Below are 230,686 nucleotides of genomic sequence, written 5' to 3' on the forward strand. Positions count from 1 at the left end.
TAACGCTTCGCCATACACAGCACCCGTTATTAGCGTGGCATAGCGACACTTCAATTCTACAACCCTCACTTCTAACCCCCTTACTTCCCAAACCCTCGTTTCGCAATTGCGAGCTGGCCTGAACAAGCACAATCTCAGCGTTGAACGTCAATGCGCCCTCATGTTTCTGCGATTTTCACAGGGGTGTTTTTTTTAATGAACAATGCAGGCAGAGGTAGGAGCCGATTTTCAGCTAAAAGCATTATATTCGCTGGGGAGGGATAGTTTTACTTTTCAAACTCTTGAAAATAATTATTTATTGTGTAAAGTAGCCAGCCTTGCTATTTTGTAACAAAATGCTACAGAGTTGCTGTTGTATTTGTCCATTTATTGGATATCCCTTTGCGTATGTCGCCCGACACAGCTAACTGCAGTCTTGTTAGCTGTTTTTTTTTGCCTAAAATAAAATATCGTTTGTTTTTTGCTCTATAAATCCATAGGTTAACACTTAGCCTTCGGATAATTGCGGCTATGCTTAATCCAATAACAGGCTTGTGTGCAATGCAAAAGGGGCGTGAGATGAAGCGTGTATTGATAAGTTTAACGGGTAAAGTGCAAGGAGTGGGTTGTCGGCATGCGACCTTGACTAAGGCCAGAGCTTTGGGCGTGACAGGCTATGTCACCAATTGCCGTGATGGCAGTGTCGAAGTGTTAGCCCAAGGCAGTGATATTGCGGTGAATAACTTAATTGCTTGGTGCGAAGTGGGCGTGCCTTGTACCGAGGGATTAACTGTCACTGTGGGAGAAGACGAAGCCGATGATATCTACCTCGACTTCTCCATAGTAGAGTCTTAAACAGCAGTACAGTCTTAAGCTAAAAGTGCAGTCTCAAACAACAGTGCAGTCTAAGTCATTCATTTTAGAGTACGACTTAAGCCTTTCGCTGTTTACTTGCTGACTCAGTATTGCCCAACCGTTTGTATCGATTCGGCATTCTGACTTTTTTGCTGTGCACTAGGTTGTGCCATCTTACGGATTTGGATCACCATGCCCATTTCGGGGTGATCTAAATAATGGATTTCTTCACTCTTCACCCGGCGGTTTTGCTCCAATGGCACTGACATTAAAAATGGTGTCATGACTTTGGGCGCCGTGAGTGTTGCGCTGGTATCGGCCGCATCACTGGGTACGGCTGGCATTAATTTTCTGCCTTCTTTGCGCAAGTGCAATGCGGTTTCAATATACAAATAGTGGCTTAAATAGATATTCAGTGTGCCATCTAATTCCCAAACCGGCGAGACCACAGGCGCAAGCATAGGCGTGCCATCGGCATTGATTATAGGTTCAGTTTGAGTTGGCGTAACGATTTTTCTGCCATCAAAATGATAGGTATCCGAGAAATCTTTACCCGCAAATAAACGAATAGGTACTGAACCACTTTTGCCGCGCATCGGTTGTTGCCACGCCATATGCAGTAAACTACGCGTACCGCGTTCACGGGAGATACTATTGATAATACTCGCGAACTGGCTTTGGCTGCGCGCTAATAACACTGGGCCACCATTGGCGCTGGCATAGCTGGTCGTTGCGCTGCTGATTTCTGATGGGATCACTGGCGGATAGCGATATTCAACACTAGTTGGCGCGGCAGCTACAGGCTCAGACGTTGGCTCACCGTTTAAGCTTTCAGCGCAGTGGCTATTGGCATCGGCATCAAATACTAGCGTACAAGGCGCCGACTCACTCGCCATTGGGGTAACGACTTGTGCAACCGCTGGAGAGATCAAGTCTATCGCTTTATCGGTTTTCGTCTTGATCGGCGTATCTGGCCATTGTTCAGTTGACTGACTTTGGCGTTCAAATACATAGACTTCAACTTCGAACCAAGCTTCCGCTTGGACGACCTGACTGTGCGATAGTGCAATGAGGGTAGCGATAGAGACCGCGAGTTTACGTAACACTATTTATTATCTCCAAGACGATGTTGCGATAATTGTTCGAGCAAGAGTTTCACTAAAGCGAGCCTGTCTTTGCTGGTTTCGGCCGCAAGGCTGAACTTTAACTTATTCGGTCCTTCCATTCGATAGATTTGTGGCTGGCTTTGGAGCAATCCAATAATAAACATAGGATCGATGACGTGATCATGACTAAATTCGATGCTGCCACCTTTACTGTGCACTTCTATTTTAGTCGCCCCTAAGCGAGTCGCCTCATGTTTATAGAGGGTCATTTCCATTAAGTTGCGCGTCGGTTCGGGCAATAGGCCAAAACGGTCGATCAATTCGACTTTTAACTCATCCAGCGCCGCTTCGGTTTCGCAACCTGCGATGCGTTTATAGAGGGATAGACGAATATTCACGTCGCTCACATAGGCCTCAGGCAGTAGGGCGGGGATACGCAGTTCAATTTCACATTGTTGATTCAGCATTTGCGCCAGCGATGGCTCTTTGCCTTGTTTTAAAGCTTTGACTGCCGCTTCGAGCATTTCCATGTATAAGCTAAAACCAATTTTCGAAATATGGCCGCTCTGCTCATCACCTAAGAGTTCACCTGCACCGCGGATCTCCAAATCTTGTGTCGCCAGCATAAAGCCTGCACCGAGATCTTCAAGGGCATCAATGGCTTCTAAACGCTTACGCGCATCGGGAGTCATACGTTTAGGATGCGGCGTCATCAAATAGGCATAAGCCTGATGGTGCGAGCGTCCGACGCGGCCGCGTAATTGGTGTAGCTGCGCCAGACCAAAGGTATCGGCGCGCTCAATAATAATGGTGTTGGCACTCGGGACGTCGATACCAGTTTCGATAATAGTAGTACAAACTAGCACGTTGAATCTTTGGTGATAAAAGTCTGACATCACCCGCTCAAGATCGCGCTCACGCATTTGACCGTGGGCGACGACTACCCGCGCTTCTGGCAGTAAATCGATAATGCCTTGGGCACATTTCTCAATACTTTCAACGTTATTGTGCAGGTAATACACTTGGCCGCCACGGAGTATTTCCCGCAAAATAGCCTCGCGCACGGTTGCAGGATCGGATTCCCGCACAAAGGTTTTTACCGCTAAACGTTTGGCGGGCGGGGTGGCGATAATCGATAAATCGCGCATGCCCGACATGGCCATATTTAAGGTCCGTGGAATAGGCGTTGCGGTTAGGGTTAAGATATCCACGTTGGCACGCAGCGCCTTGATTTTCTCTTTTTGACGTACACCGAATCTGTGTTCTTCGTCGATGATCAGCAGGCCTAAGTTTTCAAACTTGGCCTCAGATTGCAATAACTTGTGAGTACCGATAACGATATCGACTTTGCCTTCTTCCAATTGCTGCAGCACTTGAGTCTGCTCTTTAGCGGTGCGAAAGCGTGACATCACTTCGGTGACCACGGGCCAGTCGGCAAACCTGTCTTTAAAGTTTTCATAGTGTTGCTGGGCAAGCAATGTGGTCGGGACCAGCACGACCACTTGCTTGCCGGCGTTGACGGCCACAAAGGCGGCGCGCATGGCCACTTCGGTTTTACCAAAGCCCACATCGCCACAGACTAATCTGTCCATTGCGGTCGGCGATTGCATATCGGCTAACACGGCGATGATGGCACTTTCTTGATCGACGGTTTCCTCGAAGGGGAAGCCGCGGGCGAACTGAGCGTATTCCTCTTCGTCAATCTCGCAGCTTTCGCCGGGACGAGATTGGCGACGGGCGTAGACATCGAGCAGCTCGGCCGCGACGTCGCGGATTTTTTCAATGGCTTTTTTCTTGGCTTTAGCCCAAGTCTCGTTGCCGAGTTTATTTAAGTGGGCGTCTTCGTCGGCGCCAACACTGTAGCGACTGATAAGATGCAGTGAAGACACTGGCACATACAGTTTGTCACCGCCAGCGTATTCCAATTGCAGGTATTCAGCGACCAGTCCGCCGGTATCTAGCGTGACTAAGCCTTTGTAGAGGGCAACACCGTGTTCTAAATGCACAATGGGCTGGCCGACTTTGAGTTCGGCCAAGTTTTTAATCAGGGCATCGTTACTGATCTGGCGCTGTTTTTCACGGCGGCGTTGCTGGGAAATTCGATGGCCAAAAAGCTCAGTTTCGCAAATGATACTGATGCCATCTTTGGCGCTGATCTGCATCAAACAACCGCGTGACAGCGGCGATACGATAAGGCCTAACTTGGCATCACTTTGAATAAATTCATCAAAATGGTTAAACAGCGCAGGTTTAAGCTGAATTTTAGCGAGCAATTCAAGCAGCGCTTCGCGGCGACCCTCGGACTCAGCGCTAAACAACATGCGTTTGGCGCTGCTGGCGTAATCTTGCAGCGCTAACAGTGGTTGCTTTAATTTATGGTTGGCGCTGATATCGGGCAGGGTGCTGGCAGCAATCACGACCGCTTTCGTCGTTTCGGTGCCATCTGTCGGCACGTGCATTTGATAACGTGGCAGCGGTTTAAAGGCGGCAAATAACTCTTCGATGAGTAGATACAGCTCTTTAGGCGCCAGTAGCGGCCGCAGCGGATCGACGCGCCTGTCTTGATAGCGGTGTTCGACTTCTTGCAGATGCGCGCGCGCCGACTTTTCGATATCCCCTAAGGTGACGAGTTGAGTGTCCTTGGGCAAGTAATCGAATAGGGTGGCGGTGTCATCAAAAAACAGCGGCAGATAGTTTTCTATCCCCGCCGGCATCAAGTTGCGGCTCACCAGCTGATAAACTGACTCTGGCTCTTTGACTATGACTTCAAAACGGCGACGGTATCTTTGTCTAAAGCCTTCGATGGCTGAGCTGTCGGTCGGAAATTCCTTCGCGGGCAATAGGCGAATCGAGTCGACAGGCTGCAATGAACGTTGGGTTTCGGGATCAAAATGGCGGATGGTTTCCACTTCTTCATCGAATAGCTCGATGCGCAGTGGCATGTTCATCCCAGTGGGGAAGATATCCAGAATCGAGCCGCGAATCGCAAACTCGCCGTGTTCATACACTTGCTCCACCGAATGGTAGCCAGTGTCGGTTAAATGCTGGCGTACATCGTGTAATTTGTAGCTATCACCTTTTTTCAGCACAAACACGTTAGCGCTTAAATAGGCCTTAGGTGGCAGGCGCATCATTAAGGTCGTGACGGGCACGATAACGATGTTTTGCTCAATTTGAGACAGCTGCGACAGGGTTTCGAGTCGCTGGGAGATCAAATCCTGATGGGGCGAAAAACTGTCGTAGGGCAAGGTTTCGCGGTCAGGGAATAATCTGACCTTAATGCCTGTTTTACCGAGCAAATAACTCAGTTCTAGCTCTAAGCTTAAGGCGCTTGGCGTATCACTGGTGACAACTAAGGTCGTCCCCTTATGTTGACGCGCTAAACTGGCGAGTGTAACGGCTTGGCAAACGCCGCCCACAGTGGACAGAGTCTGAATTTGATTGCCATTTTTGACGGCTGGCGGCGTTAGGGCTGATATGTGAGTCATTGGCGTACGATAAACTGATTCATTCACAAAGAGTTGCAGACATTGTAGAGACTTGATGGCGCAGGTGCCAGTGAAAAGTCTGCGGCTATTGACGCTCGTCTCTGGCGAGTTTACGTAACTTGAGTTGTTTCTGCTGCACATTGAGGCTGGCTTTGACTAATTGCTCCACGTCAGCTTCGAGAATTTGACTGAATTCAAAGTCGGTTTGCCACTGCGTGGCAGGAGAGTGAAGTTCCGCCTGAGTATGTTGTTCGGCATTTTGTGTGTCGCCGCTATTTGTATCGCTATCGGCGCTGCACTCGGTGGATAGCTTTTTTTGCGCGGTAGAGGCGGTCACTTTGCCAAAACAAAGAATGGCGACTAACTCGTCGTGAATAAACAGGGTGATTTTATAGTTTGAGCCGATGTCCAAGGCTGTGGGTGTGAGTAGTCTTAGGCCGCTGCCACCAAACTGATTGCCAATGCATTTTTCGCCTTCTTGGGTTTCTTTCTCTAATACATGCTGCAGCACTAAATCCACTTTGCGGGATTGCAGCTTTAAAAAGTCCACCACCACTTTAGCGTCGTTGTCTAAATGGCGCAGTTGCAGCAAGCAATTGGCTTCGAGCGTTTTCACTTCGCTGAGTAGCTGAATACCCAATGATTGCATTGATCTTAATGCCATTTCAGAGGGTAATGGCTCGGAACTCGGCCACAGACTTAAGTAGGCGGTAAAAGGGTGAGGCACACTAAAATACGGATTGGTGTCAGTGAACAAGGCTTGCCTCTTTATTTATAGGACCAATACCCCTATTATCGTGCCCATCTTCATGATTTAGCAAGTTCAGCACACAGGACGCAACCCTCTTTCAATGAATCCAGGATTTCCTTTCTATATTGGTTACCGTTATTGGCGGGCCAGAAAAGCGAACGCGTTCGCGTCGTTCATTACTCTATTTGCCGTTTCGGGCATTTTTTTAGGCGTTGCCGCGCTCATTGTCGTGAGCTCTGTGATGAATGGTCTCGAAGGCCAACTCAAGCAACGTATCTTAGGCGCAGTACCGCAATTAACCCTTTATAGTGAAGCGCCTTTAGTCGATTGGACTGAGCAGGCGAGTGCGCTTAAAGCCTTACCTGGCGTATTAGGCGTGACGCCGAGCGTGTCGACGCAGGCCATGGTGCAATCGGCGGCGAGTATTCGTGCTGTACAGGTTTATGGCGTGTTCCCCGAGTTAGCGGAAAAGTTATCTTCGGTTGCCCAGCACACTTATTCAGGTGCATTTGAGCAGCTGACGAGCGGCGACTACAAGGTGATTTTAGGCTCTGAGCTGGCAAGGCAACTTAAAGTCGCCCCTGGTGATACGGTGCGATTACTGAGTGGCGATGGCGTGGTGTATTCGCCCTTAGGTCCAGTGCCGAGTCAACGTAAGTTTTTGGTCTCAGGCATTTTTGAAATGGGCTCTCAGGTCGATGCGGGCGTGGCGTATATCCATTATCAAGATGCGAAACGGCTGATGCGTCAACCCAGTGAGGCTATTGATCAGCTTAGACTCTATTTAGCCGATCCCTTTAGCGCACCGGCTTTAGCGCCTAAAGTGCAGGATATATTAGCTAAACAAGGCATTAAGGCGACAACCAGCGATTGGCGTGATACCTATGGCCACTTGTTCGGCGCGGTCAAAATGGAAAAGAACATGATGTCGTTGATGTTGAGTCTGATTGTGGCCGTGGCCGCATTCAATATCGTCTCGGCGCTGGTGATGATGGTGGTCGATAAAACCACAGATGTGGCGGTGCTCAAAACTCAAGGCGTGACCACATCCGCCGTGATGGGCATTTTTGTGGTGCAAGGGTCGCTTAATGCAGTGCTCGGTTTAGTGCTGGGGCTGGCGGTTGGGATACTCATCACCTTGAATCTGAATGGCATTATGACCACTTTAGGGATTTCTATTCTAGGCGTAGGGCAACGTTTGCCGGTGAAACTGGAATTGATGCAGTTGTCTGTGATCGTGATTGGTACGCTACTGGTGACCCTGCTGGCGACCTTATATCCCGCACTGCGCGCCGCCAATGTGCAACCCGCGACTGCGCTCAGGTACGAGTAAAGAGATACGAGTAACTGGATACGAATACAGAAATACGAGTAAATACGCCAATAGCTGCACACCGTCGCCACTGTTGAATTGAGCGACGGTTTAGCAAGATGCGAATAATTAAATGCATTGATTTGATGACATAAATCGATGCCAAAGCCTGTTTAAGAGAGAACTTCAATGCAAGACGTGTTACTGCAAGTGCAGAGTGTCAGTAAGAGTTACCATGATGGCGCCGTGACCACGCAAGTGTTGTCTAATGTTGATCTGCACGTGTTTAAGGGCGAGCAGTTGGCGATTGTCGGCAGTTCAGGCTCAGGTAAGAGTACCTTGCTGCACATCATGGGCACGTTGGATGAACCAACCGCAGGTAAAGTCTTGCTGTTAGGCGAAGATTTATATCAAGTGTCCAGTGCGCGCCAAGCGCAGATCCGTAACCAAGACTTAGGTTTTATCTATCAATTCCATCATTTATTGCCAGAATTTACCGCGCTAGAAAACGTCGCTATGCCGGCGTTTATTCAAGGTAAAGATCGTAAACTGGCGCTCGCCGATGCTAAAGCCTTATTGGAGCGCGTTGGGTTAGGGCATCGCATGACGCACATTCCCGCCGAGCTATCGGGCGGCGAACGTCAACGTGTTGCTATCGCAAGAGCCTTGATTAATAAACCTAAGTTAGTGCTGGCCGACGAGCCTACGGGTAACTTAGATGCCAACAGCGGCGATGCCGTTTATGAGTTGATCCGCGAGTTGGCCGATCAGTTAGGCACGGCGTTTGTGGTGGTGACCCATGATCATAAATTGGCCGCCCGTATGGACCGTCAACTGATGATGAAGAACGGCTTCCTGCAATTAGCGGCGGAAACCCAAGTATGAAAGGACCGTTAGCCTTATCCATTGGTTGGCGTTTTTATCGCGCCCGCCAATCCAACAGCTTTATTAGTTTTATTTCCTTCGCATCGACAGCGGGCATCGCCTTAGGCGTGGCGGTATTGATCATAGTCCTGTCGGCGATGAACGGTTTTGAGCGCGAGTTAGAACATAGATTACTTGGTGTCGTGCCGCAGGCGGACATAGTCGGTGTGAGCGAACCTATCGCGAACTGGCAGAGTGTTGCCGAGGGCGCGCTGTTAATTGAAGGTATTCGCGGCGCGGCGCCTTTTATCCGCATGCAAGGTTTAGTGCAAAAGCCCGGCGGTTTTCAAGGCTTAGCTGTCGTGGGGATCGATCCAAAAGAAGAAATCAAGGTCTCGACACTGGCGCAATTTATGAGTGATGCCAGCTGGCAGAGTCTCGGCCAAGATGAAAATCACATCGTCCTTGGGCAAAGCTTGCTCACTAAGTTAGGGCTTGAGATTGGCGATACGCTGGCCTTATATGTACAGGATATGGATCCAGAAGCGGCGGGCAGTTTACGCGCGGCGAAGAGCCATCGTTTTGTGGTGTCTGGCGCCTATAATCTTGGCGGCGAGCTTGAGCTGACTACGGCTTATATTCCTATGCAGTACGCGGCGCAGATTTTGAACATGAAGAGCGGCGTGACTGGCGTGCGTATTAGCGTCGATAAAGTGTTTGATGCCCCCGTGAAAGTGCGCGAACTCGGTTATACGCAAAAGCAGTCGGTGTATATCAGTGACTGGACCCGTACCCAAGGGCATTTATATCAAGATATTCAGTTGGTTCGCACAGTCATGTACTTAGTGCTAGTGCTAGTGATTGGTGTGGCTTGCTTTAACATCGTTTCCACCTTAGTGATGGCGGTGCGGGATAAAGCCTCAGAAATTGCGATTTTGATGACCATGGGCCTGAGCCGTTTGGCTGTGATGGGGATTTTCATGGTGCAGGGCGCCTTGAATGGTCTGCTTGGCTGTGGTCTTGGTGGCATTATCGGCGTGAGCGTGGCACTGAATTTAAGTGCGATTGCCAGCTCAGTTGAGCAGTTGCTCGGTATTCAACTGCTGTCAGCCGATGTGTACTTTGTCGACTTTTTACCGTCTGAGTTACATGGCTCAGATGCGGCGCTGGTGATTGTGATGGCATTTGTCATGAGCTTAATCGCCACGCTTTATCCTGCTTGGAAAGCCAGCCAGATTGCGCCAGCACAAGCTTTGGCAGGTAGATAATCTATTGAGTGGTTGTACGTCCTGTGAGCTGGTTATCGTTGAAAATCAGTGCACGCTTGCAGGAGTATCTTCTTAAAGTTTTAGGAATGAAAGCCCCATAAACAAAAAGGCCAGTGAGCGCTCTTAGAAGAGACTGCCACTGGCCTTTTTTATGTCTAACGTTTTGTATCTATGCGTTTTGTATCTAGCGTTTTGAAAGCGAAGCGTTAGTCGAGATTAATACTTCGAGCACTTGACACTAACGCTTCGAAACTAATCGCTTAATATTAACGCTTTAAACCTTCGTTCAATAATGGACGCATGATTTTAACTAACTCTGTGGTCACTTTAGGTGAGCCTGCAACTATGTTACCAGAAATCAAATAGTTATGGTTGCCAGTGAAATCGGTAACTGTACCGCCCGCTTCGCGGCAGATAAGATCGCCAGCAGCGATATCCCATGGCTTTAAGCCGATTTCGAAGAAACCGTCTAAACGACCCGCAGCAACATAGGCTAAATCTAATGCGGCAGAACCTGCGCGACGTAGGTCAGCACATTGGCCGAACACTTCGCCGAAAATAGCCATATAAGTTTCAGTATGTTGACGGGCCTTGAATGGGAAGCCTGTACCAATCATTGTTGGGGCTAATTCATTCACGTTAGTCACACGCAGACGGAAATCATTGAGTTTTGCGCCTTTACCGCGGACGGCGGTAAAGAGTTCTTCACGGACAGGATCGTAAACAACTGCAACTTCAGTTTTACCTTTATGTTGCAGAGCGATAGAAATCGCGAAGTGGGGAATGCCTCTAACAAAGTTGTTAGTGCCATCCAGAGGGTCAACTATCCAAACGTAGTCGCTATTCTCACCGCGGTTTTCGCCTTTCTCTTCACCCACGATAGTGTGATCAGGGTAAGATTTACGAATTTGGTAAGTAATAGTCGCTTCTGCTTCCTTGTCTACACTGGTAACAAAATCGTTGATACCTTTTGAACTGACTTCAATACGGTCAAGTTCGGTATAGGCGCGCATAATATTTTGGCCGGCCGCGCGGGCAGCGCGTACAGCAATCGTCAGCATCGGATGCATTGCAATCCCCTGGATGTTAAAGAACGTTAAAATAGCGGGCGACATTATACCCGATTTGATAGTTATATCAAATACCGATTTTCATATAAGCATTCGGCAATGGCTGTGATAATATTCGTCCCCAACGTTTTATGAATTAAATTAAGTTGTTTCATGCTAAGTAATATTCGAGTGGTTTTAGTGGGGACTTCGCACCCCGGCAATATTGGTTCCACTGCCAGAGCGATGAAGACTATGGGTCTGTCAAATCTGTACCTTGCAGAACCGCGTGTTGAACCCGATGGGCATTCCATTGCATTAGCCGCGGGTGCATCGGATATTCTGAAACATCTTGTGAAAGTGGATTCACTCGCTGAAGCGATTGCCGATTGCAGCCTCGTGATTGCAACCAGCGCGCGCAGTCGCACCTTAGATTGGCCGATGTTAGAGCCAAGAGAAGCTGGGGTGAGATTAGCGACCGAGGCACTTAAAGGCCCCGTTGCCATAGTATTTGGCCGTGAGAACCACGGCTTAAGTAATGAAGAGTTGCAACAGTGTACTTATCATGTGGCGATTCCTGCGAATCCTGAATACAGCTCGCTCAACCTTGCGCAAGCCGTACAAATCATTTGTTATGAAACCCGTGTTGCCCACCTCGCACAAAAAGAAGTGGCCGAAGAAGAGCTAACCGAGTATCCCTTGGCCGCCGATCAGGAACGTTTCTTTGCGCACCTTGAGACGACGCTGTTATCAACCGGATTTATCATTAAGAATCATCCCGGACAAGTGATGATGAAACTGCGCCGCTTGTTTAGTCGTGCGCGGATTGAGAGTCAGGAGATGAATATCCTCAGGGGAATCTTGACCTCTATTGATAAAGTCACAGGTTCTAAAGATAAATAGCCAAATCCTCATCATCAATAATCACCGTATAGAATGACTGCAAAGGGATAAACAATGGGCGTGATAGCTAGGCTAAAAGAAGACATTGAATCTATATATCACCGTGATCCTGCTGCGCGCAGCGCGTTTGAGATCTTGGTTAACTATCCGGGCATGCATGCCATTTGGTTGCATCGGATAAGCCATAAGTTATGGAAGCGTGATTGGCGCTTAACGGCTCGTTGTTTATCGACTTTCTCCCGTTGGCTGACGGGCGTTGAAATCCATCCTGGTGCGACCATAGGTCATCGATTTTTTATCGACCATGGTATGGGGGTCGTGATTGGTGAAACGGCTGAGATCGGTGATGATTGCACGCTTTATCATGGTGTCACGCTTGGCGGAACCACATGGCAAGCGGGTAAACGTCACCCGACGTTAGCCAATAACGTGGTGGTAGGCGCGGGAGCTAAAATCCTCGGTCCTATTACTATGCACGACGGTGCGCGTGTGGGGTCAAACTCAGTCGTAGTGAAAGATGTGCCAAAAGATACCACAGTCGTGGGTATTCCTGGGCGCGTAGTAGCCACGCCGTCACCGCAATCGAAAGAGAAAACTGAACGCCGCAGCGCGATGGCAAAAAAATATGGCTTCGATGCGTACGCGGTATCACCGGATAATCCCGATCCTGTTGCCAATGCAATAGGGCAGATGCTCGATCACATGCATCTGATGGACTCGAAAGTTCAAGAGTTGTGTCAAGCCATTCAAGGGTTGGGTGGTAATGTCTGCACCGAAAAACTGCCAGAGCTGGATATGGGCGAGTTTAATGATGCAGAAAAAGCGGCAGCGGAAAAACGCCATAGTGCATTAGATGAGTTTGATCCGAGTATCTAAGTTTCAAGAAATGGTTCAACGAAACCATTTAACTAAGTGGTCTAACTTGCTTAAGGGCTGACTCTCGCAAGGGTCTCCTTTAGCATTTTACTTTAGCTCATCCTGTTGTAAAGGCGCATATTGCGATCAAACCTGAGTTTGATCGCGTCACAGTGCAGCGATGACTTTTATTGTGGGTTTATATCGTGCTAGAAGTCGATTAATTGGCGCTCTAGCATTGAATCTTAAGCTAGAAAAAGGTTAAATACCCCACCAAGATGAAAGGGTATTGGTTATTTGCACACTCATATACTTGAGTGTTTTAGTAGGTTTTAATACTTGACTGAATTACTCGGGTATGTTGAAATAATGCATACCTGTTCGGGAGCTATGGTAGTTATGAAACTTACATCAAAAGGTCGTTATGCAGTAACCGCTATGCTAGATGTGGCAATCCACTCAGCATCGGGACCAGTTCCCTTAGCGGACATCTCTGAAAGACAAGGGATTTCGCTTTCCTATCTGGAACAACTCTTCGCTAAGCTAAGAAAACACGGCTTAGTTGCCAGTGTACGTGGACCGGGCGGTGGTTATCGCTTAGGCCTAGAAGCCAATGATATTTCAGTCGGCATGGTTGTCCATGCTGTAGACGAGTCTGTCGATGCGACTCGTTGCCAAGGACTTGGCAATTGTCAAAGTGGAACTCGCTGCTTAACCCATTCACTTTGGGGCGATTTAAGCAAACAAATTTCAGATTTTTTAGATGGTATCAGTCTTGCTGGCTTGATGCAGAAACGAGATGTGCAATTTATCTCGCTTAAGCAAGACACTATGCAAAAGGAACAAAGAGTCAGTTTATAGCGGCCTTTGTTATATATAAAAATAATTTTTGTACGTTGTATGTAGCCTCTACCAGAGACTGCTCAGTACGGAGTGTGTTATGAAGCTTCCTATCTATTTAGATTACGCCGCCACCACGCCTGTTGATCCAAGAGTCGCGGAAAAGATGTTCCAATGTATGACAATGGACGGCATCTTTGGTAATCCGGCATCACGTTCACACCGCTACGGCTGGCAAGCTGAAGAAGCGGTAGATATTGCTCGCAATCAAATTGCTGAGTTAATTAACGCCGATCACCGCGAAATAGTGTTTACCTCTGGCGCGACGGAATCAAACAACTTAGCGATTAAAGGTGTTGCTCATTTCTATCACAAGAAAGGCAAGCACATCATCACCAGTAAGACTGAACATAAAGCCGTTCTCGATACTTGTCGCCAATTAGAGCGCGAAGGTTTCGAAGTGACTTACTTAGAGCCTGCGGCTAACGGTATCATTCCGATGGAACGTTTAGAAGCGGCAATGCGTGATGACACTATCCTTGTCAGCATCATGCACGTGAACAATGAAATCGGTGTGATCCACGATATCGATGCAATCGGTGAGCTATGCCGTTCAAAAGGCATTATTTTCCACATGGATGCAGCGCAAAGTGCAGGCAAAGTGCCTATCGATGTGCAAGCCACTAAAGTGGATTTGGTTTCGATTTCTGGCCATAAAATGTATGGACCTAAAGGTATCGGTGCCCTGTATGTTCGCCGTAAGCCACGCATTCGCTTAGAAGCGCAAATGCACGGTGGTGGTCATGAGCGCGGTATGCGTAGCGGTACGTTACCGACGCACCAAATCGTAGGTTTAGGTGAAGCGGCTGCAATCGCAAAAGCGGAAATGGCCTCTGATGACGTCCGTATCGGTGCATTACGTGACAAATTATGGAATGGCATCAAGCACATTGAAGAAACCTATATCAATGGTGATGCGATTGAGCGCGTTAGCGGTAGCCTCAACGTCAGCTTCAACTATGTTGAAGGCGAGTCGTTAATGATGGCACTGAAAGATTTAGCGGTTTCATCGGGTTCGGCTTGTACCTCAGCCAGCCTAGAGCCTAGCTACGTATTACGTGCGCTTGGCTTAAACGATGAAATGGCACATAGCTCGATTCGTTTCTCTATCGGCCGTTTCACAACCGAAGAAGAAATCGATCACGCTATCGAAGTAATTACTCAATCTATTGATAAATTAAGAGAAATGTCTCCTTTGTGGGAAATGTTTAAAGATGGAATCGACCTGAACCAAGTTCAATGGGCACATCATTAATTCTGACCTTTACAATAGATAATTTTGGAGCAGTACCATGGCTTACAGTGAAAAAGTGATAGATCATTATGAGAACCCACGTAACGTTGGTTCTTTTGATAAAAACGATCCTTCGGTCGTGACCGGTATGGTAGGCGCGCCTGCTTGCGGTGACGTGATGAAACTTCAGTTGAAAATTGGTGCTGATGGCATCATTCAAGACGCTAAGTTCAAAACCTACGGTTGTGGTAGCGCGATTGCGTCTAGCTCACTGGTAACTGAGTGGGTTAAAGGCAAGACTATCGAACAAGCTGCGGCGATTAAGAACACAGATATCGCTGAAGAATTGGCATTGCCACCGGTGAAGATCCACTGTTCAATTTTGGCTGAAGATGCCATTAAAGCTGCTATCGACGAGTACAAATCGAAACAAGCTAAGTAACATCTGGAGTTAAGATGGCGATTACAATGACCCCAGCGGCAGCCGATCGTGTCAGATCTTTCTTAGTCAATCGAGGCAAAGGTGTAGGCCTGCGTCTCGGCTTAAGAACATCAGGCTGTTCTGGTATGGCTTATGTACTTGAGTTCGTTGATTCTTTAAATGATGACGATGAAGTATTTGATATCGAAGATGTGAAAATCATCATCGATGCCAAGAGCCTCATCTATCTTCAAGGGATCGAGCTGGATTTTGTTAAAGAAGGGCTGAACGAAGGCTTCCAATTTAACAATCCTAACGCAAAAGGTGAGTGTGGTTGCGGTGAGAGTTTCACTGTTTAACCGCTAAAGTTGACGCATGAATTATTTCGAGCTGTTTAAATTTTCCCCTGCCTTCGATATTGATACCGCCTTACTTGCAGAACGCTATCGCGAACTGCAACGGGCGGTTCATCCCGATAAATTTGCCAATGATACTGAGCAGCAAAAATTGCTGTCGGTGCAGCGCACGGCGCAAGTCAATGATGGTTTTCAAACCTTAAAAGATCCCATTCACCGCGCCGAGCATATGTTGTCGCTGCGTGGCATTGAATTAAGCCATGAAACCACGACAGTGAAAGATACTGGCTTCTTGATGCAGCAAATGGAATGGCGTGAGGCGTTGGAAGACATACGCGATAGTGCCGATCCTCAAGCGAGTATTGACGAACTATATCAATCGTTTGCGCAGTACCGCGCGCAACTCACTCAGCAATTGACTCAACTGTTAACCAGTGAGCAGGCTGAAGATGCATTGTTAGCGGCGGATCAAGTTCGCAAACTCAAATTTATGGCAAAATTACACGACGAGTTGACCAGAGTCGAAGACGCTCTGTTAGATTGATTTCCGTGTTTATGTTACTTTGCTGACTCAAGCACGCTTGAGTTGGCATTACTAAGTTGGATATATATGGCCCTTTTGCAGATAGCTGAGCCCGGTCAAAGTGCCGCGCCGCACCAACATAGACTTGCCGTTGGCATCGATTTAGGTACGACCAATTCTTTGGTGGCGGCTGTTCGAAGTGGAGAGACGGCAACCCTGCCGGACGAACTTGGACAGCATTCATTACCTTCTATCGTGCGTTATACCCAAGATTCAGTCGAAGTTGGCGCCCTTGCGGCGTTGAGTTCGGCGCAGGATCCGCAAAACACGATCGTTTCGGTTAAGCGTTTTATGGGCCGCAGCCTGGCTGATATCAAAGCCGGCGAGCAATCATTCCCCTACGAGTTTGCCGAAAGCGAAAACGGTTTACCTTTATTCGTGACTCCCCAAGGCCAAGTAAATCCCGTGCAAGTGTCTGCGGAGATTTTACGTCCGCTGATTGCCCGTGCTGAAAAAACCTTAGGTGGCGAGCTGCAAGGTGTCGTAATAACCGTACCGGCCTATTTTGATGATGCCCAGCGCCAAGGCACGAAAGATGCCGCAGCTTTGCTGGGTGTTAAAGTGCTACGTCTGTTGAATGAACCGACGGCTGCTGCGATTGCCTACGGCTTAGACTCTAAGCAAGAGGGCGTAATTGCCATCTATGACTTAGGCGGCGGCACCTTCGATATTTCTATTTTGCGCTTGAATCGCGGCGTATTCGAAGTGTTAGCCACCGGCGGTGATTCTGCGCTTGGCGGCGATGATTTCGATCATTTACTCCAAGCACATATGCAACAAGTGTGGCAGCTTAGCGACATCGACTCACAATTAAGCCGTCAACTGTTGATTGAATCGCGTCGAGTCAAAGAAGCCTTAACGGATGCAGCAGAAACTGAAGCAAAAGTGATCCTTGCCGATGGGACTGAACTCACGCAAATCGTTTCTAAAGCTGAATTTGATGCCATGATTGCGGCGTTGGTTAAGAAGACCATTGCTAGCTGTCGCCGTACCCTGCGTGATGCGGGCGTGACGACAGATGAAGTGCTTGAAACTGTGATGGTTGGCGGTTCAACGCGCGTGCCATTAGTGCGTGAACAGGTTGAAGCTTTCTTCGGTAAACCACCACTGACGTCTATCGATCCCGACCGTGTTGTCGCGATTGGTGCGGCCATTCAAGCCGACATTTTAGTGGGTAATAAACCTGAATCTGATTTGCTGCTCCTCGATGTGATCCCTTTGTCATTAGGCATAGAAACCATGGGCGGCTTAGTGGAAAAAGTGGTGTCGCGTAATACGACGATTCCGGTTGCGCGAGCACAGGAATTTACCACCTTTAAAGATGGTCAAACGGCCATGGCATTCCATGTGGTGCAGGGCGAGCGTGAACTCGTTGCCGATTGCCGCTCACTGGCTCGTTTTACGCTAAAAGGTATTCCGCCGTTAGCCGCAGGTGCGGCGCATATTCGTGTGACATTCCAAGTGGATGCCGATGGTTTACTCAGCGTGACCGCGATGGAGAAATCCACCGGCGTGCAGTCAAGTATTCAAGTTAAGCCATCTTTTGGTTTATCGGATACTGAAATTGCCACTATGCTGAAAGATTCGATGAAGTATGCCAAAGACGATATCGGTCGTCGTATGCTGGCCGAGCAGCAAGTGGAGGCGGCGAGGGTACTCGAGTCTTTACATGCCGCGTTAGCGAAAGATGGCGACTTGCTGAATGCCGATGAGCGTGGACAAATCGATGCCACTATGGCCAATGTGGCGCAAGTTGCCGCGGGCGATGATGCCGATGCGATTAAGCTCGCGATTGAAAAACTGGATGAGCAAACCCAAGATTTTGCTGCCAGACGTATGGACAATTCTATTCGAGTGGCATTCAAAGGCCAGTCGATCGACAACATATAGGTGATGTAATGCCCCAATTAGTCTTTCTTCCCCATGCCGAGTTGTGCCCAGATGGTGCAGTGCTTGAGGCGAATGTTGGTGAGACCATTCTTGATGTTGCGCTGCGTAATGGCATCAATATCGAGCATGCATGTGAAAAGTCCTGTGCTTGCACGACGTGTCACTGTATCGTGCGTGAAGGCTTTAATGATCTTGAGCCAAGTGATGAGCTGGAAGATGACATGTTAGACAAAGCTTGGGGACTTGAGCCCGAAAGCCGTCTATCTTGTCAGGCGAAAGTGGTCGACACTGACATGGTGATTGAGATCCCTAAGTACACGGTTAACATGGTCAGCGAAGGCAATTAATGCTGCCGCGATAGTTGTTAAAACCAGTCCACGTGACTGGTTTTTTGCTTTTTGCGTTGAGCATTTGTGCAACTAATCTTGTCTATGCCTCTAGTTGTTTGATTTATCCCTGCGCAGGCGTATTATGCGCTCAAAATTAATGGTTGCCGGAGACCAGAATGAGAATAGCGATCTTATCGCAAGGGCCTGAGTTATATTCAACGAAGCGACTCGTTGAAGCGGCTCAATTACGTGGTCATGAAGTACACGTAATCAATCCCCTTGAATGTTATATGAATATCAACATGCGGCAATCGAGTATCCACATTGGTGGGCGAGAGTTACCCGCATTTGATGCTGTGATCCCCCGCATTGGGGCGTCGATTACCTTTTATGGCTCGGCGGTTTTGCGTCAGTTTGAGATGATGGGCGTATATGCTTTAAATGATTCTGTTGGGATCTCGCGCTCACGTGACAAATTGCGTTCTATGCAGTTGATGTCACGCCGCGGTATTGGCTTACCCATTACTGGTTTTGCCAATAAACCGAGTGATATCCCCGACTTGATTGATATGGTGGGTGGCGCGCCTCTGGTGATTAAATTACTCGAAGGCACCCAAGGTATTGGAGTGGTATTAGCCGAGACCCGTAAAGCGGCTGAGAGCGTGATTGAAGCCTTTATGGGCCTTAAAGCCAACATCATGGTGCAGGAATATATTAAAGAAGCCAATGGCGCTGACATTCGCTGCTTTGTGCTCGGCGATAAAGTAATTGCCGCCATGAAGCGTCAAGCTATGCCCGGTGAGTTCCGCTCTAACTTGCACCGTGGTGGCACGGCAAGTTTAGTCAAATTAACCCCAGAGGAACGCTCAGTCGCCATTCGTGCGGCTAAGACCATGGGGCTCAATGTCGCAGGTGTTGACTTGCTACGCTCAAACCACGGTCCTGTGATCATGGAAGTGAACTCTTCACCCGGTCTTGAAGGAATAGAAGGCGCCACCACGAAAGATGTGGCGGGTGCTATTATTGATTTTGTTGAAAAAAATGCGATTAAAGTGAAAAAGGTGACGCAAGCACAGGGTTAGTGCCCTTGCTGTCGAGTATTGACTACGGAATATCAACACTTGATTCACCTCCTTATGGGTAACGTCTTTTAGCAATCGCTTACCCATTAAAGCGAACCGAATAGGGGAAAACGATGACATTAACCTGGATAGATTCGTTAGATATTGCGTTGGAATTACTCGAAGCACACCCAGAGGTGAATCCTACTCAGCTGCATTTCACCCAATTGTATGAGTGGGTGTTAGCCCTGGATGATTTTGCCGATGATCCCAAGCACTGTAATGAAAAAATACTGGAAGCGATCCAGCAGTGTTGGATTGAAGAAAAGTAGTGAGCACAGTGGCGATACGGTTTTTTATGTGAGGCATCTTGTCCTTTTGACGTTTAACTAAGGTGATTTACCTCACGTATTTGCAGTGGCGCAGAGAATATTTGGCGAGAGTTTGATCACAGTCAAGTTCATTTTTAGCGGATATCGTACCTTGTTGTATATTGGTTAAGGCATTTAAATGGCTTAATTTTGTTATCGCAACTGCAAGGATGTTCACATGAAACTTTTGCTTGTATTGTTATGTATGCTTGTCCCTTCAATGGCTTGGGCTCATCCAGGACATGGCGGTGTCGGTTTATTCCATCACTTGTTAGATCTTGCTCCCGCAATCATTTTAGTCGCTTTGATTGCTTGGGCAGGTATTTGGGCCAAAAATAGAAAATAATCCCATTTTTTAATGAGTTAATGGACCCTGCTGAGGATTTATCCTCCTAGCGGGGTCTTTTGCGTGATCAAGCTGATTACGAATAAAGCGAATGTGCGCAATATCTCAGACTTATTTGCTATAAAGATAGGATTTAGCTTTTAAATTTCGTATAATCCGCGCGAATTTTTTAAACTTGCTGACAAAGGAAGCTAGTTATGGCGATCGAACGCACATTTTCTATTATCAAGCCTGATGCTGTTGCAAAAAACCACATCGGTGCTATCTACAATCGTTTTGAAACTGCTGGTCTTAAGATCGTTGCATCAAAAATGTTACACCTGACCAAAGAACAAGCTGAAGGTTTCTATGCTGAGCATAGCGAGCGCGGCTTCTTCGGTGCTCTGGTTGCATTCATGACTTCTGGTCCTATCATGGTCCAAGTATTAGAAGGCGAAAACGCTGTTTTAGCTCACCGTGAAATTTTAGGTGCAACTAACCCAGCTCAAGCGGCTCCTGGTACTATCCGTGCTGATTTCGCAGAAAGCATTGACGAAAACGCGGCTCACGGCTCTGATGCTGTTGAATCTGCTGCTCGTGAAATTGCTTACTTCTTCAGCGCTGAAGAACTGTGTCCACGCACTCGTTAATTCGATGCTAAGACTGAAAAAGGAGCCTAGGCTCCTTTTTTATTGGCTGCAATTTAGCGAATATAGATTGCCATTGCTTAATGACGATAATGCCTCTATTTCAATCCCGTCTCGACTCACCCTTTTTAAGCTGATTTAGTGTTTGTTTTTATTGATCTTTTAAAATTTTTGCACATTTTTTTAATTTTCTTGCTTGAAATTCTCTCTCCCATCCTTATATCTGTTTCAGGATCGCTCTATGAGGATCCTAGTGTGAATTCTGTGCCGTAAGGACAGAAGATTTAATCTGGCAGACTCTACAAGCGTTTTCATCGTGAAAACCGTCCGCCAATTCTCCATATTGCTTAAGACAAGGATATGAATATGCGTACTTATGATTTAACACCACTTTACCGCAGTGCCATTGGTTTTGACCGTTTAGCGCAATTGGCAGAACATGCCGCTGCCAATAATGGCAACTCAGGTTATCCTCCATATAACATCGAATTACTCGGCGAAAATCGTTATCGCATAACGATGGCCGTAGCGGGATTCTCAATGGATGAACTTGAGATTAGCAGTGAAGGTGAAAAATTACTGGTGAAAGGCAATAAAGCCGAAAGCCAAACCGAGCGTAAATACCTGTATCAAGGCATTGCTGAACGCGGTTTTGAGCGTACTTTCCAGCTGGCAGACTATGTCACTGTGCTCGGTGCAAGTTTAGAAAATGGCTTACTCAATGTTGATTTAGTGCGTGAAATTCCTGAAGCATTGAAACCACGCAAAATTGAGATCACCTCATCGCGCTTATTAGACAGTCAGTCATAATTGACCCTGTGATAATCGCCTAAAAACAAGGGGAGCATAATGCTCCCCTTGATGTTTTTGTGCTTATGCGAAAATGTCCGCGAGATTTATGTGTGAGCGTTAGGCTTTCATGGCTTTTTCACCGCGAGCCAAACCGACTACGCCTGAGCGAGAGACTTCGACCAATTTGGTCACTTCACCTAGCGCATGGATAAATGCATCGAGTTTTTCTGATGTTCCCACCATTTGGATGGTGTATAAATTGGCGGTGACATCGACAATCTGACCGCGGAAAATATCCGCCATACGTTTCACTTCTTCCCTAAATTCGCCTTGGGCGCGGACCTTAACAAGGGCAAGTTCGCGTTCAATATAAGCAGACTCAGTAATATTCGATACTTTTAACACATCGATTAACTTATGCAGCTGCTTCTCTATCTGCTCTAACACCATTTCATCGGCAACGACTGTGATGTTAAGCCGCGACAGGGTGATATCGTCCGTTGGTGCAACCGTTAAACTTTCAATGTTATAACCGCGCTGTGAAAACAAACCGACCACACGAGACAGGGCGCCGGATTGGTTTTCTAATAATACAGATATAATTCGACGCATTAGCATTTCTCCGTCTTAGTCAGCCACATTTCATTCATCGCACCACCGCGGATCAACATGGGGTAAACGTGCTCAGTTTCGTCCACCATGATGTCGATAAAGACCAATCTATCTTTCATCGCCAGCGCTTCAGCCATTTTTGACTCAAGCTCGGCAGGATCGCTTATCGTCATGCCAACATGGCCATAGGCCTCAGCAATTTTGGCAAAATTTGGCACTGAATCCATATAGGAATGTGAGTGACGGCCAGAGTAAATCATGTCCTGCCATTGTTTTACCATGCCAAGGAAACGATTGTTTAAGTTGATGATTTTTACTGGCGTATCATATTGCAGTGCGGTCGAAAGCTCTTGAATGTTCATCTGGATAGAACCATCCCCCGTGACACACACAACGGTGGCATCAGACATGGCCATTTTTACGCCCATCGCTGCGGGCAGGCCGAATCCCATTGTCCCTAGGCCACCTGAGTTGATCCAGCGGCGCGGCTTATCGAACGGATAGTACAAGGCGGCAAACATTTGGTGCTGGCCAACATCTGATGCGACATAGGCATCGCCATTGGTCAGCTTATACAAGGTTTCAATCACTTGCTGTGGTTTGATGCGGCCACTGTTTTTGTCATAGGCCAGACAATCGCGACTGCGCCATTGTTCAATGTCATTCCACCAAGTGGCAATGGCATCGTTGTCGTTGTGTTCGTTCGATTCATCTAACAGTGCCAACATGCTGTCTAAAATACTGTCGGCTGACCCCACGATAGGAATATCCACGTGGATGGTTTTTGAAATAGAAGAGGGATCGATGTCGATATGCAAAATGGTCGCGTTCGGACAGTATTTTTCCACATTATTGGTGGTTCTATCGTCGAAGCGTACACCAATACCGAAGATCAAATCGCAGTTATGCATTGTCATGTTGGCTTCGTAGCGACCGTGCATCCCAAGCATGCCTAAACTGTTTTTGTGGGTGCTTGGAAAAGCGCCAAGCCCCATCAGCGTGCTGACGACGGGAATATTTAATCTCTCAGCCAATTGCAGGATTTGCTTATCACAACCTGAGATAATCGCGCCGCCACCGACATAAAGTACCGGTTTTTTCGCGGCTAACAGGGCTTGAAGACCACGGCGGATCTGACCTTTATGGCCTGATGTCGTTGGATTGTACGAGCGCATTTTGACGCTTTCTGGATAACAATATTCGTGCAGCAGGGCGGGGTTTAAACAATCTTTTGGCAGATCGACAACCACAGGACCGGGACGGCCAGTAGAGGCAATGTAAAAAGCCTTTTTAATAATTTCAGGAATTTCAGTCGGATCTTTGACTAAAAAGCTGTGTTTCACTACAGGGCGAGAGATACCTATCATGTCGCATTCTTGGAAGGCATCGTTGCCGATAAGATTGCTCGGGACTTGACCCGATAACACCACAAGGGGAATAGAATCCATGTAAGCGGTGGCAATACCGGTAATCGCGTTGGTCGCGCCTGGGCCTGAGGTGACTAATACCACGCCCACTTTACCCGTGGCACGGGCGTAGCCATCGGCCATGTGTACGGCCGCTTGCTCGTGGCGAACGAGTATGTGTTCAATACCGGGGATAACGTGCAGGGCGTCGTAGATATCTAAAACTGAACCGCCAGGATAGCCAAAAATGTGCTTTACGCCTTCATCGATCAAAGAACGCACTATCATGCTGGCGCCGGATAACATCTCCATGTGGAACTCCTATTGCATAGTACCGTTACGGTAAACAGTATCTTGTTACAGCGACGGTAATCGCTCTAAAAATTAAGCCTGAAGGGTAATTCAGACTCCGAAATGCTGAACTGACTTCGTCGAAGACAAGTGACTCATCCCTTAGGATGCAGCAACTGTTGCAATGAACAGAATTTCATCATATTCAAAAAAAACAACATTTCAAGCCTTTTATGTAAAAAATAACCAACTTGAAACAATTTCACGTTTGAATGACTCGATAACTTGCTTGAATCGCCAAGTAACCTAGGCTGGTTTATGGGCTTATCTTATATTTTTCAGATTGTTAGATGCTTAAAAAGCAAAAACGGCACTAAAAGTGCCGTTTTGGTGTTGGAGGTTAGATAAGCAGATACTTAACTGTCGCGATTAAATATTACCTATTTGCTACATCTGTGAAAGCCAATGCGCTGTTTTATGCGATCAAACATGTGTTGCCGATGTGGTATTGGTAGCCATGGCTCTTAGAAATAGACCCTTAAAAATAGATCTTTAAAAAGAGCGCCTTAAACCGTCGGTTGGATTTGATGCTTAGGACGATTGAATTGGCAAATACCGACTAACACAATAGAACCTAACATGAGGGCAGAGAAGGGCACGGCAGTGCCATCGTAAAACACCGCCAATAATGGCCCCGCCAGTGCGCCACAGCCAAATCTTAAGGTGCCAATAACTGCGGTTGCGGTTCCTGTTTCTTGTTTAAACTTCATCAGTACTATCGCATCGGCATTGACTGACATCACCCCTAGGCTACCCATCAAAGGAATAAGCATGATCACGGTAAAGTGATAGCTCATATCCAGCAGGTTTACGGTTAATAAACCGACACCAGCAATCGCCCCGAAAAAGGTCGACACATGCAACATACGTAGCGAACCATAACGGCCCACGATGCGCGTATTAATGATATTGGCCAACATCAACGCGCCGACGTTAGTGCTAAACAAGATTGCAAAATAGGATTTATCTAAGGCAAAGACTTCCATGTAAACGAAGGGCGATGCAGTGAGATAACAGAAAAATGAAAAAGACGTTAACACGCCACTGGCAATGTTTAGCTTAACGCCAGGGCGGGAAAATACGGTCGCATAGGCGCCAAGAAACGATTTTTGGCTGCGGGTATCCATATCTTTATCGCTGGGCATTTTCAGCGCAAACAGCACCAGTAATAACAGGGTTGCGGCATAGGCGGATTGAATGAAGAAGATTAAATGCCAATCACCGAGTTCGAGGATCACGCTGCCAATACTAGGAGCCAATAATGGCGCTAACATCATGATTAAACTCACGTATGACATACCCTTGGCGGTATTGTCACCGTAGACTTCTTTGATGTATCCCGGCACCACCACAGTCGCAGCCGCGCCGATAAAGGCCTGTAAAAAACGTAGTCCAAGAAAGACTTCGACTTGACCCGCAAACCCAATCAGTAAGCTGGTCAACATAAATCCACTCAGCCCCATTATCACCATTGGGCGACGACCAATGCGGTCGGCTAGGGGGCCGAAACATAACATGCCCAGTGCGTAACCTGCTAAGTAGATACTCAGGGACTGTTGTACTGTCGTGACATCGGTATGAAAACTGAGGGCCAATGTCGACATCGCAGGTAAGTACATGTCGATGGCCAATGGCGTGATCGCGACAATCGCCGCAAGCATGGGAATAAGCAGCGCTAAATTCGGTATACGTCTGCCGTTATGGGCAGAAGGTTGTGATTGTGGGTCCACTGTTACCTCGGGTGGCGAAAGAATTGAAAGCGTATTTCACAGGTTTATGCGGTGTGGTTTAAATTGTACTAGGACAATTCACGATTAATCCGCCATTTTGAAGCCAGTTCCTGCGCTACCAGTTTCTACACTAAGAGCGAGAGCACATGATCAAGATCATTGGCGGGGTTAAGGCAAAAGTGAATTGCGGTATTGTCTATTTGCACAGTTCAGACAGTAAGCAATAGCATAGTAAAGTGCTCGGACAAATAAACCAATCTTTGCGCTGATTTCTTTACTGTATTTTACCGATTAAATTGTAACTAAGTGGTAAGTTTGATTATCGAGGCATCACTTTAGTGGATTGAGCCGTTATCTTCACAAGATTCTTCATTTAAATCTTTCTTATCAAGTCTTTCTTATCAAATCGTAGCCCTTTGTAACTCTGTTCTTTACACCTTAGTCCTTCACATCCTTATGGTTCAAACTGACTCATTCTAAAGTGCGAGCTGTCATCTGAGTGTCACGGCTTTGTCATCCCAGCGTCTTTTATGCTGACTAGTTTAGTGGGCTTTAGCTTCACCCTACTAAAAATAAAATATTCAGGAATGACACGATGAAAACACAACGACTTGCGCTAGCCGCAGCCATTATGGCGAGCTTATTACTTGGAGCCTGCAGCGGTGATGATGGCGCAGCAGGTGATAAAGGCGACAACGGCTTAAATTCACTGGTTAAAGTGACGGCATTGAATATCGGTGATGCACATTGTCCCGCCGGTGGTCAGCGAATCGATACCGGATTAGATGCTAATAATAATGGACAATTAGATGACAACGAAATTGCAGCAGCGCAAACCCAATATGTTTGCCAGCCACAAACTGCAGGCTTAAAAGCTGAGTTAATTGGTCGTCATCAGACTGGCGTTTATGGCTTAAGTGCCGCCGAAATCGTTGAATATCACAGTGCATCTAACCGTATTTTTGTGGTCAATGCCATTAGCGGCAAAGTGGACATTATAAATGGCAGTTTATTAGCAACGGCATCCAATGCCGCTGATCCGTTAGCATTGAATAATCTCGAAAAATTTGGCGAACTTGATGTGGCTAAAGACGTTGGCCAAACCTTTATGGGTAGCGTTAACAGTGTGAGTATTTCAGGCAACTTGTTAGCGGCTGCGATTGAACGTGGCGATGCTGCCGGCAATAAAACCCAAGCCAATGGTTTTGTCGCTTTTTATCAGCTTAACGGCATAGATGCACCGCAGTTTATCAGCGCGGTAGAAGTCGGCGCTTTACCCGATAACCTGGCATTTACCCACGATGGTAAAACCTTATTAGTAGCCAATGAAGGCGAGCCAAATCCAGCCTATACCTTAGATCCTGAAGGCAGTGTGGCGCTGATTGCAATTACTGACGGTAAGCCTGCAGCCACTGCGACTATTATCGGTTTTAGTGAATTTAATCAGGGCGGTGCACGTGCCAGTGAGATCACGCCAGACATTAAAATCAATGGTCCAATGGCGAGTGTGGCGCAGGATTTAGAACCTGAATATATCGCGATTAGCCAAGATAACCGCCGTGCGTTTGTCAGTTTGCAAGAGAACAATGCCATTGCCGTAATTGATATCGCCAATGCCAAAGTCGCCAAGATTTTACCACTAGGCCTTAAGGATTATGGACTTGAGGTGAATAAAATTGATGCGAGTGATAAAGACAATCTTGTCAACCTGCAAAGCTACACAGGCGTCTATGGTATGTATCAACCCGATACTGTCGCGACCTACCGTTGGAACAATACCGACTTTATCGTTACGGCCAACGAAGGTGATTCCCGTGATTATGCAGGCTTTTCTGAGGAAGCCCGCGCAGGGGATTTAGTGCTCGACCCAAATCATCCACAATTTGCCGCTGCAAAAGATAAAACGCAGTTAGCACGCCTTAAAGTAACTACTAGCATGGGGGATGACGATAAGGACGGCGATTACGACAAGATAGTCAGCTTCGGTGCTCGCTCATTCTCGATTTGGAGCGCAGACGGTCAGCAAGTCTTTGACAGTGCGAGTGATTTTGAACGTATTACCGCGGCACTTTTAGGCAGTAACTTCAACAATAATAACGAAGAAAATAAAGGTGATAGCCGCAGCGATGACAAAGGACCAGAGCCAGAAGCCTTAGCCCTAGGTCAAATTGGTCAACGACTATATGCCTTTGTTGGTTTGGAGCGTACTTCAGGCTTTATGATCTATGACGTGACCAATCCCTTCGATGTGCATTTTATCGACTATGTTGTGAATCGTGATTTTGATGCCGACTTTGTTATCGATACTGATACGGGTGAAGTCAAAGGGGATGCAACAATGGCGGGTGATTTAGGGCCAGAAGGGATGAAGTTTGTCAGTGCCGATAAAAGTCCTAACGGTAATCCTTTGTTAATCATAGGCAATGAAGTCAGCGGCACGACGAGTGTTTACCAACTAAAGATTAAATAATGGTGCGCTAGTGGTTTATAACTAATTACTTGTTCATCAAGCTTGTCAGTCACATCAGCGCCAGTAGCATACATGCTACTGGCGCTTTTTTATGCTCTCTAATTTTATAAATTAGCCATTTAGTGTGAATTAACTTCATCTGACATGGCGCATAAAAATTGGCTGAGTTCGGAGGTTTTTAAGCGCTATTACACCACTGAATAGGCATTTTGTACCAAGGAGTGAATAGTCGCCTCGATACAGTCAATCGCATGTTGAAATTGAGTGTCGTTTTCGGCGCCGCCAAGGCTCAAGCGAATAAAATTGTCATGGCAATTAAAGTCATCTCCATTACGGATCAAAATGCCTTTGGCAGCTAGCGCAGTGACGAGGTGATGGGCCTTGATATCTTCTGGCAGTTGTAGCCAACCGTTCAGTCCTCGCCAAGTTTGGGTTAATCCCAGTCGTTCGCCCATGGCGATACAGAGACGTTGCCGTTGGCGAACTATGGTATCGCGATCGGCAGTGATTTGGCCTTTCTTAATCAACTGACAGGCTATTTCAATGTTCAGCGGCGATACCATCCAGCATTGGCTATGAATCGCGAGTCGCACTTGGGCGATAAGTGGTTCAGGCACCAGAATAAAACCTTGCCTTAGGCCGCCAGAAAACAATTTGGACAGGCTAGAAATATAAATCACCCGTGGGATAGCCAGCTGTTTTGCTAATTGCCACAGGGGCGAATGCCACTCTTCGGGTAAACAATAATTCACATCATCTTCAATGATATAAAACTGATACTGCTCAGCCAATTCGAGGAGTTTTTGCCGCTGCGGCTCACTGTATTGAATACAGGTAGGGTTTTGATTATTCAGGGTTAGATAAACTAACTCGGGATGATGGATTTGCACTAACGCCTCAAAGCGGGCGAGATCCACACCTTCATGGGTGAGGGGCACACCAATGCTGGTCACGCCGAGTTGCTTAGCGCAAATTCTCACGCCTGGATAACTGTATTGCTCGTGCAGCAGCACATCGCCCGTCGATAAAAATGCACTTAAACAGGCAAAAATCGCTTGCTGGCCGCCGTGGGTGAAGATCAGTTGCTCAGGCGTTTGTTGTATGCCGCGTTGGTTAAGCCATTGGTGAAACACTTGTTGGTGTTGATCTAATGGACTGGCGCGATAACCCAGTAACTGGCTGAGCTTTGTCGGGTCTTTTGCTAATTGGCTGAGGCAATCACTGAGGGTGCTAATTTGATCTGTGAGTGGCTGCTGGCAGGTCGCCATATTCAATTGTACTTTACCGATCTCTGGTACCGGGGAGGCGTTGACATAGGTGCCATCACCGACGCGCGCTTCGACGTACCCCCTTTGTTCCGCCAATGCATAGGCGCGGGTCACAGTGCCAATAGTGATGCCTAAAGCATCGGCTAAACGGCGCTGCGGGGGCAGTTTACTGCCTTGGGTTAACATCTTCTGCAAAATGCCTTGTTCTATAGCACTGACTAAGCGCTGATATTTCGGGCCTGAAAAAGCTGTTAGGTCTGGCGTCCAGATTGTACCCATGACAATAAATCCATTGATCTCTAATATTCTCCGTATATTATTTATTGCATCTGTTTATGTCAATAAATGTATGCATACAATTTAAGGTGAATATGAATACTGCATTACTCTATGATCCACAATTATGGACCTTGATGGCTTCTGCCGCGTTGTTTTGTGCAACCATGACCATGACGCCCGGACCGAACAATATCCTCTTAGCGAGCTCTGGTGCACATTTTGGTGTGCTGCGTACCGTGCCGCACATTGCAGGGATCCGCTTGGGTTCGACTTCTTTACACCTTGCGGTGTTATTTGGGCTTGGAACCTTGTTTGAAGCATTACCGGTATTGCACCAAGTATTGAAATATTTCGCTTTGGCGTATTTGCTGTATCTCGCGTACAAATTAGTGACGTCGCCAGTGCAGAGCACGCATCTTGATGACGGCCGAAAACCTATGACCCTGATTGAGGCCGCTTTATTCCAATGGATTAACCCTAAGTCTTGGATGTCGACAATTACCCTGTGCAGCGCATTCACATTAGGCGGCGATGGCTTTTGGCTCAGTGCTTTTCTTGGGGTATTAACCTTTAACTTAGTGGGATTTCCGGCGTCATTTACTTGGGTGTTTGTCGGTGCGGCGATCAGTAAGAAACTCAATACGGATAGACGTAAGCGTCATTTTAATTGGTTTATGGGCAGTTTACTTTTAGTGTCACTGCCGATGATATTGCGCTAACTTAGTGTTTATTCAGCGCCTAACTCCATAAATATTCTGAGGAAAATACTCGCGTAATGATTGGCTTTATGCCATAACCAACATACTATTGCTGGCTTTTAGGTAATGACCTTTTCGCTGAATATTTTCAGTCTCGGTTATACTGATTAGTGCTTATCTTGATGGTGTGTATGGAGGTTGCCGAGTGAAGTTCCCTAGTTTGATTTCGTTTATGCCGGGATTGGCGCAATTATTACAATATGAAAAGCAATGGCTTAGGGATGATGTGCGCGCAGGCTTGTCCGTTGCCGCTGTGGCACTCCCTGTTGCTATTGCCTATGCCCAGCTCACAGGCGTCAATGCTGCTGTGGGTTTGTACTCCTGCGTTTTGCCTATGCTGGTATACGCGCTATTTGGCACCTCAAAGCAATTAATCGTGGGTCCAGATGCGGCGACCTGCGCCGTTATCGCCGCCGTTGTTACACCCCTCGCTGCGGGCGATAGCATGAAGCACTGGCAGTTAGTCATGACCATGACGGCCATGACAGGCTTTTGGTGCTTGATCGCGAGCCGTTTTAAGCTGGGTGTGCTCGCTGACTTTCTGTCAAAGCCGATTTTGATGGGATTGCTGAACGGGGTCGCGATCACCATTATCGTCGGACAATTTTCGAAGATTTTTGGTTTTACCTTCGACGAGCGCTATTTAATCGAACGCCTCAGCGGCGCCCCTTCTTATTTATCAAAAACCCATTGGCCGACCTTGACTATGGGGATTGTGACACTGGCGACCTATGCCTTAGTCAAACGGTTTCGTCCCCAATGGCCCGCATCTATGTGCGCGATGGCGATGGCGGCGTTTCTTGTTTGGGTATTTAACCTGACGAGCTTTGACATTAGTGTTGTCGGAGAGGTGACCTCTGGTTTACCTTCATTCCAAGCACCGGCTTTTGATTTGGGGATCGCCCGTGAGTTGGTGGTGCCAGCGCTCAACTTAGCCATGGTGAGCTTTGTGAGCATGATGCTGACCGCCCGAAGTTTTGCGGCAAAAAATGGTTACGATATAGATGCAGATAAAGAATTCAGGGCGTTAGGGTTAGCCAATATCGCATCTGCCATCTCCCAAGGGTTTGCGGTGAGCGGCGCCGATTCCCGCACTGCGGTGAACGATGCCAATGGCGGCAAGAGCCAGTTAGTGTCCATCATAGCGGCGGTATTGATTGGCGTTGTGGCGCTGTTTTTTACTGCGCCGTTGAAGTACATCCCTAGCGCAGCATTAGGGGTGGTATTGGTGATTGCCTCTATTTCGCTTATCGATCTTAAGTCGCTGTGGAATCTGCGTGTGCGCGATAAGTCAGCTTTCTTGCTTGCGTGTATTACCTTGTTCTCCGTGCTGTTTATTGGGGTGATTCCTGGGATCACTTTGGCCGTGTTACTGGGGTTATTCCAGTTCCTTGCTACGGTAATGCGCCCCACGGATCAAGTGCTTGGTTTAGATCATAAGGGCGTTATCCGCAGCGTCGATGATTCGGGTAAAGCCAAATCTGTGCCTGGCGTGTTTATGTATCGCTTTAATTCGCCGTTAACTTACTTTAATGCAACGTATTTTAAGCGCCGTTTACTGGAAAAATTTATTCGGGAATCTGAGCCGGTCGATTGCATCATTATTGATGCCGTGCCTTGTTTTACCCATTTAGATTTAAGTGTGATGGCCATGTTGGCAGATTTACATCAATTGCTTAAAAAGCGTGGAGTACGCTTAGTGCTTGCGGGGCGTAAACGACAGATGTTGAGTTGGTTCGAGCAAGCGGGCATGCAGACAGGGGAAGGCGGCATTCTGATCCGGCCAGATTTGTATCTCGCCCTTAAAATGAACCAAAGCTATAAACAAGCCTTGGCAGAAGGGCAAGCGCCTGTAATCCAAAAAGTCCCCGATGATGCTGTGCTGTTGCATAGCCATTTATAGCGAATGATTTAAATTTTAAGGTTTTGTAAAAGAGGGGTCATTAAAATAGCGCAGCCTAAGCTTGCGCTATTTTTTTCGTGTTTCAATACTTGTTTAAGTTCTTGTAAGTGTTTGTTTAAACGCTTATTTATGTGCTTTGATTCGTATTGAAATGAGTCTTTGAATTGGGCGGGTCATTGATGCTGTAGCAAGTGTTGTCGCCCAATGTGACGGTGTTTGACGGCTTAGTCTTTGAGAATTCTATCGAGGGGAATAAAACCGTGATAACCGTAATATCCCATAGGGCCGAGGATCAAACTGAGTAGGCACCATAACCATTTTTTGTTGGTGCTGAGATCCACTTTACTCTTGAAGGCTCTAAGGGCGAAAAGAAAATGCAGTAGCATCAGGCCCCCAAGCATAATAATGATATTGATATCCATATGTTCCAACTGCCTTATCCTTGTGTTCTATCATTCACGCCTTTGAAATACATTAAGCGCGGTTACATTTATCTTGAGAAGCTTGCCTAGCGATCTGTAGCTAAATTAGCCACCTCACTAACTGTCAAATACCTTACTCGAATATTTTACCGATGGCTATAACATAAAATAAAAATAATCTTTAAATCTTATTGGCTTACATGTCTCCTAACAAGCAAGTTGGAGAATGGCTAGCGTCCCAGATCACATATTTTTCCATCGCTCGAATAAATATTTCACTCGAAATGAGGTTTTCTAGCCAAGCGGCGAGTCGCGGAAAATCATCGCTCAGTGCACGTTTGAGATCGACTGCGGCAAATTGGCGTATAAAAGGCACGATGGCGTAATCAGCAAGGCGAGGTGTATCGGCGACTAAAAAGGAGTGTTGTCCTAAGCATGCTTCAAGTTGCGTGAGGAAATGGCTCGCTTGCTGGTAATAGTCAGCTTGCGTTTGCTCAGGGTAGCAGTCGGCATATTTATAGCGGTCGAGCCATGGCTTAAATTGCTGATCATTTTGCGCGATAAGTTGCGCCATTTTATCTTCAATTACAGGGCTTTGTTGACATAGCAGATCTAAGGGATCCGCTTGCGTGAGTGCCCAGCGCATGATCTCAATACTTTCGGCAATCACTTCGCCATTGGCTAGCACTAATACCGGCACTGTCCCTTTGGATGAAGCGGCCAGCATTTGCGCTGGTTTAGCTTTGAGGGTGATTTCGCGGACTTCAACATTGCATTGGGCGAGTAAGAGTCCCAAACGCGCTCGCATGGCATAGGGGCAACGACGAAAAGTGTATAAGACGGCTAGAGCCATTAGGATTTCCTCTACTGTGCGGCGCTAATGCGACGCAAGTTAGTGCGATGTACGCAGATGTCGGCTTGTGTCCTCTACATGTACATGCTTATTGACGACGCGAGTGTGCCAGTACGAATGCCGCGTGCCAATCAGGCAGTGTGCAAAGGGCGCAGATGGTAACGCTTTCATGTTGAAATTTCTGCTTAATTTGCCAGCAGAAAATGATTTTTCTTACCTCCGTGCGTAAAGAATTAAAGACCCTGTATTTTATCTGTGTTTATCTTGCTGTGACTCAGGTAGAATTCCGCGCTATTTTGGGATCTGTAGCCAGTCTACAGATGATTAATGTGTTTATGCACTGGAAATTAAGTTCCAGCCAGCAAAGAGGGTGTTATGGCTAAAGTTGTCGTGTGTGCGTTATATAAATTTGTGTCTTTACCGCATTTTGAATCTATCCGAGCGCCATTGCTCGCTATGATGGAACAGGCCGAGATCAAAGGCACTCTGCTCCTCGCAAGCGAAGGAATTAATGGCACAGTTGCCGGTACCCAAGAAGCGATCGAAGCATTATTGGTTTGGCTTAACGGCCAAAATGGCCTAGACAATATCGTGCACAAATTGTCATTCGACGATGAAATGCCGTTCTACCGCACTAAAGTCAAACTGAAAAACGAAATCGTGACTATGGGCGTTGAAGGTATTGATCCACTTAAAGTGGTTGGCACCTATGTGAAGCCTCAAGATTGGAATGCGCTGATTTCTGATCCGGATGTGATTTTAGTCGACACCCGTAACGATTATGAAGTGCAAATCGGCACTTTCAAAAATGCCATTAATCCTGTGACTGAAACCTTCAGAGAATTCCCGGAATATGTGAAGCAGAATCTTGATCCTGCTAAACATAAAAAGGTTGCCATGTTCTGTACTGGTGGTATCCGCTGTGAGAAATCAACCGCGTATTTGAAAGAGCAAGGCTTTGACGAGGTGTATCATCTCGAAGGCGGCATCCTTAAATACCTTGAAGAAGTCAAAACAGAAGAAAGTCTGTGGGAAGGCGAGTGCTTCGTGTTCGATAACCGCGTCGCGGTTAACCATGACTTGAAGAAAGGTCAATACGATCAATGTAATGCTTGCCGCATGCCAATCACTGAAGTTGAAAAACAGAGTCATGCCTATGTGCAAGGTGTCAGTTGTCCACATTGTATCGATAAAATTTCTGACGAGCAGCGTAAACGTTTTGTTGAGCGTGAGCGACAAGTGAATCTGGCAAAAGCCCGTAACGAAGCGCATATCGGTAGTGATGTGAATCAAGTGATTGAAGCGCGCCGCGAGAAAAAAGAAGCGCAGCGTCGACTCGCCGCCGAGAAAAATAACGCGAAAAAATCGCAAGTGCTTTAACTTTATATTTCATTGGATTAGCTGTGAGTTAACCATGAGTTAGCACTGAGTTCGTTTCTCGCTCAGGCAGCTCATACATTGCTCTCGATTTGAATATGGTTGCACTATGGCCCGACTCGTTCGGGCCATTTTTTTATGCCGATTTTAGTTTTAGTGTGAATGTGCATTAACCCATTATTTAACTCATTATTTATCATAGCGCTATGCCGAAAATCTTAAATTTATGATAACTTTCAGTCGCTAGTATTAAAAAAATAAAGTCGAGTGCCATTAAACGAAAGGGAGTGATTCAGTGCAAGGTAGGCAAAGCGCATGAGCATTTGGAAAGAGCTATACGATATTTTCGATAAGGAACGCAGTCGCTGGCAGCAATCGAGCGCCAGTAAGCAGGCGATTGCCTTTGAGTTAAAAGCCAATTTGGGTTTTCTGGCCGATGCCTTAAGCAGCGGTTTATCGCAAAGCGCGATCGCCAGCGGTTTAGAATGCAGTATTTTTGAGGCAAAACTGAAAGAGGGCGCTGCACTCACTGCGTTAAATCGCCGTAAAGTGACCCTGAAGTTTATTGGCGAATTTGCCGAGTTTGCTAAGTATGTCGGTAAAGAGAACGACGCTTTAGTCGAGAATGCTTACTCTAAAATCAAATCACTGCAGAAATTAGTCGCGGCTGAGCCCAATAAAAGCCACGATCTGAGGATTAAATCCCTGTTTCGCTTCTTAGTCTTTTTAGTGGCGCACCTTGAGGAGCAGCCATTGAGTCGCACAGCAGCGAAAAAAGCTGAAGGTTGATGCGTGGACGAGCTTGTGATTAATACGATTGGTATAAGAGACCAAAAAGGCGCTTATGGCGCCTTTTCTATGTTTACTAACGTTATTGCTCAGCTTTTTAGCGCAGTCTTTAAGAGGCGTGTTCAAGAGCCATCTTCAGACTCACTCTTTAAAAGCCACTATTGAGTTTAGCGCTTAGGTGGTTCATCTGCTTTATTGGGCTCTGAGTCCGAAGAACTCGGCTTATTTGAAGCCGCATCTGCGTCATTCTCTGCTGCCGAAGGCTCAGCAGTAGGCTTTATCTGCTTATCTTTACCATGTTGGCCGAATTGTGGCAATTTGAACTTAGCACTGTATTTCAACGCGGCAAGATTGCTGGCGATAACACCGACGATCAAAATAATAATGATCCAGACTTCTAAGGTCGACATACTCAGCTCCTGTTTCGAATAGACTCGCGCGCAAGACTCTCGGGTGACTAATCAACCGCTAAACGTTGCTCACATTTACGAATGTCTTCTGGCGTATCCACTTCAATAGAATCAAAGGCGCTAATGGCGATTTTGATTTTATGACCATATTCTAAAGCACGCAATTGCTCGAGTTTTTCCAGATCTTCTAGACGACCTAATGGTAGGGCGGCGAAGGCCTGAACGAATTTGCGGGTATAAGCATACACACCTAAGTGCTTATAAACGGGGTAATCTTGGGTGTCGCGGCCAAAAGGAATACGCGAACGAGAGAAATACAAGGCATAGTTGTTGTTATCAAACACCATCTTCACATGCATAGGATCGTCAAGCTCGGCTTTATTGACGATTTCAAAGCCTAAGGTGGCCATTTCAAACTCCCCTGGGTGACGCTCGAAGAGGCTGATGACTTGCTCGATGGAGGTTGGGTCAATTAGAGGTTGATCGCCCTGTAGATTGATCACTAAGTCGTCATCTTTCAGTCCCAGTTGGTTTATCGCATCATTGATACGATCTGTACCCGATGCCGCTTCTGGGCTGGTCATGACCACTTTGCCGCCAAAACCTTCAACTGCCGCTTTAATGCGGTCATCATCGGTAGCGACATAAATATTGGTGAGGCCTTTGGCTAACGACGCGCGTTCATACACGTGTTGGATCATTGGCTTGCCGTTAATCGGGGCTAAGGGTTTGCCCGGGAAGCGGCTTGAACCGTAACGAGCCGGGATTAACAGAGTCACATTCATCAAATTATCCTACTTTTATCAAAGATATACAGTGTAGATATACAATGCATATAGACAAAAGGGCTCACAATTGAGCCCTTTTAACATGTGTTAGAGCTTAGATGCGACGGAACAGGGCAGTCAACATTTCATCTGTGACTTTCTCTTCCCAACCTGCGCCGTAAACGTTAGCCCATAGTGGACCCATACTCTTAGTCACGGCAACCATTTTTGCTATGGTTTCGTCTGGCAGATCTTTACAGATGTTCTTCGGCAGTGTGATGTTGTGTTTCTTCATCATCAAACGGAACTCTGCAACACCTTCTGGATAGAATTCTTCTAACACGTCAAAGGCGATACAGTTGCCGATACCGTGGTGGTAACCCAAGATATAAGACAGACCGTAAGAAACCGCGTGACAGGCACCCACTTGGCTGTAAGCGATACTCATACCGCCCATGAAAGACGCCATCATCAGCTTGTCGTCTTTTTCTACGTGGTCGTCTAAGTACACTTGGCGACATAAATCCATGGCTTTTTCAGCGTAGGATTTAGAGAACTCGTTTAAGAAGGTACCTTGTAACGATTCAACACAGTGGATATAGCAATCCATACCTGTGTAGAACCATTGGTCCGTTTCCACGCCTTCGATTAACTCAGAATCCATGATGATTTGATCGAATACTGTGTAATCTGAGTTCAGGCCTAGCTTACGTATTGGACCACATAATACGGCGGTGCGTGACGCTTCTGCACCAGTACCAGAAATCGTTGGGATACCAATGTGGTGTACCGCTGGGTTCTTGATTAAGTCCCAACCTTGGTACATGGCAGAGCCACCTGGGTTTGTCAGCATCAGCGATACCGCTTTAGCCACGTCCATGGTTGAACCGCCACCTAAACCGACGACGCTCACTGGCAGTTTGCTATTGAAAGCTTGAACTTGTTCAGTCAGGGCATCGATTTGAATTGTGCTTGGCTCTTCATCAACGTTAACCCAAATCACCATGTCTTGTGCTTTAGCTGGAATGCGGCCCTCAAGGGCTTTGCCTTGATGCACGTCATCGACTAAAAATACCACGAAGTCGTCGGCGGTTTTACGTTCAGCAGCTAACACTTCATCCAATTGGACGAATGAGCCACGGCCGAAGATCATTTTTTCAACTACTTTAAAATTCTTAAAACTCATTGCAACAAACTCCCGTAGAATTATTGGGCAAATGCTTTCTTGATGTTTTCGATACGCTCGGCGATCTGAGCATCGGTCCAAGACAACTTGATGAGCATAGAAATCGTGCGGCTCATAATGGCATCGGATTTAGGCACAGAAACTTGAGTATAGTCAGGTCTGTCGGCGATTAATGTGATTGGCAACGCAGCAGATGCCTTAAGCTCCTGAATGTGTTTCCAGTTTTTCAAATAATGCCAGTTGTTTACATACCAGTAGAAGCAGCCATCAACGCCGTTTTCAGCCAGTTTTTTGCTGATTTCTTGCGTGCGCGCTTCGGTTGGCAACATAAAGGTTAAGAAGCCAGCCGAGTCGCCTTCTGGATCTGGGATCTGGCGGAAGGTGACTTCTGGGATAGCGGCCATTGCATCTTTAATGGTCTTTTTGTTTTTACGTTGAATATCGATAATGGTATCGAGTTTACGTAACTGCGCTAATCCTAAGGCGGCATTCATTTCCGAAATACGGAAGTTCAAGCCAATGATAGGGTGTGACTCTGCACCGCGGTCTTTACCAATATGGTCATGGCCGTGATCGGAGAACATGTGCGCATTGTTGTAGATTTCTGTGTTGTTAGTGATCACAGCGCCACCTTCACCACAGGTGATGGTTTTGACTGAATCGAATGAGTAACAACCCACATCCCCGATAGTACCTAGGGCTTGGCCCTTGTAGCTACCACCGATGGCTTGGCAAGCATCTTCTAAAATCAGTAAGTTATGTTTTTTACAGACGGCTTTGATCTCGTCCATCTTCGCCATAGAACCGCACATGTGCACTAAGTTAATCGCTTTAGTGCGTGGGGTAATCGCGGCTTCGATACCTTCTGGAGATAAACACAATGTCTCATCGATTTCGGCAAAAATCGGAATAGCGCCTGCCATAAAAATCGCTTCAACTGAGGCTACAAAGGTAAAAGGTGGCACGATAACTTCATCGCCAGCACCAATGCCTGCAGCCATCATGGCCGTTTGCAGCGCAGCAGTACCGCTTGATAAAAGGTGAGCATGCTTCACGTTCATCTTCTCGCAAAGCAGTTGCTCCATATCGCGCGTCTTCCAGCGATCATTACGCATATGGTCGAAGTTGTAACGGAAGGTAAAACCGTTTTCCATAACGTCAGCGACTTCCTGCTTCTCTTCAGGACCAAATAATTCAAAACCGGGCATGGAAGGTATCTCCTTAGAATTTGTGGCGCATATGTCGCCTGCAATTAACTGGCGGATTATAACTGGCGTAATAGACCCTTGCGATGTTTTATTGCTGAAAATTGTCATGGAAAAAGAAAAACCTGCACAGGGGCAGGTTTTATCTGAGCATTGATGACACTCAGCTAAGGGTTAAAAGCCTATATTCAGGCCGTTAGCGTGGATTAGCTAAACCATGTTCACGGTCAACCGTGACATCTAAATCTGTCAGTAAACCGTTATCAATGCCGTAAATCCAGCCGTGTACCGCCACTTCTTGGCCGCGATCCCAAGCTTCTTGCACTATGGTTGAACTGGTCACATTAGCAACCTGCTCAATCACGTTTAGCTCGCACAGGCGATCAAAACGTTTGGCTTCGTCCATCTGTTGTAATTCTTCCTGATAAATACGATAGATATCACGTAAATGCCCGAGCCAGTTATCGATGAGTCCTAAGCGTTGCTGACCCATGGCCGCGCGCACACCACCACAGCCGTAGTGACCCACCACCATAATATGCTTCACCTTGAGCACATCGACGGCGTATTGCAGTACAGATAAGCAGTTAAGATCGGTATGGATCACCATGTTGGCGATATTACGGTGAACAAAGACTTCACCGGGCATAAGATCAATGATTTGGTTTGAGGGTACGCGACTATCTGAGCAGCCAATCCACAGGTATTCAGGATGTTGCTGTTTCGCTAATTGTTCAAAAAAATCAGGATTTTCTTGGCGTATACGTCCGGCCCAGCGGCGGTTATTGTCGAATAAAGGTTTGAGTAGTTTCATTTTAACCTATTGTTTTATTGACATATAAAATGTCTTCTCATGCTCTAATTCATGCAAGCAGCACATTTTTAGCAAGAGTATACCAGCAAAATTGGCTCTGCTGGTCTATCCAATTAAGGTTTGAATCGGGATATTGAGGAATCGAGATTATTTTTTATTAATAGTTCTGCAAATGAATTGGTTCCCTCTGGGGATCTAAGCGCCATTTGTTAGCGTGTTTGGGGGTGATATTGCACTAAAACTGAGTGAACGCCTTGTCCGCTAAAAATTAAGGCGGACAAGGATGATGCAGTATGGGTTAGAACTTACTGATCACTTTTACGCTATCGTTCACCTCGCTGACGTCAACAAACCCGATCATATTGGGATTGGCGGCAATCAATGAGAGCATTTCAGCGCTCGAGTCGACGACTTTGGGTGGTTGACCTTGGCCTGAAAAGACCAGTTTTGACCAATAGGCTTTGAGCTGACTCTCAGTTTTATTGAGGATTTGCTTCACGAAGGCATCACGAGCGGGTGAGCCTTCGGGCTGATCGAGCGCAACCACAGTCCCTCCATTGGGGAAAGACTTGAGTTTACCTAAATAGATACGTGAAATATCCGCAGCACTAATTTCGGATGTATTTGAAGGATGTACCACGACGGCAACTTCGGCTTGCACATAGGCACTGCCAAGTAAAAGTGCACTAGCAACTAAGGTTTTCATCATCAACCGAGATCTTATTAATAGTTTCATGTTTAACTCCTTAAAAAACTAAGTCTATTGCCATACTCAGCAACTGTTCATCGGAGGACGGTTTGTCATTGCTGTAGTTGGTGTACTCCAGTTTTAGTGCGGCTGAGGGATGGAAATCCCAGCGTGTTCCTATGATGTAGTAGGCGCTGTCTTCTTGCTGTGCTTCAAGCGCTGCTTTTGTACCGAAAACCAGAGGCGCTAACGCAGCTTGGTTTGCTGGTGGCAGACTATTGTATAGCGGTAACATGCCGTCATAGGCATCGTATTGTGGATCACCTTTGTCAATACCGTAGGTTAAATGAAAAGTGAAATCTTTATAGCGGATCCCGCCGGAAACAAAGGCTGAATCTTGAATATTAAAGCTACTGGGATCGACGTCAATTCGGGTGTATTCAGCCAAGATAAACCATTTACCCGCATCATATTTAACGTTAGCACCTATGAGTAACGCGCTGTCGTTAATGGGTAAAAGATCATCTACCACTTGCTGACTAAATAACCCTGTTTGGGCAATCGCATCGCCTAGGCCCAGCAGAGCAGGTAACTCGTAGGAGAAATCAGTCACTATGCCGATATTCAAGCCGTACTCAAACCCTGAGGTTACAAAGTTGAAGTTCATTATGTGGCCCTCGGCGGAGAAGGGCGCGGGAGGTGTTGATGAACCTATAGGTGCATAGTCAGAAACAGAAGTCGTAATATACTTATAGGTCAAACCGACTTCGGTATCGCCCCATAAATCGGAATATACTAAGCCGACACCTTCGCCTGAATTAAATGGCAGTGAATAAACGCCGCGGGGCGGGGTGATCCAGTGATAGGCATAGCCTACGTCAATATAATCAGAGTATTTATAGAGGTTAAAGCGTTGGCGGCCCGCCATGAGCATAAGTTTGTCGCTGATGTCATAGGAGATATAAGCCCATTCAAATTCGGCACTGTAATCGTTATTGCCTCGGGATAGCACTTGCGCCGTGGCTCTTAAGCCACTGCCCAGATCGGCGGTAAATTGTAAGGCAACTTTTGAATCGTTATTAAAGTTGAGCTCTTTGTCATAGTCATAATAGCTTTTATCGTCACTGAGACTCGAACCCGCGACAATAGAGGCAAATCCATTTATTTGAACATCGGCATAAAGAGACGGCATATAAAGTGTGCTGAGCACGCAGAGGGCAACTGTACTTTTTCTCATGGCAGAATACCTTGTTGAGGGAATACAGTAATAAAGGTAGTTGATAAATAGTAGATTTCACCTTTATGCAACATTTTTTGAGGCGCTGACGACAAAATGGTGATTTCTATTTGTTAATGCAGATTTTATGGGGAAGTCTTTGAAAGGTGAGTGGGCTAATCTGCGAAGCAAAATCAGCTAAAGCCCAATGTATGCATGGGATAAATAGGGATTGAACCTGGGTTCGGTATTGATGATGTGGATTAAGCTGAAATAGCTGTCTTCAAGATGCGAATGTCCTCATCTTGAAGATTTTATTGAGTGACGGTATTTAGCAACAGATTAGTGATGTTTAGCGAGAAAATCGGCTAAGAGTTGATTAATAAATTCGGCTTGTTCAAGGGTCGAGATATGTCCCGCCGCAGGAATGTGCACCAACTGACTGCCATCGATGGCATCGCTCATTAGGTAGCTTTCTAGCACACTGCGTGCTTTATCCTCAACGCCCGCCATGATAAGGCAAGGCAGCGTTAGCTGCTCGGCATCTTCCATAGTATCGCGACGACCAAAAATCATTCGTCCCAGTTTCACTATCGTGGGAATTTTTTCTGCTGAGATTGTGGCAAGTGAGTGTTCAAAGTCAGTGACCAGTTCAGGTGTGTTTTGCGCGGCATTGTTTGCGAAGAACAAAGGTGAAATCGCACTGATAAGCGGCGCAGGAATCGCCTTAGCGGCGGTAATCATATCCAGCATGCCATCATATTTCGCGCGGGTCACTTCGGGTTCAAAACCAATAAAGCTGTTGAGCATCACGAGGGTTTTAACCCTTGTTGGTGCTTTCAGTACCAATTCTGCGCCCCACATAGCACCAACAGATTGTCCGATAACACTAAAGTCAGTGATATTGAGGGCATCCATTAAGGCCAACATGTGATCGGCAATATCGAGTAGCGTTTTACCATTATCGGGCAGTAAATCTGACTGACCATGACCCCACAGTTCTGGCACGATACAGCGGTAATGGGCACTTAGCGCGGCAATTTGAGGCGCCCACATGGCGCTATCCCACAAATAACTGTGACCAAACAACAATACAGGCCCTGTACCAACATCAAGGTAACTTAATTTACGACCGGCAATCATGAGCTGCTGACGGTGTGCAGAAAAATTCATAAAACCTACTTAATTAAATATATCATTATGTTAAGCCGTATTTTGGCGCCCATTTTGGCGATAGAGCGCTGGGCTTAACCTTTACAAAAATCTGCGGCTATTATTCCACAGCTAAGGCTGAGCGATACGCAATACGTATTCATCCACTAGATAGTCTAATCGGGCGAGTACCGCATCTTTTAGCAACATATCACTGTTTTCTAACAGGATTGCCAGTTCGGCACGATCGAATTGTGGCAACAATAATTGCGCTACAGGGAAATAGCTGATGTGCCAAGGCTCAGGACTGACCGCGCTTTGTCCCTGTTGAAACGGGAAATAAAAGCCAAAATCATGGGCATTCTCCACTAGCCAAGCATGCAGTTTGGCGCAGGGGCCAGCTTGGACATATTCAGCTTCAACAAGGCGCAGGGCTTTAACATCAATTTGAGCCGCATCGAACACATCGAGATCGGTACCCCAATGGTGACGTGAAGCGCCGGGCAACGCCGACCAGAGTAAAATCAAGTCGACGATGGCATCGTCACTCAATCCCTTAATACTTACCGCCTGCTCATTGGCATCCAATACCGCGCGTTTACCGCTAGCCTTGGCGTTCCAAATTGCCAGTTGCCGCTCAAAGGGACGATGAGCCGAGCAGATGGCGAGTGCTATGCCCGCATCTTTGGCTTTTTGAGCCATCGCATTAAAGGCGATGGCGGTGTTCGCTTCGAGCCAAAAGCTATGATACCCATGGTGATACGGACTTAAATATTCCACCAATTCAGTGGCGTTTAAGCCGTAAAGCTTTGCGGTTTCGGGACGGATCTTAAGATGTGCTAACACAGTAATTGTTCCAAAATGACTTCATAACACAGGGCTAACTGCTCAAGGTCGTCCACTTTAACGCATTCATTCACTTTATGAATGGTGGCGTTGACAGGGCCAAGCTCTAACACTTTGGCACCCGTTGGTGCGATAAAGCGACCGTCTGATGTGCCGCCTGTGGTTTGCGGATCGGTTTCATAACCTGTGACTTGGCGGATCGCGATACGGGTTGCATCTAATAATGGGCCATCACCGGTTAAAAATGGTAGGCCATTGAAAATCCAGCTGATATCGTAATCTAGCTCATAGGCTTTCAATAGAGTTTCAACTCGCTCAATCAAGATTTCGGCGGTCACTTCGGTGGAGTAACGGAAGTTAAACATCACTTCCAGTGCGCCAGGGATCACATTTGATGCACCTGTGCCGCCATTAATATTGGCGATTTGGAAGCTGGTGGGTGGGAAAAACTCATTGCCATTATCCCAGTGCATTTGACTTAGCTCGGCCAAGAAAGGCGCGGCTTTGTGGATTGGATTATCGGCAAGGTGTGGATAGGCCACGTGGCCTTGAATGCCTTTCACGGTTAAGTTGCCAGTTAAACTGCCGCGGCGACCATTTTTGACCACATCGCCCAGCTTTAGGGTTGATGAGGGTTCGCCGACTAATGCCCAGGTGATCTTCTCGTTGCGTGCTTCTAAGGTATCAATGACTCGCGTCGTACCGTTGATAAAGGGGCCTTCTTCATCGCTGGTGATTAAAAAGGCGATTGAGCCATTATGATCGGGATGTTTAGCCACAAAACGTTCGGTGGCAATGACCATAGCCGCCAATGAGCCTTTCATGTCCGCGGCGCCGCGGCCATATAAGTAGCCATCGATAATGGTGGGCACAAAAGGCGGCGTGTGCCAGCGGCTCACATCACCCGTTGGGACAACATCTGTGTGGCCGGCAAAACAAAAGACCGGACCTTCATTACCACGGCGAGCCCACATATTGGTGGTGTCTTCAAAAACCATAGGTTCGATATTAAAGCCGATGGCGCTGAGTCTTTCAGCCATTAAGGTTTGGCAGCCTTCATCAAGTGGCGTCACCGAAGGGCGGGCGATCAGCGCTTTTGTTAGTTCAGTTACAGGATAATCGTCGGCTGGCATCATAGTGAAAATACTCTTTTATAGGCGGCTTCATCAAAGCCAATCAGCACTTGTTCACCGACGACCAAGACGGGGCGTTTGATCAGTGTCGGTTGCGCCAGCATAAGTTGAATGGCTTTGGCTTGATCGATATCGGTTTTATCTGCGTCACTGAGGGCACGAAAGCTTGTGCTGCGCTTATTGAATACGGTTTCCCAGCCCGAGGTTTTACACCAGAATTCGAGGTCTTCTTGACATAGGCCGTCATCTCTAAAATCATGGAAATGAACTGGAAGTTGATGATTTTCAATCCATTTACGTGCTTTACGCACTGTATCGCAATTCTTAATACCGTAGAGGGTCAAAATGATGCTCCAGTGTGGATGGACGCTTGGCTGGCAAGCATTGATTTTGCTGGCATTGTGGCATTGTGCGGCGCATGTCACAAGTGGGATGTGTTGCCGATATCTGGTGAGTAACAAAACGCTAATTTTCTAGGGATAATAATCGCTATCGCCTTGCTTTGGCTTGACTTTTTAACACTTGTTTAACTTAAATGCCTTGTATATATTGTTTTTTCATTAAAATCAGTTTGATATCTGGCGTTGACTCTAGCGCGACTTTTAAAGGATTAAAATGCACAGCGATGTTTCTTTGCAGCGATTTAAGCAATTTCCGCGCTTGATGTGGATATTTTTGTTTGGGTCGTTTATCACCCGTGGCAGTTATTACATGGTATGGCCATTTTTAGCTGTTATTTTATATGAGAAATTTGCGCTAAGTGCCACAGAGGTCGGCATGGTCTTGTCCAGCGCCGCGATTATTTCGGTATTTACCAGCTTTGTTGGTAGCTCATTATCCGACAGGATCGGTCGTCATATGCTGATGTACGTGACGGGCATTCTCTATATCATCTCGTTTTCGTTATTGGCTGAAGCCAATTCTGTCGAAGGGTATGTGGTTGTGATGACATTGTGCTCTATGGCCACTTCACTGTGGCGACCGCTGACATCGGCGGCTATTGGCGACATTATTGCCGATCCTAAAACACGCGAATTGGCGATGCAGTCACTGTATTTCATCGTCAACGTAGGCTGCGCCGTTGGCCCTATGCTGGGGGTATGGCTTGGTCTTACGGGCAAGCAGTCCAGTTTTTACCTTACCGCAGTGGCCTTTGCCGTGCTGTTAATTATGTTGTACTGGGGATTTAACCATCAAAACCGTCAGGATGCGGCTTTGGCGGCTGGCGCCTCATCGAATGACAATTTAAGTGGCGGTACGAGTGGCACTGAAAGTGATGGTGCAAGTGAGTGTGCATGTGACTGTGTAAATGGCTGTGTAAATGGCATGACAAGTGACGGTGTTAATCGTGGCGTGAATGGCTTATTGAGTGATACTGAGACGAGCACGAAAAAAGCGGCAGTCGTGAGCCGTAAGCAAATTGTCGCCATTCTATTGCAAGATAAACTGCTGCAATGTTTAATTTTCGCCAATATTTTATGTATGTTCATTTATGCCCAAATGGACAGTTCGTTGATCCAATATCTCACTCGCGCTGGTGCGCCTGATTTACTGACGTTAATCTCTGGCATGATTTTCACTAATGCTATGGTGATTATCTCAACCCAATTTTTGCTATTGAAACTCATGGCCCGTTTTCCGCTTGTCAAACGGATTCAAATCGGATTGCTGTTACTGATCTGCTCACAGATCTGGCTGGCATTTAATCCGCTGGATCTTTTTTGGGGCTGGATAGGCGCAATTGTGGTGATGAGTGTCGCCGAGACGATTTTGTTCCCCACTATGAATGTGCATATCGACCGCCTAGCTCCTGACCATCTTCGGGGTGCTTACTTTGGCGCCGCCTCATTCTATGACTTAGGCTTTGCGCTCGCGCCCCTTGGCGGCGGTATTATATTGGATCATTTTGGCGGTCAGTGGCTGTTTTTGACCGGTGCCGCACTCTCGGTATTAGTGATTTATCTGTACAGTATTTTGGATAGACTACCGCGACCCGATTTTTCCATGTTTAAAGCGGATTAGTGTACGAGAACTCTATCTCAGCTCGTTGCTGCTAACGTGATGGCTTAGCGTGAAAACGACTGAAATGGATTGTTCTAAATGCTGTGTATCGAGACTGCTACAGCTTGGCGAATTCAAATACCGTGTTAGGCTCGGTTTTCAAAAACGTAAAAGGCTGGCTCATAATTATGAGCCAGCCTTTTATTATTCAAAACACAACCGATAAACGATGCATGTTGAATTAGAGCTGTACTGTAAAGATCACGTCTTTACCTGCGGTGACACTGCCTTGGGCCTTGTCTAGGTATTTGACGTCTTCCATGTTTGCCAGCACGACAGGGGTGAGTAGGCTGTCGACTTGGTCTTTAAGATAATCAATATCGAAGGATAAAATCGGATCGCCGACTTTCACTTCTTGGCCTTCTTGGGCTAAACGTTTAAAACCTTTGCCCCTCAGCTCGACTGTGCCGACGCCAAAGTGCACAAATAATTCTAAACCTTGGGGAGACTCAATGCTGAAGGCATGATTTGTCTCAAAAATTTTTCCGATGGTGCCGTCGATAGGCGCAAGAATTAATTCGCCTTTGGGGGCGATGGCAATGCCATCACCGACAATCTTCTCAGCAAAAACCACATCGGGGACTTTTTCAATCGCGACGATATCGCCGGAAACGGGGGCATATACCATGATACCGCCAGCTAACTGAGTCTGGCCCGATACCAAGCGCCTTATTCGGCTTAAAAATCCCATAATCTAGAGCCTCTTTTGCTTGTATTTGTCATTGTTTTTGTTCTGTAATGCAGCATAACGAATAAATGTCTCTATTTATAGCTTGTTATACACTGCTGTAGACCTGCAATTCTATCTTGTTGTAATGCTGTGTGCGCCAGCGCCGAAAATTGTTGGATGTTGCCTTGGCAAATGGCAGCTTTGACTTCTAACAGTGAGCTTAAGTTAACACTGAGTTCGTCCAGCCCCATGCCGATTAACAGCGGTGCAATTTGTGGTGAACTGGCGAGTTCGCCGCACAGCGACACTTTCACATTGGCCGCTTTTGCTTGGACTATTGTCATGTTAATTAACGCTAAAATGGCAGGCGAAAGGGACGGATAGTCGCGGGTAAGCTGCGGGTTTGTCCTATCGGCTGCCATTGCATATTGGGTTAAATCATTGGTGCCAATGCTGACAAAGTCGAGTCGTGGCAGCATAGCATTGAGGTTAAATACCGCTGCGGGGGTTTCGACAACGATACCGTAGCTGAGTTCACCGTAGCCTTTCTCTTCTTCTTCCAGGGCATCCTGGCACTGGGCAATCAGTGCAAACACTTCATCCAATTCTTCGACTTGATTGACCATAGGGAACATCAAGCGGATCGGACCGTGGTTTGCGGCGCGCAAAATAGCCCTCAATTGGGTTTTAAATAAGTCGGGGTGTGCCAAGGTATAGCGAATACCGCGCAGCCCTAAGGCGGGATTATCTTCTATTTCTTGGCACAGGCAAGGCAGTTCTTTGTCAGCACCGATATCTAAGGTGCGGATGGTAAAAGTTTTACCGCCCAGAGCGTGCAATGCATCGCAATATAAGCTGTATTGGGCTTTCTCATCGGGCAGGGTGCTGACGTTCATCAACATAAATTCAGTGCGAAACAAACCTATACCATCGGCGCCAACATCGCTGACATGGGTGATGTCGTTGAGATTACCCACGTTGGCCATAAGCCCTACGATATGGCCATCTTGGGTTTGCGCTGGGCCATCCTTATAGGTTTGCAGCGCTGCCCGTCTTGCCTGTTCGTGGTGAAAGGTGACGGTAAGTCTTGCCTGTTGATCAGGATTAGGATTAACGCAAAGCTCACCATTGAGCGCATCGAGTACTAAGGGCGTGCCGTTGGGGATCGAATCGGCATCAAACTGACAACTTAAGATGGCTGGAATGCCGGCAGCTCGGGCTAAAATCGCCGTATGACTGGTTAAACCGCCAGTTTTGAGCACAATACCGCAGAGGTTTTCCCTCGGCAATAAGGCAAATTCGGCGGGGGTTAAATCTTGCGCCAACAAGATGGTGGGTCTGTCGAGTTTTTCGAGCCCTTGGTTTAAATGACCATTGATCGCGGCGACAACGCGTTGGCCTAAACAGCGTACATCTTGGGCTCGATTGGCTAAATAGGGATCATCTAGGGATTGCAGCTCGTTGGCTTGATGGGCAAATATGCGTTCAACCGCCACACTTGCCGACAGTTGTAAGGTACGAATCGCATCGTTCACTTGCTCGATTAATTCATCGTCTTCCAATAACAATAAATCGGCTTCGATCAGTTGATAATTTTCTGAATCGCTATCGAGCGCAGCTTGGCTGTGGGTTAATTGTGCCTGCAGCTCTTGCAAGGCTTTGGCAAACTTGCCCTGTTGTTGGGGAATTTTCGACAGGGGAATAGGGCGATAATCGAGGTGGTGTTCGGTGTGAATAAGGTGAAGTGCCTGACCAAAGGCAATTCCCGATGACACTATAATCCCCGTTATTGACATATCCCTTCCTAAATTAACCACTGAACTGAGTGCCCGTTAGCGCTAGCGAGTCTAGTTGAGTGGCGTTGAGTTTGTAAAGCGTTGGCATGTAAACTATTGGCACGAACAGAATCCGTTTCAACTAATCCCTCGTCGGTAAGATCTACATGTAAGCACTTAGATATTAGTGCGCTAATCAGTGCACTAGTAAATAGGATAAAGGCCTAGCTTAGCGTGATCAGCAGCTCGGAGACTTTCTCAACCGCGGCTTGTGCCTGTTCACCTTCGGCAAACACTCTTACCGTGACGCCAGAATATAGCCCTAAAGTTTGTAGCTTAAACAGACTCTTAGCGCTGGCTTGCTTACCATTACATTCGACCATGACATCGCAGTCAAAGGTTTTGGCTTCTTTAACCAGTAAAGCTGCAGGGCGGGTGTGAATCCCATGTTTGGCGGTAATGGTGACAGATTTTTCGTACATAGTGGATGAGCTCATATTTAATGGGGTATTACACTTCGTCTTTCGATTCTATGATGTGGTAGCCCTGTTTTTTCAAGGCGGCGATGGCACTTTTGAGGCGATTATTTTTCACGAGGATGTAATCGGTATCAAAGGTGGAAATCGCAAAAATACTGATTTGTTCGTCCGCTAAGGTGCCAGACACTTTAGATAAAATGCCTGTCATCGAGAATCCGAGTGGCCCGAGCACTTCAAAACAACACCAGCCCGGTTCTTGCTCTAGGCTGTCGAGTTGCATCTCACTGGAAATGACTAAAGATAAACCTTCTTGGGTTTTACCAATGAAATACATATCCTGTGCAAAAACCTCACTGGGCAATACGGCATTCGGGCTAAAGCTATGAATTGTGTACTGTTCAGGGTGAACGGCTAAGGTCATTCGCATGGCAGTGTCTCGGTTGGATTTTTAAGGCTAAAGCATACCGCATATCAAACGTTAGCGTGACAGAGAATTTGTGGTTAATGGGACTTTTTCGTTGAAGTTCATTGTTGGTGAGCTAGCGGTTAACCAGGGTTACCGGAAACATGTGCAACGAAAAGGGCGCCCTATGGCGCCCCTGTCGACAAGTCATACACCTTTACACAGCCCAGACACTTTAGTTAGATTTTAAACTGACCCAAGGTGCGGGACATGTCTTGGCTAATGTCTTGCAGTGACTGAGCCGCATGATTGTTGCTCTCGTTAGCTTTGACTGATACTTCCGTTAATTCCGAAATATTACAAATATTTCGATTAATCTCTTCGGTCACTAATGATTGCTCTTCGGTGGCGCTGGCTAATTGGGTATTCATATCACTGATATGGGCAATTAATTGCAGAATCGCTGCCATGGCTTTACCCGCTTCGTGGGCTTGGGCTTGCAGCTCATCGGATTGCAGCTGAGTTTGATTGTTGCTTTTCATCACTGAGCCGACACCAGATTGGATCTCGCTAATGATTTTTTGGATCTCATTGGTCGAGTCTTGGGTGCGAGTGGCGAGGGCGCGGACTTCATCGGCAACTACAGCAAAACCGCGGCCATGGGTCCCCGCTCGCGCAGCTTCAATGGCGGCGTTAAGGGCGAGTAAGTTTGTCTGCTCGGCAATGCTGCGGATCACATCGAGAATGCTACCGATTTGCTGTGAGGCGACACCCAGTTTTTGGGTGATAACTTCAGAGGCTTTTAATTCAGCCACCAGCTTTTCAGTATTGCTGACCGTGTTGTCAATCACCACTTGGCTTTGCTGCGCTTGTTCTTTTACGCTGTTCGCCGCATCGGCCGCTTGCTGGGTGTTGCTCGCCATTTCATGGGTGGTTGAGAGCATTTGATTGACTGCGGTGGCAACGCTACCCGTTTCTCTGTGGATATGCTCAGCACTTTGATTGGACTCTTCAACTGCAATTAAGAGTTGTTTGGCGTCAGTGTCTAATGCTTGGCCTAAAGGCTGTAAATGGCCGACCATGTCGCCAATTTTTTGTGCAAACATGTTAAAGGCGCGGGCAAGATGGGCAATTTCATCTTTACCTTGGGCATTAATGCGCTGACTTAAATCGCCTTCGCCTTGGGCAATATCTTCAAGGGCATCAATGGCATCATTCAATGGCGAGGTAATGGAATGATTAAGCACAAGGAAGAAAGCAAAAATCGGCACTGAAATCAAAAACATAATAATCAGGTAATCGATAATAACTGACTTTAAACTCGCTTTAACGTCACTGAGATAAGCACCGGTCATCACTGTCCAGCCCCATTGTGGGTAGTAACGGGCTTCGGCGAGCTTATCTTCGATAGCGCGAGTCATAGGATCGGCTATGGGGTATTCGAGGGTGGTTTTAGATTTAGCCCGCGCTAATGGCAGCATAGTGGCCAATGGATTAGTGCCATTGGGTAATTTAAACGTTAATGCTGAGGTGCCAACAAGACTTGCATTGTCACCGTGGGCGAGGATTTGATTATTATCATCAATAACAATGAAATAGCCTGAGCCAGAATAGCGAGTCTGATTGATTAACTCAGCGGCAGCTTTCTTGGCGTCTTCTTCGCTATATTTACCTTTGAGCGCATCCTGACGATGTACATCTATCACGCTTAACATGCTGGCGAGTTGACCGTCTATTTGTAGCCATTTCTGCTCAATTAAATTGCTGTACTGTTCTTTAATCGAAAAACTGGCAAAACACACAGTCCCTATCGCGGCCATAAGAAGCATCATCATTAAGCGTTGCAATATGGTAAATCGGCGCAAAAACGTGATCATTTAGGTTTCTCAAAGGCTAATAATTGTTGCTTAATATACCTGCGAATCAATCTCAATTGAATCGTCTGTGACATAAATTCAGCAAAAGCCGTTATAAAATATGAGTTTCTTTGATCTAAAGCAGGGAATCATGATAGGGAATTTTAATCTGTTGCATTATGGGGCATGTTCTTATTAAGTTATTCCGTTTTTTAAGTTCTTGCGCCTTGAAGGTTTTATCTGACCTATTAAATATCAATAAGTTAGCATTATGTTAACTTTACGGCCTTGCTAAATTAGGCTAATCAATTGTTTTAATTTTGATTTTTTACACTTTTACGCGCAAGATTAATGCATTATTCAGTTTGAGAATCGATTATGACCACAAATACTATCGTAACGTCGGATGATATTTTACTGAAGTTATGTCACTCAGTCGCCCACGTGCTCTCTAGCACCAGTGCCAGTAATGTTACCCACGCGGGTATGGTTCAAAGTATCGCGCGCACGCGTCTAAAACCCGATCTTGGTTGTTTCTCGATTTTTGATGGCGGTTTTTCGGGCCTAGTCGTCATTAACTTTTCATCTTCGGCGGCGATTGAAATCTACCGTCGCTACATGCTGAACATGGGCATGCCTGAATCTGAGTTGGCATTTTCGCATACGTCAGATGAAGTGAGTAACGTGATGGGTGAGTTGATGAACCAAATCTTAGGGGATTTTATTAATAAAATTTCAAAAGAATTACAAACGTCAATCAGCCAAAGTCAGCCAAAAATGTTGACGATTAATAAAGAGTTAACTATTTCAATCGATGCTAACTTAGATGATGCGGTCGCCCGTAGAGTGTCCTTTAGAACTGAAAATAATCATATTTTCTACCTCGAATTTGCCATGGATAAAACTGAGTTCATTCGTTTAGATGAATTTGTTTACGATGAAGAATTCGACCCCGACAGCCTGTTAGAGCAGCACAGCACGATAGGCAGTAATAAGGACTCAACGTCGAATGTTTCGCCTTGGGTGAAGATGGCCGACAAACCCGCCATTGCGACTCGCGCCATTGATAATGACGCCGATGATTTGCTCGATCAGCTTGGCATTTAAGCAGAAAATCCAAGTGTAAGACGGATGTTAACGCATTCGTCTATACAAGTTAGCGGAACTGTTTTAGTATCGACGCAAAATAATCACTAAGGTTACCTCCTCTCTATGGCATCGAAAGCGACCTCGATTGATATTGCTTATCGTGCTGGCGTATCCCAGTCTACGGTTTCCCGTGCCCTTAGAAACAGTCCGTTAGTCAATTTAGAGACCCGTCAACGTATTCAAGCCATTGCTAAAGAGCTGAATTACAAGGTTGATAAAAACGCCAGTAATCTTCGCACCCAAAATAGCCATACCTTAGCGCTGTTATTGTGTGAAGACCCCACCAATGATGACTCGTTAATCAATCCCTTTTTTCTGTCAATGCTAGGCTCCATTACCCGAGCTACGGCGCAGCAGGGTTATGATTTACTCGTTTCTTTTCAGCAATTATCCAGCGATTGGCACGCCGATTATGAAGACAGCAATAAAGCCGATGGCATTATTCTGCTCGGCTATGGCGACTATATGGATTACGAGCAAAAGCTGGAGCGACTGTTAGCGCAGAATACCCATTTTGTGATTTGGGGCGCCGAGCATAACAATAAGTCTGTGTTGTCGATTGGTTGTGATAATCATCAAGGCGGCTTGATTGCGACAGAGCATTTGATTTCCCTTGGCCGCAACGCTTTTGCCTTTTTAGGTGATGCTTCGAGCCATAGCCCTGAGTTTAGGGACAGATATTTAGGCCATGTGAAGGCGCTGCAAACGGCGAATATTCCCGTGGATCGCACTAAGCAAGTGTCGGCCATCAGCACAGAAAGTTCCGGCTACGATGCCGCTATGGTGTTGATTGCCCAAGGCGCTAAGTTTGATGCGATATTTGCGGCCAGTGATTTGATTGCCATCGGCGCGATTCGGGCGCTGAAAGAAAAGGGTATTTCAGTCCCAGAGCAAGTGGCTGTAGTGGGATATGACGATATTCCGGTGGCGAGTTTTGCTAATCCGCCATTAACGACCATTAAGCAGAACACCCAATTAGCCGGTGAGATCTTAGTCGACAGTGTACTCAAACTTATCCGCGGACAAGAGGTGAGTGCGCAGCTTATTCCGACAACCTTAGTGGTTCGCAGCTCCTGCGGCATTGATAGCGCGCCGCTTAAGCCGTTACCGCTAGCATAATGTTTTTGTCGGCAACCGATTGAATCGTTAATTTTACCTGTTGAAACTAAGCTGATGGAACAAAGCCGATAATCCTAGGATATATCGGCTTTTTACTATCATTTAGCGGCGTTGTTCTTTGATCACTTGCCTGCGTATTGACGCAAAAACTTTGGTACATCTGCTTTGGTTTTCTTAGCGATTTTTTGCAGTAACTCAAAGGTAGGGGCATTGACGCCGAACTCTTGCTGAAGGTCTGCCAGCATAGCTAGCCACAAATGGCCGGTCATTTCGGCATCGGCTAAGGCGCGGTGAAAAGTGCCATCGGTTGGCAACTGTTTATAACGCACTAAAGTACCTAACTGATGATTGGGTGCCGCTTGATACAAACGTCTCGCCACCAGCAAGGAACAGCCAAATTGCCCAAGATAACGATGCCGAATTTGGGCAAACTCCGCATCTAAAAAGCGCTGATCAAATGCCGCATTGTGGGCAACTAAATTGTGATCGGCAATAAAGTCGGCAAAACGTGCCATCACTTCATTGCAGGGCGCCGCGTCCCTTAGCATTTGATTGCTGATCCCTGTGTAGTCCTCAATAAAGCGACTTATTCTAAATCCAGGGTTCATTAACTCAGAAAATCTTTGAGTGATCACACCGTCTTCTATCAGTACAGCGCCGATTTCAATCGCGCGGTCCCCTTGATTGGGCGATAGCCCCGTGGTTTCAAAGTCGAGCACGACCAAAGTGTTAGCTGCTGATGTAGGCATAGATCTTACGTGGACTCAATAAATGATGTGTCAGCATTAGCGCTGTTTGTGGCGAAATGCTTTTTGATAAGCCGATTGTAATTCAATACGTTAGTAAATTCACTATCACATTGATGCTGACAAAAGACTTAATGCTTTGTTGATCCGGTCGAGCTTTCTTGGTTTCGCTTCCTGTTAGCATTTGCTGCTATGAATAACAGTTTGGTTTGTGAGCAACCCATGCAACTCGATATTAACGGCTTAACGCCCGCGCAATTTTTAGCAGAATATTGGCAGAAAAAACCTTTGGTTATCCGCCAAGGATTCAAACATTTTCAAGATTTAGTCTCGCCCGAAGAATTAGCGGGCTTAGCCATGGATGAGCTGGTGGAATCTCGGCGGGTGTACCAACAAGCTGGCAAATGGCAGGCGGAATTTGGCCCCTTCGATTCCTACGATCATCTCGGAGAACGGGATTGGACTTTAATAGTCCAAGCCTTGAATAACTGGGTGCCCGATGCGGAGGCCTTGATCCAATGCTTTGATTTTATTCCGCGCTGGCGTTTAGATGATGTGATGGTTAGTTTTGCGACGCCAGGCGGTGGCGTGGGGCCGCATATCGATCTGTATGATGTGTTTATTTGCCAAGGCTCGGGACGTCGCCGTTGGCGCGTGGGCGATCTGGGGCCGCATAAAGAGTTTGCCGCCCATCCCGCTTTGCTGCACACCGAAGCTTTTGACCCGATTATCGATACTGAGTTGTTGCCCGGCGACATCCTTTATATTCCCCCTGGATTCCCCCATGACGGCATAACCTTAGAACAGTCGTTAAGTTTTTCAGTGGGTTATCGCACCGCCTCCGCCAAATATATGATAAGTGCTTTGGCCGATCATTTGTCTGAACAGGATTTAGGCGCACAGCAGATTTCAGATCCAGACCGCGAGCTGACCACCCGCAGTGGTTGTGTCGATAATGGCGATTTAGCGCGGTTACGCACCCAACTGACCAATATGCTGACCGATGAACTGGTGAGCGAGTTTTCGGGCCGCTATTTAACTCAGTCAAAATGCGCCTTAGATTTACCCGATGAGCCATTGGACATCACGCAAGACGAAGTGCTCTCTTGGCTCGATGAGCAGCCGCTTATTCGCCTCGGCGGACTGCGCTGTTTGTATTTTGATATCAATGTGGCACAGGGTGTTGTCTATATTAATGGTGATAAGTATCAGCTTTCAGCCGAATTGGCCGCAGTGATCCCATTACTATGTGATAGTAATCAGTTGGATAAAGCAGTCTTAGCTTCTTGGTTAGCCCATGCTGATTTGCTCACGCAACTTACCGAATGGGTGAATCTAGGCTACTGGTACTTTGAAGATCTCAGCGATGAAGAGTGTTAAGGCGGAATGAGTTATAGCTTGATGGGTGTTAATAGCGCTTTAGCGTTAACGCCCGACGGGGCTTAGCGCTATATATTTTTTAGAGCTAGATGGGTTTTAGTGCTATATGGATTTTAGAGTTAGGTGGGGTCTGTAATTCGCAGGCGGTCATTTAGCCACTGGATTTGTTGATTATTTCACTATGGGTAATTGTGCCCATTGGGTGGTGTAACGAGGAGAAAGGTGCTCACGCTTCATTCCCCAAGTCGGGTCAATACCTTGTCCTGCAAACCAAATTTTTCCATGACCGCTGTGGTTCACTTTATCGAGTAACTGCATCAACTCTTTGCTTTTAGGCCTAGGCGTGACGTCATCGAATAATCCGAGCTGAAACACGCCAGCACCAAAAAAATCCCCTAACATGACACCAGCCTTTGCATAGGCATGACCTTCACGCCAAATGCGTTGTAGTAGGCTTTGGCCAAGGGTGACAAAATCACGCGTGTCATTGCTGGGGCGAACTAAACTGCCCGACAGCGATTTGCTGTACTGGGGAGTTGCATCGCTAAAAGGGCTAGTACGGACAAATACCGACATTGCTTTTGCGTACTGGCGCTCGGAGCGCAGTTTTTCACAGGCCCTAAAAGTGTATTCATTGATTGCCTGTTGCATCGCTTCTAAATTATCAATACGGCTGCCAAAGGATCGGGAGCTGATAATTTGTTGCTTAGTGGCGGCGACCTCTTGTATGTCATCACAGGCAATGCCGTTAAGTTCGCGTACCGTGCGCTCAACGGTGACAGAAAAGGTGTCGCGGATAAGCTTTGGATGCGCATCCGCCAATTGCAACGCGGTATTTATGCCCATGATGTTCAAGCGTTTTGTAAGTCTACGGCCTATTCCCCAGACTTCGTCGACAGGGATAAGCGCCATCAGCCGTCGTTGGCGTTCACGGTCGCGCAAGTCAACCACGCCCCGCGTCGCGGGATAGCGTTTCGCGGCATGGTTTGCCAGTTTAGCGAGAGTTTTTGTCGGTCCAATGCCGACGCAAACACTGATCCCAATCCACTGCGGTATCCGTTGATAAATATCTAAGGCAAGCTGATGAATATCAATGCATTTATCGAGACGAGAAAGGTCTAAAAACGCTTCATCAATACTATACACTTCTACTTTCGGTACCATTTGCTCTAAGGTGGTCATGACTCTATTTGATATGTCGGCATAGAGTGCATAGTTGGAGGAGAATACCGCAACCTGATGCTGGCGGAGTTGGTTTGCGATTTGATACACAGGCACCGCCATCTTAATGCCAAGTTGTTTTGCCTCTGCCGAGCGGGCGACGACGCAGCCATCGTTATTGGATAACACAACAATCGGCCTGCCAGCTAAATCTGGCCTAAACATCCGCTCACAGGAGGCATAAAAATTATTGCAATCGACGAGGGCAAATAATGAGGGCGTCATTTGAGCTTTTTTACCACGTTGGTCACCACCCCAAAGATGTTTAACTCAGACTCATCATTGATGGCAATCGGGGAGAATAAGGCATTACGTGGCAGTAATTGCACCACAGGGCGCAGCTGTAATTGCTTTACAGTAAACTCGCCGTTGACTGCTGCGACAACGGTATCCCCGTGGGCCGGCTGTAATGAGCGATCTACCACCAAAATATCACCGGAGAAAATCCCCGCTTCGATCATCGAATCCCCTTGGACTTTGACAAAAAACGTGGCGGCGGGATGCTTGATGCATAACTCATTGAGATCTAATGTTTGTTCTACATAGTCTTGGGCAGGTGACGGAAATCCTGCGGCAATCAAGGAGCTAAATAGCGAGAGCCGATATTGGGTATGTTTGGCGAAGCGGCCTAGGATCATCATAATAAATCACAATATACTGTACGTATGAACAGTATAGTCTAACAATGAAACTTATCGAAATAATTTATGTGGGGACAGTTGTGTTATCGATCCAAGCGCAAAGATGCACTTGTTTTAAGCTGTGTGCTGATCGTATGCGCTGTAGAGTGATGAGTGTCGAGTGCTGGATAATTGATGATGCCTGCTCTAAAGCCCCCTTGGCTACGTCAATATCACCAAGGGTGAGTGTTACGTCAATTTGATTTAGTTAACGTACTTTAGTTAACCCGCTTTAGCTAACGCAATTTAGTTAATCCAACCGAGCCATAGCCACCACAGATAATCCAGTGGGATAAGTGCAATTAGAGTGATTGCCGCCAGCGGTAAGGTGATGTTAAGTAGTTTGCTTAAGGGCTCTTGGGATAATTGCATCGCCAAAATCAACGGGGCAACCTGATAAGGAAAAATCACGGTTGAGAAACCGATCACCTGCGTCATTAATACTGCAGGGGTGGAGAAGCCAGTTGCATTGGCAAAATCTGCCGCCATGGGGGACAACACTGTCGGCACACCTGGAACCGTTGCCACTAATCCCGTCAGCGTCCCCATCAGCGATAACGACATGAAATTCAGGAACGATGCCCCTTGCTGCAATGGTAGCCATTCACTGAACAGTTGACCTAGCGCAGTGCCAAGTCCAGATTGATTGACCAATGCTCCCAGACCTAAGGCCGCCGCGACAAAAATGACGGTCGCAAAATCCACCGAACTATTAAAACTCATAGGCTCAAGCACTCCCCATTTGGGGAGCAATAACAAGATAGCGGTGGTCAGTCCAACCCACGCCGGATTGACCCCGTGCAGTGAGTCTGTCACCCAAAACAGTAAAGTGATCGCAAGTAATACTGTGACTTTCTTTTGCATACCAAGATTATAAGCTTCTGTTTCAATAACGCTTTCAGGTCGATTTTCATCTATTTTTGCAGGAAATAGGAAGACGACTAGCGCCACAATCAATATCGATTTGAGCAAACCAAGGATTGGAAAATGCAGTAAGAGATACTCGGTATAACCAAAATGGATATTGAATAGATTCTCGCTGGAACCCGCCAATATCATATTGGGAATATTCGCGGGCAACACGGCAAAACTGGGCATGTTACACGCCAGTGCCAAGGCGGTCGCAATGCCTATCCGCCCATGACTACCACGAGCAAAACCGACTTGCTCAGCTAACGCCATACCAATTGGCACCATGACCACCGCACGGCCAACGGATGAGGGCATCACAAAGCCAAGCAGCACGGCACTAAAGACCAAACCCGCAATCAAGCGTGGATAACTTGAGGTCAGTATGGGGGCAATCAAACTGGCCATTCTGCGACTTAAACCAGACTGAGTGATGGCACTGCCAATCACAAACCCTGAAATGATTAACCACACCGCAGTCGAGCCGAATCCTGAAAAAAGTACACTCGGCTCAATGAGTTTGAAAATGGTGGCAAGGGCAAAAAATATTAATCCCGCCATAAAGGGCGGGAAAAAACCTGTACTCCAAAACATTAAGGTCACTAATACTACGCCACCGCTATAGGAAAACACCGCGGGATGCTGACTCAGCGGAAAAAGTGCAAGTAAAGTAGCGATCAACAGTGCACTGAAAAACGCTAGCGGTTTAACGTCAATAAAACGTTTCATGTTTACCGACCTATTGGGTTGAATACGTAAAAGATGCCAACTAAGATAGCTGACTTAGTTTGGCGTTTTAAGAGGGTAATATGTCAAAACCTGTTCTTAAAGCGACATTATTAACGCCCAGTGACGTGGCGTTTATCACAGATGCCAATCGACCTGTGCTAACCCATACTCGCAATATGGCGGCGGAAGCGGGCATCGAGCCTCATTCTCATCCGCGGGGGCAGCTACTTTGGGCCGCGAAAGGCTTGTTACGTGTCCGCAGCGACAATGCCGTCTGGGTGGTACCTTCAACCCATGCGGTGTGGATCCCCTGCAATTTGCCCCATCAAGTGAACAGCGAAACCCACGCCCACACTCGCAATATCTATATTGATCCTAGCTATGATGTTAGGCCACAGGATACAAAAGTGGTGATGGTGACGATGACAGCGCTGATGCGCGAACTGGTGCTCAAACTCTGTGAGAGTTCACACCTTTTAGGCAGTGGACAACTGCATCGGCTGGGTTTGGTTGCCATTGATGAGCTCGAAACTCTGGACAGCCTAGATGCTCATTTACCCGCAGGCTCAGATCCAAGACTCAGCCGCTTGATCCAAAAGTTGATCCGGCACCCAACAGTGAATTACACCCTGACCGAGTTAGCCGAAATGGGCGGCGCGAGTGTGAGAACGATTGAACGACTATTCAAAGCTGAAACTGGGCTCACTTATCGACAATGGCGGCAAAGGTTTCGTTTGTTAAATTCGCTTGAAAGCTTAAGCCAAGGAGAGAGCACGACTAGGGTGGCACATAGTCTAGGTTATCTGAGCGTCAGCAGTTTCAGTGCGGCTTTTAAAATGCAATTTGGTTGCACGCCGCAAGATTATCCGCAGCATAAGCTGATGAAAAACAGGAAAAATCAGTTTACTCCCGCGCAAGAATAAACTGAGTCAGCCATAACAAATATCTATGTTTTGTATATCGATTCTTATAATTGGCCAGTCAGAGTGGAGTTAATATTCGTGCTATCTTGTGGGAGTCGAGTAACAAGCTCCGCTCGTTGATGCTCAAGTCTGTTAAACCTTTCCTGATAAGGGGTTAATGAAATAATGCCAGAGCAGAGTATGAATTTCCCTACGGGGTTATAGATGTATTGGCTGAAAGTTTCGATTGATAAATTGCTAGGACATTCATTCAGGGGAGCCGTGTCGTTTAGGATCGCGGCATAACGATTGGCGGTATCTTGGTGTTGCATCAATGGTAGCAGTAACCACTCTATTAGCTTTGTATTTATGTCAGTATCACTAGTGACCTGTGTCGCTCTGGTTATCTGGGTAAAGTAATACCATTCGCCCCTTTTTACATTGTCAAACGAAAGTACTTCTGGTGACAGTGCATGCTTCCAGCTTGGTGGTAACGCCTCGATTAGTTGTGAATGCGGCAATTGACTCATTACCAACTCTCCAAGTTTCATATTCGCTTCCATTCCAGCATTACTCATCATCTTACCGATAAGCATATGAGTGCTTGCTGATAGCCGTTGCCAAAATAGCATATCTTGGTTGATTGCCTCGGCGACTTGTAGGGGATCCATAGTGCTGGCATCGGTCAGTACATTAAACAGATAGAGTTTTTGTGCTGCTAACAGATGGGTAAAGGGCATACTATCTGTAAAAACATTAAATTGGCTGCCATCCTGCCAAGTACCGATATTAAGCAGCTGCTGGTAGCGGACGATTAACCAATTATATTCATCGAGTAAGGCGTTAAGATTGTTCTCTTGTTTAAGCATTACATTACAGCTGGAGAGAAAATCATCTTCTTTGATGCATTGTTCAAGCGGTAATTGGGGCTTTTCAAAACGGATTTGTTGGTTATCTTGAGGTTTATCCATAACCCCGAGGTGTTGTAACTTCTTGAGGCGTTCTAGTCCAACATCCATTGGCGAAGCAGTATTGCTGACATCAAAACCGAGTACAAATACATAAGCATTATCGTTAAGGTGATTTGATAGTGCATTATCATTTTCCGCGATGTCGGCTAAGTAGTTTTGTGCCAGTTCAGAAGGTGGACTGTCTCGAAAATTTATAAGCAGAAGAATGAAATATAAACTGACAGGAATACATAATAGAGAGATTAAAATCCATTTCATTACCCGCAAAAAACGTCGCATTAAAAATCCTGTTAACAAATTAAACCGCCATTAATTACATAATGTAACACGATTTGGTTGCTTGGGAAGTCAGCCTGTGAAATATATGTAAAAGATCACCGCAACTTTCATCAGGTTTGATGGATGTTGTTAGCATAACAGGGCTATTCTTCGTCTGTTTTTTGCGCACTGTACACTGGTTGTGAATGAACTCGGTGATATGCATCTTTAATTCAGTATGAAAAGGGCATTAATTCTATAAAATGAGTCTGACAGGTCACAGCCAGATATAAAAAAGGCGAGAACAACATTTGTGAGTTGTTCTAGCCCTTAATTTATTAAAGCTAAAGCATCGTTAAGCTCATGCGCTGTTTTAGTGTGTTATTTCAGCACATTTTTTCAATGCGCTATTTCAATACACTATTTCAATACACTATTTCAATACGCTATTTCAATACGCTATTTCAAAAAGCTACTTCAATTCGTTATTTCAATGCCGTTGGGACGATGGGGTAGTTATCCCAGACTTGGCCGTCGGTCATCGAGCGCACCAGTTTGATGTATTCGGCATGGGTCCAAGCTAGCGGTGTGGCTGAGTTAGTGCCTTGTCCGAGTTGGTAATGGTAGCGGGTGGCATCGCCGACACCGTCCCACGCTTGCTCGGGTAACATCATGCCCGCATTCGCAAACGTTTCCATGCCTTGCACATAGGTGTTGATCAACTGCTGCTTGGTTTGCTGCGCGTTATTGCCTGTTAGCTCGCCTTTTGCTTGGGCGAGTGCTAATTCAAAATGACCGCGCTCGCCAGTGAAGAAGGGCCAGACGCGGCCACGTTGATCGGCGCTGTTGCTGCCCGATTCCGCATAGTTCTTGCCAGAAACCGTATCCTCACCGTAGCCATCGTTGCCATAACGTCTAAAGCCTGGGATTTTGCTGCCATCTTTAGCGGTAAACTCATATTTAAGGCGCAAATTAGAGTCAAGTTCAGTGTTATCAATCAATTGAAGGCTTTGATTGATGAGCTTGTCGGTTGCACCGCGCACGCCATAACGTACTAGTTCTAAAAATCCGCCATCGAGGATCTGACGCTGATCTAAACCTTGCTTACCGTTATTCGCTGCCAGTGTATCGCTAGTATTTGGCTCGCCATTCGGGCTTAAACGTAAATAGTAAGGCGCGCTGACGCCTGCACTGTTCTTCAATCGTCCTTGGGTGGTGACTAAGTGTCTTTCTAAGCTGTCACTTAGGCCTTTAGCAGCGGCAAGATAACGGCTGCTGGAGTCGGGATCCTTGGCTTCTTTGGCGATGTCACTCGCGGCAACAAGACCTGCGATCACGGCGGCCGTTGTCGAGGGGGAGTAACCCGCCTGTTCTTCCCAACGTTCTTGCTGGGTTTTGGGCGGGGTAATTTGGGTGTGATTCCAATCCAGATTGACCTCACCGCCGCTGATCAAAAAGTCCGCTGCACCTTTGAGCATCTCTTGATACCAGTGACTGATCTCATCAGGGCTGAGTACACCCGCTTGCCAGAGCTTCCAGCCGAGCATGATTGGCATGGCGGTTTGATCGAGCTGTACACCAACCCACTCAATTTGGCCATCTACATGGGTCTTTTGCAGGAACCAACCCGGCGTACCCGTAAAGCCGGGCGTCTTTTCGGTTACTTGCACTTTTTTCAGGTATTCGAAGGCCACTTTGGGCGTTTGGGTGTCACCCATGGCGAGGAATGCCATGGCACATTGGTAAAAGTCACGCGGCCATACCGCTTTATAGCCAGTACTCGGAACGGCTGCTGAAACCGTATCGCCCCAAGGATTGGATAACGAGGCGATAAGTGCGCCCGCATAGGTTTTATCTTCCTGCGCTTTCAAGACCATAGCACTGGTATACAGCAGCTTGCCGTTATCTGTGGTGTTGTTGGCCATGTTTGCGATGGCGGGCAGCGAGCTTAAGTAATCGTGCCAGCCGACATGGGTTGCATCGCCTTTGTAGGCGCTCAGCACTGCATCATAACCTGCGGCCAAAGTGGCATCGGCATTGGCTAAACTCTGGGCTTCATCTTTACCAAAACCGATGGCGAGATTAAAGGTGACGGGTTTGGCTTTGATGAGCGTAGGGTAACTTGCGGTAAAGGCGATATTGCCGACGGTCGATTTATCTTGCGCACTGGTCGTTTGATAGGGCGTATCGAGTGTGCCGTTATCGGCCAAATCGGCTAGGCCATCGGAGACGCCGACAAAGCCAGTGGTGGCTTGCACAAAATTCAGATCGGATTTTACCGTCATCACGCTGCTGTCTTTGGCTGCGGTATAGGCCACTAGCGCCTGATTATTAGCATGAGTGTTGGCATGATTGTCTGCATGAGTGTCGATGCGGCCGATATCATTGGCGCCCGCGTTATCGATATGCGGATTGACATACAAATGCGGCGTAATGCCGTCTTCAAAGGCGGTAAAAGTGACGCGCATCATTAGGGTGTCGCGGTCGGGATCGGTAAAGATATGCTTTTCAATCTGATACTTACCTTCAACATCTTTGTTGATAATTTTATAGGCAAGGGATTGTGGGCGACCGTTAGCATCTGTATCTAAATATTCTATGCTGCTGATGGTGTTATCTTTTTCGGTATCGACAAAGCCATTGCCCGTGATCACAAATTGCAGTTCTTTGAGCTGCGCATTATGGATCAGACCATACATGGTTTCGGTTAAAATACCTTGGGCGAGGGAGAACCAAACGCGGCTAATGGGATTTTGCTTGGCATCTTGGTATTGGCCTTGGGTGTAAGGCTCGTAAGACGTCCCAATACCGGTTTTACCCGAAAATGCCCAAGTCGGCGCTTTACCCGGTGCGCCGGGGGCAACCTGCTGCACATTTGATGCGGCATTGCCACTCATGCTTGGTGTGGCTGAATTCGATGTGGGTGAACAGGCTGTGAATCCTATTGTCCCTAATAGACTTGCGGCGACGGCAAGCGCTAGGCGACTACGCCTTGTTAACGTTTGTACGTGACGGGTTTGGCTAGTGTGCAGATCCTGCTGCGGTGTAGGACTCGATTCCATCTCGTTCTCCCCAAATAATGGTTATATTTTTATAGTGATTGAATTGATATAAAGGCTTCATGCTGCGGTGAATCGCCAAATTGCCGAGTTCACCGCGCTTAACGTATCTGGATGTATGTCGACTAACTACCTCTTATCTAACGACCTAGCATCTAACTGACTGTTATCTAACGGCCTGGCATCTAAAAAAAGTCACACTTAATTGTTCACTGCTTAACTGTTCACCACTTAAGTGGGCGCAGCTTAATTGAGTGCCACCTCATTGGGCGTCACTGCTCTCAGTGAACTGTTATCAGTGAACTGCTATCAGTTCACTTTGTTTGCGGCTTTTGTGGTTAAGTTGGTTTTGCTATTTACGGCGGCGCTTTGGCCATTTTGATCCACAATCTCTTGCTCAACAAAAAGTACGGCAATACCAGCGCACATCATCAAGATGCCACCTGTGATTAGTGCATAAATAGGTTGACCATCGAACAAACCATTGAGTATTAAACCCAGCACACTGGCGGCAAGAAGCTGCGGGATCACGATGAAGAAGTTAAAAATCCCCATGTAAACGCCCATTTTCTGCGGGGGTAACATGCCCGACAACATGGCGTAGGGCACAGATAAAATGGACGCCCACGCAATACCGACACCTATCATCGGCAGCCATAACAGGCTTGGGTCTTTAATAAAAAAGAAACTAATCAAGCCTATACCGCCACAGAACATATTGACTGTGTGGGTTAGCTTGATGCCGATACGCTTAGCCAGCATAGGAATAAAAATCGCGGCAATGGCGGCAAAGCCATTGTAGGAGGCGAACAGCACGCCGACCCAATCTGCGCCGTCGTTGTAGGCCTTAGACAACACATCGCTGCTGCCAAAATGGTAGGACGTCACGGCAGCTGTGGTGTAAATCCACATGGCAAACAGTGCAAACCAAGAGAAAAACTGCACAATCGCCAGTTGATGCATGGCTTTGGGCATATGGAATAAGTCATCGACCACGCTAAATACCATGCCGAGCTTATTGCGTTCAGCGGGTTGCGAATTGCCTAAACGCAGCGCGCAATACAGTTGCAATGGACCAAAGGCGAAAATCCCTAAGCTTAAGATATACAGTTGCTTGTCTAGATCCTGCGCCCAAATAGCGAAGGTGAGCAGGGCGCCGAGCCCCATCCACACGAAGGACGCAAATTGATAATCCTTGCGGGTACGAGTGCGAGCTAAGGTTTCATCCTCAGCATCGACTTGTTTAGCGTTAAAGGCGGCTAACTCTTCGGGGGAATATTCTCTTGTCGATACGACAGTCCAAGTGACCGCGAGCAATAATACTGCGCCACCGAAATAGAAGGCATAACGCACTGAGTCGGCAATTTCACCCGCTGGTGCAGTATTCGCGACAGCAAAAAAGTGAGTCAAAATATAGGGTAAGGCCGAAGCGACCACAGCGCCAATACCGATGAAAAAGCTTTGCATGGCATAGCCTTGGGTACGCTGGCTTTTCGGTAAATTGTCACCAACGAAAGCGCGAAACGGCTCCATGGCGATGTTGATCGAGGCATCCATTATCCACAACATGCCCGCGGCAATCCACAGGGTAGGTGAGTGCGGCATGATAAAAATAGCAAGAGTGGTAAAAATCGCGCCAATCAAAAAATAAGGGCGGCGACGGCCAAGGCGTCCCCAGGTTTTATCACTCAAATAACCAATAATAGGTTGAACCAATAAACCCGTCAGCGGCGCGGCAATCCACAGAATGGGGATTTCATCGATAGATGCACCTAAGGTTTGGAAAATGCGGCTGACGTTAGCATTTTGCAGGGCAAAACCAAATTGAATGCCTAAAAAACCGAAGCACATATTAAAAATTTGCCAGAAATTCAGCTCAGGTTGTTGCTTGAATGAATGCGGCGCCTGAGGCGTGGCAGCTTGATGGCTATCTTTTTGATTAGCCTGTTGATGATTCGAAGACATTAAACTTCCTTTCTGTTGCCGGCAGTATTTCTGCCTTGAGTGCTTATTGTTTTAATTGTTTTGCCGAGCAATGGATTGGCACTGTACTTTGCTTTTATGTGGATCGCTATTCATCACAGCTAAGAGGCTTGTGTTAAAGGCTTCCTGTAAAAGCCAGCAAGTCCCCGAAACAACCGATAGTTAGATTCAAAGCTTGTTCGCTATGGTTTCGCGCATGCTATGAATGAGTCTGCTCTGTGAAAAAATGGCGAATATACCTCTCCTTCAGAAGTATATTCGCCAATAAATTCATTTCTAAATTGGACCTCTGCCTTAGTTAAAAGCGGTCAGTCCAAAAGAATGGCTCAAAGCCAGTCAGCAGAAAGAACTTAAGCCTGATAGCAATCCTTGTATATAACCCTATCAGAAACGACCTCACAGATTTCAAACCCCACAAGCAGAGGGTGAAACTAGCGGATTTATAGTAGCCTCGGCGTGGATTTGTGCACAACTGCTTACATACGTATTCATCATGGGTTGATAACTTCTGGTAAACAGGGGCGCAACCTGCTGTTGGCTATTTTTAACTTTGCTGGAAGCTAAGTTCATTTGACACTTTAGGACCGCACTATATAGTCAGCTGGGGGAACCCTATGCCCCAAACTTGTGAATAAGAGGATACTTATGTTTGTTGTTTCGCTCACCTATAAAAAGCCGATTGCCGAAGTGGAGTTACATTTAGCCGGGCATATTGCTTATCTTGATCAGTATTATGCCGCAGGGACTTTTGTCGCCTCGGGTCGCAAAGTGCCACGTACTGGCGGCGTCATCCTCGCCAAGTCTGAGAGTCGCGCGGCGCTAGAGGCCATTTTGCAGCAAGATCCGTTCTGCATTGCCGATGTTGCCGAGTTTGAGGTGATAGAGTTTGTGCCAACTAAAACCGCGCCCGGATTAGAGTCGTTAATTGAAGTGATTTAATGACCTTTTAAGGCTGTCGTAAAGACTGATATCGACAGGTTTGATTTCATCGCTAGATTTCGTAGCTTGAGCGGAAGGTGCCTAGTGGCTGAGATTGGTGCGATTGAATCCGTTGAACTAGAAAATTGGGACGCGATAAGTAGGATTTAATGGATCAAATTTGGACTGAATTACAACAGGCTAAGGTTTTTAAAACCTTTTCTGATACTGGTGAAAGCGTACATTTCTACCATGCCAATGGTTTTCCATTAGGTGTTTATGCGCCCTTATTGGCCAAGTTGCAGCAAGCCTTTAGCCTTAATGCACTCGAGTTAAGGCCGACATGGCCCGATGTAGGTTTACCGCCAAAGCGCCGAGATTGGCAGCTATATGCCGATGATTTGATCTTGCATATTGAGCGGCATTGCAGTGCGCCAATTGTGGGAATGGGTCATTCGATGGGAGCAACCAGTACCATTCTTGCCGCCATCAAAAGACCTGATTTGTTTAAAGCCCTGATACTTATTGAACCTGCAATGGTATCGCTCCCTATCGCTTGGTTTGCCAAGTTAATGCCTAAATCATTAATGAATTTGACCGCGCCCGCCAAAAACACCTTAAAGAAGCGCGATGCGTGGGAAAGTCGTGAGCATTTCCTTGAATATTGCAAAATGAGTAAGTTATACAAACGCTTTGATGATGAGGCGTTTGCCGCCTTAGCCCAATTCGGGGTTTATCAACACAATGATGGCCAATTCACGTTGAAGTTTCCTAAACGGTGGGAAGCGCATAATTACACCCAGCCGCCGAATGTATTATCGATATTGCGGCAGATAAAGCTTCCCTGCGTCGCTATCCGAGGGAAACCGTCAGTGTTCTTTTCTGAAGCGACTTGGCAGCGTTGGCAACAACTCACGCCAAACACAGTGTTTTTAGAAGATTAGCGATATGGGCATCTGTTGCCGTTAGAAGATCCCTCTGCCTGCTTAAGCCTTATCCATCAAGGACTCAGTGAATTGAATCGCAAACGGGAGGCATAGGTGAGTTTGAGCATGCATTGAGCCGTAACGACTAAAGCTAAAAAGTGAATGAAGGCAATCAAGCTAGGTCGTTGTCCTACTATGCACTTTTTAAAGCCTGTTTTTCGCACTGGCAGGGTGAATTTATCCGATATTCTGAGTGCTAGTTTGTTATTATGCCGTTTTCCTTCTTGAAACCTTACGCAGGTTTCCGCTGCGCGAGTCCCGCTTTTTATGTCTATTCAAACGCTGTTATCGACGGCTCTGGCGAAACGCCATGATTTTTTACAACAAGCAGAACAGGATCAAACCGATTGTTTTCGGGTATTCCATGGCACAGTCGAAGGCGTGAGTGGCTTGAATGTCGACCGTTACGGCGATACTTGGCTAGTGCAGAGTTTTCATCAGACCCTAACCGACGAAGAGTTAGCCGATGTGAGTGCCGTTTTGCTGCAACAGGCCGATTTGCCGATTGTGTATAACGACCGCTCATTAGGTAATTCCCGGGTATTGAACGCGTTATCACCCGCACTGACAGAGATTGCAAGTGCTGAGCGAGTGATGCAGGAAAATGGCATCAAGTTCAGCACTAAACTGCGCCACGAAGGGCAAGATCCGCTGTTATTCCTCGATATGCGTATTGGCCGTGAATATGTGCGGGCACACAGCCAAGATAAAACCGTGCTGAATTTGTTTTCCTACACCTGCGGTATTGGCACTGCGGCAGCCATCGGTGGCGCGACTCGGGTGATGAACGTCGACTTTTCTTCCTTTGCTTTAGCCACGGGCAAGGCGAATGCGGCGTTAAATCAGGTGTCCAATGTGTGTGAGTTTGTGCAGAGTGATGCGTTTCCGGCCCTGCGCCAATTGGCTGGTTTGAGTGTGGGAGGGCGCCGCAATCAAAAATTACCGAGCTACCCAAAATTGCCGCAAACCCAGTTTGATCTGGTGTTTCTCGATCCACCGCGTTATGCCAAGAGCGCTTTCGGTATTGTCGATTTGATCAATGATTATCAAGGGTTATTTAAGCCCGCATTAATGGCGACCAAAGTCGGTGGTACTATAGTGTGCTGCAATAATGTGGCGAAAGTCGAGCGCCAAGCTTGGTTCGATAGCTTAGTGCGCTGTGTTGAAAAACAAGGCCGCAGTGTCACAGCGCACACATGGCTCGATCCCCATGAGGATTTCCCGTCATTCGATGATAATCATCCACTTAAAATTGTCGCGCTGACCTTAAGCTAACGGCATAGCAATACGAATGGCATAGTGATACGAGCGACACAGTGATATCAATAAACAGGGCACCCGATGCGGTGCCCTGTTTATTTGTCCATTGATGTGCCGCTAGATGGGTTGCAGGTGGAAGGCAATCGCGACGCGGTTCCAGCCATTAATGGCAATGATTAAGCTGGTGAGGTCGACAATTTCTTTCTCGGAATAATGCTCAGTAAGCGCCGCATATTGACTGTCACGCACGGGCGCAGTAGCAACTTGGGTTAAGATTTCTGTCCAGAGCAGCGCTGCACGTTCCCGTTCATTAAAGAGTCCATCGACCTCGTGCCAAGCGGCAAGTAAATCTAAACGCAGCTGTTCTTCACCGTCGCTTCTGGCTTCTTCTGCGTGCATTCGCTGACAAAACGCGCAGCCATTGAGTTGCGATGCTCTAAGCTTGACTAAATGCACCAGTAATGGCGAAAAGTGGGAGTCGCCGGCTGCTTTGTCTAAGCTTAACAGTGCGTTGGCGAGTGCGGGTTGTAGCTGATAAATTTGCTGGCGTGGTATACGTTCTGGCATAAAAGCCTCCTATAAGCTGAGGCTTCAATCTAAGCTGTTAGCGCTATGTAGGATTGGAGATTTGCGACATTTTACGCTTTTTGTATTGTCCTGGAGTTTGCAGTGTCACCCGTACAAAGTGTTGATGTAGATGGGCTTGATCGTAAAATCCGCAATCGAATGCGACCTGCACTAGGCTGAGGTTAGGTGATTGGCTGAGTAAGTTTCGGGCGATTTTGACTCTGTTTAATTGCAGTAACTGCGCGGGTGACAATCCGGTTTCTTGTTTAAATCTTCGTTCAAACTGGCGGCGACTTAGGGGCTGTTGCCTATAGAAATCCTCTAAACTGGCTTGGGTTTGAATAAGCTTTGGTAAACTCGCCTGCACTAAGCTAATCATAGCGCTTTTATGTAGAGATAAGGCCGCATCAAATTGCTGCTGGTTGAGTTGCAATAGCCAATGCTCAAGTAGGGCGATGCGTTGGGCTGGCTGATTGGTTTCCGCCAGTTGTGATAGCAGTTGATCCAATCCCGTTAGTTGTAATTGCGTCGCATCAATAGCCGTCACTGATGCGGCAGACAGAATATCTTGCAGTTCAATGCCGAGTAAATGAAATGCGCCGCCGGGGTGAAAGCGAACTGTCATCAGCTCGATTCCTGGCAAAAAGGCGTGGGAATGTCGGCTCTGACCACAGTGAAATAACACTTGAGGTTCTTCGCCGCTGAGCGTTTGAGTCAGTGTTTGTGTTGGCGTTGGGAAATAGAAATGCAGGCTAGTGCCGCCGTCTGGATAAAATGTCTGCTCAATGCTTTGCGGTAAATCAGTCGCTACGCGCAAATGAAAGTAGCGCTGCACCCAAGGGCGAAGTGGCGCTAAGGGTTGAAAATGGCTAAAGCCTAAGTGCGCGAGTTCAGTCTCGAAACGCTTAAAGCTGCGCATTTCTAATAAATTTGCCCGATATCGCAAGCTGAGCACCATAAGCAAGTAAAGGAAGGTCAGATTAATCTAACTGAGGCATTTTTGCACCTGTGTTGGTTGTACGCATTTGCCTTGGACTTGGACTGGCATGGTCTGTCTACGATGTGGGTGAGTTTGCGAGGGCATTTATAGCCTGTTTATTCGATTTATACCGATTTGTCTGCCAATGAGCACGAACTGAATCTAGGCCAACATAACTAAGTCGTTTCGAAGAGGGTTAACTTTTACGTTTGTATTGGGATCAATAGGTGTTAGAGGGCAATAAAAAGTCACCAGGGACAAGGTGCATCCTTGGTGACTTTCTGTTTTTTTACTCTGTATTTTCACACTCGCTTAAGCATTTAAGTTAATACGCTGAACTGAACGCGATGAAATCTAAAGTGCTTTAAAGCGTATTGCTGTACCGCCACTGCTGGCGAGTGCGAGGTTTAGGCTATCTTTAGCATTCACTTCTTTAGTCTCAATCACATAATCATAGGGATTAGTTTTCCAATCGGCGTTTGCGCCATCTCGGTAAATTTGCGCTTGGTAACGTTTATTTGGGGAGAGGAAATCCAGTTTGACCGTGACCTTGCGCGCGGTTTCATCCGTGAGTGCACCTAAGTACCAATCACCTTGATCCTTCGCTTGGCGGGCAAAGACCACATAGTCGCCGACTTCACCGGCAAGCGCGACACTCTGATACCAATCTGTGGGCACATCGCGGATAAATTGGAAGGCATCTAAGTGCTTTTCATAATTGCGTGGTAAATCCGCTGCCATTTGGATTGGGCTATAGAGCACAACGTACAAGGCGAGCTGTTTGGTCAAGGTGGTTTGCACACGGTTTTGCACATCCAACCCCTTAGGTGCTAAGTCAAAAATCCCCGGGGTAAAGTCCATTGGGCCAGCGAGCATACGGGTGAACGGTAGCATGGCCGTATGTTCAGGGCTATTTGGTGGGCTACCCCAGGCATTGTACTCTTGGCCGCGGGCACCTTCGCGGGCGATCCAGTTCGGATAGGTTCGGCGCAGACCCGTGTCTTTGATTGGCTCGTGACTATTGATGCTGATATGGTGTTTCGCAGCTTCTGTGACGCTGTGCAGATACTCACCCACCATAAACTGGCCGTCGTGCCACTCGTGACGGGTAATGCCTTTGTCATCGATACGCTTGATTTGGCCACCATCAGCGACATAGCCCGTCTTGACTTGGGTCACACCGTGCTGCTCATACAGGGCAAAGGCATCAGCCATTTGATCGCGATAATGGGTGACTGAGCCTGCTGTCTCGTGGTGGCCGATTAAACGCACCCCTTTTTTCGCCCCGTAGGCGGTAATGGCGGGCAGATCGAAATCGGCATAGGCCTTAGTAAAGCTAAATTGATCGCCATTATGGAACCAGTCGCCGTCCCAACCTTCATTCCAACCTTCTACCAATACACCATCAAACTGATATTTAGCGGCGAAATCCATATAGCGTTCGGTTTCGCTGGTGGTGGCGCCGTGGGTTGGGCCCGAACCCCAAGTATTTTCATTTAAGTGCATTCCCCACCAAATACCGACGTATTTCCCCGGTTTTACCCAAGCAACATCGCCGAGTTTATTGGGCTCATTGAGGTTAAGGATAAGGTGCGAATTGAGCAGCCCAGTCGCGCTGTCGGCAATTTGAATGGTGCGCCACGGCGTATAAAAGCCCACTTGAGTTTTGACGCGAATGCCATCGGACCAAGGCGTGAGATCGGCCTTAAGCTTGCCATCGCGCTGTTGATCTAAGGTCATGGCGGCAAAGTCAACCAAGGCGGCCTCGTGAATACTTAAGTGCGTACCGTCCGCGAGTTTAAAGGTGAAGGGCGTGTGGACTCTATCGACGTCTTTCAGCGCTGTAGTGCGATACAGGTATTCGTAGCGATTCCAGCCACGGGCCGGGATCCACCAAGCGGTGGCTTTATCGGCTTGGCCGACATTGAACTCGGTTAACTCGTCTGTGATTGAGAGCGGCGAATTAGCGGGAAGGGTAGCTTGTTGGGCTAAGTGATAGCGAAAGCCAATACCATCGTCAAAGGCTTTAAACTCGACTTCGAGTTGCACCTTGCCGTTGCTTAATACTGCGGTCAGTTGATTGTGCTGATCGCGGATCCATTCCTGCTCGCCCCAAGGTTGTTGCCACTTGTCATCGGCACTTTTTTTCTCGCTGCTGTTAATCTGCAATCCTTGACCGAGTTCACCAAGGGATTGAAAAACTAAGCCTAAGCGGCTCGGTTCTATGACTGTCTTGCCGTGAAAATTGATTTTATATTCGGGGCGGCCAGTATCGTCACTCAAGCTGATTTGAATTTGTTGGTTGGGTGAGCTGACGGTAACGGTTTTGGCAAATACGTTGGCACTAAAGAGACTCGTAACCGCAAGGGCGATAAGTGTAGGGCACAATAGCGCTTGCGATCGCTTTTGGCGTGATGAGCTCTGGCGAGCGTGACTCTTTGTTAAGTGACGGCCAGTAAACTGAATAGGGTTGGTCTTGATGAACATTCCTTGATCCTTGTTTTTATAATGAATGTGACTCACAGCATACTAGTGGCGATGGCTTTTTAACCGCAACGGCCTGCATACGTATTCACCACATTAAGGCGTGACGTAACAGAAGTGACGAGAAGCATTGCGAGGGCACGAACAAAAGATGTGGTTTGCTTTTGACTCGGGTAGAATGCGCGCTTTATTTTTGCTTAAAAATGCAATTTAGCGTGGGATTTACAGTATTTGGAGCCGCAGCAATAAGGTCAAACCGTGAAAATTAGCCAACGTTTACAACAGATAAACAGCATGATCAGTGGTCATTACGATCATATTTGGGATTGCTGCTGCGATCATGGTTTACTCGGTATGCTGTTGCTAGAAAGGAGCGCTGCCCGCCATGTACACTTTGTCGATTGTGTCCCTTCGCTGATGCAGGCGCTTGAACTGCGTTTGCAGCGTTTCTTCCCCGCAGAGATATCAGGCCTTAATCCACACTTAGACCTACACTCAGACCCACACTTAAACCTAGACATGGACCCAAATTTAAGTCGTCATTCTCAGTGGCAAGTGCATTGCCTTGATGTTGCGGCTTTACCGCTCGCGCAAACCAGTGACAAAGATAAACAGTTGATTATCATCGCTGGTGTGGGCGGTGAACTGCTGGTGGACTTAGTGAAGGCAATTCTAGCCAAGCACCCACAGCGGCACCTCGAATTTATTTTGTGTCCCGTGCATCATAATTATTATGTCAGGCAATCACTCACTGCCTTAGGGTTAGGGCTGAAGTCGGAACACTTATTGGAAGAGAATCAACGTTTCTACGAAATCCTCCATGTCAGTACAATCGCGGCTCCAAATGGTCGGCCTATCAGTGCTACGGGTTCGTTAATGTGGCAGATGCTAGATGAAGCAAGTTTGCCGCGAGCGCAGCGTTATCTGTCGCAGGTGATTGGTCATTACCAACGCATGCCCACGCATAAGCAAACACCAGAGATTATTGATGCTTATCAGCAGCAATTGGCCCAGCTCTTGAGTGAGCATAGTGAGTTTGAATGCTCTTGAGCATTTTTGCCGTTTAGGCATTACGTGAGCACTAAAGATGAGAATCAGGCGAAAGAGATGATGCATCGCGATCTTAACATCATGTGTAAAACGATTTTAGTTTAACCCTTTAATAATCAAGAGTCTAATCGCTAAAACCTATTAATCACTCGAACGGGACTGAGTGTGATTATTGCCTCTGCTACAGTTTTTGATCTGCATTTGGCACATTTTCGTTTATGCTGCGACTCCTTTTCGGCAAATGGCTAAGACTATGCGTTTATTGAGAACCACCCAAGATCCAGCGGTTAACCTACAGACGGCACGCGTTTTTTATCGCAGAGCTGCCCGCGCGATAGTGTTATCGGGTGAAGACATTTTGCTGCTGTATACCCAAAAATATCGCGATTACAGCTTACCCGGCGGCGGGATTGACGACGGCGAGAGCCTCGAGGATGGACTGATCCGCGAGCTACAGGAAGAAACCGGCGCCCTAGACATTCAAGTGTTAGCCCCCTTTGGTCGTTACGAAGAGTTTCGGCCTTGGTATCGTGAAGGGGCGAACGTAGTGCACATGGAGTCATTCTGTTACGTGTGCCGTATCGACATCTCACTGGGCGAGCGTGGTTTAGGTGAGACTCGATTAGAAGCCCATGAGATAAAAAATGGCATGCGGCCTGAATGGCTTAATATTCATCAAGCTATCGCTCATAACGAAGATATTCAGCGTAATCATCCCCATAAAGGCCAATCAATAGAGCGTGAAACTTTTCTGCTAAAACAGATAGTATTGGAATGTTTATAAGTTTTATATTTTAAATCAAAGTGTTAATCTATGATTTTATTTCACGACAAAATTGATTTTTATGATTTGTTGGCAATTGAACACGGTTATTTTAACCTGATCTTTTAAGTGGATGTGCTTCGAGCCAGTACCTGACTCAGTGGACGTTTAAGGCTATTTCTCACTCTTTTGCCGCAGCAAGGAAGGCAATGCAGATTATTTTATTGACCCACGAACGCGAGTTAACCCGCAAAACAAATACTGGCCAACTTGCGTTAGCCGCATTCCCTGAAGAGGTGAAAAGCATCGTCTGGTCGAGAACTACACCTGATAACGATTTAGTGGCAATGCTCGCATCCCAGCAGGCCAAACTGTTGTTTCCAGCAAGTGATACTGAGCCCGCTGTGCCCATTGATCATAATGCTTTAGATACGGTGTTAGCTGAGCCAGCGCTCTCGAATGCACAAATGTTGTTAGCGGCAGCGCAATCTACAGTCATAGCAGCACAGCGAATGCCTAACCAAGTAGTGATTTTAGATGCAACCTGGCAGGAGGCGCGTAAGATGCTGCGCCAGAGCCCCTATCTTAAAACGGCTGCACGAGTCAGTTTGTCGCCACTTATGCCTGAATCCGCCTTTATATTGCGGCGTAATCAGCAAGAAGGGGGCTTGTGTACCGCAGAATGTATTATTGCGCTTTGGCGGCACTGTGGCAGAGCAGAACAAGCGACGGTATTAGCGTCGCTGTTTACTGAATTGAATAGCCGTACTTGATTGCGATGTTTGAGAGAGCGTTCGAGGAAGTGCTTGAATAGATAATTAACGACTGTTAGCTTTGACCCATAGATAAATCACCATCTGTTAAGTCATAGTCAGTTAAATCACCATCAGTTAAATCACCATCAGTTAAATCACCATCAGTTAAATCATAGCCATTTAAATTAAAGCCAGTTAAATCACCATCAGGTAAATCATAGCCATTTAAATAACAGTCAGATAAATACACAGAAAGTGACTCATGGCACCGCCAAGCACGAACAAATGCCAAATGGCATGGTTAAATGGAATGCGTTTCCCGACGTAGAACACCACCCCTAAAGTGTAAAATAACCCGCCTAAGATCAATAGATTGAAACCCAACTCCGACATGGCCGCCGTTAAATCGCCCATCACAGTGACACATAGCCAACCCATGGCGAGATACAAGACTAAGCTTAACTTTTTGAATTTGTGAATAAATAGCGTCTTAAATAGGACCCCACCAATCGCAAGCGACCAAATCGCTGTTAAAATCACTATCGATTGCGTCCCCTGTAGGCTTATCAGCATCAAAGGTGTGTAAGTTCCTGCAATCAAGCAGTAAATTGCGCAGTGATCGGCGATCTTAAGTTTATGTTTCCAGCCTGAATGGCTAACGCTGTGGTATAAGGTTGAGCATAGAAAAAGCACTATGATGCTCGCACCATAAATGGCAACGCCTGTTAGTTGAGTTGGCGTTAGATGATCTTGCCCTTTGAGTAACATCAGTACCAATGCCACTATGCCTGCGATGACGCCTAAGCCATGGGATACGCTATTAGCGATCTCTTCTTTAATACTATACGGCCCAGACTTAGCAGGGTTTTTAGCTGGGTTTTGTTGTTCGATAACACTTTGACTCGACATGGTAGATACACACTCGCAAACGATAATGACTGAGTCTATCAGTTAGAAAAATAAATCACCATATTTAAGCGTACACTTGTAAGCTTAAATTGGTAGCTGGCTTCTATTGTATTCACCTTTTATCTTTTTAAAGCCGTCTTGTATTCCCGTCAGCGTATCGCATTGATGATGTTATCCGCTTAAAGACGTAAGAGTTAACAAGCATTTGCCCTTCAATTTAGCGCGATTGTGATCCCAATTCCCAGCCTTATTTGCCTAAACCGACAAGTGTCTAATTAAGCATTGGCGTTAGCACTGCGCTTGTAACGTGTTGCTTTCGCGTTGAACTTTACCCTGTTTGCCTCCTCTAATCTGCGTTGAGCACTCGCAAGTAAATGCAATCATTGGATAATTTTCTTTCAATATTCAGCAACCCGATATTGGATTGATATTGAATTAGAGTGCAATGGTTCCACGTTTAGCATCATCGAAATCAATTGAGACTACACAAAACCTAAGGATGGATTTTGCCTTTTCAACGTCAACCCGAAGCCGCGCCTTTATTGACAGTATCTCCTACAGCAATAGCGATTGGAGATGATGCTGATAGTGATTTGCCTATTTCGGTCACATCGTCATCGGTCACATCGCCAGAATGCGAGACTTTTATTGCATTTGATGATCACCTCAGTGATCAGGGTGATGCTTTGGCATCTGAGTCTAAATTAGAATCCCAATTTGAACTGTCTTGTACGTTACAAACCTATGCTCAGGCATTGGGGGCGGGATCCGTTTTACGTGCTCGTCAGCCGTATTTCAAAGGATTAAGTCTACTTTTTTTTGTGCTCTTAGTGCATTCGTGTTTATTCTTACTTATCTGCATTTTGTGGCGCCCACAGTTAAATCCCTTTGGATTAACGGAAACAGAAAGCCGGGGCCCTAAAGTGACGGCGCTCAAAGCTTATTTTATTTATGCTCCCGCGGTAGAGAAGGCTGAAAGCGCTGCGCTAGAAACAGAGAGCAAGGCCGAGGATAAGACTGAGATGACAAGTTCTGTTACGCCTACAACTGTTCCCACGCCTCCAACTCAAGTTAAGCCTCTGCCAATATTTGAAAAGGTCGTGCCTGAAAAAGTAGATCAGGGAAAAGTGAAGCCAGATACGGTTAAACCGGACATCACTCAATCGAGCCAATCTCAATCAAGTGCCCAAAGTGAAGTACAGCCCGCGGAAGTGACGGCAAAAAAACCAACTAATGCGCTTGATACCACAGAAATAAAGCCGCAGCTTGGCGCTAAGAGTTCGCCCGCAGCAGAAGGTGAGAGCACAATAGCGACAAGCTCAAACATGAGTTTATTCACCCAGCAATATTTTGAACGTCAGCGCGAGCAAGCGCTCGATGATCTCGTCATTGAACAGGCCGATAAATTCACCCGGAAATCGAATATGAGTGAAATGAGCCCTGAGATGGAAGTGTTATTTGTCCCTAACGCCGATGATTTCGGTGGCACAACGAGCCTAGATTTACCCTTAGATCCAAATCGTATTGTGCGTAAAGGGGATACTTGTTATCGCGTGGTACAAGTCGGCACTCAAGTTAATCCTTACGCCGAAAATTTAGGCTTCCCATTTGACTGCAGTGGCAAAAAAATCAATCAAGCTATTGATGATGCCATTCAATCTCGATTAAATAAAATGATGCTCAAACCCCATAAATAGTGACTTTCTTTTATGATCTATTTTCATGCTAATTATAACTTTTTTAGTTTAATTTTATTTAATTAATTAAAAACAATGAATTATGAATCTTTATTTTGGATTGGTATTTAAGGCTTTTAATTACTTTTTTCCTTGTTTGTTGCTGCCGCTTCTGTCTATACTGCGCACTCATCTTGTCGGAGTGCCTCTTGGCTGAGACCGTTTATTCGGGATCCGTTGAACCTGATCAGGTTAAAACCTGCGAAGGAAACAAGCGTAATAACACATATTAAATCGCCAAAATAGACGGCTTGAACACCTGTTAACTCAGCAGTGTTTTAAGCCTTAATGTTTAGATTTAATTGTTATTGAGCAGGGTAACTCAATTTTTGAAGCCAGTGTTGGTCACAAAAATTGATTGCCATGCCCAGCTATCAACAACGCAATTCTCCAGACAAGCAACTCCATTTTTTAACGTGAGATTGCTTATGTCCAGTTCAAACCAAAACCCAGCTGTAGCTGCCAATGCGATAGAAATCACAGCGTCAGAATCGACAATCCCTAATAAATCGACAGTGCCTAATAAATCGGCTGAGTCTAGTCAATCAATCGTGCCTAAGGCGCCGAGTCGCCGCGAAACCCGCGCGCAGGCCCAAGCCTTTATCGATACGTTAGCGCCGCTGCAACATCCTAATTCACAAAAGATTTACCTCGAAGGTTCAAGTGCCGATATTCGCGTTGGCATGCGGCAAATCCTGCAGACTGACACCCTTGTCGGCGGTACAGATGATGCGCCTATCATGGAAAAAAATCCGCCAATACGCGTGTATGATTGCGCTGGACCTTATTCCGATCCTGAGGCCGATATCAATGTGCGTCTAGGCCTTGGTAAATTAAGACAAAACTGGATCCTAGCCCGCAACGACACAGAGCAATTACCCTGCGCGACCTCAGATTTTACCCAACAAAGACTCGCCGACGACGGTTTAGACCATCTGCGTTTTGAGGCAGGTTCGAGTGCAATTGTCCGCCCACGCAGAGCGCTGCAGGGTAAACGAGTCAGTCAATTACACTATGCCCGTCAAGGGATTATCACGCCCGAAATGGAATATGTGGCGATCCGCGAGAACATGGCACTTGCGCAGGTACAGGATGAAATTCTTAATCGTAAAGCCAAGGGTGAAGCTTTTGGTGCCTTAGTCGGCGAGCCGATTACCGCCGAATTTGTCCGCTCTGAAGTCGCCCGTGGCCGCGCGATTATTCCGCTGAATATTAACCATCCCGAAGCCGAACCTATGATCATAGGGCGTAACTTTTTGGTGAAAGTGAATGCCAATATTGGTAATTCTGCGGTGACGTCATCCATCGAGGAAGAAGTGGAAAAGCTCGTCTGGTCAACCCGTTGGGGTGCAGATACGGTCATGGATTTATCCACGGGTCGTTATATTCACGAGACCCGCGAGTGGATCATCCGTAACTCGCCAGTGCCCATTGGCACAGTGCCGATTTATCAAGCGCTGGAGAAAGTGAACGGCGTGGCAGAGGATTTAACCTGGGAAGTGTTCCGCGATACCTTGATTGAACAAGCTGAGCAAGGTGTTGATTACTTTACCATTCATGCTGGTGTGCTGCTTCGCTACGTGCCGATGACGGCTAAACGCGTCACTGGGATCGTTTCCCGCGGCGGTTCAATCATGGCCAAATGGTGCCTGAGCCACCATAAGGAAAACTTCCTCTACAGCCATTTTCGTGAGATCTGTGAGCTTTGCGTCGCCTACGATGTATCCCTGTCTTTAGGTGATGGTATGCGTCCAGGCTCAATTGCTGACGCCAATGATGCCGCCCAGTTTGCAGAGCTTGAAACCTTAGGTGAGCTAGTCAAAATCGCATGGGAATACGACGTACAAACCATTATCGAAGGGCCGGGACATATCCCGATGCAACTCATTAAAGAGAACATGGACAAGCAGTTAGCTCACTGCGATGAAGCGCCGTTTTACACGCTTGGCCCGCAAATCACCGATATCGCACCTGGGTATGATCATTTCACCTCCGGCATAGGCGCGGCCATGATCGCTTGGTACGGCTGCGCTATGTTGTGTTATGTCACGCCAAAAGAACACTTAGGATTACCGAATAAACAAGATGTTAAGCAAGGTTTGATTGCTTATAAGATTGCCGCCCACGCCGCCGATGTGGCGAAAGGTCATCCGAGTGCGCAAATTCGTGATAATGCGCTGGCAAAGGCGCGGTTTGAATTCCGCTGGGAAGATCAATATAACTTAGGACTCGATCCTGAAACCGCACGTGCTTATCACGATGAATCTTTACCGCAGGAATCCGCTAAAGTCGCGCATTTTTGCTCTATGTGCGGCCCTAAATTTTGTTCGATGAAAATCACCCAAGATGTGCGCGCCTATGCCGCTGGCTTAGAGGCGGCACAAGCGAAGGCGGATCAAGTTGAAGCTGCTGACCAAGCCATGCAAGTCACAGTCAAGACGCCGCAGGAGTTGGCAGCGGTAATGGCGCTAAAATCGGCACAATTTGCTGCTTCGGGCGCCGAGATCTATCACGTGAAAGACAAGCTTGTCGCCGAAGCTGAGGAAGCCTAATTATGTTGGGTATTCATGGGGATAATGCGCCCATGAATACCGAGCATCCCGCGTTTGTCTGGACCATAGCCGGTTCAGACAGTGGCGGTGGTGCCGGTATTCAGGCGGACTTAGCGACAATTCAAGATTTGGGCTGTCACGGTTGCAGTGTGGTCACCACAGTGACGGCGCAAAGTTCTGTGGCGGTCACTTTAGTCGAGCCCGTATCAGCGGCGATGTTAATGGCTCAGCTGACGACTTTACTTTCCGACTTACCACCCAAAGCAATTAAAATCGGCTTACTGGCAGATCAAACTCAAGTGGCATTGCTGGCAGATTGGATCGCGAGTTTTAAAATCCACTATCCATCTGTGCCTGTGATTGTCGATCCTGTGATGGTCGCCAGTTGTGGCGATGCATTAGCAGTCGATAACTGTCAGGATATAAAAAGTGCGGCTAAATCAGCCTTAGATTTTAGGCCTTTCAAAGGTTTAATCGAACTTATCACGCCCAATGTGCTTGAACTTGGGCGATTAACTCACAGTGATGTTTCAACGAAAGCGCAATTCGCTGCTGCTGCACTGGCTTTATCTCAGAGTCTTGATTGCAGTGTGCTCGCCAAAGGGGGCGATGTAAGCTTTGGCAGCACTGACATTCTTGCTGATACTCATGCTCAAACTCACGCTAACGCTCTTGATACCGCTTACAAGAGTAATGGCTGGGATCTTGAGCTTGCCGAGGATTATCTAGTTTGTCGTCAAGTGCGCGCGAGTTCTGAGCTGCATCAAAATGGGCGCTTCTGGTTAGCCAGCCAGCGGGTTAATACCCGTCATAATCATGGTAGCGGCTGCACTTTGTCATCGGCCATTGCCGCCGTGTTAGCGCAAGGTTTTGTATTGCAAGATGCGGTGGTGGTTGCCAAAGCCTATGTGAGTCAAGGCTTAAGCGCGGCCGTTGGCTTAGGGCAAGGTCCAGGGCCGTTGGCCCGAACGGGTTGGCCTAATGATTTGTCCCGCTATGCCAAGATAAATCTGTGTGATGGCAATTTTATTAGTCATCACCTCAATCAACATCTTGATGTTAGAAGTGATTTAGTTGCAACAGTTTTATCCGCAACAGATCAGGTAAGAATAGCCTACACGTCACCTCAAAATATTTTATCCCACGGTTTTAAAGTGCTCGATGCCGATCTTGGTGTTTACCCTGTGGTGAGTGACTTAATCATGCTGGAAAGTTTGTTAGCTGCGGGCGTTAAAACCCTGCAGTTACGGATAAAAACCGACATCAGCGAATTAACTACTGCAGCGCCAGCCGAATTTAATTTAGGTAAGTCTGCGCTGAGTAGATGTGAGTCAGGCGAACCTGAGTTAATTGGCTCCGAATTAGAAGCACAAATTCAAACGGCCATTGCCTTAGGCAAGCATTTTAATGCGCAGCTTTTTATCAATGATCACTGGCAGTTAGCGATGAAATACCATGCCTTTGGGGTACATTTAGGCCAAGAAGATCTCGCCGTTACCGACTTAGCGGCCATTCAAGCCGCGGGGCTCGCGCTTGGTATATCCAGCCACAGTTATTTCGAGCTGTTATTGGCGCACCAATACTCGCCATCCTACATAGCGCTTGGGCATATATTCCCTACCACAACGAAGCAAATGCCTTCGGCGCCCCAAGGGCTTGCAAAACTTAAACACTATGTGGCGTTACTCCAAGACCATTATCCCTTGGTCGCCATTGGCGGTATTGATTTAGATAATCTGGCAAAGGTGAAAACCACGGGGGTGGGCAATATTGCTGTGGTGCGCGCAATAACGAAAGCTAAGGATCCGTTAGCCGCCTTTGCAGAGTTGAGCCAAGCTTGGGAGCAATGTAGCTTGTCTGAAGAACTGGCTGTAAAGCATGAGTTGGATGCAAAGCATGAGTAAAAACCAACCGCTTGCTCACGCAGAGGTTCTTTGCGGTCATATACACAGCGACAATGAACACTGCGGCCATACACTCAGTGATGCCGATTTCATCCGTTATTCTCGGCAAGTCTTATTGCCTGAAGTCGGTGAGGCTGGGCAATTGCAATTGGTCGACGCCAGTGTCGCAATTATCGGTCTTGGCGGCTTAGGGCAATTGGCGGCGCAATATCTGGCCTGTGCAGGTATTGGTCGCTTGACCTTAATCGATATGGATAAGGTTGAAGTATCAAATCTGCCAAGACAATTGTTATTCAACGATGCCGATATTGGACTCAATAAGGCGCGAGTTGCCAAGCAAAAGCTCAATGGCATAGCACCGCATTGCACTGTTACTGCCTATGAAACGGCATTTAATACAGAAACTGCGGCTCATCACTTGGCTGATATTCTAGAGGCAAAACAACGGGGTAAAAAAGTGCTAGTGCTTGACTGCACAGATAACTTTGCGACTCGCCAAGCCATTAATCGCCGCTGTATCGAAGCGGCTTTACCTTTAGTCAGTGCGTCAATCGCAGCATTTAGCGGTCAATTGTTTGCAGTCGACCAAATGCGGTTCCCCTCTGGTGGTTGTTATCACTGTATTTTCCCCGCACAGACGAGAGTGTCGCAGAGCTGTAGTACCCAAGGCGTACTCGGGCCGAACGTGGGCGTGATGGCGTCAATGCAATCTTTGGTGGCCATGCAACTCTTGCTGAGTATGGATAGTTGTGATGAACCTAAAAGTGCCTTGTTTGGGCGTTTTTGGCGCTTCGACGCTAAATCACTTTCATGGACAGCGGCGACATTAACGCGGGATCCCCATTGTGACGTATGTGGTCCAAAAGAGATTCGTTCATCATCCGATAAGCCCAGCAAACTATAAAGTATGGAGGTTTGATATGATTTTAATTCACATAAATAATGTCCCGCAGCCATTAACGGAACCGACTTCACTCGCGGCTGTGATCCTCGCGCAAGATATAGCCCTCGATTCGGTCGCTATCGTGTTGAATGCAGAGGTGGTTCCGCGTAATCGCTGGCAATCGATTCTCTGCCAACATGAAGATAAATTAGAACTTTTTTCAGCTGTAGCGGGAGGCTAGTATGTTAACGATTGCCGATGTGGAGTTTGAATCACGGTTATTTACCGGAACGGGAAAATTCAGCAATAGCCAAGTGATGCTAGAGGCGATAACGGCTTCAAAATCGCAGTTAGTGACAGTTGCGATGAAAAGAATTGATTTTAAAATGGGGCTTGATGATTTACTCACGCCGTTACGCCAAGCGGGTGTACGGCTATTGCCTAACACTTCGGGGGCGAGAAACGCCAAGGAAGCGGTGTTTGCGGCTGAGCTTGCCCGTGAAATGCTGGGAACTCATTGGATTAAGCTCGAAATCCACCCAGATCCTAAGTACCTAATGCCCGATGCGATTGAAACCTTAGAGGCGGCTAGAATCCTCTGTGAGAAAGGCTTTATCGTATTGCCTTACGTGCATGCCGATCCTGTGCTGTGCCGTCGTTTAGCAGAAGTGGGCTGCGCCGCGGTTATGCCACTGGCGAGTCCGATTGGCAGTAATCAGGGTTTAGTCACTGAAAGCTTTTTAAAAATCATCATAGAGCAGGCGCGGGTGCCAGTGGTGATCGATGCCGGTATTGGCGCGCCTTCACAGGCTGCGCGGGCAATGGAGCTGGGCGCCGATGCGGTGCTCGTCAACACCGCCATCGCCAGCAGTGCGTCGCCGATAGTGATGGCCGAGTGCTTTAAAGAGGCGGTGCAATGCGGTAGACGGGCCTTTGAAGCTGGGCTTGGCCGAGTACAAACAGGCGCGGTACATACCAGTCCTCTGACGGGATTTTTAAACCAATGAGTTTTGTAGCGGAATTTACCAAGATCCCACGGGATAAACTGTTACTCGATTTGTATTCTTGCACTGCCCAGGATGTTGAGCGGGCGTTAGTGAGTCCAGCAGGGGATTTACGTAGCTTACTGGCCTTGTTATCACCTGCGGCTGAACCTTATATAGAAACCATGGCACAACGTTCAGCGGCGCTTACGCGGCAGCGATTTGGCGCGAATCTGGGTATGTATTTACCGCTATACGTCTCGAATCTGTGCGCTAATGATTGTGATTACTGTGGCTTTAGCATGAGTAACAAACTCAAGCGCAAGACCTTGAATGAGCTGGAGTTGATGGCCGAAATGGCCATTATCAAAGATAGGGGCTTCGATTCTGTTTTACTGGTGTCGGGTGAGCATGAAACTAAGGTCGGCATCGATTATTTCAAGCAAATGTTGCCGCTGGTAAAGCAGCAATTTAGCCATTTGGCGATGGAGGTCCAGCCCATGAGTGAGGACCATTATTGCCAGTTAGTCGCGCTAGGTTTAGATGCTGTGATGATTTATCAAGAGACCTATCAGCCCGAGACTTATGCTCGTCACCATTCCCGAGGTAAAAAAATGGATTTTGCCTATCGTTTAGCAACACCTGACAGAGTTGCGACGGCGGGCGTTGATAAAATTGGTCTTGGGGTATTACTCGGGCTGGATGATTGGCGTTTAGATGCGTTAATGATGGGATATCATCTCGACTATTTAGAGCGACGCTATTGGCGCACCCGCTTTAGTATTTCGCTACCAAGGTTACGACCTTGTACTGGCGGGATCACCCCGAAAGTCATGCTATCGGATCTAGGTTTAGTGCAAATGATTTGTGCATTTAGACTTTTTAATCAACAGCTTGACATCAGCATGTCGACAAGGGAAAGCCCTGAGCTGAGGGATAATCTTTTGCCACTTGGGATCACTCAAATCAGTGCGGGCAGTTCGACACAACCGGGCGGCTATCAAGCGCCTGACAGTCAACTCGATCAATTTGAGATAAGCGATGATCGCAGTGTCGAGCAAGTTATCGAACAGATGCAACGGCAGGGTTTTAATCCCGTATTTAAGGATTGGGAAGCTAATTGGATCACAGGATAAATCTAGCTATAAATAAATGCTGAGAATGCGGATAAAATCTGTACTTTTGCTCGTTGCTGGTCAATAATTGACCCATTAATCACAGCGTGCAGGAATACCGTTATGCAAATCCAATCTGCTTATTCATCCGGTCTGCAAGGCTTGCAAAGTGCTCAATCTGGGCTCACTCAAGCAACAATAGATGTGGCTAAACCTACACAGACGCAAAGTACGACTCCGGCTGAGCCTGCTAGAGATGTTGCCCAGCCCGATAAAACCTCGGCATTACTGGCAGCAAATGAGTCATTAAGACAAGGTGAAGCCTCAACAGAAGTGATTGAAACTGATTCAGAAACGATAGGTTCGATCATTAATATTAAGGTGTAAAACTCATGTCGGTTGTGGCGCTATCACCTAAGGTTGGAGCGCCATCCTCTTCATTTTCGTCACATGATAAGACGCTAAGCTCGAATCTAAGCCAGACTCAAAGCCAGAGCCTAATCCAGAGTCAAGCTAATAGCACTTATCAAGGAGCCAGCGCTCACACTGCAGGCTCAGCAAAATTTGAAGCGAGTGGTGCCTATGAACCACATTTTACTGGAACCTCAACCGCTCCGGTTCAAGCTGCGCCTATTGCTTCATTAGCAACTCACGTTTCCCAATCTCTCCACTCATCACCGAATGTATCTTTTAACGCGAGTTCTTCGGCCGCTAGTTCATTGCCCTCGAGCACTCAAACATTTTCTGCAACGCCTGCAGCTATATCAACAACGCCTTTATTCAACGGGACAAATACGGCGACATCCATAAGTTCAAATGTCGCTGGTATTGATGCTGTAAAAGCGCCGTTTTCAGTCGCTGCTACGCCTTTACTACCAGCGGTTAACGGCGCAAGCCAAGCACTAAAAGCCAATCCTTTTGCTGAATCAAGGCCGCAGGTTACTCTTCCTCAGGTCAATCTTCCTCAAGTCAATGGGTTAAAAGATCGGGCGAGTTTACATGCCGATGCCAGTTTTAGCTTATTAACGGGGCCAAGATCCATTTCTGGTGTGCGTGGGGGACAAATTGCCGCACCTGTGTCGACTTCGGCATTTTCATCAATCACGAGTACTATAGGAACTAGCCTTGGCGCAAACGCCTTATCTACAACAAGTCCGAGTCTTAGTGTCACGAGCAGTATTCCAGCTAATATTTTTACGCCTCCGAGTTCTTCAATTGGCACGAGTAGCACAGAGCTTCCCGCTTTCAATCCATCAAGTAAAGGCAGTGTTTCTCCCATAACGCCTGATTTAGCCGCAGTGTTTGGGCCACAAACTGTTTTTACTGGCGCAGCGGTAGTTGACTCCTCCACCTCTAACCCAGCAGGTAATAGCTCTGTAAATAACAGTTCTGGAAATTCTGGAAATATAAGTAGTAGTAATAGTTCAGCTGCGAGTGCAGGGACTGTTGAGCAGTCAAACTCTGCACAAGCAGCAGATCAATCCGCTCGCAATGAAGTTGCTCAACCGACAGTGTTGGAACAATTTACCCAGGTTTTCGGTGACGCTAAGGCTCAAGTTAGTCAGGTAGAAGATCCTGCTATAGCGTCTAACCCAGAAGATCGTCAGCAAGCCTTAGCCGATGTTTTTGCTAAAAACGATAATCAGCTTGAAAAGCAAGCACAGGAAGAAGCGTCGCAGAAACAGCAAGCTGTGGCAGCGGAACAAGCAAAGCAGCAACAATCACAAGCGCAATCACAGGCACAGCAGGCTCAGGAGCAAGTAAAGCAAGCCCAAGAAAAAGCGCAGGCGCAACAGCAACAACAGGTTGATTCACTTAAGGCTAGAGATTCTGAGGTTAAAGCCCATGAACATGCCCATGCTACAGTCGGCGGGCAATATGCTCAGAGTCCGAGTTTTAAGTATGAGAAGGGCGCCGATGGCCAACGTTATGCTACCGATGGTGAAGTGCAGATCGATGTTTCTGCTGTCGGAGGCGATCCACTCGCAACGATAAACAAAATGAAGCAAGTGTACGCGGCGGCAATGGCTCCAGTTGATCCTTCATCTGCGGATATTCGCGTTGCCGCTGAAGCTTTGCAAAAAATGAATGAAGCAAAGGTGAAGCTTGCTGAAGAGCGGCAACAACAGATTGTAGACTTGCAAACAACCCAAACCTTAGTGGGCGCCGATGCGCAGATTAAAGCGCTACCGCCGTTGCAAGAACACACACCCGTAGTAACGGGGAACGTCGATGAGTCAGGGAATATCTCTCAGCCCCAAAATGCCGTCTCAACACCAGTATCAGATGCAGTCGATAAGCTCATTCAAAGGGTTGAAGCGCAGACGGCCAAAACAGCTGCGACGACTGACACAAGTTCTGGTATTAGTTCGGAAACTCCGTCTAATACTTCGAGTACCAGCGGTTCAGTCAATACGCCAACGACAGTGGAAACCATTGAGCCACCGACCGCAACCTTAGCATTTGGAGAAGCACCAACTGCTGCTGATTTAGCGACCCGTTTTATTCCAAGACCCGATAGTACCGCCAGTCGTTATTATGTCGCTGTTGCACAAGCCAGCATTGGGCCTTCAGTCCGTGCTGACGTAACGCCGCAAGTCAATATTCAGCCCTCTAATCTAGCCCCTGTAAACGAGCTGCCTAATAATGCGCAATCCGCTACTGTTCTGCCAACTCTGGCAGCAAAAGATACCAACGAGATAAACGCGCCGCCATCAAGTTTCAGTGCGAGTGAGAATCGCAGTGCGTCACCGCAGAGTGAGTCAAGTGCAGAGGATGATGCATCGCAGGAAGCAGGATTTATTCAGCCGCAATACTTGGGTCAGCAACCAGCACGCTATGTTGATTTTAGTGTGTAAGATTAGGCTTTAACTATGTCCATTCAGCTGTTCATTCTCTTTTTTCAAGCAACCTCTCTGCATTTATTCTTTCGCACTAAGCACTAAGCACTAAGCACTAAGCACTAAACCAGCGTCAGCACTAGGCTCTTAGCGTCTTGCTCACTCAAATTGAGAACTCGTTTGGTTATCTTGCTATTAATTGTTATTTGTCGGTTCAATTCCATGCTGTTTTAAAATCAAAGAGGCAAGCAGTTTAGATGCTGGTCCTTGTTGATCCCTATTGGGGATCACTAGGCTTAACATGATGCGGCGTTTTTGACTGCCATCAAGATGTAAACGCACTAAATTGCCCGAAGCCAATTCCTCTTGGACTAAAAAAGACGGGATCCAACAGAAACCAATACCTTGGTTTAAAATGACTTTTGCTTCGTGGAAGTTAGAAACTGTCCAGCGCTGCTCAGCTTTGAGCCAGCCGATGTCGATATTGGATTGCACGCCGGTATCTTTGATCACTAACTGTAAATACTGTGCCAGTAGCTTATCGTCTTCAATCGAACCTAAGTCAGCGAGTGGATGACTTGGATGACAAACGAGGTAGAGTTCTTGTTCACATAAAGGCTCGGATAAATACCCTTTAGGCGGCACCCCTGCACAGATAGCAATATCGACTTTACTCTGCAGAATGAGCTCTTGGGTGCCGGTGATCACTGAGTCGAGCATGATGATGCGAGTGCCACGGCTGTGGGGCAGAAACGCATTGAGGGCACACACTAAGCTTTCCATCGGATAGATAATTTCACGGGCAATCGTGAGTGTCGGCTCCCACCCTTGCTCGAGATTACTCGCGAGCTGTTCTAACTCGTTGACGGCTTGGGTGACATGCCGTGAGCGGCGCAGCAGTACTTCGCCTTGCTGGGTGAGATAGGCTTTACGGCCTTTGACTTCGAGTAGTTCAATACCTAATTGATGCTGTAATTTGGCAACCGCATGGTTGAGTGACGATTGACTCTTGTTGAGTTTTTCGGCCGCTTGGGCATAGCCGCCATAATCGACCACCGCTTGCAAAATACGCCATTGTTCTAAGGTAGATTTAGCTCGAGTCATTATAATCTCAAAAAAACGATAGATTGAGGCTTATAGTGGCCACTTCTTACGACTTTTTCAATTAAATATCATAGAGTCAGTCATTCTCACGACATACTGCTAGCTATGTCGCGCTAAGTTATTGAGGTGTTCGAGAGGCGAATCATGACGATTAACTGTGTTTGCGCCCGAGCGAGTCACAAACACAGCTTATGCATTCACTTTTAAAACGCACAAGAACCTGTGGCGTTGAAAGCTTGATTGTCAGAGCTACCAGCATGTTCCGAAGCGGCGCTATTGGAGATCCTTTGGATCAGCGAAGCGCTATCAACGGGTGCACCAATGATGGCATTCAATTGTTCACTTACGTTTAAAGCGTCTTCATTGACGACTAACAAATTGAATAATTGAAGTTTGTCTTGGCAGCCTAATGTTGCTTGATCAATCAGCTGGGCTAACGATGCTTGCCAGAGCGATTGGTAGTAAAGTGGACCTTCGTTGGCGATAGCATTGAAACTATAGGGATAATCCTTGGTTTGCGGCCAATTTTGGCCGAAGCTAGCACTAAACTCTGCACCGAGATCCGGATAGATTTGTGAATTTACATCTTGATAAAAGTTGACTGCAACCTTAGCGCGAAAGACTCTGAGCTGTTTCGAATAAGCTTTAGCCAGTGTTTCACGCTCTTGTAAATAGCTTTGCTCAAATTGCGGAAAGAGTTGATGGCGCAGCACTTCAGCTAACCAGAGACTCGCCACAAAATGGCTATCCTGACTTTGTCCCATGGCATTGTTGAGGTAGAAATGGCTCGCTTTAGCAAGGGAAGTCACTGCTTCTGCGATGGATTCGGTTAACTGTTCAATGTCTTTGTAGTTACTCAGCTGCGGCTTAAGATCCAACGCCTGTTGTCCAAATTGCTGGCCGAGTACACTTTGGCGCAATGTCTGCTGTTGACTACTTTGCTGTGGATTTTGGTTGTACGCCACATAGATTTCACCCAACAATCTTTGCTGGTGGTAAACCCTGACGATATGCGGCCGATTAGGATCGGTTGGTGTTTTCTCGGCGTTGGCGGTTGCTATGGTCTCAAACTGCAAACCAAACACTTGCAGATAAGTAAAGCTGCGACTCAAGACGTCTGAGGTCTGCCATGTGGGGCCCTTGGCTGATGCTTGTTGTGACAGGGTACGTCCAATATCCCAGGGAGTCACTTGCAAATCTTGGGTTTGACTATCGAGAAAGGCTTTGACCAACTCAGGGGATGATAACTGCTGCGAACTAAGCGCTAATGCGCTGTAATCGGTAAAGCCTGCGGCAGTGGCTGCTTGTTGGCGCTGCTCAGCAATTCGCTGTAATGCCGTTTGATTGGTTTCACTCGCTCTGGCTTGGTAGGCTTGCCATACATTTTGGCGACATACGGCGTTTTCCTGTGTCAGTAAGTAGCTGACGATAGTGCCCGAAAAATCGCTCTGTTTTGCACTGCTGCGCTTCGGCTCGTCACTTTTACCCTCTTCTTTATGCAGATGATGTTGCTGCTGAGTCGCTTCGGGTTGGCATTGGCTGTCATTGAAGGCAAGACTAAATTGTTGGCTGCCTAACCCTTGGCCTATGCTGGCCTGCGCCGTATGCAGTTTCGCTTTTTCCTCGGCGCTCCAATGCTGTTGTAGCAAGTGTTTAAGTTGTTGGCTTAACAGTATTTGTTCAGCATTACCTTGGGCTAAGGCGTAAGCCAGTTGGCTAAATTCTGCTTGGTTGAGAAGTTGCGACAGGGTATCGGCGAGGCGTAACTGGCATTGCAGTAAACCTTCGCGTTCTTCACTCGGTAAGTTAAACCCACGGTAATAGTTGAGCCTGTCGTTGATATTATTAAGCCCAATCGTCTGTTGCTCAAAAATAAGCGCGCGCTGGGCCAAGGTTAATTGCGCTGTCGTTAAGCGCGCGTTGGCGAAGGCTGACGCGAGCTCAATGTTTGGCAAACGCAGACATTGCTCAACCAAGAGGGGAACAGGACTTGGCGCCGCATAGGCGGCATTCGTAGCATAAAGGCTTAAGCCAAGCAGGCTAACCAGTAAAGTGGGTTTTAACATAGGCAACACGTTCTGCAACTGTCATAGAATGAAATGACATGGCTTCAACATGCTTAAGACGAGGCAAAATACCTTTTCCATTTGCAATCTGAATCGCCAGTCCCGGGCGCGCATTGAGTTCAAGTAGTAAAGGGCCTTTGCTTTGATCTAGCACCATGTCAGTGCCGAGATAACCCATTTCACACATTTCATAGGCGCTGGAAGCTGTATTGAGCAAGCTTTCCCAATGGGGCACTATGATATCGGTGAGTTTTTTACCTGTATCGGGATGAAACTCAATTTGTCTATCAAATTGCACAGCATGTAACCCTTTTCCGGTGGCAATGTCAACGCCTACACCCACAGCGCCTTGATGTAAGTTGGCTTTACCGTCGGATGCTGCAGTTGATAAACGCAGCATGCCCATCACGGGAAATCCCTTAAAAACAATCAAGCGTATATCGGGTACTCCTTCATGGCTGTAGCCTTCAAACACAGGATCGAATTCGATTAGGCCTTCGATAATGGCAACATCGGGTTTACCGCCGAGTGAAAATAACCCACTGAGAATATTGGAGACATGGCGGTTAAGCTCAGAGAGGCTGATCTCGTGGCCACTGGGTTTAAAGTAGCGCCCATTATCGACCTTAGTGATCACTATAATACCTTTGCCGCCCGAGCCTTTGGCGGGTTTGATTACAAATCCACTTCGGCTTGAGATGCGTTCAGGGATATGCACTATCTCGTGTTGTTCGCGCACAACTGCAATCAGATCAGGAACCGCAATATCATTTGCTAGTGCCAGTTGTTTAGTGATCAACTTATCATCGACACGTTTATAAAATTTACGCGGATTGTAACGGCCAATGTAATCGATATTACGTTGGTTCATATTAAGCACGCCATTTTTGCGTAGCTCCCACGGCCAAGCTAACCCCATGTTTATGCACCCGCCAATGATTTAAAGCGTTTGAGCTCGAGCAGGCGATAACCTGTGTATTGCCCCATAAGTAACACTAAGGCCAAGAGCACTAAGTGAATCCCGAGAAAGTTAAACACCCAATGCTGTACCCAGCTTGCGCTCATAGCGAGGTAGGCCAAGGTGGCAACCATCAAACTGCCGCCACCTTGGAGCATAACCTCCCTCGGACCTTCTTCCTCCCACAGAATCGACATGCGTTCTATGGTCCACGCCAGAATAATCATCGGGAAGAAAGTAATGGTTAAGCCTTCACTCAAACCAAACTTGTAGGAAAGCAGTGTGAATACGCCGATGATCCCAATTACCACGATGATCACCGCCGATATCCGTGAGATTAGCAGTAGATTTAAATGGGACAGGTAGGAGCGGATGACGAGTCCGCAGGAAACGATAAGCAAAAAACCAATTAATCCGGTGAGTAAGCTGGTTTGAATAAAGGCCAGTGCGATTAATACTGGCATAAAAGTCCCTGAGGTTTTAATGCCAATCATCACCCGCAAAAATACCACCATCAGCACACCGATGGGGATCAGCAAGATCCCTTTAAAAAGGCTTTGCTCCTCAAGGGGTAATTGGTAGAGGGAGAAATCGAGCGCATTGTTGTTCATCATCATGTCGATGGACGTCGCAAGGGCGGAACGGGTGTCCTGCAGCATAGCGAAGTTCACCTGCGAGTTAACGCCGCCCATGACATCAAGCACTGAGTGGCCCGCACGTTCCCACAGCAGCAGGTTTTGGGGGCGATCTTGTTTGCCTTTGACTAAATCGAACAGTATCCATTGACCGTCGTGAAAGACTTCAACAAAAGGTGATAAGGGCTGTCGACGGCGTTGATCTTCTAAATACAAACCGCTGACCTTGTGCGCAGGAATGCCCTTAGTGTGTAGCATGTGTAAAAACAGTTGGGTCGGCGTTTGGCTTGCGAGCAATAGCTCGACATTCTGGCTGCGTTTAGGCTCGGTTATCGATGCCATCAATTGTTGGGCGAAGGAGAGGTTGCTCGCGCTGCGAGCCCAGACTTCTGCAATCACTTGCTCTGCGGCGGCTTGTTCAGTCGCGGGCCATAAATAGGCTTCGGGCGCTGCGGGTGTTTGAGTCGCTGACATTTCGGTATGCCCTGTCGGCACCAGTGTCACTTTGTAATATAAATCCTGTGTGCCTAGGGCTTGGCGTATCGACCAAACCGCGCGGCGATCGTTTTCATTATGATTGATGGTTAAACCGTAACCCGGTGAACTGGCATTTTCGACCAGCACTTGGTAGGCAGGATCTTGCGGTAAAGAGAAAGACACTTCTGCAGGCTCACCCGTACCTTGAAAACTGACTTTGGCTTCCACGGCCCAGCTTTGAACTTGCTCACCGTGCAAAAAGGGCACGTTATGCTCGACGCCACGGTAAATGCTGGCGCCGATGCCGACAATAAAGAGCACTGCCACCAAGATATAGAAAGGGTTGCGTGAGTGCATTATGGATCCTTCTTGTTAGGACAACTTAGTATTAGATCAACTTAGTGTTTGGTCACTTAGTGCTACGTCTACTCAGTGTTATGCCAACGCGGGATTGTCTATTAAAAAACTGATGTGATAGTCACGAGTGTTATAGTCACGAGTGTTATAGTCACGAGTGTGATAGTCACGACGCCTGCGTTGGCTGAGCTATTTTTTTGCGTATTAAGTTGTCGAAAAATAATAATTTTAAGCTGTCGTTGTGAACGGTGAGTTTGAGCGGCGTGACTGATACCAAAGCTGATACAAAATCCACGCCTGACGCTTAGCTTTGACATTCATCGCTGTTGGTTCTCACGCCTCTTGAGTTCGGCCATTTAGTGCAAAGCGTGCTCACTGCGCCGAGGTTACTTGGTTTGTTACTTTGCCGTGGACATAACGTTGACTGACATCGACTACGGCAATGTCTTTCATAAACTTGCGTCCAAGTAGTAACGGATAATCGAGGTGGCTGCGGTCGGTGAGGTTGAGATCGGTTTCTGCAGCATATTGACCAATTTTAAGATGCGCGTGGATCACCGGGCGGCGATCTTCTTTCTCGCTCGCATCTTGTTTAATGCGGACAATGCGCACTACTTTGGCCTCAAACTGTTGTGGCGGAGTGTTTGCCCCCTGAGTGAATACCTCAAACCTTACCCATTGAATGCCATCGCGCTCAAACAGGGTGATATTGCGCGCATCGAGAGAGGAAGACTCGGCGCCCGTATCGATTCGGGTGGCAAAATACGTGTTGAGTTCCTCCACAAACACGCTTTCGACTTCACCTAAGATAAACTTGTCACCTAAGGGCGTGCGGGCGCATTGTTTGGGCATGGCAACTGTTTTAGCTTTGGGTGTTTCTAGACTCGCGACTTGCTGTTGTAGTAGCTGCACTTGCTCGTGCAGTTGCACGAGTGGCGCCGTATCTTGAGGTTGACATCGCTGATTGATGACCTCAATCAGCGAGTCTTGTTGCTGGGCTAAACGGGTATTGAATGTGGCTGCATCTACGGGAACTGTGGCATGGGTGGTCGGTTCTGTCATTGCACATCCCCCAAGTGTGGTGGCAATGACAATAGCGAGCAGCTGCTTAAGCATAGTGCTTCCTGTTAGCGGTAAATCTTATATTAGATCAACTGATTAAATCCTGATTAGGCTGGTTCTTCACCGCGATAATCGTGGCGCGTTTGGGCGCAGGATAACCTTCAACCGTTTTGGTGATGTCGTTAGGATCCAGGTACTCAACCAGTGACTCGTTGGGCATCCAATCGGTACGGCGTTGCTCAGCAAGGGCAGTGACATCGGTATCGACACAACGTATGTCGGTGAAATCACACTTCTTTAACCAGAGCATCAGCGCGGCAACGGACGGAATGAACCATACATTATTCATTTTGCCATATCTATCTTGAGGCACGAGTACGGCGTTTTCGTCGCCATCTATTACTAATGTTTCTAACACTAGCTCACCACCGGTTCGCAACTGATCACGCAGTTGTAACAAGTGATCGATAGGCGAACGTCTGTGATACAAAACGCCCATGGAGAAAACCGTATCGAATGCATCAAGCGGTGGCAACTCTTCAATGCCAAGAGGCAACAGGTGCACAGGATGATGTGTGCCCGCTAAACGTTTTACGGCTTCAAACTGACATAAAAACAACGGTGAAGGATCGATACCGACGACGCGCTTAGCACCTGAGCCCAACATGCGCCACATGTGATAACCACTGCCGCAACCGACATCGAGCACAGTACGGTTTTTCAGCGGTGAAATATGTTGCTTCACGCGATCCCATTTCCAGTCACTGCGCCATTCGGTATCGATATGGATGCCATGAATGTGGAAGGGGCCTTTACGCCATGGCATAAACAGGCGCAGTAGGTTTTCTAGCTTCTCTTTTTCGCCAGGGCTAAGTTGCTCGCCACTACCGACGGTCACGCTATCGACAAAATCCACTTGGTCGGGTGCAGGATAGTGCAGCTTGTTGAGCACTTTTTCCCACTTTGGCAAGTTGCCGTGTTTATGATCCCGTTGCCACTTGCCTAAAATGCTCGGCAGGGTTTCGAGCCAGTGTTGTAGATTTGAATCGGCGATTTGTTGGTAAAACGAGCTAAAGCTGATCACTTGATGGCCACCATAGAAGCAAAGTTAAAACATTGGAACCAGAGACTAAAGTGACTGAAGCCTTGGCTGGTTAGGCGTTGTTGATGCGTGGTTAAGGTGTCTGGCTTCATGACATTTTCCAGCGCACTGCGTTTTTGGCTGATCTCAAGTTCGCTGTAACCATTGGCGCGTTTAAAGTCTAAATGTTGCTCTTCCAACAGGGTTTGGATCGGGGCATCTTCGAAGCGAATTTTTTCCGACAACACTAATATCCCACCGGGATTCAGACCTTGATAAATCTTGGCTATCAGGGTTTCTCTGTCTTCTGGTGGTAAAAATTGCAAGGTAAAATTGAGTACCACCAGTGAGGCATTTTGAATATCGATATCGCGAATATCACCGCAAACCAGATCGACGTCTGTATCACTGACATAGGCATTCAGGTTCTCTTGGCAGCGTGCAACCATAGATTCGCTGTTATCCACGGCGATAATGCGGCATTGACGGCCTTGGATTTGGCGACGAATACTTAAAGTTGCGGCGCCGAGTGAGCAACCCAAATCGTAAATTTGAGTATTTGGCATGACGAAACGATCTGCAAAATCGCCTATGGTATTGATAATTTGCGTATATCCAGGCACGGAGCGGCGGATCATGTCACTGAACACGCCTGCTACACGGTTATCAAACTGGAAATCGCTAATATGCTCGCTCGCTTGAGCGTAGATAGTGTCTTGAGAAACGTTCATCTGAGATTTTTCATGGGAATTCAACCCGGCATTTTAACGAATCCGATCGATTAGCAGCAAGTCTCATACTGGTAATTTGCGATAAATTTTTGTCTAATACGCCATAGATAACAAAATCGTTACATGTACATCAAGTACTAAGGGCTCAACTTGAAGTTTGTGATCCACTTAATTGTGATCTTGTGCAGCTGTTTTTTGAGCATAATGGGGCAGGCAAGTCCATTGCCCGACGAGCCATTAATCGTGGTGATGGGGGAGGATAGCTTTCCCTATCAATATGTCGACAACGATGGTGAGCCGACTGGACTACTGGTCGATTTATGGAAAGAGTGGGCGAAACAAAGCCATACCCAAGTGGTTTTTGTGGCGCGCCATTGGCACGAGTCCCTTGATCAACTGCGGCAAGGTAAAGCGCAAGTGCATATCGGCATGGGGAAAACCCCAGAGCGTGAGCAAGAGTTCGACTTTGCTGTGCCCATCGCCGATGTTGGTACCTTTTTGTATCTGCATAAATCCCTGCAGGGCAAAAAGTCCATTAAAGAACTCATTCCCTTTCAAATTGGTGTGGTGGCGGCTTCATCCCACGAAGCGGAATTGCACCGTATCGAACCGCAGCTCGTGTTTAAACGTTACGAAAGTCGTGAGAAATTACTCGCGGGGGTTGCCGCTGGTGAGATTATGGTGTTTGCGGGCTTAGAAGGTTATTTGAAAGATCCCGCTTCGTCCCAAGAGATTGCCGCGAATTATCCCAATACGGCGCGAATCCAGATAAAGGCGATGCAGTTCGTTCCTGCGGTCAAAAAGGGCAATCTTGATTTAGTCGATAGGATCAATAAAGGTTTCACCGCGATCGATCCGCACTTTATCCAGCAAACGGAACGACGATGGCTTGGCTATCAACGTCAACAAGCTGGGATTGTTATTTCCATGCAACTGGGCGCCGAGCCTTTTGTGGATTTAGGTGTTGATGGTTTACCCCATGGCTTGTATGTGGACATGTGGCAATTGTGGTCCGAGAAGACCGGTATCGCCGTTGATTTTATTTCTGGCGATATGAACTCCAGTGTGGATGATGTTCGCCGAGGTCTTGCCGATGCGCACATTGGTTATCCAGAGAGTGACGATGTCAAAACGGGGCTTAATCGGGCTTGGCACTTATATACGGTTAAGAGCCGCTTGTTTCTCTTTCAGCAGCAGTTGACCGATTTAGACAGCTTAAAAGGTAAACGTATTGGTGTGGTGCCGACGGCGCCTTATCTGGTGGAGTTACGTAAAGCCTTACCCCAAATGGCACTGCGCTATTATGACAATATGGATGCCATGGTCGCGGGCGCAAGATCAGGCGAGATTGCTGGCTTTGTGGCTTCGGGTGCATGGACATCCCATTATTTACTGCTCAATAAAGGCTGGTCTGACTTTAGCCAGTATCCCAATCTCGAATTTAGCACCAACATTTATGTGCTGACTCGCAGTGATGATCCTGGTCTGACGCAGCGGATCGCCAATGGCTTTAACAATATTAGCAATCAAGAGTTTGCCGATATTGAAAATAAATGGATGCTTAATCCCAAAGATCATGTTTTTACCCAAGCTGAGCGCCACGTCAGCCTAAGCCCTGCAGAACAGGCCTATGTGGAAAGTGTAGGCGAGCTTAAAGTGGGCTATTTAAAGCAGTGGCCGCCGATGGAGTTTATGGATGAGCAGGGCGAGTTTGCGGGGATCAATAGCGATATCGTCAAATTACTCAAGGAACAGCTCAAACTTAAGCTCACGCCCGTTGCCTTTGATGATTGGCATTCGTTAATCGACGCACTGCAAAAGGGCGAGGTAAGTTTAGCCGGCAGTGTCGCCCAAACGGCGGAGCGCCAGCAGCGTTTAGCGTTTAGTGAGGCATATTGGCCATCGCCGTGGGCATTAGTGTCGCAATTGGAGCAAGTCTCGGTATTCAATATTGCCCAGCTTGCAGGGCAAAGGGTGGCCGTGGTCGAAGGCTATCATTTGGTGGCGCAATTGATGAGTCTGGAACCTTCACTCAAGTTAGTGATAGTGCCAAATACGCAGGCGGGATTGGCGGCGGTGACGAATGGCAATGCGGATGTGTTTATTGATAAAGTGGTGACATTGGCCTCCGAACTTAAAACCAGTCACTACCCGACGCTGAAAATGTCGCTGCTGAGTGATCTTGCCGATCAGCATAGCCATATTGGTGTTTATCCTCAATTTGCGCCGCTGGTGCCACTGATTAACAAAGCCTTAGCCTTGATTGACGCTCAGCATCAGCAGCAAATTTATGCGCGTTGGGTGTCATTTTCTGTCGCGACAGAGAGCGCTAAATATCTGCAATGGCTGCGTTATATCGTATTTGGCGTGATCATTTTGTGCTCAGTGATGGTGGCAGTGTTGTTAGTGAATCGCCGCTTAAATCGTGAGATCACCCAGCGATTAGTCGCTGAAAAACGTTTGTTGCATGTGGCGAACCACGATGCTTTGACTCAGTTACCTAACCGCGCCTTGCTCGATGACAGATTAGCCCAAGCTTTGCTGTGCCATCAGCGCGAGCAAGCGCATTTTGCCTTGCTATTCATCGATCTGGATGGGTTTAAACAAATCAATGATCAACATGGTCATCCGATTGGCGATGAATTGCTGGTACAGGTCGCCCAAAAGTTAACCAAGGTTATCCGTGGCTCAGATACCGTGGCGCGATTTGGCGGCGATGAGTTTGTTATCCTGCTAAATCGTGTGCAAGATCTCGATGCTGCAACCCAAGTTGCTGATAATATTCTACAGGCACTGTCGAGCCCTTTGCTTATTCAAGGCGTCAGTGTCAGCATAGCGGTCAGTATGGGCGTGGTGATTTACCCCCGCGATGGTGATACCGCGATAGGCTTATTGAAAAAAGCCGATCAACTGATGTACCACGCAAAAAGTTGCGGCGGGCGTTGTTATCGCTCAGCTTGATGTTTTTTTGAACGCTCATGCTCAGATAGTGCGTTCGCCTCTAGTCAAGGGCGTAAAACTGTTTGATACTTCACCGCCTAAGTGTGAAGTACTTTGGTAATCGGCATTATTTTACTATAATGCCGCTTTTATCTCGTTTTGATTATTTCCAAAGCACCGGTTTCCGGATAAAGGATAGAGTTAGATGCGCAGTCATTATTGTGGAGACGTCAATAAGTCTCACGTTGGACAAGAAGTTACCTTGGTAGGTTGGGTTAATCGTAGCCGTGATTTGGGTGGCGTTGTCTTTTTAGATTTAAGAGACAGAGAAGGTCTGATCCAAGTGGTCTATGATCCAGACTTACCTGAGGTGTTCAATGTCGCCAGCACGCTGCGCGCCGAATTTTGCGTTCAGGTTAAAGGCCTAGTTCGCGCCCGTCCTGACAGCCAAGTCAATGATCAAATGAAGACGGGTGAGATTGAAGTCTTAGGCCAAGCCTTGACTATTATCAACGCTGCCGATCCACTGCCATTGAGCATGGATAACTACCAGAACAACAGCGAAGAGCAACGTCTTAAGTATCGTTACTTAGATTTACGTCGCCCAGAAATGGCGCAGCGATTAATTTTCCGCGCTAAAGTGACCAGTTCTGTGCGTCGTTTCCTCGACTCAAACGGTTTCTTAGACATAGAAACACCGATCCTGACCAAGGCAACCCCAGAAGGTGCCCGCGATTATTTAGTACCAAGCCGTACTTATAAAGGTCAGTTCTTTGCCTTGCCACAATCGCCACAGCTGTTTAAACAGTTGCTGATGATGTCAGGTTTTGATCGTTACTATCAAATCGTAAAATGCTTCCGTGATGAAGATTTACGTGCCGACCGTCAGCCAGAATTTACCCAAATCGATATCGAAACGTCTTTCATGAGCTCTGAGCAAGTGATGGCGAAAACCGAAGAGATGATGCGTGGTCTGTTCCTTGAAATGCTGAACGTGGATCTCGGCGAGTTCCCACGCATGACCTACAACGAAGCGATGCGTCGTTTCGGTTCAGATAAGCCAGATTTACGTAACCCATTAGAGCTGGTGGACATTGCCGATTTACTCAAAGAAGTGGAATTTGCGGTATTCTCAGGCCCTGCTAACGATGAAGAAGGTCGTGTTGCCGCACTGCGTATTCCAGGCGGCGCTGCACTGTCTCGTAAGCAAATAGATGATTACACTAAGTTTGTTGGCATTTATGGTGCTAAAGGCTTAGCGTGGATGAAGATTAATGACCTAAGCCTTGGCTTAGAAGGCATTCAATCACCTGTGCTGAAATTCTTAAACGAAAGCATAGTCAATGAAATCGTGAGCCGCACGGCAGCGCAAACTGGCGACATTATCCTGTTTGGTGCAGATCAAGCGACTGTGGTTGCCGAATCTATGGGCGCACTGCGTCTTAAAGCGGGCGAAGACTTTGATTTACTTGAAGGTCAATGGCGTCCACTGTGGGTGGTTGACTTCCCGATGTTTGAGAAGATCAACGGTAGCTTCCATGCCGTTCACCATCCGTTCACCGCACCGCGTGGCGTAACCGCAGCAGAACTTGAAGCTAACCCAGCCAATCGCGTTTCTGATGCTTACGATATGGTATTAAACGGCTGCGAATTAGGCGGTGGTTCGGTGCGTATCCACAACCAAGAAATGCAGTCTGCGGTATTCCGTATTCTGGGCATTACCGACGAAGAAGCTAAAGAGAAGTTCGGCTTCCTGTTAGAAGCGCTGCGTTACGGCACACCGCCACATGCAGGTTTAGCGTTTGGTTTAGACCGCATCATCATGCTGATGACAGGCGCTAGCTCAATCCGTGATGTGATGGCGTTCCCGAAAACCACCACAGCCGCTTGCCCGCTAACTAACGCACCAGGATTTGCCAATCCGCAGCAGTTAGGTGAACTTGGCATTGCCGTGGTTGAGAAAGCCGTTAAAACGGAAGACTGATCTTTCGTGAAAGGATTTTTGTAAATTGATCTTATGCAAATCGACCTTATTCAAGTCGACGTTGTGTAACTCGTTTTGTGAAAGGCGATTGGCATTAGTCGATTGGCGTTAGTCTATTAGCATTAGTCCTTGTCAGTTACTGTTTAAATAGTACCGAAAACCGAGGCGCAAGCCTCGGTCTGTTTTAGTGAACCGTCATTTCTTTGCTTATCAATATCTATTTGTTCAATCCTAAATAGCCGTTATTCAACCCATTACACTTCGGCTCTTGATAAGCTATGCGATGACACCTCAGTTAAGGAGACTTCCCATGGCAGGTCACAGTAAATGGGCCAACATAAAGCACCGTAAAGCAGCTCAAGATGCTAAACGCGGTAAACTCTTTACTAAATTCATTCGCGAATTAACCGTCGCAGCCCGTGAAGGCGGCTCAGATCCCGATTCCAATCCACGATTACGTGTCGCCATTGATAAAGCCCTCGGCGGCAATATGACCCGCGATACGGTTGAGCGCGCGATTAAACGCGGCGCCGGTGAGTTGGAAGGTCAGCAACTCGAAACCATTCTCTATGAAGGTTATGGCCCAGGCGGCACCGCTGTGATGGTTGAAACCATGACGGATAATCGTAATCGGACTGTGAGCGGTGTGCGCAATGCGTTCAGTAAATCGGGCGGCAACTTAGGCACAGATGGTTCGGTTTCTTATCTGTTCACCAAACGTGGGGTGTTATCCTATGCGCCCGGAACCGATGAAGATGCATTGATGGAAGCGGCGCTTGAAGCGGGTGCGGAAGATATCGTCAGCTATGATGATGGCGCGATGGATGTGTTCACCGATCCCGTTGATTTCTATATGGTGAAAGATGCGCTCGATAAAGCGAGTTTTGTGGCAGATAACGCTGAAATCGCGATGATAGCCTCGACGAAAGCTGAGCTTGATCTAGACACCGCCGAAAAATTTATGCGCCTTATTGATACCCTTGAAGATCATGACGATGTGCAAGAAGTGTATCATAATGCAGAAATCTCCGATGACGTGATGGCAAGCCTAGGTTAGATTGACTGTGAGCTGGATTTGGGCGTCAATCTAGACCAATTTCTGCTCAAACACGCTAACTTTGAACACTCGTTAACCTATGAACTGAGACGACAATTCAGATCCCTTATAAGGCATTTAATGGCAATTATTTTAGGTGTTGACCCAGGTTCGCGGATCACAGGCTACGGCGTGATCCAATGTCAGGGACGGCATCAGATTTACCTCGGCAGTGGTTGTATTCGTACTTCGTCTGAAGAGCTGCCTGGCAGGCTCAAGCAAATATTTGATGGGATCACTGAGATTATTCGTCAGTATCAACCGGACGAATTTGCAATTGAGCGAGTATTTATGGCAAAAAATGCCGATTCTGCACTCAAGCTTGGCCAAGCACGCGGCGCGGCCATTGTCGCCGCCACGGTCGCCAATTTACCTGTGGCAGAATACAGTGCGACTCAAATTAAAAGCGCAGTCGTTGGCACGGGGCGAGCACAAAAAGCCCAAGTACAACACATGATCCAACAACTACTAAAACTACCCGCAGCCCCACAAGCTGACGCCGCAGATGCACTCGGTGTTGCTGTGTGTCATTATCACACCAGCCAGAGTTTAATCGCATTGAGTGGCCGGGCAACGGCAAGAACATACGGACGGTACAGATGATAGGTCGTTTAAGGGGCGTGTTAGTTGAGAAACAAGCGCCAGAAATTTTGATCGATGTTAATGGTGTGGGTTACGAGTTGCAGATGCCGCTCACCAGCTTTTATGAGTTGCCTGAAGTTAACCATGAAACTATGGTCTACACCCACTTTGTGGTGCGTGAAGATGCACAGTTACTCTATGGTTTTATCACTAAACAGGAAAGGGCGTTATTTCGCTTACTGATCAAGACCAATGGCGTGGGTCCCAAGCTCGCACTGACCATTTTATCTGGCATGACAGCCGGAGAATTTGTGGGTTGTGTTGAGCGTGATGACATAGTGACCTTAGTGAAATTACCGGGTGTGGGTAAGAAGACCGCCGAGCGGTTACTAGTAGAAATGCGCGATAAGCTTAAGAGCTTGATGGAAGCCTCTGCAGGTTCAGAGCGTGAGTTCGTACTGCAATCTAATTACTCACCCGCGCCGACAGTTAATAGTGCCGAAGAAGATGCTATTTCAGCTTTGATTTCGCTGGGTTATAAACCGCCGCAGGCGAGTAAATCAGTTTCTGCAGCCTACAAAGAAGGTATGGATTCTGAAACTCTGATCAAAGCTGCCCTTAAGTCGATGCTTTAATTGAATAATGATGATAATTAAGATGAAAGCTGCGAGAAGGAAGAACAATGATTGAGGCAGACAGACTCATCCAGCCGCAGATCCAAGCTCAAGATGAATCCATCGACAGGGCAATGCGCCCTAAAATGCTCGATGAATACACGGGCCAAGATGACACTCGGGCGCAACTTAAGGTGTTTATTCAAGCGGCAAAGAATCGTAATGAAGCCTTAGATCATATGTTGATCTACGGTCCGCCAGGACTGGGTAAAACCACCTTGGCTATGATTGTGGCGAACGAGATGGGAGTGAACATTAAGTCCACCTCGGGCCCCGTGCTTGAAAAAGCGGGCGATCTTGCAGCCCTCTTGACCAATCTTGAATCCGGTGATGTGTTATTCATCGATGAAATCCATCGATTAAGCCCTGTGGTAGAAGAGATTTTGTATCCGGCGATGGAAGATTATCAGCTGGATATCATGATAGGTGAAGGGCCTGCAGCGCGTTCTATTAAGCTTGATTTACCGCCGTTCACTCTAGTGGGCGCGACAACACGGGCAGGTGCGTTAACCTCACCACTGCGGGCGCGTTTTGGGATCCCGCTGCGGCTTGAGTTTTATAACATCAAAGATTTAAGCACCATAGTCACGCGTTCGGCGCAGGTAATGGAGCTGGATATTGATGCTGAAGGTGCCTTTGAAATCGCGCGCCGTTCACGCGGTACACCGAGAATAGCCAACCGATTGCTGCGCCGCGTACGGGATTACGCGCAGGTGAAGCATGACGGTGCCGTCACTAAGTTTGTGGCCGAACACGCTTTAGACTTGTTAGACGTGGATAGTGAAGGTTTCGATTATATGGATCGCAAATTGTTACTGGCTATTATCGATAAATTTATGGGTGGACCAGTAGGACTAGATAACTTAGCCGCTGCCATCGGCGAAGAGCGTGAAACCATTGAAGATGTGTTAGAACCTTTTTTGATCCAGCAAGGGTTTATCCAACGCACGCCCCGCGGCCGAATTGCAACCGCACGGGCATACCAGCATTTTGAGCTAATCAAACCTGAATAACCATCTGCTTGATAATACCGATAATGAGAGGCGACCTAAGTGGTCGCTTTTTTATGGGTGAGATTTAACTTTGGTTACAATAGGGGTGAGATTTTGGCAAATCGAATAGCGTTTGAAATGGCGTTAAATATAAGACTTTTTAAAACTTGATAGCTATGAGTTTCTCATCATTAAGTTGTATCAGCATTCCAGAACGCCCCGTCTTTTCAAGCTCAGTATTTAGACGATTATAATAGATTTTATACAGAAAACTGTATATTTATAGTTAATTGACGCGAACCTAAATTAATTAACAAATGTATCTATTTAGTTTGTTTGTTGAGCCGAAATATGAACTATCCACCATCAAAATTGATTTTTACTCTGAGATTAACTTAATTTAATAATTTGCCTTAGGTTACTAAATCCTCAACACAAATACTCACTACAGCTATCTTTTGCTAGGGTTTGGTATTCGGAATAATTTGTAGCAATATTGTTTAAATTTCGAAGGTGATTTTATTTGTGTGCATAAATAGCACAACTAATACTGTTTGTATCTTTTGTTATGCACTGATTTAGCTAGGTTATCTCCATGATTATGGCTGCATATAAGTTACTAATGTCCATGGGTATGCAATTAAAGTGGTGGTTAATCAGTACCTCATTCCAGTTTACGGCTCTCGCTTGAATAATTAAATGTGATCCAGATCACACTTTTCGATGCTGGATATGTTTCATAAAAGTAACTCGTTAACAGTGTTAATCACTTATTACTTGCCACCATTAAGATTTAACCTCTAGTAAACTATGATGCTCAAGTTTTATTGAAAATACTCACCATAAATAAAAACAAAGTAATCTAAATTTTTTAACATTGCTTTTCCGTTGGTTAATATTTTGAGTGTTGACGGAGTTAAAGTGAATCCTCAGTATCGAGTGCAACACTAGTACATCAATAGTTGTACAAGCTGTAAGCATAAAAATAATAGTAAGATCTAGGGAGCATTCATACATGATCAAAAGAACCAAAGTCGCGTCAGCTATTAACTTAGCTATCGTTGCATCTATCACTTCAGGTGCATTTGTAACGTCAAGCGCATTTGCTGCGGAAGAAAAAGCAAAAGTTGAACGTATTGAAGTCACGGGTTCACGCATTCAGCGCCAAGATATGGAGACAGCTTCTCCTGTAACCGTTATCGATGCTGCTGCGATTAAAGCAGAAGGTTTCACTTCTGTAGACCAGATGCTACAAGTACAAACTTCAATGGCAGGTGCTGCCGTAGGTTCAACGACAAACAACGGTGCAGACGGTGTTGCACAGGTTGATTTACGTGGTATGGGTTCTCAACGCACCTTGGTGCTACTGAACGGTCGCCGCATGGTGAACTCGGGTTCAGGCGCTGATAGTGCAGTGGATTTAAACTCGATTCCTGTTGCCATGATTGCCCGTGTTGAAATTCTGAAAGATGGCGCTTCTGCGGTTTACGGTTCAGATGCGATTGCCGGTGTAGTAAACATTATCACTAAGAAAGATTTTGAAGGTTTCCAATTAGATTTCAACGGCAGTGGCACTGATAAAGGCGATGGCGAAAGTGGTGATGTCAGTGCGCTATACGGTTTTAACACCGATGGTGGTAATTACACCTTTGGTGCCGCTTTTTCTGACCGACGTGGTGTGATCCAATCTGATCGTGATTGGACTAAACCTGGTGCGAGTGGAATTATACCAACGGGTTCACTAGATGGTATGGTTCAAGATGCTAATGGTAATTGGGTAGCACAAACAGAGACTTATGATTTCACCCAAGATAGCTACTATCAAACACCAAGTGAACGTCGCAGTTTATTTGCTAACATGACTCAAGAGCTGGGTAATGATGTTGTGTTAACTGCAGATGCTATTTATACCAACCGTCGTTCTCATCAGCAAATGGCAGCCCAACCTGCACAGCTATATCTTGATGTCTGTGGTCAACCAGATGCAGATCCATTAAAGTGTTTAACACTTGATAGTGATATGATTGCTGCAGGTATTAAGCCTGATGATCATGGGCAAGTTTTCTATGCTAGACGTATGAATGATGTAGGTCCTCGTATTTATACTCAGGATACTGATACTTGGCGTTTATCAGGTGGTCTAGCGGGTACTTTAGACGTTCATACAGGTATGAACTGGGATGTTACTTATACATTTGGTAAGAACAAAGCAGAAACCGCAGTAGAGAACTCTATCAATGCTAGCGATATGCGTAACGCTATTTATGCTAATCCTGATGCTTGGTTGAGTGGTGCACCACTTACACAAGCGATGAAAGATGCTGTTGGTTATACAGAGGCTGCAAATGGCGGTAATGAACAACAGACATTATCTGCCGGCTTGAATGGTGAGTTGTTTGATTTAAAAGCGGGTGCCGTTGGTTTTGCGATTGGTGCTGAATACCGCCGTGAGAGTGGTTTCTATAATCCCGATCCAATTGTTGTCGCAGGTGAAAGTACTGCAGCACAGCAAGATCCAACCGATGGTAACTACAACGTTATTTCGATTTTTCAAGAAGTAAGTGTGCCTTTCACCGAGAAATTAACGGGTGAATTCGCGCTGCGTTTAGACGATTACTCAACATTCGGTAAAGCGACCACTTGGAAAATTGGTTTAACATACACTGCAACAGATGACTTAATGGTTCGGGGTGTTGCGGCTACAGGCTTCCGTGCGCCAAGTGTTGCTGAATTATATGGTGGTAATTCGGGATCGTTTGATTACCTTACAAATCCTTGGTTGTCAGATGATGAACAGCCAGGACAAATTTTGGTAAACCGTACTTCTGATCCAGATTTGAAGCCTGAAGAGTCAGAGTCTTATACGGCTGGTTTAGTGTATTCGCCAAGCTATCTTGATGGTATGTCTCTGACATTAGACTACTGGCGCTTCAAAGTGGATAACGCTATCGCCCGTTTAGATACTCAGGCTGGCTTAGATGATTGTAAAGATGGCATTACGTCAGCTTGTGAAACGTTTAATATTACCCCAGAAGGTGACTTGCGTAATCTAACGAATGCGTTAACCAACGTAGGTTATCAAGATACTAGCGGTATTGATTTTAACTTAGCCTATAACTTTGAAGGCTTAGGTTTGGATTGGAAAATCAGCAATGACACGACATATTTATTGAACTTTGAGCAGGATAATAAAGATTACACTGATACTATCGACGGTAACTTCGGTGCTTACGCTAAGGTTCGTAATAACTTCAGTCTCTCAGCTGGTCAAGATGATTGGAGTGTTATGTACTTCAACCGTTATATTGGTGAGATGACAGACTTGGCGAAAGGCTATGATGTTGACTCAGTGCTATACCACAATATTTCTGGAACATATCACATCACTGATATGACAACTGTTAGTTTAGGTGTGAAAAACTTCACTGATGAAAAACCATCACGTGTTTCTAACGGTAGTGATGGTGGCACAGTTCCACAAGTATATGACACAATCGGCCGCGTGATTTACGGTGGTGTAACGGTTAAATTCTAAGCTAAGTTCAGACTCTTAGTTTCTAAAAAGCGCCTTAGGGCGCTTTTTTATTGGGAGTTTACGAGATGATTTTAGAGTCGCTAATCATCCGTTGATTGGTTGTTAATATCGTATTTTGTTCACAGTTTTCAACATCACACTTCCTAACGAATGTAATAGGCCTAGAGTCATTTCGATTCGCATGGTAATATAAATGATATAGATTCTCGTTTGGGTTTTAAGGATGAGTAAAATACTCTTAGTCGATGATGATCCCTTGTTTAGTGCTTGGTTGGCCGATGCCTTGGGCACACAAGGGCATGAAGTTGCATGTGCGGAAAATGGTGTCGATGGTCTGGCATGCATTGAAAGTTTTGCTCCCGACATCATAGTGCTTGATTTAGTCATGCCACAAATGAATGGTTTTGAGCTGTTAAAAGCGCGGGAATGCTCAACGCCGGTATTGATGGTCTCTGCACGGGATAATGAAGACGATCGTATCACTGGCTATGAATTAGGTGCCGATGATTTTTTGAGTAAACCATTTAGCATCAAAGAGTTTTTTGTGCGCTTACGCGCCTTAGAACGCCGTCTTTGTATTAGTCAATCTCATCAGCCGCAAATGGCGACTGTGGCGGCGAAAGTGATTAACTTTGATGATATGAGTTATAGGATCACCATTGGCAGCCGTTATGTAGATTTGACTCAAACCGAATTTAAATTATTCAAATATCTGTTTGAAAGGAAAGGTCAAGTCATCACGAAACAAGAGTTACAGCGTTCAGTGTTACAAAAAGATCTGGGCCGATTTGACCGCAATCTTGATATGCACATTAGTAACACGCGCCGTAAATTAGCCAACATCAGCTTGCCGCGTAACTTAATCAATACAGTGCGAGGCCAAGGTTATAGTTTTATGGCTTAACACCATCGTTTACCACCTCGTTAACGGCTAAGTTTGACGGATGTTTGGCGTGAAACTTGGTCAATAAAAGGTCGACTGCAACTGCCTTGACTGATTTTACTGGCTTTCGTTTTCCCCTTGGGATGTTTTGGTTTATCCTATCGGCCATATAATAAAATGTGCCGCGTGCTATCAGTCGCGTGCCATTAACTGCCCTTAGCTTTAACAACCTATTAGGAATCATTATGCGGATCAGTGCCAACTTTGATGGCGGAAATATCCAAGTCGTCAATCTTGATAATAAAGACGATATTCAACTTGCTATTCGTCCCGATGCGGGCGGCGAGTTTTATCAATGGTTCAATTTTCGATTCGAAGGTGAGGTGGGTAACCATTACACCTTAAATATCATCAACGCGGGGACGGCTTCCTATACCAAGGGATGGGAAGACTATCAGGCGGTAGCCAGTTACGACCGTCAACATTGGTTCCGTATTCCGACTCAATATAAAGACGGCAAACTGAGCATTAGCTTAGAGCTAGATTGCGATGCGATTCAAATCGCTTACTTTGCGCCATACAGCTATGAGCGTCACTTAGATTTACTCAGCAGCGCCCAGTTACACCCAGATGTCAATTTAGAGCATTTGGGCCTGACCATAGATGGCCGCGACATTACCCTGATGAAAGTGGGGAATGGCGATCCTTCTAAACGCAATATTTGGATCACCGCCAGACAACATCCGGGCGAAACCATGGCTGAATGGTTAGTAGAAGGTCTAGTGAATCGTTTACTCGATAATGATTGTCCAACAGCGAAAGCGCTGCTCGACAAAGCCAATTTCTATATAGTGCCGAACATGAATCCCGATGGCAGTGTCAGAGGCCATCTGCGCACCAATGCGATTGGGATTAATCTTAACCGCGAGTGGCAAACGCCGAGTTTAGAAAAGAGTCCTGAGGTGTACCACGTTGTCAACAAGATGCAGCAAACCGGTGTCGACTTGTTTTATGATGTCCACGGCGATGAAGGCTTACCTTATGTGTTTCTAGCGGGTTGTGAGGGCGTGCCTGCCTACAATGATAAGCTGGCGCAGCTGCAAGCGGACTTCAGTCAAGCATTAACCTTAGCCAGTGCTGATTTTCAAACTCAGTTTGGCTATGACAAAGACGAGCCAGGCCAAGCGAATCTAACGGTTGCGTCTAATTGGGTCGCTCAGACCTTCGAGTGTTTATCCAATACCCTCGAAATGCCTTTTAAAGACAATAACAATCTGGCCGATCCTTTTGTGGGTTGGTCGCCAGAGCGCAGTATTTATTTAGGTGAAGCATCGCTTATTGCCATGCTCGCCGTTGTTGATAATTTACGTTAGGGCGAGGCTGATATGGCATTAATTGAATGTCCAGTGTGTCGCAAGCGGATGTCGAGTAAGGCGCCTTCATGTCCCCATTGTCAAGCGAGCACCAATGGTGACAATGAGTCCTTAACGCGCATTAGTCATATTCAAAAGTCCAGCAGCTTAATGAACCAGAGTTTTGTTGCTATGACCTTGTTTATTGCAGGCGTGGTGATTTGGTTTTGGGGTGGTGAACCTGCCGAAGGTATGCGGGCGAACATTGCCGGAATATGCTCCGTGTTTGGTTTTGTGGGTTATCTCATCACACGAGTCAGAATCGTGTTACATAAGCGGAAAAGTGTATGACAGATATTAATCAAGTGATCGATCAAATGCCCATTGAAGTCTATGAAAGGCTTCGTAGTGCAGCAGAGCTGGGTAAGTGGGAAGATGGCACTGTGCTAAGTGAAGCGCAGCGTGATTCTACCCTGCAGGTCGTGATGTTGTATCAAGCCCGTAAGCTTGAGCAAACTGAGCATTTCACTATTGCCCCCGACGGTAAAATCAATGAACTGTCTAAAGCTGAGCTGAAAAAGCAATTCCGCGGTGAGTCAATTGCCGAGTTTAAAGTACAAGATTTGTAGCTTACTCATTAGTTTGACGCCGTTTAATCTGAGTTAAAATCAAAAAGCCCATATTTAATGGGCTTTCTTGTTACTAGTGATTGAGCAATAAGGGAAATATTTAAAGACTATGGCGTTAATCTATGCTCAGTTCACCGACTAGATTTTGCAACATGGCCGCTTTTATCTCGGCTGGCTGCAAATTTTTCGATAGTAAATAATGCAGTTTTGCCAAGGCCGCTTCTATGGTCATATCGGCGCCACTGATCACGCCCGCTTTAGCGAGTGCATTGCCCGTTGCGTAGCCGCCCATATTCACCTTACCTTGGAAACACTGGGTAAGATTCACCAGCACTATGCCACGTTCATCCGCTTGCCTTAAGGTTTTGAGTAAGGCAGCATCTTGCGGCGCGTTACCCACACCAAATGTTAGCAGTATGAGGGCTTTAACTGGCTGCTGCAGAATGTTCTCAAAAATCTGTGTCGAGATCCCTGGATACAAGGTCACCACACCCACAGGTTGTGGACTGATATGCGCCACTTCCAATGGGGTATCGTTGGCAACGGTGATCTTGCCTGCGCGCAGATTGATTTTGATCCCAGCCTCAAGCAGTAGCGGGAAGTTAGGTGAAGCAAAAGCATCGAAACCGTCGGCATGGGCCTTAGTCGAGCGATTACCTCGAAAGAGTTTGTTATTGAAGAATAAACACACTTCTGCGACCGGATAATTCGCCGCAATATAGAGTGAGTTTAATAAATTGGTTTGACCGTCTGAGCGCAGCTGGGCAAGGGGAATTTGCGAACCTGTCACTATCACAGGTTTTGACAAGCCTTGAAGCATGAACGACAGCGCCGAAGCCGTGTACGCCATGGTGTCAGTGCCATGGAGGATCACAAAGCCATCGTATTTATCGTAATTAGCTTGTATATCGTCGGCGATCATCTGCCAATCGGTCGGCGCCATATTGGAAGAGTCGATAAGCGGGCAGTATTCGTGGATCACGAATGTCGGCATTTCTTCATGGTAAAACTCAGGCATAGATTGCACGCACTGAGTCAGGAATCCCGCCACAGGGACGAAGCCGTTATCGGTCTTTTGCATACCGATGGTGCCACCTGTATAGGCAACATAAATGGAGCGTTTAGTCATTCTTGTCGTTTTCTTAGCTTCAAGTGGCCGAATTATACGATTTAACTGACATAAACCCAATAAAAAAGCCCGGAGAGCCGGGCTTTGTCTTTGTCATCATCTTGAAGTTGCGAGCTGCAACCTAGGCGCTGGCAGATTTAGTTCATTATGTTGCAAGTATCGCAGTAGATGTAGACGTTATTTGGATCATCAAAAGAGGTTAACGTTTTCAAGCTGCTGGTCCATTGCGCTAGCATTTGCTCTAACATCGATGATTGGCTCAGTGAGGCGGGCAGGTAGCTCGATACTGAGGCAAACATCTGTTGCATAAAGCGTTGCTCGGGTGTCAGCTCTTGTTCGATAACGCGGGTGTCAAATAGTGTCATATCTGCGAGTTTAGCGGCTTTAGCTATCGCCTCATCTAAATCACCCAGTTCATCGACTAAGCCAAGCTCAAGGGCTTTTTTACCACTCCAAACACGGCCTTGGGCAATCTTATCGACTTGTTCTATGGTCATCTTGCGTTCTTTAGCGACCAGCGAGATAAAGTCTAAATAGCCACGTTCAATATGACGTTGGATAATCGCTTCAACTTGCGGTGACAGCGTGCGCGTCACAGACAATCCTGCCCATTCAGAGGTTGATACGCCATCGGTATGTACGCCTATACTGGCCAGAGAATCTTCAAAGGTGGTGATCATGCCGAAGATCCCAATCGAGCCCGTAAGCGTAGTTGGCGTTGCGAAGATGTAGTCGGCACTGGCCGAAATCCAGTAGCCTCCTGAAGCCGCTAAACTGCCCATGCTGACGACGACAGGTTTACCCGCTGCTTTAAGTGCTAGTAATTCTTGACGAATTTGCTCCGAGGCAAAGGCGCTGCCGCCAGGGCTATCGACACGCAGTACTAAGGCTTTAACGTGTTTATCAAAACGCGCTTTACGTAACAGCTCGGCAGTGCTTTCGCCGCCAATTTGGCCCGCAGGTTGAGTACCATTCAGAATCGTGCCACTTGCGACAATAATGCCGACACTGTCTTGCTCAACAAAGCTTGGCAATGGCGTCACTAAGGTTAAATAATCATAAAAACTCACTTGCTTGAAACTGTCACCGCTGCTGGCTTTGCCCACGGTTTCTAACATGGTTTGACGAAAATCTTCCGTGGTCGCTAAGCTATCAACCCATTTCATGTTGATGGCCATTGCCGCAGAGTCACCATTGGCTTTATCGAGCTCGGCCAAATAAGTGGTTGCATCGGGTACCAGTGAGTTAGGCTCAATATTGCGATTGCCTGCGACAGTCTGGGTGTAGCTTTGCCATACATCAGCTAAAAGCGCACTGCTGGCTTCGCGAGCGGCGTCGGACATATCGTCACGCATGTAGGGTTCAACCGCAGATTTAAAAGTCCCTACGCGGAAAATATGCGCTTTAACTTTGAGTTTATCTAAGGCCGATTTGAAGTACTGGTTGTACATACTCAGGCCATCAAGCGACACGCCGCCTTGGGGATTGAGGTAAATAGTGTCGGCAAAGCTGGCGAGGAAATATTGATTTTGCTCGTAGTAATTGCCGATGGCGACCACTTTTTTGCCACTTTCTTTAAAGCGGTTAAGTGCATCACCGATAGACTGCAGCTTGCTGATCCCAGCACGTTTGAGATCGGCTAGATCAAGTACTAGGGTACTAATCCTTTGATCTTGCGCGGCATTATCAATCACATATAGCACATCGGCGAGCAGGATTTCCCCATCGGCATTGCCATTATTGCCTTGCTTGAATGCGGCTTCTAAGGGATCGACCTGTTGCTTCTGATCGACAATCGAACCAGCCAGATTAAGCACCAGTGCTGAATTATCTTCAACTTGAATATCTTCGCTGCTGCCAATGGAGATGATAATGGCGGCTAAGATGCCAAAAAAGATCAGATTGAGTATCAGTTTACGCGTCCCGTTGAGGGTGTGCCAAATAAACAAACATATTCTCTTGAAAAACGATGGGTTAGCGGACATTTGCCACTCCTTTATAAGTCCAATCTGCCCATGCTAACTGAAAATGGCGCTACAGGCTAAACACAATTGTAAAGGATTTTGACTAATGGCCTCGATCCAACGGTTGAGCTTAGATTTGACTCAAGGTATGCTGATTTAAATCACTTGTTTTAAAAGGATGTTTGAATGTCGTTTCCCCATTTATTAGAACCCTTAGATCTGGGATTCACCCAGCTCAAAAACCGCGTGCTTATGGGCTCAATGCACACAGGTTTGGAAGAAGAAAAGGGCGGATTTGAGAAACTGGCAGCGTTCTACAAAGAACGCGCTCTGGGCGGCGTGGGTTTGATTGTAACGGGCGGTATTTCCCCCAATCTTCGCGGTCGCCTTACGCCCCATGCCTGTCAGCTGAGTTTTCCTTGGCAAGTCGGTAAGCATCGCGTGGTCACGCAGGCGGTGCATGAGGCCGGCGGTAAGATCTGCATGCAAATTTTGCATGCGGGCCGCTACGGTTATCATCCTTTTTCCCAAGCTCCGAGTAAAATTAAATCACCCATTACACCTTTTACGCCGTCTGCCATGTCCAGCCGTCAAGTGCGCTCGACCATTAAGGATTACGCCAGCTCAGCCGCTCTTGCCAAGAAAGCCGGTTACGATGGCGTTGAGGTGATGGGATCTGAAGGCTATTTGATCAATCAGTTTGTCAGTGCGCGCACCAACACCCGCACCGATGAATGGGGTGGTGCGTTTGAAAAGCGGGCGCAATTCCCGATTGAGATTGTTAACGCGATACGGGCAAAAGTCGGTAAAGACTTCATCATTATCTTCCGTTTATCTATGCTCGATCTAGTGGATAACGGCTCGACTTGGGATGAAGTGGTGCAGCTCGCCCAGTGGTTAGAGCAAGCTGGCGTGTCTATTTTAAATACTGGTATTGGTTGGCATGAAGCGCGCGTACCGACCATTGCGACAAGTGTGCCCCGCGGCGCCTTTGCGTGGGTGACTGAAAAGCTCAAACAATCAGTTTCTGTGCCCTTAATTGCGACTAACCGCATTAACACCCCTGAAATCGGCGAGCAGATTATTGCTTCTGGTCAAGCTGACATGGTATCGATGGCGCGGCCTTTCCTCGCTGATCCTGAGTTTGTGAATAAAGCCGCGGCGAACACTCCGGAGCTTATCAACACCTGCATTGGCTGTAACCAAGCATGTCTTGACCATACCTTTTCCCTCAAGCGCGCAACCTGCTTAGTGAATCCTCGCGCCTGTTATGAGACTGAAATCAACTTCTTACCCACAGCAAATAAAAAGCGTATTGCGGTGATGGGGGCAGGCCCTGCGGGCATGGCGTTTTCTGTTTATGCCGCCATGCGTGGCCATGATGTTGTCTTGTTTGAAGCGAAATCCGAGGTGGGTGGACAGTTTAATCTCGCCCGTAAAATCCCTGGAAAGGAAGAGTTTAACGAGACTATCCGTTATTTCATCAATCAAATTAAGTTGCATAAGGTGGAGCTGAGATTAAACACTCGCCTCGATGCCAGCGTATTGGCGACCGAAAAATTTGATGAAGTAGTGATAGCGTCAGGCGTTGTGCCGCGTGATTTAGTCTTACCCGGCTTTGATGACCCACGGGTGGTCGATTATCAAAAAGTGCTCTCGGGTGAAGTGACTGTCGGTAATACGGTGGCTTTGATTGGTGCTGGCGGTATCGGATTTGATATGGCGCATTACTTATGTGAGCGCCAATCTAGCACCTTGGACCCAGATAAATGGCTGCAACAGTGGGGCATAGATAAAACTTACCAGCATGCGGGCGGCCTAACAGAACCACATTCCGACAATACCGATCATCGTAAGGTCTATTTACTGCAACGTAAAACGTCGAAGATGGGCAAGGGCTTAGGTAAAACCACCGGCTGGATCCATCGTCTTGTGCTTAAGCAACATGATGTGAAGATGAAAACAGGCGTGAGTTACGATAAGTTTGATGACGCGGGTTTACATATTCGCGTTGGCGAGCAAGCAGAAGTATTGCCAGTGGATAATGTTATCCTCTGCGCTGGCCAAGAATCGAATCGCACTTTGGTGGATGAGATGAAAGCGACAGGCATGCCAGTGCATTTAATTGGCGGTGTCGATGTCGCCGCAGAACTTGATGCTAAACGGGCGATTCGCCAAGGCGCCGAACTGGCGATGCGTTTATAGTCATTTTCAAAAGCCCATATAGCATCTAAAGCCTGAGTCTTAATCAGGCTTTTTTATTGCCTTTTCAACATAGTTGCCGCAAATACGCTAAGGTTTAAATGCTTAAATTAAGCAACATAACTCGCCCATAACCCACGCAGAGGGAACCGCTATGCAGCTTAACACTGTCTTTAACGCTAAGATCACCATCAGCCTTATCACTTGCCTATTATGTGGATTAATGGTGAGTTTTTCGGCCCACAGTACTCCACCGTTTGACGCGCAGCGTGCTAAAAATGCCGGTGCCGATGAATACGGTATGAAGCACTATGTAATGGCTTTTTTAAAGCGGGGCCCTAATCGGGATAGAACACAGGCACAGGCCGAACAATTGCAAAGGGCGCATTTGGACAATATCACCCGCCTTGCCAATGAGGGCAAATTAGTGCTGGCGGGGCCCTTTTTACACGATGGCGAATTACGCGGTATTTATGTCTTTGACGTTAATACGGTTGAAGAGGCAAAAGCCTTAACGGAAACCGATCCTGCAATTCAAGCGGGCAGTCTAGTGCTGGAATTATTACCTTGGTATGGCAGTGCGGCGCTGACAGAGGTCAATGAGCTGCATAGGGTGATGGCGAAAAAAGACATTTAAACCGCTAGGCTCAATTAGCCCCTATCAGACTCAGAGGTCATTTTTCGCACACTTCGATGAATGTTGGCGAGACTTGCTGCTTTGAACCGTGGGATATAGCGCTCTGTGTTGGTGAATGGCCGTTGCGGCCCATGTGTTGTGACCCTTTGGCAGCATAGGTGACTACGGCCGCACCTTCAGGTGACAAGTCGAGCTCTAAATCTTCGGTAGGCACACAGCAGCAGGGCAAACATTCATCATGTTTAAGTTCGGCTAAGGGTTCGTTTAAGTAGCTGACTTTTCCGCTGATGACGCGTGTTTTGCAGGCACCGCAGAAACCGTTGCGACATTCTGAGAAGATTTTGACTTTTTTGGCTTCGAGCGCTTGCAGCAAAGTGCCTTGTTGCTCGGTAAAGAGCAACACAGGTTGACCTTGAAGGCGCACGATCGGCGCCTTCGCAAACAGGTTTTGTGGCCGTTTTTTTGATGTCACTGTTTTAATGCCATTTTGTAACGTCACTTTTAAGCGTCTTATATATCGTTATAGATCGAAGTCGAGGAATTCATCGCCATCAACCGCGGAGTCGATTTGGCCGACAAGGTATGAAGAGACTTCAACTTCCTGTGGTGCAACTTGCACTGCATCGCTTTCTAACCAGTTTTTCATCCAAGGTAATGGATTGGTTATTTCTGGGTATGGTTGCGGTAGATTCACCGACTTCATGCGTTGATTAGTAATAAACTCAACGTATTGGCACAGGATCTGTTCATTCAAACCTATCATAGAGCCGTCTTTGAACAGGTATTTTGCCCATTCTTTTTCTTGCTCTGCGGCTTTGAAGAATAAATCGAAAGCTTCCTGTTGGCATTCTGCAGCAATTTCACCCATTTCTGGATCGTCTTTACCGCCTTGCATGATGCTTAAAATATGCTGAGTGCTGTTTAAGTGTAAGGCTTCATCACGTGCAATAAGGCGAATGATTTTCGCGTTACCTTCCATCAGTTTACGTTCAGCAAAGGCAAATGAGCAGGCAAAGCTAACATAGAAACGAATAGCTTCTAGGGCGTTGACTGACATCATGCATAGGTACAAGGCTTTTTTCAGGGTGCGGGTATTGACTATGACTTCTTTGCCATCGATAACATGGGTTCCTGCACCGAGTAAATGGAATATCTGAGTCAGTTGGATCAAGTGATCGTAATAAGCGGCGATATCGGTCGCACGGCTTAAGATTTCTTTGTTCACGACGATATCGTCGAAGATCACTGAAGGATCGTTAACGATATTGCGAATGATGTGGGTGTATGAGCGCGAGTGAATTGTCTCAGAGAAAGACCAAGTCTCAATCCAAGTTTCTAATTCAGGCAGTGACACCAGCGGTAAAAAGGCCACATTGGGCGAGCGACCTTGAATCGAGTCGAGTAGGGTTTGGTATTTCAGATTCGAAATAAAGATGTGTTTTTCATGATCAGGCAATGCACCGTAGTCAATCTTATCACGACTGACGTCTACTTCTTCCGGGCGCCAAAAGAAAGATAACTGCTTTTCTATCAGTTTTTCGAACACTTCATATTTTTGTTGATCGTAACGAGCCACGTTGACAGATTGACCTAAAAACATAGGTTCACGGGTGGCATCGTTGGGTGTTTGACAGAAGGTAGAGTAGGCCATGGTGCTATTTTTCCAATGGATAGGGATCCACTAAATAGGGATCCCTATAAAACCGTTAACGTTAAAGTTAAAGACTAGATTTTACATGCGCCGCCGGCGCAACCGTCATCTTCTTTCTCTAAATTGGTGATGTCATCGTGTGAATCCGATGCACCATCGCGAGTGTTATGGTAGTAAAGCGTTTTCACACCTAACTTGTAAGCATTGAGCAAATCTTTCAGCAGAGTTTGCATCGGTACTTTACGGCCTTCAAAACGTGAAGGGTCGTAGTTAGTGTTAGCCGAAATCGCTTGGTCAACGAACTTCTGCATGATGCCCACCAGCTGTAAGTAACCATCATTACTTGGCATTTTCCATAGTAATTCATAGCTATCTTTCAGCGTATCGAAATCAGGTACCACTTGTTTTAGCTGACCGTCTTTGCTCGATTTCACGCTGATAAGGCCACGCGGTGGTTCGATACCATTGGTCGCATTGGAGATTTGCGACGAGGTTTCTGATGGCATTAATGCCGACAGCGTCGAGTTACGCAGGCCATATTGCTTGATATCGCTACGCAGTGATTCCCAGTCTAAGTGCAATGGTTCGGCACAAATTTTATCTAGGTCACGTTTATAAGTATCGATTGGCAAAATACCTTGAGCGTACGTGGTCTCGTGGAATAACGGACACGCACCTTGCTCTTTGGCCAAGTTCATCGAGGCTTTCAGTAAATAAAACTGAATGGCTTCGAAGGTTCTGTGGGTCAGATCGTTCGCGCTGCCATCGGAATACTTCATGCCATTTTTCGCTAAGTAGTTAGCGAAGTTAATTACGCCTATACCTAAGGTACGGCGATTCATCGAGGCAAGTTGTGCTGCCTTGATAGGATAATCTTGATAATCCAGCAGATTATCCAGTGCGCGTACCGCGAGGTCGGCTAATGGTTCAATATCAGATAATTCTTTGATTGAACCTAAGTTGAGTGCTGACAACGTACAAAGCGCGATTTCACCATTAGGATCATCGATGTTGTTCAATGGTTTTGTCGGCAGGGCGATTTCAAGACACAGGTTAGATTGTCTGATCGGCGCGACTTTAGAATCGAACGGGCTATGGGTGTTGCAGTGATCCACGTTCTGAATGTAGATACGGCCGGTTGAGGCGCGCTCTTGCATCATCAGTGAAAACAGCTCAACTGCCTTTATGGTTTTCTTACGAATACTGCTGTCTTGCTCGTATTGCACATATAAACGTTCGAATTCGTTTTGATCTTCAAAGAACGCATCGTACAAACCAGGTACATCTGATGGGCTAAACAGGCTGATATTTTCGCCCTTGATCAGACGTTGATACATGACTTTGTTCAACTGCACACCGTAGTCTAAGTGACGGATACGGTTATCTTCAACGCCGCGGTTATTTTTCAATACCAGCAGAGATTCGACTTCTAAGTGCCAAATCGGGTAGAAGAGGGTCGCAGCACCACCACGCACGCCGCCTTGAGAACAAGACTTAACTGCGGTTTGGAAATACTTATAGAAAGGTAAACAACCGGTGTGGAAGGCTTCACCACCACGGATTGGGCTACCTAAGGCGCGAATACGACCGGCGTTAATACCGATACCCGCACGTTGACTGACGTATTTCACTATCGACGAAGCTGTCGCGTTGATTGAATCTAAGCTGTCACCACATTCGATCAGTACGCAAGAGCTGAACTGACGTGTTGGCGTGCGCACACCGGCCATGATTGGCGTTGGTAGCGAAATCTTAAAGGTCGATACCGCGTCATAGAAATCTTTAACGTATTTCAGGCGCGTTTCTTTTGGATAGCGGGCAAACAAACAGGCCGCGACCAAAATGTAGAGGAACTGGGCGCTCTCATAGATTTCGTGCGTCACACGGTTTTGAACTAAATATTTGCCTTCAAGCTGTTTTACCGCAGCGTAAGAAAAGTCCATATCGCGCCAATGGTCGATATAGGTATCCATCACGTCGAGTTCTTCGCGGCTGTAATCCTGCAGAATGTGCATGTCATACTTGCCAAGCTCAACTAACTTAGTCACGTGGGTATACAGTGCTGGCGGCTCGAACTGACCGAAGGCCTTCTTACGCAAATGAAACACCGCTAAACGGGCGGCGAGGAACTGATAGTCCGGTGATTCTGGAGAAATTAAATCCGCAGCCGCTTTGATAATGGTTTCATGGATAGCTTCGGTTGGGATGCCATCGAAAAACTGTAGGTGCGAGCGCAGTTCAACTTCAGAAACAGAAACGTTTTTTAATCCCTTGGCTGCCCAAGTAATTACGCGGTGTATTTTTTCGAGATCGATATTTTCACGATCGCCACAGCGTTTTGTGACTGTCATAGTGCTATTCATTTGGAGATAGGCCTTGGTTCTTATATCTATTTAGGTGAGCAAGTTCACCGTACGTATCCTTGTAAAACAATCAATAACCGTCCCTTAAATACAGCTGACTGGTGGAAAACAAGTCAATTAAGCGGCGAACTTCTAGTGTGTCTGATTGCTACCTATACACAAGATATGGTGTTTTAAATTATCTGGGATACAAGATAGTGAGGTTTGCCCCTATTTGCAAGTCTGAATTCAGGGGACATCTTGTGGATAAGTTGAGGATAAGCCTTAGCGTTAGTAACGACTAACCTTGAAGCTCAATTTCAGGTTAGCGTGTCGCACTCATGGGGGATTTTTAGGCGATCTTTTCTTTAGATCGCGATCGCGCACAAGTGCCGATCTTTTATCCGCCGACCTTTCGCAGCCTGATTTTATTCGCAGGTAAAAAATCAAGCAAACACACATATGTGCGTCTGCATAGTCACTTTAGTAAAAGGTGTATCTTCGAGTGCAAAAGTGAAGTTTGTTAACCATTTTATGGGCGAGTTTTCAGGCGAATGCGTCGGCTAATGCCTGATGTAACTCAGTAGGGCTGGCAAAGTGCGCGTAGGCAGGCCACTGCGATGGCTTGTCGTTGACCCCCAGATAACCCCATAGGGCAACGCCGCCTAACATGCCAGCCGCCTTAGCTGCTAACAAATCTCGCTCAGCATCCCCAAGATACAAAATGTGCTCTGGAGCGCAGTTCAGTTGCTGAGCCCCTAATAACATAGGTGCTGTGTGGGGTTTTGGGTGTTTGGTTGAATCGCCACTGATGATAACGGGCATACGTAAGTGTAAATTCAGTTTTCGCAATAAGGGACGGGTAAAGCGGGCAGGCTTGTTGGTGATCACCCCAAATGGCAGCTGCATTAACTCGAGCCAGTCGAGTAATGCTGCAATGCCTGTGAATAGCGCACAGTGATCGCCATTAATGCGCTGATAGTGGGCGAGCAGCCCTTGCTGAACTTGAGTGCGAAGATCATCCGCTGCATTGGGTATCGCCGCATCGACTAAGGCAAAACTGCCGTGGGATGCGGCGTAGCGCATGGCCGCTAACGGCTGCGCGGCGATGCCGACGTCTTGAAGACTTAAATTAAGGGCCTGCACCAGATCCGGCGCGGTATCGGCTAAGGTGCCGTCGAGATCGAACAGTACGCCTTGGATCTGTGCCAGACTCATATTAATCAACCTTACGCGTCGCTATCATGTAATTCACATCAACTTTAGGCGTGTATTTAAAAATGCCCGTCAGCGGGTTGTAGCTGATGCCTAATGCATCGGTACAGATCAGATCGGTATTGTCCACAAGCTCCATCAGTTCCGAAGGCTTAATGAATTTTTTATGCTCATGGGTGCCAACTGGCAGCATCTTCAGCAAATATTCTGCGCCGAGAATCGTGTGAACGTAGGATTTAATGTTGCGGTTGATGGTGGAGAAAAACACAAAGCCACCGGGTTTGACCATGTCGCAGCAAGCCTTGATCACCGATTGTGGATCGGGCACATGCTCCAGCATTTCCATACAGGTCACCACATCGTAATAGGCTTGATGATCTTGGCTGTGGGTCTCGGCGGTATTTTTTACATAATTAATGCTTACGCCCGTTTCGAGGGCATGCAAGCGCGCAACTTCTAAGGGCTCATCACCCATGTCAAGACCATCAACCTCGGCACCTATGCGGGCCATGCTTTCAGATAAAATCCCGCCGCCGCAACCAACGTCGAGCACTTTCTTACCGAAAATGCCGCCAGCAGTTTGATCGATATAATTTAAGCGCAGCGGGTTTAATAGATGCAGCGGCTTAAATTCACCGTTGAGATCCCACCACGTTTCGGCCATACGTTCAAACTTTGCGATTTCCTGTGGGTCCACATTGGTATTCTGATGCATGCTATTACCTGAAGTAGCTGTATTGTGCGGCTATTATAACGACTATGTTTGATAAACAAAGTGTTCGACTGAGCTAAGCCCTTGTGGTTGAGTGAATTTTCAGCAGTTTTCTGCTTTTATGTTAATTGTTGTGCTCCGTATCGACCTTTTACTTCATCCCTTTGACGATTTTTTCTTATCCTAAGCCACGAATTTCAACGCTGGTTTATCGCTCAAACGACCAAATTGACAGTGTTTTCATCTATTAAGCCACCAGACTCTCAATTCGATAAGGATAGGTCTGGCGACATTAAATAACTGTGTTAGAATGCCAAATCACGTTTTTGGGCTAGGCAATGATACGGATTATACGTTGTCGGCTATTTTTCAGGGGAACGAGCAGTTTATGACTGATCTGGCATCATCTATTTCGCCAATTAATATCGAAGACGAACTAAAGAATTCGTACCTTGATTACGCCATGAGCGTTATCGTGGGACGTGCATTACCAGACGTGCGCGACGGCTTAAAGCCGGTTCATCGCCGTGTTCTGTTTGCCATGAGTGAATTGAAGAACGATTGGAACAAGCCTTACAAAAAATCTGCCCGTGTGGTCGGTGACGTCATCGGTAAATATCATCCCCATGGTGATTCTGCTGTTTATGACACTATCGTCCGTATGGCCCAGCCATTCTCACTGCGTTACACCTTAGTAGACGGCCAAGGTAACTTCGGTTCGGTCGACGGTGACTCAGCGGCGGCAATGCGTTATACCGAAATCCGTATGGATAAGTTAGCGCATCAATTACTCGCCGATCTTGAAAAAGAGACAGTGGATTTCGTCCCTAACTACGACGGCACTGAACAAATTCCCGCCGTACTACCCACACGCGTACCTAACCTGTTAATTAACGGTTCATCGGGTATTGCGGTCGGTATGGCAACCAACATCCCACCACACAACCTAACGGAAGTCGTGAAAGGCTGTTTGGCACTGATTGAAGAACCTTCACTGTCAATTGAACAGTTGATGGAATACATTCCTGGTCCGGATTTCCCAACTGCGGCAATTATCAATGGCCGTAAAGGCATTATTGATGCCTATAAAACTGGCCGTGGCCGCGCGATCATGCGTGCACTGGCGGATGTGGAAACCGAAGATAATGGCCGTGAACGCATTATCGTGACTGAAATCCCTTATCAAGTGAACAAAGCCCGTTTAATCGAGAAGATTGCCGAGCTGGTCAAAGATAAAAAGCTTGAAGGGATCAGCGGTCTACGCGACGAGTCCGATAAAGACGGTATGCGTATCGTTATCGAAATTAAGCGCGGTGAAGTGGGCGAGGTGGTATTAAACAACCTGTATGCTCAAACGCAAATGCAGTGTTCTTTCGGAATTAACATGGTGGCCCTGACCAATGGTCAGCCTAAACTGTTTAATCTTAAAGAAATGCTCGAATGCTTTATTCTGCATCGCCGTGAAGTCGTGACGCGTCGTACCGTATTTGAACTGCGTAAAGCCCGTGAGCGTGCCCATATTTTGGAAGCGCTGGCGGTTGCTCTGGCTAACATCGACCCGATTATTGCGCTGATCAAAGCCTCGCCAACGCCTGCGGATGCCAAAGTTAAATTGGTTGAGCAAGGTTGGGAATTAGGCCACGTTCAAGGCATGCTGGAAAAAGCAGGCGATGACGCCGCGCGTCCTGAGTGGTTAGAGCCACAATACGGTATCCGTGACGGTCAATATTTCCTGACTGAGCAACAAGCTCAGGCGATTCTGGAACTGCGTTTACACCGTTTAACCGGTCTTGAACACGATAAGATCATCGCCGAATACGAAGAGCTGCTCGAATTTATCGCGGGTCTGCTGTTTATTCTGCGCAGTCCTGAGCGTTTGATGGAAGTCATCAAGGAAGAGTTAGAACTCATTCTTGAAGAATACGGTGATGCTCGTCGTACCGTGATCAATGCAAACGAAGTCGATATGAGTCTTGAAGACTTGATCAACGAAGAAGACGTTGTGGTGACACTGTCGCACTTAGGTTATGCCAAGTATCAACCCTTGACCGATTACCAAGCCCAGCGCCGTGGTGGTAAAGGTAAAGCCGCAACTAAAGTAAAAGACGAAGATTTCGTTGAAAAACTGTTAGTTGCCAATACCCATGACACTATTTTGTGCTTCTCTGACTTTGGTAAAATGTACTGGCTTAAAGTGTATCAATTGCCATTAGCGAGCCGTACGGCACGTGGTCGTCCAATTGTTAACTTGCTACCTTTGGCTGAAGGTGAACGCATTACGGCGATTCTGCCAGTACGTGAATACGCCGCTGATAAATACATCATCATGGCGACTTCACACGGTACTGTGAAGAAAACCGCACTGACTGCTTATAGCAACCCACGTGCAAACGGTATTATCGCCGTTAACCTCAAAGACGGTGACCAACTGATCGGTGTCGATATCACGAACGGTGATGACGAAATCATGTTGTTCTCGAACGAAGGTAAAGTGGTTCGCTTTGGTGAGAAAGTCCGTGATTCTGAAACAGGCGAAGTGAAACTCGATCCAGAAACCGGTGAAGAAGTCTTGTCCTTACGTCCTATGGGCCGTACTGCAACGGGCGTTCGTGGTATCCGTTTAGAAGAAGGTCAAAAAGTCGTGTCGCTTATCGTACCTAAAGGTGATGGCGCGATTCTGACTGTGACTGAAAACGGTTACGGTAAACGGACGCAACTGTCTGAATACCCTGCGAAGAGCCGTGCGACTAAAGGTGTGGTTTCAATCAAGGTGAGCGAGCGTAACGGCGCTGTTGTTGGCGCAGTACAAGTGGGTCTGAATGACGAACTGATGCTCATCAGTGATAAAGGCACCTTAGTGCGTACACCAGCGGGCGGCGTGTCTATCATTGGCCGTAACACCCAAGGCGTGACCATTATCCGCACCGCGGGCGACGAGAAAGTGGTTGGCCTGCAACGTATCGACGAAATCCAAACTGATGAAGATGAAGTCGAGCTGGATGAAAACGGTTTACCGATTGTTCCTGTCATTGTCGAAGGCGAATTAGCCGACGAGGCGCTTGATGAAGCGCTGGATGACGAAGAAGAGTTGGACGAAGATGAAGACGAGCTTGCTGATGATGAGCAAGACGAAGAGTAATTAAGTGTCATATTAGCGAGCGTCCAATTGGACGCTCGTTTTTTTAATGGCGTTGTTAGTTGGTTGCATTGTTCGTTTTAAACATTGTTCGTTTTAAACATTGTTCGTTTGAAAATAGTGCCATTTTAAAATAGTGTCGTTTTATCAATACCTACATCATGGTTGGGATTAAGGAGAGTGTCAGTGAGCGCGATTTATAATTTCTGTGCTGGACCTGCAATGTTACCCGCAGCGGTAATGAAAAAAGCACAACAGGAATTACTTGATTGGAATGGCCAAGGCGTTTCCGTGATGGAAATCAGCCACCGAAGTAAAGAGTTCATCGCGCTGACCGAGCAAGCCGAGTCCGATTTACGTGAACTGATGCAGATCCCTGCAAATTACCATGTGCTATTTATGCACGGCGGTGGTCGTGGGCAGTTCTCTGCTGTCGTGAATAATTTTCTCGGTGATCAGGGAAAAGCCCTGTATTTAGTCAGTGGCCAATGGTCATCTGCCGCGTTAGCAGAAGCGCAGAAACTGGCGGGTGAAGCACAGATTGATAGTCTGAATATTGTTGAAAAACACAATGGAATCAATGCGGTTGTCTTACCTGACTTGCATAAAATCGATGCCGATTATCGCTATGTTCATTACTGTCCTAACGAGACAGTGGATGGTATCGAAATTTTTGATGAATTAGACTCACCATGGCCGATTGTTGCCGATTTATCATCAACAATCATGTCCCGTGAGATTGACGTTAGCCGCTACGGCTTGATTTATGCCGGTGCGCAAAAGAACATAGGTCCATCGGGTCTGTCGATAGTGATAGTACGCGATGACATGTTAACACTGCCGAGTTTACCGCAGTCGTCCATCATGGACTATCGTCTAGCCGTCGAGCATGATTCTATGTTCAACACGCCACCAACCTTTGCTTGGTACCTCGCCGCTGAAGTCTTTGCTTGGCTTAAGTCCATTGGCGGCATTGCGAGTATTGCGAAAATTAATCAACAAAAAGCGCAGATGTTGTATCAATGCATTGATGGTAATGCTTTTTACCGTAATGGTGTTGTTGCAGCGAACCGCTCACAAATGAACGTGACTTTCCAATTAGTCAACGAAGCGCTCGATAGTGAGTTCTTAAAGCAAGCACAAATTGCCGGACTCGTGGCACTTAAAGGTCATCGTATCGTCGGTGGCATGCGTGCGAGCCTTTACAATGCGATGCCACTCGATGGTGTGATAGCCTTAGTCAAGTTTATGAACGAGTTTGCGGCTAAACACAGCTAACATTAACAGTATTGCGTTACTCGCTTGCGGCGCTTAGGCTTCGCAGCTTACACATACAGGTTTTACTGATTGAATGTTTATCAGCAGTTAGCTATCCAAAGTTAGATATCCCAAAAGCGAATGCTCAAATGCATTCGCTTTTTTGTTGGCTGTAATTTATCGATTATTGGCGTTTGGCGTTAAGCAAGATGACCTTCGGAAGAACCTTAGATTAAAGATAATTTGGATTAAAAACGGTTTGGATTAAAGATAACTTGGATTAGACATGACTTGAATTAGAGAGAGCAGTGAGCAAGCCTGTGAGCTGACGCGCATTACTGGGGAATATTCTCAGCAATATGTTTGGTTGGTTGCATGCTATTGTTTATCATGCTTAAAAGTACGCATTTGAGTGTGCATAGAAGATAAATCAATAGGATGTCACAGATGGATTTGGCCAAGCTTTCGCGCATTAGTATGAAGCACTTGATCACTTTGCATGTGATGCTCGATACTCTGAGCGTAACCGCCAGCGCCGAACGCTTATGCCTTAGCCCCTCATCCGTCAGTAAAACCTTAAGCCAGCTCAGGGACAGTTTGAACGATGAACTGTTCTACCGTAACGGCAACTCACTGGTTGCCACACCTTTGGCAAGACGATTGGGCCCAAGCGTGCAGCAAATGATCAATGATATGAATCAGATTATGAGTCAAGATGCGTTTAATCCAGCACATTTTGAGGGGCGTTTTTCACTTGCGATGCGCGAAAGCACCTTTGAACTGCTGGCCGCCAAATTAAGTGCCCATATTCTGAGCTTGGCTCCTAATATCCATCTCGATATTTATAGCAAAGACAATATTGGTTTCGATGGTCTTATTAAAGGCTCGTTAGATTTTGTGCTGTTACCCCACGATCTGAGTCAACCTAATCCTCTTCAAGACGATCTGGTGTGGGAAACCTTGTTCAGCGATGAAATGGTCTGCCTGATGAATTCATCCCATCCCTTGGCTAAACAGCCGCAGATCAGCTTCGATAATTACCTAAGTTACCGCCATATTGGCATTACCGATACGGATCTGAGTACGCCATTTTTTGATATTTTGCTTGCCCAGCAATCTAAAAAACGCGCCGTCCCCATTTCGGTCCCTGACTTTGGCAGTGCGGCGTTAATGTGCCATCACAGTGAGTTGCTCTTTACCTGCTCACGCCGCTGGGCATCAATCGCCAGCCAAGCTCAAGGCTTAACGATTAAATCTTTACCCATAGAATATGGCAAAGTGGCTTACAGCCTAGTTTGGCATAGTCAAAGCATGAAAGATCCCGCACTGCGCTGGCTTTATGAGCAAATTTTGCTTTGCAGTCGTTAAAGGTATATGGAAGGTAACACGAGATTGGTTACGCCTCGCTTTGCAAGCATTGCGGCTAAGCGTTCAATATCGGCTTGTTTACAGCTTGGCCAATTGAGTGCGTCATCGACAACACCATAATGGTGAAAGGCATTTAACTTAACTCGCGTATCTAGGCCTAGCAGAAGTAAATAGGTCGCTAGTGCGTCTATTTCGTCCTCGTAATCCGTGATGCTCGGAATGTGCAGCAATCTCACCTCATACAGTTTTTGCTGTTTAGCCAATAACTGGATTGATTTGAACACTGCATGGTTATCACGACCAGTAATGTATCTATGGGTATCTTGCTGCCACGCTTTGAGATCCACCATAGCGCCATCTAAAAACGGCAGCAGTTTATGCCAACCGGTTAGACTCAAACTGCCATTGGTGTCGAGCATGCACGTTAAGTGTGATAACGGCTTTGAGGCCTTAATCGCTTGAAACAGCGCAATAATAAATGGCAGTTGCAGACTCGCTTCGCCGCCACTCACGGTAATACCATTAATAAAGTGACGCTGATGGTGAAGAATCGTCAGTATCTCTTCAACAGTGTATTGGGTGACTTTAGGATTGGCTTGTTTCGGGCACACATTAAGACAAGTATCGCATTGGCTACAACGCCCATTATCCCAGTGAATGCGAGGCTTATCATTGAGGTTTATTAATGTCAGCGCATTGTCAGGGCAGGTGGCGACACAATCGCCACAGGCATCGCATAAACCTATGGTATGTGGGTTATGGCAGTTTTTGCATTGATAGTTACAGCCCTGCAGGAATAACACTAGCCTGCTGCCAGGCCCGTCGACGCAAGAAAATGGCAACAGCTGACTGACTATTGCCTGTTTATTTATGGCCGGTTCATTTAACAACACAGGGGGGAGTGCTCATGGGCGATAACGCGTGCTTGTCGTTGCAATATTCCCGTATTGACCGCAGCTTCTGCGGCTAAGCCTGTGGTATTGAGACGCGAGCCGCACTGTTTAAACGCTTCAATATCTAAGCGTTTTACCATATAGCCAGTCACGCGCATTAAATCGTTAGAGGCGACATTGGCGGTAAACTCCCTAAAACCTAACTCAAGCGCGGCTTTACACAGTTGCAAAATGGCTTGAGGATTGGATTTTACGGTTTCATCGATAGTCAAAATATCGCTAATTCCCGCCGTATAATATTGATGATGTTGTGCTAGGGCTTGAATATGGGCGATGGGATTGGGCTCAGTTCCATAGGGAATGCGAACACCTGGGGTCACGTCTTTGTCGATACTGATGCCGCCCTGTGAATGCAGCAGTGCTCGCCCATGGTAACCATACGCGACTGGTGTGGATTTCACTATGGCATCGAGCGTGGCAGAAATACGATAGCCCAGCTGATTTGCATCCGTTTCATGGCCATATCTCGCGTGTTTAGCTGACTTAACTTCTCCACTGGCTGTTAATCCCTGCAGAATGTTCACTGCTTCTGCCATGCCGTAAATGCCAAACATAGGTGCAAAGCGCGATTCATCAATCAATTGTTCTTTAACTAAAAAGCTATCAAAGAAGTGCGATTCGTGATGTAAAAATGCCGAGCGTGCCTCGATAAGTTCAAAAGTGAGTGAGCAGTAATTTGGCAATACAGTATCAAAAAAATCGTTTATAGAATTGGCCTTTAACGCAACTTCTTTAAGATTGAGCCGCACTAAGGTATTGGCGCCGCCCGCTAACGGCAAGGCATTGTAGCAACTGACAATCCCAAAACCGTGCTCATCAAACGCACTGGCATGCAGAGGATAATTGGCGATATGCGGCTTACTGCAGTGACAAATATTAGTGGTCGCAAGCAGCAACAAATCATCCGGCGTGACGGCGGGGTCGTACATAAAGGTCAAATTGGGGGCAACTTGTTTTAATTCGGCATCAATGCGCAGTAGGGTGCGACAAACAATGTTGTCTGTCGGGCCAATATTGACGTGCATAAAGGCGTCGGGCAGGGTTCTGTCGAGCATGATCCAGAACAGTTTTAATTTTCGATAAAGGACTTCCGCATCCATTCCTTCAACGAAAGGCATCAAAATGTCATCCAGCTGGCCTAAATATACAGGGATATTGGTCACAGAAGGCACGTGGTGATAAAGGATGGTCAAGGCATTGATGGCTTCATCTAAATCCTGCGCCGGTGAAAGCTCTAAATATTCTGAACCTTGCTTTAGATAGCGAGCATAATCTGGCAACACATAGCGTGGTTTAAAAGGCGCATGGCCTTCAAACATATCGCAGATAATGCCGTCATTCATCGCGGCTTTTACCTCAGTCGATATCGGCATGTAGGGCAAGCTCGCCTCTGCCTCCAACGCTAAATAGTTGGATTTTTGCTTAGGTGAAAGCTGCGGGTTGGTGACGATTTGCACTAATTTATCTTGTAATAACATGGCGGAATATCCACAAGTTCTATGATGACCACTAATCTACTGGGCGGATCTGGCTTTAAAAAGTGAAAATAGCCGCAGCCCTGATTGATGAAATGGAAATCCGCCGACCGAGATCACAACTTGCGATTTATTGCATTAAACGACTGTTTTTTTAAACGCGAGAAAGTAGTTTTTACCATTGAAAATAAAAGCTTGAACAGTGAGACCTAGCGTTGCTTGATAAGGCTTGGGGATTTAGAACCAAAGGGAGGTTTGTTAGCTCTGATGCAGTGGCATGATTGAAAAGTTTAACGCTTGTAAGGGGGAAATAAACTCTGCTGCATCCTGAATCGTAGCAATACAGCAGAGTAAGCTGTGCAGATAAACTCTGTCGTGCTTAAAGCACTTTGGCGATCGATTGGGCTAAGTAATCGACGTTATCTTCACTGATCCCAGCAATACTGATGCGGCTTGAACCCACCATATAAATGCTGAATTCTTTTTGCAGGCGCGCCACTTGCTCTGGAGCTACCCCTAGGAAGGAGAACATACCTTTTTGGCGGGCGATAAAGCTAAAGTCACGGTCTACGCCATTGGCTTTAAGTTTATCCACTAAAATGGCGCGGTTGCCGTTAATGCGATCACGCATCACTTTCAGCTCATCAAGCCATTCTTGTTTTAACTCCGCCGATCCTAAAATTGTCTCAACAATCGCGGCGCCGTGGGCAGGCGGCATAGAGTAGAGGCAGCGAACCACATAAAGCAGCACAGATTGCGCGACATTGGCGGTATGGGCATCTTTGGCAATCACAGAACACGAACCGATACGCTCACGGTACAGACCGAAGTTTTTCGAGCATGAGCTGCAAAGGATCATATTATCGACCGCTGCCGCCATTTGACGCACGCCATAGGCATCAATATCAACGCCATCACCAAAACCTTGGTAGGCCATGTCAATCAGTGGCGTAAAGCCTTGCTCTTTTGTCAGGGCAACCACTTTATCCCATTGTTCTGTAGTTAAATCCATTCCGCTTGGGTTATGGCAACAGGCGTGGAATAACACCACATCATCAGGGCTGACTTGCGATAATGCAGCAAGCATCTCATCAAATTTCAATGATTTACTATCGTAGTCATAATACGGATAGGTTTTAACGGTAATGCCAGCCGCTTCGAATAAACCGATGTGGTTTGCCCACGTTGGGTCGCTTACCCATAACACCGCATTCGGGTTGCAGCGTTTGATAAAATCTCCAGCCACGCGCAGTGCGCCAGTACCACCGGGTGTTGAAACAGTGCGGATACGGTTAGCGATAATGGCACTGTGGTCAGCACCGAAGGCTAATTCTGTCATTAAAGTGTTGAATTGTGGCGAGCCTGTTGGGCCGATATACACTTTGGTGGTTTCGGTATCGAGACGGAATTTCTCGGCTTTTTTCACGCAGCTGAGGATCGGGGTCACGCCTGTAGGGTCTTTATAAACGCCCACACCTAAATCCACTTTTTGTGGGTGGGTGTCTTCGCGGTACTGAGTCAACAAGCCAAGGATCGGATCTGCTGGCATTGCGATGAGTGAGTTAAACATAGCTCCATCTACCTTTCTGGTTATAGTGCAAACGTGATTGTTTGTATCAGATATGCGTTATTTATCGTTTGGAGCTTAGAATAGCGCGGAAAGGTAACGTATTTAAAGTGAAAACTGTGATAACACGCCAGTTAACTTGGCAAAAAAGCCTGCCAAAAATACGGCCAAATCATAAATTAACCGCTTAAATTTTGCGTTTTTGTTATTTTTACACTCTTCTCAGTAAATAATCCGACCAAAAAGCCATTTTTCTCGAAAAAACGGTTGAATCCTTAGCGACAATCGGTAATTTTATAACGACGAAGCACCAACAAGGCCCCAATCTCCTTTTATTTGTAATCTTAACTTGACGCTGTGTAGCGTGAAGTTGCCATTTTGCGTATTCAGTCCGCGTGATCGTGATGATGACGCCCTATAGAGAAAGAAGATTTATTCATGAAGCAATTACGTCTTGAACCTGTTGTGCAAGTCCGCGGTGAGATCAATATTCCGGGCTCAAAAAGTATTTCAAATCGTGCCTTACTATTGGCCACCTTAGCCCAAGGCACGACCACGCTCACCAATCTGCTCGACTCAGATGATATTCGCCACATGCTGGCCTCCCTCAAGCAGTTAGGGGTGAACTACCGTTTATCGCAAAACAATACTGTGTGTGAACTCGATGGCTTAGGCGGTGTGATCTCCTCTGAATCTGCGCAGGAATTATTTTTAGGTAATGCAGGCACCGCAATGCGCCCCTTATGCGCCGCCTTAACCTTAGGCCAAGGTGAATTTACTCTCACGGGCGAACCACGTATGGAAGAGCGTCCGATTGGCGATTTAGTCGATGCCTTAAGGCAACTCGGTGCCAATGTCGTTTACCTTAAAAATGACGGTTTCCCCCCGCTGACGATTAATGCGACGGGTCTTAATGGCGGCGATGTTGAGATTGCGGGTGACTTATCAAGCCAATTTTTAACCGCCCTATTGATGGTGGCGCCGCTTGCAAAGGGCAGCGTGAATATCCATGTCAAAGGCGAGTTAGTTTCTAAGCCGTATATTGATATTACACTGGCCCTGATGGCTCAATTTGGCGTAACTGTCATCAACCATGACTATGCCCGATTTGAGATCCTTGCCGGTCAGCAGTACGTGTCGCCGGGTAAAGTGCTGGTCGAAGGTGATGCGTCATCGGCATCGTATTTCCTCGCCGCAGGAGCGATTAAGGGCGGTGAAGTCAAAGTCACAGGTGTGGGACGTTTGAGTATTCAAGGCGATGTGAAATTTGCCGATGTGCTTGAAAAAATGGGCGCAGATATCGAGTGGGGCGATGACTATATTATCGCGCGAGGATCTCAATTAACGGCCGTTGATTTAGACATGAACCACATTCCCGATGCGGCCATGACCATTGCAACCGCAGCCTTATTTGCTAAAGGCACAACGGTTATTCGCAATATCTATAACTGGCGTATTAAAGAAACCGACCGTTTAGCGGCTATGGCGACGGAATTACGTAAAGTCGGCGCCGAGGTGGAAGAGGGGAACGATTACATTAAAATCACCCCACCTGCTGTGATTAACACCGCCGAAATTGATACCTACAATGATCACCGCATGGCTATGTGCTTTTCGATGCTGGCCTTTGCTGATTGCGGTATTACCATCAATGACCCTGATTGCACTTCTAAAACATTCCCAGACTACTTTAAGCAGTTTGCGAGTCTGCAAGGCTAAGCCAATCTGCTTCGTTATTATAACAACAAGCGATGTCAAGAATAGTCAGCCGTATTTGCGCGGCTGCTAATCTTCATAAAAAATCCACGGATTTTGTTTGTCTTTTGTTGTACAATGCTGCGCGCTCATTTTCGGGGGCTCACTTGATGAACTCACGGATGATGGTTATTTTTTGCGGAGGAATGTATGTCTGAACGGGCTCCTGTAGTCACAATCGACGGCCCAAGTGGTGCTGGCAAAGGTACAATTAGTCAATTATTGGCTCAGCATCTAGGTTGGCAACTACTTGATAGTGGTGCTATTTACCGAGTTCTTGCGCTCGCAGCAATTCATCATAACGTTGAACTGGAAAATGAAGAATCGATCACGCTGTTAGCGGCACATCTCGATGTGAAGTTTTTAACAGGCAATGATACCGATCCGGTTCAAGTGATATTGGAAGGTGAAGACGTCACCACCGACATTCGCACTCAAGAGTGCTCGAATGCCGCTTCGAAAGTCGCCGCGTTTCCACGGGTGAGAGAAGCCTTATTACGTCGTCAACGGGCCTTTAAAACGGCGCCAGGATTAATTGCCGATGGTCGCGACATGGGAACCGTGGTTTTCCCAAGTGCGCCGGCAAAATTATATTTAACCGCCTCAGCTGAAGAGCGTGCCCAAAGACGCTATAATCAGTTGCAGGACAAGGGCTTCGATGTTAATATCGAGCGCCTTTTAAGTGAAATTATCGAACGTGATGACCGCGATATGAATCGTCCGGTGGCTCCTTTAGTCCCCGCCGAGGACGCGCTCATTATCGATACAAGCGGAAAGGGTATTGATGAAGTGTTAGCGCTTGCGCTTAACTTTATCAATCAAAAATTATCCGACACTAACTAAGTTAGCCCACCGGATAGGTATTCGTATTAAGGATGATACGGATAATTTGACTGACTCCACGTCTAGGACGGACAGTGGTTTAATAAAGAAAGTAACCTAAACATGACTGAATCTTTTGCTGATCTATTTGAACAATCCCTTCAAACTCTGGAATTCCGTCCAGGTTCTATCGTTCGTGGTACTGTTGTATCAATCAAAAACGGTATGGTACTGGTTGACGCGGGTCTGAAGTCTGAAAGCCCAATCCCAGCTGAACAATTCAAAAACGCTCAAGGTGTTTTAGAAATCGCTGTTGGTGATGAAGTTGACGTAGCTCTTGACTCTGTTGAAGACGGCTTCGGTGAGACTCAACTGTCTCGCGAAAAAGCAAAACGTCATGAAGCTTGGATCGTTCTGGAAAAAGCTTATGAAGATGCTGAAACTGTAATCGGTATCATCAATGGTAAAGTTAAAGGCGGTTTCACTGTTGAATTAAACGGTATCCGTGCCTTCTTACCAGGTTCTCTAGTTGACGTGCGCCCAGTTCGCGACACCGCTCACTTAGAGTACAAAGAATTAGAATTCAAAGTTATCAAGCTAGACCAGAAGCGTAACAACGTTGTTGTTTCTCGTCGTGCAGTTATCGAATCAGAAAGCAGCGCTGAGCGTGATGCACTGTTAGAAAACTTGCAAGAAGGTCAAGCAGTTAAGGGTATCGTTAAGAACCTGACTGACTACGGTGCATTCGTAGATTTAGGTGGTGTTGACGGTCTGCTACATATCACAGATATGGCGTGGAAACGTGTTAAACATCCATCAGAAATCGTCAATGTTGGCGATGAAATCAACGTTAAAGTACTGAAGTACGATCGTGAGCGCACTCGTGTGTCTCTAGGTCTGAAACAACTTGGCGAAGATCCATGGTTAGAAATCAGCAAACGCTACCCAGAAAACACACGTTTAACTGGTCGCGTTACTAACCTAACTGACTACGGTTGCTTCGTAGAAATCGAAGAAGGCGTTGAAGGTCTGGTTCACGTTTCTGAAATGGATTGGACTAACAAGAACATTCACCCATCTAAAGTTGTTAACTTAGGTGATGAAGTTGAAGTTCTGGTTCTGGACATCGATGAAGAGCGTCGTCGTATTTCTCTTGGTCTGAAACAATGTAAGACCAATCCATGGGATGACTTCGCAACTCGTTACAACAAAGGCGACAAGGTTTCTGGTAAGATCAAGTCAATCACTGACTTCGGTATCTTTATCGGTCTTGACGGCGGTATCGATGGTCTAGTTCACCTGTCTGACATTTCTTGGAACGGTACTGGCGAAGACGCAGTTTCTGAATACAAGAAAGGCGATGAAATCCATGCAGTGGTTCTGTCTGTAGATCCAGAGCGTGAGCGCATCAGCTTAGGTGTTAAGCAAACTGAAGATGATCCATTCAACGCATACTTGGCTGACAAGAAGAAAGGTACTATCGTAAACGGTACTGTTTCTGCTGTTGATGCTAAAGGTGTGACTGTTGAACTGGCTGACACTGTTGAAGGTTACATCCGTGTAGCTGACATTTCACGTGAGCGTATCGAAGATGCATCTACTGTCTATAATGTAGGTGATGCAATCGAAGCTAAGTTCATGGGTGTTGACCGTAAGAACCGCTCTATCAGCCTGTCAATCAAAGCGAAAGACGAAGCTGAAGAGAAAGAAGTAATGGCGACTCTGAACAAACAAGATGACGCTGTTATTAGCAATGCAATGGCTGAAGCGTTTAAAGCAGCTCGTAAATAATCGCCTGTTGTTTGGGGAGACTTCTCTCCCCATTAGGCGACTGTGTTTGGCTTGATAATAGGGGATAGCTAGGATGACGAAATCTGAACTTATCGAAAAACTCGCCACCAGGCAGTCGCAGCTGTCGGCGAAAGAGGTTGAAGGCGCAATCAAAGAAATGTTGGAGCAAATGGCAACAACATTAGAAAGCGGTGATCGTATTGAGATCCGTGGCTTTGGTAGTTTCTCGCTTCACTATCGTGCACCGCGGACTGGCCGTAATCCAAAGACTGGTTCATCAGTTGATTTGGAAGGTAAATACGTCCCGCACTTTAAGCCAGGCAAAGAACTGCGCGAGCGTGTTGACGCCGTTAATGTGTGATTGACCGCATAGTAAAAAGCCTCCGTTAGGAGGCTTTTTTGTATCTATTGCAAGGCAATGCTGGTCAGCTCAGTGAATTTCTTGGATAATCATTAAATTGAAACGCGTTTAGGGAGTGCAGCGTGAAATCATTTGTAGCAACTGTGCTTGTGGCACTGTTATTTATTCTGGCGTTGATCTTTGGCGCGCGTAACGAACAAGTGGTGACCATCAGCTATTTTGTCGCACAGGGTGAATATCGTTTACCTGTTGTGCTAGCGATCGTCTTTTTTGCTGGTTTCATCTTGAGCTGGTTAGTTGCAAGCTACTATATCGTGCGCTTGAAATTGAGCTTAGCGACAACGAGAAAGAAACTAAACCAAGTGATGGCTAAAGCCCCTCAGGATGTAGACGCCTAATATGCTTGAGATACTCTTTCTGTTGCTTCCCATTGCTGCCGCCTACGGTTGGTATATGGGGCGACGGAGCATAAGGCAGAATCAAAGCAATCAACGTAAACAATTGAGCCGGGATTATTTTACTGGCCTCAATTTCTTACTGTCGAACGAATCGGATAAAGCCGTTGATTTGTTTATCAGTATGCTAGATGTTGACGATGAAACCATAGATACCCATCTGTCACTCGGTTCGCTTTTTCGTAAGCGAGGCGAGGTCGACCGCTCCATTCGTATCCATCAGAATTTAATTGCCCGTCCAAACTTAGCCAATGAACAACGTGACATCGCTATGATGGAGCTGGGTAAAGATTATCTGGCCGCGGGTTTTTACGATAGGGCCGAAGAAATCTTTATCAACTTGGTTAGCCAAGACGATCACAGTGAAGAGTCAGAAACTCAGCTCATTGCTATCTATCAAGTGATTAAAGAGTGGCAAAAAGCCATTGATATCACTAAGCGTTTGAGTCGTAAACGTCAGCAAGTCTTAAAGCCGTTAACGGCGCATTTCTATTGCCAGTTAGCCGATGAAGCCAGCGACGATGCACAGAAGATTAAACTGCTGCAACAGGCGCTAAAGCAAGATCCCCAATGCGGTCGTGCGTTATTGACCTTAGCGAAAAAATTCCTCGATATTCAAGATTATGCTCAGTGCAAGCAAATGCTGCTGCAACTGAAAAAAGCCGATATCGAGCTTTTTGCCGATGCAATCCCCACGGCCAAACAAGTTTATCGCGACACGCAAGATAAAGAAGGCTTCCAAGAGTTACTCGCAGGGGCTATGGCCGATGGCGCGGGTGCTTCTGTGGTGGTTGCCTTAGCGCAGCACATGATAAGTCTGGATGAGATTAAAGCGGCAGAGACCATGGTGCTCGATGCCCTATACCGCCATCCGACGATGAAAGGTTTTCAGCACTTGATGCAAATGCATTTGCGTCAAGCAGAAGAAGGGCAAGCCAAGCAGAGTTTAACTATGCTAGAGCAGCTCGTTGAGCAACAAATTAAATTCCGACCGAGCTACCGTTGTAAAGAGTGTGGTTTCCCTTCACATGCGCTTTACTGGCATTGTCCTTCTTGCAAAAATTGGGGCAGTATCAAGCGGATCAGAGGCTTAGACGGCGAGTAAATAAGATAATATCTATAGTTAGTGTAACTCTGTTGGAGAGATGATGACGACTAAACCTATCCTCGTAGCGCTTGATTACGATAATAAAAACCACGCTTTACAACTGATAGACAAACTCGATCCCAACATGTGTCGCCTTAAAGTCGGCAAAGAAATGTTTACCCTGTTTGGCCCGCAATTGGTGAAAGATATCCATGATCGTGGCTTTGATTTATTCCTCGATTTAAAATTTCACGATATTCCCAACACGGTCGCTAAAGCTGTGGCCGCAGCCGCAGAGCTTGGCGTTTGGATGACAAACGTGCATGCCAGTGGTGGTTTAGCCATGATGGAGGCGGCGAAAAAGGCCTTACTGCCCTATGGCGACAAAGCGCCTATGTTGATCGCGGTAACGGTATTAACCTCAATGAGTGATGACGATCTTAAATTACTCGGTATCAATGTGCCTGCATTTGAACATGTTCAGCGTTTAGCTAAGCTGACCCAGCAAGCAGGACTCGACGGCGTGGTGTGTTCCGCCCAAGAAGCAACAGCATTAAAATCGCTGTTAGGTCAGGATTTCAAGCTCGTGACGCCGGGGATCCGCCCAGTTGGTAGCGATGCTGGCGATCAACACCGGGTGATGACGCCACCTCAAGCGATAGCAGCGGGTTCAGATTACCTAGTGATTGGCCGTCCCATCACCAAAGCCGTCGATCCGTTAGCGGCATTGCAAGCGATTCACCAATCATTGGCATAAAATAATTAATCACACCCTGAGTGCATATCTCACAGTTCACGGAGAACGCCCATGTTTAATGCTACGATGTTTAACTATCAAGGTAAGAATGTTGTCGTTGTTGGTGGTACCAGTGGGATAAATCTCGCCATTGCAGTGGCGTTCGCACAGGCTGGCGCCAATGTCGCAGTAGCGAGTCGCAGCCAAGATAAAGTTGATGCTGCGGTATTGCAGCTGCAGCAGGCCAATCCTGACGGTATTCATTTAGGTGTGAGTTTTGATGTGCGCGATCTTAGCGCCCTTGAAGTCGGTTTTGATAAAGTCGCTTCTGAGTTTGGTTTTATCGATGTGCTGGTAAGCGGCGCGGCGGGGAATTTCCCTGCCAGCGCCGCAAAGCTTTCGGCTAATGGTTTTAAGTCGGTAATGGACATTGATTTGCTCGGCAGTTTTCAAGTGCTAAAGCAGGCTTATCCTTTGCTGCGTCGCCCCAATGGCAATATTATCCAGATTTCGGCGCCGCAGGCTTCGATCGCTATGCCCATGCAAGTGCATGTGTGTGCGGCAAAAGCTGGCGTGGATATGCTGACGCGAACCTTAGCGTTAGAGTGGGGGTGTGAAGGGCTGAGAATTAATTCGATTATGCCAGGCCCTATAGCAAACACTGAAGGTTTTAATCGCCTTGCACCCAGCGCCGCATTACAGCAGAAGGTTGCTCAATCCGTTCCATTAAAACGTAACGGCGCAGGCCAGGATATTGCTAATGCTGCGTTATTCTTAGGCTCTGAATTGGCGTCCTATATTACGGGAGTTGTGCTGCCGGTTGATGGCGGTTGGTCACTTGGCGGCGCCAGTATTGCGATGACAGAGCTTGGCGAACTGGCCGCGAAAATGTAGTTTGGTTTTAGATGTTTGATATTCAAAATCGAGAACTTTGATTTTATAGAAATTAAGTAGGTAATGATCCATGGCTAATGCATTACAAGAGCAGCTACTCAAAGCAGGGCTTGCCAGTAAACAAAAGGTTCGCGACGTTAAGACCCAAAAACGCCGTGACAAAAAATCACGAGTTGATGATGGCTCAAGTGCTTTTAAGCAAGAAGTGGCCGAGCAAAAACGGCTGCAGGCGGAAAAAGATAAAGCGCTAAATGAGCAACGTTTTGCAGAGGCATCAGAGCGTGGGCAGGTGCGTGGTTTAATCACTGAGTTCACTAAGTTTGCGATTAAGATCCCAACTTATGCCGAAGTGAAGTTTAACTATACCCTTGATAATAAAATCTATTCTTTATACATAGATGAAAAACTACAGGCAGAATTGCTCAAAGGGCAATTAGGCATAGTGCGTTACGAAGATAAGAGTTACTTGGTACCACATAAGTTAGCCGAGCGAGTGAAACTACTGGTGCCCCAGTGGTGTGGTTATCTGTGGCAACAGGATGAATCTAAAGCAGTGGTGGTTGAAGATGATCCCTATGCGGATTATGCGATCCCAGATGATTTAATGTGGTAATTGCCATAAACCTGTGAGCTAACGCTGCGACAATCCTGTAGTAAAGCTTATAAAATAGAGACCCTTAAGTTCAAGCTTAAGGGTTTTTTTATGGGTTGAATTTATACTTTGCTCACGTACCTCCATATTATTCGCGGCTGTATTTGTAATGAGATTGTTTTCTACAGTGAACTGGTATAAATTAAAACAACTGTTTTAATCCTACGTTTAAGAGTCTACCAATGAACCCTTATCAAGCCCCGTTAACGGATATGCGTTTCCTACTGGAACAGGTATTTGATGCCTCTAACACTTGGGCACAATTGCCTGAGATTGCTGAAATGGTCGATATTGACACGGCCAATGCCATTCTTGAAGAAGCAGCCAAGATCAGCAGTCAGTTGATCCATCCGTTGAACCGGACGGGCGATGAGCAGGGCGTGTTACATCAAGATAATCAAGTGATTACCCCTGATGGCTACAAAGCCGTTTATGAACAGTATTCGCAGGGCGGTTGGATTGGTTTGTGTGGCGATCCGGAATTTGGTGGGATGGGTATGCCAAAGATGCTGGGGATCTTAGTCGACGAAATGGCTTACAGTGCCTGTAATGCGTTTACGCTTTATGGCTCGTTAACTGCGGGGGCGGCTTTATGTATCAATGCCCACGGCAGCGAAGAATTGAAACAAGCTTATTTGCCTAAGTTATATTCCGGCGAATGGGCGGGTGCTATGGATATGACAGAGCCGCAAGCGGGGTCTGATCTACGTAATATTCGCACCCGCGCCTTGCCGCAGGATGATGGTAGTTATGCCATCACGGGCAGCAAGATTTTTATCACGGGTGGCGATCATGATTTAACCGAAAACGTCATCCACTTAGTGCTTGCTAAGCTACCGGATAGCAAAGGGATTTCACTCTTCCTAGTGCCTAAAATATCGGTGAATGCCGATGGCAGCTTAGCTAATGCGAATGGTGTATCTGTGGGTTCTATCGAGCACAAGATGGGCCTTAAAGGTTCAGCAACCTGTGTGATGAACTTTGATAATGCCCAAGGTTTCTTGATTGGTGAACCTAATCGCGGTCTCGTGTGCATGTTCACTATGATGAACTACGAGCGTTTAGCGATTGGTATTCAAGGGCTGGGCAGTGCTCAGGCGGCGTATCAGATGGCAGCCGATTATGCTAAAGAGCGTAATCAAGGTGTTGCCGCTGGCGGCTCGCCGACGGGCAGTGAATCAGATCCTATTATCGTCCACGGCGATGTGCGCCGTATGTTGTTGACCATTCGAGCGATGACAGAAGCAGGCCGTGCTTTGTCTGTGTTTACTGGGCAACAGCTAGATTTGGCCAAATATGCCCAAGATGAAGTTAAAGCCAAAGCGGCGCGTTATGTGGGTTTATTAACGCCAGTCGCTAAAGCCTTTTTAACCGATCGCGGTCTTGATGCGACGATCATGGCGCAGCAAGTTTTTGGTGGACATGGTTATATTCGTGAAACGGGTATTGAGCAATTAGTCCGTGATACCCGTATCGCACAGATTTATGAAGGCACCAATGGCATTCAAGCCATCGATTTCCTCGGCCGTAAAGTCACGGGCGATAATCTTGCCGCATTAAATGAATTTGTCGCTGACTTGAAAGCACAAATGCGCGCATTTACTCACGTGGATGCGGTGAAAGTGGCCGCAGTATGCGCACGTTTAGATGCATTAGTCATAGTCGCTGAGTCGATTAATGAGCACAAAGTCGCTCAACCTGCGCTTATCAATGCTTGCGCGGTCGACTTTTTAGATGCCTTTGGTTATACCCTGTATGGTTTCTACTGGTTGGCTATGGTCGATAAGGTCACGGACCATGAAGATAAAGCGTTCGCCGAGCAGAAAGCCTATTTAGCTAAGTTCTATTTTGATAAGTTACTGCCTAAAGCGGATTACCATATAGCTCAAGTCAGAGCCGGTGATGCGACCACTATGGCGATGCCTGCAGAGTTGTTTTAACAAGACTTTGATAGATTCGTTTAAATAGAAACGACATAAAAATGAGAAAAGCACTGATGACACAGTGCTTTTTTGTTTTATATCATGCTATTTCTATTTGGCAGTATTTAATCTTGGACCGAGTGAGCTGCGGTACTAAGCGCTGCTGTGGTGGGGGATGGCACTTGCAGCACTGAAATCAATTGCTTGAGAAACTCGGCATTAAACGATGGTTTATGCTGATGTTTAAGCTCGGGACTCATGCCATTCTCAAGCACCACAAACAGGGTGTCACTGTGTTCAGGCAAACGGATAAAGCCCGCTAAGTTTGACACGCCTTGCATCGAGCCTGTTTTAGCAAAAATTTGCTGTTTAAGTGGCGGCTTGTTATAGCCCATGCGATACCTTAAGGTACCGCTTATTCCTGCTTGCGGCAGACTGGTGATTAACGGGCTAAAGCGACTGTCCTTATGGATGAGTGCCAATACCGCTGCTAACTGCTGGGCATTGAGTAAGTTATAGCGTGACAGCCCAGAACCATCGACAATGTTAGCGTTACTCAGATCGACACCTAACTCCGTTAAAATCCGCTGCATGGCTGCCGCGCCATTAGTAAAGCTACCTTGGGCATTGAAATAACTTTTGCCAAGCTGTTTAAACAGGCTATCAGCAATCAAATTATCCGACTTGAGCAGCATAGTATCGAGCAGTTCAGGCAGTGGCGCCGAGCTATGGCTGGCAATCAGTTTCGCCTTTTTGGGCAAGCTAGTGCCGAGCTTAACTTTACCCGCCAGTGACATCTCACCTTTGAGCAGCGAGGTGAGGTTATCTTGGGCAAATTTGAACGGATCGCTGACCGCAATCGCTAGTCCAATCGCTTCACCGCCCGGATAACAGCCACGCAGATGATAGTTGTTTTGGCCTAGTCGCACCAAATCAAGCTGGCAAAATTCGCGACTCGCCTTGGGATCAAATACCGCATCGCTGCTGACTTTTACCCCATAACTCCCCGTGCGCAGGCTCACCTGTGAAGGCTTATTCGCCGTGCTGGGGTTGAACTGACCATAAACGCAGTTTTGATTGATAATGTAACTCGACACAGGCGCGGCAAAACAAATGCCTAAGTCATCCCACACCCAACCAGGGGCTTGCATTTGCTCTTGTTTATCGCCGAGCAAATACAGATGTCCATCAATACGATTAATGCCTTGTTTCACGAGACTGGCAAAAATGGCCTTGAGATCGGCTTGAGTGAACGTCGGATCGCCACTAAAACGCAGATAAGCGCTGCCGGCGATATGGCCCTTGCGTATTGGTGCGTCCGTCCATAATTCAGTGACATAACTAAAATCAGGCCCAAGCTGAGCCATGGCGCTCACAGCAGTGAGTAGCTTTTGCGTGCTGGCGGGAATAAACAGGGTCTCAGCCTGTTGACTAAAGATCACTTGATTGCTCGACATGTCCATCGCCAGTAGCGCAATTTGCGAGTGCCGAGGGCTGATTTTGCTGACCGCTTGGCTGAGCGAAATGGTTTGGGACTGTATCGCTCCAGCGTCGATGTGTTCAGCGCGGGCGAGATTGTGGCTCGCCGCTAGGAGAAGGCTGGCATACAGAGTGGTTTTCAGTAACGTTTCCATGTTAGCGATTGGCCATTTTTATTAAGAACATCATGGGCCTTCAGGATAAAGTTGAACAATGCAGGGCTAATCTTCACTGCTGCCGTCATCCTTTTCCATCAAGCGATATAAACGTAGGGTAACAAACAATACCAGTCCGATAAACAGTGGCAGGATCAGTAATCCCAATTGGGCTTTAAAATGGAAAATACCCCAAGCAAACAGCAGTGTCAGCGCTAACGTCAGCAGAATTTTTTTGTTCATGGTTTTGGTCTTTTATCGTGTTGATTCAATCGCAAATAGGCGTTTTAGTTTACGCTAAATCATTGGGTTCGGGGTAAACGAAATAGGTTTGAAGATTATTTTGTGATTTGACCGACATTTTTGCAGATATTCAGTAAAGCCAGCGACGGTTTGTATAGGCAGCTTGCGTTAAACATCATTTAATTCAGGGACTGTCAGGTTTATAGAAGCGATAATATTCACACTTTTGCATTGCCCTTAACATGATAGTTGTACCAAAAAATCAGCCCTTAAATGTGGTTGTAATCCTTGCCCAAAAGACATGATTTCTAGCTAAATAGTGGCGCTACGGCAGGATTACATCGCGTGAGGTCAAATTACCAGCAAAACCGCGAGCTTTAACAGAGCTTTTGGGAGAAAAGTCTTGCCGAGACGAGGTGAAGTCGGTAATTTCTACCCCTTACGATTTTAGGTTCTTAGGTAACAACTAAACCATGCCACATATTAGTATGCGCGGCTTACCACAAGCGGTCGTTGCAGCGTTCAGCCAAACATTACTGCAGTCATTGGCGGATATATGTAAAGGTAATGCAGAGAGTTTCACGTTAGATTGGATCCCAAGCATCAGTTTTAGAAATGGAAAAATTGATCAACGCTTCGTCCAAGTTGAGTTACTCTGGTTCCCTAAGGACCCTGATATCCATCTTAAAGTAGAAAAAACGATCAGGCAGGCAGTGACAGAGGCCTATCCAGAGTTAACACATATTGCTGTGATGTTTTTATCACTGAACCCCAGTGCTTCCTATCGGGGTGGTCAGCATGATTAAAGGAGGATGCCTTGCTAGATAAGCTTGGTGGAATAGCCGTTCAACCCGAGGCTTTAACGTGGTTGCTCACGCCATGCCGTTTCAAGGCAGAATTACTCGCTCGTATCGCGAGCGCCAAGCACAGTATTTATATTGCGGCGCTGTATTTAGAAGATGACGAAGCTGGCCGTGAAGTATTACAAGCCCTGATGGATGCCAAAGCGGCAAATCCAGCGCTTGATGTCAAAGTATTAGTGGATTTTCACCGCGCAAGACGCGGCTTGATTGGCCATAAAGGCGATAGCGGTAACTATTTAATGTACCGCAAAGTGATGGCTGAAGCCGAACATCCTATCGATATCTTAGGTGTACCCGTCAAATCCCGTGAATTTATGGGCGTGCTGCATCTTAAGGGCTTTATTATCGATGATGCGGTGATCTATAGCGGTGCCAGTCTCAATAATATCTATTTACAACAAAATGATAAGTATCGTTTCGACCGTTATCACTTGATTGAGTCGGCCGAATTAGCCCGCAGTATGCGTGTGATGATCCAGAAAAATATCATTGCCGATCCTGCCGTGTGTTCGTTAACGCAAGATGCTGAGCAAGAAGTACTGCCACCTAAGACTGACATGCGCAGCTTTAAGCTGAGATTGTCTGACGCTGAGTACCAGTTTAAGGAAACCCGTGATGGCAACCGCATCACGCCGTTACTTGGGCTAGGGCGCAAGAAAAACTTACTCAATAAAGTGGTTGTCGCCTTGGTGGAAGAGTCAAAGGACTCGCTGTTTATCTGCACGCCCTATTTTAATCCGCCGTATATTTTGGTGCGTGCTTTAGCTAAGCATTTACGCAATGGCAAACGCATCGACATCGTGGTGGGCGACAAGACGGCTAACGATTTTTATATTCCGCCTGAGCAGGATTTCTCCACTATAGGTGCCTTGCCCTATATGTATGAGCAATCATTGCGTAAGTTTGCTAAACGCCAACAGTGGGCGATTGATAATGGCCAGCTGAATATCCATCTGTGGAAACACGGCATCAACAGTTATCACCTCAAGGGCATCAGTGCCGACGGCAATAAGCATTTGATCACAGGCTCTAACCTGAATCCAAGAGCTTGGGCGCTGGATCTTGAGAATGGTTTGTTGATCCAAGATGAAATTGGTTGCTGGAAAGCTCAGTTTGAAGCCGAGCAGGCGCATATTCTTGAGCACACACAGCGGTTATATCACTACAGCCAAGTGGATACCTTGCAGAGTTATCCTGCACCTGTGAAGAAGATCATGACCCGAATTCGTCGCCTTAAAGCCGACTTTTTACTGCGCCGCATTCTGTAACGCTGGGTTCTATAGCACAACGTATTTGCCAATATTTCTGTTTAAGTACAGTTTGTTACCGATTAAAAAAGCCCACATCAATGTGGGTTTTTTTGTTAAATTACGATAATAGATTTTGCTTAAGCTAAGAACGCTATGACTTCAATTTTTCGGCATTAAATCTATGGTTTTAAATCTATAGTTTTAAATCTAGGATCTTAAATTTAGGACATTAAATCTGTGGCATCAAATTGTGGTGAGTGTCATTTTGATCTCTGGCGTAATACAAAGACAAAATCACTAACACCACCATGACAGCGCTTAATAAACCTATGCTCAACTGGCCGCCCATAGGCACTAAAGACATAGTCAATGCGGCAAGTCCGGCACCAAAGTTTTGTAATCCTCCCAGTAATGCCCCCGCAATTCCTGCTTGACGTGGAAATGGCTCTAATGCCGCCGAGGTCAGGGTAGGGAACAGCATACCAGCGCCACTGAAGAATAAAATCGATCCAACCAGTAAACTCCAACCGACGACCAAATTGAAAAGCCCCGGGATCAACATGAATAAGGCGCCAGCGCCAAGCAGCGCAACACCTTGATAGATAACTCTTTGCGGCTTATTTTGTCGACCAGCAATCAGCGCGCCCAATAAATAGCCTGGAATCGGCGCCACAAAATAACAACTGACCATGAAAGGCGTCAGCCCAAGATATTGGCCATAGAGAACGCCGGCAATGGCTTCAAACGCCGCAATACCCGCAAAGGTCGCGATCAAAGAAAACAAGTAAGCTCGAAACGCTCTATGGCGCAGGACATGCCGATAGGATGCGATAACGGCTTGATGTTCCCGCTGCGCCTTAGGTAATGACTCTTTAAAGGCGAATATCAATAACAGCCAGACCACGGCACCGAATCCTGCTAACACCCAGTACACGGCTTGCCAGCCGAAGTAGGCCGCACTGGCGCTACCGATAAATGGTGCCAGTAAAGGTAAAAACACTACGGCCATAGAAACATAACTATTAAATTTAACCAGTCGGTCGCCAAAGTAATGATCGCGGGGAATGCTCCGGCATAAAGCGCCCGCGCTGGCTGTGCCTAATCCTTGGATAAGGCTCGCCATAATCAGTTGGTTAAAGCTTGTGGCCTGAGCCGCAAACACTGCTCCTATGATGAAAATAGCGATACCCACGACGAGTGGCATTTTACGACCAACGCGATCTGACACTGGGCCATACACAAATTGAAACATCCCGTAGGAGAGTAAGTAACAGGCCATCACTGCTTGTAGCTGACTGGCGTCCACATGGAGCCCGAGTGCAATTTGCGGAAGGGCAGGCACAAAAATCGTTTGCGCCATTTGGCCACAGGCGACCATAAAGACAATCATTAACAGTAAACTAGACTGACTCGCCGTTGGAGCGACATCGTGATGAATAGGAGAGTGAGGCGTGCCTGACATGATATTTCCGAAAAAGGTCACTTAAGGTATTTGCGCGCATCTTACTCCCTAAAAGCGTAACTTCAAGTGTCAATCATATTGATTTGATGAAATAATTTTTAATGCGACTCATAAGTTTTTCTCTTCATTTTTAGCTGTAAAGCTAAACTTACGTAGGGTTATTTATCTGTTAACCAGGTCGAATAATTGCAAATGAATTAATACTCAGATTAACCCTTCACTGCCTATTTTCTTACATGGGAGTTTGCTTAAAAATATTGGCTATTAAGAGATTGGAGGTAAGCAAGTGGATAAGATGTCTAATACAAGCCACCCTAAAAAAATCACGCTAAAAATATAGATAAGGAACAAATAAAAAAGGAGATAGCGAATCGGGCTATCCCCTTATTTCCCTTAATGCTAGATAGTCGCTACCAGCAAGATGCTATTTTTGTAATTTCTCTATGCCAGTTAAAATCTGATAGCCCACAGTCACCCGTGGCGGAACGGGATAATTTTTATTGCTTAACAATACTATGCCAAGCTTTTGCGCAGGAATAAATGCTGCATAAGCGGCAAAACCGCCGGTTGAGCCGGTTTTATTAATCCACACATTTTGCTGCGGCGCGAGGGGCGGCACTATAGGTTTAACTGGCGTACTGCCAAACACCACTTCCTGAGTATGACCCTCAAGTATTTTATCAAGATCAATAGGATAGGAGTAATGCTCCCAAATCATATCTTGGGTCATCATGCCGACATCAAAGTATCCCGTATGGGTCTCATCGAGTGCCGTTTGCAGTGGCTTAGCTAGCGGGTGCATTTGCATATTGGCCTCCACAAAATGTAGCAGATCCGTGGCTGTGGTTTTAACGCCATAGGCTTCATCGGCTAATACACCGGGATTGACCCGCACTGGCATGTCTTGCTTATTGTAGCCTTGGGCATAATCAGCCATTTTGCTGCTCGGAACCTGAATATAGCTGCTAGCCATACCCAATTGTGGAAATAGCGTTTGCTCAAGAGCTTGATGAAACGTTTTATCTAAACTCTGTGCGGCAATCATGCCGAGCAGGCCAATGCTTGGATTGGCGTAATTCCTGTGCGTCCCTGCGGCAAATGACGGTTGCCAATGCTTAAGATAATCCATTAATTCTGCGTTATTCGTGACCTTGTCGGGCACTTGCATCGGCAGATCTCCCGCAGTGTGAGTCGCTAGATTGATGAGACTAATCTTATCAAAATGGCTGCCTTTTAATGCAGGAACATAATCACTGGTCATATCCGTGAGTGATAATTTGCCTTCGATTTGTGCATAGTTCGCCAGTGTCGCGGTAAAGGTTTTACTGATTGAGCCAATCTCGAACAGGGTATGTTCTGTCACACTTTGCCCTGTGGTTTTAGAACTGACGCCATATTGGTAAAAATACTGTTTACCCTCAATGGTGATGCCAATCACAGCACCGGGAATGCCGTATTCGGCCATCAGAGGTTTGACGGCAGAATCAACAAGTGACTGGATGTCTTTGGTATTAAGCGTTTGGGCCGTAGTGACATTAGAAAAAAGCGTTGCAGTGAGCAGCACACCGCTTAATAACGGCATGGTAGCGAGCAGGGTATGTCGTTGCATAATTGACCTTTTATCGAAATTGCATTTATAGAGTAGAGATTACACACGATATTACGGTAATTCCCCATTAAGTTAAGTCCTTACTGATATTTAGCGTCAATATCCCCTCTGTAAGTAACTGAAAGGTTGGCCTCGCTAATCGAGTGTTAAATACTGCGTGATGACATGAACTTCAGTATTACAGTTGTTGCGCTATTCTAAGAGATTTCCTTAATCATAATGCAAAGTTGAGTCAGCAGTTTATACCCTCAAGCACCGACACTTATGCCTTTTATCCCGATAATGCATTGCGCAGATTGCGCCATTTACGGCCAAGGGATAAACTGCGCCACCGCGAGAGGAAAGTGCTGAATAATTTAGCCGCAACCCCTAATAAGTTTGAAAGAGAATTGGTTCTTATGGCTTTAGCCCCACATGCAGTGCACCATTTATATCAGTACCGTAAGTCTATTTCGACTAAGCCCTTTGGTGCCCGTGGTAAAAAACTGATCCGCTGTCCATTATGCTTATTAGGTGAGCAGTTCTGTACCTGTGCGCTGCGTCGTCAGTTACAGACTCAAGCCAGTTTCCTGCTGATCATGTACAACGATGAAGTGCTAAAACCAACTAATAGCGGGCGCTTGATTGCGGATCTTATCCCAGATACGCACGCCTATATTTGGTCGCGCACAGAACCCGAAGCGGCATTACTTGCCTTGCTCGATTCGCCGCAATATCAACCTTATTTAGTGTTTCCAGCCCAATATGCGGAGCAAGGACAAACGGTACTAAACCAAGTGCCTATGTCGACATTAGCCGAAGGCAAACGGCCGTTGTTAATCATGCTCGATGGCAGTTGGCGTGAAGCGATTAAAATGTTCCGTAAGAGTCCATACTTGCATTCTTTGCCACTGCTTTCCTTTGACCCAGATACGCTGGCAACCTATGCATTGCGTAAAGGCAGCCATGACTTTCAACTTGGCACCGCCGAGGTGGCATCCTTAGCATTAGGGGCGATAGGCGAAGCGGCTAATGGCAAAGTCTTAAGTACGTGGTTTGATTTATTTGTTGAATCATCATTACTGGGCCGTAATCGACGTTGCCGTGAAGATCTTCTGCCAATCACAGATTTTACCAATGCCTTTGAACTTGCCTTCGAACAAGCCAATAACGACAAGCGTTAATTAATCTTCGAAATGAATGGGTAATATAAAAATTTAAGTTAGTGACTATCTTAAATAAAAACTCCCCTCACTTGAGGGGAGTTTTATATAGGCTAAAGTTTGCTCTGGCAAGAAAGCTTTATTTGCGCTTTAACTAAAGCAAATATATTCCTTAAATAACGTCTTAAACTGCAACTTCTTTACCATCTGATTTTCGAATAACCACAGTGGCGGCGCGAGGCCGTAATGTGACTCCAGTTGGCGTTTGTTCTGCGGCATTGGACGAATAAGGCCAGTTACCGGGATGCTGAATGTTAGCAAATACCGAAGTGTAATCAGGGCTAATGGCAAAACCTGTCACTTCACAGTCGTTGGGGCCGACGAAGAAACGCTTTAACTCCATTTGATTATCGGCCGTTACGCCTACTTGTTTCTCTTGGCCATCCACCAGTGTTGAAGGCACGATCGCGAGCATTTGATCGTTGGTTTCTTCGGCAACTTCCTTTGCGCCATTGTCGGTTTGAACCCACAAGATACCGCGTTTATCAAAGGCTAACCCATCAGGGCTGGCAAATTGATTGAGATCGGTTAAGCCTGACAAGTTGGTCTCAGCATTGGCATCGCTGGGTGAGCCAAACACAAAAATATCCCATGTAAATTCAGTCGCTTTGTCGCCTTCATCCCAACGAATAATATGGCCGAAGTAGTTTTTTAATCTTGGGTTGGCAGGATTCGCTTCGGTACGTTTTGAGTTGTTGGTCAGGGTCAAATAAGCAGAACCCGTGAACGGATCGACCGCGCACCATTCAGGTCGGTCCATAGGTGTTGCGCCGACTAGGTCCGCTGCGCCCGCTGTGTTTAAAATAATGTCGGCCAAAGTTGTGAAGCTATCGCCTAGGGTTTTGCCGTCAGTGGTTTGGCTATCTAACGTCAAAGGTAACCAAATACCGCCACCATTTTCATTGAATTTAGCCGCGTATAAAGTACCTTCATTCATGTACTTATCGCCTGTTTGCAGGCGGTTGCTGCTGTCAGCATCCTTTGCATCCCAGGCCGCATTTGAAACAAATTTATAGAGGTATTCGAATTGCGAATCGTGGCCAGAATAGAACACCACGGGCTTGCCTTCTGTCAATTTACCAAAGGTACAACCTTCATGGCGGAAACGACCAAGGGCAGTACGTTTTACCGCGCGAGAGGTGGCGTTGTACGGGTCGATTTCCACAATGAAACCGTGGCCGTTTGCTTCGTTACGGTAGTCATCCTGAGCACTTGCGCCCTTTGGCGTGACATCGAAACGCGCAAATTCATCGAGACGTTCTTCATCATGACCGGCAAGATCGTCCCAGCCATAACGTGTACTGGTTTTACTGATCCCGATGCGACTCTGATCGGCGGTTAAGCTGCCACGATTGGCAAAATAGCCTGGCCAATTTTCTTCACAGGTCAGGTAAGTGCCCCAAGGCGTGTAGCCATTACCACAGTTATTTAAGGTGCCGCGCAGCTTGGCTGCCATCGGGAGAATAGCGGGTTTCGAGTAGCGAAGAGTAGGCCAGAGGACCGCTGATATCCATCACAGTCGCGCCAGTAAATCGACGGTTATGACCATCATTACTGACAACTTCCCATTGATTATTCATCAGTTTTATACGTACAACCGACACGCCGTGAGCGTTAATTTCTTTGCGCACTTCATCGATAACAGTGCGAAGACCAGAAGTGGGGTCAAATGTCTGGCCCGTAGGATGCAAGGCATCTTCGTCAATGTATTCGTGGTTAATGCAGAGTAGACCGTCATCACCCGCATCATTTAATGGGAAGAAATGCATGCCATCGTGGTGCATGCCCACTGAGTTGGCTTGGTCATCGGCCGTGTTACTACCATCGTTTTTCCATGGCGCCGCTTTTGCGTTTAATGGCGTGCCCCAAGGTGCTAACACCTGCGCTGTGTAACCTTCTGGCACGACAACCGCATCTAAGCGAGAACCCGCAACCGATGTAAAGTTAAGCTTGGCGCTACTTTTAGTCGGTGGCACTGGCGTGACTGGATCGACAGGTTTAGGAACAGTTTCATTGTCTGAACCACAAGCGGTTAAGCCAACACTGGCAAAAGCTGTCATAGCGCTGAGGCCTAAGCCACTTTTTACGAAATTACGGCGAGATAAATGCTTATCCAACACTTGATTAAAGGGTTCATTATTACTTTTATTATAAAGTGTAGGATCAAAGGTGGCCTTACTCATATTTTACTCCGGCTAGTACGATGAATTAAATTTCGTGCCTAAGGCTAAAGTACCAATATGACAATAAAGCTGATTTTATATTACAGGAATAATTTACATACTAACAAAGCTTATATGTTTTAAGAATTTTAAATTGGATGTGATAAGTATTTTATGTTGGAAAGATATCAATCTTAAAATAACATTAATTAGATTCATTGCTCTAATTTGATGTTTTTAATATAACTTAAATTGTTAATTTATATAATTATCTAATGTGTTTCCATTAATACTTATTAGTTCTGTACATTAATGTCCTTTGAATGAAATCCTTTTCCTTCTTAGAAGAATCAAGTGAAGTCTATTTCTCAGTTTAAAATTCAGGCTAAAACGAGAAGTTAATGCTTGACCTGTGATCGTTAAGTTTCAGTCTTTTGGTTTTAAATAGTGACGAAGTGAGCGCGGATCGGTATGTCCGGTTCTGGCCATGATGTACAAGTGATCTTTATTATTTTCATGCAGTTGTGTTACGCAGCCACTGCGCAAACTGTGGGCACCATAAAATTTGGCGGGCAGTCCTGCTTTAGTACAATATTTTTTAATGATGCGATAAATATCATCGCCGGTAAGGAAACCACTATTTTTATTCAGTAATGAACTGGATCCGGAATGTCGGTCTTTCATTTGATACGGACGTAAATTTTTTCCATCACGGGAAAGTGATCTAAATAAATGTCCGTCTTCAATATTGGCTAACGATAACCAATTTTTCACGGCGTCGAGTGCTGCAAAGGGTTCATGGTCTGGCAGGTCTTTCCATTCCCGTTGGCCTTGCTGATTACTCTTCGAATAGGGCAGGCGCACTTTTAATTTGTTACGCAGAAAACTGACATACTGAACTTTTATATCTGCCAGTTCAGAACGACGAAACCCACCTTGTAATCCTAATTGAATAATCGCTTTGTCCCGCACTCGGGTTAATGGCTGCACTTGTTCATCGATAGCCTGGATCAACATTTCCACTTCATCATACATAATGGGTTGCTGATCATAGTCACTCACATGGCGAGATTGATTTCTGCTCAAGCCACGCATCACTCTGATCACCAGAGGATGTTCGGTAGGCGAGTGGAATCCCGCTTGAATATGATGGTAGCGAATTGCTGCCAACCTTGTGGTTAATGTTTGCTTTGAAAGTTGAACGCCAGTGCTTTCTTGGATCAATTCTTTTTGATGACCAATAAATGAAATTACGCTTCGTGGATCTGCGGGCAGGGCCTGCAGTTGGTGCTCGGCACAATAACGGCTAAATACACTAAAGCTTGTATTATAAACACGGCGAGTGTTCACTGAAATTTCGTATTCAGTTTCTTCGGCGGCGCTTAAATAATCACTTCGAACAGATTGTGGCAGGAAAGACTCTTCAAAAAAACGTGGCTGTTCAGCACGGTTATTATGGTGATGACCTGATACAGTCGCTATTTCATTCGATATATTGGTGTTATTTTGAGCATTACTATTTGTCCGGATCATTTTAGACATGCTGTAGAAGTCACCTGATATCGAATTAAGAAGGCGTAATTATACGCAAATCATAGCTATATCTACCAGTGATAATCGTCATTATCACTGGTAGAGTACTTATTTGTTTAAATAATCCTCTTTTATCAGAGGAGGGGCATTAAATAACATTAAGTTGGATTGTTTAGTTAAAAAAATAACCAAGATAAACCCGTTATTACAATGGTGATTAATTCAGCAGAGTTATAATAAGAGCCAAATTTAGTATGAAATTTGTACTGTTTGTATGAGATAGTTTTGAACTCGGTTAGCCACAGATGTGCAGATTAAAAGAATGGTGTAACCATTTTATTGTCATCCCAAAACCACCGCCTCTGGCGGTGGTGATTGTTCCTTGAGGCTATAGCCTGAATTACGCCCATGCTAAAAGAGACTTCTTATTCACCACAAGTAAGAGGAAACGAAAAGCATGGGCGATTATAGAAGTTCATCACATGTTTATTGGCGTTGCAAATATCATATTGTTTGGACTCCGAAGTACCGTTTTAAAATTTTAAAAGGAAACCTTGGTAAGGAGTTATACAGGTCAATTTATATCCTTTGCAATATGAAGGGTTGTGAGGTTTTAGAATTAAACGTTCAGATAGACCACGTTCACTTGGTAGTCATAATCCCGCCGAAGCTGTCAGTATCAACGCTGATGGGAGTATTGAAAGGAAGAAGTGCGATAAGGCTATTCAATAAATTCCCTCATGTACGTAAAAAGCTATGGGGCAATAGCTTTTGGGCCAGAGGTTATTTTGTAGACACAGTAGGTGTTAATGAAGAATTCATTAGACGATATGTGCGCCATCAAGATAAACAAGATCAGGAACATGAGGCTCAATTGTCGTTGCAGATGATGTAGGTTCTTGGAATAGCCCCTTCCAGGGGCAAGTCAAAGCCGCCTTCTAAGAAGGCGGATTCTTTACTTATCATTCTTGAATAGAAGGCCGTTAAACTAGGTTTGTATGTTGGGTGAAATTTAAGCGAATAACGGCAACCGCTTATCTGGTTATTGAGGTGATATGCATTGAGCTATTTCAGCCTAGGGTAAAATGAAGCATAAGGAATCGATCATTAATCAATAAAATGGTTGAACCATATATTAATACTTGTCGATTTGTACTAGCATGAGTTCCCATTTATTTTATCCGCATTGAACGCATGCTTAACTGAAGAAACGTATTTATGGAACCGCAAGCTTGGATATATCAACAAGACAAACCAACCTCAGGCAGAAAATTATTATTGCTTGAGGAAGCAGAATTGATTTTTGCCTTACCCTTAATTTATCGCCTTATCAATCCTGAAGCCGTCGCATCTAAACCAGATTGGTTTTGTGGCGCTGAGTTACAAACGGTTTTATATACTGAGTTGGTGACGCAATTAAATGAATTAGTCCGATTACGCAAAAAGGCACAGCGACTCGACAACGAGCTCATGAAGGTAAATAAAATGCTCAATCAGTATTTTACTGATTTGGGTTGGCGTATGGTTCGTAAAGAGTTATCACAAATAAAAAAACGTCAGAAAAAGTCTCATATCGAGGTAAGTAGGGATATTATTCTGAGATTAAAGCGTTATATGGAGTCTCAAAAGTTGGACAGTTTTGATCAGGCAATAGATAACTTATTGTCGGAGCATGATGCTGATAACTCACAAAATCATTTACAGCACTCAGATGATATTGTTGACAATATTATTAGCGTCGAGATACGTGATCAATAATCGCTTAAATGAGCAAGTTAGCCGTGACTTATCTGTGCAGACACGTAAAATTGCTGTTAAGTTTAAAGGGATATTTTTAGTTTAGGATTAAGTAACATGGGGCATCAGAAATGAGTGTAAGCATTGCAAATGAAAGGAAAATTGCTGTCCTGTGCCGAATTGAACCTGGCTGTCTCGGACCAGATGGTGTGGATCACATTGAGGCTTTTTGTGCTTTGGCCCAAAAAGCGATGCAACATTTCGACGTCGATGTTGGTACTTGGTTGCTGATCCCAAGATACGATAAAACCTTGGAAGAGATGCAATACAGTGTTGCCAATAAATTACTTTCTCGCGAACAAGCGACTAAGTATCTTGTCTCTATCGGACGTGATATCGATAGTTTTGAAGAAAGATTTCAGGATAAACTCACCTCGCTGATTAATTTATACCTTGCAAGAAAACCGTAAACTGAAGGCTTTGCTTTGCCGAGATTAACCTCAGCTTTAGCCTCGGCGCATACGTTAGCCATAGCTCAAATTTCTAAAGCCATTTTTATTTTCGCATTCAATTTTTTATAAAAATGGCTATTTACTTCTCATAAAATCAATACATTAACCATCATTCTTCATCTGCGGCATCATTGATTCCAATTGATAAACTCAGCGTCAAAACTCAGTTGTCGGTAATTAACTCCGTAAAGTAGCTCAAAATTTGCTAGACTAGTCGACTCACTTAATGCTGAATCTTTTTCTTGCGGTATACCCAATTTTTGGGGTGGTAAGGATGAGTGTAAAGGACGGTTGATGTTTAATTCCATTCCAGAAACTAATCCATACATTAGTTTGTTGCAGCGGGATTTCGGGTTTTCTGAATTTCGTTCTGGCCAAGCGCAAACGATAACCCAACTGTTGGCGGGGAAGTCGAGTTTGGCTATTTTTCCCACGGGTTCTGGTAAATCCCTTTGTTACCAATTTACAGCATTGCAATTACCCCATTTGAGTTTAGTGATTTCACCTTTACTCGCCTTGATGAAAGACCAGCTGGAATTTTTACAATCTAAGGGAATTCATGCGGCCAGCATAGATTCAACCTTAAGTGCTGAGCAAAGTCAGCAAGTGATGGCTGATGCGCGTTCTGGCAAATTGAAAATTTTAATGGTGTCGGTTGAACGTTTCAAAAATGAACGTTTTCGGCAATTTATTCAATCGGTTCCGCTGTCAATGCTGGTCGTTGATGAGGCGCATTGTATTTCAGAATGGGGCCACAATTTTCGGCCCGATTATCTTAAATTGCCCGACTATCGGCGTGAGCTTGAGATCCCATTAGTACTGTTATTGACGGCCACAGCAACACGTAAAGTGAAACTGGATATGGCAAAACGCTTTGATATTGCGCCTGAACACATAGCACAAACGGGATTTTATCGGCCCAATTTAGATTTGACTGTACTGCCTGTATCAACGCAAGAGAAGAATGCCTTACTGGTTCAGCAGATTGCATCATTCTCAGGTGCCGGCATTGTGTATGTGACTTTGCAGCAAACCGCCGAAACGGTCGCACGACTTTTGAGCCAACAAGGTATAGTCGCCAGTGCCTATCATGCTGGATTTGAAGATGAAAAACGTCAACAAATTCAAAATGATTTTATGCAGGATAAGCTGCAAGTGGTAGTGGCAACCATCGCTTTTGGCATGGGAATCGATAAGAGCAATATTCGTTTTGTGATCCACTACGATTTGCCTAAATCCATTGAAAACTACAGCCAAGAAATCGGCAGAGCAGGGCGTGATGGTGCGTTATCCCATTGTGTCACTTTGGCCAATCTTGACGGGCTCAATACCGTTGAGAATTTTGTGTATGGCGATACGCCGGAGCGAGAAGGTATAGCACAAGTCATTGAGGCTATTCGACTTGAACAAGATTCCGGTCAGTGGGAATGTCAGCTCAATGGCGTGTCGACGGCGAGTAATATTCGCCAGTTACCGTTAAAAACGTTACTTGTGCAGCTAGAAATTTTAGGTGTGGTTAAGCCGTTATTCGCTTACTACGCTGACGTTAATTACAAGTTTTTGGTCGACAAACAGACCATTCTGAGCCGATTTAATCCTGAGCGGCAGGCGTTTTTGACGCAGATTTTTAATCATACGCAGATGAAGAAAATATGGGGCGCGTTAGATTTTGATGCCTTGTACAGTGCGACGGGTCATGAGCGCAGCCGCGTGTTAGCCGCGCTGGAATATTTAGCTGAACATCAGTTGATTGAATTAGAGACTAAACGAATTACCGATGTTTATCGGGTGGATGTTGCCGCATTAGCGCGTCCCGAACTCATCGATGAGCTGTACCATTATTTTATTGATAAAGAGCAGAAAGAAATTGCGCGAATCGCGCAGTTAGTCCGCTTTTTTGAACTTGAGACGTGCTTAAGCCACAATTTATCCCGTTATTTTGATGATAATGAAACACCGGTTGCATGCGGTCATTGCAGTGTCTGCCGCGGTCATTTTGCTAAGTTGAGTTATTCGACCGAACCGACGTGGCCGACAAATCTGCAGATATTGGCTGATTTGCGAGAGTTGAAACATCATTTAACGGCTAAGGGCATTGAGACTTTGTCACTTGATACTTATTGTCGTTGCCTCGCTGGTATGTCGGTGCCCTTGGTGAGTCGGTTCCAAGTGCGTAAGTTAAGTGGCTTCGGCCGCTGTGAAAAATTGAGATATGCTGAAATTAAACAGAAAGTTGAGTCACTGTTGTCGCAACTAGATGATAAAAGAGTTGAACATGAATAAGGCCGTAAAAAAGATGTTAGCCACCCATGAACATTTGGTTCACTCTGAAGGTGTGACTGTGGTTTCGCATATGCAAAGGGAAAAGGCGGAGTGGATACAACATACTGTTATGATTGAAGATTGTGATGTTCCGTTTAAATTCAGACGGGTGAAAAAATATCGTAATCTGCAAGGGCAAAAGATCAATGTCATCTATTACCCAGAAACAGAAACTGTGGCGGGTTTTGAGATAGAAATCATGCAAGTTGTTAGAATTAAACGATTCTAGTTAATGTTCTTCGAGTCTTTGCTTTTATCAATCAGCAAAGACTCGAAGCGCATTCGATTGATGACTCGATCGTTAAAATCGTGCTACTTACTTGGAATATTGATAGGTTGAATCCACTTTCCACGTTCTGAAACGCAGTTCCGCGCCTTCTGGTAGATAAAATACCTTAGGTAAACGACTGTCGTAGCGCATTTTCAGTTCACCCGGAATACGAACAAAAGCTTCTTTCTTCGCCAATTCGAAACAGGCCATCATAGTGCTCGGCCCTTCAGCGATTTCATCCACTTGATAGTAGTTATAACCCCAACCTTGTACAGTCAGTTCCTTCAATTCCCCGTTTAATCCATGCTTATTGCAATCGACCATTTGAGTCTGGCCAATTTGGATTTCGATCATGTAGTCATCTTCGTTTTCTAACTTAGGCAAACTCAAAATGTGCTGCACCATACCAGCCGCCGGAGCAGGGAACATCTTAGTCGCTTCCTGTGCGCTGTAATCTTTTGGGTCAAAACGTTGAATGCTGATCATAGGCGCATCTAATCCTGTTGGGTGTGGCGGGCTGACTGCCGCAGCATTGAATGACAATAATGTAAATGCAAGGGGAACAGCGCTAACGCTAAATAAGGTCTTCAATTTCATCTTGTTTCTCCTAATCGAACTGAATGGATGTCGACAAGTTTGTCGTTGTTCTGCCCCTATAAACGCAGCAGAGGTAAAAAAGGGTTAAATTATTCAATAAAAAATCGATTTTTACCCAAATAATTTTTATCCATCTGAATAATAAGGCTGCAATAAAGCCAATCTTACTCTGCTGAATCAGCTGTTTTCACACATAAATCAAACGCTAATCCATTAAACCTTGCCTGATATCCTTTGCCTAGTCTAGCTGCCTATCTTAATTCACATATCAGCGTCTGACTGATGATAGGAGTACAGATGCATTATGGGGATCCAGATGCACGTTTAAAAGTTTGAAAACGGTATATCTTGATAAATGACTAATTTGAATTTCATATATTTTGATTTTCAAACTATAATTCAGGCAACACGTTTTTTATCATTGATAGCGATGGACATGGAGTAGGAATTACACAATGAAATCAACAGCAGTCGAGCAAGCGACAGGGCATCAAGCTACTGCCCACCGCCAAGGGCACTCACTCGCCCAGTGGCAACACTCCCATGAGTTTTCGAGCCAGAACCGCGATGGCGAAAAGAACACGCGTTATGTACTGTATTTAACTGTGATCACTATGGTGGCTGAAATTGCTGCCGGAACCATTTACGGTTCTATGGCATTGCTCGCCGATGGTTGGCATATGGGAACCCATGCCGCGGCCTTTATGATCACGTTATTCGCCTATTCCTATGCCCGTAAACACGCTAACGATCCTGCCTTTGCTTTCGGTACTGGCAAAGTGAGTGTGCTTGGCGGTTATACCAGCGCAATAGCGCTAGGACTTGTGGCACTGGTGATGTTGATTGAATCGGGAATGCGACTGATTAGTCCCGAGCAAATTCATTTCAACGAAGCTATTTTTGTGGCCGTTATTGGTTTAAGCGTCAATGTGCTGAGTGTATTTTTACTTAAAGATCATCATACCCACGACCATGGGCACGGTCACGGACATAGTCACGCTCATGACCATCAAGATGATCATAAAGACGAACATGCTCACGCGCATCACAACTGCCAAGCACACACCCATGACTCACATGCACACGATGAAAGTCATCATGATCACAGCCATTGCCAACATGAACAGGATCACCAACATGCTGCAGAGCATGAGCACAAGAGCCAGAAGGCCCACGGTGGCCATGATCACAACCTACGTGCGGCCTATTTTCACGTACTGGCCGATGCGTTAACGTCAGTGCTCGCCATCGCTGCTTTGTTGTTTGGTAAATACATGGGACTAACTTGGCTCGACCCGATTATGGGGATTGTCGGCGCTGTGATTATCAGCCGTTGGTCTTGGGGACTCATTCAGCAAACCAGCCCTATTTTGCTGGACGGCGGCGTTAAAGCGTCATTGCAGCGTAAGGTCGTGGAAACTCTTGAGGCCGTACCGGATCATCAAGTGGCCGATTTACATCTTTGGCGAGTGAGCGCCGATCACCATGCTATTATGGTGTCTATCGTGTCCCATTCACCGAAAGATGTCAGTTATTTTAATCAGTTACTGTCACAATTTCCTGAATTGGCCCATATCACCATTGAACTCCATACTTGTCGTCAGCGCGAGTGTATAGCTAAGGAAGCCTAAATGACTGTTGAACATCATTCCTCATCAAACCTGCATGCAAGTGAGGCACATTTGCCTGCTGCACAATCAACAGCTGGACATTCAACGGCCGCGCATTCAACAGATCATGCATTAAATCATGTGATTATTGAATTTTATGAAAAGCTGTCGTCATGGGAACACGCCATTGTGCGCGACAAAGGGTTTAGTCTATCGCAGGTGCACACCATTGAGTTACTTGGCGTGCACGGCGCTATGCGAATGAAGGAATTGGCGGACAAGATTGGTGTCACAACGGGCACATTAACGGTTCAAATCGATAAAATGGTAGAGGCACAGTGGGTTGTGCGACGCCCCCATGAAACCGATCGCCGTTCGATTCTAGTGGAGTTAACCGATAAGGGCCAAGCCTTGTTCCTTGAACATGATGCTTTGCATCTACAACTCACCACAGATCTCACCGCAAAAATGAGCAGTGAGGAACGAATCGTGCTGCTTAATTTGCTGTCACGCATGAATAACGAGTTTTAGTTTACCTTATTTCATCCACTAAAAAGCGTCCCTCGTGGACGCTTTTTTATAGCACGACATCTTTAAAAACGCGATTCATTCTAGATTAATCATCAGCTATTACAGCACCTTACCTTTTGTTACATTCTTGTTGGATTAATAGTTGAACTGGATATTAATTAAGGTAATGTAAGGGCAGATCTCAAGATGGACTTTGTATAAAAGGAATAGAATGAATAATAAATTACTGCCTTGGTGCATTGCAGGAGTGCTCGGAATGAGCGGTCAACTTCACGCAGAAGAAGATAAATATATTTGGTTGGAAGATGTTGAAGGCGCTAAGCCTATGGAATGGGTGAAAACCCAAAATGCCGCATCGGCCTCCGAAATTAAAGCGTTCAAAGGTTTTGATACCTTAGTGGCGAACAGCCTCGCCATCCTGAACGATAAAGAACGCATTCCCTACGCCACTCATATTGGCGACAAGTTATACAACTTTTGGAAGGATGACACCCATGTGCGCGGCATTTACCGTCGCACCACAATGGAAGAATATGCCAAGGCCGATCCTAAATGGGAAACCGTGCTCGATATCGATGCCCTAGGTAAAGCTGAATCCGTCAATTGGGTATTTAAGGATATTAGCTGTCAGTATCCCGAAAATGAACGCTGTTTTGTCTCATTGTCTCGCGGCGGTGCCGATGCGGTGGAAGTGCGTGAATTTAATCTCAACACTAAATCCTTTGTTGCTGCCAAAGATAAGCCATTCTTTTTAAAAGAAGCCAAATCGAGCCTGAGCTGGATAGATAAAGATCACGCCTTTGTCGGTACTGATTTTGGTGATGGGCAAAGCATGACGGACTCGGGTTATCCCCGGGGCGTTAAACTGTGGCAACGCGGCACGCCACTCGACCAAGCTAAGCCTGTTTTCACCGGCGACAAGGCTTCAGTTGCAGTCTCTGGCTGGGTGTTATTCGATGACAAAACCCCACTGAGTTTAGTGACCGAGGCGCATACCTTTTATACCTCCAGCCAATATGTGTACCAAGACGGTAAACTTATTGGATTGCCTTTACCGCAAGATGCTGAGATTAAAGGTTATTTCAAAGGTAAGTTATTCATTGAGTTAAAGAGCGATTTAACCAATCAAGAAGGCAACTTTAAGCAAGGCGCGGTCGTCTATGCCGATGTGGCGGATCTTATCGCCCAAAAAGCCAAGTTCAGTTTATTTGTGAGCCCGACTCAAACCGCATCGATTGCGCAGCTCAGTTTTAGCAAGAGTGCAATTTTTGTTAATTGGCTCGATAACGTGAAAAGTAAATTAGTGCGTTATGAGCAAGACGAAAAGGGCGCTTGGCAGAGCACTCACGTACCGTTTGAAGCGAATGGCGCCTTGACTGTAATGGATGTTGAGCAAGACAGTGATGATTTCTTCGTGAATTACACTAGTTTTCTTGAGCCTTCAAGTCTCTACACTGTGAATGCCAAAACCTTAAATCCAAAGAAAATTAAAGGTATGCCGCAACAGTTTGCTGCGGACAAGTTTAAAACTGAGCAATATTTTGCGACGTCTAAAGATGGCACTAAAGTACCGTACTTTGTGGTGATGGCTAAGGAACTTAAGTTAGATGGCACTCATCCCACGCTACTTTACGGTTACGGCGGTTTTGAAGTGTCGCTGCGTCCTTCTTATTCGGCCACCATTGGTAAAAATTGGTTAGAGCAGGGCGGTGTCTATGTGTTATCCAACATTCGTGGCGGTGGTGAATACGGTCCTGCTTGGCATCAAGCGGCGTTAAAGCAGAATCGACATAAAGCCTATGAGGATTTCGAGGCGATCGCTGAAGATTTGATTGCCCGTAAAATCACCTCAAGCAAACATTTAGGCATCCAAGGTGGCAGTAATGGCGGCCTATTAATGGGCGCGGCATTTACCCGTAGACCGGATCTTTATAATGCTGTCGTGTGCCAAGTACCTTTACTTGATATGTTTAGATTCAATAAGTTATTAGCAGGTGCTAGCTGGATGGGCGAATACGGTAACCCTGATATTCCAGAAGAATGGGCGTACATTAAAACCTACTCGCCTTATCATAACCTGCATAAAGACGTGCATTATCCAAAGGTCTTTTTCACCACTTCTACCCGTGACGACAGGGTTCACCCAGGTCACGCCCGTAAGATGGTCGCTAAGATGAAAGACATGGGGATTGATGTGTTGTACTACGAAAATATCGAAGGTGGCCACGCCGGCGCTGCAGATAATAATCAAGCTGCGGAACTTAATTCAATGGCGTTTGCCTACTTATTACAGCAGTTACGATAATCACCGCAGGGTTAACATGAATTGTTAATTCGTTGGTGATAAAAACCGAGCAAGGCCCTAATAGGTTGGGGAGCAAAAAACGGTCGAACTCATTGAGGTTCGGCCGTTTTTTTAAGTTTGTTTTTAAAATGTGAGCATTAACCACAGATAATTTGAGCCATTACCAAGAGCTTGCTACTATGGCAAAAAATTTGACTGTTACAGCCTAAGATTACCTTAAGAAAATTAAGTTAGTCTCGACAAACAACTAATTTGAGTGAGAGCTATCAGTGCTAGCAAGATTTAAGACTCTATCGGTGAATCGATTCACTTTTATCACAGCGTTATTTTACGTTTGTATCTTCAATATCCCACTATTCGGCATCATTAAAAAAGGCATCGAAAAACAACCGGATGTCGATCCTATTTTCATCGCCACTATGCCGTTGTTTTTAGCCTTTGCCCTCAGTTTTGTGTTTTCCTTATTTACGGTGAAGTACCTCGTTAAGCCATTTTTTATCATATTGACCTTATTGTCATCGAGTGTGTTTTTCGCCGCCTATCAATACAATGTCGTCTTCGATTACGGCATGATAGAAAACACCTTTCAGACCAATCATGCTGAAGCGCTGATGTATGTGAATTTCGCATCAATAATCAATATGTTACTCACAGGGATTTTACCCGCGTATCTTATCTATAAGGCCGATATTCAATACCAGCCATTCTTCAAAGAGTTACTGCATAAAGTACTGTTTATGCTGACGATGTTGGCGGGACTGGCTATTATTGCTTTCTTTTATTTCCAAGATTATGCCGCCTTTGGCCGCAACAACGACGAGCTAAAACGTTATATCGTGCCGACGTACTTTATTGGCGCTGCGTCTAAGTACATTAATGTGCATTATTTGCAAACGCCGATTGAATATCAGCAACTGGGTCTCGATGCTAAAAATGTCAGTGCTAACCCTAATGGTAAACCTAACTTATTAGTGCTTGTGGTCGGTGAAACCGCGCGGTCTATGAATTATCAGTATTATGGTTATGACAAGCCAACCAACGCCCATACCCAAGATCAAGGCTTGATTGTCTTTAAAGATACCAGTTCATGTGGCACGGCAACGGCTGTTTCTCTTCCTTGTATGTTCTCGCGCATGGGACGGGAAGATTACGATTCTCGCCGCGCCTATGCTCAAGATACTGCGGTAGATGTGTTGAATCATGGCGGGATTAAAGTGCAATGGTTTGATAACGACTCTGGCTGTAAAGGCGTGTGCGATCAAGTTGAAAACATTACGATTGATTTGAACAGCGATCCTGAGTTGTGTACTGGCCAATATTGTTTCGACCAAGTGTTACTCAACAAATTAGATGAAACCTTGGCCACTGCAGAACGTAAAGATACCGTGATTGTGTTGCATGTGATTGGTAGCCATGGACCAACGTATTTCTTACGTTATCCACCGGAGCACCGTAAGTTCACACCGGATTGTCAGCGTAGCGATATTCAAAACTGTAGCCAAGATGAACTGATTAACACCTACGACAACACCATTTTATATACTGACTACATCATCAGCGAAGTGGTGAAAAAGTTACAAAATCAGCAAGATAAATTTGATCCAGCCATGTTGTATCTCAGCGATCACGGCGAGTCGTTAGGTGAGAAGGGCATGTATTTACATGGCGCTCCTTATAGCATTGCCCCAATCGAACAGACGAGTATTCCTATGCTTGCTTGGGTATCTGAAGATTTTAGTAAAGATAACCACTTAGATATGGCTTGTTTAGCTGAGCACGCGGCGAAGGGCGGTTTCTCCCACGACAATTTATTCGACAGTCTTTTAGGCCTAATGAATGTCAAGACCGAGGTATATCAGCCTAAGTTAGATATCTTTGCCAGTTGCCGAGGTTAATCAACCCATTAACTCATCAATATTGAGTCGCGAGCATTATCGTGCGACTCAATGTTATCTTGTGACTCAATGCTATCTTGTGACTCAATGCTATCTTGTGACTCAATGCTATCTTGCGACTAAGTCTGATCGACTGACCCCAAGTTATTGAGTGATACCTCGTTAGTTTGGTGTCGTCAATTCAAGTTCTAACTTAAAAGGGGATGGCAACATCCTCTTTTCTTTTGTCGCCTATCATAATAATTGATTTCCCCCATATCCAAATCGAAGCACTTGAGTTAACTTAATGCATACAAAAACATAACAAGTCTATGGTTCGCGATTTATGCCTTCTACTGCAGAAAATAAAGAGCTTGATTCTGCCGCGCAAATTTTGCGTTTGGCCGTACCGCAAATGTCTGCCCTCGATATCCCAGTCACACCTGAAAACTACACTGTTTGGTATGAATATTTTGCAGGGACAAATCTCGATTTAAACCGTGCGATTGATGGCTTTCTGGCAAATTCAGTTTCTTTTACCAAGGAGGTCAATACCAGTCTGTATAAGAACTTTATTCAAGAACAGTCACCTGAAGTGATTGAAAATGTGCAGATAGAGACACAAATTCTGATCAATAGTTTGTTAAGTAAAATTAGCCAACTGAGTCAAGGTACCGCAGCGTTTTCAGGTTCATTAGCTGAGTTTGGTTTGCGCCTACAGACAAATCCCGACATTAATACTTTAAATGAGCTGGTTGATGGTGTAGTCGATGAAATGCAGATGCTGCTCATCAACAACCGTGAGATGGAGCAAAGCCTGTGCACCATGGGCCAAGAAGTGCAAAATCTTAAATCGGAAATGGAAAACCTGAGCCTAGCGGCGATGACTGACCAATTAACCTCGCTGCACAATCGCCGTGCCTATGAACTGAGTATTCAAGATCAAATCTACCTCTCCCAAGATCATCAAACCCGTTGCAGTCTTTTGCTGATCGATATCGATAATTTTAAAGCCTTTAACGACACCTATGGCCATTTAACCGGCGATAAAGTGTTGGCCTATGTCGCATTAGCCTTAAAACAATGTGTGCGAGGGGATGACTTTGTGGCGCGTTATGGCGGCGAAGAATTTGTGGTGGTGTTGCCTAACACTCATTTTCACGATGCATTACAAGTGGCTGAAAATCTTCGGGAACGTATCTCTGAGCGCCGCTTAACCATAGGAAAAGACAAAAAACTTTCCCTTGGCGCCATTACTGTTTCGATTGGTCTGGCTTCATTGCAGCAAGGCGACGATGCCGAAACTCTATTTAGTCGCGCCGATAAGGCCCTGTATCAAGCCAAGTCCGAAGGCCGTAACTGCGTCAGGGGATAAAATAGATAGGGTATAAATAGATAGGTGATTTTCGGCTGAGTTTTGCTGGTTCAGTTACCATAAACAGCTTTATTTTGCGGCGTTTATTCAGCCAGCGGTGCACAGCCTTGGCTCATTACCAATACACTTCTCAAGCATGTGACATTTTAAGTGATTAATCGATAAGAGTCAGTTGCATAAAAATTGAACTTTGTGGTTGTACTGTGGATTCCTGCAGCTGTGATAATAAAACGCCGCAAATCATTGCGGCGTTTTTGTTCGTCAGGATAAGGCTATTTATTAGTGGGCGGCTTTAAATCCATATGCATTTTGATCAAATGCTCCTCCATATCGAAGGTCACCTTAAAACCAAGACTCTTGGCAAGGCTAGCCATATTACGATTCTCGAACATGGTAAAGCCGGTGAGCACAGGCGTATCATTGGCTTGATAATACTTAATCAGTTTTTCGAGCAACAATTTACCTAAACCTATACCTTGATGATCGCCGCGCACAGCCATGGCAAATTCGGCCTCAGTATTGTCGGGGTCGATGGACGCACGCACGGCACCTAAGGTGATGTCATCGCCATCAGGACCTTTGGCGGTGGCGATAAAAGCCATCTCACGGGCGTAATCGATTTGGGTTAATACCGCCATTTCTTCATGGGTCATTTTAGAGCGCACCCCGAAATAGCGTTTGTATCTGTCTTCATCGGAGAGCGAATTATCAAAAGCCAAATGCTTGGGTTCATCTTCGGGCAGAATCGGCCTTAGCATTACCTTAAGGCCATTTTTAAGCTCGGCGAATTCTTCTAATTCCTTCGGATACGGCATGATGGCCATGCGCGATGAACTGTCGGCATTGGCGTCGTGCAAACGGATATTCACATCGAGCAGCGTAATGTTTTCACCCGCGGCTAATACTGGGTTTAAATCCAAAGAGGCGATTTCGGGGCAATCGATAATGATGTGGGATATTTGCGTTAGCATCACGCACAGGGCATTCATGTCTAAACCTAGCGGTAAATGCCTGTCCTTCAACTTATGGGTCTTTAACGCTTGGATCACCATATACCGCGCCAGTGCCATATTCAGTGGTGGCAGGGCAACGGCGGCGTCATTGGTGGGATCCCATTCTGAGCCACCTTCACCCAAACAAATCGCTGGACCAAAGACGGGATCGCTTATCACGGCCACGCGGATTTCCTGAGCGCCAGCGGTCAATGCCATTTTTTGCACTATCATACCTTCGATAATGGCTTCAGGATTGGCCTGATGCACCCTTTGGGTAATGGCACTCGCGGCGTGGCGGATATCTTCGGCAGAGGTTAGATTGAGCATCACTCCGTGCACATCGGACTTATGCAAGATATTCGGAGACTGCACTTTTAAGGCTAAGGGATAGCCCGCTTCATTAGCGATGGCGACCGTTTCATCGGCATCTTTCACAAACCAAGTATCTATAGTGTTCAGTCCATAGGCGCGCAAAATAGGACTTGCCTCGTGGGTTTCGAGTACCGATTTACCTTTCGCTTGAGCCGCTTGCAGTAATGTGCGCGCCGTGTGGCTATCGGTAGGAATATTGTCGGGGATCGATTGCGGTACTTCTTGTAGCAGTTTTTGGTTACGGCGGTATTCAACCATGTGCATAAAAGCACCCACGGCGCCTTCGGGTGTACGATAGGTAGATATGCCGCCCTTAGTGAAGCGTTTTCGCGCCTGATAGGCAGAGTCTTCGCCGCTCCAGTTGGTCAAAATATTAAGGCGATTCTTTTTCGGATGCGCGTGGATCACGCTAATCAAGGCATCGGCGATTTCAACGCTTTCACCGAGCGCTGAAGGCGAGTGCAGTACCAAAATGGCATCCAGCTCATTGGAATCCATCAAGATAGTCAAGGCTTTAGCATATCGTGATGCGTTCGCATCACCAATAATATCGATGGGATTTTGCCTTGACCAAGTATTAGGTAACACGGCCTCTAATTTGGCTATGGTGTCATCTGACAATTCAGCCAGTTTACCGCCGCGCATAATGAGTTCATCCACCGCTAACACCGCGGGGCCGCCACCATTACTGATAATGCCTAAGCGTTCACCTTGCAGCGGATTGGAATGCGCAAGGCTTTCAACCGCGGCAAACAGTTCAATTAAGTCGTTAACCCGCAGCATACCCGCACGGCGAAATGCGGCTTCATATACGGCATCGTTACCGCCAACACCGCCCGTATGTAATTTTGCGGCGCGGGCCCCTTCGGCGCTGCGGCCAGATTTGATCACTAAAATCGGTTTATTGCGTGAAGCGGCTCGAGCGGCTGAGAGAAAATGGCGTTTCTCATTCACAGAATCGATATAAAGCATGATGGCACTGGTGCGACTGTCGCGGCCAAGGTAATCGAGCAGTTCGTCAAAGTTAATGTCGGTGGCATCACCTAGCGAGATAAAGGATGAAAAACCAATGCCTTTGTTATTGGCCCAATCGAGTACCGTTGTACAAATGGCGGCCGATTGAGACACAAAGGCAATTTTACCGGGTAGGGCGCTGGCGTGGGCTAAACTGGCGTTTAATCCTAATGGCGGCAGCAACATCCCTAAGCTGTTTGGCCCCAGAATGCGCATCCCATAACGTTTGGCATTTTGCATGGTCAGGTCGAGCAGGCTCACGCCGTCTTCGTTAACTTCCTGCGCCATACCTGACGCCATAATAATCGTCACTTTACAGCCAAATTGCGCCAGAGTTTCAACAATCGCGGGTACACGGCAAGCGCGGGTACAAATAACCGCTAAATCGGGTTTGATGGGAAGAGCTTCGATATTGGGATAGGCAAGCACGCCCATTACTGCCCGATATTTTGGGGTGACGGGCATGATAGGACCCGAAAAACCACTGGAGAGCAGGTTTTTCATCAGCACATTACCCGCACGCTTTTCGGTATTCGAAGCGCCGATAATGGCTACGGAAGTCGGTTTAAATAAGGAGTGTAATGTACGTTGACTCATAAGCGATTCCATCCCAATCAATGACGCTTCCAGTGTAACCTAGGGTATGAGTACTGCCCAGTTTAAGTTTCGGGTTCGATTAAGGTAAGTTTATTAGCAAATCATGAATTTACAGCCATTTACTGAGAATCTGAGCCCAATTCTGTGGATTTATCCTGTGATAACTGCATTTTCCGCATTGCGACACGTAACAATGTGAAAAATTTCACTTTCATGTTTGAAAATTGCTTAGTACCAAACTACTTTTTAATCACTGTACAATTATTGTGAAATCCATATGACATACAAGGATGGGGTCGTTGCGTTACTTGCGGCAGGCGTTGGATATTTACTGGGTTTAATCACTTTATTGGCTATCGGGCCGATTATATCCGTGTTGATTATGTTGCTTTGGCAATTTTATCAGCACAAACAAAAGCTATCAGTTCAACAGCACGATGATAAGTCCTCAAACAGCCAACTGGCCGCCGATTGGCAAGCCCACGTCAATCTGTATCAAGAAACGATCACCACACTTAACAGTTGTGAGTCTAACATTGATAGCGTGCTGACAGTGCAGGGCGATGCGGTCAATTTGCTAAGCGAATCGTTCGATGGCTTAGGGCGATTAATGACGGAGCAAACAGGCTTCATTTCAGCGCTTGTCCAAAGCACTGATGATGCAGAGCTATTCCATTCAGATCAAATGAAACAATTCGCCAATAATACCTCTCTGACCTTAGAGCGCTTTATTCAAACCACAGTAGATATGTCAGCATCTACTATGGAGTTGTTGGAAAAAGTGAATCTTATCTACGAGGCCATGCCCCAAGCAATGAAAGCCTTACAGGATATAGACCAAATCTCTTCCCAGACCAATTTACTCGCCTTAAATGCGGCAATTGAAGCGGCAAGAGCGGGCGATGCGGGCAGGGGATTTGCGGTTGTTGCCGATGAAGTGCGGGCTTTATCTACTCGAAGCTCAGGCTTTAGTGAAGGTATACAAAAACAGCTTAGATCGATTCAAACTCAGATTGAACAATTAACCGTACACGTGAGTAAAGTTGCCGCTCAAGATATGACTTATATCATAGATGCAAAGAAGGATATTGATACTGCACTTAAACATATTATTGTCAAAGCAGAGAAGGATTCTCATGTGATAGCACGCATAGATTCATCGGCACATGAACTCGAACAAGCTATCTCAGATACGATTCGAGGCTTGCAGTTCAGCGATATCACTTCCCAAAGTCTGATTTACACCAACCAATCCTTAAGTCATTTAAAAGAGTCCCTCAATCGCGTCGCCAACATGTCGCAACAGGAGTTTGGTATTGACGGCGATGATATCACGACACAAATGAGTCGCCGGCGTCAGGAGACGCACAATCCCGTATCAAGGGATCAAATTACCTGTGGTGAAATTGAACTCTTTTAAATAGGGATATCATAATGTCGAATATTCAAACGATTCCATTGCCAGAACGCTTTGATTTCTATTATCACAAAACATTTACGTACAGTTATCAAAGCATCATAAAACTGGAAGGTATTAATCATATTATTCTCGATTTTAGCCGAGTGCTTTATTTGGATAGTTCTGCTTTAGGTATGATGGTATTACTACATCGTAAGGCACAGGAGCTACATATTTCGACCTCTATTAAAGGTGCACATGGTCAAGCCGAGGAAATACTCAATATTGCTAACATGCAGAAACTCTACATTATAGAGAATTGCTAGTCATGAAATCATTAATAGCAAAGAAGAACTATATATTAGTCATCGATGACGATGTCATAATGAGCCAGACAATTAGTGACTTTATTCATGAGAAAGGTTACCACGTCATTGTCTGTAATAATCTTGAGGAAGCATTCTCAGAATTGTCACAATATAAGATTGACCTTGTACTGATTAACTTTTGGCAGCCAGATGGTACAGCTCTAATTTTACTTGAACATTTAAATGAAGAAAAAATAACAACTCCAGTCATAGTGATCAGCAATACTAAGGAACATCAATCCGTATTAGAATGTTTTCGAATGGGCGTATTAGATTTTGTTGTTAAGCCGATTAACCTTGAGATATTTTGGTATAAAGTCGAGTGCTTATTAACTCGGGTTAAGTTACAGCATGAAGTTAAGTTACAAAGAATTGAACTTGAAAAAATGCTGTATGAGAAAGCCAGAGAAGAAAAAATGGCTAGGAACTTATTCGAGCACTTAGTCAATATTGATAATACCCAATTCGAGTTTGTTCGTACTTTCTGCCAGGCAAGTGCCAATTTTAGTGGTGACATAATCCTTAAAGGGTTAGCTCCTAATGGCAATTTTTTCCTTATGCTTGCAGATTCAACGGGTCACGGATTAAGTGCAGCAATGCCAATTATGCGTGTTGCTAGTACATTTAGAGCCATGGTTTCAAAGGGGTTTTCATTAGCAACGCTAATATATGAACTGAACTCAAAAGTACATAGAGAAAACCCTGATGATCGCTTTGTTGCTTGTATTGTTTTAGAAGTCGATTTTTTTCGAAAAAAAATACATATTTGGAACGGCGGCATGCCACCCGTATATATCAAAAACCATCTTGAAACTGAAACAGTCTCAGACCATTATCCTGTAAAAAATGTCATAAAATTCAAATCAACAAACATGGCACTTGGCATTTTGCCTCCCCAAACCTTCGTGGCGGATATTGCTACGGTTGATTTACCCGTTGTCGGTCATGCCTGTTTATTTAGTGATGGATTAATTGAACAATACACTAATGAAAACAAACCATTCGGCATTGAAACTTTAAACTCATTATTTATTCAACACGCGAGTGAGCTTATCCCATACTTAACAGAAAACTTTAAAAACGTTTTCGATGGTAAGCCTATAACGGATGATATTACAGTATGCACATTAGACTTTGAACGATTGAGTGAGTGGCATCAACAGTATGATATCTGCCTTGTTCGGTCAAATATGGATGGCGAATTTGATTGGGAGGTCAAACTCGCTGGGCCAATGTTGTTAAGTGCTGAATATTTAAATTCTTTAAATCAATTCTTAGGTATGTTTGGATTCGCGACAAGTTTTTGCCAAAGGGTTTTCACTGTGGTTGCCGAACTATTTAGCAATGCTATCGATCATGGTGTACTAAAATTAGATTCTCGGCTAAAAAGTGATCCGGATGGTTTCGAATTGTACCATAGTATTAGGGACAGTTCTTCAGCACGACTCACAATGAATGATTGGGTGAAAGTGAGCTTGGTTTGGTGTTCCATAACGAATGAGTTGCATATATGTGTAGCAGATAGTGGTCAAGGATTTAAGGGATATAAAAATACTGTTGTAGATATCCCTCAGCTTTCTGGACGAGGGCTCTCACTGGTGAAAACATTATCTAAGACCTACGAATTAGTATCACCAGGAAATATAACGAAAGTCATAATGGAATAGCGCATGAGTAAAAAAATATTAGTGGTTGATGATTCCGCTGCGATTCGACAAATGGTCGAAGCGACCCTTAAATCGGCTAGTTACCAAGTGGTACTGGCCAAAGATGGCCGTGAAGCCCTCGATCTTTGTAATGGGCAAAGATTTGATTTTATCCTGACGGATCAGAATATGCCGCGAATGGATGGACTGACCTTAATTAAATCCTTACGTGCTATGTCGGCATTTATGCGCACTCCGATCATTATGCTTACGACCGAAGCGGGCGATGACATGAAGGCGCAAGGAAAAGCGGCAGGTGCGACGGGATGGATGGTAAAACCCTTTGATCCTCAAAAGCTGTTAGCGATTACGGCTAAAGTGCTGGGTTAACTGCAACGGGGTGCGCTATGTCCATCAATATGGCCGAGTTCCATCAGGTCTTTTTTGAAGAAAGTCATGAACATCTTGAAAATATGGAACAATTGCTATTGGCATTGGACCTTGCTTCTCCCGATCCTGAAGAACTGAACACGATTTTCCGTGCCGCCCACTCGATTAAAGGTGGCAGCGGTATTTTTGGTTTTACCGCACTGACCAGTGTCACCCATGTGATGGAAAACCTGCTGGACATGACCCGCAAGGGCAACTTCCAACTCACCTCATCGATTATCGATTTACTGCTGAGTACCGTTGATACGCTATCCCATATATTGAGCCTGTACCGCGAAGAAGAACAAATTGATTGGCAGGAGGTGGAGTACAGTAAAAGCCAATTGGTGGCAGCGTTAAATGGTGAATCCTTTAGCTCATCGGTTGCAGTACGAAATGGCACTGATATCGCTAACACTCCTGTGACTCCAACTCTCAATGCAGAGCCTTCTGCACTAGTGGAAACCGAGGATGAGCTGGGTTTTGGATTTTTCGAAGATGAAATGGAGCGCGATATTGTTATCGAAGGTGAAGACTTTGGATTTTTTGAAGAGGCTTATCAAGCTGAAGATATTAGCGTTGAGAGTTTAACATCTGAGGTTAGTGTCAGTGTCAATAGTACCGCAGAGCAGTTAGTTACTGCCTCTGATGATGAATTGGGATTTGGTTTTTTTGAGGCATTAACCCCTGAATCCTTTGCCAATGAAATCGAATTACTGAGCTCAAAACCTGTGGAACCTGCGGCAGCTAAACCTGCCACTAATCGGGCGAATCAAGTTAAGTTGACCGCTAATACTCAAGCAAAACGTAGCATATTTAAAGAGAAGGAAACAGAGCCCAAAGCACCGCCAGCTACCAGCGTGTCAGCAAGTACAAAGGTAACTCCAAGCTCAACTGCAGCACTCAATCCAGCCGTTACGCCAAAAAATACTCAAGCTGAGGTGAAAACGGCGACTAAAAAAACCGCCGCGTCAGCTCCGGATGCCACTTTAAGGGTCGAAACCTCCAAAATCGATACTCTGGTCAATCTGGCGGGCGAATTGGTCATAACTCAGTCTATGTTGACTCTAATCGGGAATGAGTTGACTGGCGAGATAGGCGAGCGCCTTAAGACTGCACTCAATGAATTGGAACGTAATACCCGTGAGATGCAAGAGGCCGTGATGTCGGTGCGTATGCTGCCGGTATCTTTTGTGTTTAACCGTTTCAATCGATTGGTGAGGGATCTTTCTGAGCAGCTGGGTAAAAACGTCAATCTCGTGATTGAAGGCGGCAACACAGAAATTGATAAGGGCATGATTGAAAAGCTTGTCGATCCGCTGACCCACTTAGTGCGCAATAGCTTAGATCATGGCATCGAAAAACCCGACATTCGTTTGGCAGCAGGCAAAGCAGAAATTGGGCAACTTTCTCTCAGAGCGAGTCAACGTGGCGGCAGCATAGTCATTGCAGTGTACGATGATGGCGCAGGTTTATGTCGTGAGCGTATTCTCCAAAAGGCGAAGGAGAATGGTATTGCTATCGCGGAGAATGCAAGCGACAAGCAAGTCTGGCAATTGATTTTTGCCGCAGGTTTTTCAACCGCGCAGGAAGTGACAGACGTGTCTGGTCGAGGTGTCGGTATGGACGTGGTGCGCCGAAATATTGAAGCCCTAGGAGGGAGAATCGATATTGACTCAGTGCAGGGTAAAGGCGCGACCTTTGAGATCCAATTGCCGCTCACCCTTGCGATTGTCGATGGTATGAGTGTGTCTGTTGGCAATCAGATCTACATTTTGCCCTTAGTACACATTATTGAATCCATTCAGCCGCAGGCAGAGCAACTCAAATTCTTGGCCAAAGAACGGCTATTAAAAGTACGTGAAGAATATTTACCGCTGCTTAATCTATATCAACTGATGGAAATTACCCCGAAAGCTCACAGCCCAGAAGAGGGCATAGTGGTATTGCTCGAAAGCAACCACAAGCGCTTTGGCCTGTGCGTTGATGCCTTAGTTGGCCAGCAGCAAGTCGTGATCAAGAGTCTTGAAAAACATTACCGCAGGATCCCCGGAGTTTCCGGCGCCACCATCATGGGTGATGGTAGCGTTGCTTTGATCCTCGATGTCGAATCGCTTGCATTGCACATCAAAAATTAAGGAACAGCAAATGGAGAGTCGATCAACCATGGCCGCCAAAGTGGAATACAGTTCCCAAGATGAAGTCGAGTTTTTGAGCTTTGTATTGGGTGATGAGCACTATGCCCTCGATATTATGTCCGTGAAAGAAATTCGCGGTTATGAGCCAGTCACTAAAATCGCCAACGCCCCCAGCTTTATTAAAGGTGTGTTAAATCTGCGCGGTGACATAGTGCCCATAGTCGATTTACGGATGAAGTTTGCTGTTGGAGCAGCCACTTATAACGAGTTCACTATCGTTATTATGCTCAACGTGTTCGAGCGTATTGTTGGCATAGTGGTCGATGCCGTATCCGATGTAATTAAGCTGTCGACGGAGGAAATCTTACCCGCACCAGAATTTGGTGTGGCATTCGATAGTCGCTACCTCAAAGGTTTAGCCACGGTTGAAGATAAGATGGTAATTCTGGTAAATATTCAGGCTCTGATCAGCAGTGATGAGCTGGGTCTAATTGATGCAAATAGTCTGACTGATCAGGAGCAATGATAATGGGTATCTTTAATATATTTGGAAATGCTGAAGCAAGCCTAGAAAAGGATGAAGAACGTCAGCGCTATTTTCAGCTACTCGATAATAGTGGCAACAGTTTCATGATTGCTGACAGTCAGCGCAATATCATCTATGCGAATAAAGCCGTCGTCCGTTTGCTGCAAGAGGCCGAGGACGATATTCGTAAAGAATTACCTCAATTCTCGGTTGCCAAACTGATCGGCAGTAATATCGATATTTTCCATAAAAATCCAGCGCATCAACGCAATCTGTTAGAGCGCTTGACTCAGTCCCATACTGCACAAATCACCATTGGCAAACGTACCTTTAGGTTGATTTTGACGCCAATTATCACGGCTGAAAATAAACATTTAGGTACAGGTGTCGAGTGGATAGATCGCACCGAAAGTATTGAAGCCGAGCGAGCAACCCAGCGCATTATGGAAGCGCTCAATAATACCAGTACCAACGTCATGATCGCCGATGCTAACCGTACCATTATTTATATGAATCGCTCGGTCGAAGCCATGTTACGTCAGTCTGAGCATGAAATTAGGCAGGCTTTACCGCATTTTTCTGTGGATAAAATCCTCGGCAGCTCGATGGACATTTTCCACCGCAATCCTGCCCACCAAGCGAGTCTACTCGATAAATTAGACCGCAAATATGAATCGCTGATTAAGGTGGCCAGCTGCCATTTCCGTTTAACGGCCAGCCCAATAGTGTCTAAAGAAGGCGAGCGTTTAGGGACAGTGGTTGAATGGCTCGACCGCACCATTGAAGTGCAAACCGAGCAAGAGATTTCCCGCATAGTGACCGCAGCAGCAGCGGGTGATTTCTCCCAAAGGGCGGACACCGAAGGCAAGCAAGGTTTCTTCCTGATGCTGGCGAACAACTTGAATTCGTTAATTGAAACCTCAGACCGTGGACTGCAAGATGTGGCCCGCGTGCTGATGGCGCTGGCGGATGGCGATCTGACTACCCGCATTTATAACGACTATGAAGGCACCTTCAATGATTTGAAAAACTACTCAAATCAAACCGCTGAAAAGCTATCATTCATGATCCAAGATATCCAACGTGCGGCGGATACCATCAATACCGCCTCGGCAGAAATAGCCCAAGGCAACGCCGATTTATCCAGCCGCACCGAAGAACAAGCCTCCAGCCTAGAGCAAACCTCGGCCAGCATGGAGGAACTCACAGGTACAGTGAAACTCAATGCGGATAACGCCAGCCAAGCCAATGCCTTAGCATCTAAAGCCGCTGAAGTGGCGGTGGACGGTGGTGAGCTTATCCAGCAAGTTGTCCAGACCATGGCATCGATTAATGAATCGGCGCGTAAGATTGCCGACATCATTGGTGTTATTGATGGTATTGCATTCCAAACCAATATCTTAGCGCTTAATGCCGCCGTTGAAGCCGCGCGGGCGGGTGAGCAAGGACGCGGCTTTGCAGTAGTCGCATCAGAAGTACGCAGCTTAGCCCAACGCTCGGCCAATGCCGCTAAAGATATCAAGGCATTGATCTCGGATTCTGTCACTAAGATCGAAAGCGGCAACAGTCTCGTCGGTAAGTCCGGCGATACCATGAAAGAAATCGTCATCGCCATTAAACGGGTGAACGACATCATGGCGGAGATTGCCTCAGCGTCCAATGAACAAGCACTTGGTATTGATGAGATCAGCAAAGCTGTGGTGCAAATGGATGAAATGACCCAGCAAAATGCGGCATTGGTAGAAGAAGCGGCCGCCGCTGCTGAAAGTATGCAATCTCAAGCGCAACAATTATCAGACAGTGTTGCCAGCTTCCGCGTAGATGACGATGAACAGCCGCATGTTGTTCAACCCACAAAGAAGAAAAAGCTTACGGCAAACACCACCTCGCTGACGGTTGCTCGTATGCCCGTTAAAGCAAAAATGCCCATGCCAAAATTGAAAAAAGTGGATCAAGATGAATGGGAAGAATTTTAATTGAGCGAGCTTAAATCGTTGGAGCGGGAGTTTGCCTATACCACAGCGCACTTTAATACCGCGCGGACGACGCTGTATCGGTTTTCAGGTATTAAACTTGCCGATAGCAAGGATGCTATGGTGTACAGCCGTTTAGTGCGGCGGATCCGGACACTGAAATTGTCCGGTTTTTCAGCGTACTTTGACTATCTGCTCGCACAGGAAAGTGAACACCAAGAATTTATTAACGCATTAACCACCAATCAGACGGCATTTTTTAGGGAGCCACATCATTTCGAGATTCTCAGGAAGTACTTATTGGAACATCCTGATACAAAAAGAATTTGGTGCGCAGCCAGTAGTACAGGTGAAGAGCCTTATTCGATAGCTATGGTAGTGGCAGAACACTTTGGCAACTTTAATACCCCCATTGAGATCATTGCCTCCGATATCGATAGTGGCGTACTGCATAAAGCCGAACAAGGTATTTATCCCCTGGAAAGAATTGAAGCGATCAGTGAGATACGTAAAAAACGATTCTTCCATCGAGGAAAAGGAGCTCAGTTTGGTAATGCCAGAGTTGTGCCAGAGCTAAGGCAGATGATCCAGTTTACCCGCATCAATTTACTCGACTCATTTTGGCCGTTAAAAACGCCAATCGATGTGATTTTTTGCCGAAATGTGATGATTTATTTTGATAAAGAAACCCAGGAAGTCATTTTAAAGCACATGATGAACTCCCTGAGTGAGGATGGACTTTATATTGCGGGACATTCGGAAAATTTTAATATGTTTCCGCAGATTATAACGGCGGTTGGACAGACCACTTATCGAGCAGCGAAAGGGAGTTCGAGTGCTAAAACCTAATATCGAATATGCCGTTACAGAACCGAATCGCTACCATGATAGTCATTTTGGTTGCGATGCGGTGAAGATCTTACCTGGCGAATATTTTGCCACCCGTGAAAATACCATGATAGTGACTGTGCTTGGCTCCTGCGTGTCAGTGTGCTTGTATGATCCTAAGCTCAAAATCGGCGGGATGAATCACTTTTTATTACCAAGCGATAACAGTAATAGCACTGGGGTGCTCGCCGACTCTGCCCGCTACGGTGTGTATGCAATGGAACTGTTATTAAATGACTTACTAAAACTCGGTGCACGTCGAAGCGCAATTGAGGCAAAGGTATTTGGTGGCGGCAACATGTTGCAAGGTTTTACACTGCATAACATTGGTGAGCGCAATGCTGAGTTTGTAATTGAATATCTTAATACGGAAAATATCCCGATTATTGCCGCCGATTTACTCGATGTGTATCCGCGCAAAGTGTATTTTTTCCCCCATACGGGCAAAGTGAAAGTTCGCAAAATTAAAAGTTTGCACAACAGCACGATCCTTGACCGAGAAAGCGAGTACCGCTTACGGGTTCGTAATCTCCCCACGGGCGGCGACGTTGAACTATTTGGTGATTAAGTTATGACGATCAAAGTGCTCGTTGTTGACGATTCCGCGCTGATGCGCAGCTTGCTCGGTAAAATGATTGAGGCTGATCCTGAGTTGTCTCTGGTTGGGCAAGCTGCCGATGCCTATGAGGCCAAGGATATGGTGAATCAATTTCGCCCCGATGTGATTACTTTAGATATCGAAATGCCCAAAGTGGATGGCTTAACCTTTCTGGACCGCTTGATGAAAGCCAGACCCACAGCGGTAGTGATGATTTCTTCGTTAACCGAGCAGGGCGCGGATGCGACCTTTAATGCCTTGGCCTTAGGCGCGGTGGATTTTATCCCTAAACCAAAATTAGATTCTCCCCAAGGTATCCATGATTATCAGGATTTGATTTTAGATAAGATCAAATCCGCCGCGAAAGCCAACATCATCAAGCCGCAGAAATTTGTTGAGCCAGTTCGGCCAGTGTCGAGTAAGCGGCCGGTATTAGCCAATACAACCCTGACACAGCATTTAGTTGCAATAGGTGCCTCCACAGGCGGCACCGAAGCCATTTTGTATGTGTTACAGCACTTACCTGCGGCTATGCCGCCGATAGTGATCACCCAACATATGCCCGCGGGGTTTACCCGCACTTTTGCCGAACGTTTAAACCGACAGTCACGGATCACTGTCAAAGAAGCCGAGCATGGGGAACGACTCTTACCCAGTTATGCCTATGTTGCCCCTGGCGATCATCACCTTGAGATCATCAAAGTGGGTGGTAGTTATAAAGTCAAATTAACCCAAGATGAAAAGGTCAGCGGCCACAGGCCGTCGGTCGATGTGATGTTTAATGCCTTGGCCCAATGCGCCGCGCCTAATATCAGCGCAATGATATTAACCGGCATGGGCAAAGATGGCGCCGAAGGTATGGTGGTGCTGCATCAAAAAGGCGTCACCACCTTTGCCCAAGATGAACAAAGTTGTGTGGTATTTGGTATGCCAAGGGAAGCGATAAAGTGCCGCGCGGTGGATTATGTGGTGGAGTTATCACTAATGCCGAACAAACTTATCAACCACTTAAGCTCACTGTGATGGCGACATTGAATGGTCTTCAACATTAACCATCAATCTGGCGGTGAGCCAGATAATAAGACATGACTACTTGACTGATACTGTGGCTGGGTTAATTGAGTCAATCCTGCTCACTTGGTGAAACCACTAACTGATTTCGGCCTAAACGTTTCGCTTCGTAAAGGTTTTTATCTGCCAGTAATAGACAATCTTGAAACTCCTCACATTCGTCCGAGAACACTAAACCGCCGCTGAGCGTCACCTTAAACTCGACGCCATCTTCGACAAAGACGATATGGCTAAAGCTCTCGCGGATCGCATTTAACTTAGCTATCGCCAATGGTTTTTGCATATCTGGCAGCACTAACATAAATTCCTCGCCGCCGTAGCGACCGGTAAAGTCAGTTTGCCGTAAGGATTGTTGTAAAAGATGGGCAAAGGCTAGCAACACCTTATCACCACCGGCATGGCCATAGGTATCGTTCACTTTTTTGAAGTGATCTAAATCGAACATGCCGATACAAACCTGAGAGTTAATTCGCCTTGCCACGTTATAGCAGCGCCTCGCGGCAACCAGAATTTGGGTATGGTTCAACAGCCCAGTTAAGCTGTCGCGGCTTGCCGAACTGCGAATATCATGGCCACGTTGGGCGCGGGATATCACTTGCGCGACAAATAAGCTCGGCGCGGTTTGCTTCGAAATTAGGTCATCCGATCCCGCTTGTATGATGCTGACTTTATTCTGCATAGTATCGTCAGAGCTCAACACTAGAATTGGGCTAGAGGTGTATTTATCCAATTGGCGTATCATCTTTGCCAGTTCAAGCCCGTTTACCTCAGGCATGTATAAATCGAAGATAAACAGATCGGGTTCAAACTGCTCAAGGGCAGGCAAGACTTGCTCGGCGCTCGATAACCCTTTCACCATTAAACCGTGACTGCGTAACAGGCTTGAAAAATAATCCACCATAGATTGCTGATCATCCACCAGTAACACCTTCAAGGGCTGCTTCTCTGACATCTTGAGAGATTGATGGATTTTGCGCACCAATAAAGTGGTTTCCGCAGGTTTGACAAAATATTCGCTAACGTTGGCACGAATGGCCAGCAACCGCATGTCAAAATCCCCCCGCGAGGATAAAACAAACACTCGGGTATTGTTCTTTTCAAATTCTGTGGCGGCTTCGAACAAGGCCTCTTCAGTCCAATCGGGCAGAATTAAATCCAATAGAATCAGATCGAAGGGCGTTTCATTTTGCACCACCAGAAAGCTCGTGAAATTCAAAAAATGCTGCACACTAAAACCGAACTCTCGCAGTTGCTTTGTGATCATTGCGCCGACATTACCATCGTCTTCTATGATGGCAATATGATGATCATGCCGCGCCTTAGCCGGTTTATAGGGACTTTGCTGCATTTGCGCCTCCACCACAGGCGGCGACGGTTGACCGCGCATATTGTTTTGCAACAACTGGTGGAAGAGGGTATCTAAGCCTTTGATAGTAGGAAGTTCGGGAGCTGGCGCATTGAGCAACCCTTTAAGCTGCAGCTCAAGTTTATCGACTATTTGTTTGGTATCCGACAATCCAAAGGTCTCGCTCGACCCTTTTAAGTTATGCACCTCGCGATACACAGCCGACAGCATGTGTGCATTCCAATTCTTACGCAACGAAATCCACAAGGTAATGATTTGTTTCTTTTTATCCGGCAGTGCATGTAAAAACTGTCGTTTAAGTTGCTCTAACGAATCTTCAAAACTCATAGGCAATAGATATCCTAAATGATTGAGCCCTAGGCCTTCATCCCGATGTCGTCACAGCCCGAGACGATGAAACCCTTTTACACTGATACTAAAATTGACTCTGTTCTCCACAGAAGGATGCAACAGATTCAATCAATTGCGCGTATTTTCTCTCTGACTAATAGAGTGTAAACCACTGCAAAAAAAACGACGGAGAAATGTAGAGATGTCGCTTCCCTAAATAGACTTCCTTTTTAAATCGCCAATATTTGCGTTGTGACATAAAACGGCAAAACGTAAAATATTTTATGTAAAACAGCAGGATAATGATGACGTGTATTTTGTATCAAAAGCGATTGTGATAAGTTAGCCTCATTAAAAACAATCACTTGTTGCAAAAGGATCCTTGTCAGTGAGCATAGCATTTTATAATGACCACGCCGAAATACTCGCGGCACAGTATTTGTCTAAAACCTTTGAAGAAGTGCATTCAAGTTGGTTACATCATCTTTTACCTTTACTCGCCAAAAATACACTGTCGATATTGGATGTTGGAGCCGGTTCTGGGCGGGATGTGCATTACTTAGCCCAAAGGGCACAGGGCAAAGAGACGCAAATTATAGCAATCGAACCTGCTATTACTTTAGCGAAAATGGGGCAGGTATTAACCCGAGATTTGCCCGTGAGCTGGATTGAGGATGGTTTACCTCAGTTGCAAAAAGTGGTTGGCCTAGCGCAACAGTTTGATCTGATTTTACTCAGCGCTGTGTGGATGCATTTATCACCCTCTGAGCGCCCACTTGCACTGGCAACACTCTCACGTTTACTCAATTTGACGGGACTTTTAGTCATCAGTTTGCGCCATGGTCCAAGCCCCGATGCGCGCGTTATGCACCCCGTTAGTGCTGATGAACTGCTCACATTGGCTGCAGATTGTCAGCTACAACTTTTAGATTCGAGCCAAGATGAGACTGACAAACTCGGTCGCACACAAGTGCATTGGCAGACGCTAGTTTTTACATCCAAACTGATGCCAAGCGTAAATGCACCTGAAGCAAGCGTTATTATTCAGGGTCGTCATCATGCCGATTGATGCGAGAAGACAAGTTGAATTTATTAGCTATTTACAACGTCTGTTGGTTGAAGGGGATTTCGTTGCAACATACAAATTTGCCTTACTGCATGCGATCGCAGATGTCTGCATCGAACGGCCATTAATACTTAATGCCGATCCTGAACAGAGAACCGCCATCAGTATTGATGAGCTGGTAGAAAAGTTTATTGAACTCTATTGGCAACACTCTTTACCTTTTGGTGCCGTTAATGCGCATTTTGTTCTACTTCAAAATAATGGAAAGCAATCAGCCTTAATCAACAGTTTGATTGAGCTACGTAATCAAGGCGTTAACAGTTTATCCCAGTTAAAAGCGCATCTTAGTTATCCAGCTTTATTGCGTAAAACACGCGCTACCTTTAAAGAGGGTCCGTTATGGCGCTTACAAATTTTGTCCCGAAGCGCAGATTGTTTTCTTTATCCCCATGATAAAAAGAAAAATTACATTGAGTTAAATCCGGGCATAGCATTTTGCTTCAGGCGATTTCACGATTTAGTGGTGTCATTGGCTCGTACTCAATGGGTGCAGAAAGTCGCCGAGTTTCCCGCAAATCAGGTCGTTATTGGCAATAAAGGCAATTTAAGCGAGTTTCTATTTGGCAGTGACCGACAGACGATCACTCACGCCAGACCTGTACTACTTGATATCCAAAAAGGCCAATGCTTCTATTGCCATAAGTCATTAAAAGAAACTGGCGAAGTGGATCATTTTATTCCTTGGACACGATATCCTAATGATTTAGGGCATAATTTTGTCCTCGCTCATAGCAGTTGCAATAACAATAAACGCGATCATCTTGCCGCTCAGCACCATAAAGATAACTGGTATGAGCAAAATATTATCCAGCATGGCCAAGCGTTGCACTCTGAACTCAGCCGATATTTCGTCTGTGAGAGTGATCGCTCTGAAGCTATTACGACTTGGGCTTATCAGCTTGCAGGACAAAATCGCTCGCCTCTATGGCTCGATAAAAAGACCTTTGTGCCTTTTAACGCGACAGATAATGACTTATCGAGCACAGCAATTTAGATATTGAGGAAAACGGGCGATGGATAGCCGATTTAAGCGTAGTTTTTTGATGTTGTTCATCATGGCGATTTTAGCGCTACTGATTGATCATTATCATGGTCGTTGGTTTCGTGTTGAGTTTTCCCAAGTATTTGCAGAGCTAGCTCAGCCGTTGCAACAAGTTTGTATAAAACAGAATTGGCAATGGTGTTCAGCGAGCTCTATGCCATTAATGACTCGTGTTAATGATCTGCCTAATATTAAGCAGCAAGTAGATGAATATCACGGTGAAGATCAGTACCTAGGTTGTGATTTGTTGACTGTGCAAGAAGAACGCATTGCACAACAAAAAGTGGGGGGGTTATACTTGGGTTGATGAGAATGGCATAACTCATTTTTCTGATATAAATCATGCATCAGCTGAGAGTAAGTTAACTCAATATACTGAACCTAAATACAATTTCGAATTGAACATTGATTCCTTAGTCAGTACTCCACCGCCATTTTTTAGGGACCGATTGACCAGCACTATCAATCAAATCGATCAAATTTATCGTCAATATCTACCCAAGCGCACCCTACAGCCCATTAAGGTTAACTTGATGCTTGCAGGCAATTTAACTGCCTATAATAAACTTAAAAGACAGTACGCATCCACGGTAGGTGCAAGCCAAGGATTCTATTCAAGTCAGCATAATTTGGCCGCAGTTTGGCACAGAGAAGATGCTCAAGCGTTTCGTACTGCAATTCACGAAAGCGTTCATGTCATTAATACGGGTCAATTTGGTCATACTCCGCGCTGGTTTAATGAAGGCATGGCGGAATATTTTGAATCGCCCGCTTTTCTAGAAACGATTGATACAAATAATCGTTATGATGCCATCATTCAAAACAATTCCAGTCGAGGTCACGCATATCGTGTCGTTGACGAATCTATTTCTTTATCAATGGGATTGAGTGAACTATTAACGGCTTCAGACCATGATTGGCAGGGGCAAAAACAAGCTGCGTTATACCAGCATGCTCACAGTTTTATGGCTTTCCTCTTTAGCACTCGCCAAGGTCGAGTGACCTTAAAGCAGCTTTTGCTGCAATTGAGTGAGCAACGCTGCCAAGCTAAAGTAATCGATGAACTATTTACACGTTATCCTGATGGTATTAAACAACTGGATCATGATTGGAAAACGTGGCGTTGATTCAGTTTAAAAAATCTTAATTATCTATTTTTAAAGGAAAGGTATGACAGAGTTACTAAAGGGATTATTTCACTTTTATTGATAATACATGTCTAGTTTTGGAGGTTCGATGATGAAATCGATTTTCTTACTGGCCATATCTGTGCTTGTGCTGATAGGTTGTACAACGCCTAAATCGCCAAGCGAAGTGTATGACGAGTACAATGCTAAGGTACAGCAGGGGATGAGTTATCAAGAGGACAAGGCTTACTATACCCAACGTAAGCAAGCGGATGTTGAATCTAAGTTCCCACAGTATATGCAGCAGATGAAGCAGTCCCGCGATGAAGTGATCGCATCTTATCTTTCATTTTCAAAAGCGGCTGCCAAGTGCAAAGCACTCACCTTAGTGTCGCAGGTGATAGATGGGGATACGGCCGTCCTTGAATATGCACAAAAAGATCTTTGTGGTAATGCATCGGAGGCGAATGAAAAACAAAGAATTAGTATGATAAATGAAGGTGGTTGGAAAATTGATGAGCTCCAAATTAGTCTCTAAATCACTTGGAATGTCGTATCAATGACAGGATTTTATGAGTTTTTTAGCCTGCCAAACGGAGTTGAGGTTACTTGTCCCCATTGTGCTGGCTGCGCCATTTTTACCTTTGCCCATGTTTTTCGTTTAGAGAAAAAAGATGTGCATTTATTTGAGGGTCGGCAGTTTGAGATCAAGCAGTTTAATCAAAGATTTGCCCATAAATGGCCTGGTGTGCTGTTTTTCCCTCCGCTATTGGATGCTTCTTGGCAGGAAAAATTGCCAGAAAAATACCAAGGTACTTCGACTTGGGAACATAGGGCGAACAGTACTTTTACAGATGGTACAGATCTTGGTCTTATTTGTTGTTATCAGTGTATGGCAAAACAGAAACATCGACTTGAATGGCCCAATGACGCATTTTATTCCCTTGAGTTTAAAGGTCATTCACTTTGGGCATTTAATAAACAGATGATGCTTCAGATCCGTGATTACATTCAGGCTAAAGATCGCAATGCGGTATTCGAGTCAGAGCCGATAGTCATTCGACATTTGCCGACAATTTTTAAACTGGCTAAAAATCGCGAGATATTGGTTAAAAAAATTAATAAGCTAATTTATAGCCCATAGTTTCTACATACCAATTTCAAAGACTTGTGTGGTCAATCTCATCGAGTAGTTGTGTTAAGTTGTCTGTGACTCGGATATTTGCTTTTCTATTAGTTATTACAGTTAGCGGGTCTATTATCATGTCGAAATATCATATTGGCACTACCGAAGATGAATTCGAACCCGGTTCTGGCGGCCATATACTTCGTAACAAACTCGCGATAACCGATGAAGAGGATATGGCAGAGGTAGAGACACAGTTGTTATTGAAGCTTTATGAGTACGTGTTTCAATCTGGTGTTATTGAAAGCGAGCATCTATCGGTTGGTATGCTCTTTGAGTGGCATCGAAAATGGCTCGGTAATGTTTATTACTGGGCTGGTGAGCGGCGTACAGTCAGGTGGTTTCGAATTTACGGCAGCGGCTCAAATACTTAAGTGTCTCACTCAGTTTGAAAAGGAATATTTAAGCAAGTTCAATGGTTTAAATTCATTTTCTAGAGACGAAGTTGTGCGTTACTTGGCTGAAAGTCATGTGGAATTTATCCTAATTCACCCATTTAGAGAGGGAAATGGACGTTTGTCACGTTTGATACTCGATGTGATGGCAGTAAAGGCGGGTTATCTCCCACTTGATTATGGGATTTGGGAACAAAATAGAGATTTTTATTTTAAGTCAATTCAAGCAGGGTTGGGTGGGGATTATCAACATATGGCTCGTTTGGTAAACGATGTGCTCAGCGCTAAAAACGAATGAAGTTTAGGCTAAGGTCAAATGACTGAAACGGCTTTTTTTGGCCTTCAATTTTGCTTCAACTTCAGCCGTAGTTTTACCCGTCTCAATAGCGGTTGAACTGGCCACAGCGCGATAGAGTCGATTTTGAGTCACTTGTGTGTTTTTTGATTTAGTTTTCATAGGATCAACCTCAATTAAGTGCATGAATTATAGCACTCTAGATAACGAATAGACAGCTGTGTATCCAAGGCCCAAAGCAGCAATACTTCATGTTTTACCAATCATATCGCTCTTTAGATATCGATAAAAAGTCGTCAGTAGGTTCTCCAATGACGACTCTTTTAATCAAGCTGACATAGCCGATTAAGGTTTATCAAAGCACAACATTACGCGCTTTTTCTCGCTTCCATTTCAGCTTGGCTTGAAAGGTACTCATCGAAGGTACCTTGGAAGTTAATCACTTTTTTATCTTTAATATCAATGATACGTGTTGCGAGCGACGATACAAACTCACGGTCATGGCTGACGAATATCAAAGTGCCTTCAAAGTCTTTCAACGCATTATTAAGTGCTTCGATGGCTTCCATGTCCATGTGGTTTGTCGGTTCGTCCATGATCAGCACGTTGATGTCTTGCATCATTAACTTACCGAATAACAAGCGGTTTTTCTCTCCGCCTGAACAGTTACGGGCTTTCTTGTTCGCATCATCTTCGGTGAACAGCAGACGGCCCAACATGGCGCGTACCATAAGATCGTTGTGCTTAGGTTGGCGCCATTGTGACATCCAATCCATTAGCGTGTAGTCATTATCAAATTCGTCACTGCTGTCTTGTGGGCAGTAGCCGATGGATGCGTTTTCTGACCACTTGATCACGCCTTTATTGTGTTCTAAATCATTGACTAAGCAACGTAAGAAAGTGGTTTTACCCACGCCGTTCTCGCCGATAATCGCTAATTTTGCACCGGCTTCGAGGATTAAGTCGCCGCCTTCGAATAGCTGCTCACCATCAAACCCGTGGGCCAAATCTTCGAGGATCAGTGCTTGGCGATGCATTTTCTTGCCAGCATCGAAACGAATAGAAGGGTGGATACGGCTAGAGGATTTGACTTCATCGAGCTTGATCTTGTCCATTTTCTTCGCGCGCGAGCTGGCTTGTTTTGCCTTAGATGCGTTGGCACCGAAGCGGTTAACGAAGTCTTGCAGCTCTTCGATTTCAGCACTTTTCTTAGCGTTACCCGACAATAATTGTTCGCGCAGCAATGCCGATTGTGCGAGGAAGTATTCGTAGTTACCTGGGTAAATGCGCAATTCGCCATAATCGATATCCGCCATGTGGGTACAGACGGCATTTAAGAAGTGCCTATCATGGGAAATAATGATCATGGTGCATTTACGTTTGTTCAACTCGGTTTCTAACCAGCTAATGGTATGGATATCCAAGTTGTTGGTTGGTTCGTCGAGCAGCAGAATATCTGGGTTGGCGAACAGCGCTTGGGCTAACAAGACCCGCAATTTCCAGCCCGGTGCCACTTGTTGCATCAGACCGTAATGGAAAGATTCTTCAATACCCGCTTCGAGCAGAATTTCACCGGCGCGACTTTCAGCGCTGTAACCATCCATTTCGGCAAATTCACTTTCAAGATCGCCAACGCGCATGCCATCTTCTTCAGTCATATTCGGATTGGCGTAAATGGCATCGCGTTCCTGTTTGACTTTCCACAGGGCAACATCCCCCATGATCACCGCATCGATAACGCTGTATTGTTCAAACGCGAACTGATCTTGGCTTAGGGTACCGACTTTTAAGCCGGGCGTGATGGACACATTGCCAGAGGTTGGCGCTAACGCTCCGCTGAGGATCTTCATAAAAGTCGATTTGCCACAGCCATTCGCGCCGATCAAACCATAGCGGTGACCATTGCCAAATTTCGCTGAAATGTTTTCAAACAATGGCTCAGGGCCAAACTGCATCGTGATGTTCGCGGTAGAGATCAAAGGAGCTTTCCTAGGTATTTGCTAACGGGGATTGTGACAAACAAGCCTCAAAATGAAACATGCGCTTCACCCACTCTAAGCCAAAACATTAAAGTTGGGATAATAAGGTCGCGGAGTATACAGACTAAGGGCTAAAGATGCGAGCAAGTATGTGATGCGCAGCGATAAATCGAGCCGTTTCAGTTGCGTTTATTTGCGGATCGGTGAAGGCGTGAGTTTATAGCTGTTTGCATGATATCGCAGATATGCCGGCTAAACTGCCAGCTTACGGTAATATTTCTTTGTACTAAAGCCAACGCCAAACCTTGCTAGCGCAAATAAAAGAAGGCGTTTAGCGTATTTACCGTTATTATTCCCGCAGTTTTGTCGAGCAGCAGATTTTACGGCTAAAATTTAATGGCTCAGTTTGAAGGCTTTAGGACTGCAAGATCTAAGTGTCGCGAGTTTTGTAGCGAATTAAGTCACTCGTTTAACCACTCAATACCGTAAACTAATACCTTAAAATCAGCCAATTGGGCTGGATTTGGAATTCCCATGATAGAAGAGCAACAGAACAACCCATTACACGGCCTTAAACTCGAGACAATGATCACTGAGTTAGTCGATTTTTATGGTTGGAAAATTTTATACGCGGCATTAAAGCTAGGCTGCTTTAACACTAACCCGACCATTGAGGCCTGTATCATTTTCCTCAAAAAGACCGAATGGGCGCGGGAGAAAGTGGAAAACTTCTACTTATACCGATTCAAGCGTATGCCTAAAGCCGTAGGTGAGCAGTTTGATCTTAAGCCACGTGAACGTGGTTTTGCCTCGGGTATCGTCCCGCGTAAACCGATGGAGCTAACATTAGCCTCTATCGCTGAAATGCAAGCCAAAGCCAGCGCCGAGTACGAAGCGGGTAACCGCCGTCCAAATTCTGGCAAGCGCTTTGGTAATGACGTGGGTAAAGGCGCTGGCAAAAAAACTGCGGGTGGACGGGGAACGGGTTCTGGCTATGGTTCGTCCAATAGCAGCTCACAGCGTCGCAGCGAACCCAGATATGATTCAAGAATGACTGAGCGTTCAGGACCAAGCCCATCGACGGATGATAACGATCCTTGGGGTACTAAGCGCAGTTAATTCGATGTTAGTCGCCCTGAATGAAGTTATTGTTTTAACTGTGTGATAGACGATTTAGGCGGGTGAAAACGAAAGAGGGTAGCCGTAGTTCTCGGCTAACCTCTTTTTTTTGATTAATAATTCAATTTATTGAATGCTGGTTAGCAAATTATCGGGGGGTTATTATTTTGAATTTGCATATTCCCTGCATAAATAGTTAACCCCTTCAATTTTCGTTCGCGTTGCGCTAAGTGCAAATAGCTACCTGCATAACGCATTATTCGCAGTGGCGTTTCAAGCAGCAAATTGGCCCTATTGCATGTCGAGTTGTTTGGCTATGCTGCTCCAAGGTAACCATTTAAACGCTTGGTTGGCATCGGGTAAGTGATTGTGACCATCCTGTACCACCAGCATTCCCTGTTGCCAAACACCATGGCCGACGGGCAAATGCGTGACAGCCAGCCCATCGGTTTCGGCGCTGCCGTCTATGCTGGTTTCGTGGCCATTCTCCATGCCGTTCAAGTTCACGCCAATGCGGAAACGTCCCACTTGTGCGTAAGGCGGCGTACTTTGGTATAAGAGATAGCTGTTATTACCTTGACTGGAGACCACCAGCAAATCTTGTTTTTTACCGTGAATGTTCGCGCCTTGATACAGAGAAATTCCTTCCACATCGGCGACTAAATCACCCTCGGCCTTAATGATCAATTTGCCCTCTGTACTGGCATCTGCTTTGGCATTAAAGCGCCAAATGCCTTTATCCTCTTCACCGATAAACAGTGCATGTTGCGCTTCATCGACCACACAGCCTTCAACTTGGCTTGGGGTATGAATATCTCGCACTAGTGTGATACTGGGGCCATTTTGCTGCCAGTCGACACGATATTGGGCGATGCGGCCAGATTTCTCGTTAGCGAACACGTATAAGGTTTGCTCGTCTTGATACAAACACATGCCGTAAATATCCGTCATGTTAGTTGCTTGATTCGGGTATTCAGTAATCTTGCCTGCCACGTCGATTTCATAAAAGGCCAATTTGTCACCATCGCGCAGCGTGGCAACGGCAATATCACGTGACTTTCCACCAAGTTTGACCCGTTGGCGTAAATCGACATTGTTGATCCGGCCCGATGGCAGCGCTTGAACTTGCTCGCCGCGCATATTAAAACTCAATAAACCCCAACGTTTGTTGGTGCCTAAAATGAGGCTTTTTTCGGGTTCTGTGGGATGGACCCAAATGGCGGGGTCGTCCATGGTATCGCCTGGTCTATCGGATGGCGCGCTCTCAACCCAAGCGGGAATTTCTACAATATTTTCCGCAATTGTTGTTGGCCACGCTTGTGCATCGGCGGCTGTGTTTGCGCTCGGCAACGATGTGGCGAGTAACTTTTGGGGTGACACTTGTGTCAATGCTTGTGGTAAAGCTGGTGACAAGGTTTGCTCAGCAAAAAGATAGCGGTCGTTTTTATCATCATAGATAGCAAACGTCGCAGTTTTTGCTTGGGCTGATGTGTTCGCGTTTACAGCAAGGCTTAAGTGCTGCGCCTTGGTTATCGCTTTTACCTCGTTTTTATCGTTGGTTTTTGTCGATGGCGCGCTAAAACTCAGTATTTGAGTGCCTTTGCCGTCCATCACCTGGCCGCTTTTATCACTGAGCAGCAATTGACCGTTCAGATGGTTTAAGCCGGTGATGTGATTATCGAGCGCGGGGACGATGAGCTTAGCGCTAGTATCGGCAAACGGGCTGGCATCAAACTGCCATACACCGGCTTCGGGCTCACTGACATAAAGCGTGTCGCCGTCGATAGCGCAATCCGTGCTATTAACCGGAATCGATTGGCTGCGCATTAGCTTAGGTGAGAAATGCGCGGCATTACCCAATAGCCACTGCTCGCTCTTACCACTTTCACCGCCAAACCACGCGTAGACATTGCCATCCTGAGTGCGGGGCTGAATACAGATCCAATTGATCTCGAAATGACCCATGGGCAGCAAGGGCAAGATGTTGGTCGTCGGTTTGCCATTGATCTCTTTCAGCATAATAGGTCGCACGCGGTCGGCTTTGCGATCGAGCGTTAATGCATAGGGATCGCTAAAGGCGAGTAATTCAAAGTCACCTTGCACCAGTAAACGCGCAGTAGGCAAGGGCGCTTGTGCGGTCGTTTGCATGCCTTGCTGCGTTTGTGTCATCGAAACGGTTTGTAACATCAGTCCTTGCTGTTCGCTGGCAAAGAGCCAGTGAGACAGAGTGTTATCGCTCTGTTTGTCTTGATTAAAGATGAGTGGCTGTGCTTGGCTGCCCTTATGGCCCGCTATGGTTTGAACAGCGACGCTGATGGTGTTTGCCATGGCAGTCAAGGGCGTATGACTGGCGATAAGGCCGAGCAATACGGCGGATGATAGTAGAGTTTTTTTCATATTTTGATTCGCTAGTATTCTGTTTTATCAGATTTTTATTAAATTTATCATCGACACTTGTCAGCAAACTTCGCAGTACATTTCTCAGCCCATTTTTAGCCAAAAAAGTCTACTCACAAGCTTGTTAATAACCTAAGTGCCGATGAGCGCGTTAATAGTTAGTGTATTGCACGCCTAATTGGAAAGTGCGGCCATAGGCTTCGTACTGGGCGTTATAGGCACTGTTACCGGCGTAGCTGTAATAGGGTTCATCGGTGAGATTCACGCCTTTGAAATACAAGGTCAGGCTGGTGGTAATATGCGCCTTTGCGACAAAATCCCATTGCAAGTGGCTGTCTTCATAGAGATCGAGACGCGAGTCATCGATTTCAGACACTTCTTGCAAGTATTCCGATTTATAGGCTGCCGATAACCACACGCTGGCGTAAGTGTTCTCATAACCTAAGGACAGGTTCGCGGTGATATCCGACTGACTTGGCATCGGAATATCACGGCTGTGCTCTGCGCCGTCATCTAACCAGCTGATGCTGGCGGCGGAATCTGTGTAGGTTAGGTTAGAATTGAGCACGAGCCCGTTAAAGGGCTCAGGCAGAAAGTAGAATTCCTGCACATAACTGAGCTCAATCCCAGAAATGTGGGCACTGTCGCCGTTAATGTAAGTCACTGCGCTATGGGCATCGACATAATCGCCCCGTCCGGCTAAGTCTGCCTTATAGATAAAGTGATCAATGTCCTTGTAGAACAATCCCGCCGACACGAGCCCAATATTGCCAAAGTAGTGTTCGAGGCTTAGATCGAAGTTCATGGATTCCAGCGACTTAAGATGGGGATTACCGAAAGTTAAATCGATATCGCCGTCATCTTCTTCACGCAAATAACCTGGCGCGAGTTGACCAAAGGTCGGGCGCACTAAGGTGTTGGTCCACGCGCCGCGCAGCACAGTATTGTCAGAATAACGGTAGGTGAGATGCAGTGCGGGCAACCAATGATCTTCATCGCTGGTGTTATCAATATCGATAAACTCGCCGCTAACACCATCGAAACCATGGCCCTTAGAATCCCATTGGTTTTGCTCGAACCTTAGCCCTGTGAGTATCCGCAGTTTGCCGATATCTAGGTGACCCATAAGATAGGCGGCGTTAACATCTTCAGTAATATCAAAGTCGTTGATGGTCGATTCGATTTCATCACGGTTACTGTTGGCATCTAAGCTATTCACTAGATCCCACACGGGTGAAGCGTTAATACCCGTGCCAAAGCGGCCGAGACTGTAATCGACTTCATCACCTGAGTATTGGCTCAGTAACAGGGCATCATCGCTAACGCCTTGGTCGGCAAAGTCGCTGTAAATCCACACTTCTTCGCGATTGGTTTTATCGCGGTGGCTGAGTTTTAGCCCCGTTTTCACTTCGGCAGGATAGCCACCTAGGCTCAGTTGGCGGCTGAGGTCGAATTGGGCGCTGTTAATGGTGTCTTTGGCCTTCGACTCGGCTAACTCGATTTCGTCCAGCTCAAAATTATCGGTTTGATAATAGCTTTCGGGCGCGATTATGTGCGGACGTTGGGTATCGTTAAAACCTGTGTCATCGATTTTGGCAACAAAATCCGCGCCGGCAATATCCCGTGGCTTGTCGGCACTTGCCGTACTGTGGCTTGCTTGATAATCGAGGGTCCAGCGCTCAAAACGAGTTTCACCGCCAAGGACATAGGAAGTGATGTTTTGGTTTTCGCTACGGGATTTAAGTGAGCGCGTGGTTTTGCCTTGGCTGAGTTCGCCCGCTTGCCGCGGCGATTTCCACTTCGTCTTGGCGCTGTTGCGGGTTTCGGTGTCGTCAAACTCACTGTAAAGCGTGCGCAGGTATAAATCTGTGTCATCGCTTGGGCGATAATCAAAGTTCACCCCTATGCCTAAACGCTCACGATTGATTTCATAGTCACGATGATCGACTGACTCAAGCGCTGCATTGCCGTAACCTGTGTCATCGGGGAAATCCCAGTTGCCGCCAGTTTCGACGTTATCCGAGCCAAAGTCGCGGTTATACCAACTAGCCCCTATGGCGATACCTAACTTTTCGCCAATGACATCGCTGTAGCTGGCGGCAAGTTTGGGATTAGTATTGTCGGTCAGAGAATCTTGGCTGGCTTCCGCGCTCAGGTTAACGTAAGTATCTTCTCGATCGAACGCTGATAGGCTTTTGACTTCAATCGCGCCGCCCAACGCATCGGCATCCATATCTGGGGTTAGGGTCTTGCTGACTTCAACCGATTGCAATAAATCCGATGGTACAACGTCGAGCGCCACGGCGCGGCGATCACTTTCAGGGGATGGCAGACGGGTGCCGTTCATCGACACAGAGTTATAATCCGGCGCCATTCCGCGCACCCGCACAAAACGGCCTTCGCCTTGGTCGCGTTCAATAGAAAGCCCAGGTACTCGTTGCAGTGATTCGCTGATGTTACTGTCGGGGAAATTACCCAGTACATCCGCGCTCACCACATTGAGCACGTTATCCGCACCGCGTTGACGGTTCATGGATTTGCTCAAGGCGCCTTGCTGGCCGACCACCATAATGTGTTCAACATCTTTGCTGCTGAGGCTAACATCCTGCTGGGTCGTTTGCTTATCGGCAATCTGAACCTTGTGCTCCATCGGCATAGCGCCGAGGTAATTGACGACCAGAGTGTAATCGCCGTCATTAATGCCGACAAAGAAGTAGCGACCATCACGGCCAGCCTGTTGGCTCAGATTAAGCTCTTTGATAGTGACACTCGCGCCAGCTAAGGGTTGCTGGCTAGTTTTGTCACGAACCTGACCTTCGAGTTTGCCCACGGCGAGGACATTAGCGCTGAATCCGGCGGCCACAATGGCAAGGGTGATAGCCGATAACGGCGTGCTAAATTGCATATTAAGTTCCTATTAGTTTGTTGGTACTCGAGTGTTATCTGTGATGCCCATTCGTGACGCCCAGTTACAGATGGCAGTTACCGACGCTCGTTACATGGTGATTGCTTCGCGGCCGTTGCAACATGAGTTGCGATATGGCACCACGGATTTAAAGCTTTCGGTTTAACTCGTTTGGATCATTCAATAGCGGCAACGTTAGGGGAGGTTAATGTCAGATTTGTGACGGGATTTTTTTAACGGGGCAAACTTGCCCTTAAACGCCGATTAACGGCCACTTTTTGCGAGGGCGTGAGCTAAAAAGACGCTTATCACAGTGGGCTTAGCAGCAAAAACACTAGGGAAGGGCTTGTGTATTTAAATGTTCTATTACTGATTTAAATGTTTTAAACCAATTACTTGCATGAGTATTTAGTGTGAGAGTCCGTAAAGGTGAGCAAGCGTTGCCAGTATAATAGCTGACAAATAGCCGTAAAATCCCAAAGTGGCTGAGCTAATTTGCCGCAATCACGCTAAACCGTACGTCACCTTTCTGTCATAAAACTGGGTTAGCTTGCGATGCCAATAGGGTGAATTCCCACTCCGTTCTGCACAACAAAATTAAAAGGTGAAACCTTGCATTATCCCGTGAAATCGCTGCGACTGGCCAGTGTGTATGGCTTAAGTCTGTTGATCATCTTTATCGTGCCGCTACTGCTGTGGCAGAACACGCCTGCGAAAGCCATTCCTCAAGTTGATTGGCTCGATATCGCCACCGAAGGAGCCTTGTTTGTACTGGGCATGTGTTGGTTGATGGTGATTGTCTCGGCTCGTCCATCGGGGCGCGTAACCAACTTACTAGTGGTAGGTCTGGCAAGTTATTGTTTAGGTTGTTATTTAGATTTACTCGATGAAATTTTTATCGTTAAAACGCTGCCCGTGTATAACTGGTTTGAAAAGATGCCAACGCCGATTGGTCTACTCATTCTAACCTGCGGGCTTTGGCTGTGGCGCGACGAGCAAGCCGTCGTCAACCGTCAATTACAAACCCGCGAGCAATTTTATCGCCAACACCATCTGACCGATGGCCTAACCTTATTGAACGATGCGAAAGCCTTCGAGCACCACTTGCTAAAGCAACTGGCGCAGCAGCAACCCTTTGGGCTGATCATGCTTGATATCGATTATTTTCATCAATATAACCAACTTCAAGGTGCAGAAGAGGGCGATAAACTGTTATCCGATGTCGCCCAGTGGTTAAGTTCCCAGCTAAGAAGTCAAGATTTGGTCTGCCGTTATGCTGGCGATCGTTTTATCATTTTGCTCAATGGTGCAATCGCACCTTGGGTCAGTACCATGGCGGAGCAGCTACAGTACGGCATTACAGCACTGGGCTGCGAGGTTTCAGTGGTGTGGGCTTTGCCATCTCCCAAGATGGTTGTGGATAAACTGAGCAGTGAACCAACAAAACGACCGCTTAAGGATGAAGCGCAGGCATTACTCAAATTACTCAATGAAAAAATGTCACAGCAAAAGTTAAACCGTCAGCCATTAAACCCACAGACCACGACAGTCAGCGCGTTTCATGAGCCGCGATAAATGAGAGCCCTAGCCACTTGGCAAGATAAGTGTATCGACAGCCAACTGCTGGTGGCGAGCCTTGTCGGCTTATTTAAGCAAAGGGGACTGGATTGCGACAAATTACTGCGTGGTACGGGGATTTTCAGTGCAGATATCCGCAAACCTGGCCATAGCATTAGCCCGAAACAATTACTCAGACTGGTGGATAATGGTTTATCACTGTGGCCAAGTGGCGACTTAAGCTTTTTACTTGGGCAATTATGGCTACCATCCCAAAGTGGCGCGCTAACTGCGGGGATGTTATGCGTGCGGGATCTCAATGAACTTGGGTTATTTTGGTATCAATTTCATTGGCTCACTCAGCCTTGGTTACAGTGCTGGCGTTGGCAGGGTGACAAAGAATGGCATTTTTTACTGAGTCTCGATTTAGGCACTCAGCGGCATACACAGTTCTTTATTGAGTTAAGCCTGTCGTCATTGGTCGCCAGTTGTAAACAATTGATGGGGCAGGGTTGGCATGGCAGCATGAGCTTTCCCTACGAGACGCCACAGAATATCGCCCAATATTATAAGTACTTCGGCACAGACATTAGTTTCGATGCGCCGCTGTGTCGAGTCTCGATGGCAAAAGCCTTTATGCAGCAACCGCTGTTATATGCGCAGCAGATCGCCAGCGTTGAATCACAAGCCACACGCCATGCTGTGACTCATGCTGTCATTTCGCGCCAAAGTCACTTTCAATCGCCGCGCTACACACTGTTTGCCAGTGAATATAGACTCGGACTGGCGGCGGGCATTCGTTTGTCGCTGATGCGGGATAACTTAAGTTTGCCAGAAATGGCAGAAAAACTAATGATGAGCCCAGCGACCTTAAAGCGTCGCTTGGCCGAGATGGATTTAAGCTTTGGCCAACTCGCCGATGAAACCCGTTTAATCAAAGCGCTTTATTATTTAGCCACACCTTCGCAAGACGCCCACACGATTGCAAACTCACTGTCATTCAGTGACGCCAGTAATTTCAGGCGTTCTTTTAAACGCTGGACAGGCCAATTGCCCACCTATTTTCGCAGCTGGCTGGCTTAAACAAAACGCTATCCTGCTTGTATTCCCAAACGTAATTTTGATCTTTACTTATTCAAAGCATGAATAACTATGCCTAAAAAACGATGTTGGGTGAGAAAATTATCGGCGTTATAGTGTTAGGTTTGAATGTTTAGCGCATAACTAATCAATTTCACCCTTAATGATTATTGCATAAGGCTTATAAGGGGTAAGCTTGCTGAACTGTTATTTCATTGAGTGAGTGATGAGTGATTATGGCAATGATTTTACCGAATGAATGACTAGACACTTTTTTATTGTTGCTATTTTGACTGTGCCATGGTCTCAGATAAACAATGCCATTTATACTCACTTTCCTATTGCAAAATCGTGGTGAACATTAAGCTGAAATGGAGCAACTGAGTGGTGAGTGACGAAAAAATCACTGGACTTTATTTCATCGAAGGACTTAAGCGCATTTGGATTACTTATACATATAGGCATCCAGAGCCAATAGATGACATCGACCATACGACATATATGGAGCTGCTAGATAAAGTAAAAAAAACAGATGGAACGCGATATGATTTGTACACCTATCTCCTATCAAAACAAAACCAGTGCACAGACATTCTCCAATTTCTTAAAACACACCCGCACTGAAAATAGCCTTTCCCAAGAAGATTTATGTGGTTTGCTTAGGCAGAAAAGCTGTCTGTTCGATACCTTAGACTCCATCACGATTAGCCGTTGGGAGCGAGGGGTTAACATCCCATCCCTTGCAAAACAGTCTGAAATTGTTGAAATATTTGGTTCTGAACTCTTTGATATTTATCGGGAGGATAAAAAGTTTATCAACGAAGGCTTAGCCTTGATTAACCTTTTTGAGTCCAACATAGAACGCAGTGATCATCCGTACTACCGCAACACGCCTTATCGAGTCGAATTTATCGAGAGCCACCATCATAACTTCATGGCTTTGCTGCAACTCAGTTTGGTTTATGAAAGTAATCCGCGTTTATCCTTTGTGAGCCGTAAGTTATCTCAACCTTTTTTCCACGGTCTTTCTCTAGTCGTTGCGTTTAGCTTGGGTGAGCAGATTGTCGGACATAGTCTTTTTTGTCGCACTCAGGGCAAAATTGCTCTCGAATTTATGAATGATGAGGTGGACTTATTCGAAGTGATTAATCATAACAGCCAAGCCTTACCAGACACCTTGATGGTGTTCTCCTCCTTTGGTGTGACTCCCTATATTGAAAACTACATGATGTCTGTTTATCTCAATGAATTGGCGACGAGTCGCTCACTCAAGTTTTTAAGTTTTAATATCTGTGATGAGTCATTAAAACGAAAGCTAACGCAATTTAAGTTACCCATTTTCAAAGTGAGAACGATAGAAGGTCGCTCGAAACCGATAAAAAACTATTCGTTTTTCTGCAGTCGCACAGAGGTGATGGCGAATCGCAATCTGCTCAAGCTTTCCGTCATACCTTCATCAAAATCCCAAACGATCGATCCCATTTTTTTCATGCAGTTAGAGACTACGATATGAATATTCTCATCATAGATGATCAGCGCTTTATTCGAGAAACCATGAAAGCCGATATCCATAAGTATTTAGCTGAGGATAATGTGCAGATTTTTGAAGCCTGTAACGGTAATCAAGGTATTGAACTGCTCATCGGCATCGAAGTGGTGCTTGATTTAATCATCATAGATCTCAAGATGGACCAAGGAGATGGGATCGCAGTGATCAATATGTTGGCCTCTGAGCCCCGTTTTGCCGCTATACCGATCGCGGTTATCAGCTCCTCGGATAAGCGGACTCTAGAGCTGGTGGACAATATCATCACAGGCCTCAGACTCAACTTACTGGGGGTATTTGCTAAGCCTATCAATGTGAATGATATTTTAACGCCTTTGTTAGACGTTTCTTCGGATAGACATCATTCACATCAACATCAGTTGGTCGTGCAAAACAGGGCGGCCAATATCAATGTGCGGCAATTGCTTAAAGATGAACAATTAATTCTGTGCTATCAACCTAAGATTAACCTCAGGACCAAGGAAATCATGGGTTTTGAAGTGCTATCGCGGCTTTGCGATCAATCCAATGGCTATATTTATCCCGACGTTTTTTTGCCACTGGTTAATCAACAGGGACTGAATAGCCTGTTCTCGCGGATGGTCATTTCCCAGGCATTACAATGTTGGTCGCGCCAACCTTTACTGACGGCGTTTGCGCTGTCCATTAACATTACCGCGGATGATTTGACTTGCGATGAACTGATTGAATACATCATCGAATGTGGCCATGAGCATAAACATATCCATTTGATTTTGGAGCTCACTGAATCGCAGGAGATCATCAATCAAGATAGAGTGCTTAACTCAATTGCACGGCTGATCATCAACAATATAGATATTTCCCTCGATGATTTCGGAAAAAGTTATTCCACTTATGATCGCCTCGATGCCATTCCCTTTAAAGAAATCAAAATTGATAAAAGTTTTGTCTCCGATATGGATATTAATCATCAACATTATCTCATTGTGGAGTCCACCATTGCACTTGCGCAGAAGATGCACGTAAAGGTGGTTGCCGAAGGCGTTGAGACAAGCGCAATAGAAGCGATTCTTTCTGAACTAGGTTGTGATGTTGCTCAAGGTTATTTATATAGCCCGCCAGTTGAAGGTCGTTATCTTATTGATTGGATTGCGCAATACAATAGGGAATGCCTAACCCATGGATACTAAGTCAATAATCAATAATGAGTTAACACTGGCCTTGTCGGTATTCTTTGAGCAATACAGCCAAGAACAGCAATTGCGGCTGCGCGTAACACTTATCGCAGAATTGCAGCGTATGCGACTTGAGCTAGAACAATGTGAGTCAAATAGCAGTATCGAGGGCTTAACACATCAATTCGTGGGGATTGTTCGCTACCTACAGCTTAGTCACACCTTGTCTAAGACTTATTCTTGTGAGCGAGAACAGCTTAAGCATCAGCTAAATGATTTACTCAATGCCGTAATGGATGACGATAATGAGCGTTAAATACAGTGCTTGCGTCCATATGTTCAGTGGCTTATGGGTCACAATATTAGTGCTGTGGCTTACAGTGTCTCACTCACTTTATGAGTTTGACACTATTTACGATAAAAAAGCGCAGGCGGTTTTTACTTCCTCTCGGGATATGTTTTTACAACATAAGATCATGTTGGATTCGCTTAAATCATTTTTCCACGCATCGAGCGAGGTGACGTCACAGGAGTTTGAGATTTTTGCCAAGGATTTACTTAAAATCAAATCTGCCGTCGCTTTTACGCTGACCCCCAGTCTTGAACTGGCCTATATCTCAGATAAAACGATGGCAACTGAGCTTCAACAGCTTGAGTTAGTCAAGGATCCTAAAGGGGAGCTTAAGGCGAGCCTTGCCAATTACACTTTGGCTGTGGTGGCCATTGATGAGCCAAATATGCCTTATCTCGTTTATGCCGTTTCTCATCAGCGGATACACGCGCGAATCGAACAAGAGCAGGGCGTTTGCATTACCTATCAATTTGAACAGTCATTTGAGCAGTCGTTACTGCAAAACTCATCCTGTAATCTTAAGTTAGCCAGCGGCCTATTTTCATTATTTAATTACTCTGATAGCCAAACCTTAGCGATCCCTGAATATCAAACCCGAGTGAGTTTACAGGTACAATATCAAGTGCCGCAAAAAGAAATTATCGAGCTTATCGTGATCATCCTACTGATTGCAGCCCTTGGCATAGTGTTGTCCTTCCTTTTGTACTTTAAGTCTAAAAATCAGCAGATTGTGGAGCAAATTAAGCTCGATAATCGCGCTAAATTAGCCGTGATTTCGAGTATTAATCATGAGATCCGCACCCCAATCAATGCCATTCTTGGCTATAGTCGCATGCTAAAAAAAAACCTCTCACAACCACAGGAACTGGATAAAATCGTCGATAAAATGGCTTGGTCTGCCAACTTACTCTATTCGGTTGCCGAAAATACCTTAAATTACAGTAAGGCAGAAGCTGGGCAGTTAAAACTGAATTTACATTCGGTGAACTTACACGAGTATGTGGGCAATATTCAGGACTATTATCGTGCATTTAGTGCAACCTCCGGCAAACGTTTACACATTGTAGTAAGTGAGTCTTTGCCGCAGTTTATTGAACTCGATGGGACTAAGTTATTCCAACTCATGACCAACATTATCAATAATGCGTTCAAATACAGTACGGGTAGCGAAGTGCATTGCTATATGGATTTACACCTTAAAGCGAATGCTAAAAATCAGCGCCCTGTGCTTAGGGTGCTGATCCGCGATTTTGGTGATGGTATGTCAAAGGAGGCGCAGCGCGCTTTAGTCGATCCTTTTATGCACGCCGCTAACTCACACATTGCTGCGACATCGGGTATGGGACTCGGCCTCTATACGTGCAATCGATTGCTTGAGCAAATTGGCGGTCGCTTTAGGCTACGCAGTCAAAAGGGCAAAGGCACCACAGTGTTACTGCATTTCCCCTGTCAGCTCAGCGCTGTGAAAGAACGATTAACACTTCAATATGATCAACAAAAGGTGCTGATCATAGATGACAATCTGTTTAATCTTGAAATTTGTCGCGCCATGCTGGAGCACTATCATTTTCAAACCTTCAGTACTGATAATACAGAGCAAGCACTGAAGATGTTGGTTAACCATTTGCCACACATTGTCATTGTGGATTACCGTTTACAAGGAATGAACGGTTTACAATTGGTCAGGCTGATGCAGCAAGTATTACAAAGCCTGGAGAGTAATAGCCCTATTGAACATCAGTGTCGTTTCTTTTTGCTCTCCGCGAATGACTGCGATGATATTCCCGAGTTAGCGTCATTTCCTGAGGTGCATTTCATGCAGAAACCTTTTAGTGCCGAAGTCTTTCTCAGCAAATTAGCGATAAAAGACTAAATCATCAACATATTGAATGTTATATTTAAATACGATTTACTGGCTTCATCTAATTGGTACTGAAATACTGCAAATATCTTTGCAGTTAATGTGTTATCCAAGGTATAAGCGCGGTGAACTGCTTAGAACACTGCTACGCTAAACATATCTAAGTTATTTTTTAAATGTGTCACTGCTAGGAAGGCCGATGGATAAGAAACCCCTTGAATTGGTTTACCCATTTTTAACGGAAGCTTTGCGGCTGAGCGAGAATGGTCTAGCAGTGTTAGACAAACATAATCATTTTATCTTTTATAATAATACCTTTGCGAAAATGTTTGGTTTTGTTGATCAAGACATGGTCGGCAAGCATTTTGACGACATGATGCGCTTTGCCTTTACCCATAAACAGGGACCGAAAATTGAGCATGAAACCATAGAGGAATGGCTCGAGCTTATTCATGCGCATCAACGTAAATCGGCTTTTAGACGTTTTGAAGTGGATCTGGTGGATGGCTGCTGGTTACAACTCTCTGAACAGGTTTATCACAATGGCGATATGGTGATTGTTTGCACGGATATCACCCAGTTAAAACAGGTCGAATTTGCCCTTAGGAATGCGCAGACTGAATTAAATCGCCTCGCGCTCACCGATGAGTTAACGGGGATTGCCAATCGGCGTCACTTTTTTCAGCAGTTAGAACATGAAATCAAACGCTTGAGTCGCTTACAGTTGCCATTATGCCTAGTGATGATGGACATCGATAATTTTAAACTGGTTAATGATCGCTACGGCCATCAAGTCGGTGACAAGATATTGCAACATTTTACCCAATTCATCAGCACTCGAACGCGTCCCTACGATATTTTTGGCCGCCTCGGCGGTGAAGAGTTTGCACTACTACTGCCAGAAACCACGGTTGATACAGCTCAAAAAATCGTAATGCGTATGATGTCATCCCTTGCCAATGAGGACATTTCTGCAATCGTGGCTGATTTTCAATATCAATTTTCAGCAGGGGTCAGCGCCTTAACCCCTGTGATTATTCGCCATAGAATTGATAACAGTACTGATATTGCAGATGTGGAGCAGGTTGCATTGCCCGTGGGAACCGGAAGTCAGTGTCGCTCTGATGCTGAAAAGCTGGTGGCCGAGGCGGATAAAGCGCTCTATCAAGCTAAAACCCTCGGGCGAAATCGCGTGGTGATATGGGATGAGGTGATGTTACCTCGCCACAAGCCCAGCTAAACAAAGCATTCGACATTCAGTGCATTAGTACTCAAGGGAAACTGTGTTAATCAATCAGCAATATACCCGCCATGGACCCGATTATCGATTTGGTGAGCAGGTGACATTTCTTGATGTTAAACAAACCTTTGGTTTTAGTCATGTGCGCGTTGGCCGCTGGGTTACGCGGGATGAATCGCGCCTTGCTGCGGATCTGGTGTTTGATTCGCTCGCCGATCTGGCCTTTATCTTAAAGTTGCCACCTTTGACGTTAGGGCTGCGCGAAACCGTGAGTCTGGCTTTTGGTCATGGCGGTCAAAAAGGCGTTCAGGCCCATTATGCGCCCGCGACTCGGGAATTGGCCTTGGCAAAAAATGCCGGTGCTGGCGCTTTAGCCCATGAGTTTTGGCATGCGTTTGACCACTATATTGCCGCCAAGTCCTTCAAATCTTTGTCTAAGCGGTTTCAATGCGCGAGCGATCTTTGGTTATCGGATCTGCACATCATAGAACATCCACTGAATGCACGATTATCGGAGATCTTCAAGGTGACGTTTTTGAGTGATAATGGCGATGAGCCCCATGATTATGTGCGCCGAGCGATTGCCTTAGACAAAAAACATGGCATGCAGTACTTCGCACGGCCAACTGAAATGATGGCGCGGGCATTTGAAGCCTGTATTGAATCCTATGATGCGATTTCGAATCCGTATTTAGTCTCTGGGACACGCTTTTCAGCAATGGCAAAGGAGGGCGCTTATCCCGATGAAGCCCACAGAAAAGTGATTTTTAACGCTTTGATCAATTACTTCGAGCCACTAGGAATGGCATTGAGTAAACGTCCGTTTGGCTGATTATAATCTTTAGAAAGTACGTCAAAATACGGTAAATGGCAGTGTGATGCGAGTACAAGCTTAGTTGGCAAGTCTAACTGTTAATGATTAGTGGAGGTGTGAGTCAGTCCTTGTCTAAGCCGAATGTGTTTGCCAGCAATAGGCCAAACTGTGGCGGATAGCATCGAGATATTGGGACGCTTGAGTATCCATTAAATACCAGTAGCTGGGTTTTGATTCTGGCATGTGATTAAAAAATAATGCTTCGGCATTGATGACTTGTTTTAAATCCGCATATTTCAGCCAAACGTCGATAGGCGTATGAGCCAGCGTAATCAACCAATCGAGTTGTATGTGTTTTGCGGAATGTGGCATATCTGCTGATGGGGTTGATTCTTGTAAACGCGCAAGTAAATCAAAAGGATTGCCCGTTTTCATCATCATTGAAGTTTGGGAACCACGCGCTTTATTGACTGCCGCTAAGTTTGCTAAACAAACTGCTGGCAAGGTGAACTCCGGCCAGTCAAGTGTGGGCGCGAGCGTCTGCGCAATCCGCCGTTCGCCTAACCAGTTATGCACCATACAAGGTAAGTGGTCTTCAGGCGGTAAATCATTGGGCCTTGCTAAACTCGGAAACAGCGACATCCGCTGCACTTGCACATGCTGAGATAACTGCTGCATCAACACAATTGTGGTTAGGCCAGATGAAGGCCAACAGCCAAGCTGAGGCGTTAATTCAATCGCAACTTGTGTCAAAGCTTGGGTAAGCAAATCACTTTGCGGGTGACCTTGTACCACAAAAGCATATTTTGATTCTGCAAAACCGCCATTAGCGATATTCACTATCTGATTATTTTGGTTACTTTTCTCATGCCATTGAGTGCCGTTAAAGATAAATGTCGTGCCCGTAGTCGCAGGCTGCCAATTGCCAGAAGCATTCCCAATAATGGTCACTTGCTTGAAGGCAAGTTGATGCGCCAACGTGTGAAGATCTACCCGCGAATGTGGCATCTGTAAATGCTGGTGCATATGGGTATGAGACTTAGGCATAGGCTGAACATCTGTTTCACGGGTTTTAAATGGACTTCATTGTAATAGATATCTCCCTGAGCCCAAAGGCTTAATCCGCCAACACAAATCGGCATTAACAACATTTTTAAATTTAAAAAGAAATTTTAAAGATGAAGAGAGACAACTTGCTCAAGAACGGAGAATCATTAGTTTTTAGTAATTATATAGGAATTAGGACAAATGGAGATAAAGCAAGAAATGGTACACCCGAGTGGACTCGAACCACCGACCCCTACCATGTCAAGGTAGTGCTCTAACCAACTGAGCTACGGGTGCACTGTTTGAATTTCACTTTTTAGACTCTGTGAATAGAGTGGTACACCCGAGTGGACTCGAACCACCGACCCCTACCATGTCAAGGTAGTGCTCTAACCAACTGAGCTACGGGTGCATCGTAAATATTAACTTGCTATTCAAAAGCATTGCGCCTTCGAACGAGCGCTATATTAGGGGCATAGTGCAGGGCTGGCAAGCAAAAAAATCAAAATTATCGTCAAATGGTGAATTGCTGTGCAACTTGCCCAGTGTTTCAACAAAGTTGTTGATATAACGGCAAGTTAGACTTACTGAGCACGTCAAACCACTAAGACATAAACAAAACGGCGAGCTTAATGCTCGCCGTTGCTTTAAATCTTGCCTATCCGATTAGTGATGCACACTGTCGCCTTCAATCAGGCTTAAATGCACACCATGTTTTTGGATGTAACGCAGTCGAATGAAAAATAGCAGCGCCGCCGAGGTGAGACCTGCAATCAATCCGGTCCAAAAACCGTGTGCGCCCATGGCAGGAACGATATGATCCGTATAAGCCAAGGTATAGCCGAGTGACATACCTATGCCCCAATAGGAAAACAGCGTGATATAAAAGGCACTGCGGGTATCTTTATAACCACGTAGGGCTCCGGCGGCTACCACTTGGACTGAATCCGATAATTGATACAGTGCCGCCATTAACATCAAGCTGCCGGCTAAAGCGACCACTTCAGGATCACCATTATAAAGCTCTGCAATTTGGAATCTAAATATGACGGTCAAGACTGCAGTTGATAATGCAAGGGATAGCGCTAACCATAAACCCACTTTGGCGACCACTGCAGAAATATCAGCACGATCGCGACCCAAGTAATAGCCAATTCGAATCGATACTGCGATACCAATAGACAACGGCAGCATAAATACAATCGCAGAAAAGTTCAGTGCTATCTGGTGACTTGCCACCACAGTTGCACCTAATGGGGCGAGTAACAACGCAATAATGGCAAATAAACTCACTTCAAAAAACAGCGCCATTGCTATCGGCATACCGAGTTTGGTCATTTTTTTCATCGTTTCAAAGTCAGGACGATGAAATTTACTGAAAGGAGCTAAGGCTGCAAATTTCTTATGTACTTGCATATAAATAGTCATGGCAATCAGCATGGCCCAAAAAACCAAGGCAGTAGCAATACCGCAGCCTGCACCACCCATCGGAGGTACGCCAAAGTGTCCGTAAATAAAGATGTAGTTGGCGGGTATGTTCACCGCTAAGCCGACAAAGCCAATGACCATTGTAGGTAACGTATAAGAAATCCCTTCACTGCAGCCTCGTAGTACTTGGTAAAGCACAAATGCGGGCGCGCCCCATAAAATACCGTCGAGATATCCAATGGTTAAGCGGTATAATTCGGGTTCTAAATCCATATGGCCAAGTACAAAGGGCGCTGATGCGAGGAAAATCATCACGCCAATCCCGCCAATGATGGCAAGATAGGCCCCTTGAAAGGCCAAAGGTTGGATGGCTTTTTGATTATTCGCTCCATTGTAGTGGGCAAATAAAGGTGTAAAAGCCATCAGCAAACCTTGGACGAACAGAATAGCGGGTAACCAAAGACTAGTGCCGACCGCAACAGCGGCCATATCGACCGCACTAACACGACCCGCCATAACGGTATCAATAAAGCCCATCATGGTCTGAGTGACCTGAGCTATTAGCACCGGCAGCGCCAATTGGATTAAACGTTTGGCTTGATAGCCTGAATGATTCATAAATACAGCCTTTAACGATTAAGCGAGCAAAAAATGTTTACAGGTATAGTACAAGCCACCTGCGAGGTGGTCGCAATACATAAGAAAGATGGCCTAAATACCCTTGAGGTAGCATTTGAACCTGATTTGCATGAGGGACTTGCGATTGGTGCAAGTGTGGCAAATAACGGGGTATGTCTTACTGTGACTCAGGTGGTTGATGATAGGGTATTTTTCGACGTAGTGGAAGAGACCTTGCGACTGACGAATCTGGCTAATTTGTCGATAGGTCAAAGCGTTAATGTTGAGCGTTCGTTAACTTTCGGTAGTGAAATTGGTGGGCACATTCTCTCTGGCCATATTCATACCAAGGCCAAAGTCATCAATATTAGCCACACAGAACAGCATTATAATCTGACACTGGGCATTGAGCCTAAATGGATGGATTACATTTTTTATAAAGGTTTTGTTGGCGTTAACGGTTGCAGTTTAACGGTAGGCGAGGTGAGTGACTCCGGCTTTAAGTTACACTTAATTCCCGAAACCCTAAAGCTGACCAATTTAAGTCAGTGTAAAGTGGGTGATGAACTCAACATTGAGATCGATAGCCAAACACAAGTTATCGTCGACACAGTCGAGCGCGTGCTGGCTAGACGTTTTAACGAGCAAGCCTGTTAGGCTCGTTTCATCATCGCCTTTAATACAATCTCATTTAATATATTTGCTCATCGTCTGAATCGATATACAGCTCCACGGTACGTCTCGACTCATCGATATGTAAGCGTAAATGAATGGGATTACAACAAATTCGACAATCATCGTAATAATCTTGATCTCCGCAGCTGGCATCAATACTGATATGTTGGTGGTGCCCGCAGTGGGGACAAGCAATCACTTTGTTCATGACTCTCATAATGCAACTCCTTATACCTAATAGAAGAAAGCCACAATAGAATAGAGCGAATCATTCAGTTCAATCAGCACAGCTAACACTTAGTCGCGTATCGCGCCTATTGTTTAGCGCCTTGATTTTGTTCAATCTTAAGAATTCATTATGTGCATCATCATTCGAGTGGTGTCTATTCGAGCGCCATCTATTTAAGGGCTTCCTATTTGAGTATACAACAGAGTGCTGTGCGCATACTTAGATGAAGTAGGCCTCAAAACGCAGCATGATAGACCTTATGGTTAAATGCTTTGCTTAGTGGATAAATAACCCTTTTAGATTTAGTCCTTAACCGTGACTAACCCTTCCATTTCGCTGCTGTGTAACACGCCATCGCGGGCATTTTGGGTAATATCCAGCGTTAAACGCTGCATCTGTAGCTCAAGCTCATTTTTAATATCAACGAGTAATACTTGAGTATCAATCTGAGGTTCGTTTGTACTTATGTGCTGCGGTTCAGGTAAAGCGGCGACTGTGTTCGTGAGTGCCACAGCCAGTAGAATGCAGTTCAACATATCAACTCCCTTGTCATGTTTTCAGTGATGGCTAATAAACTGGCGCCAGAATAGGGGAGTTAGATGACCGCTAAGTTACCAAGACACTGCAAAATCATGAATTTGCTTTTTGCTTTCAATCCCAATTCTGGCCAATATGCTTGCGCCTTTTAGCTACAATCCCTTAGAATAAACGCCCTGCTACGCAAGGCGGCTAAGACTCCTGTACTGTCTTAACCTAGCGGGCATTTCTCTTACATTAATTAAACCAAGTGGCCCTACGTGTGGGTCACCACTGGAAAGGACATTTCATGCCTGTAATTACACTTCCCGATGGTAGCAAACGTGAGTTTGCCCATGCTGTATCGACCCTCGATGTTGCCGCCGATATTGGCCCAGGTTTAGCGAAAGCTTGTATCGCTGGCCGTGTTAATGGCGAATTAAAAGATGCTTGCGATCCCATTGAAACCGATGCAGAACTATCAATCATTACCGCCAAAGACGAAGAAGGTGTTGAAATTCTTCGCCATTCTTGCGCGCATTTATTAGGTCACGCGATTAAGCAAATGTGGCCAGAAACCAAGATGGCGATTGGTCCTGTTATTGATAACGGCTTCTACTATGATATCGACCTTGAGCATAAGTTGACTCAAGATGACATCGATGCCTTAGAAAAGCGCATGCTTCAACTGGCCAAAACTAACTATGACGTCGTTAAACGTGTGGTTAGTTGGCAAGAGGCGCGCGATACTTTTGCGGCACGCGGCGAAGAATATAAAATTGCCATTCTAGATGAGAACATCAGCAAAGACTCAACGCCTGCGCTGTATCATCACGAAGAATACACTGATATGTGTCGTGGACCGCACGTACCTAACATGCGTTTCTGCCAACATTTCAAATTAATGAGCATTGCTGGCGCTTATTGGCGTGGCAACTCAGAAAACAAGATGTTGCAACGTATCTATGGTACTGCTTGGGCTGACAAAAAAGCCTTGAGCACACACTTAACCCGTCTTGAAGAAGCGGCTAAGCGTGACCACCGTAAAATCGGTAAGCAGCTCGACTTGTATCACATGCAAGAAGAAGCACCGGGTATGGTGTTCTGGCATAACGACGGTTGGAGCATCTTCCTCGAGTTAGAAAGATTCATTCGCCGTAAGTTAAACCAATACACTTACCAAGAAGTGAAAGGCCCATTAATGATGGACCGTGTGTTGTGGGAACGTTCTGGTCACTGGGATAAATACTCAGAAGCCATGTTCACCACCAGCAGTGAAAACCGCGAATATGCTATCAAGCCAATGAACTGCCCAGGCCACGTGCAGATCTTCAACCAAGGGTTGAAATCTTACCGCGACCTGCCATTACGTATGGCTGAGTTTGGTTGCTGTCACCGTAATGAACCTTCTGGTTCGTTACACGGATTAATGCGCGTACGTGGCTTTACCCAAGACGACGCCCATATTTTCTGTACTGACAGCCAAGTTCAAGAGGAAGTGAGTGCTTGTATCCAGATGGTTTACGATACATACGCCACCTTCGGCTTTGAAAATATCGTGGTGAAACTGTCGACTCGCCCAGAAAAACGTATCGGTGACGATGCGATGTGGGACAGAGCGGAAGAAGCGCTTAAGCAAGCTCTGCGTGACAATAATATTGAATTCACCATTTTGTCGGGTGAAGGCGCGTTCTACGGACCAAAAATCGAATTTACTTTACACGATTGTTTGGACCGTGCGTGGCAATGTGGTACTGTGCAGCTCGATTATGCGTTGCCAAGCCGTCTTGGTGCAACTTACGTTGCCGAAGATAATAGCCGTCAGACCCCAGTGATGATCCATCGTGCCATTTTAGGCTCTTTGGAACGATTCTTGGGTATCTTGATAGAAGAATATGCAGGACGTTTCCCAACTTGGTTAGCCCCAATGCAAGTTGTCGTGATGAATATCACCGATAAACAGGCTGATTATGTTGAAGAAGTCGTAAAATTCTTCAAAGAACAAGGTATTCGAGCGTCTTTTGACTTGAGGAATGAGAAAATAGGCTTTAAAATACGCGAGCACACCTTAAGGCGTGTCCCTTATTTGTTGGTCGTTGGCGATCAAGAAATGGAAAATAAGGAAGTAGCGGTGCGTACCCGTGATGGTATCGATTTAGGTAAGATGCGACTTGAAGATTTCGCCACTAAAATCCATCAACAGATTTCGCTCCGTAGTCTCAAATTGTTGGAGGAATAGGTCATAAAGATCAAAAAAACAGCAGGGCGTCAGCCGGCCCCTAATAGAATCAATGAAGAAATCACAGGCGTACCAGAAGTACGTTTAACAGGCATTGATGGTGAAGCTATTGGTGTGGTAAGCATCAGAGATGCTCAGAATTTGGCAGATGAAGCAGGTGTAGACCTAGTAGAAATCAGCCCAAATGCTGAACCTCCAGTATGTCGCATTATGGACTACGGTAAGTTCCTTTTTGATAAGGCTAAGTCAGCCAAGGAACAAAAGAAGAAGCAAAAGCAGGTTCAGGTTAAGGAAATTAAATTCCGTCCTGGAACTGACGAAAACGACTATCAGGTAAAACTACGCAACCTGATACGTTTTCTGGAAGACGGGGACAAAGCGAAGATTACGCTTCGTTTCCGAGGTCGCGAAATGGCACACCAAAACCTAGGTATGGATCTATTGAACCGTATCAAGGCTGATTTGGACGAGTATGCGGTTGTTGAATCTTTCCCGAAAATGGAAGGTCGACAAGCAATTATGGTGCTAGCGCCTAAAAAGAAATAAGTAGGGCAAAACTTAAAGTAGCGAAGGTCTATGGCCTTTGCTCGCCTTGCTTTTTATTAAACATCCCAATGCGGAGTTTTAGAAATGCCTAAAATGAAAACAGACAAGGGTGTAGCGAAGCGTTTTAAGAAAACCGCTAATGGTTTCAAGCGCAAGCAAGCACACTTACGTCACATTTTGACGAAAAAAAGCACTAAACGTAAACGTCATTTACGTGCTAAATGTTTAGTTGCAAAAGCTGACGTTCCAGCAATCGCGCGTCAATTACCTTACGCTTAATTTAGGAGATTAGAAAATGCCAAGAGTTAAGCGTGGTGTAACCGCTCGTGCTCGTCACAAGAAAGTTTTAAAACTGGCTAAAGGTTATTATGGCGCTCGTAGCCGTACTTACCGTGTTGCTGTTCAAGCAGTAACTAAAGCTGGTCAATATGCTTACCGTGACCGTCGTCAGAAAAAACGTCAATTCCGTCAACTTTGGATTGCACGTATTAATGCTGCTGCTCGTCAAAATGGTCTGTCTTACAGCCGTTTCATCAACGGTCTGAAAAAGGCGTCTATCGAAATCGATCGTAAGATTTTGGCTGACATCGCTGTATTCGATAAAGTTGTATTTGCAACTTTAGTTGAAAAAGCAAAAGAAGCGTTAAACTAAGAAATTAGTTTGTTGCTGTAGAGAAGGGACCATTTGGTCCCTTTTTTTATGTGTCATTTTTAGCTAAAAAAATAGCAGGCCAAGCCTGCTATTCGTTGAAAAAAGTTTAGAGTTTAATTACTTTTTAGCGTCTAAATAACGCTCTGCATCGAGTGCGGCCATACAGCCTGTGCCCGCAGAAGTAATCGCTTGACGATAATGTTGGTCCATCACATCACCACAAGCATAAACACCTTCGATACTGGTTTGCGTGGCGTTACCTTGCAAACCGCTTTGTACTTTTAAATAACCGTGGTTCATTTCCAACTGGCCTTCAAAAATACCGGTATTAGGGCTGTGACCAATCGCGACGAACACTCCAGCAACGGCTAAGTCGGTAATTGAGCCATCTTTAGTGCTCTTCATCTTAAGGCCTGTCACACCCATAGCATCACCAACCACTTCATCCATGGTTTGATCTAAATGAAGGATGATGTTGCCATTGGCGACTTTGTCCATCAGACGGTCGATTAAGATTTTTTCTGAGCGGAAGGTGTCACGACGGTGGATCAAATGCACTTCAGCGGCAATATTGCTTAAGTACAATGCTTCTTCAACGGCAGTGTTACCGCCACCGATCACAGCGACTTTTTGATTGCGATAGAAGAAACCATCACAGGTCGCACAGGCTGATACGCCACGGCCCTTGAATGCTTCTTCTGACTCTAATCCTAAGTAACGGGCAGAAGCGCCAGTTGCTATGATCAACGCATCACAGGTGTACTCGCCGTTATCGCCTTTCAAACGGAAAGGGCGCTCAGTTAGAGTCACTTCGTTGATGTGATCGAACAAGATTTCAGTATCGAACTTTTCTGCATGCTTTTGCATACGTTCCATTAACGCTGGACCCGTTAAGTCATCCGCGTCACCTGGCCAGTTTTCAACTTCAGTCGTAGTGGTCAATTGACCACCTTGCTGCATACCTGTGATCATCACAGGTTTTAAATTCGCACGCGCAGCATAAACAGCTGCGGTATATCCTGCTGGGCCTGAACCCAAAATCAATAAGTTACAATGTCTGATCTGGCTCATGTTTATCTCCGTGCCTTTAGCAAATTGCAAGGATTGTAGGGAATTTACCTGTGGGGGTAAAGTGTTGAAGGGTGATTCTTTTAGATTGCGCTAATCGAGTCAGTGCGCTTTGGTATTCAGAGTGTCAGTTTAACTTTACTACGGTGAATTAAATGGCTTAGGCGGGCATGACGAGTGAAAGCACCAGACATGTTGATAAACGGGATGTTATCAATTCGCATGCTTTAATTTCAGTTCAGCCAATAAAAAATCGGCTTCAACAGGGTTGAGGCCGATTTGGATCATTTGCTAGGTAAATCAAACGCAATATTACATCGAAAGCTTAAGCTAATTAAACGCTTATGCCAATAATGCAACTGGAGAGGTGAACGCTAGATTCAGGGCGTGAGCCACTTCCTTACAGACCACTTTACCGTGCATCACGTTTAAGCCATTGAGTAAGTGCTTGTCTTGCAACAGCGCTTCTTTATAGCCTAAGTTAGCTAACTTAAGAATATACGGTAGCGTTGCATTATTTAGTGCGAAAGTTGAAGTGCGAGCAACCGCACCTGGCATGTTTGCCACGCAATAATGCACAACATCGTCAACGATATAAGTCGGATCTTGGTGAGTGGTTGCGTGTGAAGTTTCAACACAGCCGCCTTGATCGATTGCTACGTCAACGATAGCACTGCCCGGCTTCATACGTGAAATCATGCTACGGGTAACCAATTTAGGTGCCGCAGCACCTGGGATCAGTACGCCACCGATCACAAGATCGGCTTCAATAACATGACGTTCAATCGCATCAGCAGTAGAGTAAATGGCTTTTACGGCAGAGCCGAATTGCACATTTAAGCGACGCAGTGCATCAATGCTACGGTCAAGTACAACCACATCTGCACCCATGCCAACCGCCATTTGTGCAGCGTTAGTACCGACCATACCGCCGCCAATGATCACGACTTTAGCAGGTTCAACACCTGGAACGCCGCCCAGTAACATACCGCGACCACCAGAAGATTTCTCTAATGCCATAGCGCCAGCTTGGATTGACATACGGCCAGCAACTTCTGACATTGGGGCAAGTAGGGGCAGGCCACCACGGTCGTCAGTCACAGTTTCGTAAGCGATACATACGGCACCACTTTTAATTAAATCTTCAGTTTGCGGTAAATCTGGCGCAAGATGCAGATAAGTAAATAAAATCTGATCGTGACGCAACATAGCGCGTTCAACTGCTTGAGGCTCTTTTACTTTTACAATCATCTGCGCTTTAGCGAAAACTTCAGCTGCAGTCGCTAAAATTGTGGCGCCAGCATCAATATAATCTTGATCTGAAAAACCGATACCTGTGCCAGCATTTGTTTCTACAAAAACTTCGTGACCTTTGATCGCTAACTCGCGAACGCTAGAAGGAACCATACCGACACGATATTCGTGGTTTTTAATTTCCTTGGGAACACCAATAATCATCTTTGAGCCTCAATTGCCTGAAAACCCACTTTTAATGGGCATAATTGTTATTTTATCGTGACCTGAACGTGATTAATTCAGGGATATCTAGTATAGTATCGGCGACGCAGTTTATGCTGCTGAACTTTCGGCATACGTAGAATAAAATGTTGTTTTAGTGATAAAGCAAGGTTAAATAAATGGCATATAATAAAAAGAGTCCTGTAAAAGACTTGGATCGCATCGATCGCAACATTCTTAACGAATTACAACTTGATGGCCGCATTTCTAATGTGGAATTATCAAAAAGAGTCGGACTTAGTCCAACTCCGTGTTTAGAAAGAGTGAAACGACTCGAAAAGCAAGGTTATATCAATGGCTATACCGCATTGGTCAATCCTCATTTCCTGGGTGCATCCCTACTGGTATTCGTGGAAATCACCTTAAGCCGTGATACTCCCGAAGTGTTTGATAAGTTTAACCGTGCAGTGCAGTTACTCGACGACATTCAAGAATGTCATCTGGTTTCAGGCGATTTTGACTACTTACTGAAAACTCGTGTTTCAGATATGTCGGCTTATCGTCGCTTGTTAGGTGAAACCTTGTTGAAATTACCTTCTGTTTCCGACACGCGGACTTATGTCGTGATGGAAGAGGTTAAACACACCAGTCGCGTAGCGATAAATCATCTACTCTCAGATATCTAAATTACCCTGATTGTTTGGTTTTACAATAAGGGGCTTAGGCCCCTTATTTATTGTTTAAGTCAGCACAACTATCCCGTTTAACACCTACGACGACTAACCTTGTTATAGCCCTTAAGTTCGCCAACTTAGGGGCTTATTTTTGTGGCATTTTTAAGCAGAGTTGTTAACGGAAGTGTTTGTGTAATAACTCATTCCTCTCCAAAAGCACACTTAAACACCCCAATAGGTTAATTTTTGCCAATCATGGCCAATTCTGCACAGAAAAACAGGCTAATGTGCTCCACATTTAGTGGGATTCTGGTATCGTTAGGCCACCTGTTTTCACTTTTTATGGATTACGTCGTTTGTCTCAAGGAAATAGTGTACGCACGCTCACTGGCCTGCAACGTCTGCTGGAAGGCGGACTCATCATTTGTTGTGTCCTCGCCACTTATATTTTGCTTGCATTGACGAGTTTTAGTCCGTCTGATCCTGGTTGGAGTCAGTCGCATTTTCAAGGCGATATTAAAAACTGGACCGGAGCAGTAGGGGCTTGGATAGCCGATATTCTGTTATATTTCTTCGGCGTCACGGCTTACATCATGCCAATCATTGTTGCGTCGACCGGCTGGCTGCTGTTCAAACGCGCCCATCATTTGCTCGAAGTTGATTACTTTTCAGTGGCCCTGAGATTGATTGGATTTTTACTGATCATCCTTGGGTTTTCTGCGCTGGCGAGTATGAACGCCAACAATATCTACGAGTTTTCGGCAGGCGGGGTGGCGGGCGATGTGATCGGCCAAGCCATGCTGCCGTATTTTAATAAACTCGGCACCACCTTATTGCTCCTGTGCTTCTTAGGTTCAGGCTTTACCCTGTTGACGGGGATCAGCTGGCTGACCGTGGTCGAGAAAATCGGCTTAATCTCTATTTGGATTTATAAGAAACTTAAATTATTACCGCAAGCGATGAAACGTGAGCGTGAAACCGAAGATACCCGTGGTTTTATGTCTGTGGTTGATAAGTTTAAACAGCGCCGCGAATCACAATACGTGCTTGAAAAGCCGCCAGTCGTTGCAACGCCAAAGGTGCGTGAACGTCATATTGGCCGCAGAGCCGAAATAACCCCAACCCTGTCTACTGCCGCAGATGAAGGGTTTATTACCGAAAGCATCAATACTGAAGAAGTTGCGCCGCAAAAAACCAAGCTATCGGCCCTTGCAAAAATTTTGAGTTTGAATGGCAGTAAAAGCAAAAATGCACAAAGGGTTGAGCCTCAAATCGATCAAGAGGATTTTGCCGCCCATGGCAATTTTGAAGCGCCACCTTGGTTAGCTGAACCTCAACATGCAAGAAATGATGAGCAAGAAAGAGCCGATTTCAATTCTCATTCATTCGATCACGACGACAATGAGCCAGTGTTTAACAGCCAAACCTTGGCGGAAGATGACGATGAAAGCTTAGGCTTTACCGATGATGACGTCATTGATTTTGATACAAAAGCCTCAACGGGTGCCGTGAATCAAGCCCAGCGTAAGAAGCAAGATCAAAAAGCGAAGATTGTGGATGGCATTGTGGTGTTACCGGGACAAGAAGATAAACCCGCGCCGAAAAAACCAATGGACCCGTTACCCAGCATCAATTTGCTCGATGTGCCAGACCGTAAGAAAAACCCGATCAGCCCAGAAGAGTTAGATCAAGTCGCTCGTCTAGTTGAAGTGAAGTTAGCCGATTTCAACATCATCGCCAATGTGGTGGGGGTGTATCCAGGTCCTGTGATCACTCGCTTCGAATTAGAATTAGCGCCTGGCGTTAAAGCGTCAAAAATCTCTAATCTGTCGAAGGATTTAGCCCGTTCACTGCTGGCTGAAAGTGTGCGCGTGGTTGAAGTTATCCCAGGCAAGGCTTATGTCGGACTCGAACTGCCGAATAAATTCCGTGAAACCGTGTTTATGCGCGATGTGTTAGATTGCGCCGCCTTTACCGACAGTAAATCCAACTTAACTATGGTGTTAGGTCAAGATATTGCCGGCGATCCTGTGGTGGTTGACCTTGGTAAAATGCCGCATTTGTTAGTTGCGGGTACCACAGGTTCTGGTAAGTCTGTGGGCGTAAACGTGATGATCACCAGCTTACTGTATAAGTCTGGCCCAGAAGATGTGCGCTTTATCATGATTGATCCCAAAATGTTGGAATTGTCTGTCTATGAAGGTATTCCGCATTTGCTCTGTGAAGTCGTCACCGACATGAAAGAAGCCGCCAATGCACTGCGCTGGTGTGTGGGCGAGATGGAACGTCGCTACAAGCTAATGTCTATGATGGGCGTGCGTAACATTAAGGGTTATAACGCCAAAATTGCCGAAGCGAAAGCCAATGGCGAAGTGATTTTAGATCCTATGTGGAAGTCATCCGACAGCATGGAGCCTGAAGCGCCTGCGTTAGATAAGCTGCCATCGATTGTTGTCGTGGTCGATGAATTTGCCGACATGATGATGATTGTCGGTAAAAAAGTGGAAGAGTTAATTGCCCGTATCGCGCAAAAGGCCCGTGCGGCAGGGATACATTTGATCCTGGCAACCCAAAGACCGTCAGTGGATGTGATTACTGGCTTGATTAAAGCCAACATTCCGACACGTATGGCGTTCCAAGTGTCATCGCGTATCGATTCGCGCACCATTTTAGATCAACAGGGTGCTGAAACCTTACTCGGTATGGGGGATATGTTGTTCTTGCCACCGGGTACTGCGGTTCCAAACCGTGTCCATGGCGCCTTTGTTGATGACCATGAAGTTCACCGCGTTGTTGCCGATTGGTGCGCCCGTGGTAAACCGCAATATATCGATGAAATTCTCAATGGTGCCAGCGATGGCGAGCAAGTCTTGCTACCGGGTGAAACTGCTGAAACCGATGAAGAATATGATCCACTCTACGATGAAGCCGTCGCCTTTGTGACTGAAACCCGTCGCGGCTCGATTTCAAGCGTACAGCGTAAATTTAAGATTGGTTATAACCGTGCAGCGCGCATTATCGAACAGATGGAAGCCCAAGGTATCGTTTCGGCTCAAGGCCACAACGGTAACCGTGAGGTCTTAGCGCCGCCGGCACCAAAACATTATTAAGCCGCGCTGAGGCGTGGCTTTGATACACCCAAGGGTTTGACAGGGTAAGGAATAAAATGAAAAAACGATTATGCGCTGTGTTGTTAGCTTCACCTTTGCTATTTAGCGCGGCTGTGTTTGCCGATGATGCGCAGCAGTTAAGAGACAAGTTAATTGGTACTGCTTCACTAAAAGCCGATTTCAAACAAACCGTGACTGACGTGAATAAAAAGGTCATTCAGACGGGTTCTGGTATCTTTGCATTGGCCTATCCAAATCAGTTTTATTGGCATTTAACTCAGCCAGATGAATCGCAAATTGTCGCCGATGGTAAAGATTTATGGATCTACAATCCCTTCGCCGAAGAAGTGGTCATCATGGATTTTGCCGAGGCAATCAATGCTTCGCCTATCGCCTTGTTAGTCCACCGCGACGATGCCACTTGGTCACAGTATTCAGTCACTAAGCAACAAGACTGCTATGAGATCAAACCTAAGGCGATTGATTCGGGCATATTGTCCGTCAAGGTGTGTTTCAAAAATGCCCAGTTAGCCAACTTTAATGTTGCCGATGACAAAGGTAACTTGAGCCAGTTTGATTTAAGCAATCAACAAGCGATTACCGATAAAGACAAAGCGCTGTTCAGCTTTGTGCTGCCTGACAATGTCGATGTTGATGATCAACGTCGTAAAACAGCGCACTAGGCGATAGCGTGAGCAGTTTATCCTTTAATTTCGCACCCGACTTTCGTCCCTTGGCCGCACGCATGCGTCCAAGAACGATCGCCGAGTATATAGGCCAAGCCCATTTACTGGGTGAAGGCCAGCCGCTGCGCAAAGCATTGGAAGCGGGGCGTGCCCATTCCATGATGTTGTGGGGGCCGCCGGGCACAGGTAAAACGACCTTAGCCGAATTAATCGCACATTATTCAAATGCGCACGTTGAACGCATCTCTGCGGTCACCTCTGGCGTCAAAGACATTCGCGCGGCGATTGAGCAAGCGAAAGCAGTGGCTGAATCCCGTGGTCAACGCACGTTATTGTTTGTCGATGAAGTCCACCGATTCAATAAAAGCCAGCAGGATGCCTTTCTGCCATTTATTGAAGATGGCACTGTGATTTTTATCGGTGCGACCACTGAAAACCCATCCTTTGAAATCAACAATGCCTTGCTCTCGCGGGCACGGGTTTATCTTATCAAGCGCTTAAGCCATGATGAGATTGCCCATATAGTGACTCAAGCCTTAAGCGATACCGAGCGCGGCTTAGGCCAACGCCAATTTGTGATGCCAACCGATGTGCTCACCACACTGGCGCAACTTTGTGATGGTGATGCCCGTAAAGCTTTAAATCTTATTGAGTTGATGAGCGATATGCTCGCCGATGGCGGCACCTTTACCACTGAGATGTTGATCCAAGTGGCGGGGCACCAAGTTGCCGGATTCGATAAGAACGGCGATCAGTTTTACGATTTAATCTCAGCCGTCCACAAATCAATTCGCGGCTCAGCACCCGATGCGGCGCTGTATTGGTTTTGTCGAATATTAGAAGGCGGTGGCGATCCGCTGTATGTCGCAAGGCGCTTACTGGCAATTGCCTCTGAAGATGTCGGCAATGCCGATCCTGCGGCGATGACCATCGCACTTAATGCCTGGGATTGTTTTCACCGTGTTGGACCAGCCGAAGGTGAGCGAGCAATAGCACAAGCCATCGTTTATCTTGCCAGCGCGCCTAAGAGTAACGCTGTATATACCGCATTTAAGGCCGCGCGTGAGTTAGCTCGCGATACTGGGCAAGTCGAAGTGCCGCACCATTTACGCAATGCACCGACTCAGTTAATGAAAGACATTGGCATGGGAGCAGGGTATCGATATGCCCACGATGAAGCCAATGCCTATGCCAGTGGTGAAAATTATTTCCCCGAATCCCTGCAAACAGCGCAGTTTTATTTTCCGACTGAGCGAGGGTTCGAGAAGCGAATCAAAGATAAGTTGGCGCAATTAGCCCAGTTAGATCAAGCCAGCGAGCATAAAAGATATGAATAATCTCTTACTTGTGGCGCTAGGTGGTTCAATTGGGGCTGTTTTTCGCTATCTTATTTCAATATTCATGATCCAAGTATTTGGCAGCAGTTTTCCTTTTGGTACACTGTTGGTTAATGTCCTCGGTTCATTTTTAATGGGCGTAATTTACGCACTGGGGCAAATGAGTCATATCAGCCCAGAACTCAAAGCGCTGATCGGTATTGGCCTGTTGGGCGCTTTGACAACGTTTTCGACTTTCTCTAATGAAACCTTATTGCTGCTGCAAGAAGGGGATTGGCTGAAGGCGACTTTGAATGTGGTGTTGAATCTAAGTCTATGTTTATTCATGGTGTACTTAGGTCAGCAACTGGTTTTTTCTCGCATTTAACTATTAAGAATATATCACATGTTAGATCCTAAATTTTTGCGCAACGAATTAGAAGTTACCGCTGAGCGACTGGCCACCCGTGGCTTTATTTTAGACATAGCTCACCTCACTCAATTAGAAGAAAAGCGTAAGTCACTGCAAGTGGCTACCGAAGAATTACAAGCGTCGCGTAATGCCATCTCCAAATCCATTGGCCAAGCTAAAGCCCGTGGTGAAGATGTTGAAGCGATCATGGCGCAAGTGGGCGATTTAGGTTCACAGCTGGATGCCAAAAAGATTGAACTGGCGGCCGTGCTTGAAGAAGTCAATGCCATTGCCATGTCAATGCCAAACCTGCCAGACGAATCCGCGCCAATCGGTGCAGATGAAACGGAGAACGTTGAAGTTCGCCGCTGGGGTACGCCACGCACGTTTGATTTCCCAATTAAAGATCATATCGATTTAGGCGAAGGCTTAAGCGGTTTAGATTTTAAAAATGCAGTGAAAATCACTGGCTCACGTTTCATCGTGATGAAAGGCCAAGTCGCCCGCTTAAACCGCGCCATTGGTCAGTTCATGTTGGACTTGCACACCACAGAGCACGGTTATACCGAAGCCTATGTGCCGTTACTGGTTAACGAGGCAAGTTTACTAGGTACAGGTCAGTTGCCTAAGTTTGGTGAAGACTTGTTCCACACTAAACCTGCCACCGAAGAAGGTCAGGGCTTAAGCTTGATCCCAACGGCCGAAGTGCCATTAACCAACTTAGTGCGCGATAGCATTGTTGATGAAGACGAGCTGCCGATTAAGTTAACGGCGCATACCGCGTGTTTCCGTAGCGAAGCGGGCTCATACGGCAAAGACACCCGTGGTCTGATCCGTCAGCATCAGTTCGATAAAGTTGAAATGGTGCAAATCGTTAAGCCGGAAGATTCAATGGCGGCGCTCGAAGCACTGACAGGTCATGCTGAAACTGTATTGCAACGTTTAGGTCTGCCATACCGTACTGTGATTTTATGTACTGGTGATATGGGCTTTGGCTCAAGCAAAACCTACGACATCGAAGTCTGGTTACCTGCACAAAACACTTATCGTGAAATTTCTTCTTGCTCAAACATGAAGGATTTCCAAGCCCGTCGTATGCAAGCACGTTACCGCATGAAAGCAGACAATAAACCCGCGTTACTGCATACCTTAAACGGTTCAGGTTTAGCTGTGGGTCGTACCTTAGTGGCTATTTTAGAAAACTATCAAAATGCCGATGGTAGCATCACAATCCCAGAAGTGCTGCGTCCCTACATGGGCGGCTTGACTCAAATAGGCTAATGGAACGCAAGATAATACTATGGATAAAGGCCAGCGCTATCTCCGTTGGCTTTCCTATACCGCTGTCATTGCAGTATTTTTTGCGGTGATGTTGGCGACCATAGGCAAAGCCGTCTGGGTTGTGTTAGAAAACGTCAAATAACCCTATTAACTTTGTTCAAGTAAAAAGAAAGGCATGTTTCCCAAGGGAACATGCCTTTTTGTTTGTGCCACATTGATGTTCAATGCTCACATTTGACGCTTACGTTCGATATTGAGCTAAGTATGATGACTTAACCTATACCATTAAATGCATTTAGCTGGCTTTGGCAGGCCCGCAATTTTGGTGGCTTGTTTTGCAGGGCCAATAGGGAACAGGGTATATAAGTATTTTGAATTGCCTTTGTCTGGCCCTAAAGCTTGGCCAATGGCTTTGACTAATACGCGAATAGCAGGGCTCGTTTTGTATTCAAGATAAAAATCGCGAACAAAGTTAATCACTTCCCAATGGGCGGGCGTAAGCACGATTTGCTCTTCTGCCGCCAATAGTAAAGCCATATCCGGTTGCCAATCGTTGAGATCTTTTAAATAACCTTGATGGTCACGGGCGATTTCTGCGCCATTAAATTGCAATGGATTTACCACGTTATCACCTTGTCATGGAGTAATGATTGAGCCACAAACTCATTGTAATCGATAAGCGTCACGTTCTTTAAACGCTCAGATAGGCCGCGAGCGATGACATCGTCTTTTAAGACCATCAGCTTGAAGGGCGATAATGCCATTGCCCATTGACGCAGCAGTAACGCGTTCACGCCATCGCTCGATAGTAGAATCGCATCTTCCTTACAGGCGTAACGTAAGCAGAGTTTTAATGCACTATCTCGGCTGGGAGATGTTTGAATGTGATGTAAAATCATCAGAATACTAAGACCTCATCAACCTGTTTTAAATGGGCAGCGATGGCCTCATCGTTGACCACAGTAACAGGAACTGACAGTAAGCCATGGCTTAAGCCGTAGTCGGCTAAGGATTGCTTACAGACAAATACCGACTCGATATCGTACAGCGGCAGTGCTTTAAAGGTGGAGATGTAATCTTTAGCGCCGATAAGCTCAGGCTGTTGATCTTTAATCAAATGCAGCACACCTTCATCGACAAACACTAAACTCACTTCTTGCTCAAAGCTGGCGCTCAGTAGGGCGAGATCTAAACCTTCGCGGCCACGAACAGTACCGAGTGGCGAACAGCGAAATAGGATACACAATTTTTTCATAGTCACCCTGAAAGTTAAAAACTGATCAAACGATCGGCCGATTCAATGCCTGTGACAAGCTCGCCTAAACCGCCCATGATAAATGACTCACCCACATTCCAGTGGCTCAGGCCATTCTCGCTGGCATCTTGCTTACTCACAATCCCACGGCGCAGCGCTGCTGAAACGCAATTAACTAACTGGATCTGATGCGATTGCGCGAGCTGTTTCCAGTCACTGATCACATCGTTTTCATCGGAGGCGGGTAAGCTTAAATCTGTGGAGTTATACACGCCGTCTTGATAAAAAAACACACAGATAATCTGATGCCCAGCCAAAAGTGCCGCTTGGGCAAAGCGTAAGGCGTTAACACTCGCCGACGTGCCATAAGCGGGCCCGTTCACTTGGATAATAAATTTGCTCATTTAAAATAAAAATGGCCCTAAAAGTAGGGCCATTCTAACGCAAGTTAAGCTAAAAATCGCTAACTAGGATTAGTCATCGTTACCTATGCCCATAAGGTGCAATAGCGCGATGAAGAGGTTTAAGAAATCTAAGTATAATGAGATAGTTGCGCGAATGTAGTTCGTCTCGCCGCCGTTCACAATACGGCTAGTATCAAACAGGATAAAACCCGTCATCAATAATGCAATACCAGCGTTAATCGCCATAAAGGCCACGCTGTTACCCATAAAGATATTAATTACGGCAGCGGCAATCACCACAATCAAGCCGGCGAACAAGAATCCTCGTAGGAAAGAGAAATCTTTCTTAGTGGTCACAGCATAGGCTGATAAGGCAACGAAAATCACTGACGTTAACCCCAATGCTTGCATGATCAGCTGCGGGCCGTTTGCCATACCCGCGTAGTGATTCAGCATGTAGCCCAGTGACGCGCCTTCCATACCCGTAAAGGCAAACACCCAGAAGATACCCGCTGCAGATTCAGCTTTACGTAAAGTGACAAATAGCAAGACTAGGCCACCAATGGATAAGCCGATAGACATTAATGGACTGATATTTAATGCCATTGCCAAGCCAGCGCACAGGGCAGAGAAGGCCAATGTCATAGACAACAGCATATAAGTGTTTTTAAGAAGTTTGTTCACTTCCAGTGTTGATGCACTCGTCGAATATAAGGTTTCTTGGGTCATGTTGATCTCCGTTGACACATTTCCGAACTGATCGTTTTGATTTTTTACAGCACACTAAGTTCCCGTAAAATCCTAAAACGAACTTAACTGCATTCATGATACCGTACCTGAGATACGGGTGAAAGTCATAGAACCATGAATAACAAATTGTTAATCTTAAAAATTTTGCCTCGCCACACATATCAATCTTAAGTGCTAAGCGTTTGGCTAAGGTTGGTGCTATCCGTATATTTATCCAATAAGCACATGAATTCGGCGTTAAAACTGAATAGGCTTGATAAATACGCCCACTGAACTTACTGCCAATTCCAAGTTCAATACCGATTTCAAAGACAGTCCAATGCTAATTTCAATGCCAAGTATAAGGACGAGATCAACATATTGAGTTTAAACCAAGCTTAAGCCAGCCACTCTTTATGTAATTTTTCAGTATCGCCCAGATATTCCAGCACCCAAGCGAGCGCGGGCGACATCTTGTCGGCATTCCACGCGAGGCAACAAGGGCTGGTCTGTTTCGGATTTTCTAGCTGTTTCTCAACCAGCGCACCCGCTTTAATAAACACACTTGCTAAGTGCACTGGCATATAACCAACGCCTAAACCTTCGCGGAAACAGTTAATGGCGCGGATCCAATCGGGTACAACGAGGCGGCGTTGATTTTCGAGCAGCCAAGTCATGCGTTTGGGGATTTCCCGCGAGGTATCTTCTAGACAAATCGAGGGGAAAGGGCGCAGTTCATCGTCGCTGAGCGGGCGGTCAATATTGGCCAATGGATGATTTTTGCTAACTAAAAATGCCCACTCAATATCGCCCATGTCTTTATATTGGTACACGCCGCCGACTGGAATTGCGGTTGTGGCACCAATGGCGATATCACTGCGACCAGTGGCGAGCGCTTCCCAAACCCCGTTAAAGACCTCAATGCGAATAATTAATTCAATATCATGGAAATGACGGTAAAAGTCAGCAATCAATACGCTGATCCTATCGGCGCGGACGATATTATCCAGTGCGATGGACAAGGTCGGTTGCCAACCGTTTGCTACGCGCTGCGTGCCACGTTTCATCTCATCCATCTGCGTAAGCAAGGTTCTGGCTTGCTTTACAAAATGCTCACCCGCAGGCGTTAAGGTT

General features: G+C 46.1%; 197 protein-coding genes, 2 tRNA genes, 3 pseudogenes and 1 riboswitch (1 of these 203 cut by a window edge). Of the genes and pseudogenes, 120 read left to right on the forward strand and 82 right to left on the reverse strand.

The window, feature by feature from the left end; all coding sequences use genetic code 11:
• The first annotated feature begins 558 nt into the window (after window positions 1-558).
• Window positions 559-834, forward strand: coding sequence for an acylphosphatase (locus Q4Q52_RS04120; protein ID WP_063883529.1), 276 nt, complete (start codon window positions 559-561; stop codon window positions 832-834).
• A 104-nt stretch (window positions 835-938) separates the two neighbouring features.
• On the opposite strand, the gene Q4Q52_RS04125 is transcribed toward Q4Q52_RS04120, so the two are convergent.
• The 3 genes from Q4Q52_RS04125 to Q4Q52_RS04135 form a co-directional block, all read right to left on the reverse strand.
• Window positions 939-1,940, reverse strand: coding sequence for a peptidoglycan binding protein CsiV (locus Q4Q52_RS04125; RefSeq protein WP_311989905.1), 1,002 nt, complete (start codon window positions 1,938-1,940; stop codon window positions 939-941).
• Window positions 1,940-5,428, reverse strand: coding sequence for a transcription-repair coupling factor (mfd, locus tag Q4Q52_RS04130; RefSeq protein WP_311989906.1), 3,489 nt, complete (start codon window positions 5,426-5,428; stop codon window positions 1,940-1,942). Before mfd ends, Q4Q52_RS04125 begins: the two co-directional genes overlap by 1 nt.
• Window positions 5,429-5,513: 85 nt before the next feature.
• The gene (locus Q4Q52_RS04135) at window positions 5,514-6,185 is read right to left on the reverse strand and encodes a hypothetical protein (RefSeq protein WP_261272592.1); all 672 of its coding nucleotides are present in this window, start codon (window positions 6,183-6,185) and stop codon (window positions 5,514-5,516) included.
• Between the two features lie 94 nt (window positions 6,186-6,279).
• On the opposite strand from Q4Q52_RS04135, the gene Q4Q52_RS04140 reads away from it, so the two are divergent.
• The 3 genes from Q4Q52_RS04140 to lolE all read left to right on the forward strand — a co-directional run bounded on the left by Q4Q52_RS04140 (window position 6,280) and on the right by lolE (window position 9,623).
• Window positions 6,280-7,512, forward strand: coding sequence for a lipoprotein-releasing ABC transporter permease subunit (locus tag Q4Q52_RS04140; RefSeq protein WP_311899256.1), 1,233 nt, complete (start codon window positions 6,280-6,282; stop codon window positions 7,510-7,512).
• A gap of 168 nt (window positions 7,513-7,680) precedes the next feature.
• Complete coding sequence (lolD, locus tag Q4Q52_RS04145; RefSeq protein ID WP_311905993.1) at window positions 7,681-8,376, forward strand: lipoprotein-releasing ABC transporter ATP-binding protein LolD; 696 nt, start codon at window positions 7,681-7,683, stop codon at window positions 8,374-8,376.
• Window positions 8,373-9,623, forward strand: a complete 1,251-nt coding sequence (gene lolE, locus Q4Q52_RS04150; RefSeq protein ID WP_311905994.1) for a lipoprotein-releasing ABC transporter permease subunit LolE — start codon at window positions 8,373-8,375, stop codon at window positions 9,621-9,623. The genes lolD and lolE overlap by 4 nt, the downstream gene beginning before the upstream one ends.
• Window positions 9,624-9,889: 266 nt before the next feature.
• Here lolE and suhB read toward each other — a convergent pair whose 3' ends face one another.
• The gene (gene suhB / locus Q4Q52_RS04155) at window positions 9,890-10,693 is read right to left on the reverse strand and encodes an inositol-1-monophosphatase (protein WP_106650666.1); all 804 of its coding nucleotides are present in this window, start codon (window positions 10,691-10,693) and stop codon (window positions 9,890-9,892) included.
• A gap of 153 nt (window positions 10,694-10,846) precedes the next feature.
• On the opposite strand from suhB, the gene trmJ reads away from it, so the two are divergent.
• From trmJ to Q4Q52_RS04225, 14 genes are all read left to right on the forward strand, one after another.
• Entirely contained in the window at window positions 10,847-11,575 is a 729-nt protein-coding gene (gene trmJ / locus Q4Q52_RS04160) for a tRNA (cytosine(32)/uridine(32)-2'-O)-methyltransferase TrmJ (RefSeq protein ID WP_311905995.1), read from the forward strand.
• Between the two features lie 54 nt (window positions 11,576-11,629).
• Complete coding sequence (cysE, locus tag Q4Q52_RS04165) at window positions 11,630-12,451, forward strand: serine O-acetyltransferase (RefSeq protein WP_028759817.1); 822 nt, start codon at window positions 11,630-11,632, stop codon at window positions 12,449-12,451.
• A 378-nt stretch (window positions 12,452-12,829) separates the two neighbouring features.
• Window positions 12,830-13,291, forward strand: coding sequence for a Fe-S cluster assembly transcriptional regulator IscR (gene iscR / locus Q4Q52_RS04170; protein ID WP_006081858.1), 462 nt, complete (start codon window positions 12,830-12,832; stop codon window positions 13,289-13,291).
• 79 nt (window positions 13,292-13,370) lie between these two features.
• Window positions 13,371-14,585 (forward strand): IscS subfamily cysteine desulfurase, encoded by a 1,215-nt coding sequence (locus tag Q4Q52_RS04175; protein WP_311989907.1) that lies wholly within the window; start codon window positions 13,371-13,373, stop codon window positions 14,583-14,585.
• Between the two features lie 37 nt (window positions 14,586-14,622).
• Window positions 14,623-15,006 (forward strand): Fe-S cluster assembly scaffold IscU, encoded by a 384-nt coding sequence (iscU, locus tag Q4Q52_RS04180; protein ID WP_006081856.1) that lies wholly within the window; start codon window positions 14,623-14,625, stop codon window positions 15,004-15,006.
• 14 nt (window positions 15,007-15,020) lie between these two features.
• Complete coding sequence (iscA, locus tag Q4Q52_RS04185; RefSeq protein ID WP_006081855.1) at window positions 15,021-15,344, forward strand: iron-sulfur cluster assembly protein IscA; 324 nt, start codon at window positions 15,021-15,023, stop codon at window positions 15,342-15,344.
• A gap of 16 nt (window positions 15,345-15,360) precedes the next feature.
• Window positions 15,361-15,885: a co-chaperone HscB gene (gene hscB / locus Q4Q52_RS04190; protein WP_311989908.1), complete on the forward strand. Its 525-nt coding sequence runs from the start codon at window positions 15,361-15,363 to the stop codon at window positions 15,883-15,885.
• 66 nt (window positions 15,886-15,951) lie between these two features.
• Window positions 15,952-17,814, forward strand: coding sequence for a Fe-S protein assembly chaperone HscA (gene hscA / locus Q4Q52_RS04195; protein ID WP_012089340.1), 1,863 nt, complete (start codon window positions 15,952-15,954; stop codon window positions 17,812-17,814).
• Between the two features lie 8 nt (window positions 17,815-17,822).
• Window positions 17,823-18,161 carry an ISC system 2Fe-2S type ferredoxin gene (gene fdx / locus Q4Q52_RS04200; RefSeq protein WP_006081852.1) on the forward strand — a complete coding sequence of 113 codons (339 nt, stop codon included), beginning with the start codon at window positions 17,823-17,825 and terminating at the stop codon, window positions 18,159-18,161.
• 158 nt (window positions 18,162-18,319) lie between these two features.
• Window positions 18,320-19,225, forward strand: a complete 906-nt coding sequence (gene rimK, locus Q4Q52_RS04205; RefSeq protein WP_006081851.1) for a 30S ribosomal protein S6--L-glutamate ligase — start codon at window positions 18,320-18,322, stop codon at window positions 19,223-19,225.
• A gap of 113 nt (window positions 19,226-19,338) precedes the next feature.
• Window positions 19,339-19,536: a Fe-S cluster assembly protein IscX gene (gene iscX, locus Q4Q52_RS04210; RefSeq protein WP_063883516.1), complete on the forward strand. Its 198-nt coding sequence runs from the start codon at window positions 19,339-19,341 to the stop codon at window positions 19,534-19,536.
• 217 nt (window positions 19,537-19,753) lie between these two features.
• Window positions 19,754-19,921, forward strand: a complete 168-nt coding sequence (locus Q4Q52_RS04215; protein WP_106650660.1) for a hypothetical protein — start codon at window positions 19,754-19,756, stop codon at window positions 19,919-19,921.
• Between the two features lie 197 nt (window positions 19,922-20,118).
• Window positions 20,119-20,550 (forward strand): nucleoside-diphosphate kinase, encoded by a 432-nt coding sequence (ndk, locus tag Q4Q52_RS04220; RefSeq protein ID WP_006081848.1) that lies wholly within the window; start codon window positions 20,119-20,121, stop codon window positions 20,548-20,550.
• Window positions 20,551-20,913: 363 nt separating this feature from the next.
• Window positions 20,914-21,357, forward strand: a complete 444-nt coding sequence (locus Q4Q52_RS04225; protein WP_006081847.1) for an Hsp20 family protein — start codon at window positions 20,914-20,916, stop codon at window positions 21,355-21,357.
• A 99-nt stretch (window positions 21,358-21,456) separates the two neighbouring features.
• Here Q4Q52_RS04225 and ilvN read toward each other — a convergent pair whose 3' ends face one another.
• The 3 genes from ilvN to Q4Q52_RS04240 all read right to left on the reverse strand — a co-directional run bounded on the left by ilvN (window position 21,457) and on the right by Q4Q52_RS04240 (window position 25,438).
• Window positions 21,457-21,951 carry an acetolactate synthase small subunit gene (ilvN, locus tag Q4Q52_RS04230; RefSeq protein WP_106650658.1) on the reverse strand — a complete coding sequence of 165 codons (495 nt, stop codon included), beginning with the start codon at window positions 21,949-21,951 and terminating at the stop codon, window positions 21,457-21,459.
• On the reverse strand, window positions 21,951-23,669 hold the full coding sequence (locus Q4Q52_RS04235; RefSeq protein ID WP_311987835.1) for an acetolactate synthase 3 large subunit: 1,719 nt from the start codon (window positions 23,667-23,669) through the stop codon (window positions 21,951-21,953). Before Q4Q52_RS04235 ends, ilvN begins: the two co-directional genes overlap by 1 nt.
• A gap of 545 nt (window positions 23,670-24,214) precedes the next feature.
• A complete protein-coding gene (locus Q4Q52_RS04240; protein WP_311989909.1) occupies window positions 24,215-25,438 on the reverse strand; it encodes a multidrug effflux MFS transporter in 1,224 nt (407 codons plus the stop codon).
• Window positions 25,439-26,033: 595 nt separating this feature from the next.
• Between Q4Q52_RS04240 and Q4Q52_RS04245 the strand changes: the two genes are divergently transcribed.
• A complete protein-coding gene (locus Q4Q52_RS04245; protein ID WP_311899260.1) occupies window positions 26,034-27,908 on the forward strand; it encodes a choice-of-anchor I family protein in 1,875 nt (624 codons plus the stop codon).
• Between the two features lie 188 nt (window positions 27,909-28,096).
• Here the strand turns inward: Q4Q52_RS04245 and Q4Q52_RS04250 are convergent, their stop codons facing one another.
• On the reverse strand, window positions 28,097-29,455 hold the full coding sequence (locus tag Q4Q52_RS04250) for a PLP-dependent aminotransferase family protein (RefSeq protein WP_311989910.1): 1,359 nt from the start codon (window positions 29,453-29,455) through the stop codon (window positions 28,097-28,099).
• A 92-nt stretch (window positions 29,456-29,547) separates the two neighbouring features.
• Between Q4Q52_RS04250 and Q4Q52_RS04255 the strand changes: the two genes are divergently transcribed.
• Both Q4Q52_RS04255 and Q4Q52_RS04260 read left to right on the forward strand, forming a co-directional pair.
• Window positions 29,548-30,174, forward strand: a complete 627-nt coding sequence (locus tag Q4Q52_RS04255) for a LysE family translocator (RefSeq protein WP_106650653.1) — start codon at window positions 29,548-29,550, stop codon at window positions 30,172-30,174.
• A 184-nt stretch (window positions 30,175-30,358) separates the two neighbouring features.
• On the forward strand, window positions 30,359-32,116 hold the full coding sequence (locus Q4Q52_RS04260; RefSeq protein ID WP_011846940.1) for a SulP family inorganic anion transporter: 1,758 nt from the start codon (window positions 30,359-30,361) through the stop codon (window positions 32,114-32,116).
• Window positions 32,117-32,340: 224 nt separating this feature from the next.
• On the opposite strand, the gene Q4Q52_RS04265 is transcribed toward Q4Q52_RS04260, so the two are convergent.
• Both Q4Q52_RS04265 and Q4Q52_RS04270 read right to left on the reverse strand, forming a co-directional pair.
• Window positions 32,341-32,538, reverse strand: coding sequence for a hypothetical protein (locus tag Q4Q52_RS04265; RefSeq protein WP_006081839.1), 198 nt, complete (start codon window positions 32,536-32,538; stop codon window positions 32,341-32,343).
• A gap of 196 nt (window positions 32,539-32,734) precedes the next feature.
• The gene (locus tag Q4Q52_RS04270) at window positions 32,735-33,391 is read right to left on the reverse strand and encodes a glutathione S-transferase (protein ID WP_311989911.1); all 657 of its coding nucleotides are present in this window, start codon (window positions 33,389-33,391) and stop codon (window positions 32,735-32,737) included.
• Between the two features lie 375 nt (window positions 33,392-33,766).
• Between Q4Q52_RS04270 and Q4Q52_RS04275 the strand changes: the two genes are divergently transcribed.
• Both Q4Q52_RS04275 and Q4Q52_RS04280 read left to right on the forward strand, forming a co-directional pair.
• Window positions 33,767-34,771, forward strand: coding sequence for a rhodanese-related sulfurtransferase (locus tag Q4Q52_RS04275; RefSeq protein ID WP_311989912.1), 1,005 nt, complete (start codon window positions 33,767-33,769; stop codon window positions 34,769-34,771).
• Between the two features lie 312 nt (window positions 34,772-35,083).
• Window positions 35,084-35,557, forward strand: coding sequence for a hypothetical protein (locus Q4Q52_RS04280; RefSeq protein WP_311989913.1), 474 nt, complete (start codon window positions 35,084-35,086; stop codon window positions 35,555-35,557).
• Window positions 35,558-35,724: 167 nt separating this feature from the next.
• Here the strand turns inward: Q4Q52_RS04280 and Q4Q52_RS04285 are convergent, their stop codons facing one another.
• The 11 genes from Q4Q52_RS04285 to Q4Q52_RS04335 form a co-directional block, all read right to left on the reverse strand.
• Window positions 35,725-35,967 carry a DUF2897 family protein gene (locus tag Q4Q52_RS04285; RefSeq protein WP_311989914.1) on the reverse strand — a complete coding sequence of 81 codons (243 nt, stop codon included), beginning with the start codon at window positions 35,965-35,967 and terminating at the stop codon, window positions 35,725-35,727.
• A gap of 47 nt (window positions 35,968-36,014) precedes the next feature.
• Window positions 36,015-36,752 (reverse strand): 8-amino-3,8-dideoxy-manno-octulosonate cytidylyltransferase KdsB, encoded by a 738-nt coding sequence (gene kdsB / locus Q4Q52_RS04290; protein ID WP_006081834.1) that lies wholly within the window; start codon window positions 36,750-36,752, stop codon window positions 36,015-36,017.
• Between the two features lie 97 nt (window positions 36,753-36,849).
• Window positions 36,850-37,920, reverse strand: a complete 1,071-nt coding sequence (kdnB, locus tag Q4Q52_RS04295; protein WP_311989915.1) for a 3-deoxy-alpha-D-manno-octulosonate 8-oxidase KdnB — start codon at window positions 37,918-37,920, stop codon at window positions 36,850-36,852.
• 20 nt (window positions 37,921-37,940) lie between these two features.
• Complete coding sequence (kdnA, locus tag Q4Q52_RS04300; RefSeq protein WP_028760065.1) at window positions 37,941-39,128, reverse strand: 8-amino-3,8-dideoxy-alpha-D-manno-octulosonate transaminase KdnA; 1,188 nt, start codon at window positions 39,126-39,128, stop codon at window positions 37,941-37,943.
• Between the two features lie 193 nt (window positions 39,129-39,321).
• The gene (gene can / locus Q4Q52_RS04305) at window positions 39,322-39,939 is read right to left on the reverse strand and encodes a carbonate dehydratase (protein ID WP_028760064.1); all 618 of its coding nucleotides are present in this window, start codon (window positions 39,937-39,939) and stop codon (window positions 39,322-39,324) included.
• 298 nt (window positions 39,940-40,237) lie between these two features.
• Window positions 40,238-40,675 carry a phosphate ABC transporter substrate-binding protein gene (locus tag Q4Q52_RS04310; protein WP_311899266.1) on the reverse strand — a complete coding sequence of 146 codons (438 nt, stop codon included), beginning with the start codon at window positions 40,673-40,675 and terminating at the stop codon, window positions 40,238-40,240.
• A gap of 10 nt (window positions 40,676-40,685) precedes the next feature.
• Entirely contained in the window at window positions 40,686-41,864 is a 1,179-nt protein-coding gene (locus Q4Q52_RS04315) for a porin (RefSeq protein ID WP_311987827.1), read from the reverse strand.
• A 321-nt stretch (window positions 41,865-42,185) separates the two neighbouring features.
• On the reverse strand, window positions 42,186-43,016 hold the full coding sequence (locus tag Q4Q52_RS04320) for an alpha/beta fold hydrolase (RefSeq protein WP_311989916.1): 831 nt from the start codon (window positions 43,014-43,016) through the stop codon (window positions 42,186-42,188).
• A 111-nt stretch (window positions 43,017-43,127) separates the two neighbouring features.
• On the reverse strand, window positions 43,128-43,841 hold the full coding sequence (locus Q4Q52_RS04325) for a M15 family metallopeptidase (RefSeq protein ID WP_311989917.1): 714 nt from the start codon (window positions 43,839-43,841) through the stop codon (window positions 43,128-43,130).
• Window positions 43,835-44,974, reverse strand: coding sequence for a succinyl-diaminopimelate desuccinylase (dapE, locus tag Q4Q52_RS04330; protein WP_311990091.1), 1,140 nt, complete (start codon window positions 44,972-44,974; stop codon window positions 43,835-43,837). The genes Q4Q52_RS04325 and dapE overlap by 7 nt, the downstream gene beginning before the upstream one ends.
• Window positions 44,974-45,318, reverse strand: a complete 345-nt coding sequence (locus Q4Q52_RS04335; RefSeq protein WP_311990092.1) for an ArsC family reductase — start codon at window positions 45,316-45,318, stop codon at window positions 44,974-44,976. Before Q4Q52_RS04335 ends, dapE begins: the two co-directional genes overlap by 1 nt.
• 271 nt (window positions 45,319-45,589) lie before the next feature.
• Here Q4Q52_RS04335 and Q4Q52_RS04340 point away from each other — a divergent pair, with 271 nt between their 5' ends.
• Complete coding sequence (locus Q4Q52_RS04340) at window positions 45,590-46,996, forward strand: MFS transporter (protein WP_311989918.1); 1,407 nt, start codon at window positions 45,590-45,592, stop codon at window positions 46,994-46,996.
• A gap of 220 nt (window positions 46,997-47,216) precedes the next feature.
• On the opposite strand, the gene crr is transcribed toward Q4Q52_RS04340, so the two are convergent.
• The 5 genes from crr to Q4Q52_RS04365 all read right to left on the reverse strand — a co-directional run bounded on the left by crr (window position 47,217) and on the right by Q4Q52_RS04365 (window position 52,239).
• Entirely contained in the window at window positions 47,217-47,726 is a 510-nt protein-coding gene (gene crr, locus Q4Q52_RS04345; RefSeq protein WP_006081821.1) for a PTS glucose transporter subunit IIA, read from the reverse strand.
• 71 nt (window positions 47,727-47,797) lie between these two features.
• Window positions 47,798-49,501, reverse strand: coding sequence for a phosphoenolpyruvate--protein phosphotransferase (gene ptsP, locus Q4Q52_RS04350; protein ID WP_226060151.1), 1,704 nt, complete (start codon window positions 49,499-49,501; stop codon window positions 47,798-47,800).
• A 203-nt stretch (window positions 49,502-49,704) separates the two neighbouring features.
• Window positions 49,705-49,962 carry an HPr family phosphocarrier protein gene (locus tag Q4Q52_RS04355; protein ID WP_006081819.1) on the reverse strand — a complete coding sequence of 86 codons (258 nt, stop codon included), beginning with the start codon at window positions 49,960-49,962 and terminating at the stop codon, window positions 49,705-49,707.
• 28 nt (window positions 49,963-49,990) lie between these two features.
• Window positions 49,991-50,386: an ACT domain-containing protein gene (locus tag Q4Q52_RS04360; RefSeq protein ID WP_006086817.1), complete on the reverse strand. Its 396-nt coding sequence runs from the start codon at window positions 50,384-50,386 to the stop codon at window positions 49,991-49,993.
• Between the two features lie 215 nt (window positions 50,387-50,601).
• The gene (locus tag Q4Q52_RS04365) at window positions 50,602-52,239 is read right to left on the reverse strand and encodes a methyl-accepting chemotaxis protein (RefSeq protein ID WP_006086816.1); all 1,638 of its coding nucleotides are present in this window, start codon (window positions 52,237-52,239) and stop codon (window positions 50,602-50,604) included.
• Between the two features lie 357 nt (window positions 52,240-52,596).
• Between Q4Q52_RS04365 and Q4Q52_RS04370 the strand changes: the two genes are divergently transcribed.
• Together Q4Q52_RS04370 and Q4Q52_RS04375 are read left to right on the forward strand one after the other, a co-directional pair.
• Complete coding sequence (locus Q4Q52_RS04370; protein ID WP_011846921.1) at window positions 52,597-53,325, forward strand: DUF3334 family protein; 729 nt, start codon at window positions 52,597-52,599, stop codon at window positions 53,323-53,325.
• A 105-nt stretch (window positions 53,326-53,430) separates the two neighbouring features.
• The gene (locus Q4Q52_RS04375) at window positions 53,431-54,486 is read left to right on the forward strand and encodes a LacI family DNA-binding transcriptional regulator (RefSeq protein ID WP_006081815.1); all 1,056 of its coding nucleotides are present in this window, start codon (window positions 53,431-53,433) and stop codon (window positions 54,484-54,486) included.
• A 122-nt stretch (window positions 54,487-54,608) separates the two neighbouring features.
• Here Q4Q52_RS04375 and Q4Q52_RS04380 read toward each other — a convergent pair whose 3' ends face one another.
• Window positions 54,609-55,235, reverse strand: a complete 627-nt coding sequence (locus Q4Q52_RS04380) for a PolC-type DNA polymerase III (protein ID WP_115334511.1) — start codon at window positions 55,233-55,235, stop codon at window positions 54,609-54,611.
• Between the two features lie 219 nt (window positions 55,236-55,454).
• Here Q4Q52_RS04380 and Q4Q52_RS04385 point away from each other — a divergent pair, with 219 nt between their 5' ends.
• Window positions 55,455-56,612, forward strand: a complete 1,158-nt coding sequence (locus tag Q4Q52_RS04385) for a cupin domain-containing protein (protein WP_311990093.1) — start codon at window positions 55,455-55,457, stop codon at window positions 56,610-56,612.
• A 171-nt stretch (window positions 56,613-56,783) separates the two neighbouring features.
• Here the strand turns inward: Q4Q52_RS04385 and umuC are convergent, their stop codons facing one another.
• The 3 genes from umuC to Q4Q52_RS04400 all read right to left on the reverse strand — a co-directional run bounded on the left by umuC (window position 56,784) and on the right by Q4Q52_RS04400 (window position 60,151).
• Window positions 56,784-58,058, reverse strand: a complete 1,275-nt coding sequence (umuC, locus tag Q4Q52_RS04390) for a translesion error-prone DNA polymerase V subunit UmuC (protein WP_311989919.1) — start codon at window positions 58,056-58,058, stop codon at window positions 56,784-56,786.
• A complete protein-coding gene (gene umuD, locus Q4Q52_RS04395; RefSeq protein WP_006081811.1) occupies window positions 58,055-58,474 on the reverse strand; it encodes a translesion error-prone DNA polymerase V autoproteolytic subunit in 420 nt (139 codons plus the stop codon). The genes umuC and umuD overlap by 4 nt, the downstream gene beginning before the upstream one ends.
• Before the next feature lie 285 nt (window positions 58,475-58,759).
• Window positions 58,760-60,151 carry an SLC13 family permease gene (locus Q4Q52_RS04400; protein ID WP_311989920.1) on the reverse strand — a complete coding sequence of 464 codons (1,392 nt, stop codon included), beginning with the start codon at window positions 60,149-60,151 and terminating at the stop codon, window positions 58,760-58,762.
• Between the two features lie 80 nt (window positions 60,152-60,231).
• Between Q4Q52_RS04400 and Q4Q52_RS04405 the strand changes: the two genes are divergently transcribed.
• Complete coding sequence (locus tag Q4Q52_RS04405) at window positions 60,232-61,074, forward strand: helix-turn-helix transcriptional regulator (RefSeq protein WP_311989921.1); 843 nt, start codon at window positions 60,232-60,234, stop codon at window positions 61,072-61,074.
• A 44-nt stretch (window positions 61,075-61,118) separates the two neighbouring features.
• Here the strand turns inward: Q4Q52_RS04405 and Q4Q52_RS04410 are convergent, their stop codons facing one another.
• The 3 genes from Q4Q52_RS04410 to Q4Q52_RS04420 form a co-directional block, all read right to left on the reverse strand.
• Window positions 61,119-62,303 carry a hypothetical protein gene (locus Q4Q52_RS04410; RefSeq protein ID WP_006086808.1) on the reverse strand — a complete coding sequence of 395 codons (1,185 nt, stop codon included), beginning with the start codon at window positions 62,301-62,303 and terminating at the stop codon, window positions 61,119-61,121.
• Window positions 62,304-62,767: 464 nt separating this feature from the next.
• Entirely contained in the window at window positions 62,768-65,344 is a 2,577-nt protein-coding gene (locus Q4Q52_RS04415) for a glycoside hydrolase family 15 protein (protein ID WP_311989922.1), read from the reverse strand.
• A gap of 306 nt (window positions 65,345-65,650) precedes the next feature.
• A complete protein-coding gene (locus Q4Q52_RS04420) occupies window positions 65,651-67,306 on the reverse strand; it encodes an MFS transporter (RefSeq protein ID WP_311989923.1) in 1,656 nt (551 codons plus the stop codon).
• A 663-nt stretch (window positions 67,307-67,969) separates the two neighbouring features.
• Here Q4Q52_RS04420 and Q4Q52_RS04425 point away from each other — a divergent pair.
• The 3 genes from Q4Q52_RS04425 to Q4Q52_RS04435 all read left to right on the forward strand — a co-directional run bounded on the left by Q4Q52_RS04425 (window position 67,970) and on the right by Q4Q52_RS04435 (window position 70,503).
• Entirely contained in the window at window positions 67,970-68,263 is a 294-nt protein-coding gene (locus Q4Q52_RS04425; RefSeq protein ID WP_311989924.1) for a YciI family protein, read from the forward strand.
• 149 nt (window positions 68,264-68,412) lie between these two features.
• The gene (locus tag Q4Q52_RS04430) at window positions 68,413-69,186 is read left to right on the forward strand and encodes an alpha/beta fold hydrolase (RefSeq protein WP_311989925.1); all 774 of its coding nucleotides are present in this window, start codon (window positions 68,413-68,415) and stop codon (window positions 69,184-69,186) included.
• Between the two features lie 309 nt (window positions 69,187-69,495).
• Window positions 69,496-70,503 carry a class I SAM-dependent methyltransferase gene (locus Q4Q52_RS04435; RefSeq protein WP_311989926.1) on the forward strand — a complete coding sequence of 336 codons (1,008 nt, stop codon included), beginning with the start codon at window positions 69,496-69,498 and terminating at the stop codon, window positions 70,501-70,503.
• Between the two features lie 102 nt (window positions 70,504-70,605).
• On the opposite strand, the gene Q4Q52_RS04440 is transcribed toward Q4Q52_RS04435, so the two are convergent.
• The 3 genes from Q4Q52_RS04440 to Q4Q52_RS04450 form a co-directional block, all read right to left on the reverse strand.
• Window positions 70,606-71,055, reverse strand: coding sequence for a carboxymuconolactone decarboxylase family protein (locus Q4Q52_RS04440; RefSeq protein WP_311989927.1), 450 nt, complete (start codon window positions 71,053-71,055; stop codon window positions 70,606-70,608).
• Between the two features lie 43 nt (window positions 71,056-71,098).
• Entirely contained in the window at window positions 71,099-72,013 is a 915-nt protein-coding gene (locus Q4Q52_RS04445) for a helix-turn-helix domain-containing protein (RefSeq protein ID WP_311989928.1), read from the reverse strand.
• Between the two features lie 375 nt (window positions 72,014-72,388).
• Window positions 72,389-74,521 carry a glycoside hydrolase family 97 protein gene (locus tag Q4Q52_RS04450; RefSeq protein ID WP_311989929.1) on the reverse strand — a complete coding sequence of 711 codons (2,133 nt, stop codon included), beginning with the start codon at window positions 74,519-74,521 and terminating at the stop codon, window positions 72,389-72,391.
• A gap of 255 nt (window positions 74,522-74,776) precedes the next feature.
• On the opposite strand from Q4Q52_RS04450, the gene Q4Q52_RS04455 reads away from it, so the two are divergent.
• The 3 genes from Q4Q52_RS04455 (at window position 74,777) to Q4Q52_RS04465 (ending at window position 77,104) form a co-directional block, all read left to right on the forward strand.
• Entirely contained in the window at window positions 74,777-75,568 is a 792-nt protein-coding gene (locus Q4Q52_RS04455; RefSeq protein WP_311989930.1) for a tRNA (adenine(22)-N(1))-methyltransferase TrmK, read from the forward strand.
• A gap of 253 nt (window positions 75,569-75,821) precedes the next feature.
• The gene (locus Q4Q52_RS04460; protein ID WP_311989931.1) at window positions 75,822-76,352 is read left to right on the forward strand and encodes an NUDIX domain-containing protein; all 531 of its coding nucleotides are present in this window, start codon (window positions 75,822-75,824) and stop codon (window positions 76,350-76,352) included.
• Between the two features lie 188 nt (window positions 76,353-76,540).
• Window positions 76,541-77,104, forward strand: a complete 564-nt coding sequence (locus Q4Q52_RS04465) for a tRNA-uridine aminocarboxypropyltransferase (protein WP_409373415.1) — start codon at window positions 76,541-76,543, stop codon at window positions 77,102-77,104.
• 55 nt (window positions 77,105-77,159) lie between these two features.
• Here Q4Q52_RS04465 and Q4Q52_RS04470 read toward each other — a convergent pair whose 3' ends face one another.
• Window positions 77,160-77,336: a hypothetical protein gene (locus tag Q4Q52_RS04470; RefSeq protein WP_311989932.1), complete on the reverse strand. Its 177-nt coding sequence runs from the start codon at window positions 77,334-77,336 to the stop codon at window positions 77,160-77,162.
• Window positions 77,312-77,995, reverse strand: a complete 684-nt coding sequence (trhA, locus tag Q4Q52_RS04475; RefSeq protein WP_311989933.1) for a PAQR family membrane homeostasis protein TrhA — start codon at window positions 77,993-77,995, stop codon at window positions 77,312-77,314. The genes Q4Q52_RS04470 and trhA overlap by 25 nt, the downstream gene beginning before the upstream one ends.
• 506 nt (window positions 77,996-78,501) lie before the next feature.
• Here trhA and Q4Q52_RS04480 point away from each other — a divergent pair.
• From Q4Q52_RS04480 to Q4Q52_RS04520, 9 genes are all read left to right on the forward strand, one after another.
• Window positions 78,502-79,692: a hypothetical protein gene (locus tag Q4Q52_RS04480; RefSeq protein WP_311989934.1), complete on the forward strand. Its 1,191-nt coding sequence runs from the start codon at window positions 78,502-78,504 to the stop codon at window positions 79,690-79,692.
• Window positions 79,693-79,859: 167 nt separating this feature from the next.
• Window positions 79,860-79,958, forward strand: a riboswitch (TPP riboswitch).
• A 201-nt stretch (window positions 79,959-80,159) separates the two neighbouring features.
• Window positions 80,160-82,283, forward strand: a complete 2,124-nt coding sequence (thiC, locus tag Q4Q52_RS04485; RefSeq protein WP_311899286.1) for a phosphomethylpyrimidine synthase ThiC — start codon at window positions 80,160-80,162, stop codon at window positions 82,281-82,283.
• 2 nt (window positions 82,284-82,285) lie between these two features.
• Window positions 82,286-84,187: a bifunctional hydroxymethylpyrimidine kinase/phosphomethylpyrimidine kinase gene (locus tag Q4Q52_RS04490; RefSeq protein ID WP_311989935.1), complete on the forward strand. Its 1,902-nt coding sequence runs from the start codon at window positions 82,286-82,288 to the stop codon at window positions 84,185-84,187.
• On the forward strand, window positions 84,180-85,091 hold the full coding sequence (locus Q4Q52_RS04495; protein ID WP_311989936.1) for a HesA/MoeB/ThiF family protein: 912 nt from the start codon (window positions 84,180-84,182) through the stop codon (window positions 85,089-85,091). Before Q4Q52_RS04490 ends, Q4Q52_RS04495 begins: the two co-directional genes overlap by 8 nt.
• Window positions 85,092-85,107: 16 nt before the next feature.
• Window positions 85,108-85,311, forward strand: a complete 204-nt coding sequence (thiS, locus tag Q4Q52_RS04500) for a sulfur carrier protein ThiS (RefSeq protein WP_006081758.1) — start codon at window positions 85,108-85,110, stop codon at window positions 85,309-85,311.
• Window position 85,312: 1 nt separating this feature from the next.
• The gene (locus tag Q4Q52_RS04505; protein ID WP_311989937.1) at window positions 85,313-86,077 is read left to right on the forward strand and encodes a thiazole synthase; all 765 of its coding nucleotides are present in this window, start codon (window positions 85,313-85,315) and stop codon (window positions 86,075-86,077) included.
• Window positions 86,074-87,189: a 2-iminoacetate synthase ThiH gene (gene thiH, locus Q4Q52_RS04510; protein ID WP_311989938.1), complete on the forward strand. Its 1,116-nt coding sequence runs from the start codon at window positions 86,074-86,076 to the stop codon at window positions 87,187-87,189. The genes Q4Q52_RS04505 and thiH overlap by 4 nt, the downstream gene beginning before the upstream one ends.
• Window positions 87,190-87,291: 102 nt before the next feature.
• Window positions 87,292-87,555 carry a chemotaxis protein gene (locus Q4Q52_RS04515; protein WP_311989939.1) on the forward strand — a complete coding sequence of 88 codons (264 nt, stop codon included), beginning with the start codon at window positions 87,292-87,294 and terminating at the stop codon, window positions 87,553-87,555.
• 5 nt (window positions 87,556-87,560) lie between these two features.
• Window positions 87,561-90,026: a putative metalloprotease CJM1_0395 family protein gene (locus tag Q4Q52_RS04520; protein WP_311989940.1), complete on the forward strand. Its 2,466-nt coding sequence runs from the start codon at window positions 87,561-87,563 to the stop codon at window positions 90,024-90,026.
• A gap of 177 nt (window positions 90,027-90,203) precedes the next feature.
• On the opposite strand, the gene Q4Q52_RS04525 is transcribed toward Q4Q52_RS04520, so the two are convergent.
• The 7 genes from Q4Q52_RS04525 to cmoA all read right to left on the reverse strand — a co-directional run bounded on the left by Q4Q52_RS04525 (window position 90,204) and on the right by cmoA (window position 98,479).
• Entirely contained in the window at window positions 90,204-91,112 is a 909-nt protein-coding gene (locus Q4Q52_RS04525; protein ID WP_311989941.1) for a LysR family transcriptional regulator, read from the reverse strand.
• A 203-nt stretch (window positions 91,113-91,315) separates the two neighbouring features.
• Window positions 91,316-93,178 carry a peptidase M3A gene (locus Q4Q52_RS04530; protein WP_311989942.1) on the reverse strand — a complete coding sequence of 621 codons (1,863 nt, stop codon included), beginning with the start codon at window positions 93,176-93,178 and terminating at the stop codon, window positions 91,316-91,318.
• Entirely contained in the window at window positions 93,153-94,097 is a 945-nt protein-coding gene (locus Q4Q52_RS04535; protein ID WP_311989943.1) for an alpha-L-glutamate ligase-like protein, read from the reverse strand. The genes Q4Q52_RS04530 and Q4Q52_RS04535 overlap by 26 nt, the downstream gene beginning before the upstream one ends.
• A 2-nt stretch (window positions 94,098-94,099) precedes the next feature.
• A complete protein-coding gene (locus Q4Q52_RS04540) occupies window positions 94,100-95,605 on the reverse strand; it encodes an inactive transglutaminase family protein (protein ID WP_311989944.1) in 1,506 nt (501 codons plus the stop codon).
• 372 nt (window positions 95,606-95,977) lie between these two features.
• Entirely contained in the window at window positions 95,978-96,721 is a 744-nt protein-coding gene (locus Q4Q52_RS04545) for an ATP-dependent zinc protease (RefSeq protein ID WP_311989945.1), read from the reverse strand.
• A 34-nt stretch (window positions 96,722-96,755) separates the two neighbouring features.
• The gene (cmoB, locus tag Q4Q52_RS04550; protein WP_006086784.1) at window positions 96,756-97,751 is read right to left on the reverse strand and encodes a tRNA 5-methoxyuridine(34)/uridine 5-oxyacetic acid(34) synthase CmoB; all 996 of its coding nucleotides are present in this window, start codon (window positions 97,749-97,751) and stop codon (window positions 96,756-96,758) included.
• The gene (gene cmoA / locus Q4Q52_RS04555) at window positions 97,748-98,479 is read right to left on the reverse strand and encodes a carboxy-S-adenosyl-L-methionine synthase CmoA (RefSeq protein WP_006081747.1); all 732 of its coding nucleotides are present in this window, start codon (window positions 98,477-98,479) and stop codon (window positions 97,748-97,750) included. Before cmoA ends, cmoB begins: the two co-directional genes overlap by 4 nt.
• A 150-nt stretch (window positions 98,480-98,629) precedes the next feature.
• Here cmoA and Q4Q52_RS04560 point away from each other — a divergent pair, with 150 nt between their 5' ends.
• From Q4Q52_RS04560 to Q4Q52_RS04610, 11 genes are all read left to right on the forward strand, one after another.
• Entirely contained in the window at window positions 98,630-101,440 is a 2,811-nt protein-coding gene (locus tag Q4Q52_RS04560; RefSeq protein WP_311989946.1) for a transporter substrate-binding domain-containing protein, read from the forward strand.
• A 184-nt stretch (window positions 101,441-101,624) separates the two neighbouring features.
• Entirely contained in the window at window positions 101,625-103,403 is a 1,779-nt protein-coding gene (gene aspS, locus Q4Q52_RS04565; RefSeq protein ID WP_311989947.1) for an aspartate--tRNA ligase, read from the forward strand.
• Between the two features lie 310 nt (window positions 103,404-103,713).
• Complete coding sequence (locus Q4Q52_RS04570) at window positions 103,714-104,460, forward strand: YebC/PmpR family DNA-binding transcriptional regulator (RefSeq protein ID WP_311989948.1); 747 nt, start codon at window positions 103,714-103,716, stop codon at window positions 104,458-104,460.
• Between the two features lie 120 nt (window positions 104,461-104,580).
• Window positions 104,581-105,102, forward strand: a complete 522-nt coding sequence (ruvC, locus tag Q4Q52_RS04575; protein WP_006081743.1) for a crossover junction endodeoxyribonuclease RuvC — start codon at window positions 104,581-104,583, stop codon at window positions 105,100-105,102.
• Entirely contained in the window at window positions 105,099-105,716 is a 618-nt protein-coding gene (gene ruvA, locus Q4Q52_RS04580; RefSeq protein WP_006081742.1) for a Holliday junction branch migration protein RuvA, read from the forward strand. The genes ruvC and ruvA overlap by 4 nt, the downstream gene beginning before the upstream one ends.
• A gap of 47 nt (window positions 105,717-105,763) precedes the next feature.
• Window positions 105,764-106,768 (forward strand): Holliday junction branch migration DNA helicase RuvB, encoded by a 1,005-nt coding sequence (gene ruvB / locus Q4Q52_RS04585; RefSeq protein ID WP_006081741.1) that lies wholly within the window; start codon window positions 105,764-105,766, stop codon window positions 106,766-106,768.
• A gap of 994 nt (window positions 106,769-107,762) precedes the next feature.
• A complete protein-coding gene (locus tag Q4Q52_RS04590; protein ID WP_106650591.1) occupies window positions 107,763-110,282 on the forward strand; it encodes a TonB-dependent siderophore receptor in 2,520 nt (839 codons plus the stop codon).
• Window positions 110,283-110,505: 223 nt separating this feature from the next.
• Window positions 110,506-111,186 (forward strand): response regulator transcription factor, encoded by a 681-nt coding sequence (locus Q4Q52_RS04595; RefSeq protein WP_311989949.1) that lies wholly within the window; start codon window positions 110,506-110,508, stop codon window positions 111,184-111,186.
• 224 nt (window positions 111,187-111,410) lie between these two features.
• Entirely contained in the window at window positions 111,411-112,538 is a 1,128-nt protein-coding gene (locus Q4Q52_RS04600) for a M14-type cytosolic carboxypeptidase (RefSeq protein WP_311989950.1), read from the forward strand.
• Window positions 112,539-112,550: 12 nt separating this feature from the next.
• On the forward strand, window positions 112,551-112,868 hold the full coding sequence (locus tag Q4Q52_RS04605; RefSeq protein ID WP_311989951.1) for a zinc ribbon domain-containing protein: 318 nt from the start codon (window positions 112,551-112,553) through the stop codon (window positions 112,866-112,868).
• Window positions 112,865-113,146, forward strand: coding sequence for a YeaC family protein (locus Q4Q52_RS04610; protein ID WP_106650587.1), 282 nt, complete (start codon window positions 112,865-112,867; stop codon window positions 113,144-113,146). The genes Q4Q52_RS04605 and Q4Q52_RS04610 overlap by 4 nt, the downstream gene beginning before the upstream one ends.
• A 115-nt stretch (window positions 113,147-113,261) precedes the next feature.
• On the opposite strand, the gene ansA is transcribed toward Q4Q52_RS04610, so the two are convergent.
• Together ansA and sppA are read right to left on the reverse strand one after the other, a co-directional pair.
• The gene (ansA, locus tag Q4Q52_RS04615; RefSeq protein WP_006086774.1) at window positions 113,262-114,275 is read right to left on the reverse strand and encodes an asparaginase; all 1,014 of its coding nucleotides are present in this window, start codon (window positions 114,273-114,275) and stop codon (window positions 113,262-113,264) included.
• Between the two features lie 137 nt (window positions 114,276-114,412).
• Window positions 114,413-116,260, reverse strand: a complete 1,848-nt coding sequence (gene sppA / locus Q4Q52_RS04620) for a signal peptide peptidase SppA (RefSeq protein ID WP_311989952.1) — start codon at window positions 116,258-116,260, stop codon at window positions 114,413-114,415.
• A gap of 165 nt (window positions 116,261-116,425) precedes the next feature.
• Here sppA and Q4Q52_RS04625 point away from each other — a divergent pair, with 165 nt between their 5' ends.
• Together Q4Q52_RS04625 and Q4Q52_RS04630 are read left to right on the forward strand one after the other, a co-directional pair.
• A complete protein-coding gene (locus tag Q4Q52_RS04625; protein WP_311987795.1) occupies window positions 116,426-118,444 on the forward strand; it encodes an NADPH-dependent 2,4-dienoyl-CoA reductase in 2,019 nt (672 codons plus the stop codon).
• 151 nt (window positions 118,445-118,595) lie between these two features.
• On the forward strand, window positions 118,596-119,078 hold the full coding sequence (locus tag Q4Q52_RS04630) for a YciI family protein (RefSeq protein WP_259509724.1): 483 nt from the start codon (window positions 118,596-118,598) through the stop codon (window positions 119,076-119,078).
• A gap of 37 nt (window positions 119,079-119,115) precedes the next feature.
• On the opposite strand, the gene yfaE is transcribed toward Q4Q52_RS04630, so the two are convergent.
• The 5 genes from yfaE to ubiG form a co-directional block, all read right to left on the reverse strand.
• Window positions 119,116-119,550: a class I ribonucleotide reductase maintenance protein YfaE gene (gene yfaE, locus Q4Q52_RS04635; protein ID WP_259399863.1), complete on the reverse strand. Its 435-nt coding sequence runs from the start codon at window positions 119,548-119,550 to the stop codon at window positions 119,116-119,118.
• A 48-nt stretch (window positions 119,551-119,598) separates the two neighbouring features.
• Window positions 119,599-120,729, reverse strand: a complete 1,131-nt coding sequence (nrdB, locus tag Q4Q52_RS04640) for a class Ia ribonucleoside-diphosphate reductase subunit beta (RefSeq protein ID WP_028759863.1) — start codon at window positions 120,727-120,729, stop codon at window positions 119,599-119,601.
• 74 nt (window positions 120,730-120,803) lie between these two features.
• Window positions 120,804-123,092, reverse strand: a complete 2,289-nt coding sequence (nrdA, locus tag Q4Q52_RS04645) for a class 1a ribonucleoside-diphosphate reductase subunit alpha (protein ID WP_220590317.1) — start codon at window positions 123,090-123,092, stop codon at window positions 120,804-120,806.
• Between the two features lie 525 nt (window positions 123,093-123,617).
• The gene (locus Q4Q52_RS04650; RefSeq protein WP_311989953.1) at window positions 123,618-124,289 is read right to left on the reverse strand and encodes an HAD-IA family hydrolase; all 672 of its coding nucleotides are present in this window, start codon (window positions 124,287-124,289) and stop codon (window positions 123,618-123,620) included.
• Window position 124,290: 1 nt separating this feature from the next.
• The gene (gene ubiG, locus Q4Q52_RS04655) at window positions 124,291-125,001 is read right to left on the reverse strand and encodes a bifunctional 2-polyprenyl-6-hydroxyphenol methylase/3-demethylubiquinol 3-O-methyltransferase UbiG (protein WP_311989954.1); all 711 of its coding nucleotides are present in this window, start codon (window positions 124,999-125,001) and stop codon (window positions 124,291-124,293) included.
• A 385-nt stretch (window positions 125,002-125,386) separates the two neighbouring features.
• On the opposite strand from ubiG, the gene gyrA reads away from it, so the two are divergent.
• The 3 genes from gyrA to Q4Q52_RS04670 all read left to right on the forward strand — a co-directional run bounded on the left by gyrA (window position 125,387) and on the right by Q4Q52_RS04670 (window position 130,759).
• Window positions 125,387-128,137: a DNA gyrase subunit A gene (gene gyrA / locus Q4Q52_RS04660; RefSeq protein WP_220590314.1), complete on the forward strand. Its 2,751-nt coding sequence runs from the start codon at window positions 125,387-125,389 to the stop codon at window positions 128,135-128,137.
• A gap of 183 nt (window positions 128,138-128,320) precedes the next feature.
• Window positions 128,321-129,412 carry a 3-phosphoserine/phosphohydroxythreonine transaminase gene (serC, locus tag Q4Q52_RS04665; protein WP_311989955.1) on the forward strand — a complete coding sequence of 364 codons (1,092 nt, stop codon included), beginning with the start codon at window positions 128,321-128,323 and terminating at the stop codon, window positions 129,410-129,412.
• Window positions 129,413-129,838: 426 nt separating this feature from the next.
• On the forward strand, window positions 129,839-130,759 hold the full coding sequence (locus Q4Q52_RS04670; protein WP_311989956.1) for a LysR family transcriptional regulator: 921 nt from the start codon (window positions 129,839-129,841) through the stop codon (window positions 130,757-130,759).
• On the opposite strand, the gene Q4Q52_RS04675 is transcribed toward Q4Q52_RS04670, so the two are convergent.
• The 3 genes from Q4Q52_RS04675 to Q4Q52_RS04685 all read right to left on the reverse strand — a co-directional run bounded on the left by Q4Q52_RS04675 (window position 130,756) and on the right by Q4Q52_RS04685 (window position 134,757).
• Window positions 130,756-131,616 carry a YjjW family glycine radical enzyme activase gene (locus Q4Q52_RS04675; RefSeq protein ID WP_311990095.1) on the reverse strand — a complete coding sequence of 287 codons (861 nt, stop codon included), beginning with the start codon at window positions 131,614-131,616 and terminating at the stop codon, window positions 130,756-130,758. The two genes, Q4Q52_RS04670 and Q4Q52_RS04675, sit on opposite strands and share 4 nt — an antisense overlap.
• A 26-nt stretch (window positions 131,617-131,642) precedes the next feature.
• Window positions 131,643-133,190 (reverse strand): YjjI family glycine radical enzyme, encoded by a 1,548-nt coding sequence (locus Q4Q52_RS04680; protein ID WP_311989957.1) that lies wholly within the window; start codon window positions 133,188-133,190, stop codon window positions 131,643-131,645.
• 376 nt (window positions 133,191-133,566) lie between these two features.
• Window positions 133,567-134,757 carry an amino acid aminotransferase gene (locus Q4Q52_RS04685; RefSeq protein ID WP_311989958.1) on the reverse strand — a complete coding sequence of 397 codons (1,191 nt, stop codon included), beginning with the start codon at window positions 134,755-134,757 and terminating at the stop codon, window positions 133,567-133,569.
• Window positions 134,758-135,192: 435 nt separating this feature from the next.
• On the opposite strand from Q4Q52_RS04685, the gene aroA reads away from it, so the two are divergent.
• The 10 genes and pseudogenes from aroA to Q4Q52_RS04735 all read left to right on the forward strand — a co-directional run bounded on the left by aroA (window position 135,193) and on the right by Q4Q52_RS04735 (window position 145,247).
• Complete coding sequence (gene aroA, locus Q4Q52_RS04690; protein ID WP_259561485.1) at window positions 135,193-136,473, forward strand: 3-phosphoshikimate 1-carboxyvinyltransferase; 1,281 nt, start codon at window positions 135,193-135,195, stop codon at window positions 136,471-136,473.
• A gap of 186 nt (window positions 136,474-136,659) precedes the next feature.
• Window positions 136,660-137,352: a (d)CMP kinase gene (gene cmk, locus Q4Q52_RS04695; RefSeq protein WP_006081720.1), complete on the forward strand. Its 693-nt coding sequence runs from the start codon at window positions 136,660-136,662 to the stop codon at window positions 137,350-137,352.
• A 99-nt stretch (window positions 137,353-137,451) separates the two neighbouring features.
• A pseudogene (rpsA, locus tag Q4Q52_RS04700) lies at window positions 137,452-139,122 on the forward strand (30S ribosomal protein S1); the annotation flags it as partial.
• A 73-nt stretch (window positions 139,123-139,195) separates the two neighbouring features.
• The gene (ihfB, locus tag Q4Q52_RS04705) at window positions 139,196-139,483 is read left to right on the forward strand and encodes an integration host factor subunit beta (RefSeq protein WP_006081718.1); all 288 of its coding nucleotides are present in this window, start codon (window positions 139,196-139,198) and stop codon (window positions 139,481-139,483) included.
• A 122-nt stretch (window positions 139,484-139,605) separates the two neighbouring features.
• Window positions 139,606-139,881: a LapA family protein gene (locus Q4Q52_RS04710; protein WP_006081717.1), complete on the forward strand. Its 276-nt coding sequence runs from the start codon at window positions 139,606-139,608 to the stop codon at window positions 139,879-139,881.
• A 1-nt stretch (window position 139,882) separates the two neighbouring features.
• Entirely contained in the window at window positions 139,883-141,043 is a 1,161-nt protein-coding gene (gene lapB, locus Q4Q52_RS04715; RefSeq protein ID WP_006081716.1) for a lipopolysaccharide assembly protein LapB, read from the forward strand.
• A gap of 43 nt (window positions 141,044-141,086) precedes the next feature.
• Entirely contained in the window at window positions 141,087-141,782 is a 696-nt protein-coding gene (pyrF, locus tag Q4Q52_RS04720) for an orotidine-5'-phosphate decarboxylase (protein ID WP_311989959.1), read from the forward strand.
• A gap of 51 nt (window positions 141,783-141,833) precedes the next feature.
• Window positions 141,834-142,655 (forward strand): SDR family oxidoreductase, encoded by an 822-nt coding sequence (locus tag Q4Q52_RS04725; RefSeq protein ID WP_006081714.1) that lies wholly within the window; start codon window positions 141,834-141,836, stop codon window positions 142,653-142,655.
• Window positions 142,656-142,725: 70 nt separating this feature from the next.
• Window positions 142,726-143,268 carry a DUF2058 domain-containing protein gene (locus Q4Q52_RS04730; protein ID WP_106650569.1) on the forward strand — a complete coding sequence of 181 codons (543 nt, stop codon included), beginning with the start codon at window positions 142,726-142,728 and terminating at the stop codon, window positions 143,266-143,268.
• Between the two features lie 221 nt (window positions 143,269-143,489).
• Window positions 143,490-145,247 (forward strand): acyl-CoA dehydrogenase family protein, encoded by a 1,758-nt coding sequence (locus tag Q4Q52_RS04735; protein WP_311989960.1) that lies wholly within the window; start codon window positions 143,490-143,492, stop codon window positions 145,245-145,247.
• 107 nt (window positions 145,248-145,354) lie between these two features.
• On the opposite strand, the gene dacB is transcribed toward Q4Q52_RS04735, so the two are convergent.
• Both dacB and Q4Q52_RS04745 read right to left on the reverse strand, forming a co-directional pair.
• Complete coding sequence (gene dacB, locus Q4Q52_RS04740; RefSeq protein ID WP_311989961.1) at window positions 145,355-146,863, reverse strand: D-alanyl-D-alanine carboxypeptidase/D-alanyl-D-alanine-endopeptidase; 1,509 nt, start codon at window positions 146,861-146,863, stop codon at window positions 145,355-145,357.
• A 66-nt stretch (window positions 146,864-146,929) separates the two neighbouring features.
• On the reverse strand, window positions 146,930-147,106 hold the full coding sequence (locus Q4Q52_RS04745; protein WP_006086754.1) for a hypothetical protein: 177 nt from the start codon (window positions 147,104-147,106) through the stop codon (window positions 146,930-146,932).
• A 473-nt stretch (window positions 147,107-147,579) separates the two neighbouring features.
• On the opposite strand from Q4Q52_RS04745, the gene Q4Q52_RS04750 reads away from it, so the two are divergent.
• The gene (locus Q4Q52_RS04750) at window positions 147,580-147,912 is read left to right on the forward strand and encodes a DUF1904 domain-containing protein (RefSeq protein ID WP_311989962.1); all 333 of its coding nucleotides are present in this window, start codon (window positions 147,580-147,582) and stop codon (window positions 147,910-147,912) included.
• 11 nt (window positions 147,913-147,923) lie between these two features.
• Complete coding sequence (gene pssA, locus Q4Q52_RS04755) at window positions 147,924-149,237, forward strand: CDP-diacylglycerol--serine O-phosphatidyltransferase (protein ID WP_311989963.1); 1,314 nt, start codon at window positions 147,924-147,926, stop codon at window positions 149,235-149,237.
• Between the two features lie 211 nt (window positions 149,238-149,448).
• Here pssA and emrD read toward each other — a convergent pair whose 3' ends face one another.
• Both emrD and ampC read right to left on the reverse strand, forming a co-directional pair.
• A complete protein-coding gene (gene emrD, locus Q4Q52_RS04760) occupies window positions 149,449-150,681 on the reverse strand; it encodes a multidrug efflux MFS transporter EmrD (protein WP_311989964.1) in 1,233 nt (410 codons plus the stop codon).
• 424 nt (window positions 150,682-151,105) lie between these two features.
• A complete protein-coding gene (gene ampC / locus Q4Q52_RS04765; RefSeq protein WP_311989965.1) occupies window positions 151,106-152,290 on the reverse strand; it encodes a class C beta-lactamase in 1,185 nt (394 codons plus the stop codon).
• A 398-nt stretch (window positions 152,291-152,688) separates the two neighbouring features.
• Here ampC and Q4Q52_RS04770 point away from each other — a divergent pair, with 398 nt between their 5' ends.
• Window positions 152,689-153,453, forward strand: coding sequence for a tRNA-uridine aminocarboxypropyltransferase (locus Q4Q52_RS04770; protein WP_311989966.1), 765 nt, complete (start codon window positions 152,689-152,691; stop codon window positions 153,451-153,453).
• Between the two features lie 163 nt (window positions 153,454-153,616).
• Here Q4Q52_RS04770 and Q4Q52_RS04775 read toward each other — a convergent pair.
• Window positions 153,617-155,675: pseudogene (locus Q4Q52_RS04775) on the reverse strand (PhoX family protein).
• Window positions 155,676-156,080: 405 nt separating this feature from the next.
• Complete coding sequence (locus Q4Q52_RS04780; protein ID WP_311989967.1) at window positions 156,081-157,196, reverse strand: tyrosine-type recombinase/integrase; 1,116 nt, start codon at window positions 157,194-157,196, stop codon at window positions 156,081-156,083.
• A 448-nt stretch (window positions 157,197-157,644) separates the two neighbouring features.
• Here Q4Q52_RS04780 and tnpA point away from each other — a divergent pair, with 448 nt between their 5' ends.
• From tnpA to Q4Q52_RS04805, 5 genes are all read left to right on the forward strand, one after another.
• Window positions 157,645-158,082, forward strand: a complete 438-nt coding sequence (gene tnpA, locus Q4Q52_RS04785) for an IS200/IS605 family transposase (RefSeq protein WP_311989968.1) — start codon at window positions 157,645-157,647, stop codon at window positions 158,080-158,082.
• A gap of 323 nt (window positions 158,083-158,405) precedes the next feature.
• On the forward strand, window positions 158,406-158,945 hold the full coding sequence (locus Q4Q52_RS04790; protein WP_311989969.1) for a hypothetical protein: 540 nt from the start codon (window positions 158,406-158,408) through the stop codon (window positions 158,943-158,945).
• A 110-nt stretch (window positions 158,946-159,055) separates the two neighbouring features.
• Entirely contained in the window at window positions 159,056-159,394 is a 339-nt protein-coding gene (locus Q4Q52_RS04795; RefSeq protein ID WP_220590293.1) for a hypothetical protein, read from the forward strand.
• Window positions 159,395-159,730: 336 nt separating this feature from the next.
• Window positions 159,731-161,719, forward strand: coding sequence for a RecQ family ATP-dependent DNA helicase (locus Q4Q52_RS04800; protein WP_311989970.1), 1,989 nt, complete (start codon window positions 159,731-159,733; stop codon window positions 161,717-161,719).
• Window positions 161,712-161,987 carry a hypothetical protein gene (locus Q4Q52_RS04805; protein WP_028759892.1) on the forward strand — a complete coding sequence of 92 codons (276 nt, stop codon included), beginning with the start codon at window positions 161,712-161,714 and terminating at the stop codon, window positions 161,985-161,987. Before Q4Q52_RS04800 ends, Q4Q52_RS04805 begins: the two co-directional genes overlap by 8 nt.
• Before the next feature lie 87 nt (window positions 161,988-162,074).
• On the opposite strand, the gene eco is transcribed toward Q4Q52_RS04805, so the two are convergent.
• Window positions 162,075-162,626, reverse strand: a complete 552-nt coding sequence (gene eco, locus Q4Q52_RS04810; protein ID WP_063882899.1) for a serine protease inhibitor ecotin — start codon at window positions 162,624-162,626, stop codon at window positions 162,075-162,077.
• A 455-nt stretch (window positions 162,627-163,081) separates the two neighbouring features.
• Between eco and Q4Q52_RS04815 the strand changes: the two genes are divergently transcribed.
• The 5 genes from Q4Q52_RS04815 to Q4Q52_RS04835 all read left to right on the forward strand — a co-directional run bounded on the left by Q4Q52_RS04815 (window position 163,082) and on the right by Q4Q52_RS04835 (window position 170,321).
• The gene (locus tag Q4Q52_RS04815) at window positions 163,082-164,257 is read left to right on the forward strand and encodes a cation diffusion facilitator family transporter (RefSeq protein ID WP_311989971.1); all 1,176 of its coding nucleotides are present in this window, start codon (window positions 163,082-163,084) and stop codon (window positions 164,255-164,257) included.
• A complete protein-coding gene (locus tag Q4Q52_RS04820; protein ID WP_311987774.1) occupies window positions 164,258-164,767 on the forward strand; it encodes a MarR family transcriptional regulator in 510 nt (169 codons plus the stop codon).
• A 211-nt stretch (window positions 164,768-164,978) separates the two neighbouring features.
• The gene (locus Q4Q52_RS04825; protein WP_311989972.1) at window positions 164,979-167,072 is read left to right on the forward strand and encodes a prolyl oligopeptidase family serine peptidase; all 2,094 of its coding nucleotides are present in this window, start codon (window positions 164,979-164,981) and stop codon (window positions 167,070-167,072) included.
• Between the two features lie 269 nt (window positions 167,073-167,341).
• Window positions 167,342-168,967 carry a phosphoethanolamine--lipid A transferase gene (locus Q4Q52_RS04830; RefSeq protein WP_311989973.1) on the forward strand — a complete coding sequence of 542 codons (1,626 nt, stop codon included), beginning with the start codon at window positions 167,342-167,344 and terminating at the stop codon, window positions 168,965-168,967.
• A gap of 325 nt (window positions 168,968-169,292) precedes the next feature.
• Window positions 169,293-170,321 (forward strand): GGDEF domain-containing protein, encoded by a 1,029-nt coding sequence (locus Q4Q52_RS04835; RefSeq protein ID WP_063882908.1) that lies wholly within the window; start codon window positions 169,293-169,295, stop codon window positions 170,319-170,321.
• A gap of 272 nt (window positions 170,322-170,593) precedes the next feature.
• Here the strand turns inward: Q4Q52_RS04835 and Q4Q52_RS04840 are convergent, their stop codons facing one another.
• Window positions 170,594-173,299: an acetate--CoA ligase family protein gene (locus Q4Q52_RS04840; protein ID WP_311989974.1), complete on the reverse strand. Its 2,706-nt coding sequence runs from the start codon at window positions 173,297-173,299 to the stop codon at window positions 170,594-170,596.
• A 277-nt stretch (window positions 173,300-173,576) separates the two neighbouring features.
• Between Q4Q52_RS04840 and Q4Q52_RS04845 the strand changes: the two genes are divergently transcribed.
• Genes Q4Q52_RS04845 through Q4Q52_RS04890 form a run of 10 tightly spaced genes read left to right on the forward strand, consistent with a single transcriptional unit; the run spans window position 173,577 to window position 184,287 of the window.
• Window positions 173,577-174,719 carry a methyl-accepting chemotaxis protein gene (locus Q4Q52_RS04845; RefSeq protein WP_311899346.1) on the forward strand — a complete coding sequence of 381 codons (1,143 nt, stop codon included), beginning with the start codon at window positions 173,577-173,579 and terminating at the stop codon, window positions 174,717-174,719.
• 14 nt (window positions 174,720-174,733) lie between these two features.
• Window positions 174,734-175,024, forward strand: coding sequence for an STAS domain-containing protein (locus tag Q4Q52_RS04850; protein ID WP_011846801.1), 291 nt, complete (start codon window positions 174,734-174,736; stop codon window positions 175,022-175,024).
• Window positions 175,025-175,026: 2 nt separating this feature from the next.
• On the forward strand, window positions 175,027-176,733 hold the full coding sequence (locus Q4Q52_RS04855) for a fused response regulator/phosphatase (RefSeq protein WP_311899348.1): 1,707 nt from the start codon (window positions 175,027-175,029) through the stop codon (window positions 176,731-176,733).
• A gap of 3 nt (window positions 176,734-176,736) precedes the next feature.
• Window positions 176,737-177,102, forward strand: a complete 366-nt coding sequence (locus tag Q4Q52_RS04860; protein WP_063882919.1) for a response regulator — start codon at window positions 176,737-176,739, stop codon at window positions 177,100-177,102.
• 17 nt (window positions 177,103-177,119) lie between these two features.
• Window positions 177,120-179,279, forward strand: a complete 2,160-nt coding sequence (locus Q4Q52_RS04865) for a chemotaxis protein CheA (protein ID WP_311989975.1) — start codon at window positions 177,120-177,122, stop codon at window positions 179,277-179,279.
• 10 nt (window positions 179,280-179,289) lie between these two features.
• Window positions 179,290-179,805, forward strand: a complete 516-nt coding sequence (locus tag Q4Q52_RS04870) for a chemotaxis protein CheW (RefSeq protein ID WP_259509783.1) — start codon at window positions 179,290-179,292, stop codon at window positions 179,803-179,805.
• A gap of 2 nt (window positions 179,806-179,807) precedes the next feature.
• A complete protein-coding gene (locus Q4Q52_RS04875) occupies window positions 179,808-181,781 on the forward strand; it encodes a methyl-accepting chemotaxis protein (RefSeq protein ID WP_311989976.1) in 1,974 nt (657 codons plus the stop codon).
• Complete coding sequence (locus tag Q4Q52_RS04880) at window positions 181,782-182,627, forward strand: CheR family methyltransferase (RefSeq protein WP_011846808.1); 846 nt, start codon at window positions 181,782-181,784, stop codon at window positions 182,625-182,627. It abuts the gene before it with no gap.
• Window positions 182,614-183,234, forward strand: a complete 621-nt coding sequence (gene cheD, locus Q4Q52_RS04885; protein WP_011846809.1) for a chemoreceptor glutamine deamidase CheD — start codon at window positions 182,614-182,616, stop codon at window positions 183,232-183,234. Before Q4Q52_RS04880 ends, cheD begins: the two co-directional genes overlap by 14 nt.
• Before the next feature lie 3 nt (window positions 183,235-183,237).
• Window positions 183,238-184,287, forward strand: coding sequence for a chemotaxis response regulator protein-glutamate methylesterase (locus tag Q4Q52_RS04890; protein WP_311989977.1), 1,050 nt, complete (start codon window positions 183,238-183,240; stop codon window positions 184,285-184,287).
• Window positions 184,288-184,387: 100 nt separating this feature from the next.
• Here the strand turns inward: Q4Q52_RS04890 and Q4Q52_RS04895 are convergent, their stop codons facing one another.
• On the reverse strand, window positions 184,388-186,028 hold the full coding sequence (locus Q4Q52_RS04895) for a diguanylate cyclase (protein ID WP_311989978.1): 1,641 nt from the start codon (window positions 186,026-186,028) through the stop codon (window positions 184,388-184,390).
• 391 nt (window positions 186,029-186,419) lie between these two features.
• Here Q4Q52_RS04895 and Q4Q52_RS04900 point away from each other — a divergent pair, with 391 nt between their 5' ends.
• From Q4Q52_RS04900 to Q4Q52_RS04930, 7 genes are all read left to right on the forward strand, one after another.
• Window positions 186,420-187,100 carry a class I SAM-dependent methyltransferase gene (locus Q4Q52_RS04900; protein WP_311899357.1) on the forward strand — a complete coding sequence of 227 codons (681 nt, stop codon included), beginning with the start codon at window positions 186,420-186,422 and terminating at the stop codon, window positions 187,098-187,100.
• Window positions 187,090-188,151 carry an HNH endonuclease gene (locus tag Q4Q52_RS04905; protein WP_311989979.1) on the forward strand — a complete coding sequence of 354 codons (1,062 nt, stop codon included), beginning with the start codon at window positions 187,090-187,092 and terminating at the stop codon, window positions 188,149-188,151. The genes Q4Q52_RS04900 and Q4Q52_RS04905 overlap by 11 nt, the downstream gene beginning before the upstream one ends.
• Before the next feature lie 19 nt (window positions 188,152-188,170).
• Window positions 188,171-188,506, forward strand: a complete 336-nt coding sequence (locus Q4Q52_RS04910; RefSeq protein WP_311989980.1) for a hypothetical protein — start codon at window positions 188,171-188,173, stop codon at window positions 188,504-188,506.
• Window positions 188,507-188,732: 226 nt separating this feature from the next.
• Window positions 188,733-189,326: a DUF1570 domain-containing protein gene (locus tag Q4Q52_RS04915; protein ID WP_311989981.1), complete on the forward strand. Its 594-nt coding sequence runs from the start codon at window positions 188,733-188,735 to the stop codon at window positions 189,324-189,326.
• A gap of 109 nt (window positions 189,327-189,435) precedes the next feature.
• A complete protein-coding gene (locus Q4Q52_RS04920) occupies window positions 189,436-189,864 on the forward strand; it encodes a hypothetical protein (RefSeq protein WP_261272535.1) in 429 nt (142 codons plus the stop codon).
• A gap of 21 nt (window positions 189,865-189,885) precedes the next feature.
• Window positions 189,886-190,470 (forward strand): hypothetical protein, encoded by a 585-nt coding sequence (locus Q4Q52_RS04925; protein WP_311989982.1) that lies wholly within the window; start codon window positions 189,886-189,888, stop codon window positions 190,468-190,470.
• Between the two features lie 315 nt (window positions 190,471-190,785).
• Window positions 190,786-191,205 (forward strand): Fic family protein, encoded by a 420-nt coding sequence (locus tag Q4Q52_RS04930; RefSeq protein WP_311989983.1) that lies wholly within the window; start codon window positions 190,786-190,788, stop codon window positions 191,203-191,205.
• Window positions 191,206-191,208: 3 nt separating this feature from the next.
• Here the strand turns inward: Q4Q52_RS04930 and Q4Q52_RS04935 are convergent, their stop codons facing one another.
• Both Q4Q52_RS04935 and Q4Q52_RS04940 read right to left on the reverse strand, forming a co-directional pair.
• The gene (locus Q4Q52_RS04935; protein ID WP_173913200.1) at window positions 191,209-191,364 is read right to left on the reverse strand and encodes a hypothetical protein; all 156 of its coding nucleotides are present in this window, start codon (window positions 191,362-191,364) and stop codon (window positions 191,209-191,211) included.
• A gap of 206 nt (window positions 191,365-191,570) precedes the next feature.
• Complete coding sequence (locus Q4Q52_RS04940) at window positions 191,571-193,181, reverse strand: ABC-F family ATPase (protein WP_311989984.1); 1,611 nt, start codon at window positions 193,179-193,181, stop codon at window positions 191,571-191,573.
• Window positions 193,182-193,715: 534 nt separating this feature from the next.
• Here Q4Q52_RS04940 and Q4Q52_RS04945 point away from each other — a divergent pair.
• Complete coding sequence (locus tag Q4Q52_RS04945) at window positions 193,716-194,300, forward strand: VF530 family DNA-binding protein (protein ID WP_311989985.1); 585 nt, start codon at window positions 193,716-193,718, stop codon at window positions 194,298-194,300.
• A gap of 291 nt (window positions 194,301-194,591) precedes the next feature.
• On the opposite strand, the gene Q4Q52_RS04950 is transcribed toward Q4Q52_RS04945, so the two are convergent.
• Window positions 194,592-196,697, reverse strand: coding sequence for a phytase (locus Q4Q52_RS04950; protein WP_311989986.1), 2,106 nt, complete (start codon window positions 196,695-196,697; stop codon window positions 194,592-194,594).
• 151 nt (window positions 196,698-196,848) lie between these two features.
• On the reverse strand, window positions 196,849-199,602 hold the full coding sequence (locus tag Q4Q52_RS04955) for a TonB-dependent receptor (protein WP_311989987.1): 2,754 nt from the start codon (window positions 199,600-199,602) through the stop codon (window positions 196,849-196,851).
• A 612-nt stretch (window positions 199,603-200,214) separates the two neighbouring features.
• Between Q4Q52_RS04955 and Q4Q52_RS04960 the strand changes: the two genes are divergently transcribed.
• The 8 genes from Q4Q52_RS04960 to Q4Q52_RS04995 all read left to right on the forward strand — a co-directional run bounded on the left by Q4Q52_RS04960 (window position 200,215) and on the right by Q4Q52_RS04995 (window position 209,227).
• Window positions 200,215-201,177: a GGDEF domain-containing protein gene (locus Q4Q52_RS04960; RefSeq protein ID WP_311989988.1), complete on the forward strand. Its 963-nt coding sequence runs from the start codon at window positions 200,215-200,217 to the stop codon at window positions 201,175-201,177.
• Window positions 201,178-202,242 (forward strand): AraC family transcriptional regulator ligand-binding domain-containing protein, encoded by a 1,065-nt coding sequence (locus Q4Q52_RS04965; protein WP_311906145.1) that lies wholly within the window; start codon window positions 201,178-201,180, stop codon window positions 202,240-202,242.
• A 541-nt stretch (window positions 202,243-202,783) separates the two neighbouring features.
• On the forward strand, window positions 202,784-203,752 hold the full coding sequence (locus Q4Q52_RS04970; RefSeq protein ID WP_311899149.1) for a helix-turn-helix domain-containing protein: 969 nt from the start codon (window positions 202,784-202,786) through the stop codon (window positions 203,750-203,752).
• Window positions 203,749-204,957, forward strand: coding sequence for an EAL domain-containing response regulator (locus tag Q4Q52_RS04975; RefSeq protein ID WP_063882944.1), 1,209 nt, complete (start codon window positions 203,749-203,751; stop codon window positions 204,955-204,957). Before Q4Q52_RS04970 ends, Q4Q52_RS04975 begins: the two co-directional genes overlap by 4 nt.
• The gene (locus Q4Q52_RS04980; protein WP_063882945.1) at window positions 204,947-205,258 is read left to right on the forward strand and encodes a hypothetical protein; all 312 of its coding nucleotides are present in this window, start codon (window positions 204,947-204,949) and stop codon (window positions 205,256-205,258) included. Before Q4Q52_RS04975 ends, Q4Q52_RS04980 begins: the two co-directional genes overlap by 11 nt.
• A complete protein-coding gene (locus Q4Q52_RS04985; protein ID WP_311899148.1) occupies window positions 205,248-207,167 on the forward strand; it encodes an ATP-binding protein in 1,920 nt (639 codons plus the stop codon). The genes Q4Q52_RS04980 and Q4Q52_RS04985 overlap by 11 nt, the downstream gene beginning before the upstream one ends.
• A 187-nt stretch (window positions 207,168-207,354) precedes the next feature.
• A complete protein-coding gene (locus tag Q4Q52_RS04990; protein WP_311899147.1) occupies window positions 207,355-208,395 on the forward strand; it encodes a diguanylate cyclase in 1,041 nt (346 codons plus the stop codon).
• A 43-nt stretch (window positions 208,396-208,438) separates the two neighbouring features.
• Entirely contained in the window at window positions 208,439-209,227 is a 789-nt protein-coding gene (locus Q4Q52_RS04995; protein ID WP_311899146.1) for a CLCA_X family protein, read from the forward strand.
• A gap of 80 nt (window positions 209,228-209,307) precedes the next feature.
• On the opposite strand, the pseudogene Q4Q52_RS05000 reads toward Q4Q52_RS04995, so the two are convergent.
• The 4 genes and pseudogenes from Q4Q52_RS05000 to Q4Q52_RS05015 all read right to left on the reverse strand — a co-directional run bounded on the left by Q4Q52_RS05000 (window position 209,308) and on the right by Q4Q52_RS05015 (window position 212,302).
• Window positions 209,308-210,256: pseudogene (locus Q4Q52_RS05000) on the reverse strand (hypothetical protein).
• Window positions 210,257-210,476: 220 nt separating this feature from the next.
• Window positions 210,477-210,553: transfer RNA gene (locus tag Q4Q52_RS05005), tRNA-Val, on the reverse strand.
• Between the two features lie 38 nt (window positions 210,554-210,591).
• Window positions 210,592-210,668, reverse strand: a tRNA-Val gene (locus Q4Q52_RS05010).
• Between the two features lie 254 nt (window positions 210,669-210,922).
• Window positions 210,923-212,302, reverse strand: a complete 1,380-nt coding sequence (locus Q4Q52_RS05015; protein WP_311891303.1) for an MATE family efflux transporter — start codon at window positions 212,300-212,302, stop codon at window positions 210,923-210,925.
• A 33-nt stretch (window positions 212,303-212,335) separates the two neighbouring features.
• Here Q4Q52_RS05015 and Q4Q52_RS05020 point away from each other — a divergent pair, with 33 nt between their 5' ends.
• Window positions 212,336-212,959: a riboflavin synthase subunit alpha gene (locus Q4Q52_RS05020; RefSeq protein WP_311989990.1), complete on the forward strand. Its 624-nt coding sequence runs from the start codon at window positions 212,336-212,338 to the stop codon at window positions 212,957-212,959.
• Between the two features lie 34 nt (window positions 212,960-212,993).
• Here the strand turns inward: Q4Q52_RS05020 and Q4Q52_RS05025 are convergent, their stop codons facing one another.
• Both Q4Q52_RS05025 and Q4Q52_RS05030 read right to left on the reverse strand, forming a co-directional pair.
• Complete coding sequence (locus Q4Q52_RS05025) at window positions 212,994-213,194, reverse strand: CPXCG motif-containing cysteine-rich protein (RefSeq protein WP_106650519.1); 201 nt, start codon at window positions 213,192-213,194, stop codon at window positions 212,994-212,996.
• Between the two features lie 314 nt (window positions 213,195-213,508).
• Window positions 213,509-213,742 (reverse strand): hypothetical protein, encoded by a 234-nt coding sequence (locus tag Q4Q52_RS05030; protein ID WP_311989991.1) that lies wholly within the window; start codon window positions 213,740-213,742, stop codon window positions 213,509-213,511.
• Window positions 213,743-214,032: 290 nt separating this feature from the next.
• On the opposite strand from Q4Q52_RS05030, the gene thrS reads away from it, so the two are divergent.
• The 4 genes from thrS to rplT all read left to right on the forward strand — a co-directional run bounded on the left by thrS (window position 214,033) and on the right by rplT (window position 217,159).
• Complete coding sequence (gene thrS / locus Q4Q52_RS05035; RefSeq protein WP_311989992.1) at window positions 214,033-215,961, forward strand: threonine--tRNA ligase; 1,929 nt, start codon at window positions 214,033-214,035, stop codon at window positions 215,959-215,961.
• Window positions 215,962-215,964: 3 nt separating this feature from the next.
• The gene (infC, locus tag Q4Q52_RS05040) at window positions 215,965-216,507 is read left to right on the forward strand and encodes a translation initiation factor IF-3 (protein WP_012089240.1); all 543 of its coding nucleotides are present in this window, start codon (window positions 215,965-215,967) and stop codon (window positions 216,505-216,507) included.
• Between the two features lie 84 nt (window positions 216,508-216,591).
• Window positions 216,592-216,786, forward strand: coding sequence for a 50S ribosomal protein L35 (gene rpmI / locus Q4Q52_RS05045; RefSeq protein ID WP_106650517.1), 195 nt, complete (start codon window positions 216,592-216,594; stop codon window positions 216,784-216,786).
• 16 nt (window positions 216,787-216,802) lie between these two features.
• Window positions 216,803-217,159: a 50S ribosomal protein L20 gene (gene rplT, locus Q4Q52_RS05050; protein ID WP_006081652.1), complete on the forward strand. Its 357-nt coding sequence runs from the start codon at window positions 216,803-216,805 to the stop codon at window positions 217,157-217,159.
• A 117-nt stretch (window positions 217,160-217,276) separates the two neighbouring features.
• On the opposite strand, the gene trxB is transcribed toward rplT, so the two are convergent.
• A complete protein-coding gene (gene trxB / locus Q4Q52_RS05055) occupies window positions 217,277-218,230 on the reverse strand; it encodes a thioredoxin-disulfide reductase (RefSeq protein WP_106650516.1) in 954 nt (317 codons plus the stop codon).
• 339 nt (window positions 218,231-218,569) lie between these two features.
• Complete coding sequence (gene ald, locus Q4Q52_RS05060) at window positions 218,570-219,685, reverse strand: alanine dehydrogenase (RefSeq protein WP_300483231.1); 1,116 nt, start codon at window positions 219,683-219,685, stop codon at window positions 218,570-218,572.
• A 179-nt stretch (window positions 219,686-219,864) separates the two neighbouring features.
• On the opposite strand from ald, the gene lrp reads away from it, so the two are divergent.
• From lrp to Q4Q52_RS05095, 7 genes are all read left to right on the forward strand, one after another.
• Complete coding sequence (lrp, locus tag Q4Q52_RS05065; protein ID WP_006081649.1) at window positions 219,865-220,371, forward strand: leucine-responsive transcriptional regulator Lrp; 507 nt, start codon at window positions 219,865-219,867, stop codon at window positions 220,369-220,371.
• Between the two features lie 344 nt (window positions 220,372-220,715).
• Window positions 220,716-223,469: a DNA translocase FtsK gene (locus tag Q4Q52_RS05070; RefSeq protein WP_259574953.1), complete on the forward strand. Its 2,754-nt coding sequence runs from the start codon at window positions 220,716-220,718 to the stop codon at window positions 223,467-223,469.
• A 56-nt stretch (window positions 223,470-223,525) separates the two neighbouring features.
• Entirely contained in the window at window positions 223,526-224,152 is a 627-nt protein-coding gene (gene lolA / locus Q4Q52_RS05075) for an outer membrane lipoprotein chaperone LolA (RefSeq protein WP_011846837.1), read from the forward strand.
• Between the two features lie 8 nt (window positions 224,153-224,160).
• A complete protein-coding gene (locus Q4Q52_RS05080; RefSeq protein WP_071939861.1) occupies window positions 224,161-225,492 on the forward strand; it encodes a replication-associated recombination protein A in 1,332 nt (443 codons plus the stop codon).
• Window positions 225,485-225,859 carry a fluoride efflux transporter CrcB gene (gene crcB / locus Q4Q52_RS05085; protein WP_006081645.1) on the forward strand — a complete coding sequence of 125 codons (375 nt, stop codon included), beginning with the start codon at window positions 225,485-225,487 and terminating at the stop codon, window positions 225,857-225,859. Before Q4Q52_RS05080 ends, crcB begins: the two co-directional genes overlap by 8 nt.
• Window positions 225,860-225,877: 18 nt before the next feature.
• Window positions 225,878-227,164, forward strand: a complete 1,287-nt coding sequence (gene serS / locus Q4Q52_RS05090) for a serine--tRNA ligase (RefSeq protein ID WP_311989993.1) — start codon at window positions 225,878-225,880, stop codon at window positions 227,162-227,164.
• 19 nt (window positions 227,165-227,183) lie between these two features.
• Window positions 227,184-227,306 carry a hypothetical protein gene (locus tag Q4Q52_RS05095; protein ID WP_006081643.1) on the forward strand — a complete coding sequence of 41 codons (123 nt, stop codon included), beginning with the start codon at window positions 227,184-227,186 and terminating at the stop codon, window positions 227,304-227,306.
• Between the two features lie 143 nt (window positions 227,307-227,449).
• Here the strand turns inward: Q4Q52_RS05095 and Q4Q52_RS05100 are convergent, their stop codons facing one another.
• The 6 genes from Q4Q52_RS05100 to punR all read right to left on the reverse strand — a co-directional run.
• A complete protein-coding gene (locus Q4Q52_RS05100; protein ID WP_006081642.1) occupies window positions 227,450-227,788 on the reverse strand; it encodes a TusE/DsrC/DsvC family sulfur relay protein in 339 nt (112 codons plus the stop codon).
• Window positions 227,782-228,063 carry a sulfurtransferase complex subunit TusB gene (gene tusB / locus Q4Q52_RS05105; RefSeq protein ID WP_106650510.1) on the reverse strand — a complete coding sequence of 94 codons (282 nt, stop codon included), beginning with the start codon at window positions 228,061-228,063 and terminating at the stop codon, window positions 227,782-227,784. Before tusB ends, Q4Q52_RS05100 begins: the two co-directional genes overlap by 7 nt.
• A complete protein-coding gene (gene tusC / locus Q4Q52_RS05110; RefSeq protein WP_311989994.1) occupies window positions 228,063-228,419 on the reverse strand; it encodes a sulfurtransferase complex subunit TusC in 357 nt (118 codons plus the stop codon). The genes tusB and tusC overlap by 1 nt, the downstream gene beginning before the upstream one ends.
• Before the next feature lie 14 nt (window positions 228,420-228,433).
• The gene (tusD, locus tag Q4Q52_RS05115) at window positions 228,434-228,823 is read right to left on the reverse strand and encodes a sulfurtransferase complex subunit TusD (protein WP_311899136.1); all 390 of its coding nucleotides are present in this window, start codon (window positions 228,821-228,823) and stop codon (window positions 228,434-228,436) included.
• Between the two features lie 69 nt (window positions 228,824-228,892).
• Entirely contained in the window at window positions 228,893-229,552 is a 660-nt protein-coding gene (locus Q4Q52_RS05120) for a Bax inhibitor-1/YccA family protein (RefSeq protein ID WP_220592966.1), read from the reverse strand.
• Between the two features lie 398 nt (window positions 229,553-229,950).
• Window positions 229,951-230,686 carry the 3' portion of a DNA-binding transcriptional activator PunR gene (gene punR / locus Q4Q52_RS05125; protein WP_011846842.1) on the reverse strand. Its footprint extends 167 nt past the window's final position, so the window shows 736 of its 903 coding nt (coding positions 168-903); the start codon falls outside the window, past its right edge — the gene reads right to left on this strand; its stop codon occupies window positions 229,951-229,953.

The organism is Shewanella sp. SP1S2-4, from assembly GCF_031932075.1.
GTDB lineage: Bacteria > Pseudomonadota > Gammaproteobacteria > Enterobacterales > Shewanellaceae > Shewanella > Shewanella baltica.

Bases quoted from the DNA above. Each gene is read 5' to 3' on its own strand.
- Q4Q52_RS04840 (WP_311989974.1), bottom strand. From the start codon at position 173,299: ATGAGTCAACGTACATTACACTCCTTATTTAAACCGACTTCCGTAGCC.
- Q4Q52_RS04490 (WP_311989935.1), top strand. From the start codon at position 82,286: ATGTTGGGTATTCATGGGGATAATGCGCCCATGAATACCGAGCATCCC.
- Q4Q52_RS04805 (WP_028759892.1), top strand. From the start codon at position 161,712: ATGAATAAGGCCGTAAAAAAGATGTTAGCCACCCATGAACATTTGGTT.
- Q4Q52_RS04875 (WP_311989976.1), top strand. From the start codon at position 179,808: ATGGGTATCTTTAATATATTTGGAAATGCTGAAGCAAGCCTAGAAAAG.
- Q4Q52_RS04860 (WP_063882919.1), top strand. From the start codon at position 176,737: ATGAGTAAAAAAATATTAGTGGTTGATGATTCCGCTGCGATTCGACAA.
- Q4Q52_RS04685 (WP_311989958.1), bottom strand. From the start codon at position 134,757: ATGTTTAACTCACTCATCGCAATGCCAGCAGATCCGATCCTTGGCTTG.
- Q4Q52_RS04385 (WP_311990093.1), top strand. From the start codon at position 55,455: ATGCAACTCGATATTAACGGCTTAACGCCCGCGCAATTTTTAGCAGAA.
- Q4Q52_RS04410 (WP_006086808.1), bottom strand. From the start codon at position 62,303: ATGCGACGTTTTTTGCGGGTAATGAAATGGATTTTAATCTCTCTATTA.
- thiH (WP_311989938.1), top strand. From the start codon at position 86,074: ATGAGTTTTGTAGCGGAATTTACCAAGATCCCACGGGATAAACTGTTA.
- Q4Q52_RS04630 (WP_259509724.1), top strand. From the start codon at position 118,596: ATGCAGCTTAACACTGTCTTTAACGCTAAGATCACCATCAGCCTTATC.
- Q4Q52_RS04750 (WP_311989962.1), top strand. From the start codon at position 147,580: ATGCCACATATTAGTATGCGCGGCTTACCACAAGCGGTCGTTGCAGCG.
- Q4Q52_RS04440 (WP_311989927.1), bottom strand. From the start codon at position 71,055: ATGCCAGAACGTATACCACGCCAGCAAATTTATCAGCTACAACCCGCA.
- Q4Q52_RS04680 (WP_311989957.1), bottom strand. From the start codon at position 133,190: ATGTTATTACAAGATAAATTAGTGCAAATCGTCACCAACCCGCAGCTT.
- Q4Q52_RS04355 (WP_006081819.1), bottom strand. From the start codon at position 49,962: ATGTACGAAAAATCTGTCACCATTACCGCCAAACATGGGATTCACACC.
- Q4Q52_RS04915 (WP_311989981.1), top strand. From the start codon at position 188,733: ATGCTTGCAGGCAATTTAACTGCCTATAATAAACTTAAAAGACAGTAC.
- lolD (WP_311905993.1), top strand. From the start codon at position 7,681: ATGCAAGACGTGTTACTGCAAGTGCAGAGTGTCAGTAAGAGTTACCAT.
- Q4Q52_RS04905 (WP_311989979.1), top strand. From the start codon at position 187,090: ATGCCGATTGATGCGAGAAGACAAGTTGAATTTATTAGCTATTTACAA.
- tnpA (WP_311989968.1), top strand. From the start codon at position 157,645: ATGGGCGATTATAGAAGTTCATCACATGTTTATTGGCGTTGCAAATAT.
- Q4Q52_RS04730 (WP_106650569.1), top strand. From the start codon at position 142,726: ATGGCTAATGCATTACAAGAGCAGCTACTCAAAGCAGGGCTTGCCAGT.
- Q4Q52_RS04770 (WP_311989966.1), top strand. From the start codon at position 152,689: ATGGCTTTAGCCCCACATGCAGTGCACCATTTATATCAGTACCGTAAG.
- can (WP_028760064.1), bottom strand. From the start codon at position 39,939: ATGAAACTACTCAAACCTTTATTCGACAATAACCGCCGCTGGGCCGGA.
- Q4Q52_RS04895 (WP_311989978.1), bottom strand. From the start codon at position 186,028: ATGAGTTTTGAAGATTCGTTAGAGCAACTTAAACGACAGTTTTTACAT.
- Q4Q52_RS04800 (WP_311989970.1), top strand. From the start codon at position 159,731: ATGTTTAATTCCATTCCAGAAACTAATCCATACATTAGTTTGTTGCAG.
- Q4Q52_RS04370 (WP_011846921.1), top strand. From the start codon at position 52,597: ATGACCACAAATACTATCGTAACGTCGGATGATATTTTACTGAAGTTA.
- nrdA (WP_220590317.1), bottom strand. From the start codon at position 123,092: ATGAATAGCACTATGACAGTCACAAAACGCTGTGGCGATCGTGAAAAT.
- Q4Q52_RS04365 (WP_006086816.1), bottom strand. From the start codon at position 52,239: ATGATCACGTTTTTGCGCCGATTTACCATATTGCAACGCTTAATGATG.
- tusD (WP_311899136.1), bottom strand. From the start codon at position 228,823: ATGAGCAAATTTATTATCCAAGTGAACGGGCCCGCTTATGGCACGTCG.
- lapB (WP_006081716.1), top strand. From the start codon at position 139,883: ATGCTTGAGATACTCTTTCTGTTGCTTCCCATTGCTGCCGCCTACGGT.
- ruvC (WP_006081743.1), top strand. From the start codon at position 104,581: ATGGCAATTATTTTAGGTGTTGACCCAGGTTCGCGGATCACAGGCTAC.
- suhB (WP_106650666.1), bottom strand. From the start codon at position 10,693: ATGCATCCGATGCTGACGATTGCTGTACGCGCTGCCCGCGCGGCCGGC.
- Q4Q52_RS04545 (WP_311989945.1), bottom strand. From the start codon at position 96,721: ATGCTTAAGCAGCTGCTCGCTATTGTCATTGCCACCACACTTGGGGGA.
- Q4Q52_RS04870 (WP_259509783.1), top strand. From the start codon at position 179,290: ATGGAGAGTCGATCAACCATGGCCGCCAAAGTGGAATACAGTTCCCAA.
- Q4Q52_RS05120 (WP_220592966.1), bottom strand. From the start codon at position 229,552: ATGACCCAAGAAACCTTATATTCGACGAGTGCATCAACACTGGAAGTG.
- trhA (WP_311989933.1), bottom strand. From the start codon at position 77,995: ATGTCGAGTCAAAGTGTTATCGAACAACAAAACCCAGCTAAAAACCCT.
- Q4Q52_RS04235 (WP_311987835.1), bottom strand. From the start codon at position 23,669: ATGGAGATGTTATCCGGCGCCAGCATGATAGTGCGTTCTTTGATCGAT.
- Q4Q52_RS04965 (WP_311906145.1), top strand. From the start codon at position 201,178: ATGAGAGCCCTAGCCACTTGGCAAGATAAGTGTATCGACAGCCAACTG.
- rplT (WP_006081652.1), top strand. From the start codon at position 216,803: ATGCCAAGAGTTAAGCGTGGTGTAACCGCTCGTGCTCGTCACAAGAAA.
- lrp (WP_006081649.1), top strand. From the start codon at position 219,865: ATGGCATATAATAAAAAGAGTCCTGTAAAAGACTTGGATCGCATCGAT.
- umuC (WP_311989919.1), bottom strand. From the start codon at position 58,058: ATGACGCCCTCATTATTTGCCCTCGTCGATTGCAATAATTTTTATGCC.
- Q4Q52_RS04275 (WP_311989912.1), top strand. From the start codon at position 33,767: ATGGCTAAAGTTGTCGTGTGTGCGTTATATAAATTTGTGTCTTTACCG.
- aspS (WP_311989947.1), top strand. From the start codon at position 101,625: ATGCGCAGTCATTATTGTGGAGACGTCAATAAGTCTCACGTTGGACAA.
- Q4Q52_RS05015 (WP_311891303.1), bottom strand. From the start codon at position 212,302: ATGAATCATTCAGGCTATCAAGCCAAACGTTTAATCCAATTGGCGCTG.
- Q4Q52_RS04360 (WP_006086817.1), bottom strand. From the start codon at position 50,386: ATGCGAATGACCTTAGCCGTTCACCCTGAACAGTACACAATTCATAGC.
- Q4Q52_RS04650 (WP_311989953.1), bottom strand. From the start codon at position 124,289: ATGAGTCTGGCACAGATCCAAGGCGTACTGTTCGATCTCGACGGCACC.
- Q4Q52_RS04535 (WP_311989943.1), bottom strand. From the start codon at position 94,097: ATGGGGTTAGCTTGGCCGTGGGAGCTACGCAAAAATGGCGTGCTTAAT.
- kdnB (WP_311989915.1), bottom strand. From the start codon at position 37,920: ATGAGTTTTAAGAATTTTAAAGTAGTTGAAAAAATGATCTTCGGCCGT.
- ruvA (WP_006081742.1), top strand. From the start codon at position 105,099: ATGATAGGTCGTTTAAGGGGCGTGTTAGTTGAGAAACAAGCGCCAGAA.
- Q4Q52_RS04790 (WP_311989969.1), top strand. From the start codon at position 158,406: ATGGAACCGCAAGCTTGGATATATCAACAAGACAAACCAACCTCAGGC.
- Q4Q52_RS04255 (WP_106650653.1), top strand. From the start codon at position 29,548: ATGAATACTGCATTACTCTATGATCCACAATTATGGACCTTGATGGCT.
- Q4Q52_RS04525 (WP_311989941.1), bottom strand. From the start codon at position 91,112: ATGACTCGAGCTAAATCTACCTTAGAACAATGGCGTATTTTGCAAGCG.
- Q4Q52_RS04405 (WP_311989921.1), top strand. From the start codon at position 60,232: ATGTCAAAACCTGTTCTTAAAGCGACATTATTAACGCCCAGTGACGTG.
- gyrA (WP_220590314.1), top strand. From the start codon at position 125,387: ATGACTGATCTGGCATCATCTATTTCGCCAATTAATATCGAAGACGAA.
- iscA (WP_006081855.1), top strand. From the start codon at position 15,021: ATGGCGATTACAATGACCCCAGCGGCAGCCGATCGTGTCAGATCTTTC.
- ubiG (WP_311989954.1), bottom strand. From the start codon at position 125,001: ATGCATCAGAATACCAATGTGGACCCACAGGAAATCGCAAAGTTTGAA.
- Q4Q52_RS05030 (WP_311989991.1), bottom strand. From the start codon at position 213,742: ATGTTGAACTGCATTCTACTGGCTGTGGCACTCACGAACACAGTCGCC.
- rpmI (WP_106650517.1), top strand. From the start codon at position 216,592: ATGCCTAAAATGAAAACAGACAAGGGTGTAGCGAAGCGTTTTAAGAAA.
- dapE (WP_311990091.1), bottom strand. From the start codon at position 44,974: ATGCCAGCCGACGATTATCCTGTAACTGAACTAACAAAAGCGCTGATC.
- ruvB (WP_006081741.1), top strand. From the start codon at position 105,764: ATGATTGAGGCAGACAGACTCATCCAGCCGCAGATCCAAGCTCAAGAT.
- hscA (WP_012089340.1), top strand. From the start codon at position 15,952: ATGGCCCTTTTGCAGATAGCTGAGCCCGGTCAAAGTGCCGCGCCGCAC.
- thiS (WP_006081758.1), top strand. From the start codon at position 85,108: ATGATTTTAATTCACATAAATAATGTCCCGCAGCCATTAACGGAACCG.
- lolA (WP_011846837.1), top strand. From the start codon at position 223,526: ATGAAAAAACGATTATGCGCTGTGTTGTTAGCTTCACCTTTGCTATTT.
- Q4Q52_RS04380 (WP_115334511.1), bottom strand. From the start codon at position 55,235: ATGCCTACATCAGCAGCTAACACTTTGGTCGTGCTCGACTTTGAAACC.
- Q4Q52_RS04925 (WP_311989982.1), top strand. From the start codon at position 189,886: ATGACAGGATTTTATGAGTTTTTTAGCCTGCCAAACGGAGTTGAGGTT.
- eco (WP_063882899.1), bottom strand. From the start codon at position 162,626: ATGAAATTGAAGACCTTATTTAGCGTTAGCGCTGTTCCCCTTGCATTT.
- Q4Q52_RS04845 (WP_311899346.1), top strand. From the start codon at position 173,577: ATGACATACAAGGATGGGGTCGTTGCGTTACTTGCGGCAGGCGTTGGA.
- Q4Q52_RS04600 (WP_311989950.1), top strand. From the start codon at position 111,411: ATGCGGATCAGTGCCAACTTTGATGGCGGAAATATCCAAGTCGTCAAT.
- Q4Q52_RS04435 (WP_311989926.1), top strand. From the start codon at position 69,496: ATGTCTATTCAAACGCTGTTATCGACGGCTCTGGCGAAACGCCATGAT.
- thiC (WP_311899286.1), top strand. From the start codon at position 80,160: ATGTCCAGTTCAAACCAAAACCCAGCTGTAGCTGCCAATGCGATAGAA.
- Q4Q52_RS04530 (WP_311989942.1), bottom strand. From the start codon at position 93,178: ATGTTAAAACCCACTTTACTGGTTAGCCTGCTTGGCTTAAGCCTTTAT.
- iscX (WP_063883516.1), top strand. From the start codon at position 19,339: ATGACATTAACCTGGATAGATTCGTTAGATATTGCGTTGGAATTACTC.
- Q4Q52_RS04280 (WP_311989913.1), top strand. From the start codon at position 35,084: ATGAGCATTTGGAAAGAGCTATACGATATTTTCGATAAGGAACGCAGT.
- Q4Q52_RS04465 (WP_409373415.1), top strand. From the start codon at position 76,541: ATGCAGATTATTTTATTGACCCACGAACGCGAGTTAACCCGCAAAACA.
- ald (WP_300483231.1), bottom strand. From the start codon at position 219,685: ATGATTATTGGTGTTCCCAAGGAAATTAAAAACCACGAATATCGTGTC.
- emrD (WP_311989964.1), bottom strand. From the start codon at position 150,681: ATGTCAGGCACGCCTCACTCTCCTATTCATCACGATGTCGCTCCAACG.
- Q4Q52_RS05095 (WP_006081643.1), top strand. From the start codon at position 227,184: ATGGATAAAGGCCAGCGCTATCTCCGTTGGCTTTCCTATACCGCTGTC.
- Q4Q52_RS04570 (WP_311989948.1), top strand. From the start codon at position 103,714: ATGGCAGGTCACAGTAAATGGGCCAACATAAAGCACCGTAAAGCAGCT.
- Q4Q52_RS04795 (WP_220590293.1), top strand. From the start codon at position 159,056: ATGAGTGTAAGCATTGCAAATGAAAGGAAAATTGCTGTCCTGTGCCGA.
- sppA (WP_311989952.1), bottom strand. From the start codon at position 116,260: ATGTCCGCTAACCCATCGTTTTTCAAGAGAATATGTTTGTTTATTTGG.
- Q4Q52_RS04605 (WP_311989951.1), top strand. From the start codon at position 112,551: ATGGCATTAATTGAATGTCCAGTGTGTCGCAAGCGGATGTCGAGTAAG.
- crr (WP_006081821.1), bottom strand. From the start codon at position 47,726: ATGGGATTTTTAAGCCGAATAAGGCGCTTGGTATCGGGCCAGACTCAG.
- Q4Q52_RS04540 (WP_311989944.1), bottom strand. From the start codon at position 95,605: ATGCACTCACGCAACCCTTTCTATATCTTGGTGGCAGTGCTCTTTATT.
- trxB (WP_106650516.1), bottom strand. From the start codon at position 218,230: ATGAGCCAGATCAGACATTGTAACTTATTGATTTTGGGTTCAGGCCCA.
- ilvN (WP_106650658.1), bottom strand. From the start codon at position 21,951: ATGCGTCGAATTATATCTGTATTATTAGAAAACCAATCCGGCGCCCTG.
- Q4Q52_RS04265 (WP_006081839.1), bottom strand. From the start codon at position 32,538: ATGGATATCAATATCATTATTATGCTTGGGGGCCTGATGCTACTGCAT.
- Q4Q52_RS04450 (WP_311989929.1), bottom strand. From the start codon at position 74,521: ATGTTCATCAAGACCAACCCTATTCAGTTTACTGGCCGTCACTTAACA.
- Q4Q52_RS04375 (WP_006081815.1), top strand. From the start codon at position 53,431: ATGGCATCGAAAGCGACCTCGATTGATATTGCTTATCGTGCTGGCGTA.
- nrdB (WP_028759863.1), bottom strand. From the start codon at position 120,729: ATGGCCTACTCTACCTTCTGTCAAACACCCAACGATGCCACCCGTGAA.
- Q4Q52_RS04625 (WP_311987795.1), top strand. From the start codon at position 116,426: ATGTCGTTTCCCCATTTATTAGAACCCTTAGATCTGGGATTCACCCAG.
- Q4Q52_RS04140 (WP_311899256.1), top strand. From the start codon at position 6,280: ATGAATCCAGGATTTCCTTTCTATATTGGTTACCGTTATTGGCGGGCC.
- Q4Q52_RS04835 (WP_063882908.1), top strand. From the start codon at position 169,293: ATGCCTTCTACTGCAGAAAATAAAGAGCTTGATTCTGCCGCGCAAATT.
- Q4Q52_RS04955 (WP_311989987.1), bottom strand. From the start codon at position 199,602: ATGCAATTTAGCACGCCGTTATCGGCTATCACCCTTGCCATTGTGGCC.
- Q4Q52_RS04970 (WP_311899149.1), top strand. From the start codon at position 202,784: ATGATTTGTACACCTATCTCCTATCAAAACAAAACCAGTGCACAGACA.
- Q4Q52_RS04745 (WP_006086754.1), bottom strand. From the start codon at position 147,106: ATGAACAAAAAAATTCTGCTGACGTTAGCGCTGACACTGCTGTTTGCT.
- cmoA (WP_006081747.1), bottom strand. From the start codon at position 98,479: ATGAACGTTTCTCAAGACACTATCTACGCTCAAGCGAGCGAGCATATT.
- Q4Q52_RS04460 (WP_311989931.1), top strand. From the start codon at position 75,822: ATGCGTTTATTGAGAACCACCCAAGATCCAGCGGTTAACCTACAGACG.
- Q4Q52_RS04935 (WP_173913200.1), bottom strand. From the start codon at position 191,364: ATGAAAACTAAATCAAAAAACACACAAGTGACTCAAAATCGACTCTAT.
- Q4Q52_RS04400 (WP_311989920.1), bottom strand. From the start codon at position 60,151: ATGAAACGTTTTATTGACGTTAAACCGCTAGCGTTTTTCAGTGCACTG.
- hscB (WP_311989908.1), top strand. From the start codon at position 15,361: ATGAATTATTTCGAGCTGTTTAAATTTTCCCCTGCCTTCGATATTGAT.
- Q4Q52_RS04610 (WP_106650587.1), top strand. From the start codon at position 112,865: ATGACAGATATTAATCAAGTGATCGATCAAATGCCCATTGAAGTCTAT.
- Q4Q52_RS04215 (WP_106650660.1), top strand. From the start codon at position 19,754: ATGAAACTTTTGCTTGTATTGTTATGTATGCTTGTCCCTTCAATGGCT.
- Q4Q52_RS04120 (WP_063883529.1), top strand. From the start codon at position 559: ATGAAGCGTGTATTGATAAGTTTAACGGGTAAAGTGCAAGGAGTGGGT.
- Q4Q52_RS04245 (WP_311899260.1), top strand. From the start codon at position 26,034: ATGAAAACACAACGACTTGCGCTAGCCGCAGCCATTATGGCGAGCTTA.
- umuD (WP_006081811.1), bottom strand. From the start codon at position 58,474: ATGATGATCCTAGGCCGCTTCGCCAAACATACCCAATATCGGCTCTCG.
- Q4Q52_RS04815 (WP_311989971.1), top strand. From the start codon at position 163,082: ATGAAATCAACAGCAGTCGAGCAAGCGACAGGGCATCAAGCTACTGCC.
- Q4Q52_RS04735 (WP_311989960.1), top strand. From the start codon at position 143,490: ATGAACCCTTATCAAGCCCCGTTAACGGATATGCGTTTCCTACTGGAA.
- Q4Q52_RS04320 (WP_311989916.1), bottom strand. From the start codon at position 43,016: ATGAATTTTTCTGCACACCGTCAGCAGCTCATGATTGCCGGTCGTAAA.
- Q4Q52_RS04910 (WP_311989980.1), top strand. From the start codon at position 188,171: ATGGATAGCCGATTTAAGCGTAGTTTTTTGATGTTGTTCATCATGGCG.
- Q4Q52_RS04820 (WP_311987774.1), top strand. From the start codon at position 164,258: ATGACTGTTGAACATCATTCCTCATCAAACCTGCATGCAAGTGAGGCA.
- ansA (WP_006086774.1), bottom strand. From the start codon at position 114,275: ATGACTAAACGCTCCATTTATGTTGCCTATACAGGTGGCACCATCGGT.
- pyrF (WP_311989959.1), top strand. From the start codon at position 141,087: ATGACGACTAAACCTATCCTCGTAGCGCTTGATTACGATAATAAAAAC.
- ndk (WP_006081848.1), top strand. From the start codon at position 20,119: ATGGCGATCGAACGCACATTTTCTATTATCAAGCCTGATGCTGTTGCA.
- Q4Q52_RS04285 (WP_311989914.1), bottom strand. From the start codon at position 35,967: ATGTCGACCTTAGAAGTCTGGATCATTATTATTTTGATCGTCGGTGTT.
- Q4Q52_RS04985 (WP_311899148.1), top strand. From the start codon at position 205,248: ATGAGCGTTAAATACAGTGCTTGCGTCCATATGTTCAGTGGCTTATGG.
- Q4Q52_RS04850 (WP_011846801.1), top strand. From the start codon at position 174,734: ATGTCGAATATTCAAACGATTCCATTGCCAGAACGCTTTGATTTCTAT.
- Q4Q52_RS04420 (WP_311989923.1), bottom strand. From the start codon at position 67,306: ATGTCTTCGAATCATCAACAGGCTAATCAAAAAGATAGCCATCAAGCT.
- Q4Q52_RS04515 (WP_311989939.1), top strand. From the start codon at position 87,292: ATGCAAATCCAATCTGCTTATTCATCCGGTCTGCAAGGCTTGCAAAGT.
- Q4Q52_RS04430 (WP_311989925.1), top strand. From the start codon at position 68,413: ATGGATCAAATTTGGACTGAATTACAACAGGCTAAGGTTTTTAAAACC.
- tusB (WP_106650510.1), bottom strand. From the start codon at position 228,063: ATGATTTTACATCACATTCAAACATCTCCCAGCCGAGATAGTGCATTA.
- Q4Q52_RS04950 (WP_311989986.1), bottom strand. From the start codon at position 196,697: ATGAAAAAAACTCTACTATCATCCGCCGTATTGCTCGGCCTTATCGCC.
- Q4Q52_RS04945 (WP_311989985.1), top strand. From the start codon at position 193,716: ATGATAGAAGAGCAACAGAACAACCCATTACACGGCCTTAAACTCGAG.
- rimK (WP_006081851.1), top strand. From the start codon at position 18,320: ATGAGAATAGCGATCTTATCGCAAGGGCCTGAGTTATATTCAACGAAG.
- Q4Q52_RS04975 (WP_063882944.1), top strand. From the start codon at position 203,749: ATGAATATTCTCATCATAGATGATCAGCGCTTTATTCGAGAAACCATG.
- Q4Q52_RS04495 (WP_311989936.1), top strand. From the start codon at position 84,180: ATGAGTAAAAACCAACCGCTTGCTCACGCAGAGGTTCTTTGCGGTCAT.
- iscU (WP_006081856.1), top strand. From the start codon at position 14,623: ATGGCTTACAGTGAAAAAGTGATAGATCATTATGAGAACCCACGTAAC.
- aroA (WP_259561485.1), top strand. From the start codon at position 135,193: ATGAAGCAATTACGTCTTGAACCTGTTGTGCAAGTCCGCGGTGAGATC.
- lolE (WP_311905994.1), top strand. From the start codon at position 8,373: ATGAAAGGACCGTTAGCCTTATCCATTGGTTGGCGTTTTTATCGCGCC.
- tusC (WP_311989994.1), bottom strand. From the start codon at position 228,419: ATGAAAAAATTGTGTATCCTATTTCGCTGTTCGCCACTCGGTACTGTT.
- fdx (WP_006081852.1), top strand. From the start codon at position 17,823: ATGCCCCAATTAGTCTTTCTTCCCCATGCCGAGTTGTGCCCAGATGGT.
- ptsP (WP_226060151.1), bottom strand. From the start codon at position 49,501: ATGTCAATAACGGGGATTATAGTGTCATCGGGAATTGCCTTTGGTCAG.
- kdsB (WP_006081834.1), bottom strand. From the start codon at position 36,752: ATGAATGTGACTCTGTTAATCCCGGCTCGTTACGGTTCAAGCCGCTTC.
- Q4Q52_RS04595 (WP_311989949.1), top strand. From the start codon at position 110,506: ATGAGTAAAATACTCTTAGTCGATGATGATCCCTTGTTTAGTGCTTGG.
- Q4Q52_RS04920 (WP_261272535.1), top strand. From the start codon at position 189,436: ATGATGAAATCGATTTTCTTACTGGCCATATCTGTGCTTGTGCTGATA.
- thrS (WP_311989992.1), top strand. From the start codon at position 214,033: ATGCCTGTAATTACACTTCCCGATGGTAGCAAACGTGAGTTTGCCCAT.
- Q4Q52_RS04225 (WP_006081847.1), top strand. From the start codon at position 20,914: ATGCGTACTTATGATTTAACACCACTTTACCGCAGTGCCATTGGTTTT.
- Q4Q52_RS05025 (WP_106650519.1), bottom strand. From the start codon at position 213,194: ATGAGAGTCATGAACAAAGTGATTGCTTGTCCCCACTGCGGGCACCAC.
- Q4Q52_RS04270 (WP_311989911.1), bottom strand. From the start codon at position 33,391: ATGGCTCTAGCCGTCTTATACACTTTTCGTCGTTGCCCCTATGCCATG.
- serS (WP_311989993.1), top strand. From the start codon at position 225,878: ATGTTAGATCCTAAATTTTTGCGCAACGAATTAGAAGTTACCGCTGAG.
- Q4Q52_RS04855 (WP_311899348.1), top strand. From the start codon at position 175,027: ATGAAATCATTAATAGCAAAGAAGAACTATATATTAGTCATCGATGAC.
- Q4Q52_RS04825 (WP_311989972.1), top strand. From the start codon at position 164,979: ATGAATAATAAATTACTGCCTTGGTGCATTGCAGGAGTGCTCGGAATG.
- Q4Q52_RS04865 (WP_311989975.1), top strand. From the start codon at position 177,120: ATGTCCATCAATATGGCCGAGTTCCATCAGGTCTTTTTTGAAGAAAGT.
- Q4Q52_RS04175 (WP_311989907.1), top strand. From the start codon at position 13,371: ATGAAGCTTCCTATCTATTTAGATTACGCCGCCACCACGCCTGTTGAT.
- Q4Q52_RS04315 (WP_311987827.1), bottom strand. From the start codon at position 41,864: ATGAGAAAAAGTACAGTTGCCCTCTGCGTGCTCAGCACACTTTATATG.
- Q4Q52_RS04445 (WP_311989928.1), bottom strand. From the start codon at position 72,013: ATGGTGCTCAGCTTGCGATATCGGGCAAATTTATTAGAAATGCGCAGC.
- Q4Q52_RS04505 (WP_311989937.1), top strand. From the start codon at position 85,313: ATGTTAACGATTGCCGATGTGGAGTTTGAATCACGGTTATTTACCGGA.
- cysE (WP_028759817.1), top strand. From the start codon at position 11,630: ATGGGCGTGATAGCTAGGCTAAAAGAAGACATTGAATCTATATATCAC.
- Q4Q52_RS05020 (WP_311989990.1), top strand. From the start codon at position 212,336: ATGTTTACAGGTATAGTACAAGCCACCTGCGAGGTGGTCGCAATACAT.
- Q4Q52_RS04250 (WP_311989910.1), bottom strand. From the start codon at position 29,455: ATGGGTACAATCTGGACGCCAGACCTAACAGCTTTTTCAGGCCCGAAA.
- Q4Q52_RS04590 (WP_106650591.1), top strand. From the start codon at position 107,763: ATGATCAAAAGAACCAAAGTCGCGTCAGCTATTAACTTAGCTATCGTT.
- iscR (WP_006081858.1), top strand. From the start codon at position 12,830: ATGAAACTTACATCAAAAGGTCGTTATGCAGTAACCGCTATGCTAGAT.
- Q4Q52_RS04425 (WP_311989924.1), top strand. From the start codon at position 67,970: ATGTTTGTTGTTTCGCTCACCTATAAAAAGCCGATTGCCGAAGTGGAG.
- Q4Q52_RS04990 (WP_311899147.1), top strand. From the start codon at position 207,355: ATGGATAAGAAACCCCTTGAATTGGTTTACCCATTTTTAACGGAAGCT.
- Q4Q52_RS04890 (WP_311989977.1), top strand. From the start codon at position 183,238: ATGACGATCAAAGTGCTCGTTGTTGACGATTCCGCGCTGATGCGCAGC.
- kdnA (WP_028760065.1), bottom strand. From the start codon at position 39,128: ATGCCCGGTTTTGAATTATTTGGTCCTGAAGAGAAGCAGGAAGTCGCT.
- Q4Q52_RS04670 (WP_311989956.1), top strand. From the start codon at position 129,839: ATGGATTTGGCCAAGCTTTCGCGCATTAGTATGAAGCACTTGATCACT.
- Q4Q52_RS04780 (WP_311989967.1), bottom strand. From the start codon at position 157,196: ATGTCTAAAATGATCCGGACAAATAGTAATGCTCAAAATAACACCAAT.
- ampC (WP_311989965.1), bottom strand. From the start codon at position 152,290: ATGCAACGACATACCCTGCTCGCTACCATGCCGTTATTAAGCGGTGTG.
- crcB (WP_006081645.1), top strand. From the start codon at position 225,485: ATGAATAATCTCTTACTTGTGGCGCTAGGTGGTTCAATTGGGGCTGTT.
- cmk (WP_006081720.1), top strand. From the start codon at position 136,660: ATGTCTGAACGGGCTCCTGTAGTCACAATCGACGGCCCAAGTGGTGCT.
- dacB (WP_311989961.1), bottom strand. From the start codon at position 146,863: ATGGAAACGTTACTGAAAACCACTCTGTATGCCAGCCTTCTCCTAGCG.
- Q4Q52_RS04415 (WP_311989922.1), bottom strand. From the start codon at position 65,344: ATGGAATCGAGTCCTACACCGCAGCAGGATCTGCACACTAGCCAAACC.
- ihfB (WP_006081718.1), top strand. From the start codon at position 139,196: ATGACGAAATCTGAACTTATCGAAAAACTCGCCACCAGGCAGTCGCAG.
- Q4Q52_RS04520 (WP_311989940.1), top strand. From the start codon at position 87,561: ATGTCGGTTGTGGCGCTATCACCTAAGGTTGGAGCGCCATCCTCTTCA.
- Q4Q52_RS04980 (WP_063882945.1), top strand. From the start codon at position 204,947: ATGGATACTAAGTCAATAATCAATAATGAGTTAACACTGGCCTTGTCG.
- Q4Q52_RS04310 (WP_311899266.1), bottom strand. From the start codon at position 40,675: ATGAAACTATTAATAAGATCTCGGTTGATGATGAAAACCTTAGTTGCT.
- Q4Q52_RS04340 (WP_311989918.1), top strand. From the start codon at position 45,590: ATGCACAGCGATGTTTCTTTGCAGCGATTTAAGCAATTTCCGCGCTTG.
- mfd (WP_311989906.1), bottom strand. From the start codon at position 5,428: ATGACTCACATATCAGCCCTAACGCCGCCAGCCGTCAAAAATGGCAAT.
- trmJ (WP_311905995.1), top strand. From the start codon at position 10,847: ATGCTAAGTAATATTCGAGTGGTTTTAGTGGGGACTTCGCACCCCGGC.
- Q4Q52_RS04725 (WP_006081714.1), top strand. From the start codon at position 141,834: ATGTTTAATGCTACGATGTTTAACTATCAAGGTAAGAATGTTGTCGTT.